We start from the raw sequence: 230,686 nt of genomic DNA, 5'->3' as shown, positions 1-230,686 counted from the left end.
GCTCTCAGACTCGCTGACCACGCCGCGACATCACGGCCCGGAAGTCGGGTACGGTCGTTCGCGGCCATGATCCACCGAGAGTCCGAGGCCGGTCCACAATGTCCGATGTCGTTGTCCGCGAGGTTGATCCGTTTGGGAAAGCACTCTGCTCCGCGTTCGTCACCGCTCGCCGGAAGCGCAGGTTCGACGCCAGCGCGCTCGCGTAGGTCACACCGATCTCGCAGCCACCGAACGCCGTGGCTCGCAGCCACCGTCGTACCGCTCGGCGTCCTGGCCGCGGCGGCCACCACCACGGCCGGCGCCGGCCAGTCCGCGGCGCCGCTGGCGTCGTCGGTCGACCCGATCGCAACGCCGGCGCCCAACCCGCCACCCGCCGACGCGGCAGCATCACCGACGAAGGCGCAACCACCTGCACCGCCGGTCGCCCCCGCGCCACCGCCACCGCCCACCCCACCGGTCAGCGTCACCAGCGGTGCGGTGCCGGAAGTCAACTACGCAGCCTATCGTGATGCCGCGCAGGCGATGTCCCACACCGATCCCGGTTGCGGCATCGCCTGGTCGACGATCGCCGGGATCGGCCGGGTCGAATCCCACCATGCGAACAACGGCGACGTGAACCCGGCCACCGGAGACCTGCGAGCGCCGATCTACGGACCGACCCTCAACGGCACACTCGCGGGCAACGAGGTGATCACCGACACCGACGGCGGCGCGCTCGACGGCGACTCCCGCTACGACCGCGCCGTCGGCTCCATGCAATTCCTGCCGTCGACCTGGGAGATCTACGCTGCGGACGGCAACGGCGACGGGAAAGCGGACCCGCAGAACGTCTTCGACGCGGCCCTGACGACCGCCACCTACCTGTGCGACGATCATGGCGACTTACGCGATCCGCACACCCAGGTGAGCGCGATCCTGCGCTACAACAATTCGATGGACTACGTCGATGACGTGCTCGGCTACGCTCGTACCTACTGACGTCCAGCGATCAAGACTCACTCAGGAATGCCTGCAGTGCAGCCGAATACATCGGAACGTCGCCGGCACCCATCAGTTCGCGGGCACTGTGCATGGCCAGCTGCGGTGCGCCGACGTCGATGGTCGTCAATCCTGTTCGGGCGGCGGTGATCGGACCGATGGTCGAACCGCAGGGGAGGTCGGCGCGGTGGGTGTACCGCTGCATCGGCACACCGGCGGTGTCGCACGCCACGGCGAACAGCGCCTCCCCCAACGCATCCGAGGCATAGCGCAGGTTCTGATTGACCTTCAGGACGGGACCGCCGTTGACCGTGATCCGGTGTGCCGGCTCGTGCCGTTCGGGGTAGTTGGGATGGGTGGCGTGCGCCATGTCGCCGGATACGCACACGCTGCCGGCCATCGCCTGCAGATAGTCGGCGCGGGAGCCTCCCCGTGCCAACACGATTCGCTCGATGATGGTGGCCAGGAAGTCCGACGCGGCACCCCGTTCGGAGCCGCTGCCGACCTCCTCGTGGTCGAACAGCGCCAGCACCCGGGTCGGGATCGCGGGTGCACCGTCGAGCAGTGCACGCAGGCCCGCGTAGCAGGTGCCCTGATTATCCAGCCGCGGTGCGCTCAGCAGCTCCTCATCGGCGCCGATCAGCCGGCTCGGCGCCACGTCGTGGGTCATCAGTTCCCATCCGAGGACCGCGGCGGGATCGATCCCGGCGTAGCCGGCAGTCCATTCGAGTACGTCCGGCGCGTCGGCACTCAACGACCAGATGGCGTCGAGATGACGCTGGGGGTCCAGCGTCACACCCTTGCGGTCCTCGGACAGGTGGATCGCCAACTGCGGCACGCGGACCACGGGTTCGGTGACATGCACCAGCACGTGGTCGACGCGGTCGCCGGACCGGAACGCCAGCCGCCCCGACAAACCCAGGTCGCGGTCGAGCCACGAGTTGAGCCAGGCCCCGCCGTAGGGCTCGAGCGCCACCATGCCGATCCCCGCCGACGTGCGTCCGGGTTTCTGCTTGACCCGCAGGTTCGGGCTGTCGGTGTGGCCGCCGACGATGCGGAAGGTGTTGCCGTCTCCCGCATCCCAGGCGATGATCGATCCGCCCCGGATCACGTAGTTGCGTCCGCGCAGCGACACCCATTCCTGATCCTCGGCCAGCCGGGTGTATCCGGCCGCCTCCAGTTCGGCGGCGACACTCGCGCACACATGGAACGGCGACGGCGAGGCGTCGACGAACTCGCCGAGTCCGGTGGCGGTCGCGGTGGTCGTCATGGTCGTCACAACAGCTCTCCGATCATCTCCGATGTCATTGTGGTCGCGGCACCGGCCGGGTGGACGGTACGCGGAGACCACCCACCGCGGCCATGGTCACCAACACCGACAGCATCAGTACGAGTTCGCCGAGGTTGCCGACCAGGAGCACGACGCTGCCGATCGGCGCGGCGATCAGCATCACCAGCGCCCCGAGGAACAGCCAGGGGAACCCGGCGTAGCGAAACGCCATCGTGCCCAGGACGAGCAGCGCGAGCACCGTGATGATGGCGGGCAACGGCGGACCGTCGGCGCCGGCGTTGACATACCGTAGTGCGTCGCCGGCATCCTCGGGTTGCAGATCCAGCCGCACCACATCCTCGACGACACCGATGGCGATCAGCATGGCGACCAGCGCCCAGCCGCCAAGGGTGACATTGCGGCTACGTGCCTGGTCCACGCCGAGGCGGCCGACCAGGTTGCCCGCGACGATGATCAGCAACGGGACGACGATCGCGTGAATCCAGAAGCGCGGCATGTTGATTGCCGACAAGGTGTCGCCGTAGCCGATCAGCCGGCCCGCCGCGACCACGAAGCTGTCGTACGCGAGTCCCAGGCAGACCACCGCGAAGAGGATCGCCACGGCGCCCACCCGCGGTGTCAGACGCAGCGCGAGAGCCAGGACCACGAGCATGGCGACGCCGATCGCCGCCATGATCATCGACGTCATCGGATCAGGCCGCGGCCAGAACCGAATCTATGACGGAGTAGAACAAGCCCAGGCCGTCGTCGCTGGGACCGGTCAGCGGTTCGGTCGCGTGTTCGGGGTGCGGCATCAGGCCGACGATACGGCCGTCGGCACTGGAGATGCCGGCGATGTCGAGCGCCGACCCGTTCGGGTTGCCGCCGGCGTAGGTGAAGACAATCCGGCCCTCCCCCTCGAGTTCTTCGAGCTTCTCCTGCGGCGCGACATAGCGTCCCTCCCCGGATTTGAGCGGGATGAGGATGTCGGCACCGCGCTCGAAGCGCGTCGTCCACGCGGTGGTGTTCGACTGCACCGTGAGCCACTCGTCGCGGCAGATGAAATGCAGGCCCTCGTTGCGGGTCAGCGCGCCGGGCAGCAGCCCCGCCTCGCACAGCACCTGGAAGCCGTTGCAGATACCGAGCACCGGCATCCCCTTGGCCGCGGCGTCGACGACCGCGCCCATGGCCGGCGCGAATCGGGCGATGGCGCCGGCGCGCAGGTAGTCGCCGTAGGAGAAACCGCCGGGCACGATCACCGCATCGACGGATTTGAGGTCGGCGTCGCCGTGCCACAGCTCCACCGGCTCGGCACCGGCCAGTCGCGCCGCACGCACCGCATCGACGTCGTCGAGCGTGCCCGGGAAGGTGATGACCCCGATTCGAGCAGTCATCGTGGCCTACTCCGCGACCCGGGAGACATTGAAGTTCTCGATCACCGTGTTGGTGAGCAGTTCCTCGGCGATGCGTTCGAGAGTCACATCGTCGACATCCTCGTCGACCTCGATCTCGAAGCGCTTACCCTGCCGGACGTCGGCGATCCCGGAGAATCCCAAGCGCCCCAAGGCCCCCACGATGGCCTGGCCCTGCGGATCAAGGATCTCGGCCTTCGGCATCACATCGACCACCACTCGCGCCATGGGCAGTTGCTCCGTTCTCACAGGTGCGCAGTTCCGCGATCAGCTTACCGGTTGCCCCTCCCCGTTGAGTGGCCGCCGTTTCCCGTCGCCCAGTCGACGGGGTTGGTGGTGGTCAGAGAACGGATTCGATGGCCGACACCACGGTCGGATCGGTGGGCTCGGTGCGGGGGCGGAACCGGTTGACCACGACGCCCTCGGCATTCACCAGGAACTTCTCGAAGTTCCACTGGACCTCGCCGGCCTCGCCGTCGGCGTCGGCGGCCTTGGTCAGTTCCGAGTACAGCGGGTGCTGATCGTCGCCCTTGACGTCGGCCTTCGCCAGCAGCGGGAAGGTGACGCCGTACGTGGTGGAGCAGAACGTGGCGATCTCCTCGGCGCTGCCGGGCTCCTGGCCCATGAATTGGTTGCACGGCATGCCGACGACGGTCAGTCCTCGGTCACCGTAGGTCTTGGCTATCTCTTCCAGCCCGGTGTACTGCGGTGTCAGCCCACACTTGCTGGCGACGTTGACCACCAGCAGCGGACCGCCGAAATCGGCGAGGTTCAGTGCGCTACCGTCGAGCGCCTTGACGGGGATGTCCTTGACGTTGCTCATGGCTCCCGACGGTAGTCGCTGGGTAGCCGTCCGCCGCGGCAATCGTGACGTCCGCCACCCTCCGCGCCGGTCTATGGCTGATGTCACGATTAATTGCGTTTGGTAAATAGTTGCGCTGGCGTTAGCTTTATCTGGTGCTCCCGAACACCACGTCGGACGACGACCCGTCGCCGCACACGCGCCCGGTCGACGCCGCAGCCGAGGCGTTGATCGAGTTCCTCGATCGACTGTCATGTGTGGCCAAGGCCCAGACAATGGATTCGCTGGCCGCGGCCGATCTGACGTTCTCGCAGATGCGGGTGCTGTTCACACTCGGCGCACATGGCGACGGCGCCGAATCGATGTCGTTGAACGAGATCGCCGACCACATCAACCTCTCTCTCGCGGCGGCCGGCCGCACCGTCGACAAGCTTGTCGGTGCGGGCCTCGTCGACCGCCGCGAAGATGCGGCCGATCGCCGCGTCAAGCGGGTTTCCCTCACCGCTGAGGGCAATGACGTGATCACCTCCCACGTGGACATCCACCGAGAGCTCCTGCGCACCTTTGTGGCCGGGCTCCCGGAACCTCTGCAGGTCGATCTCGGTGCCGCCCTGTCGGCCATCGTCGACAACGAGGTGGACTACTTCGTCGGACCCCACGGCGACCGAGCCCCCGATTCGGCTGCTCGCCCGCCCCAGGACAACTCACAGAAAGTCATCTCATGACCTCCTCTTCGACCCCGGCGCACGCGCATGCGGGCCCGCCGGACACCAAGCTGGACCGGCATGTCCTGATGGTTGCCGGTGTGGTCGTGCTCGGCGCGATCATGTCGATCCTCGACGTCACCGTGGTGGCGGTCGCACAGAACACCTTCCAACAGGAATTCAACACCGACGCCGCGGGCGCCGCCTGGACCGCCACCGGCTACACGTTGGCGCTTGCCGCGGTCATCCCGCTGTCGAGTTGGGCGGCTTCCCGATTTGGCACCAAGAAGGTCTATCTCACCTCGCTGGTCCTGTTCATCCTCGGCTCGGTGCTGTGCGCGCTGGCCTGGAACATCGGCTCGCTCGTGGCATTCCGCGTCATCCAGGGCCTCGGCGGCGGCATGCTGATGCCCATCGGCATGATGATCCTCACCAAGGCCGCCGGTCCCGAGCGGGTCGGCTCGGTGATGGCGGTGCTGGGTATTCCGATGCTGCTCGGCCCCATCGGCGGCCCGATCCTCGGCGGTCTGCTCATCGAGAAGGCGAGCTGGCACTGGGTGTTCCTGATCAACGTGCCAATCGGCATCGTGGCGCTGATCTATTCGTGGTTCGTGCTGCGTGACGACGAAGAGACGTCCCGGCCGAAGATTGACGTCCTCGGATTGTTGCTCCTCTCACCGGGTCTCGCCCTGTTCTTGTTCGGCATCTCGTCGAGCGCCGAGCACCGGACCTTCATGACCGGCAGTGTGCTGATCCCGGCGATCGTCGGCGCGATCCTCATCGTCGGCTTCGTCTGGCACGCCCTGCACACCGACAAACCACTGCTGGACCTACGCCTGTTCCGCAACCGCACGCTGTCCGTCGCGGTCGTCACGATGACGTTGTTCATGATCGCCTTCTTCGGTGCGGCACTGCTGTTCCCGCAGTACTTCATCGGCGTCCGCGGTGAGTCGACGCTGACTGCCGGACTGCTGTTGGCGCCGCAGGGCCTCGGCGCGATGCTCACCATGCCGATCGCGGGCCGGATGACCGACAAGATCGGCCCGGGCAAGTTCGTACTGGCCGGCATCCTGTTGCTGCTGGCGGGCATGAGTGTGTTCGTCTTCGTCGGCGCGGAAACGTCGTATCTGCTGCTGTGCGGCGCCCTGTTCGTCCAGGGTCTGGGTATGGGCATGACGATGATGCCGATCATGTCGGCCGCGTTGGCGACGCTGAACAACGCGCAGGTTCCCGACGGCTCGACGCTGATGAACGTTGTGCAGCAGAGTTCGTCGTCGATCGGTTCTGCGGTCATCTCGGTGGTCCTGGCCAGCGGCTTGGCCGGCAGCATGCAGGCCGGCCTCGCGATCACCTCGAACACGGCACCGCAGAGTCTGCCGCCGGAGTTGCAGGGTGCGCCGGTGCCGACGTCGTTCTTCGAGTCCGCAGCCGATGTGTTCGGGTCCACCTTCCTGGTGTCGGTCGTACTTATCGCGCTGACCTTCATCCCGGCGTTGTTCCTGCCGCGTAAGAAGATCGCGTCGCCGCTGATCGAAGAGGACATGGACAAGCCCTCCCCGATCATCATGCACTGAGCCGCGCCCCGCGCTCGTCTCCCAGCGCAAACTCACGTCCCCAGCGCCACCAGCACGGCGGCCGACAGAACCCAAAAAATCACCGAGAGAACCCACCCGCGCCGCCAAGCGGGGACCGTCATCAGAGACGGTGGGTTCTCTCGGTGATTTTTTGGGTTCTGTCGGCGTGAAACCGGGTTCTGTCGGCGCGAAAGGAGATGCCGTCGAGACGAAACCGGGTTCTGTCGGCGCGGAAAGGGGTCTCGATACGCCGCTCGCCCGGCTCGCGACTACTCAGGCGGCGGGGGGCTCACCGCACCCGTCTGCTGCAGAATCCAGGCCAGCTCGAAAGCCACTTCCTCCCACTGCTTGTAGCGTCCGCTGACGCCGCCGTGGCCGGCCGACATCTCGGTCTTCAGCAGGATCGGGTTGTCCGACGTGCTCAACTCTTGCAGTCGTGCAACCCATTTCGCGGCCTCGGTGAACAACACCCGGGTGTCGTTGAGCGAGGTGAGCGCGAGGATCGGCGGGTAGGGCTTGGCCTCGACGTTCTCGTACGGCGAGTAGGAACGCATGTAGGCGTACACATCCGGGTCGTGCAGCGGATTGCCCCACTCGTCCCATTCGATGACCGTCAGCGGCAGCGACGGGTCCAGGATCGAGGTGAGTGCGTCGACGAAGGGCACCGACGCGAGAACGCCGTTGAACAGTTCGGGCGCGAGGTTGGCGACCGCGCCCATCAGCAGGCCACCGGCCGAGCCGCCCTCGGCCACCATCTGTTGCGGCGTCGTCCACTGTGCGTCGACGAGATGGCGTGCCGCGTCGACGAAGTCGGTGAAGGTGTTCTTCTTGGTCAGCGTCTTGCCGTTGTCGTACCAGTAACGGCCCATCTCACCGCCGCCGCGGATGTGGGCGAGGACGAAGACCACCCCACGATCGAGCAACGACAGCCGCGACACCGAGAACGACGGGTCGATACTCGTCTCGTAGGAGCCGTATCCGTACAGCAGCAGCGGGGCGGGCCGAGTCTCGTCGACGCCCTTGCGGCGCACGATCGACAACGGAATCCTCGTCCCGTCGACCGCGGTCGCCCACTCCCGGGTCTGCACATAGTCGGTGGCGTCGTAGCCGCCGAGTACGGGTTGCCGCTTGAGCAGGGTCAGGTCACCGGTGGCCACGTCGAGGTCGAGCACCTCGGTGGGATCGACGAAACTGCCGTATCCGATGCGCAGTTTCGGTGTCGCCCATTCCGGATTGGCGGCCAGCCCGGCGGAGCACAGCTCCTCACGGAACTCGACCTCGTGGAAATCAGCGGGAGCCGGCACACCGTCGACGCCGCGGAGGTCGGCGATGGCCAGCTTCGGCAGCGCCGCACGCCGATACGACAGCACGAGGTAATCCCGGAAGGCATCCAGATCCTCGATCCGACGTTCCGGATCGTGCGCGATCAGCTCTCGCCGATTCGTCGGGTCGTCGACCGGCGCGATGTCGATGGCGAAGTTCTCGGCCTTGACGCCGTCGCGCACGTCGTTGTGCACGATGACGAACTGGTCGGTCCCACCGATCACGGCGTGTTCGACGCTGTACTCGACGCCGTCCACTCGCGGTGCGACGCTCCGGAACTCGCCGGTCGGGTCGTCGGCAGCGAGCACATACACCTCGGTGGTGATCTTGGAGCCCACCCCGATCATCAGGTATTTGTCGCTGCGGGTGGATCCCATGCCGACCCAGAACCGCTCGTCCGGCTCGTGGAACACCCGGACATCGTCACGGCCGGCGCCGATGTCGTGGCGCCACACCGTGTCGGGCCGCCAGGCGTCGTCGACGGTCTGATAGAACACATGCTTGGCGTCGGCCGACCACACGGCGCCGCCCGCGGTATTGGCGATGACGTCATCGAGCAGTTCGCCGTTGCGAAGATCCTTGAACCGCAGCGTATATCGCTCGTCGCCGATGACATCCGTGCTGTAGGCGAGCCAGTTGCCGTCGTCGCTGACCGTCAGCCCACCGAGGCTGAAGAAGTCGTGCCCCTCGGCTTCGACGTTGGCGTCGAGCAGGATCTCCTCACCGGTCAGCGGCTCGTCGGCGGTCACCTCCGGTGGCGTCCAGTCGTCGTCATCGGCGATCGGGCAACGGCATCGGATCGCGTACTGTTTGCCCTCCTCGGTGCGGGCGTAGTACCAGTAGCGACCGCGGCGACTCGGGACCGACATGTCGGTCTCCTGCGTGCGGCTCTTGATCTCGCCGAAGATGTCCTTGCGCAGGCCATCCAACTGCGCGGTGTGCGTCTCGGTGAAGGCGTTCTGCCCCTCGAGGTAGGCGATGACCTCGGGGTCGTTCTTGTCGCGCAGCCACTCGTAATGATCGACGAAGGTGTCGCCATGGTGGGTGCGTTCGCTGGGAACCTTCTTGGCAACCGGCGCGGTCACGTCGGTGGTCACATCCATCTCCTACTCGTGGTCCGGCCAGTCGGCGAAGGATCTCTGCGAGATCCATTCGTAGGCCTCGATATAGCGTTCGCGGGTGCGCGCCACCACGTCCTCAGGCAATGGCGGAGGTGGCTGGTCGGCAGCTCTGTCCCAGCCGGAGTCGGGTCCGGTGAGCCAGTTGCGCACGATCTGTTTGTCGAAACTCGGTTGCACCCGCCCGGGCTGATAGCCGGCCGCCTCCCAATAGCGCGATGAATCCGGCGTGAGCACCTCGTCGGCCAGTACGAGCTCGCCATCGGGACCGAGTCCGAACTCGAATTTGGTGTCGGCCAGAATGATCCCGCGGTCGGCCGCGAGCTCTGCACCCCGACGGTAGATGTCGAGGGTGGCGGTCCGCAGGCGTTGCGCCAGTTCGGCCCCTTCCTGTTCGACGACCCGCTCGAAACTGATGTTCTCGTCGTGATCGCCCTGTGCCGCCTTGGTGGCCGGCGTGAAGATGGGTTCGGGCAGCCGGCTCGCCTCATCGAGACCGTCCGGGAGCTCGACACCGCAGACCGCACCACTGGCGCGATAGTCGAGCAGCCCCGATCCCGTGAGGTAGCCGCGCGCGACGCACTCCACCTCGACCATCGGAAGTCGGCGGACCACCATCGACCGTCCCAGCGCCGCGGCGGGTATCCGCTCGTCGGTGGGCCCGCCGGCGAGGTGGTTGGGAACCCCGAGCACCTCGAACCAGTAGAAGCTCATCGCGGTGAGGATGCGGCCCTTGTCCGGGATGGCGGGGCTGAGGATGTGGTCGTAGGCCGAGATGCGGTCGGATGCGACCAGCAGGAGGGTGTCGGCGTCGATCTCGTAGATCTCGCGCACCTTGCCCGATGCGAGGTGCGGGTACGACTGCAGTTCAGGACGCATGGGTTCGACCCTAGGACATCCCCGACACGCTGCGACCCCCGGCAGCGCACAAGGGCTGCTGTGCCACCAGCGGGAGACTCCGTGAACTCTCAGTTTCCGTTGGTAGCGTCCGCGTCGATCGAGATCCGACACCAGATCAGGGATGTGACGTGGGACAACGACGACGGCTTCTTTCGCGACCCAGAGGTGTGCCCAGTGCGGCCACAGTGCGGCGGCTGTTCGGCAGCACGCCGCTGGTCGTCATCGTCACCGCGGTCGGGGTCCTGGCCGGTAGTGCCACTTTTCTCGTCGCGCCGGCCGATCACATCGAGCCCGCTGCCGACCCATCGCCGCAGCAGGTCGACTCGGCGAAGCAATCGGTGGATTCGGCGAAGATGATGTTCGGTCTCATGTCCGCCGGCCTCGGCAGCGCCACCGGCAGCATCACGTCGGTGACCGAGAGCGCCGCGCAGGTCTTCGACGCCGTCGACACCGCCCGTCAGGCATCGACCGAGATCGTCTCCGGGCTGGAGTCCGCGCCGAGCACCTCGTCGGCTGCCGACGACGTGGAGCAATTGACCACCGCGGTGTCGGCCGGCATCGACGACGTACGATCGCTGTCCCGGTCCGCCGAGCAGATGGACGAACTGGTGACCCCACTGGTCGGCTTCGTGCAGGAGAACCAGGTCCCGGGCGGCGATGATGTGCTCGCGCAGTTGACGGCACTGCAGTCGGCGAGCCGGGAGATCTCCGCACAAACAGCCCAGTTGGACTCGCTGCAGACGCAGCTCGACGCGATCACGTCGGCGGTCGGCGAGTCGACGGCACAACTCGATCAGGGCATCGGGCAGGCGCAGAGCGCCGCTCGGCAGCTCGATGCCGGGCTCACGACGTTGTCGTCGGCACGCGAGGACACGGTCGCGGCCGCCGAGAAGGTCTCTGACGGTGTCGGACAGCTCAACGGTGTGCTCGGCACGATCAACAACAGCCTCGACTCCGCGAGCACCAACCTGACGCCGCAGGGCCAGACATCCACTCCCGCCGTGACCGTCGACAACTCCGAACGCACCGCCCTGGCGTTGCTCGTCGGCGCGTTGTGCGCATTGGCGACGTTGGCGATCATGGTCGGCATGAATCATCGACCTCGGCGACTGCGCGCCCGGTTGGGCGCGGGCCGGCATGCGAACGGGACATCTGTCGTGGCGGGCGAGCCCGCGTGACCGGCCCGCAGATCACCATCACCTACTGCACGCAGTGCAACTGGCTGCTGCGAGCATCGTGGATGGCCGGCGAACTGCTGAACACCTTCGGCACCGACCTGGGATCGGTGACCCTGGTGCCCGGCACCGGAGGCGTGTTCCACATCGACGTCGACGGTGAACAGGTGTGGGAGCGCAAACGCGACGGCGGCTTCCCCGACGTCGTGACGCTCAAGAAGCTGGTGCGCGACGTCGCGCTGCCGGATTGGAACCTTGGGCACGCGGATCGGGGGGCGGACCCTTCGTGACGGCCCTCCGCATGCTCCGGACCTCCTCCGGGAGCAGATTGGCGAGAAGCTACAGAATCGGCGCGGGCGTGTAGGCAGCTGCATCCGGGTATTGGGCGACGATCTTCTCCGCGGCGGCGACCACGTCGACCACCTGCTGTTCGGCGGCACCCACGAACGCCGTCTTGTCGGCGAGCAACTCCTCGAGCTGCGGTCGGTCGAGCGGGATACGGTCGTCGGCGGCCAGGCGATCGAGCAGGTCGGGCTCGCGGCCTTCCTCGCGCATCGCCAACGCGACGGCGACCGCGTTCTCCTTGATCGCCTCGTGCGCGGTCTCGCGCCCGACGCCGGCGCGCACCGACGCCATCAGCACCTTGGTGGTGGCCAGGAACGGCAGGTAACGGTCCAGTTCGTTGGCGATCACCGCCGGATAGGCACCGAATTCGGCGAGCACGGTGAGGAAGGTCTCCATCAGTCCGTCGATGGCGAAGAACGCATCCGGCAACGCCACCCGGCGCACCACCGAACAGAACACATCCCCTTCGTTCCACTGGGCCCCGGCCAACTCGGCGGCCATGGAGCCATAGCCCCGCAGCACCACCTGCAGGCCGTTGACCCGCTCGCAGCTACGAGTGTTCATCTTGTGCGGCATGGCCGAACTACCGACCTGGCCGGGCTGGAATCCCTCGGTCACCAGTTCGTGGCCGGCCATCAGCCGGATGGTGTGGGCCAGCGACGACGGTCCGGCCGCGAGCTGCACGAGCGCGGACACCACGTCGTGGTCCAGGGAACGCGGATAGATCTGACCCACCGACGTCAGCGAACGCGAGAAGCCGAGGTGATCGGCCACCCGGGCCTCGAGATCGGCCAGCTTGACCGCGTCGCCGCCCAGGAGGTCGAGCATGTCCTGCGAGGTACCCATCGGACCCTTGACGCCCCGCAAGGGGTAGCGGTCGATCAGCTCCCGCACCCGGGTCAGCGCGATCATCATTTCATCGGCGGCACTGGCGAACCGTTTGCCCAGCGTGGTGGCCTGGGCGGCGACGTTGTGGCTGCGGCCGGCCATCACCACCGAGGAGTACTGCGCGGCGCGGTCGACGACCCGCGCGAGGACCGCCACACCGTGGGCGTGCACATGTTCCAGCGACCGCAGGATCTGCAGTTGTTCGACGTTCTCGGTGAGGTCGCGGCTGGTCATCCCCTTGTGGATCTGCTCATGGCCGGCCAGCGCATTGAATTCCTCGATCCGCGCCTTCACGTCGTGGCGGGTGATCCGCTCCCGCTCCGCAATCGAGTCGAGGTCGATGTGATCGACGACCTTCTCGTAGTCGGCGATCGCGGTGTCGGGCACATCGATGCCCAGATCACGCTGAGCCTTGAGCACCGCGATCCACAGCTGGCGCTCGAGCGCGATCTTGTGGCGGGGCGACCAGATCTCGGCAAGCTCGGCAGAGGCGTAGCGACCGGCCAGGACGTTGGAGATGGAGGGCTTCGACACGCATACAGTGTAGTCGCGGCGCGTCCGCACCTTCCGAACGCGTCACTGCCCGGTCAGAGGGCGAAGCAGGCCCACCCCGAGCCGTAGCCCTGGTGCACCCGAAGCGCCGTACTGGGCCCGGTCACCCCGTTCTGCGTCGCGTACAGCTCGGTGGTGGCCACCCGACGCGGCACCCAGCTGATCGTCGCGATGGCCCCGTAGGCCTGCGCTGCCCCCAGGAATCGGGCGGGCGCACCCTGCGGCTTCTCCCAGAACTCGACGGTGCCCACCGAGTTGACGTCCACCGTCAGGTCATAGCGGCACCCGGTGCCGTAGACCACCGACGAGAACGGCACGCCGGCATCGACCTTGCCCACCGGGGCTGCCGCGGCCTCCCCGGGCGAGACCGCCATCGCTGATGCCGCCGCCACTGCCGCGAGCCCGGCCATCAGGAGCCGGCCTCGTCCGGCCAGCCGTCTGCGTGAACGCATCCTCTGCTCCCCTCCCTCGACTCGGTGCACGCGTCACTCACGCGGCGCAAGCACCTCGATCACCTCGTACAACGCCTGGCGCGTCGCCATGTAGGCGCTGGTCTCCCGACGACCCAACGCACCGACGACGGCCCCGTCCTCCACCGCGATCAATTGCTGCACGTGCGCGGATTCGGCGACCCGGAACGACTTCTGCAACACGTCGGAATGCATCTCCGCCAATAAGTTCCGGCGGTCGGCGACCACATCGTGCAAACGCGGATAGCGCGCGGACAACGCAATCGTCTCGTAGCGGGCCGCCAATGTCTCGATGGTGGTCTCGGGGCCCACGAAGACCTCGGCGAGCGCATCGGCAGTGGCATGCCCGCCGCGACGTCGACGGGAGATGGCATCGCGGCGGGCCGCAATGCATTTCTCCTCGCGATGGCACACTTCGGCGGCCGCCTCGGCCATCAGATCCTCGAGGGATCCGAAGTAGTACGTGGTCGACGCGAGCGGCAGTTGCGCCCGCTCGGCGACCGCCCGGTGACGTACCGCGTCGAACCCGCCTTCGAGCAGCAATTCGCCGGCGGCCTCGATCAATCGGGACCGACGTCGCAGCCCCTTCGGGGTTGCCGCCGAAGTCATGAAAACATGCTGCCAAAGGGTTGGCTGCCGGGTGTTGCTTTGGCAAAAGCCGCTTCGGGATCGGCGAATTTGGTCCGTCCCCTGCGCCGCTCGGCACGCCCGCACACACGCCGCCATCACCCCTTGCGCACCTGGCCGCCGGGTATGCCCACAGTGTGGGGATCGCGGGGTCGACCGAACAACCGACCCCTTGTCTTCGCATACCCCCTAGGGTATGGTCGAGCGCGACCTGATGGATACCCCCAAGGGTATATCGCCTCTGGGCCACATGGAGGAAGAATTCGTGACAACAACCGCAGAAACAGAGATATCCGAGGAGTCCCGGCGATCCGGCCCCCTCGGACGACTGGGTGGCTGGACGGCCATCCACCGGCGCTGGGTCTTCGCGATCTGGGCGCTGCTCGTGATCGGCCTCGGTGCCTTCGCACCCTCGGTCTTCAACTCACTGGCCGGTGCCGGGTGGCAGGCCAACGGTTCGGAGTCGGTGGCCGTGCGCGAACTCGCCGAGGAGCACTTCGGCGGCAATTCGTCAGCCGCGGTCCAGGTGGTGGTCCACTCCGATGACCAAGACGTCTCGAGTCCCGCGATGCAGCAGGTCATCGGCGAGATCTCCGACGTTGCCACGACCGACGACCGCTTCGGCGAGGTGGTGCCACCGCAACCCGGCATGACCATCAGCCAGGACGGTCACACCGCCATCGTCCTGATCGGGGCCAACGGCACCACCGACGACATGGTGAAAGCCGTCGACGAACACAAAGATGAGCTGACCGCTCTGTCCGGCAACGGAATCGACGTCTATCCGACCGGCGCCTCGGCACTGTGGAGTGACTTCAACAAGGCCAACCACGACGCGATGATCAAGGCCGAGATGGTCTCCTGGCCGATCACGCTGGCGATCATGGTGCTCGCCTTCGGTTCACTGGTCGCCGCCGGCCTGCCGCTGTTGCTCACGATCGCCGGGTTGGTCGCCTCGGCCGGCGGACTCGTCCTGTTGAACATGGTCACCCCGATCTCGGTGTGGGCCATGAACTTCGCAATGATGTTCGCGCTCGCCCTGGGTATCGACTACGCCCTGTTCATCGTCTCCCGCTTCCGCGCCGCAATGGCTCACCGCAAGGACAAGCTCGCGGCCACCGTCGAGACCATGGACACGGCCGGCAAGGCGGTGTTGTTATCCGGCCTGACGGTGTTGGTCAGCCTGTCGGCGGTGCTCCTGGTGCCCGCACCCGCGGTCCGCACCATGGCGGTGGGCATCATGCTGGCGGTCGTGTTTGTCCTGGCCGCCACGATGACCCTGCTGCCCGCGGTCCTCGGCGCCCTCGGCAACGGCGTGAACGCCGTGTCGCTGCCGTGGGCCAAGCGTCAGCAGCACCGCTCGCCGCTGTTCGCCAAGTGGGGCGACCTGCTGCACCGCCATCCGTGGCCGTTCGCCGTCGGATCGCTGGCAATCCTGATCGTGCTGGCACTGCCGGTCATCGGACTCAAGGTCGCCATGCCGTCGATCAGCGTGGTGCCCGAGGACGCCCCGGTCCGCCAGGGCTATGAGGTCGTCCAGGAGGCCATGGGTGACGGCGCGCCGGGCGCGCTGCAGATCGTCGTGCCGGACGCTCAGGCCGAGCAGACCGCCGAGGTCGCATCGTCGACGTCGGGAGTTGCGATGGTCACTCCGCCGCAGCCGGCCGCCGACGGTTCCGGTTACGTGATGCTGCAGGCCATTCCCGCTGTCGATCCGTCCGACGAGCAGATGAACACGATCGTCGAGGATCTGCGGACCTCGCTGCCGTCCGACGCCCTGGTCGGCGGTGCACCCGCGGAGAACATCGACCTGCAGCAGGCCCTCAATGACTGGTTCCCGATCGTGGTCGGGGTGATCCTGACCCTCGGCTTCCTGTTGCTGCTGGTGGCGTTGCAGGCTCCGCTGATCGCGCTGCTGGGCACCGTGGTGAGCCTGTTGTCGACGGCCGCGGCCTTCGGCGTCGCACGACTGATCTTCCAGGAAGGTTGGGGCTCGGGAATCCTGGGCTTCGAGGCGCAGGGCTTCCTCAACGGCTGGGGTCCGGTGTTCTTCTTCGCCATGATCTTCGCGATCGCGATGGACTACACCGTGTTCCTGCTCGCGACGGCCAAGGAGCACTACGAGCGCTCCAAGGACCCGAAGGTGGCCCACGTGGACGGCCTGGCACATTCCGGCCGGGTGATCTTCGCCGCAGCCGCGGTCATGGTCGCGGTGTTCTTCACCTTCGCCCTGGCAGATCCGCTGCCGCCGAAGGAGATGGGCATCATCCTGGGTGTTGCGGTCCTGCTCGACGCCACGCTGATCCGGCTGGTCCTGCTGCCCGTGCTGCTGCGGATCACCGGACACGGCGCCTGGTGGAGTCCGGCCTGGTTGCGCCGAGTCCTGCCGAAGGTCTCGTTCAGTCACTGAGCACCACTCGGATACCCCAAGGGGTATACAATAGATGAGTCACTTGAATGAAAGAAGGATCCTCATGGTAGGCGATCAAGAATCGATGACCGTAGTACTCAACCGGTTGCGACGGGCTCACGGCCAGCTCGCGGGCGTCATCTCCATGATCGAGCAGGGGCGCGAGTGCAAGGATGTCGTCACCCAGCTCGCCGCAGTGTCGCGAGCTCTCGACCGGGCCGGATTCAAGATCGTCGCCACCGGATTGCGCGAATGCATGACCGGCGAGCAGGTCGAGAATTCCGAGCCCATGACCGAAGAACAACTCGAAAAGCTGTTCCTGGCGCTGGCGTGACCACCCGGTCACGCCGCGCCGGCGGACAGACGCAACAGAAAGGATGAGAGCGATGCAGCTCGGCTACACCGCAACATTGCAGACCACCTTCGACGACGCCGTGGCCCGCACCCGAGAGGCACTGTCCGAGCAGGGGTTCGGCGTCCTCACCGAGATCGACGTCAAGGCCACGCTGAAGAAGAAGCTCGACGAGGACATGGAGAACTACCTGATCCTCGGCGCGTGCAATCCGCCGCTGGCCCATCGCGCACTCGGCGTGGACCGACAGATCGGCCTGCTGCTGCCGTGCAACGTCGTCGTCCGTGACGACACCGAGCACGAGGGCACCGTGATCGTCGAGGCCATGAACCCCGACATCATGGTCAAGGTCACCGACGCGCCGGGTCTGCCCGACGTCGCCGGCGACGCCTCGACGAAGCTGCAGGCCGCCATGGAAACGCTGAAGTCGACGTCCGGAGCGATGGCGCGATGACCGACACCGACATCGAGATCTATGGCGACCCGGTCTGCCCGTTCACCTGGGTCACCTCGCGGTGGCTCACCAGCGCCGCCGAACGCGGCGACGCCCGGGTGACCTGGCGACTGATGAGCCTGGCCGTGCTGAACGAGGGCCAAGACGCCGACGGGGCGCAGGCCGCACGCCTGCACACGTCGCGCCGCATCGGACGGTTGGTGGCCGCGGCCACCGGGACCGACGACATCGGCGAGCTCTACACCGCGCTCGGCCGGCGCCTGCACGCCGAGGGCAACGAGCTGACCGATGAGCTGGCCCGTGAGGCACTCACCGAATGCGGCCTGGAGCCGTCGTTGGCCTCGGCCATGGACAACGAGAGCTGGGACGGTGCGGTGCGCGCGGCACATCAGCGCAGCCAGGATGCGCTCGGCAACTCGGGCGGCAGCCCGATCACCGTCGTGAACGGTCGCGCCTTCTTCGGGCCGGTTCTCACCGAGATCCCGGCACCCGACGAGGCCGCCCGGATCTTCGACGGGTTCACCGCGCTGGCCGCATCACCGGCCTTCGCGCAGGTGGAGCGGCCACGGTCCGGCCCGCCGAAGTTGCACGAAGCGGAGGCCTGACATGTGCCACCCCACCCGTTGTCGCCAATGCGGCAAGACCACCTGGGCCGGCTGCGGCAGCCATGTCGACGCCGTGCGCCGGATGGTGCCCGCGAGCCAGTGGTGTCCCGGACACGCCGACGGAAAAAAGCGAGGACTCTTCCAGCGGGGCTGACCGTCGCGGGGACACCAGTACGCTGTGGAGTCGATGACCCGCGAACCACGCTCTCCGATCGCAGCTGACCCGTTCACCCCCACCGGTGGGCGGGTCAGCCGCCGTTCGGTGCTCGTCGGCGGCCTGGGTGCGGCGATGATCGGCGGCCTGTCCGCCTGCGCCGACGATGAACAGCCCGAGATCGACCCGCCCCGACTGGGAGCGCATGCCGCCGATGACGAGCTGCCACCGGAGGAGAGTCCTGCCGAGATCCCCAGCGACGGTCCGGCGCTGATCACCGGTAGTTTCCGATCGGCAAAGATGGGCGGTCGCAACACCCGCTGGGCTGTCGCCCGGCCCGACGGCGTGACCGGACAGCTGCCGGTGGCATTGGTCCTGCACGCGTTGAACACCAACGAGCAATCGATCTTCTCCGAGAAGCAGCAGATGCAGAACGTGCTGCAACGCTACGTCGACGACGGCGGTGTGCCGTTCGCGCTGGCGTCCGCCGACGTCGGCCGCAACTACTACCACCGGCGCACCGATGGCGCCGACGGCGCCGCGATGATCCTCGACGAATTCCTGCCGATGCTCGGCGCCGACCCGCAACTAAACCTGTCGACCGAGCGAATCGGCCTGTTCGGCTGGTCGATGGGCGGCTACGGCGCGCTGCGGCTCGGGGCGTTACTCGGGTCGCCGAAGGTTGCCGCGGTGTCGGTGAGTTCCCCTGCGCTGTGGGCAGACCCACGCAACTTTCCGCCCCGCGCCTTTGATTCGGCGGCCGACTATCGGGCCAATTCGCTGTTCGGCCAGCAATCCGCGTTCCGCAGCATCCCGCTGCTCATCTGCATCGGGTCGTCGGACCAGTTCTTCACCTACACCCGGCAGTGGGCCGCCGATCTGCACCCGCCGGCAGCGTTCGGCACCTCCGCGGGCGGGCACACCAACCGGTACTGGCGCAGTGTGTTGCCCGATCACGTGGAGTTCCTCGGGCGCAATCTTGCCCGCTGAGCGCACCCTCGATCCATCCACCTGCCCGAACGGCCAGTTCCGCGCCTGACCAACTCGGTTGCAACGTTGTCTCAATAGTGTCGGGGATCACGTTTGTAAGTCACTGTTGTTCAGATCATGAACATCCGCAGAAGGAGGCCGACTGTGGCTACCGAGGACCCCGGGCATCCGCATCACCTCGCGGGTGGTGTCGACACCCATTCCGAGTCGCAGAGCTATCTGGCGAAGCGGCAACTGGCCGGCGGCAGCGCCGGCTGGCTGCTGCTGGCCGGGCTCGGCGTCAGCTACGTGATCTCCGGGGACTACTCCGGTTGGAACTTCGGCCTCGGCGAGGGCGGGTTCGGTGGGCTCGCCATCGCCGCGGTGGTCATCGCGGCGATGTACCTGTGCCTGGTTCTGGGTATGGCGGAATTGTCGTCGGCGCTGCCCGCAGCGGGCGGTGGGTACACGTTCGCTCGACGAGCGCTGGGGCCGTGGGGCGGATTCGCCACCGGCACAGCGATTCTGATCGAGTACTCGATCGCCCCGGCAGCCATCGCCACGTTCATCGGCGCCTATGTCGAATCGTTGAACCTGTTCGGGATCGTCGACGGCTGGTGGATCTACCTGGCCGTCTACGCGATCTTCATCGGCATCCACCTCTCCGGCGTCGGGGAGGCCCTGAAAGTGATGTTCGTGATCACCGCCATCGCGCTGGTCGGCCTGGTGGTCTTCGCGATCGCCGCGATCGGCCACTTCGACGCGGGAAACCTCACCGACATCGCAGCCACCGACGCGGCCGGGTCCTCGTCGTTCCTGCCCTTCGGCTATCTGGGCATATGGTCGGCCATCCCGTTCGCGATCTGGTTCTTCCTCGCGATCGAGGGTGTCCCGTTGGCCGCCGAGGAGACCGCCAATCCGGAACGGAATGTGCCGCGCGGCATCATCGCCGCCATCGGCGTCCTGCTGGTCACCTGCGTGACGGTGCTGGTGCTGACGACCGGCGCGGGTGGCGCGGGCCCGATGTCGGAGTCCGGTAACCCGCTCGTCGAGGCATTGGGCGATTCCGGGATGGCGAAGGTGGTCAACTACATCGGACTGGCCGGGCTGATCGCGAGCTTCTTCTCGATCATCTACGCCTACTCCCGACAGTTGTTCGCCCTGTCGCGGGCCGGTTACCTGCCGCCGGTCCTGTCGGTGACCAACCGCCGCAAGGCCCCGACGCTGGCGCTGATCGTGCCCGGCATCATCGGATTCCTGCTGTCACTGACCGGCGAGGGTGACCTGCTGCTGAACATGGCGGTGTTCGGCGCGGCGTCGAGCTACGTCCTGATCATGGTGAGCCACATCGTTCTTCGCCGGCGCGAGCCGGACATGAAGCGCCCGTATCGCACCCCCGGCGGCGTGGTGACCACGGGTTTCGCACTCGTGATCGCGGTCATCGCGGTCATCGCGACGTTCCTCGTCGATGTGGTGGCCGCGCTGTGCTGCCTCGGCGTGTTCGCGCTTTTCATGCTGTACTTCGCTGTGTACAGCCGTCATCGGCTCGTCGCGAACTCGCCGGACGAGGAGTTCGCCGCCCTGGCGCAAGCCGAGGAGGACCTTCGATGAAATTCAGCCAGTCCATCTCGGGGACGACCTATAAGTTCGGCGGCCTCGTCGAACTCATGGCCAAGGCGACACCCCGACGATCCGGCGACGAACTCGCCGGATGCGCAGCCCAGTCCGATGCCGAACGAGCCGCGGCCGCCTGGCAACTCGCCGATCTGCCGCTGACCACCTTCCTCGACGAAGCCGTCGTCCCATACGAGACCGACGAGGTCACCCGCCTGATCATCGACACCCACGACCGCGACGCGTTCGGACCCATCTCCCACCTGACCGTCGGCGGACTGCGCGACTGGTTCCTCGAGATCGCTGCCCGCGACGACAGCGCCGTGCAGATCGCCTCTGTCGCCAAGGGTTTGACCCCGGAGATGGTGGCGGCGACATCGAAGATCATGCGCAACCAGGACCTCATCCTGGTGGCCTCGGCCGCGACGGTGACGGCCGCCTTCCGCACCACCGTCGGGTTGCCCGGGACAATTGCCACCCGCCTGCAACCCAATCACCCCACCGACGACCCCCGCGGTATCGCGGCAGCCACGCTCGACGGGCTGCTGATGGGGTGCGGGGACGCGGTGATCGGGATCAACCCGGCCACCGATTCCCCCCACGCCACCTCGGATCTGCTGCACCTGCTCGACGACATCAGGCAGCGCTTCGCCATACCCATGCAGTCGTGCGTGCTGTCGCACGTCACCACCACCGTCGATCTGATCGAGCAGGGCGCGCCCGTAGACCTCGTCTTCCAGTCGATCGCCGGCACCGAGGGCGCCAACCGCAGTTTCGGCATCGACATCGCGATGCTGCGCGAAGCCAACGAGGCGGGCCGCTCGCTTCGTCGTGGCACCGTCGGCAGCAACGTCATGTACCTCGAGACCGGGCAGGGCTCGGCATTGTCCGCCGACGCACATCTCGGGACGGGCGGCAAACCCGTCGATCAGCAGACCCTCGAGACCCGCGCCTACGCGGTTGCGCGTGACATCGAACCGCTGCTGATCAACACCGTCGTCGGCTTCATCGGCCCCGAGTATCTCTTCGACGGCAAGCAGATCATCCGGGCCGGGCTCGAAGATCACTTCTGCGGCAAGGTCCTCGGCCTGCCGATGGGCGTCGACGTCTGCTACACCAACCACGCCGAAGCCGACCAGGACGACATGGACACGTTGCTGACCCTGCTCGGCGTGGCCGGAGCAGCGTTCGTCATCGCCGTCCCCGGCGCCGACGACGTCATGCTCGGCTATCAGAGTCTGTCGTTCCACGATGCCCTCTACGTGCGGCAGGCCCTCGCGCTGCGCCCGGCGCCCGAGTTCGAGGCCTGGCTCGCCGGTCTGGGGATGGCCGACGACGACGGACGGATTCTGCCGGTCGACCTGGCCGGCTCCCCCCTGCGATCCCTCACGGCCGCACGATGACCGACGCACCCCGCCCCACCGAGGACATCTGGTCGGAGCTGCGGCGCACCACACAGGCCCGCATCGGCCTGGGCCGGGCGGGCAATTCGATGCCGTCGCGCCGAGTGCTCGAATTCCAGGCCGCACACGCCGCCGCGCGCGATGCGGTCCATGAGCCGCTCGATGTCGATGACCTGGCCGATCAGCTCGGCGATCTCGATCTGCCGGCTGCGCTGCGCGTGGAAAGCCAGGCGCACTCCCGCAGCGAATATCTGCGTCGCCCCGACCTGGGCCGCCGGCCCGCCGACGTCAGCCACCTCCCCGAGACTGGTGCCGACATCGCGATCGTCCTGGCCGACGGACTATCGCCGCGGGCGCTCACCGACCACGGCCGCGGACTGCTCCAGGCAGTGCTGGACAAACTCGGCTCGCGGTTCACCCTCGCGCCGCCGGTCATCGCCACCCAGGCCCGCGTCGCTCTCGGCGACCACATCGGTCAGGCGCTCGGTGTGCAGACGATGATCATGATCATCGGCGAGCGGCCCGGATTGTCGGTCGCCGACAGCCTGGGTGTCTACCTCACCCATCTGCCGCGGCCGGGACGCAACGATGCCGACCGCAACTGCATCTCCAACATCCACCCGCCCGACGGCCTCGACTACGACACCGCCGCGGCCATCACCGTCGCGCTCGTCGACGGCGCCCGCAAGCTCGGTCGCTCCGGGGTGGCGCTCAAGGACACGTCACGGGCGGAACTCTCCGACAGCGCCCGGGAGGTGCTGGATCAGTCCTGACGCGACGCCCACCGACCCCTGAGGAGCGTCAGAGGCTGATGCGGCCCTCGAGCGCGGCCTGGCCGATGTCGGTGCGGAAATGCGAGCCGGGCAGTTTGATGCCCGCGATCCGGTCGTAGGCCTGAGCGCGCGCCTCGGCGAGGTCGGCACCGGTGCCGACCACCGAGAGCACCCGGCCGCCCGCCGAGACCACCGCGCCGTCGTCGGACAGCGCGGTTCCCGCGTGCAGCACACCTTCGCCCTCGGCCCCGCCGATCACGTCACCGGTGCGCGGCTTGCCCGGGTAGTTCTCGGCGGCCACCACCACGGTGACCGCCGCACCGTCGAGCCACTCCAACGCCGGCAGTTGGTCGAGGGTGCCGGTTGCCGTCGCGTTGAGCGCTTGTCCCAGTGGGGATTTGAGCAAGGCGAGCACGGCTTGGGTCTCCGGGTCGCCGAAGCGGCAGTTGAATTCGACCACCGCGGGTCCGTCCTTACCGATGGCGAGCCCGGCGTAGAGCAGACCCGAGAACGGGGTGCCGCGCTTGGCCATCTCGGCGGCGACCGGCTTGACCACGTCGTCGACGATCTGCTGCGTCACCGCATCGGGTAGCCACGGGAGCGGCGTGTAGGCGCCCATCCCGCCGGTGTTGGGACCGGCGTCGCCGTCGCCGACCCGCTTGTGATCCTGCGCCGGGATCAGCGGCACCACCTGCTCGCCGTCGACCAGCGAGAACAGCGACACCTCCGGTCCGTCGAGAAAGCTCTCCAGCAGTACCGGGTGACCGTTCTCCAGCAGTTCCGCCGCATGGTCGCGGGCGGCCAGACGGTCATCGGTCACCACCACACCCTTGCCGGCGGCCAGCCCGTCGTCTTTGACCACCCAGGTGGGTCCGAAACGATCCAGCGCGGCATCGAGTTTGGCTGGGTTGTCGACAATCTCGCTGTGCGCGGTACGCACCCCGGCGGCGGCCATCACATCCTTGGCGAACGCCTTCGACCCCTCGATGCGGGCTGCCTCGGCGCCCGGACCGAACGTGGCGAAGCCGGCGGCGCGCAGGGCGTCGGCAACCCCGGCCACCAGCGGTACCTCGGGCCCGATGACCACCAGGTCGGCCTCGATGCGCCGCGCCAGGGCGACGACGGCGTCGGCGGACACGATGTCCACCGGATGGTTGGTCGCGATCGCCGAGGTGCCGGCGTTGCCGGGCCCGACGTGCAGTTCGGTGACCGAGGGGTCTTTCGACAGTCCGATGAGCAGGGCATGTTCGCGGCCGCCCGAGCCGATCACGAGTACGCGCACGGTGATGACTCTAGTGTCTGGCTCGCCTACCGGCGGTTCGTCCCCCGGGTATGTGTTCCTTCCCCGAGGTTGCTGCGGGGAAGGAACACAGGTCGGGCGGAAGAACCTCCTGGGCACACCATTGGAGCGCTCAGTCGGTGGGTGCCGTCAGGTCGTACACCGTGGTGCCGCCGACCGTGGTGGCGGTGAAGTTGTCCTGAACCCACTGCGCGATCTGCGCCGACGGCTGCGACTCGTCCGAATTGCCGAAGCCGCGACCACCGCCAAGGAAGTAGTGGATCTGTCCTTCGGCCACCAACGTCTGGAACTGTTCGAGTGTCGGCGACGGGTCGGTGCCGTTGAAGCCACCGATGGGCATCACCGAGTATCCGGACTCGAGCTGGTAGCCCGACGCTTCGTTGGATCCGACCGCCGCACCCACCCAGGTGTAACTGTCGGCGTCGTCGCGCAGCATCGCGACGAGTTCGGCGCTCGGCGTCGAGCCGTTCAGCAGTCCGCCCGCTCCGCCGGCGCCCGCCTCCGGACCCATCGCACCCGGACCCGCCATGCCGCCGAACCCGCCCCCGGTCGGCAGGGTCGGACCGGCACTGTTCGCACCCGCGCCGGTCGCACCGGCGTTTCCGCCCGGCGCCATGCGCATACCGTCCCGCCCGCGACCACCGGGGCCACCACCACCGGGGCCGAATTCGCCCTCGACACGCGGACCCGCACTGATGATCGAGCCCTGCTTCGGGGTGCTGATGGTGTCGACCGTGTACGCGATCGGTCCGGCCAGACCCGCGGCCAGGGCGGTGATCACGGCCACCGCCGACAGGTAGGTCCGATGCGCGAGCAGCATCACGACACCGCTGACCAGTCCGGCCGACAGCACCATCCACCGCAGCCACGGCACGAAATCGGGCGACCGGTTCAGCAGCACGAAACCCCAGACCGCAGCGATCCAGACAGCCGCCGCCAGCACGATCCGCACCCAGAGCCGGTCACGCTGCGACCAGCACACCCCAGCCGCACCCGCGACCACCGCCGCCACCGCGGGCGCCAAGGCCGCCGTGTAATAGCTGTGGAAGATGCCGGCCATGAAGCTGAACACCGCCATGGTCACCAATAGCCACAGCCCCCACACCACGAGGTAGGCGCGTCGCAGGTCGGTGCGTCGGGCCTTGCCGATCAGCACCAGCGCCGCGACGGCCAGCACGATGCCGGTCGGGATGAGCCAAGCGATCTGGCCGCCCTGGGCGGGTTCGAACATGCGCAGCCAGCCGGTTTGTCCCCACATGCCGCCGCCCCCACCGGGGCCGCCCATCGCGTCGGCATATCCGCCGCCACCACCCGGCACCACGCTGCCGGTCTCGTTGCCGTTGAGGCGTCCGAGGCCGTTGTAGCCCAGAGTGAGTTCCAGGATCGAATTGTTCTGGGAGCCACCGATCCACGGGCGCGACGACGCCGGCCACAGCTCGACGGCGAGAATCCACCAACCGGCACTGACGATCATCGCGCCCAATGCGGCGAACAGATGTCCCATCCGCTTGAGCCAGGTGTGTTGGCCGAACGCCAGATACGTGATCGCCAGTGGCGGCACGATCAGCATCACCTGCAGCTGCTTGGTGAGGAAGCCGAATCCGACGAACACACCGGTCAGGATCATCCACCGCAGCCGACCATCCTCGACCGCCTTGAGCATCGCCCAGACGGCTGCGATCATCAGCAGGATCAGCAACGCCTCGGGATTGTCGAAACGAAACATCATGGCGGCCACCGGCGTCACCGCCAGGACGAGGCCCGCCAGGATGCCCGGCCAGTGCCCGAAGTACTTCTTGGTGATCAGGTAGAGCAGCGCCACCGACGCCACGCCCATCAGCACCTCTGGCACGAGGATCGACCACGAGTTCAGCCCGAAGACCCGAACCGAGAGGCCGGGAATCCACAGCGACGCCGGAGGTTTGTCGACGGTGATGGAGTTGGCCATGTCCGACGACCCGAAGAACCAGGCCTTCCACGACTCCGATCCGGCCTGGATGGCCGCCGAGTAGAACGAGTTGGCCCAGCCGTTGGCCGAGAGATTCGCCAGATAGGCGATCGCGGTGCCGATCAGCAACGCGACCAATGAGAGGGGTTGCCACACACGGGCGTTCCGCCCGGACGCGGATTCGTCGGGCGGAACGGGTGCGGCCGATTGCGTGTCGACGATGGCGGTCATTCGGCGGCACCTTCCGTAGCGCCGGCGGCGTCACGGATATTGTCGTGGCTGCGGAACACCCAGCGCAGGCCGACGAACCGGGTCAGCGTGGCGACCAGGTTGGCCACCACCAGTACGACGAGTTCGACATGCTTGGACGCCTCGGGAGCGACGCCGTGCAACACCACCAGTGATCCGGCCGTCACCACCCAACCGAACAGGAACACCGCCAATCCGAAGAAGTGGTGGCGCATCATGCCCTCACGTCCTTGCACGCCGAAGCTGAAGCGTCGGTTGGCGGCGGTGTTGAGGACCGCGGTGATCGCCAGCGCCACGAAGTTGGAGACTTGCGCACCGAGGAAGGCGTGCAGCAACAGGTACAGCACGGCGTACGCGATGGTCGAGGCGACGCCGATGACACAGAACCGGGCGAGCTGGCCGACGAGTCCAAACGGGACACCCTCGATGTGGGGACCGGGCGCCCGATCGCGACCGATGGCCGCACGCAACTCGGCGATCGGCAGTCGACCGGTGGTCAGGGCATATCCGACGCGCGCGCAACCTTTCAGGTCGGCGACAGCGGTGGAGACGATGTCGACGGTGCTGTCGGGATCGTCGACCCAATCGACGGGGACCTCGGCTATGCGCAGACCGATGCGCTCGGCCAGCACCAGCAACTCCGTGTCGAAGAACCATCCGGTGTCCTCGACGTAGGGCAACACCTGGCGGGCGATGTCGGTGCGCATGGCCTTGAATCCACATTGTGCATCGGAGAACTTGGCACGCATGGTGGTCTTCAGGATCAGGTTGTAGGAGCGGGAGATGAACTCCCGCTTCGGTCCGCGAACCACCCGCGAGTCGCGTGCCAACCGGGTGCCGATCGCGATGTCGGAGTGCCCGGAGATCAACGGTGCAATCAGCGGCATGAGCGCGTTGAGGTCGGTGGACAGGTCGACGTCGCAGTAGGCGACGATCTCGGCGTCACTGGCCCGCCACACCGCGTTCAGCGCGCGGCCCCGGCCCTTCTGTTCGAGATGCACCACCCGCAGACCGTCGACCTCGCCGGCGAGTTCCGCCGCGATCGCCAGGGTGGAGTCGGTGCTGGCGTTGTCGGCGACAATGATCCGCGACGGATACGGCACGTTGGCACGTAGGTGATCCCGCAGGCGCCGCACCGCCCCGGCGACGTCGGTCTGCTCGTTGTACACGGGAACGACGATGTCGAGGACGGGCGCCGGTCCGGAACTGTCGGCCACCGTCACCACGCGCTCACCTGTCGTCGGGAGGGCTTCTGCTGTCATGACTACGAGAATCGGACGCCAAACTTCGCCCACTCTGCGCCGACGCTGTCAGGTTGCTGTGAGCGTCGAGCGGCTGTGGACAACGCGCTCGGGCGGTCGCTCGGTGTCCGAGGGAACCGATAGGTTGGCGTCATGTCCTCCACAGCGACCCTGACCACCGAACAGCAGGCGGCCGCCGACCGGGTGATCGAGAGTCTTGCCGGAGCGGGCGCCCGGCTGCGCGAGGATCAGCTCACGGCGGTGGCCGCGCTGGTCGAGCCGTCGGCGCGGGTGCTGGTGGTCCAGGCGACCGGTTGGGGCAAGTCGGCGGTGTATTGGTCGGCGACGGCGATCATTCGTGCTGCGGGGGCCGGGCCGACTCTTATCGTGTCTCCCCTGTTGTCGCTGATGCGCGATCAGGTGGCGGCCGCCGAGCGGGCCGGGTTGCGGGCGGCGACCCTGAACTCGTCGAATGTCGACGAGTGGTCGATGATCGAAGCCCAGCTGCGTGGTGGGGATCTCGACGTGTTGCTCGTGTCCCCGGAGCGTCTGGCCAATCCCGGATTCGGCCGGCGTGTCCTCGATGCCCTCGCTGGGCAGCTGGGTCTGCTGGTGATCGACGAAGCGCACGCGATCTCGGACTGGGGACATGACTTCCGGCCCGACTACCGGCGCGTCTCCGACGTGTTGCAGACCTTGAATCCGCAGACGCCGGTGCTGGCGACCACCGCGACGGCCAACGCGCGGGTCACCGAGGACGTGGCGAAACAGCTGGGCGCGCACACTCTTGTGCTCCGCGGTGCGCTGGCGCGACGATCATTGCATCTCAACGTGATCGACGCCCTGTCGCCGATCGAGCGGTACGGCTGGGTGGCCGAGTACCTACCGCAGCTGCCGGGTTCGGGCATCGTCTACGTCCTCACCGTCGCCGATGCGGACCGCCTGGTCAACGCCATCACTGCCGTGCACGGCATCGACTATCCGGTCGCGGCCTACACCGGCCAACTCGACGCGCAGCGGCGCCATGAGCTCGAGGATGCGTTGTTGCGCAACGAGGTCAAGGCCTTGGTGGCGACCTCGGCGCTGGGCATGGGCTACGACAAACCCGACCTGGGTTTCGTCGTCCATGTGGGTGCGCCGCCGTCGCCGGTGTCCTACTACCAGCAGGTGGGTCGTGCCGGGCGTGCGCTCGACGAGGCGGTGGTGATGCTGTTGGCCTCGCGCACCGACGACGCCATCTGGGATCACTTCGCCACCGCGACCATCCCCGAGCCCGACAAAATGGACGCGCTGCTGGCGGCGCTGGACGCCGCGGACGGCCCGATGTCGGTGCCCCAGCTCGAGGCATCGACCGGATTCCGCAGGGGCCGTGTGGAATTGATGCTGAAACAACTGGCGGTCGACGGTGCCACCGACCGCGGACCCGACGGCTGGCGGTCGACCGGAGTGCCGTGGACCTACGATGCGGAGCACTACGACGGGGTCATCGAGGTGCGCCGTCGCGAGGCCGACATCATGCGGTCCTATGTCGCCGGACGGCAGTGCCTCATGCAGTTGCTCACGTCGTCGCTCGACGACCCGGAGGCACAGCCGTGTGGGCGCTGCTCGGTGTGCCGCGGCCGATTGACCGAGCCGTTGTCGGCGGAGGTGCCCGACGAGACGGTGCGCACGATCACCGGCGCACTCCGTCGTTCGGCGCTGCGGCTGGAGCCGCGCAAGATGTGGCCGGGCGGGGCTTTCGGTACCCGCGGTCGCATCCCGGCCTCGCTCGCCGCGGAGGCGGGGCGGGTGCTTGCGCACGCGGACGCACCGGAATGGGCGGAGCTGCTGGCGGGTGCGCGACGCGGCGAGGAGCAAGCGCTGACCGACCTCGGCGATGCCGCGGTCGCGACGTTGGCGGCGTGGGTGCGCGACGGTGGCGCCCGCCCGGACGTGATCGCGTCGTTGCGGCTGACCGGTACCGCGCTCGCCAAGCAGGTCGCCGACCATCTCTGCCGCATCGGTCGCCGCCCGGGCCTGTCGATCCCGGTGCGGATGGGCGATCCGCCGGGCCGCGACGCGACCGGCGCCACCGAGGCCGTCTACTGGCGTGACCACCTCGGGGGCATGCCCGAGGTGGCTGGGCAGAACGTGCTGCTCGTCGTCGACGAGAACGCCTCGGGCTGGCCGATCACCCTGGCCGCAGCAGCGCTACGCGAGGCCGGCGCCGCCACGGTCTCGCCGCTGCTCATCCACCGCACCGTCTGACCGGATCCGTAGTACGAACCGTGCGGAAATCGCCGGTTCGTACTACGAAACCGGGAGGTCAGGCGTCGGCGACGTACTCGCCGTAACCGGTGGAGTGCAGGGCGGCGCGGATCTTGGCGGCTGCGGCGTCGAGTTCGGCGGGGTCGGGATCCTTCTGCGCATTGCCCAGGTCGAAGGCGTCCATACTCTCCAGCGGGAAGACGTGGATGTGCACGTGCGGCACCTCCAGTCCCGCGATCATGGTGCCCACCCGCGCCACGCCGAAGGCCTCCTTGACGGCGCGGCCGATCTTCTGCGAGACATCGGCGAGGTGGGTGTAGGAGGCGGTGTCCATCTGTTCCCAGTGGTCGACCTCCTTGCGGGGCACGACGAGCACGTGACCGGGCGTCACCGGATTGATGGTGAGGAACGCGACGGCCTGACCATCGCGCCACACGAATCGCCCGGGCAGTTCTCCGTTGATGATCATGCTGAAGACGGAAGCCATGGAGATCACTGTAGCCGCGCGGCCCGCGTCACCCGTCGTGTTGTCGGCACGCTGTCGGAGGTCCATGACATTCTTTTCGTGTGAGTCGACCAGAGTTCACCCGCGGCAAGCCGACACGGGTCCACACCGTCGCCTCGACCGACGTCGTCGAGCACGCCCAGCGGTTCCCGCGGCTGCGCTACATGGGTTCGAAGTATCGGCTCCTGCCGCACCTGGAGCGGACCTTCGCCGACATCGGCGGCGGCACCGCCGTCGACGCCTTCTCCGGCTCCGGCGTGGTGTCGTACCTGTTGAAGGCACAAGGATTTCAGGTGCTGAGCAACGACTTCCTCACGTTCCCGCACATCATCACCCGGGCGACCGTCGCCAACTCCAGCGTGCGACTCGAGCCGGATGTGATCGACGAGATCTGCGGTCCGCCCGCCGACGATCGGGATTTCATCCAGACCACGTTCGACGGTCTGTACTTTGACGCCGACGACCGGGCATTCCTCGACTCCGCGTGGTCGCATATCGACCGGTTACGCGGGTACCGCCGCGACCTGGCCATCTCGGCGCTGGTGTTGTCGGCGGCGCGCAAACAGCCGCGTGGGGTGTTCACCTTCACCGATTCGTCGCGCTATGCCGACGGCCGCCGAGACCTGCGGATGTCGTTGCGCGACCATTTCCGCACACGGTCGGCCGCCGAGTACAACGCCACCGTGTTCAGCAACGGACGGTCCAACCGCAGCGTGACCGGCGACATCTTCGATCTCGACCTGTCGGCGCTCGACGCCCCGCCGGACCTGGTCTATCTCGACCCGCCCTATGCGCCGCCGACCGACGACAACGACTACATCAAGCGCTACCACTTCCTGGAAGGGCTCAGCGCGTACTGGCAGGGCATGACGATCATGGAGCACACCAAGACCAAGAAGCTCACCAAGCGCTATACGCCGTTCGCCTACAAGCATTCGATCGAGGACGCTCTGGTGCGCACCTTCGAGCATTTCGAACAGGCGGGCGCGATCGTGCTGTCCTATTCGTCCAATGCGCTGCCCGGCGCCGACCGGATCGTCGACCTGCTGGGCAAGGTCAAGCCGTCCGTGGAGGTGATCGCGATCGACCACAAGTACAGTTTCGGCACGCACGTTGCCGCCACCCGGCGCGATGTGAGTGAGTACCTGTTCATCGGTCGCGACTGAGTGGCGATGGATCGCACGTCATCCGGTCTCGATACGCCCGCTCGTCCCTCACGAGCTACTCGACCAACGAACACCACGCCCGCTCGTCCCTCACGGGCTACTCGACCAGCAGGGGCCAACGTCCGATGAGTGACGCCGGGGACTTCGACGACTATCTGAAAACGCTGGGCCGCTTGACCTCTCACGTCGATCCGACCGCATCGACGCCGGAGGCCGAACGGATCACCGCGGCCACGGGCTCTCTCGGTGAGCTCCTCGACACCGACGTCGCCGGGCTGGCGGCCTGGGTCCGCGATCATCCCGCCGACGTCCCGGTTCTCGGGCTGGCGGTCGGACTGTCGCAGGAGAAGCTGAAGAACGTGCTGCGCGACCACTTCGGCACCACCGGCTGGCATGGAGTCGCCCGGACGCAGCCGGTGGATCTGGTCACCTGGCTCGACACCGAGTTCGATCTGGTCCGGACGCTACGCACCCAACTGGAACGCACGTACACCTTCGCCGACATCCTGGTCGCCCGTGCCGGCAGTCGGGTGACGGCAACCCGGGCCGGCGCGTCCGGACGCCGGATCGAGGACGAGATCGAGTCCATTGCCCAGGACCTCGGACTCGACTACACCACCCGCTCGCGTTTCACCGGTCGCAACGGCCGTACCGCGCCCGCCGACCTCATCATCGGCGACCCCGACACCGCCGACATCGTGGTTGCGGCCAAGGGTTTCGACTCCACCGGCAGCAAACTCACCGACGCGGTCCGCGAGATCGAGGAGATGGCCGAGGTGCGACTGCCGCGTCAGCTCGTGCTCGCGGTGATCGACGGAATCGGCTGGAAGTCACGGCAGGCGGACCTCCGACGAATCCACCAGCTGTGGGACGACCGGCAGATCGACGGCATGTACACATTGGTGAGCCTCGACCGGTTCCGCGACGACGTCCGCGAGTTCGCGACACTGCGCCGGCTGATCTGACCGACCGGCTACTCGCCGTACAGCCGAGCGATCTCCTGCGAGTCAAGCCAGCCCGAGTACGTCGGGGTGCGCGGCCAACCGTCGGGGGAATCCTGCCATTCCTCACGACGTCCGTAGGGCAACGCGTCGATCAGCGCAAAGGTGTGCGACAACTGTTCGGTCCCCCGGCCGTTGGTGTGCCAGGTGCGGTACACGGTGTCACCGTCGCGAAGGAACACGTTGACCGCGAACCCTTCCCCGGGCGCGGCGTCGACGTCGGCGCCGAATGAGCTCTCCGACGACGAGTACCACTCCATCTGATTGCCGACGCGCGCCTTGTACGCGAGAGCTTCCTCGATCGGCCCGTTGGTGACGATGACGAACCGTGCGTCATAGTTCGCCAGGAAGTCGAGCCTGGTGAATTGGGCGGTGAAGGTGGTACAGCCGCCGCACTGGAATTCGGCCCCGTTGTTCCACATGTGGTTGTAGACGATCAGTTGCGAGCGCCCGTCGAACACGTCGGCCAGCGAGATCGGTCCATCGGGTCCGATCAGCGTGTAGTCGGGCATCTCGACCATGGGCAGCCGTCGGCGCTGCGCGGCGATGGCGTCGAGTTCGCGGGTGGCCGCCTTCTCCCGCACCCGGAGTTCGGCGAGGGCGTCTCGCCAGGACTGTTCGTCGACGACCGGTGGCATCTGTGCAGACATGAGTGATCCCCTTTCGTGTCTCCACTATCGACCGACGCGACCGCCGGAATTCATCGGTTCAGTCGATTCGACGCGGCAAGCGCACCCAGAAGGTCGAGCCCTCCCCCGGCGTGGAATCCACTCCGACGGTTCCGCCGTGCGCGTCCACCAGCGCCGCGACGATGGACAGCCCCAGCCCACTGCCGCCGCCCCGGTCGCCGCGATGTCGCGAGGAGTCGCCGCGGTAGAACCGCTCGAACACGTGCGCGGCTTCCTCGCGCGTGAGTCCCTGCCCGGTGTCGGTGACGGTCAGCACCACGTCGTCGCGGCCGGAGCCGGTGTCGACGTCGATGCCGACGGTGATCGACGCGTCGTCGGGTGTGTGCGCGATGGCGTTGTTGATCAGATTGCGCAGCACCTGCAGCAACCGCGGGGCGTCACCGGTCACCACGGGTGGCTCCTGGGTGGCGCCGATCTCGACGTGTATCTCACGGTGCGGGGCGGCGGCCGCAGCACCATGCACCGCGTCCGCGGCGACGGCCAGCAGATCGACCGGATGGTTGTCGATGGGCCGATGGGCGTCGAGGCGAGCCAGCATCAGCAGGTCCTCCACCAGCAGGCCCATCCGGCCGGCTTCGGCGTCGATCCGGCCCATCGCGTCGGCGGCGTCGGGCACCGCACCCTGCTTGTACAGTTCGGCGAAACCCTTGATCGAGGTCAGCGGGGTGCGCAGTTCGTGGCTGGCGTCGGCGATGAACCGGCGCATCTTCTCCTCCGAGGTCCGCGCCTGCTCCTCGGAGGAACGCGCCTGCTGTTCGGAGGCGGCAGTCCGCGCGAACGCGCGCTGGATCTGGCCGAGCATCGTGTTCAGCGACGCGGACAGGCTGCCGACCTCGGTGTTCGGCGGTGCCGGCGGCACCCTCATGTTGAGATTGCCGGCCGCGATCGCATGGGCGGTCTCCTCCACCCGGTGCAGCGGCCGCAGACTCGACCGCACCAGCAGATAACTCAGCACACCGATGGCCAGCACGACCAACGCACCGATGCCCAGTTGCAACCACATCAGCCGTGACAATGTGGCGTTGACGTCGCTGAGCGGGGTCGCGACAATCGACACACCGTAGGGTGACTCATCCTTGATCACCCGCCACTGCGGCCCGTCGCCGCCGACCGAGTCGACGGTCATCGGTCCGGTGCTGCCCTCGGGAAGCGAACCGAGATCGGGCTGCGACGAGAAGTCGTTGTTGACAAAGGTGTTGCCATCACTCGTGATGATCATCGAGTAGAACTGCGACGGCGGCCGGCGCGGACCCAGCGGCGGCCCCGGGTTGGCGGTGACCGGGTCGTGCGGCTTCGCCCACGTCTCCACCGAGGACACCAATCCTTCGTCGGTACGCGACAGCAGGTCCTGCCGCATCGCCGAGGTCACCGCGACGCCCGACGCGAACAACCCGAGCACCACCAGCACCAGCGTCAGGCCGACCAGCGACAGACGCAGCGGCAGGCCGCGCTTGCGGACCGTCTCCGGCGCGTGGCCGACGGGGCCGCCCGGTGCAGCGGCGACAGGCGTGGAGGTCACCCGCGTGGCTCTCGCATCACGTAGCCGACGCCACGCAGGGTGTGGATCAGCCGCTTGTCGCCGGTGTCGAGCTTGCGGCGCAGGTAGGACACGTAGGACTCGACCACGTTGACCTCACCGCCGAAGTCGTAGTTCCAGACGTGGTCGAGGATGCGTGGCTTGGACAACACCGTGCCGGCGTTGACCATGAAGTACCGCAGCAGAGTGAACTCGGTGGGCGACAGGGCCACCAACTTGCCCGCCTTCCACACCTCATGTGTCTCGTCATCGAGCTCGATGTCGGCGAAAGTGATGCGCGCCGACTCCTTGGCCTGCTCGTCGTACCCGCTGCGGCGCAAGAGTACCTGCAGGCGGGCCACCACTTCTTCGAGCGAGAACGGTTTGGTCACGTAGTCGTCGCCGCCGATGGTCAACCCGTTGATCTTGTCCTCCACCGAATCGCGTGCGGACAGGAACAACACCGGCGCCTCGATGCCGTCGGCGCGCAGCCGGCGCAAGAGGCCGAAACCGTCCATCCCCGGCATCATCACGTCGAGGATCAGTACATCGGGTTTGACGGTGCGGCACCGGTCGAGGGCCGCAGGGCCGTTCTCGGCGGTGGTCACCGCATACCCCTGGAACTTGAGCGACACCGACAACAGTTCGCGGATGTTCTCCTCGTCGTCGACGACGAGTACCTTGGCGCCTTGGCCGCCTGCCTGACCGTTCGCAGATTCGCTCATGCCATCACCCTCTCGGTTCACTCTGTCATGGATCTGGACGATTGCTGGGAGGTCTCTGTGAATGCTCACCTGGCCGGATGACGCCGACCCGCAGCGGCTGGGTCAGCCGCGCATGAAGGGCGCCGGATACCCCGGGATGGGACGGGCCTCGCCGAGCCAGGCTCCGAGCTCCTCGGCGCGGTCGGCCAGCGCGCGGGTCGCCACGGCGGGCAGCTTCTCGAAGGTGTGGACCTCGATGTGTCCGTCGTCCTTGTGCTGTCGCCAGCCGCCGACAATACGTCCGTCCCACCAGGCCGTCTGTCCGCCGTTGCCGTTGCGGTCGAAGACGCGCTCGGCGTGCGGACCGAGGTAGAAGCCGCGTTCCTTCCATCCCATCGTGGTGGGATCGAGCTCGGGTAGCAGGTGGGCGTGCGGTGGCAGGGCGGCGTCGGCGCCGGTGGGCAGGTCGTCGGGCAGCAGATAGCCGACGGCCCCGCCGTCGAGGTCCACCTCGACCGCGTCGAGATCTTCCAGCGCGGCGCGCACGGCACGCTTGGTACTCCCCAGCCACCACACGATGTCGGCCTCGGTTCCCGGACCGAACGCCCGCAGCCAGCGCCGTATCAGTGCGCGATGGCCGTCGGCCACCGACACCGCCGGCAACGGGTGGCCGAGCCAGAGTTCCATCAGCGCCCACGACGGGCGCGACAAAGTCCAGGTCGCCGAATTGGGTCCGCGCACGATCTCACCGGCCGCGCTCATCATGTTCAGCACGCGCGGTCCCATCGAGATACGGCCGCCCCACGACTTGTCCGCGGCGTAGATCACATGCCCGTCGAGGGCCGGGTTGCGGCGGCGCAGTCCGGTGGAGGTGCGGGCGGCGCCGTCGGCGAGGTCTTCTGCGACCGCTGCCCGTGCCGCGTCGATCCACCCCTCCGGATCGTCGAAATCGGGGCTGCGGCGCAGGTCACGCAACATGTTGGTGCGTTCGGACGCGGTCACCCGCGGTCCGACCGCGCCGATCGCCTCGGCCAGCACGGTGTGCCCGAACACGAACAGGGTACGACGCATCGCAAGTTGTTTGACCAGGGTGCGGTCTTCGTACAGGGCGATGTCCATGGCCTCGGGGCGGAATCCGGGAACCCGCGCCCAGGCGGACAGATAGACCGTCGACGGTGTGGTGGCGTGCAGGCCGACCAGGTCATCGACCACATCGGTCAGCGCCACGGCGCGTTCTCGGGTGTCCAGATGATGTCGCCGGATCAGGCGTCGCCGCCGCTCGGCGTCGTCGACGACAGGACGCACCGTCATTCGGCGGGTGCGGCGATCGCCTCGATCTCCACCAACTGGTCGTCGTAGGCGAGAACCGTGACGCCCATCATCATGGCCGGGGGCACCGGGTTGCCGAACTCGGCGACGATCTCGTCCCAGGCGACCACCAGATCGGCCTGCAACTGCTCGGCGACGTAGATCGTCAACTTGACGATGTCGCCCATCGAGGCGCCCTGCTCCTCCAGGACCGTGCGCAGGTTCGCCAGACACGTACGCGTCTGGCCGACCACATCGCCGGGCGGGACCACCGCGCCGGTCGAGTCGAGCGGACTGATGCCTGCGGTGAAGATCAACGGCCCCGGACTCACCGTCGCGCTGTAGGCGAAGCCGGCGGCCGGCAGGGTGGACGAACCGTTCAGACGGAGGCGGGCCATGTCCGCGATCCTACGTCGGCTCCCGGAAGGTCGACTGCAGCCGTTGCACGACCCGCACCCCCGACCTGACGGCGTCCGTCGCGCCACCGCGCGTCGGGCAACGGCTGCAATCACGCGTTCGATGGCGGTCTCACGCGCTGATATCAGTTCACTCCGATCGCGACCCCCAAGCCAGCAACCGGCGACATCACTCGCCATCACCCCTGTTCAGGGGACAAACGAACATTCCGGACCGGACACCGGAGACGATCCGGCGCCGCCAAATGCGGGTCGGCACGTCATTCACCTGGGGTGTTCCGACTCACTCGAATGGCAATCCGGACCTCGTTCGGCGCATGATGTGTCCAAGTGTCGGTCGGGGGATCTTTGGTGATGGCGAGTGGACTTCGGTAGCGCGTTGGCGCGCCTGTTCGTGCAGGCGGGCCGACCGACGTTGCGGGCTGCCGCGGCACGCTCGACGGTGTCGGCGCAACGGATCAGCGACTGGCGAAACGGACGCCACCTGCCCCGCGATTTCGCGACCGTCGAACCGCTGCTGTTGTGGCTGACCTCGCGGGCCGTCGCCGATGGGCAGGACGACGTGCTGAGCCTGCCGCAGTGGAAGGACCTCTGGGACAAACACCTGACCGAGGCCGACGACCCCGATACCGGGCAACCGTCCACCCCCACGACGACGGAAACCCGTCCGTACGCCGGTCTGGCGACCGTGACCGCTGCCGATAGTGCCGTCTTCTTCGGCCGCGACGACCTGATCTCGACGCTGGTCGAGACCATCGTCGAGGCCGCGGCGGCGCCGGCCGGTCCGCGGCTGATCATCGTCGCCGGTGTCTCGGGTTCCGGGAAGTCTTCCCTTCTCGACGCCGGATTGGCCCGTGACCGGCGCGTGCCGACGCCACGACGCGCCGCCATCACCGCCGGCGGGCTACGTCTGCCCGCAGCGACCGATGGACCTGCCGAGTCCCACGACGAGCCCGAGCGTGACGGATCACCACCCCCCGCACAGGAGGTGATCGTTCTCGACCAGTTCGAGAATGTCTTCGCCCTCCCGCAAGAAGTGCTGGCCGAGACGATGCGGGCAGTCGAGGAACTGTCCGAGGACGCCGTCGTGGTCCTCGGCGTGCGCGCCGACTTCTTCGGCCAGTGTGTGGAGTTCGGGTTCCTGGCACAGGCCTGGCAGTCGCGGTGCGTCATCGTCTCCGAGATGACCGGCTCACAATTGCGCGAGGTCATCACCGGTCCGGTCCGATTGGCCGGCGGACGCATCGAGTCCGGGCTGGCCGATGTGATGATCAACGACCTGCACGCGGCCTCGACGATCGGCGACCGCGCCGGGCGGCTACCGCTGCTCGCCCATGTGTTGGCGGCCACCTGGGCACGCCGATCCGGCAACCGGATGACGATCTCCGGCTATCGCGCGACCGGAGGTATCGCGCGGGCCGTCGCCGACACCGCGGAGGCCGCCTGGTCGGCGGTCGACCCCGATGACCGCACCCTGGCCAGAGCGCTGCTGCTGGCGTTGGTGCATGTGGGCCCGGGCGGCGTGGCGCTGCGTGTGCCGCTGCACACCGACACCATCGGCGACCGGTTCCCGGCGCGGATCTCGGCGGTGATCGACATCTTCGCCCAGGCCCGACTGCTGATCGTGACGTCGGACTCGGTGATGCTGGTCCACGATGTGGTGTTGACGTCGTGGCCGCGGCTCGCCGAGTGGATCGCCGCCGATTCGGGTATCCACCAGTGGCGCCAGCAACTCGACACCGACACCACCGCCTGGCTCGACACCGGCCGCAGCCGCTCATTCCTGTACACCGGGTCACGCCTGGACGACGCCCGCCGGCACCGTGCCGCGTTGCGCCGCAGCTACCAGCATCTGCTGTCTGCCGAGAGCGAGGCGTTCCTCGACGCCGCAGTCACCCAGCAGCGCCGACGACGCCTCATCCGGGTGCTGTCGATCACGGTGGTCGTGGTGCTGGCCGTCGTCTCGACCATCACTGCGGCCATCGCGCTGCGCCAGGCCCACGACCTCACCCAGCAACGCAACAACGCCGAACGAGCCGCGTTGCTGTCGCATATCGACAGCCTGCAGCAGACCAACCCCTCGCTGGCTTCCCGGCTGCTGCTGGTGGCGCTCGACCTCTACCCCGACGACCCGACCATCAGTCAGCGCGTGCTGGGCGCGTCGACCAGCCCGTTGTCGGAGCCGCTGAGCGGGCACACCGGTCCCGTGTACGACGTCAACTTCTCCACCGACAGCGCGATGTTCGCCTCCGCCAGCGGCGACCGCACGGCCCGACTGTGGGAACGCACCCCCGACGGCTCGTACCGGACCGTGTCGACCCTGCGCGGCTACGGCAACTATCTGACCTCGGTCACCTTCCACCCCACCCGCGGGCTGCTGGCGACCGGCAGCGGCGACGGCACGGTGCGCGTCTGGGACATCAGCACACCGTCGGCGCCACGGCAGGAAACCTCGGTCAGCCCGGGACACGGCACGGTGTACATGGTGCGGTTCGCACCGGACGGGCGTCATCTCGCCGCGACCTCCGACGACGGCACCGTCACCATCTTCGCCGTCGAGGAGTCGGGGGCGCTCCGCGAGACGACGATGCTGGCGGCGCACTCGGCGGCCGCCCGCACCGTGGCCTACAGCCCGGACGGCAGATTGTTGGCCACCGGTGGGGACGACAAGGTGGTGCGACTGTTCGACACCGCCGACGGCGACCGGCCGGTGCCGGCGGCCCCGCCCATCACCGGATTCCCCAGCATCACCCACGCCGTCGCATTCAGCCCCGACAGCCGCACACTCGCCGTCACCGGCGACAGCCCCAACGCTCAGCTCTGGGACGTCACCACACCCTCGCGTCCCCGTCCGGTGACGACGTCGCTGCCCAACACCACCGCCGGCTCGTGGTCGATCGACTTCGACGACGACGGCGACCAACTCGCGTCTGCCCGCGCCGATGGGCGGGTGACGGTGTGGAACACCATCGACCCGGCCATGCCCGTGACGCAGTGGACGCTGCAGTCATCGAGCGAGCAGGGCACCCCGGAGCAGGGGTCGGTCCGCACGTTCTCGACCGTGTTCAGTCCCGACGGGTCCAGCATGGTGGTCGGCCGGTCCGATGGGGCGATCGACCTGTGGCATCTCCCGTCTGGCGTGATCCCGGATCGCGGCGGTACGGTGACCGGCCTGGCGAACGACGCCGACGGCAGCGTGCTCACCACGGTCGGCACCGACACCACCCTCAACGTCTGGTCCACCGGCCCACAGGGATGGTCCCGACAGTCGCGCACGCCGATCCAGCGCCGGGTCAACGATCACCCGTCGGTCAGTGTGAACGCCGACGGCACGCTCGCGGCCACCGCGAACAACAACGGCGGGCTGGTACAGCTGTGGGACATCACCGACCACGCCGATCCGCGCCGCACCGCCGATCTGCGGGTGTCGACGAGATACACCAACGCCATCGCCTTCGCTCCCGACGCCGACCTGCTGGCCAGCGGCATCACCGACACCACCGTGCAGCTCTGGGACACCGCCGACCCGCGTCGTCCGGTGCCGGTCGGCGCGCCGTTGACCGGGCCGGGTGACCTCATCCGCAGTGTCGCATTCAGCCCGGACGGCCGTCGACTGGCGGTGACCTCCGACGACAAGAGCACCTATCTCTACGACCTCGACGGCGACCGACTCGCGCCGGCGATGGTCATCACCGACAACAGCCCGGCGGCGCGCGCGGTGTTCAGTCGCGACGGGACGGCACTGATCATCGCCGCCCGCGACCTGTCGACCTGGGACGTGCATGAAGGCCGCGCCGAGGAGATCGACCGCAAACCCAACATCCACGCGGCGACACTGTCGTTGACGCCGACCCGGCTCGTCGTGGGCACCGCGACCCACCACCTCACGACATTCGAATTCGATCAGGGCCGGCTCGGTGCCGAACAGTCGATCGTGCCGTTGATCACCACCACCGACACCACCACCAAGTGGCAGTTCCCGGATCACATGTACAGCGACGACACCATCATCACCGCCGGCGACGTGACCGGCAGCATCCACCTGCAGACCACCGACCTCGCCACCGCCGGCCGGTGGATCTGCGACAGCACGCCGAGCCTGACCGAGGCGCAACGCGAGGTCTATCTCCCGCACACCGACATCGCCGACGAATGCCGCAGCTGAACCGTCCGCCGGCGTCTGATCGCGCGGGTCGTCGCGGGTCACGCAGGTCGTTGCGGCTCACGCGGGTTGTCGACCACTGGCGACAACCACGCCGACCCGCGCGATCAGACGCGGCCCGCGTGAAAGTGCCCTCACGCGACCGGCCACCGACGACGAAACCCGCCGCAGGCGCACTTGCGACGGGTTTCGGCTCAGCGTGACGTCGAGCGTCAGTACTTCAACGTCAGTACTTCGGGAACAGTGTCAGAGCCCAGTCGCCGACCGGCTCGAGCGCCGGATTGGACTCGACCGCCTTGGTGATACCGAGCTTGATGTTGTCGAGGGTCGGTGCCGCGTTCTCCACCGTCGGCTCGATCGTCGGCAGCGGCTGCGCGCTCGCCGGTGCCGCCGCGAACGCCATCGCGCCGGCCATGGCCGCCCCCGCGAACCCTGCTGCGACCACCCGACGCACGACCTTCGCCCGCATGCCGCATGCGCTCGTCTCGTTGATTCCCCGGCCCATCTCGTCGACCGCCTTCCCCCGCATCGGCGCGGTGTCGTATGAATGACTGCAATGAACCAATGTAGGCGGTGATTGCTGCGCCGAGCACATCGAGTTGGCTTGAGTCACAAAAGTTATCGAGCAGCGACCATTACCAGTGACGACTGCCGGTTCAGCACAGCACACACCGTCACCGGAAGCTCAGCACCTCGTCGCCCCACGCTCGGCGGATGTCGCGGTCCAGATCGTCGACGATCCGATCCGCGGCGTCGACGACGAGGGTGGCCCTCACCTGCTCGTCGAATGCCGGCCACGGCAGTGCCCCACCGTCGTCGGCGTGATGGGCATGAGTGGGGACTTCATCCACGTGAACAGCGCGGCCTCTACTCTCGACACCGTGCCTGCGACCGAGCTGATCCAGTTGCCCGGCGGCCGCTTCCGCATGGGTTCCGACCGACACTATCCCGAGGAGCGACCGGCGCACGACCGCGTCGTGGAGCCGTTCGCCATCGAACGTCATCCGGTGACCACCAGGCAGTTCGCCGATTTCGTGGCGGCGACCGGCTACGTCACCGTCGCTGAGGAAGCGGTGGACCCCGCCGACTTCCCCGATGCCGACCCCGCTGCGCTCGTTCCGGGTTCCGTGGTGTTCACGCCGACGGCGGGGCCGGTGGATCTGGGCGACTGGCGACTGTGGTGGCGCTGGCAGCCCGGCGCGAGCTGGCGCCGACCGACCGGCGCCGACGATCTGACCACGGCACGCGCCGATCACCCGGTGGTGCACATCGCCTATCGGGACGCTGTGGCCTACGCCGAGTGGGTGGGCCGTCGGCTGCCCACCGAAGCCGAATGGGAGTTCGCGGCGCGCGGCGGTCTCGACGGGCAGGAGTACGCCTGGCCCGGCGACGAGCTGCGGCCCGACGGGCGCGACATGGCGAACACCTGGAAGGGCAGGTTTCCGTACCGCAACGACGGCTGGGGAACGACGTCGCCGGTCGGTACGTACCCGCCCAACGGGTACGGCCTGCTCGACATGATCGGCAACGTGTGGGAGCGATGCTCGGACGTGTGGGTACCGCGGCACCCGGTGTCCGACGCCGGAGCCGTCGATGCCGAGGGTCGCCCGAACCTCCTTGCGCCCACCACGTCGCCGCAGGTCATGCGAGTCACCAAGGGCGGATCACATCTGTGTGCACCGGAGTACTGCCGCCGCTATCGGCCGGCCGCGAGATCGGCGCAGTCCGACGACTCGGCGACGTCGCATCTGGGTTTTCGATGCGTGGTGTGAGGCATCGGAACGGGTTCGGATGAATCTGGTCACATCCTGGAACACGCCCGGGCCCCGGGTCCGTTAGTCTCTCGGTTCCAACGCCGCAGCGGGTTCTTGGAGCCCCCTGCCGGAGGCGGGTTCTTGGAGCCCCCCTGCCGGAGGCGGGTTCTTGGAGCCCCCCTGCCGGAGGCGGGTTCTTGGAGCCCCCCTGCCGGAGGCGGGTTCTTGGAGCCCCCTGTCAGGATTGAACTGACGACCGCTCGCTTACAAGGCGAGTGCTCTACCACTGAGCTAAGGAGGCATGCGTGCGCGAGTATATCGGCCGTGCGTTGGGATGGTTGAACCCCGTCCGGCTGATCGAGGACCGTCCGGCGACGATCGACACGATCGAGCCGGGCAGCATCATGGTCTCGCCGCGCAGGCCGATCGACCGGTTCGATGTCGCGGCGATCACCGAGGTGCTCGATCTCGCCACCAAGATCGGTGCGGTCCTACTGGATTCGGGTACTGCGGCGATCGACACGCAACAACAGATCGCCTTCGTCTGCGGTGTTTACGGCCTCGAAGACGTCGATGTCGACGTGACCTACAACACGATCGTGGTCAGCGCCCGCCGAGGGGCCACGTTGCCACCGATCACCACGATGGAGCAGGTCTACTACCGGTCGATGGACTTCACCCGGTTGGCCCAGATCGACCGGTTGGTGCGCCGTATCCGCGACATGGCGATCACGCCGTCCTCGGCGCACCGCATGGTCGACGAGATCATCACCGCACCGCACCCCTATCCGCACCGGGTCGCGACAGCCGCCTGGGGTCTCATGGCTGCGGGCGTCTCCGTGCTGCTCGGCGGCGCCGAACTCGGCGCTCTGCTCGCCTTCGTGACCACGGTCGTCATCGTGGTGGTGAACCGACGCCTCAATCGGATCGGCACCCCGGTGTTCTTCCAACAGCTCGTCGGCGGTTTCATCGCGGTGGTCCCGGCCGCCGCCGCATTCGGCATCGTCCAGAATCTCAACCTGTCGATCGATCTGATGCCGTCGTTCGTCATCGCCGCGGGCATCGTGGTGTTGCTGTCCGGGTTGTCGCTGGTCGGCTCGGTCCAGGACGCGATCACCGGTGCGCCGATCACGGGTGTCGCGCGTTTTTTCGAGTTGCTGTTGATGACCGGTGGGCTCATCGGCGGTGTCGGTATCGCGATCAGCCTGCTGGAGCATGCCGGGATCTATCTCCCGACGATTACGCCGCAGACCACTTTCCCCGCTGTCGAACTCCCCGTGCGAATCCTCGCCGGCGCGGTCGCCGCGTTCGCGTTCGCATTGGCCAGCTACGCGGAGAAGCGGGCGCTCCCGGTGGCGTTCATGGGTGGTGCGATCGGTGCGGCTGTCGTGGCATCGGCCAGCTTCGTGGCCGCGTTGGGCGACGTGCTCGCCAACGGTGTCGCGGCGGCGCTGGTCGGTCTCGTCGGCGGTCTGCTGGCCCGCCGCGCACTGACCCCGCCGCTGGTCGTCGCCATTGCCGGCATCACGCCACTGCTGCCCGGTCTCGCGGTCTATCGCGCCCTCTACGGTTTGCTGGGCGATCAGACCCTCGACGGCATCACCTGGATGATGAACGCCCTCGGCATCGGCGCCGCACTCGCGGCGGGGGTGACCCTCGGCGAGTTCATCGCCCGCTCGTTGCGTCGTCCGCAGATGCCCGTACGTCCCGCCTGGATGGGGATGCTGCGGCGCAACCGGCTGCAGGGATACCGTCGCCGGTGATGTGGCGCCGGCGATGGGGCGCCGAGCACGGGTGACCGGCGCCCGCTTGCCGAACAGGTAACATCGTCATGCGCGCACCAACGCCGGTCGTGCACGTGTCGCCGGTCACCACCGGCGGCTCACCGTTGTGAAGCAAGAGGACTGCAATGCCTGCGAAAACCACCGACATCACCGACGACGAGTTGGAGCCGGTAGCCGACGAGACAGCGAGTTCCGCACGTCGCGTCGTCGCCGCCTATGCAACCGACGCCGACGAGTGTCGGATGCTCTTGTCGATGCTGGGAATCGCACCGGGCGAGAACGCCTGAAACGCATGGCGGGGTCCGGGGACGAGTCCAACGGCGGGACCACCGCCGACCATTTCGGTGACGCCGAGTTCGTCGTCGTCGCCAACCGACTGCCTGTCGACAAGGAGGTCCTCCCCGACGGCACGGTGAACTGGAAGCGCAGTCCGGGCGGTCTGGTCACCGCACTCGAACCGATCCTGCGCTCGCAGACCGGCGCGTGGGTGGGCTGGTCGGGTATCGCCGACTCCGACGACAACCCCGACATCGAGGGCATCGACATTCACGCGGTGCCGTTGTCCACGCGGGAGATCGCGGAGTACTACGAGGGTTTCTCCAATGCGACCCTGTGGCCGCTCTACCACGACGTGCTGGTCAAGCCCGAGTATCACCGGCAATGGTGGAACACCTATGTCGAGGTGAACCGACGATTCGCCGAGGAGACCGCCAAGGCCGCCGCCGAAGGTGCGATCGTCTGGATTCAGGACTACCAACTGCAGCTCGTCCCGAAGATGTTGCGGATGCTGCGCCCCGACCTCAAGATCGGGTTCTTCCTGCACATCCCGTTCCCGCCGGTCGAGCTGTTCATGCAGCTGCCCTGGCGGACCGAGATCGTCGAGGGCCTGCTCGGCGCCGACCTCATCGGCTTCCACCTGCCCGGCGGCGCGCAGAACTTCTTGTTCCTCGCTCGACGACTGGCCGGACAGGCGACCAGCAAGGGCACGGTCGGCGTGCGTTCGCGTTTCGGTGTGGTGCAGGTCGGGTTCCGCACGGTCCGGGTCGGCGCCTTCCCGATCTCGATCGATTCGGGTGACCTCGACACCAAGGCCCGGTCCAAGGAGATCCGTCGGCGCGCGGCCGAGATCCGCAAGGAACTCGGCAACCCGAAGACCATCATGCTCGGCGTCGACCGCCTCGACTACACCAAGGGCATCGACGTACGGCTCGAGGCCCTCTCCGAGTTGCTGGCGGAGAAGCGGATCGATCCGGACGAGACCGTGATGATCCAGCTGGCCACGCCGAGCCGGGAACGTGTCGACAGCTACGTCCGTATGCGCGCGGGTATCGAGCAGCTGGTCGGCAACATCAACGGCACCTATGCCAGTGTCGGGCAGCCGGTGGTTCAGTACCTGCATCGGCCGGTGCCCCGTGACGAATTGATCGCGTTCTTCGTCGCCGCCGACGTGATGCTGGTGACGCCGCTGCGCGACGGGATGAACCTGGTCGCCAAGGAGTACGTGGCTTGCCGCAGCGACCTCGGCGGCGCACTGGTGCTCAGCGAGTTCACCGGCGCCGCAGCCGAGTTGCGCTCGGCGTACCAGGCCAACCCGTACGACCTCGACGGTGTGAAGGACGCCATCGAGGCGGCCGTCCAGCAGACCCCCGAGGACGGCCGCAAACGCATGCGGGCGCTGCGGCGCCAGGTCCTCGCCCACGACGTCGCCAAGTGGGCCGAGAGCTTCCTGGGCACATTGGCATCGGTGACCGAAACCGCCGTCGACCCCAACCGCGGGGTGCATCTGGTCCAGGGTGGCGCGGAATCGTCGGACAGCGACGCATGAGTGCCACGGGCATTCCCGCCCAGCTGCGGGAGTCGCTGACCGCTGCCACCTCGGTTCCGACGCTGCTGGTCGCCTCCGACTACGACGGCTGTATGTCACCGCTGGTGTCGCGCCCGGAGGATGCGGTACCCAACCCGGCGTCGGTCGCCGCCATCGAAGCGGCCGCCGTCCTGACCGATACGGCTGCCGCGGTGGTGTCGGGCCGGGAGTTGGCGGTCTTGGCCGAGTTGTCGGGGCTGTCGGGGCCGGTGACCCTGATCGGCAGCCACGGCAGCGAGTTCGACACCGGCTTCGTCGACGAGATCACCGATGCCCACCGGGCGCTGCTGAACCGGCTGATCGCCGAATTGCGTTCCATCGCAGCCGATCATCCGGGCTCACGGGTGGAGACCAAACCCGCCAGCACGGTCCTGCACGTCCGCAACGCCGCGCCGGCCGACGCCGAGGTGGCGCTGGACAAGGCGCGCTCGGGGCCCGCGACGTGGCCCGGTGTGCAGGTCACCGAGGGCAAAGAGGTCATCGAGCTGGCCGTCATCGAGACCAGCAAGGGCCACGCCCTCGACGTGCTCCGCGAACGGGTCGGTGCCGATGCCGTGGTGTACCTCGGCGATGATGTGACCGACGAGAAGGCGTTCGCCCATCTCGATCCCGACCGCGGCGACGTCAGCATCAAGGTCGGCGCGGGCGACACCATCGCGACCCATCGGATCGGTGACACCGACGACGTCGCAACGGTTCTCGAGTTCATCGTGGCGCGGCGGCGGGAGGCGAAGCTCTTGTAGTACGAACCGGCGCCAGCGCGCCGGTTCGTACTACAAATCCGGGGCGGCGCTCAGCCGATCCCGATTCGGGCCTCTCCGGTGTCGGTCGGCAAGTCTCCGGCCACCACGGCGGTCACCTTGTAGGAGTTCAGGTTGATGGTGCCGCGGTGGTTGTCCAGGAATGCCGTGTCCGCGGCGTCGCGGCCGGTCGCGATCCGCACCAGGCTCTGCCGCGGCGCCAGACCGGTGGCGTCGACCGCCACCCACTGTCCGTCGATGAGCGCCTCGGCGACCGCATGGAAATCCATCGGGTCGCAGCCCGGTGCGTATACGGCCACGAGCCGGGCGGGGATGTTCAGGGCACGCAGCAGGGCCACCACGAGATGTGCGTAGTCGCGACATACCCCGGCATTGGCGAGCAGGGTGTCGGCAGCGCCGTCGATGGGATCACTGGCGCCGGGGATGTAGCTGAGCCGGTCCTCGACGTAGGCGGCCACCTGTTGTAGCAGTTCACCCGGGGGCAAATTGATGTCGAACTGGCCGGCAGCGAACCCGAAGAACTTGTCGGCCTCAGCATATCGACTGGGGCGCAGATAGATCGAGTGGTCGGTGACCTCCACCGCGATGGGCTCGGCCGGCGTGGTGACCGAGGCCGAGTAGTCGACCACCACCAAACCGGACTCGACCTGGATGCGGTGGATGCGAGACCCGTGCTCGCCGACGATCTCCTCGGGTTGAATGGGCTCACCGTCGACGGTCATCGACAGTTCCTCGGTGAGGGTGAGCCCAGGCAACTTCGCCACGGTGATCTGGAATTCGAGTTCCGTCGCGGCGGTGACATTCACCTCGAGGTTGGCGGAGACATCGCGCGTGGCTGTGGTCATGCCCCAACGGTAGGCGATGGATGATCGGTGGTCGCGGCGACGGGGTCGGCATAGATCACGCTGAGCGCCATCACCACGGCTGCGCTCTCCTGCACACGCAACCCGAACTGCGATGGGGAGATCTCGAGCGGACGAGCAATCGTGGTCGCGGCATCGAATGCGGCCTGCACAGGTGCCAGCCCATGCGGATGGGCGGCGAAGGCATCACCGGCCACGATGATGCCGTCCGGGTTGAGAACATCGCGCAGCGTCGCGACCACGCCGCCGAGCACGTCGGCTCGCTCATCGACGATCACCGATGCGTTCTCCTCGACGCCGAGCCGTCGGGCGGCCTGCTGCGCGGCGGCCCGGCCGATCACATCCTGCAGCACCGGCCGCTCCCACGGCGCGAGACGTGGCGCGACGACCGGTAGGTGGGCAATCGAGCCGGCACCGCGGCGCGGCATCAGCACCTTCCCGTCCACCGACATCGCCATGCCGACGGTCTCGCGGGCGTAGAAGAACAGACCAGTGCCGACGATCTCTTGCGGAGAGCTCAGCAGCAGCTCGGCGGCCGCCATCGCCTGCACGTGCTCGCCCACCGACACCGGAACGCCGAGGGCGGAGGCCAGCATCTGCCCCACCGGGACGCGCTGCCAGCCGAGGACCGGATGGTCGATACATCCGGTGGCCGCGTCGACCACACCACCGGCGGCCACTCCGCCCCAGAGCAGCCGGCGACCGCTGAACCGGTCGGCGAGCGCGCGCAGTTGGTCGCAGAGGTCACCGACGGCCGCTTCGTCGCGCGGGGTGAGCACCGCGTGGCTGTACAGCGTCCGGCCGCCGAGGTCGGCGATCGCCAGCAGGGTTCGCCGCGCACCGATGTGCATCCCGGCGACGCACAGGGTGTCCCGGTCGATGGTCAGCGGATGTTTGGGCCGGCCGATGCCGCCCGGGTCGACCAGATCGGGCCGGTCGACGATCAATCCCGCTCGGGCCAGTGCCGCGACCTGGCGGTTGATGGTGGCCGGCGACAACGCGGTGGCGGCGGAGAGGTGGTCGCGTGTCACCGGGCCACTGACCCGGATGGCGTGCAGGACGGCGGCAGCGGGCGTGGAGCCGACCTGCAGGGCCGCGGGTACGACTCCGGTCGACGACATGCACCAAACTTAGTGGTCCTGTCCGTAAGTTCGTCGGGTGTCTTCGGCGTTCGATGGGCGACTGGCCGCGTTGTCGTCGGTCACGATGACGCTGTCATCGCTCCCTCCTCCGCCTTGCCAGTCGCCCATCGCTCCACCGAACACCCCGGACGAACTTACGAACAGCACCACTTGGCAACGCCGGGCCGTCGCTAAGCTGAGGTCATGAGCAGCTCTCCCGAACCCGGCACGACGGTCACCGAACGCCGGATCGCGGTGGTGACCGGCGCGAGTTCGGGGATCGGCGCGGCAACCGCACGTCAACTCGCCTCGCAGGGCTATCACGTGGTGCTCGGCGCCCGGCGTACCGAGTTGATCGACGATCTGGCTGCCGAGATCGGCGGCACCGGCCGTCGCCTCGACGTCACCGACGAGGCTTCGGTGGCGGAGTTCGTCGCGGGACTCGACACCGTCCATGTGCTGATCAACAATGCCGGCGGCGCCAAGGGCCTCGATCCGGTCGCCACCGCCGACCTCGACGACTGGCGCTGGATGTACGAGACCAACGTCCTCGGCACGCTGCGGATCACCAAGGCGCTGCTCCCCGCGCTCATCGCCTCGGGCGACGGCCTCATCGTCACGATCACCTCGATCGCGGCCCTCGAGGCCTACGACAACGGCGCCGGATACACCTCGGCGAAGCACGCGCAGGGGGTGCTGCATCGCACGCTGCGCTACGAACTTCTCGGAAAGCCCGTGCGCCTCACCGAGATCGCGCCCGGCATGGTCGAGACCGAGTTCTCCCTGGTGCGTTTCGGCGGGGACCGGGAGCGCGCCGACGCGGTCTATGAGGGTCTGACGCCGCTGACGGCCGAGGACGTGGCAGAGGTGGTCGGCTTCGTCGCCTCGCGACCACCGCACGTCGACCTGGACCAGATCATCCTCAAGCCGCGTGACCAGGCGTCGGCGCGGCGGAACATCAAGACGGGGTAGGCATCACGAAGGACCCTCCGCCGCAACGACAAACTCAGTTCAGTTGCCGGCGGGGGCCGGTGCCGCCGAGGTCGGCGCACCCGACGGCGTCGCGGGCGCATCGACCTGATCGGGATCACCCTGGATCGCCGACATCCCGGTCCAGGTGTCCCAGTCGAAGATCCAGTCGAAGATGTCGCCGTCGGCCTCGGACAACGCGATCCGGGTTCCGGTCACCTCCACCGGATCGCCGTAGACCGCGGTGTCGAAATAGCGCTGCGCGTTTTCCAGCGACAGATTGATACACCCGTTGGTGACATTCGATGACCCTTGCACCCCAATGGTTTCCGGGTTGGCATGAATGAACTCGCCGTTGTTGGAGATGCGGACGGCGAATCGTTCCCGAATGTTGAAGTACCCCGCCGCAGGGTTGCTCATGTAGAAGTCCTCGTACTTCTCGGTCACCACATGGATGCCGGAGCGGGTGACGTTGCGATCGAGGTCGCCCTCGCCGTAGCTGCAGGGCAGCGTCATCAACACGGCACCGTCGCGCACCACCACGATCTGATGTGACGATGACTCCGCCTTGACGATCTGCGAGCGGCCGATGCCGAAGTCACTGGTCACATCTGCGGCACCGTAGGCGCCGCCGCCATGATCGACGCCGTACAGCTTGGCCGACATATGCACTGTGGTGCCGGGCACCCAATACTCTTTGGGCCGCCAGTGCACCCGCGAACCGTTGTCCTCGCCGAGCCAGGCCCAGGCGCCCTCCGTCTCCGGTTCGGTGGTGACGCTCAGCGCCTTCTCGACCGCTTCCTTGTCCTCGACCGTCGCATTGAATTTCAGGATGATCGGCGCCGCGATACCGACCTCCTGACCATCGCCGATGTTCACCACGACGTTGATCTGTGAATTCGGCGCCAATGTGGTGAACGAGCCGCTGACCGCGGCGGTGACCCGGTCGGCGCCGATCGCACTGCCCTGCCACGTGTACTCCGAGCCGTAGCCGAGCGGTTCGGTGATGGTGAAGGTGGTCCGGTCCTCCGACATCGAGCCCTCGACCACCTTGCCGTTCGGGTTGAGCAGCTTGATATCGGGATTGAGCTGCCCGTTCTCGGCCTTCACGGAGAAGGTGTCGGTCGGATTGGGCGCGTCCTCGGAGTCGAGCGAGGGCGTGAACACCAACGTCACGGTGGGTTCTTTGGGCCCGGCGTCCTCGGTGCTGGAGTCGCCGCCCGAACACGCGGCCGCAGCCACGCCGACGGCCCCGAGGCCGGCGGCGACAAGGACAGTGCGACGGGTGAGGTGGGGTTGCGCAGTCATAACGTCCCAAGCCTACCGAGCGAGTGTCCGGAAAACCCCCTCTGCCAGCTGTGATGTGGCTGAAAACCTCGCCTCAGCCGGGCAGGTGAGCTCGCTCACCTTCGTGGTCGAAGATCGACACGATCTCCGCCGGCCCGTCGACCGCCGCCATCCCGTGCGGCACCATCGTGGAGAACTCCGCCGCCTGGCCGGGCGGGATGAGGATCACCCGCTCCCCGAGGTACAACCGAATGGTCCCGGAGATGACCGTGAACCATTCACGCCCGGGGTGTACGCCCAGGTTGTTCGGGTCCACGATGTGTTCCTCGGTGATCCGCATCTTGGCCACCGCGACGCCGCCCGGAGTCTGATCCCGCGACAACTTCCACATGGTCATCCCCGCGGTCCGATGCGGCTCGGGACGGATGACCACATCCTCGTCGTTCGACGGTTCGACGAGCTGATCGAGTGTGGTGCCCAGGGCGCGAGCGATCGGCACCAGCTGGTCGAGCGCCACGCGCCGATGCCCGGTCTCGATGCGGCTCAGCGTCGAGGGACTCAGGAAGCAGCGTGCAGCCAGCGAGTCCAATGTCCACCCCTTGGCCACCCGCAGGCCACGGATCCGCTGGCGGACGACCGCATCTATTTCTTGCTCCATACGCAAGATGGTATGCCATATGCGCATTGCGCCGCTACCGTCGACGGTATGGCACAGTCCGCACACCCGCCGCACACCGGCCACCACCCAGATCACCACTGGCCTCGAGGTCACGGCCATCACCACGGCACCGTGACGCACTCCCACGACGACTCCGCGCTCGACGCGATGGCCGAGGGCATGGCGGAGGTGCTCGACCTCGATGCCGCAGCCACCGGTGGGTTCGTCGATGACCTCGCCGACCGCATCGCCGAGCGCATCGCTTCGCCGAAAACCCTCGCCGACCTAGGATCGGGCACCGGCGGTCTGACGGTCCGCCTCGCTCGCCGCTTCCCCTCGGCACAGGTCACCGCACTCGACAACGCGCCGGCCATGCTCGAGCGGGTCCGCGACGCGGCACGGGCCGCAGACGTCGGCGATCGCGTCCGTACGCGGGTTGCCGACCTTGACACCGCGCTGCCGGGCGATCTCGCCGATCTCGACGTGGTGTGGGCGTCGTCGACGTTGCATCACTTCGCCGTTCCCGACGACCTGTTGCGTTCGGTCCTGGACGCGCTATGCCCCGGCGGCCTGTTGGTCGTGGTGGAGGTCGACGGCTTGCCCACCTTTCTCCCGCCGGACACACGCGACGGCCGGTTGGAAGGCCGCCTGCTCGCACAACTGACCGAACGTGGGGCCAACGCCCATCCGGACTGGACCTCGACAATCACCGGCGCCGGCTTCGAGCTGATCGACACCACCATCATCACCAATGCGCCGGCGCCTCGGGATCTGACGAGCCGGTATGCGCTCGCCTGGATCTCGCGGATGGCTCAGGGACTGGGCGAGGAGCTCTCCGCCATCGACCGCGCTCGGCTCGACGAGTTGCTCGACCCCGACCATCCGGCGTCACTGCACACCCGCAGCGACCTCACCGTCACGACCCGCCGCACCGCGTGGATCGCCCGCCGACCCGCACACCATCAGGAGAAACCATGAGTACCACCATTTTCGACGTCGCGATCGTCGGCGGCGGTCCCGCCGGTCTGAGCGCGGCCGTCACGCTCGGACGATCCCTGCGTTCGGTCGTCGTGATCGACGCCGGCGAACCCCGCAACGCGCCGGCCGACGGCGCCCACAACGTCCTCGGCCATGAGGGCATCGCACCCACCGCACTGCTCGCCGCGGGGCGTGCCGAGGCGGCCGGTTACGGGGTCGAGTTCCGCTCCGGCACAGTCATCGACGCCGCCCGATCACCCGACGACGGACGGTTCACCCTCACCTCGGCCGATGGCACGACCATCAGTGCCCGACGGGTCCTGCTCGCGGCCGGCCTCGTCGACGAGCTCCCCGACGTCGCCGGCGTGGCCGAGTTGTGGGGATCGTCGGTGCTGCATTGCCCGTACTGCCACGGGTTCGAGGTGCGCGGCCGACGCATCGGTGTCCTCGGCACCGGTCCGATGTCGGTGCATCAGACGTTGCTGTTCCGTCAGCTCAGCGACGACGTCACGCTGTTCACGCACACCATGGGTGAGATCGACGCCGCAGAGCGCGAGCAGCTCTCGGCACTCGACGTGAACATCGTCGACGGCGTGGTCGACCACCTCGCCATCGCCGACGGCACCCTGAGCGGCGCGGTGCTCGCCGACGGCACGTCGGTCGGGCGCGACGCGCTGGTGATCGCGCCGCGATTCGTGGTGCGCTCCGCGCTGTACACGGCGCTGGGCGGCACGCTCGCCGACCACCCGATGGGCGGTCAGTTCGTACCGACCGGCCCGATGGGCGCGACCGATGTCCCGGGCGTGTGGGCGGCCGGCAACATCGCCGACCTGGCAGCGACCGTGGCGGTGTCGATGGGTGCGGGGGTGAGCGCAGGGGCCGCGATCAACATGGATCTGATCACCGAGGACACCCGCCGCGCGGTCGAGGCCCGACGGTCAGACATCAGCGCCTGACAGCTACTCGGCGAACCCCGCGAGCACCGCGCGCGACCCGGACAGTCCGAGCCGGGTGGCGCCGGCGGCGATGAGCTCGGCGGCGAACTCGGCGGTGCGGACACCACCGCTGGCCTTCACCCCGACCGCGTCGCCGACCGCGGCACGCATCAACCGCACCGCCTCGACGCTCGCACCGCCGGACGGATGGAATCCGGTAGAGGTCTTCACCATCGTCGCGCCGGCCTGCGCCGCTCGACGACAGACCTCGGTGACCGTGTCGGGTCCGGCGATTTCGAGCAGCGCGGCCGACTCGATGATCACCTTCAGCACCACATCCCCGATGGCCTCGCGAACCGTGAGCACGTCGGCGAACACCTCGTCGAAGCGGCCGTCGACGGCCGCGCCGACATCGATGACCATGTCGATCTCCTCGGCACCGGTGTCCACGGCCAGACGCGCCTCGGCCGCTTTGACCAGCGAATGGTGTTTGCCCGACGGGAACCCGGCCACCACACACGTCTTCTGTTCGCCGGTGTCGATCGGCAGCATCGACGGCGACAGACACACCGCGTACACGCCCAGGTCGGCGGCCTCGGCGGCGGTCGCTTCGGCGTCCGCGCGGGTGGCCTCGGGTTTGAGCAGAGTGTGGTCGATGAGGGCCGCGACGTCGCGGCGGGTCAGGTCGGTGGTGATCACACAGACGAGCTTGGCACACTGACAGACGTGGCAGCACCAGAGCCGACGCCCGCAGCGGCAACCCCGGCACCGACGACATCGTCCGCATCCGACCCTGATCGCCGGTACGTCCTCACCCTCGGATGTCCCGACCGCACCGGCATCGTCGCCCGGATCTCCGGATTCCTCGCCGAGATCGGCGGCTGGATCACCGAGGCGGGCTATCACTCCGACAGCGAGACGGGCTGGTTCTTCACCCGCCAGACGGTGCGGGCGGGTTCGGTGCAGATCGGTCTCGACGAGATGCGTGAGCGGTTCGGCCGCGAGGTCGCCGCCGAGATCGGCCCCGACACCGAGTGGCGGCTCACCGACACCGGCGCCACGAAGTCGGTGGTTCTGCTGGTCAGCAAGGAGAGCCACTGTCTGGTGGATCTCCTCGGGCGCGCGCATCGGGGTGAACTACCGGCCACCGTGTCCGCGGTCATCGGCAATCACCGCGATCTCGAGGAGCTCGTCACCCGCTTCGACGTGCCGTTCCACCATGTGCCGTTCCCGCGCGAGGGCAAGGCGCAGGCCTTCGACGAGGTGGCCGCCGTCGTCGACGGCTACGCACCCGATGCGGTGGTGTTGGCGCGCTTCATGCAGATCCTGCCGCCGCAACTGTGCGAAGCGTGGGCGGGCCGGGCGATCAACATCCACCACAGCTTCCTGCCGAGTTTCGTCGGCGCCCGGCCGTATCATCAGGCGTTCGCGCGCGGCGTGAAATTGATCGGCGCCACCTGCCACTACGTGACCGCCGACCTCGACGCCGGACCGATCATCGAGCAGGACGTGATCCGGGTGGATCACAGCGACACCGTGGCCGACATGGTGCGTCAGGGCCGCGACATCGAGGCGATGGTGCTCTCCCGCGGCCTGCGGTGGCATCTGGAGGACCGCATCCTGGTGCACGGCCGCAAGACCGTCGTCTTCACCTGACGTCACCCCAGATTGCGTAGTACCAACCGGCGGTTTTTCGCCGGTTGATACTACAAATCGTCAGAAGCCGAAGTCCCCGAAGTCCCCGAAATCGCCGCCGCCGTCGAAGAACCCGCCGCCGGAGTCGCCGCCCATGTCGCCGCCACCGAAGTCGCCACCGGCGTCACCGGCATCGCCCGCATCACCACCGGCGTCGCCACCCTCGAGGGCGCCGGCGTCCGACCCGTCACCGGCGCCACTCTCAAAGGCATTGGCGTCGTAGTTGACGCCGGCCATGCCGGAGAACAGCGCCGAGAACAGGAACATCGACCCGATGCCCCATGCGCCCGCGACCAACGCCGGCTTCCACCATGGTTCGCTGTACCAACCCGCGGGCACCGGCCGACCGGCGACACGACCACCGGGGTAGTAGTTGGGGGTCCGCGACGACGGGCCTGGGGAGGCCTCGATCTGCCGGCCCTCGAAGTCGACCGTGCGGTCCTCGGTGACCGAGCCGGCGCTCTTCTGGCCCTCGAGCTCGGGCACCGGTGGGCCGGGGTCCATGTTCATCGCGGTGCGGGCCGCACGTACGTAGTACAGCCCCTCCAGCGCGGTCTGCTTGGCCAGCCGCGCCTGGGCCGGCGAGGTGGCCTGCTCGATCTGCGAGCCCGCCGCGTTGTAGCGTTCACCGGCGTCGGCCAGCGCCTGCTTCGACGCGGGTCCGTCACCCACCAACATGAAGACTTGACCGCCGAGCCGTTCGATGGCTTGGCGCGCATCGGCTTTCGCGTCGTCGAGTTGGCGGGCAGCGTTGACGCCGGATCGTTGCTGCGACATCACCACGATGCCGACGACGACCAGGACCACGACTGCGATCAGGATCAGTGCGCTCATCTCTTCCTCCGTTGGGGATACACCTCACCTGCCCTCCCGGGAGACCGCGAGGGCGCCCCGCCAAGACCGGCTGAATCGGACATCTCCCAGCGTACCGGCGAACTGCGAGCGGCCGCCGGGACCGATGGGGGGTCGTCGCTCAGGCTGCGGAGCACTCTCCGGAATCCCCGGTCATCTGGCCGGAGAGCTCCACGTCCTGGCCGTCGACGGCGAAGTCGACGCCCTGGTCGGTGACTGTCATGTTCTGCACGGTGACCTCGTCGAACAACGGACCGAACATGGAATCGGACACGCTGTCGACGACCTGCTGGGCGAAGTCGGACGGGATGCCGAAGATGAAGGCGTTGGCCTTGACCACCTCGAAGTCGACGCGTCCGTCCTGCAACACCGGCTTGATGGTGGTGGAGACCGGGATCGGGAGGAATGCCAACTGGACCGCCGAGTCGACCTCGATGGTGCCGTCGGCGGCGTTGCCGGTGATCGACTCGATGCTGGCGCCCTGCATCAGCCCGGCGGCACCGTTGTCGGTTCCGTTGCCCGAGGCGGACGGATCCGCACCGGCACCCGCCGACTTGCTCATCGCGACCACCCGGTCGAACGGCACGAACCCGGTTCCCATCAGGGAGCGGATGTTGGTCGTGTCACCATCGCCGGTGATCCCCTCGGCACGGGCGTGTAGCCGCATCTGTCCCGGCTCGTCGGCAGTGTCGATCTGCACGAACGGGATGTCGTTGCCGAAGCCCTGCAGCAGCATCGGTTTACGACTCAACGAGACCGTGGTCTCGGTCCCGGTGAGTTCGGTGAAGGCGCTTTCCATGCAGTCGGTCGCCTTGTTGCGGAGATAGAGTTCGCTGCCGACCGCGGCGATCACCAGCATGAGAATGACCGCGACGGAGCCAAGTGCCACGATCTTGCCGGTGCTGCGGCGCTTGGCCGGCGCCGACGACACGACACCGGAGTGGGCGGCCGGCGGGATGGGGGCAAAGCCGTCGGTACCGGTGGGGCCACCGCTGCCGAAGCCACCGGTCTCACCCGGACCGAACTGTGCGGTGTCGGTGCGCGGCACCTGTGAATAGGCGCGCGGCGACTGGTCGGTCGCTGCGGCGGCGTCGAGCCGGGCGGTGTGGTCGTCGGGATGGTGTTGTGCACCCGGTTCCCCGGCGTTGCCCATCGACCGGGTCGATTCGATGTCGGACCTCTTCTGCGGGTCCTCGCCGGCTGCCGGCCGGTCGGTGTTCTCGCTGTCGGTCATGTCGTGCGGTCCTCAGTTGCTGCTCGGTGCCGAGACCTGTCGGATGGGCCGTTCGTTGTCGAGCACGGCCAGGGCCTTGCGCGCCTTCTCCACTGCGCTCACATCGATCTCGTGAACCCCGACCTGCACGCTGTCGTCGTATGCGGCGACCACGGTACCGAAGGGATCTGTGAGTTGGCTGTGACCTGTTCCGGTGGGCGCCGACGACTCGGCCACCTGCTGATCGTCGGGCACCGCCTGCCCGACGGCGGCCACGAAGCAGGTCGAATCGAGTGCGCGGGCGGTGGCCAGCACCTGCCACTGATGCACCTTGCCCGGTCCGGCACCCCACGATGCGGGCACCACTATCACCTGTGCGCCGCGCCGCGCGAGCTCGGTGAACAACGCGGGGAAGCGGATGTCGTAGCAGGTGGCGACACCCACCGTGACATCGCCGACCGCGAACGTCACCGGGTCGCTGCCCGGCGCAACGGTGCGCGACTCGGTGAAACCGAAGGCGTCGTAGAGGTGGATCTTGTCGTAGGAGCTGCGCGAGCCGTCGGCGGCGGCGATGAGCAGCGTGTTGGCGACCCGGTCACCGGCCGGTGTGAACATGCCGGCGACGACGGTGACGCCGTGACGTGCCGCCATCGCCGACACGGCCGAGGCCCAGGGGCCGTCGACCGGTTCGGCGATGGGCCCGAGTGAGACGCCGAACCGGCACATCGTCGCCTCGGGGAACACCACCAGGTCGGCGTCGTCGGCCGCGGCTCTCGCCACCGCGGCGTCCACGAGTTCCAGGTTGGCCGCCGGGTCGATGCCGGAGGTGATCTGCGCCATCGCAATTCGCATGGCACCAGCGTACGGACCCAGACGCCGGTGACAACCGGCTCGGTGCTGCGCGTTCGCACGATCAGATGACCCGCATCAGCGACTGCGGATCAGTGGGGCGCGACCACCGACCACGGCACGGTGAGCACGTTGTCGACGGACCGGCCGCGACCGACGACGATCGGGACGCCGTCCGCACGCATCGTCGTCAGCGCCTGTCGCCACCGGGTGCGGGGGCCGTAGGCGGCATGGCTCGCGGCCACATCCCACGCACGATCGGCCCGGGTCAGCAGCTCGTGGATCGGTTTGCCGGGCACGTTGTGGTGGATCAACGCCTTCGGCAGGCGCTCCGCGAGTTCGGAGGGCCTGCCGGTGTGCTCGGGCGACCAGCTCAGCGTCAGGGTGCGCGGCGCGTCGGCGTCGAGGACGACCCAACAGCAGCGACGACCGATCTCGTCGCAGGTGCCCTCCACGATGAGTCCGCCCGGGGCCAGCGCGTGTCGCATCCGAGACCACGATGCAGCCACCTCGTCCTCGTCGTATTGCCGCAACACGTTGAAGGCCCGCACCAACTGCGGCCGCAGTCCGGCCAGCTCGAAACCGCCGAGTGCGAACCGGACGCCGTCGCGGGCGTCCACGATGCGTTCGGGGTCGATCTCCAGGCCGACCATCTGCAGGTCGGGTGCGATGGTCCGCAGCCGCCGCGCCATCTCGACGGTCGTTACGGGGCGCGCCCCGTAGCCGAGGTCGACCACCAGGGGCCGAGCCACCGAACCGAGGGCCGCGCCGATCCCCGCGTCGTGCGCCATCCACCGGTCCACCCGGCGGAGCCGGTTGATGTTGGTGGTGCCTCGGGTGATGCGACCGAGTGGTCTGCCGTGACCGGACCCGCCGACGCTCAGAGGTTCTTCTTGACCCAGTCGGCCGCGTATTCGGCTTCGGCGCGGAACAGGTCGACGAGGTTGACCAGCATCAGCTGCTCGAGTTTGCCGTTGACGAACGGGATGAACACCTTGACCTCGGTGGTCTTGCGGATGGTGCAGCCGGTCTCGGTGGGGAACAGTTCCTGCCACCCCTGCAGGCTGCCCGGTCCGGCCGGGATCGACGCCGTGTAGTCGCCCTTGGTGTTGTCGGGGTCATACGGGCCGAAGGTCTCCTCGCGGGTGATGACCATGTCCTTCATCAACACGGTCTGCGCGAGCGGTGGGAGCTGATCACGGCCGATCGTCTGTTTGAGGATCACCTTCAGCCCGGTCTCGTCGGAGGTGAAGGACTCGACCGCGCAGTGCGGAGAGATCATCTGGAAACCCGCCATCATGTCATCCCAGTATTGGCGGGTGCTCTGTGCCTGATAGAGCGTCTCCGCGGGCTGGGTGAAGCGCGCCGAGTAGCTGAGCCGTCGTGCCATGGCGACCAGGCTACGTTACCGATTCGTTGCATCCCAATTCATCGGTGACGCGTCGGCCCACTTCGCGGGCCCGCCCCGGCCCAATGGCGTCCGGATCGGGCCCTACCGGTGGCCCGCCTCCCAGGTGATGGTCTGCTCGTGTTCGGCATCGAGCAGCTCCACGAGCTGGTCGATGATGGCCTTCTCGATCTTCCCGCCGACGAACGGCACACTGACGTCGACCTCGGCCGTATAACGGGTGGTGGCCGGATCGCCGCCGGTGACGACGGTGCCCGCGACCTTCGCCGGCGCCCCGGACACAGTGGCGGTCATCTCACCGGTGATCTGGTCGCCGGCGAGCCGGAACGTGTTCCGCCGCGGGATCTGTGCGTCGCCGTTGAGCGCCTTGGACACAATGGACGGCAGCTTGTCCGCCGGTACCCCCTGTTGCATCGCGACGGTCACCGTGTCGCCGGCGACCTCGAACGATTCGAGCTTTCCGTGGCTGGAGTTGATGGCCTCGAGGAGATCGCGCCAATACGTCTCCGAGGAGAGGACCTCCCATAGCCGCTGTACCGAGAAGGGATAGGACACCGTGTGTTCCATCGTGCTCGCCATGAGGGGGACACTACCGGAGCGGGCGGGCCCGGCTACCGTTACACGGGTGAGTGAGACCGGCCCCCACCGCGGGACACCGACAACCGCGGACACCCGGCTGTCGACGATGACGACGCTGCGCCTGGGTGGGCCGGCCCGTGCGGTCCGGCGATGCCGTGAGACCGCCGGCCTGGTGGAGGCGATCACCACCCTCGACCGTGCCGGGCAGCGCTGTCTGCTGGTCGGCGGTGGATCGAATCTCGTCGTCGCCGACGAGGGCTTCGACGGCATCGTGGTGCTCATCGAGACGTCCGACGTGGTGTTCGGCAGTGAGGACACCTCCCCGTACGTCACCGCCGAGGCCGGCGTCGGCTGGGACGATCTCGTCGCCGCCACCGTCGAGTCGGGCTTCGGTGGGCTGGAATGTCTTTCGGGAATCCCCGGCGCTGCCGGTGCGACCCCGGTGCAGAACGTGGGCGCCTACGGCGTCGAGGTGGCCGATCTGCTGCGCAGCGTGGAACTGCTGGACCGCCGCTCGGGCGAGCGCCACTGGGTTTCCCCGAGCACGCTCGAACTGGGTTATCGCACCAGCAATCTCAAACACCGCGACGATCAGGTAGTACTCGCGGTGTCGTTCTGGCTCAACGCCGATCGGGTCAGCATGCCGGTGCGCTACGGCGAATTGTCGAGCGCGCTGGGCATCGACCCCGGTGCGACGGCTGACGCGGAGGCGGTACGTGACCAGGTGCTGGCGCTGCGACGCGGCAAGGGCATGGTCCTCGACGCCGACGATCACGACACCTGGAGCGCGGGTTCGTTTTTCACCAACCCGATCGTGTCCGACGACGACGCGGCGCAGGTGCTCGACCGCATCGCCGCACGAGTCGGGACCGAGACCCGGGTACCGACCTACCCCGCCGACGGCGGGATCAAGTTGTCGGCCGGGTGGCTCATCGAGCGCGCGGGTTTCACCCGCGGATATCCGGGGCCGGACGCGCCGGCCCGACTGTCGACGAAACACACGCTGGCGCTGACCAATCGCGGTACGGCGCGGACCGCGGATCTGCTCGATCTGGCCCGGACGGTCCGCGACGGGGTGCACGACGCATTCGGCGTCACGCTGCATCCGGAGCCGGTGCTGGTCAACTGCGAGCTGTAGACCCGGCCGGTTCGGGGCGTGCGGTCTCGGCCAGCACCTCGTCGAGCAGTTCGTTGTAGCGCACGTCCGCCTCGATGCTCGCCATGTGGCCGACGTTCTCCATGATGACCAGGTCACGCAGCGCACCGTTGCGCCGCAACACCTCTGCCATCTGCTCGGCATGTGCCGGCGGAGTGAGCCGGTCCTCGGTGCCGACCACGACGGTTGTCGGCACACGCAGGGCGTCGAGCCCGGCGGTGACGTCGAGTTTGCCCATCGCCGAGCCCCAGCCGGCCCGCGAACGCGGCGGGCACGCCGTGATCATGTTGTCGACGAAGTCGACGTGTGCCTTGCGTGCCTGCGAACCCAGCGCGATGTAGTGCGACAGCCAGGTGGCGCCGTCGATATGCGGGACCGGGATCGGCGTCGACGTGACGAGCTTGCCGACGGTCGCTTCGAACGGTTTGGTGTAGCGGGGCAGCCCCACCGGGATGAGCAGATGGTTCTGCAGGACCGCTGTGGCGGCAGTGGAGGTCAACACCACCGACGACACCCGCGACGACACCTCGTCGGCGTTCTGGGCCGCCCACGACATGATCGTCATGCCGCCCATGCTGTGTCCGACGAGGATCGCTCGTCGGCCGGCGGGAACCACCGCGTCGAGCACCCGGTTCAGGTCCTGACCCAACATGGCGACGGTCGGCCGCACCCGGCCGAGTTCACTCTTGCCGTGACCGCGCTGGTCGTAGGCGACGACGGGCCGGTGCCCGGCGAGGTGATTGATCTGCGGATACCAGTAGGCGGTGTTGCAGGTCCAGCCGTGCACCATCACCACGACGTCGTGATCGGTGTCGTCGGGGCCGTACCATTCGACGTTGAGCCGCGCGCCGCCGGTCGTCTCGACCGTCATCCGGCGCGGCGGGTCCGACGGGACGCCGAGCAGATCGTCCGGGCCGTCGTCGACGGCCCGCTGCGCGCGGAATGCATCGCGCAGCATCCCGGCGATTATGGTGCCCACCCCCGCGGCCAGGACACCCACGCCCACGGCGGCGACCGCGCCGGCCGCGATCGCGAGCGCGCGCTTTCGTCTCGACCGGATCGTCGTTGCCTTCTTGCTCATCGTTCCCCCTGTGGTTCGGTTCCCCTGTGGTTCGGATCCCCTGTGGTTCGGTTCCCCGGCAGCCATCACCACGTGCAGTCCGCGTGGCGCTCAGTCCACCCGGTCACCGACGTCTCGTGGTGCCTGTGCCCCGTCGGCCGTCGGCTCACGCACCCCGGCATCGACACCGGCGTCCGAGCCCTCATCGGAACTCGGCGCGGTCGCGTCGAAGTAGGTGCTGGCCTCCCCGATGGCCGCGGAGATCTGCTGGTCGAGGGCTTTGCGGAACGTCGATTCGACGATGTCGTGGGCCATCGGGCGGACGGTCTGGATGAGTTCGGCCATCTTGCTGACCTGTTCCTCGCCCAGGTCGGGCAGGTTCTCGTCGAAGTACTTGTCGGTGATGATCGACACGAAGCTCTTGGCGACGTCCTCGAGATCGTCCTGCACCCGCACCCAGCGGTCGAGCAGCAGGTCGATGTCGATCCCGGCCTTGACGAGGGTCTCGGCCCCTTCGAGCAGTTCCGGATTGCGGATCGCGTAGTGCGCGCCGTCCTTGACCAGCAGACCCAACTTCTGACTGAGCGCGATGGAGCGGTCGGTCGCGTTCAACGTCTTGCGCAGCTCGGTGATGGTGATCGTGGCCGCCCGCTTGAAGTTGCGGAAGCGACCGCCCCTGGGGGCCCCGCGCAGCACTTGTTCGACCCGCATCCCGTAGTGCGCGGCGTGCAACAACTCACTGATGGTGGCGAAGGTGTACCCGCGTTCGAGCATGCGGGAGATCAGATTGAGCCGGACCAGATGTTCGTCGGAGTACCAACCGGTGCGGCCGCGGATCGTCGGCGACGGCAACAGCCCGCGGTCCTGATAGACGCGAATGTTGCGCACGCTGACACCTGACGCCTCTGCCAGGTCGTTGATCCGGTACTCGGCCACCTCGCCAGTCTATTGCCCTGAGTCATGTCGCCTCACCACCCGGCCGGACCGGGCGGGTCACTACCGCTTGCTGAACCAGCGCTTGCCCTGGATGTCGTCAACGCGCGGTCGGACATCGACCAGGTAGACGAGCATCGCCACCACACCGATGATGCCGAGGAAGTTGACCGCACCGAACAACCAGATGAACAGGGTCGCCGCAGCCAGAATCGACACCCAGATCACCTTGCTCTGCCGGTCGACCGCCGGGAACGCGTCCTTGCGTTGGAGGGCGGCGTGGAGCAACGCCACCGCCGCGGCGACACCGGCCGCCAGGGTCAGCAGCAGCAAGATCAGGTTCTGCCCGTAGGCCATCACACTCAACAGGTCCACGACACCAGCTTAGTGGTGCTGTTCGTAAGTTCGTCCGGGGTCAGACCTCGTCGGGGGTCATCCGCTGCGGCGGGGTCTTCTTCGCCGGGGCCTTCTTTGCGGGTGCGGTGGTGGCCGCCTTCTTCGCCGCCTTCTTCGCCACCGCCTTCTTCACCGGCTCCTGTACGGACTCGGCCTTCTTCGTGGGTGCCTTCTTGGCGGGTGCCTTCTTCGCCGGGGCTTTCTTTGCCGCGGCCTTCTTCGCGGGTGCTTTCTTCGCCGGAGCCTTCTTTGGCGTGGCCTCTTTCGCCTCGGCCTTCTTCGCGGGCGACTTCTTCGCCGCAGCCTTCTTCGCGGATGCCTTCTTCGCCGCAGCCTTCTTCGCCGGGGCTTTCTTGGCGGGAGCCGTCGCTGCAGACGCGGCGCCGGACTCGTCGAGAGTCACCTCGTCGGTGCTGCCGGAGGTCAGGCCCGCCATGGTGGCCGCGCGTTCCCCGACCGCACGCGTCTGGGTCGAGATGGTGCCCAGTGCGTCTTCGGTGAGACCGAGCGCGTCGTTGTACACCTTCTCCAGCCGGGGCAGGTTCTCCTCGACCATCGGCTGGGACTTCAGTCGCTCGACGACTTCCTCGCCGCGCTCCGACAGCGCCGTCAGCAGACCGGCCGCCACCGCCAGATACGCCTCGGCCACCTTGCGCAATTCGTCGGGGCTGAAGCGGGTCAGCAGGTCGTCGATCTCGGTGGGCACTTCCACCGGCAACGAGGACAGCCGGTTCTTGGCGTCCTCGAACACCGTCAGTGCCGAATCCCGGGTTTCGTCCACGCGGTTCTGCGCGCGGGACTGGGCCTCGCCGAGACGTTTCTGCGCCTCCTCCCCGGCGGCCTCGCTGCGTTCACGCAGATCGGTGAGCAACGCGGTCACCTGCGCGATGACCGTGTTCAAGGGATTCTCGGGCATGTTCACTCCTTGACGTCGGTGTTCTCTTTCCGAAACGACTCGTAGATCTCGAGCAGCATCTGTTTCTGGCGTTCACTGATCGAGTCGTCGGCGAGGAGTGCGTCACGCACCGGGCTTGCCGGTCGTTCCTCCAGGATGCCCGCGCGCACATAGAGCACCTCTGCGGACAGCCGCAGCCCTTTCGCGATCTGGGCGAGCACATCGGCCGACGGCTTGCGCAGGCCTCGTTCGATCTGGCTCAGGTACGGGTTGGAGACACCCGCGCGTTCGGCGAGCTGCCGCAACGACACCTCGGCGGCCATCCGCTGCGTCCGGATGAAGCCACCGATGTCCTGCGCGGCCGTTGCCACCGCGTCCTGGGCGGCGGTCGCCACCGCTTCGACGGTCTCCACCGGACCACTCGCCCCGCCGTCGGTGTCCTCGTCGCCGGGGTGCTCGTCGCCGGGGTCCTCGTCGCCGGGGTGCTCGGCGGGCGCCTGGACGTCACCTTCACCGTCGACGGGCTCGACGGGTTCGGGCACCTCGTTGTCGTCCGGCTCCATCACTCTCCCGTGTCGATCCTGCTCACCAGTATCTGCGGGTGTGCTAACACGTGCAAGCAGACGGCTCAGCCGAAAATGAGCACCGACACGGTGTAGATGACGAGACCGGCGAGTGCACCCACCACGGTGCCGTTGATCCGGATGAACTGCAGATCGCGTCCGACCTGCAGTTCGATCTTGCGGCTGGTGTCGTCGGCGTCCCAGCCGCGCACGGTCTCGGTGATCACCGAGATGATCTCCTGGGAGTAGTTCTCCGCGATGTGGCGTGCGGCACGGATCACCCAGCCGTTCATCTTCTCCTGCAGCGGCCGGTCGTCGCGGATGCGGATCGCCAACTCGATCGTGGCGTTCGACAGCGAGTTGCGCAGCGTGCTGTTGGGGTCGGTGAGCATCTGTTCGATCACGGCCTTGCCGGTCTTCCACGCGGTCGACGCGGCGTCGGAGACCTCGTCGCGCCCGATCAGTTCCTGCTTGATCTTCTCGAACCGGGCGATGGTGTCCGGGTCGTGCTGGAGATCATCGGCGAACTGATCGACGAAGGTGTGCATGGACCGGCGCAGTTGATGCTGCGGATCGACCTTCACCTTGTAGGTGAAGTCGACGAGTTCGCGGTAGATGCGGTCGCCAAGGAGCACGTTCACGAACTTCGGTTTCCACGACGGTCCGACGTCTTGGTCGACGACCCGGTCGATGAGGTCCTGGCTGCCCAGTGCCCAGTCGTGTGCCCGGTCGCAGGCGAGCTGGAAGACCGGTTCCAGGCGGTCCTCGGCGATCAGTTGCTCCAGCACCCGCCCGAGCGGTTGCGCCCATTCCGGCTCTCCGGCCCACGTGATCGCGTGCTCGATGAGCTTCTCGATGTCCTCGTCGCGCAGCATCTCCGCGGCCAGCGCGATCAGGCGGGCCGCCTCGTCGGACACCCGTGGTGCGTTCACGGGGTCGGCCAGCCACGTGGACAACCGTCGGGGCAGGTCCAGGTTGCGCGCCCGGTGCTCGATCACCTCCGGGGTCATGAAGTTCTCTTCGATGAACCCGCCGAGCTGATCGCCGATGTCGTCCTTCTTCTTGCGGATCAGCGCGGTGTGCGGAATCGGCAGACCGAGCGGATGTTTGAAGAGTGCGGTGACCGCGAACCAGTCGGCCAGGGCACCGACCATGCCGGCCTCCGACGCGGCCCGGACGTAGCCGACCCAACCGGCGACATCGGTCCCGTCACGGTGCTCGAGGTAGCGGGTGAACAGATAGACCACTGCCGCGAACAGCAGGAATCCGGTGGCCACGACCTTCATCCGACGCAGGTCGCGGCGGCGCGCGGCGTCCCCCGGCCCGTCGGCTCCGAAGCCGAGGGCGGGCCGCGGTGGCTCCGCCTCGGGTGGACGATCAGGGGTACCCGAGACGTCCGAAATGACTGTGGGCGGCATTGAACCAGTTTTACCTGCCACCCACTAGGCTGGCCAGGTGACGCCCAACCGTTCGAGTCCGGCAGCGGCCGCCCGCGCCGCCGTGGCTGCCGCCGCGAACGTGACCCGGGGTCTGGAGCACGCCTTGCTGAACACCGTCACCGACTCCGGCGACAAGCCGGACGGGCGGCGGCAGCGGTGGGAGAAGCACAAGGTGGCCCGCCGATCCGAACTCACCGACGGCACGATCCGCGCCGTTCGTGAGCTGGGCGCCGACATCGGCATGGACGAGATCGCCGCGCACATCGGGGTGTCCAAGACCGTGCTCTATCGCTACTTCTCCGACAAGAACGACCTCGCGGTCGCGACCGCCGTACGGTTCTTCGAGTCCACCCTCCTGCCGCGGCTCACCGAGGCGATCACCGACGATGTGGACGAGTACACGCTGACCCGCACGGTCGTCGGGGTCTACGTGACGGCGGTCGCCGACGAACCGAATCTGTACAAATTCGCGCTGACCGGTGCGCCGTCGTCGGTCGCGACCGCGGATTCGGAGAAGTTGGTTGCCCAGTTGATGACCAACGTGCTGGTCATCCGGATGACCGAACGCGACGCCGACACCTCGGGCGCCGAGGTGTGGTCCAACGCGTTGGTCGGCGCGATCCAGCGCGCCGTCGACTGGTGGATGACCGACCGCTCCATGCCGGTCGACGACCTGATCGACTACCTCACGATGCTCTCGTGGAGCACCATCGTGGGCATCGCCGCGGTCAACGGTTCCCGCGAGGCGTTCATCGCCCACCCGCCGCCGCTGCCCGAGGTGGCCGATCACACACCTGCGCACACCGGACACCCGGCCGGCGGCTCGACCGAGGAAGGCCGATGAGTTCGACCGCGTTGGTCACCGGCGGCAGTCGCGGAGTGGGACACGGTGTCGCGACGGCGCTGGTGTCGGCCGGCTGGACCGTCTATGTGACGTCGCGACACGGGACCGGCCCCGACGGTGCCATCGCGCTGGTCTGTGACCACACCGACGACGAGGCCGTCGCGGACGTCTTCACGCAGATCGAACGCGACACCGACAGCCTCGATCTGCTGGTCAACAATGCGTGGGCGGCGCCACGCGGGTTCGGCGGTTTCGCCGACAAGTTCTGGGAACGCCCGGTCGACGACTGGGACTCCCTCGTCGGCGTCGGGCTGCGCGCACACTATGTCGCCTCGGTTCATGCGGCGCAGATGATGGTGGATCGCGGCAGCGGTTTGATCGCATCGATATCGTCGTTCGGCTCGCGCGGGCATCTGCATTCGGTGTTGTACGGGATGAGCAAAGCAGCCCTGGACAAGATGGCCTTCGACATGGGGCACGAACTGGCCGGCACCGGGGTGACGGCGGTGTCGTTGTGGCTCGGGTTGATCCGCACCGAACTGTTGCTGTCACTCGGGGTCGACGAGTTCGCCGGTTTTTCCCTGCACCGCGCCGAGGACCCGGAGTTCGTCGGCCGGGTCATCGCCACCCTTGCCGACGACCCCCGGCTCGACGAGTTCAACGGCCACACGCTGATCACCGCCGAACTCGGCGCCGGTTACGGGCTGGCGAACAGCGACGGCACGCCACCCGAGTCGCATCGGACCGCGTTCGGTGGCGGACCACTGTTCCCACCCGCCGCGCTCTGACGGCCCTTCCCAGCCTCGTTGCCTGGGCACGGTTTTCCGTTGACCGGACGCTCTTTTCGGTCGATCGGCCGCCTATGCCACCCGCCACATGGAGCGGCGACCGAGTCTCTCACCGTCATCGAATCGTTATCGCCCCGTGCTCCTATCCTGCGCCGCACCACCTACCGTCGGCGACATGAGAACACGAGCCATCACTCTGATCGGCGGCGTGGCCCTCCTCGCTGTCGCATGCACCACCGACCCCGAAGGGGGTTCGCCCAATCGCGGTTCCGGATCGGAAACCGACCCGGTGAGCATCGAGAACGCCTTCATCACACCGCAAAACGTCGAGGGACTGTGCGCCCTGCAGGTCGGCGACGACGCCGGCTTCCGCTACATCGTGTCCAACATCTCCGACACCGACTCCGCGACGTTCACCGGGATCACCACCGATGTCGCCGAGTCCGCCGAGATGACCCCGCCCGGACCGAAGACCATCGCACCGCAGTCCGAGATCAACTCGGGAGTCGACGGCGCGGACCTCGCCCCCGGCGATCCGGCATTCACCACCACCCTGCGTGGTCTCCGCGAAAACGCCGAGCCCGGTCAGTCGTTCAGCGTCACCTTCACCTTCGCCGATCGCGACCCGATCGAGATCATGGTCCCCGTGGAGGCCTGCCCGGCCGCGTGAGACATCGCCCGATCACACACCGAGTCCGGTTGAGTGGGCGCTGTTTTCCGCCACGAGAATCAGCGCCCGGTCGACGGGGCAGAGGTTGTGGCGCGCAGCGCGGCGTGGGTGACCAACCCGATCACCAAACCCCAGAACGCGCCGCCGATGCCGAGGAAGGTGAGTCCGGACGCCGCCGCCACGAAGGTCAGCGCCGCGGGTATCCGCGTCTCGACGGCCGTGAACGCGCCCACCAGCGCGGCCGCGAAGGTACCCAGAAGCGCTAGTCCGGCAACGGCTTCCACCAGACCTCCGGGTGCGATGGTGGCGACGGTGACCAACGCCCCGGACAGCACGGCCAGCACGAGGTAACCCACCCCGGCGGAGACCCCGGCGATCCACCGACGAGATCGGTCCGGTCCGGCCTCCTCCCCGGCCGCGAGCGCCGCCGACAACGCGGCGAGGTTCATCGCGTGCCCACCGAACGGCGCAATGACAGCGGTACCGGCTCCGGTCACCGTCATCGCCGCCCGCCACGGTGTGGCGTAGCCGAACGACGACAACACTGCGACCCCCGGGATGTTCTGCGAGGCCATCGTCACCACGAACAGCGGGATCGCGATGCCCGCGATCGCCGCGACATCGAGTTGTGGGGTGGTCCACGACAGCGACGGGAGCCACGTCGACTCCACCGGCTGTTCGGTCCCGTGACCCCACACGTACACCGCGATGACGACGAGCGCGGTGAGCAGCGTCAGCGGCAACGCCCACCGGGCCACCACCCGCGTCGCGACCAACCAGGCGATCAGGACCGGAAGCGTCAGCAGTGGCTCGGCGGCCAGCGACTCCATCGGCGCCAGACACAGCGACAACAGCACGCCACCGAGCATCGCCTGCGCGATCGGCGTCGGAATACGAGAGATCAGGTCGCCGAGCACCGGGATCAGCCCGACCAGCAGGATCAGCCCGCCGACGACCAGGAACGCGCCGACGGCGGCGGCCCATCCGGCGTCGTGGCCCGCACCCATGCTGACCAGCAGCGCCGCACCGGGGGTCGACCACGCCAGGGTGATCGGTGCGCGCGACCGGACACTGAGCACGATGATGCCGATCCCGAACACCACGGTGAGCGCGAACAGACCCGAGGCCGCCTGTTCCGGAGTCGCACCCACCGCCCGCAGGCCCGCGATCACCACGGCGAATGACGAGGTGAAGCCGACCAGCGCCGTGACGATGCCGGCGACGATCGGCTCGCGCAATCCGCTTTGTGCTGTGATGGTCACCCGAGCACCATACGGCAGACGTTCCGTAAACAGAACGTTCCGCACACGGAACGACAGCCCGAAAGGCGACCGTGACCATCGACGAACGCCGCCGCGCCGTCGGCAGCCGCATCGCCGCCACCCGATCGGAGCGCGGCATGTCGCTGTCCGAGCTTGCCCGGCGTGCGGGTATCGGCAAGGGCTCGCTGTCGGAGATCGAGTCGGGCCGGCGCAATCCCACCCTGGACACCCTGTATGCCATCGCAGGCCCGCTCGGGGTACCACTGACGGCGCTGCTGGGCGAGGAGGCCGGGACCGAAGGCAGCGGCGATCACCTCCGCGCGCGCGTACTGCACGTGGAGCACCATCCCGACGGGGCGACCACCGAGGTGGTCTGGCTCACCGTGCTGCCAGGCGCCACCCGGGTGTCCCCGGCGCACGGGCCCGGGGTCACCGAATACATCCTCGTGGTGCAGGGCGAACTCACCGCCGGCCCGGTAGGGGCCGAAAGCACGGCAGCGTCCGGCGACTCGATCACGTGGCGCAGCGACGTCGAGCACAGCTACCGAAGCGGAGACGAGCCGGTCCACGCGGTCCTGACAATTCGCTCGCCCGGCACGTAGCGGCCCGTCGGATGCCGACCGCATCACTTACCGCCGACGTCGTATCCAGCTGCGGCCACAGCGGTTGGCGCCGACAATTATCGTCTCGACCGACCACCGGTACCGCAGCCATATCCCGCAGACCGTGCAGACAACTCGGTCCCGCTCACCACATCGGGTGAGCGGGACCGAGATTCGTATGCGATCTGCTCAGATCAGCTGGTGGCCTTCTTGGCCGGAGCCTTCTTGGCGGGCGCCTTCTTGGCCGGAGCCTTCTTGGCTGCCGACACCTTCTTCGCCGGCGACGACGACGAGGTGCGGGCCTTGCCCTCCACCGTGCCGGCCGCGCCGCTGATCTCCGAAGCCACGTCGGCGGTTTCGGACTTGACGGCCTCGCCGGCCTCTTCGATGTCGGCGGCGACGTCTTCGACGCGGCTGCTGACGATGCTGGTCAGCTTGGCGGCCCGCTCACCGACGAGTCGGGTCTGCGAGGAGACCACACCGAGGGCATCTTCGGTCATGTCGACGGCGTCGTTGTAGTACTTCTCGGCACGTCCCAGGTTCTCCTGGACGACGGGCTGCTGGCGAAGACGCTCGACGGTCGTCTCGCCACGCTCGGCCAGCGAGTTGTAGAACTCGGTGGCGGTGTCGAGGTAGCCCTCGGCGAACTTGCGCAATTCATCCGAGGTCAACTTGCCACGGAGTTCCTCGATCTCAGCCGGAAGCTCCTCGGGAAGCGCGTTGATGCGGGTCCGAGCCTCCTCGAAGCGGGTCTGGGCGTCGCTGCGGGTCTGCTCGAAGCGGGTCTGCGCACTCTCGGTCGCGGACTCGGTGCGCTCGCGCAGTTGCGCGACAATGTCATTGAACTGCGTGACGACGTAGTCTCCGGCGCCGACGGCGGCATAGATGGGATTGGCCAGCGTGCGTGTGGATTCACTCACGGTTCACACCTCCTGTGTGATGCGGGTAGGTCAGTCGTGGTCACCAGGTCGCGATTCTCGCGGATGACCACCCCCAGAGATCACCCGACGACGCCGTGGTTCTCGACGTATCCGTCTGGTTCCACTACCCAGTATCCACGTCTTGCTAGCAAATGCAAGCACCGTGCTAGCGCAGGTGGCGGATGTCACGTGACGTTGATCTGCCGTCTACATGGATGACGTCCGACGGCCCGACCTACCTGGTGAGGCCACTGTCGCCGTAGCGATAGAACCCGTGCCCCGCCTTCTTGCCGAGTCGTCCCGCCTCCACCATCCGCAGCAGAAGCGGCGGCGGCGCGTAGAGCGGCTCCTTGAACTCCTCGTACATCTTGTCCGCGATGGCCTTCACGGTGTCGAGGCCGACGAGATCGCTCAACTTCAACGGCCCCATCGGGTGGGCACAGCCGAGCACCATCGCCTTGTCGATGTCCTCAGCGGTCGCAAAACCACTCTCCGCCATGCGAATTGCCGACAACAGGTAGGGAACGAGCAGCGAGTTGACCACGAATCCGGAGCGGTCGGCCGACCGTACGACCTGCTTGCCGAGAACGTCGTGGGCAAAGGCCTCCGCTCGGGCACTGACGTCGTCGGAGGTCATCAGGGTGGTGACGAGCTCGACCAGCGGGAGCACCGGCACTGGATTGAAGAAGTGCATACCGATGACGCGGCCGGCGTTCTGGGTCGCCATACCCAGCTTCATGATTGGGATCGACGAGGTGTTGGAGGCCAGGACCGCCAGCGGATCGGAGACCACCTTGTCGAGATCGGCAAAGATCTCGGTCTTGACCAGTTCGTCCTCGATGACGGCCTCGCACACGAGTTGCCGGTCCGCGAAGTCGCCGAGATCGGAGGTGAAGCGCAGTCGTCCGGCGGCGTCCTCACGCTCGCGCTCGGTCAGCTTGCCGCTGGAGACACCGCGATCGAGCGACCGCAGGATGCGTGTCCGGCCGGCGGCCACGAGTTCGCGCGTCGACTCGTACACCAGCACATCGACGTCGGCGCGCGCACAGACCTCCGCGATGCCGCCGCCCATCTGGCCGGCGCCGATGACACCGACCCGGGAGATCTTCTCGCTTGCCATGTCGACTCCTCGGGTATGGATACGCTGATTCGGCAGCACAGCGAAAAGCCGTGCCGCCGCAGAATGTCCGGTGAAGAAGACGAACCCGGGACGGGCAAGGTGTTCACCCTGCCCACCCCGGGTTCATCTGGAGATGATGATGCTTCTCGCCAGGAGCGCAGTTCCTAGTGGAACTGGCCTTCCTCGGTCGAGCCCTTCAGCGCCGCGGTGGACGTGTTGGGGTCGACGGTGGTGGCGATGTTGTCGAAGTAGCCGGCGCCGACCTCGCGCTGGTGCTTGACGGCGGTGAAGCCACGCTCGTCGGCGGCCTTGAACTCACGGTTCTGCAGGTCGACGAAGGCGGTCATCTGCTCACGGGCGTAGCCGTAGGCCAGATCGAACATGCCGTAGTTGAGCGAGTGGAAGCCGGCCAGCGTGATGAACTGGAAGGTGAAGCCCATGGCGCCCAGCTCGTTCTGGAACTTGGCGATGGTGGAGTCGTCGAGGTGCTTGCTCCAGTTGAACGACGGGCTGCAGTTGTAGGACAGCAGCTGGTCGGGGTACTCGGACTTGACGGCCTCGGCGAACTTGCGAGCCAGCTCGAGGTCCGGGGTGCCGGTCTCCATCCAGATCATGTCGGCGTACGGGGCATACGACTTGGCACGCGCGATGCACGGCTCGATGCCGTTCTTGACGTGGTAGTAGCCCTCGGCGGTGCGCTCACCGGTGATGAACTCACGGTCGCGCTCATCCACATCGGAGGTGATGAGGGTGGCGGCCTCGGCGTCGGTGCGGGCAATGACGACGGTCGGGGTGCCCGCGACGTCGGCGGCCAGACGCGCCGAGTTCAGGGTGCGGACGTGCTGCTGGGTCGGGATGAGCACCTTGCCACCGAGGTGACCGCACTTCTTCTCCGAGGCGAGCTGGTCCTCCCAGTGGGTGCCGGCGGCACCCGCGGCGATCATGGCCTTCTGCAGCTCGTAGACGTTGAGGGCGCCACCGAAGCCGGCCTCACCGTCGGCGACGATCGGCACGACCCAGTTGTCCACCGAGTCGTCGCCCTCGACGCGGGCGATCTCGTCGGCGCGCAGCAGCGCGTTGTTGATGCGGCGCACGACGCTCGGCACCGAGTTGGCCGGGTAGAGCGACTGGTCGGGGTAGGTGTGGCCGGAGAGGTTGGCGTCACCGGCGACCTGCCACCCGGACAGGTACACGGCCTTGAGGCCCGCACGGACCTGCTGCACGGCCTGGTTACCGGTCAGCGCACCGAGTGCGTTGATGTAGCTGCCGTCACCCTTGGTGACGCCGTCCCAGAGGATCTCGGCGCCGCGACGGGCGAGGGTGTGCTCTTCCACGACCGAACCCTGGAGCTGGGCGACCTGCTCGGCGGTGTAATCACGCTTGACGTTGTTCCAGCGCGGGTTGCTGTCCCAGTCCTGCTGGATCTCCGCGGCGGTGCGGGGCTTTCCGACGTTGCTCATTGCCTACTTCGCTTTCAGTTCATTGACGCGGGCAGTCATGCATCGTCCCGGTGGCGCCCGGGCCGATCTGCGGTCAGACATGCCGTCGGCAGGAGGCTTGCCGCGAATTGTGCGAACAAATCCGTCGTCGCCGTCGGTGTCTGACACAAGAGTGCCACAGGGGAAACCTGCAGGTCCAATCCCTTTCGGCTGCAAAATTGCGCCACACATCGGCGAAGTTTTGCAAAGTTTGCGAACGTCGATCTGCAAAATCCAAGACGCCGCCGCCAAAAAGTACGCCCGTACTGGGTTTTTAATCTACCTGCCGGTAGGACCTGCCGCACCCCCGACTTCCCCGCACTACGGCACGCACCTATCGCACTGTGACGCTTTTCACACCGAATCCGACATGATCTCAGCGCGACGCGGCACTCAGGGCGTCGTCGAAGAGGGCCCCGAAGGCGGCGTCGGTCATCGGCGGCCGCGCGTCGGTGGGCGGATCGGATGCGGCCGTGGACTCCCCCGACACCGTCAACTGCACGGTCACCGCAGCGCCGGAATCGGTCGTGTCACTGTCCGGCACGAGCAACGCATAGCCGGCGAAGCCCACCTGCGTGGTGGCGGTCCCGTCGGGCAGCGTTGTGGTCACATCCGATCGCAACAGGACCGATTGCCGGAGTCGGTCCGACTCGCGCGCCTGCGGTGGTGTGGGTAGTTCGGTGTAGCGGGTCACGATCCGCGCGCCGCGTAGATTCCCCGTCCCGATGACCGTCGTGGTGGTCGCGCAACGCCCGGTCGAGGTGGCGATGTCGGCGCTGATGTCCCGCTGCGCGGTGGTGACCAGTTCGACGAGCGAGGCCGCCGAACTGCGTGCGGCCAGGACTGCGGAGTTCGCTGCGTCGATCTCCGGGTTGAGTTCGGCATCGGCCGTAGGCCGGCAGTCCGGCGGCGACACATCGGCCTCGGCCGCCGCTTCGATCGGTTCTCGATTGCCCTCCACCAGGTCGGACACCGACAACTGCACCGGCGCGAAGCCGGCGGGCAGCCGGCCGGTCGCGAGTAGGAGGTCGGCCGGGACCGCAGCCACGGATGCCGGGCCTGCCGGCGCACCACCGTCGCCACAACCGACCAGCGAGGCGGTCGACATCAGGGCGGCGGCTGCCATCACCGAGGCCCCCCGGCCACGTAGCGCTCGGACTCGCACGCGGTCACCGTACCCTGAACATGCAGGCGGATGGACCGACCGACGTGCTCGGGCCGGTCCGCGCACGTGACCATGAGTTCCGGCAGGAGGTGGGCATGACCAGGACCTACGTCGGATCACGGCTCCGCCAGCTGAGGTCCGAGCGCGGTCTGTCCCAGGTGGCGCTGGCGCAGAGCCTGTCGATCTCCCCGTCGTATCTCAATCAGATCGAGCACGATGCGCGCCCGTTGACCGTGCCGGTGCTGTCCAGGATCACCGAGGTATTCGGGATCGACGAGGAATTCTTCGACACCCAGGACAACGTCCGCCTGGTTGCCGAATTACGGGAGGTGCTGCTCGACGACGACGTGGAGGCCCCGCCCGCCGCCGTCGAGGTCCACCAGATCAGTTCGCTGGTGGCCGCTCACCCGGAGATCGCCCAGGCGATGGTGAACCTGCATCAGCGCTATCGGATCGCGACCGACCAGCTCGCCGCCGCCACCGACGAACGCGGCGATCGCAGCATGCGCGGATCCATCACCGCACCGCACGAAGAGGTGCGCGACTACTTCTATCAGCGACGCAACTACATCCACGAGCTCGACGTCGCGGCCGAGGAGATGACGGTTCGGATGCGTATGCATTCGGCCGACATCCGCCGCGAGGTGGCCAACCGCCTGGAGACCGTGCACGGGGTGCAGATCGTCCGCCGCGTGGACCTCGGGGACTACACCCTGCACCGGTTCGATCCCGATTCGCGCCGGCTCGAGTTCTCCGCGGCCTTGTCGGCCGGTCAGCGCACCATGAAGCTCGCCGCCGAACTCGGCTACCTCGAATACAGCGATCTGATGGACAGGTTGGTGGACGAGGGCAACTTCACCAGCGAGGAGGCGCGGTCGCTTGCTCTCCTCGGGCTCGCCAACTACTTCGCCGCGGCGGTGGTACTCCCCTACCGCCAATTCCATGGCGCGGCTGAGGATTTCCGGTACGACATCGAACGCCTGTCGGCGTTCTACGCGGTCTCCTACGAGACCATCTGCCATCGACTCTCCACGCTGCAGCGACCGAACCTGCGCGGCATCCCGTGGACATTCGTGCGCGTGGACCGCGCCGGAAACATGTCGAAACGACAGTCCGCCACCGGTTTCCATTTCTCCTCCAGCGGCGGCACGTGCCCGCTGTGGAATGTCTACGAGACGTTCGCCTCGCCGGGCAAGATTCTCACGCAGATCGCCGAGATGCCCGACGGCCGGGACTACTTCTGGGTCGCACGCACCGTCGAACGGCGTGCGGCGCGCTACAACCAGCCGGGCAAGACCTTCGCCATCGGACTCGGCTGCGAACTTCGCCATGCCGGTCGGGTGATCTACTCCGACGGCCTGGAGATCGGCCCACAGGCACGGATCACTCCCATCGGCGCCGGCTGCCGTGTGTGCGAACGCCAGAACTGCCCACAACGCGCGTTTCCTGCACTCGGCGCGAGCTTGCAGATCGATGAGCACCGCAGCACGGTGTCGCCGTACATGACCACCTGACGGCCGTCGCTGGTTGAGGCCCTTGGTCGCAGATCGAGTGGCGTCCAAACCCGACACCCCCTCCCCAGGACGAATCCCCCGTCGCTGATCGAGTCGCGGCTTGGCGTCACTCGATGACGAGCACGCACCACGTCTCAGTCCCATAACGTTTGGTATGTGGGTCGTCTGTCCCGGACGTTTGACCAGCTTTGGGTCCTACGGTCGTGGGGTGAGGGGATCAACGGGGACCTCCTCACACAGAAGGAGCACGTCATGGTGCCCGGATGGTCGGGAATGTTGTCGCGCTGTCGAGCACCTATCGTTCCACCGCGACTACTTGGTGCCGCGGTCGCCGCCGCGGTGATCACCATCGCCACCGGCGTCGTTGCGGCGCCCGGCCAGGCCGAACCACCGAACATGATGCCCATCCCGCCGCAGATTCCTGCGGCCATCGACGGCCTCGTACCCGACGCCCCGACCCCGCGCCTGGGCCGCATCCCGCGGCGCGCGGTTGACGAGGGATATCCCTGGTCTGTTCTGGAGCTACGAGAGGCAGTGTTGCCCTCGGCCACTGGCGATCCGATGTTCGACCGATGGCCCGACAACCTCGCCGGATCCCGACCCGGCGACATCATCACCACCCGAGACGTCACCGCGACCGCAGCGCCGGTGGTGACCGCACCCATCCGGTCGGCAACTCTTGTGAAGTTCCGCAGCACCGATGCCGGGGGAGCCCCATCGTTCGGCACCGCCACGGTGCTCGTACCGGACACCACAGACCGCGACCGGCCACGCCCCATCGTGGTGAACAATGTCCCGATCGATTCGCTCGGCACCCACTGCACACCGGGATACACCCTGGCCCATGGTTTTTCTATCGCCACCAATCCGACCGATCTCGTTCCGCCGACCACGCAGTTGGCCCTCGCGCGCGGCTACACGGTGCTGGTCCCCGACCACCAAGGCCCACGGATGGCCTACGCCGAGCCCATCGTCGCCGGTCATGTGGTGCTCGACGCCATCCGAGCGATGGCCGCACTCGACCGCCACCAGTTCGGTACCCCGCGAATCGTGATGACCGGCTATTCCGGCGGTGCGATCGCCACGGGCGGCGCAGCCCGATTGCTGAGCGAATACGCCCCGGAATTGGCGTCGCGCGTCGTCGGCGCGACACTCGGCGGCGTCCCAGCCGACTTCCGACTGCTCGTCGGCAGCATGAATGCCAACCTCGCCACCGGCTTCTTCCACGCCGCAACACTCGGTATTGCCCGTGAGCGCACCGAAATACTCACGATGGCCAACGATTTCGCGCGCTGGCTGGCGTCGTCGCCGTTGAAGAACCTGTGCACCATACCTACCGCACTGGCGGGTCAGACGTTCTGGCCGATGCAACTCCTGTCGAACCACCCGGACCCTTTTCACTCCCCGGTGGCCGAACGCATCTACCGGATCTCCGCGATGGCCGACCGACGGTCCGCCGTGCCGCTGTACATCTATCACGGCACCCACGAGTGGTGGATTCCCGCGGCCGGGGCGCGGGCGCTGTACCGACAACAGTGCCGACTGGGCGCTCGCGCGGCCTACCGCGAGGTGTTCGGCGAACACGTGACAGCCGCGGTCCTCGGCTACCCCGAAGCCCTGAGTTGGCTGGATCAGCGACTTCAGGGATCGTCGGCGCCCGACGAATGCCCGTGACCAACCCGGGCCAACCGTTCATCAAAACGGGCGAACCAGGGTGATTCCGACCTGCTGACACAGCCGGCCACGGACACGACACTTACAATCCTTGGAAGATTGTTAGAGGTAGCGAACGCAGGCTCCGATATGTGTGTATCGACGACGCCCGAGGATCGCAAGCAGTGAGAGGTGAACGCGATGCCGTCGCGGTTGTCGAGTCCGGTCAAGACAAGGCTGGTCACGTCAGAATTCGGGAGACTGACGAACTCCGCACAGAGTCCGCGCCGGGCGCGAGCGAGGATTCGGGCCTGCCTGATGGTCGTGCCGGTCACGGTCGCCGCCGTGCTGGCAGGTAGCGGCAGCGCAGCGGCCGCACCGGCCAACCTGATGCCGTTCCCTGATCAGTTCCCCGGCCGGATCGACTCGATGGTGCCGGCCCCCGACGTACCGCAGCTCGATTCGATCCCGGCGCGCTCGGTGACCCCGGGCGCCACGCAGGAAATGCAGGAACTGCGCGAGGCCATCATGCCGACGCCCACCGGCGACGCCTTCTTCGACAACTGGCCGAGCGACCTAGCCCAACTCGGCCCGGGCGAGATCATCGCGTCCCGCGACGTCGCCTCGGTGGCGGCGCCGCTCCTCGAGGTACAGGTCGGGCTCGCGCGACAGATCAAATTCGCCACGCGCGATGCCCAGGACCGGCCACTGTTCGCGACGGCCACGCTGTTCGTGCCGCCGACGCCGTGGACCGGACGAGGTGCACGGCCGGTGATGGTGAACAACCCGCCCATCGTCGCACTCGGTACCCGATGTACCACCGGGTACACGCTGTCGCATGGCAAGAGCGACGACACCAACAACACCGACCTCAACCCGCCGACCACCCAGGAGTCCCTGGAAAAGGGTTACGCGGTGATCGTTCCCGACCACACGGGGGCCCGGATGGCCTACGCCGAGCCGTACGTGGCCGCCCACGTCATCCTCGACGCCATCCGTGCCGCCGGAACCTTCGACGCGAAGAACTTCGCTCGCGGCCCGCTGGCGATGCTCGGTTACTCCGGCGGCGCCATCGCGACCAACGCGACAGCCAAGCTCGCGAACTCGTATGCGCCGGAGGTCGCCGAACGCTTCGTGGGGGCCGCGATCGGCGGCGTGCCGGCCGACTACCGCGAGTTGGCTGTGGCGATGAACGCCAACTTGGCCACCGGCGTCTACCACGCCGCCATTTTGGGTATCACGCGTGAGCGACCCGAGTTGCTGCCGATGGCCAACAACGTCGCGCGGTGGTTGGCGACCAACGACTTCTTCAAGAACCTGTGCACCGGCACCATGGGCTACATGGGCTTTTCGTTCGTCCCGACCCAGGCGTTGTCGAACGTGCCCGACCCGTATGGGTCCCCGGTTGCGCAGGAGATCTTCGACATCACGTCGATGAAGGACATGAAGGCAGCGATGCCGGTGTTCATCTACCACGGCACGCAGGAGTGGTGGATTCCGGCGAGCCAGGCCCGTTCGCTCTTCGCCGAGCAGTGCCGCCTGGGTGTCAACGCGACCTATCGCGAGTATCCCGGAGAGCACATGACCACGGTGTTCACCGCGTTCGACGACGCCATGAACTGGATCGAGGCCCGCCTGTCCGGCACCCCGCCGAAGAACGGTTGCCCGACGAGCTGAACTGGTCAGTAGACCAGCACCCGCACGCTCTCGGCGACACACGCCGGCTTGGCCTCACCCTCGATCTCGATGGTGTTGGTGACCACCATGTTCACGCCGGCGGGAGTCTCCTCCACGGACTTGATGACGGCGTTCGAGCGGACACGCGACCCGACCTTCACCGGGTTGGGGAAGCGCACCTTGTTCTGGCCGTAGTTGATGACCAGCTTCGGACCCTCGACGGTGAAGATGCCACCGGCGAGCACGGGCAGCAGCGACAGGGTCAGGTAGCCGTGGGCGATCGGCGCCCCGAACGGCCCGTTCTTCGCGCGCTCGGGATCGACGTGGATCCATTGGTGGTCACCGGTGGCGTCGGCGAACGCATTGACGCGCTCCTGATCGATCTCCATCCAGTCACCCGAACCGAGGTCCTCCCCGATCGCAGCCTTCATTTCCTCGACACTGGTGAACGTCCGTTGTGTGGTGCTCGTCATAGTCTCGGTAGTCTACCGTTGCCCCATGAGCACTCCTCGCGTAGCTCCCGGCCGCTTCGGCGACCTCGGTCCGATCAACTGGCTGTTCGCTCGCGGCGCAGCTCGCGTGATCGGGGTCGACGACGCGCGCATCTTCTCCACGCTGGGCCGAGCCAAGGGTCTCTTCCGGGGCTGGCTGCACTTCGGCGCCCGTCTGATGCCGTTTGGGCTGTTGTCGCGCAAGGACTCCGAGATGATCATCATCCGCGTCGCGCACCTGCGTCAGTGCGACTACGAACTCGATCATCACCGGTGGTTGGGCGCACGCGCCGGGATCACACCTGACGAGTTCGACCGCATCCTGGCCGGCCCCGACGAGGGGTGGGGCGACCGGGAACGCACGCTGCTGCGCGCGGCCGACGAACTGGTGTCGGATAAGGACGTCACCGATCCGACGTGGGCGGCCCTGCGCCGACACCTCGACGATGCGAAGCTCGTCGCGTTCGTCCTGCTCGTCGGGCAGTACGACATGCTCGCCACGACCATCGGAACATTGCGCGTCCAGCGCGACACCAGAGTCTGACCACAGCGGCCGCCGGGGGCGACATGAGTTCGATCGCACAGCAGATGATGCACAATCGCCTGTTTTCGCAGGTCTACGAACGACTCTGGCGGCCCACATTCACCCGCCTGTTCAGCCTCGGCGGTTCGGGCACCGCCGATTTCGACAAGGCGTTGACCGCTTATCTGTCCCGGCCCGGCGAGCGCCTGATGCTCGACGTCGCCTGCGGCCCGGGCAACTACACCCGGAGGTTCGCCGAGGGACTGACCGGCGAGGGCCGGTGCATCGGCATCGACTACTCCCCCAGCATGCTCGAGCAGGCCGCGCGCACCAACACCACCGACCGCACCAGCTACATCCGCGCCGACGCCCACGCGATGCCGTTCCCCGACAACACCTTCGACACCGTCACCTGCCTCGCCGCACTCTACCTCATCCCCGATCCGCTACCGGTGATCGACGAACTCGTCCGCGTCACCCGACCCGGCGGCGAGGTGGTGATCTTCACGTCGGTTGCCACCGACCTCGTGGCGCTGCCGGGAGTTCGCAGTATCGCCGAGATGTCCGGCTACCGGATCTTCGGAAAGCACGAGATAGTCGATCGACTCGACTCCGCCGGCGCCGACCACGTGGAGCAGACGATCACCGGACAGGGGCAGTACGTCCTCGCCGTCAAACCGTCCTGACCTGACCCGCCTCACCCGCCCGCCGCACAGGGAGGCAGGGTCGGGTCACAAGTCGCGGTAGTCACGCACCGTCATCCGGGGGCCGCGCCGCTCGGGACGCACACCGTGCCGTTCGACCATTCGGATGATCCTTTGCCGTTGTCCGGCATACGGTTCGAGCAGTTCCAGCATCCCGTCGTCGTCGACGGGTTCGCCGATCAGGGTCAGCCCCACCAGCTTGGGGATGTGGTAGTCGCCGACGTTGACGACGTCGGGGTCGCCGACCGCTCGTGAGCGCGTCTCGGCCTCGGTCCATCGACCGACGCCTCGCAGGAGGGTCAGCCGGTCGTGGTGGCGTTCGACGTCCATCGCGGTGGCATCGCGGATAGTGCGCATCCGCACCGGCTCGATGCCGCTGCGATGCCACTCCCAACTCGGAATGCGCGCCCAGTCGCGCTGCGGCGGCGGCACCCGCATGGTGTCCGGCACCGGACCCGGTGCGGGCTCACCGAAGCGGCGGACGAGGTACCGCCATGCCCGAAAGGCCTCCGCGCCCACCACCTTCTGTTCGAGGATCGCCGGCACGAGCGCCGCCCAGACCCGGTCGGTACGACCGATCCGCAAACCGCCGGAGCGTCGGACGAGTTCCCGCACAACATCGTCGAGCGGCACGAGAGCATCTGGATCGTCCTGGGCGCCCAGGAAGTCCGGCATCTGCTCGAGCAGCCATGCCGCACCCGAACCCCACGCACGGCCGGTGATGGTCGTACCGTCGGAACGCAGCGTCAGCGTGCCCGGACCGTCGGGGGTGGACACCGCCCACCACACCGAGCCGTCACGGCCGTAGGTGAACGACGGATCTCCGAACCCACGGCGATGGATACCGACCGTCGCACGGATGTCGAGTGGGTACCCGGGTACCCACTCGCGGGTGACCTCACCCACCGATCGTGCCCAGCACGACGGTCGCACCCCGCGCACCCGACGCGCCCACGACAGTCGAGAGAACCCGGATTTTCACCGAGAGAACCCAGCCGCGCCGCGAAACGGATGCTCTCGGCACAACTCTGGGTTCTCTCGGTGAAAATCCGGGTTCTCTCGACATGGAGGAGGCGGCCCGAAACCGCCTACAGGTTGATCATGTGCCCCAAGGCCCCATGGAACGTCTCCTGCATCGCCTCCGACAAGGTCGGGTGGGTGTGCACGTTGCGGGCGAGTTCCTTGGCGGTGAGGTCCCACTTGTGCGCGAGGGTCATCTCCGGGAGCATCTCGGAGACGTTGTCGCCCACCAGGTGTCCACCGAGCAACTCGTCGGTGTCGGCGTTGGTGAGCAGCTTGGCGAACCCTGCTGTCTCGCCCAGGCCCTGGGCCTTGCCGTTGGCGCTGAACGGGAACGTGGTCGCCTTGACGTTGTAGCCCTCGTCCTTGGCCTGCGCCTCGGTGAGCCCGAAGGACGCGACCTGCGGCTGGCAGAAGGTGGCGCGCGGCATGAATCGGTAGTCACCCAGCGTCATCGTCTCCGCCCCGGCCATCACCTCGGCGGCCACCACACCCTGCGCCTCGGCGACGTGCGCGAGCATCAGCTTGGCGGTGACGTCACCGATGGCATAGATGCCGTCGACGTTGGTGCGCATGAAGTCGTCGATCGCGATGGCGCCGCGGTCGGTCAGTTCCACTCCGGTGTTCTTCAGGCCGAAGCCCTCCACGCGTGGGGCGAAGCCGACGGACATGAGGACCTTGTCGACGGTGATCTCGCCATCCTTGTCCTTCGCGTCCTTGTAGGTGACGGTGACGGAGTCGCCGTTGTCCTTCACCGACTGCACCTTGGTGGAGGTCAGCACCTTGACGCCGAGCTTCTTGTATTCCTTGGCGATGGCCTTGGATGCGTCGGCATCCTCGTTGGGCAGCACCCGGTCGAGGAACTCGACGATGGTGACATCGACGCCGTAGTTGGCGAGCACGTAGCCGAACTCCATGCCGATGGCGCCGGCGCCGACGATGACGATCGACTTCGGCAGCTCGCGCGTGAGGATCTGATCTTCGTAGGTGACCACGTTGTCACTGAGCTGCACACCGGGCAGCAACTTCACGGTGGAGCCGGTGTTGATGATGACGTTGTCGAAGGTGATCTCGCGGTCACCCACGACGATGGTCTTCGCGTCGGTGAACTTGCCGTATCCGTCGATCTCGGTGATCTTGTTCTTCTTCATCAGGAAGTGGACGCCCTTGACGATCCCCTCCGACACCTTTCGGCTGCGGTCGAACGCCGCCCCGAAGTCGAACGAGACGTCGCCGGACATGCCGAACGTCTTCGCCTGATGGTTGAAGATGTGCGCCAGCTCGGCGTTGCGCAGCAACGCCTTGGATGGGATACATCCAACGTTCAGACAGACACCGCCCCAATACTTCTCTTCGATGACGGCGGTTTTCATGCCCAGCTGGGCGGACCGGATCGCGGCCACGTACCCACCTGGACCTGCACCTAGTACAACTGTTTGAAAGTGTTCAGCCACGCCTGTCAGCCTACGTCGGGCCATGTCGGGACCGCAGCGTGTCCCCGTACTCGCCGGTAACTTCACCGGTCGCGCGGGTCGAAGTCGATCACGCAGGTCCCACTCGGACCACGCGAGTCGTCGGCGGCCCGCGCCACCCGCGCCACCGAAGACGACCCGCTCCGTTCCCGGCGATTCGTTACGCCACTGATTTCCATCAGTGATTGAATCACTGATGGGACTGTGCTTGCATCGAGGTCATGCCCGCACCGACCCGCAGCTCGACGACCCGCACCGCCCTGCTGACCGCCGCCGAATCCCTCCTGCTCACCGACGGGTACGAGCAGGTATCGGCCCGCGCGATCTGCGCGGCGGCCGGGGCCAATCCGGCGGCCGTGCACTATCACTTCGGTTCCAAGGATGCGCTGGTGGTGGCACTCCTCGAGGACCGGATGGAGCCGCGATGGGCCGACCTGCTCAACCGGTTCGACCCCGCCTCCGCGCAGGTCGTCGACCTCGTCGACCTGATCCTGGAGCCGTTCGCCACCATCGGTTCCGAGCCGGTCGGTCAGCTGCACCTGCGCCTGCTGGCCCGGTTCGTCGCCGCACACCCCGACGCGGAGTGGACACGGCCGTGGTTTCGACTCGATCAGTGGTCGCAGGTGCTTGCGCAGATCGTCGAAGGCCTCGACGTCGACGATGCGCGCCGACGGTGGGGACTGGCTTTCGGCCTGATCCTGGACCAGTGTGCCGGTGACTCACCACCGTCGCCGACCGCCACGGCCGCGCTGCGCGACTTCGTGGTCGCCGGCCTGTCGACACCCGCCCGTAGCGCCCCGGCGCCCGAGAAGTCCTGATGAGCACACCCGACCCCTTCAGCCCGGCCCGCCTCGGACCACTCACGCTGCGCAACCGTCTCATCAAATGCGCCACCTTCGAAGGCGCGACACCGGATGCGCTGGTGACCGACGACCTCATCGAGTTCCACCGGGAGGTCGCGGCCGGCGGCGTGGCGATGAGTACCGTCGCCTACTGCGCCGTCGCGCCCGAGGGCCGCACCGACCGCCATCAGATCTGGCTGCGCGACGAGGCGATGCCCGGTCTGCGGCGGCTGACCGACACCATCCACGCCGAGGGTGCGCTGGCCGCCGCACAGCTCGGCCATGCCGGTCCGGTCGCCAACTCCGTGTCGAACCGGGCCAAGGCGCTCGGTCCGTCGGGGATTCCGGCGCCGATGGGTATGTCGGTGACCCGCAAGCTCGACTCCGACGACATCGCGGCGATGACGGCGACGTTCCGACGGGCCGCCCGAATCGCGGTGGACAGCGGTTTCGACGGACTCGAGATCCACTGCGGCCACAACTATCTGGTCAGCTGCTTCCTGTCGCCGCTGCTGAATCGCCGGCGGGATGAGTACGGCGGGTCGCTGGTCAACCGGGCACGGTTCGCCCGAGAGGTCGTCGAGGCGGTCCGCACCGAAGTCGGCGACGAGGCCGCGGTCTGGGCAAAACTCAACATGTACGACGGTGCGGGCCGGTTCGGCCTCGGCATCGACGATGCCTGCGCCGTCGCACAACTGTTGGAAGCCGACGGCCACCTCGATGCGATCGAACCGACCGCCGGCAGCTCGCTGCTCAACCCGATGTTCCTGTTCCACGGCGAGCCGCCGCGCGAGGAGTTCGCGAACGCCTTCGGCGGCACCATGCGCGCCGGGCTCAAAGTGGCCGCGCCGTTCTTCTTGAAGCACTACGACTATCACGACACCTACCTGCTGCCGTTGGCCCAACGCCTGCGCGGCGCTGTGCGGATGCCGCTGATCCTGCTCGGCGGCGTCACCGACCGTACGTCGATGGACACGGCGCTGGCCGCCGGATTCGACTTCGTCGCCATGGGTCGCGCACTGCTGCGCGAACCGGATCTGCCGCTGCGCATCCAGGCCGATCCGACCACGGCCTCACGCTGCGTGCACTGCAACCTGTGCATGCCGACCATCTACACCCACACCCGCTGCCCGATCCGCGCCGGCGAGGTCCCCGATCCGCTGGGCATCTGACCGGGTTACGCCGATATGGCACGTGGGGACGGCGGAATCCGGGCGATCACCAGTCCCGTGACCACAGCGATCAGCCGACACCGATGCACGCGTCAACCCTCCTTGGTGAACACCCCGTCGCTGGAGTCGTCGTCGTAGTACTCGATCGTCATCCTTCCGGCCGCGGGATCGAAGGACACCTCGGAGACTGAGCCGAGCGCCGCGTTCTCGTTGCGCAGGGTGAACGTGTACGTATTGCCGTCCCAATGGGTCAGCTCATGCGTGGTGACACCGTCGGGCCCCATCGCGAGCACCAACGTGCCGTCCTCGTCGCGCACCACGGCCGGGCCGTAGACGTCGTTGCGATAGGTACCCACATGGCTCGACGCCGGTTGCGCCGGTGCGGGATTCTCGGGAGGCTGCTCGCCGACGAGACTGCCCGTCGGCTCGGAAATCTCGGTGTAGGCACCCGCGTAGAGGGTGCGCCAATCGTGCCGGACCTCACCGAACTGGACAATGTCGGCGAACTCGCCGGTCAGGGCGTCGACCGCGCCGACCGGCGTCGCGTTGGACAGCGCGACGATGGCAACGTCGGCCGACGGCATGACCAGGAAGTTGGTGCCGGCACCCATCAGGAACGCCCCCGAGTGGCTGTACTGCGTGCGGCCGCTCTCGGTGACCGTCACGTTGAACCCGTACCCGTAGGAACCCGCGCGCGCATTCGGCGAACCGGCCGGCGACGACACGATCTCGGGAGTGACGGCCGGCAGCAGCGCATCCTCGGCGACGACTTGTTCACCGTTGTACTCCCCGTCGGCGAGCAGCATGGTCATCCAGTGGGTCAGATCGTTCACCGACGACGACACCCCGCCGGCCGGTGACTGTGCGTCCGGGTCGCGTTGCACCGGTGTCCTCACCCACTCGCCGTCGACCTGCACATGCCCAACCACCCGGTCGGGCTGTTCCTCGAAGTCGGCGAACCGCGAACTGGTGTTCTCCATGCCGAGCGGGCCGTAGATTGTGTTCTGCGACAGCGTCTCCCAATCGGCACCGGCTTTGCGCGCGGCCGATTCGGCGGCGGCGGTGACCCCGAAGTTGGTGTAGTTGTAGCTGATCCGGAACGGGTCGAGGGGGATGTAACGCAGTCGGGCGAGGATCTCCTGCCGGTCGTAGCCCATGTCCTCGAGCTTGTCGCCGGCATGGTCGGGTAATCCTGATCGGTGGGCGTACATGTCGCCGATGGTGACGTTGTCGGTGACCCACACATCGGAGAGCGCGAAGCCGGGCAGGTTCGTGGCGACCGGGGTGTCCCAGGAGACGACGTCGTCGGTGACGAGCGAGGCGATCACCGTCGATCCGATCGGCTTGGACATCGAGGCTAGTGGAAAGACGGTGTCAGTGCCCACCGCCTCATCGGTGCCGACCTCCTTGACCCCGAAACCCTTCGCGTAGACGGTCTGTCCGCCGTGCACCACCGCCACCGCCATACCGGGGATCTGAGTGGAGTCCATGATCGATTCGACCAGGCCGTCGAGTTGATCGACGGCGTTGCCGACCGCATTGTCGGGCAGGGGTTGCGCCACCGCGGTGGCCGGGTTGCCCGGCGCCTCGGCACTCGACGGCGCCGCTGCCGACGACGACGGACCTGTCCCCGAGGACCCGGTGTCGCACGCGGCCACCAGTGCCGCGACCACGAGCACGGAGGTGAGCGTGCCGACGGAGCGTCGCCGCCACGCGCCACAGGCTGGGGAGGACACCACGGGGCACCTTCTTCCTCGAAGAGCATGCCACCGCCGTGGCACGCCGCCGTTCGACCCGCTCACCACGTTATCGGTAGCGGCGCCGGTGAGGGGCCGGTTCACCGAGCGGCGGGGCGGGCTGACCGGATGCGCTCGAGCAGCCGCACCGACGCGGATCCCCGTCACCGCGCTAGGTTGACCGGGTGAACGATTTCTCTTCCGCCGAACCGGCAGACGGCACCCCGACGCAGCCCGACGATCCGTTCATCTGGTTGGAGGATGTCACCGGCGACCGCGCACTCGACTGGGTGCGGGCACACAACCAGCCCACCGTTGACGATCTGGGTACTGGCGACCGGTTCGTTACCCTGGAAGCCGAGGCCCTCGAGGTGCTCGACACCGATGACCGGATTCCGTATGTCCGTCGCCGTGGGGAGTATCTGTACAATTTCTGGCGTGATGCCGCCAACCCCAAGGGGTTGTGGCGCCGCACCACGCTCGACTCCTATCGCACCGACTCCCCCGAGTGGGATGTGCTGATCGACGTCGACGCGTTGGCGGCCGACGAGGACGAGAACTGGGTGTGGGCGGGCGCGACCGTGCTGCGGCCGGAGTACCGCCACGCATTGGTGTCGTTGTCGCGGGGTGGCGCGGACGCCACCGTGATCCGCGAGTTCGACATCGAGACCCGATCGTGGGTCGCCGACGGCTTCGTGCTACCCGAGAACAAATCGAGCATCGGCTGGATCGACCGCGACACCGTCTACGTGGGGACCGATTTCGGCGTCCAACCGGACGGCTCGTCGTCGCTGACCACATCGGGCTATCCGCGGATCACCAAACGCTGGACCCGCGGCACCCCGCTGTCCGACGCGGTCGAGGTGTTCGCGGGTCTGGTCGACGACGTGTCGGCGGGCGCCGGCTACGACAGCACCCCCGGTTATGAACGCCACTTCGCCAGCCGCGCCACGGATTTCTTCAACTCGTTGCGCTACGAGCTACGCGACAGCGACGCAATCGCGATCGACGTCCCCACCGACGCCCATTCCGCCGTGCGCATGGACTGGCTGCTGGTGATGCCACGCTCGGAGTGGGTCGTCGGTGAGCAGACGTTCGCGCCCGGCAGCCTGTTGGTGTTCGACTACGCGGACTTCCTCGCCGGTGGCCGGGACGCGACCGTCCTGTTCACGCCCGATGCGCACACCAGTCTCGCCGACTACTCCTTCACCCGCTCGCACCTGATCTTGACCACTCTGCGCGACGTGCAGACCGAGATCACCACGTTGCCCCTCGGGGACTGGGCGCCGACCGAGACGCCCGGGCTGCCCGAGTTGGCGACGATCTCGGTCCTCGACACCGACCCCGACGAGACCGATGAGATCTTCTGGTCGGCGAGTTCGTTCACCACCCCGCCGAGCCTGCTCTACGGGCAGTCGGGGGCCGCCGCCGAAGTCATCAAACAGTCGCCGGCGTTCTTCGACGCCGAGGACGTGGTCGCCGAGCAACGTTTCGCCACCTCCGACGACGGCACCGCCGTGCCCTATTTCGTGGTGCGCCGGTCCGACGTCACGTCGGGCCCGACTTTGCTGTACGGCTACGGCGGCTTCGAGAACTCACTCACGCCGGGCTACATGGCCATTGCCGGGCGGGGCTGGGTGGCACGCGGCGGCATCTACGTGATCGCCAACATCCGCGGCGGCGGCGAGTACGGGCCGTCGTGGCACACCCAGGCCCAGAAGGCCGGTCGGCACAAGGTGTACGAGGATTTCGCGAGCGTGGCGAAGGCACTGGTCGCCGAGGGGCTCACGACGGCACAGCAGCTGGGCGCACAGGGCGGTTCCAACGGTGGACTGTTGATGGGGGTCATGCTGACGCGATACCCGGAGTTGTTCGGCGCGTTGGTGTGTCAGGTCCCGCTGATCGACATGCGCCGGTTCCATCTGCTGTTGGCCGGTGCGTCGTGGATGGCCGAGTACGGCGACCCGGACGATCCCGAGCAGTGGGCGTTCATGGAGCCGTTCTCGCCGTATCAGAACCTCCGGGCCGACGCCGAGTACCCGCAGCTGCTGGTCACCACGTCCACCCGCGATGACCGCGTACATCCGGGTCACGCCCGAAAGCTGGTGGCGCGGTTGGAGGAACTCGGCCACGACGTCTCGTACTACGAGAACATCGAGGGTGGGCACGGCGGCGCGGCCGACAACAAGCAGGCCGCGTTCAAGTCGGCGTTGGCCTACGAGTTCCTGTGGCGCGCACTGGGCGACGAGTGATTCCGGTTGATGCTAGCGGCGGCCGAGTGTGACCCGGCCGAGGACCCCGAGCACAACGACTCCGACGCCGACTGCCCCGACGATCAACGCCAGGTCCTGCAGGTCGGTGGCGGCGCTGTCGATGATCACCGCGGACACCTCGCGGCCGCCTTCTTCGGCGGCCTCGACCTCATCCTTGGCGCGATCGGCGAAGAACAGGGCCACCGCCCAGGCGAACACCGCCGAGGCCACCACACCCACTCCGAGCCAGGCCAGCACTGTCGATCGGCGTCGGGCGATGACCAGGGCGAGGACACCCGCGGCCACCGCCACCAGCAGCGACGCATAGGCCATCGCGGTGATCTGTTGGCCGACCTCGTGATAGCGGCCGGCTTCCAGTCCGGCACCGCCGCTACCGGTCAGCGGCACCAGGATCGGGCCGGAGACGCGGGCGTCCACGCCGGTCTGCGCGATCACCCGGTTGACCATATCCGTGATATCGAGCTGCATGGTCGTGGTGTCCGACCCGGCCGACGGTTCGTCGAACAACCATGCGTGCTGTTGGGAGACGACGTCGACGAAGTCGGCCTCGAACGCGTCGCTGTGCGTGTACGCGCGGGCCGCCGGTTCCACCACCGGGGCCGTCAACGCGATGCCGGTCTCCTCGGCGACACCGTCGGCGATCTGTCCTGCCAGATAGTCCTGGACCTGCTCGTTCTGGGCCATCGGTGTGATGTTTGCGACGAAGCCGTCGGAGTCGACCAGACGCTCCTTGACCCACAGCGACGGGAAGGCGAGAACGATCGCCGCCATCGCGATCAGGGTCAGCAGCCCACTGAGGAAAGTCCGCACGCCCACGAGGCTACCGACGCCGACGACGTGCTACGGCAGCGGCTACTCCCCGACCAGGTCGCTGGCGCGTCCGACGAGCAACGGGTCTGGGACGCCGACGAGTTCGGCGTTCTTGCCCTCGTACTCGAACAGGCTCAACACGTGACGCATGGCGTTGATGCGGGCCCGCTTCTTGTCGTTGCTCTTCACCACCGTCCACGGTGCGTGGTCGGTGTCGGTGTTCGCGAACATCGCCTCTTTCGCGCTCGTGTACGCATCCCATTTGTCGAGCGACGCGAGGTCCATCGGCGAGAGCTTCCACTGCCGCACCGGGTCGATTTGCCGGATCGCGAAGCGGGTGCGCTGCTCGAGCGGGGTCACCGAGAACCAGAACTTCACCAGGTTGATGCCGTCGTCGACGAGCATCCGCTCGAACGCGGGCACCTGATGCATGAACTGGGTGTATTGCTCCTGGGTGCAGAACCCCATCACACGTTCGACGCCGGCACGGTTGTACCAGGAGCGGTCGAAGAACACCATCTCCCCGGCCGCCGGCAGGTGCTGCACATACCGCTGGAAGTACCACTCGGTGGCCTCACGCTCGCTCGGCTTCTCCAGCGCAATGGTGCGCGCGCCGCGCGGGTTGAGGTGTTCGTTGAACCGTTTGATGGTGCCACCCTTGCCGGCGGCGTCGCGTCCCTCGAACACCAGCAGATGCCGCTGCCCGGTCTGCTTGGACCATTTCTGCAGCTTCAGCAGTTCGATCTGCAGCCGACGCTTGGTCACCTCGTACTCGCGGCGACTCATCCGTTCGTCGTACGGGTAGTCCTGTCGCCAGGTGTCGACCACGTTGCGTTCCGGCAGCGTCAGCAGGACGGGGTCATCGTCATCGTCGTCGTTGACCGTGAACTGCCTCGTGTCGCGCAGATCGACAAGACGCTGTAGCGCTTCGCGCCCGTTCATCACGCTGAAGTCCGGGCCGGGCTCGGCCGAGGTGCTCAGTACGGGATCGTGTGTCTCGGTCACCTCTCAACGATATGCGCACAGGCCGAACGTCGCGTAGCGACGAAGTGAACGGGCCCGGTTCTGGTCAGCGCACCGCGCCCAGGCACTCAGTTGTAGAGGTTGATCGTTCCGGAGCGCAGGCAGGCCTTGCCGGTGGTGCTGTCGACTGCGGTCGCGAAACCGCCCTGGCAGATGGCGCCGTCGGGTCCGGCGATCGCCTGACCACCCCAGCCGCCGACGGCCACCGTGACACCACCCTGCCGCGCCTGCGCGACCGAGAACGCCTTCGGGCCGGTGGTCACCGAGTATGCGGTGCCGCCGGTCGAAGCGCCCGCCAGCGCCGTCGAACCCGGCTGCAGATTGCGAGCGGTCGAGCTGCCGCCCGTGTCGGCGACGGCGACCGCGGTGCCCGCATTGCTGGAATCCTCGGCGAAGGCGGTGCTGCCGGTACCCGCCTTGGCGCCGCAACCGCCCTGTCCGACGATGCGCTCGATCTGGTGACCGTCGGATGCCGAACACGTCGTCGCCTGGGCGGTTCCCCCACCGAGCGCAGCCATCGCCGCCAGCACGCCACCACCGAGCACAGCGACCGCGGCACGAGCCCCAAGTTTGTTGATACGCATTAGCATTCGACTCCTCGATCACCCCGAACGCACCAACCCGGCGCGTGGAGTCAGCCTACCCATTGGTCTGCGCAGGCCGCTCTCGGGGTCGGCTCGACGATCACCTGCGCACCAACGTTTCCCGATCAGCCACCGTGGCGGCGCTCGGCCTCTGCGGTCAGCCCCTTGCGTGCGGTGTCAACGGCCATCTTCTGGGCGCGTTTGACGATCATGCCCGGCAGTTTGATCTTCAGCTCGACGTCGAGGATGAACTCGATGTGCGAGCCCGACTCGGTCTCTGTCACGGTGTAGACGCCGTGCTGTTCGCTGAGCTGATTCGCCTCGATCAGATCCCACGTGCAGGTGAATTCGGTCCAGCTGTATTGGAGCCTCTGTTCGTCGGAGATACCCGCCGCCGTCACGACGACCCGCACCTCGTGCGGCGCGCCATCGTCATGCTCGGTGAGGATCTCGGCTTCCCGGTGCGGGCCCGACCAGTCGGGCAGCGACGCTATGTCCATCAGCACCTCCATCACGACGGACGGGGGCGCGGCGACATCGAATTCGGTTTTCGCAGAGACAGCCATGGCACAGAACCTACCCTCCGGCATCGGCGCGAGAAGTCGAACCCGGCGCTCGGCCGATTCCGGTCAGGTTTCGCGGTCCACGAGATTGAGCGGCCACGCCTCGTCGGGGATGTCGCGCAGAGTGCACGCCTGGTCGGTGGCGGTGAACCAGCCGCGGAAATGCAGGATCTCACCGATGACCGGGTTGCGGACCGTCGCGTCACACCGGAACCGCTGGCGTGACTCGTCCCAGCCCTCGATGTACTTCATCTGCGTGGCGAACATGCCCTTCATCCCGATCTTCGGGCCCCGCCCGAGCCAGCGCATCGGCCCGCTCTCCAGGAGCAGCTCACCCGACCGGGTGACGGACGGTTCGATCGGATAGAGAAGTTCGGGGCCGTCCCCGAAGTAGTCGACGAGTCCACCGCGCCCGGAGACGAGCAGCGAGTTCAGGTTGCGCGTGCCGTTGGTGTACTGGAATGCCCGCAGCACGGCGAGACACTCCCGTCCCAACTCGTCGATATAGCAGTAGTGGCCTTGGGTGAACGGCACCATCCGGCTGCTCTTGGGCGGCAGAGCGTTGCGTTTGGCGTAGTGCCAGAAGAACGGCGGCGGCAGCGCCGAGGTGACGTACACCGATTCGTAGATGCCGGTGGCGATCTGCGCCACCCCCGACGTGGAGTCGATGCTGTAGCGCCACGCCACGTTGGGGTGCAGGCGATCGAAGTCCGAACCCAGGATCTGCCGGTATACCGGCGCCATGACGTCAACCTCCCCGAATGACCCCGGGTGCCGCCGCCTCTCCAAAGGGACGACACCGTCGTGCTTTGGGGAAAGAACCTACGCGATGACAGTGGTCCCGGTCACGTCGGGCCGCGCGATCAGGCTGCGGCGGAGTCGCACAGCCGGGCCAATTCGTCGATCACCCGGTCCAGCGGTTCGACGCTGCGCTGCGTCTGGCAGAGCCCGACCGCACCTTCGATGGCGGCGATGATCAACTGCGCCAGGGAATCCGCGCGTTCGACCTCGACTCCCTCGTGGATCAGGCGCGCGGAGATCAGTCGGGTCCACCGGCCGAAGATCTGCTCGGCCTCGTCGGCGACCTCGGGCTCCGATCGCCGCGCCAGTCCCCCGGCCAGCACCGGACAGCCGAACTCGAAGTCGGTGTTCACCAGCATCCGCCGCCAGATGTCGCCGATCGCGGTGACGGCCGCGGCCGGTGTCGCCGACCGCTCACGACTGATCCGGTGGGAGATGAAATCACCGGCATGACGCACGGCTTCGGTCATCAGCTCGGTCTTGCCGCCGGGAAAGTGATGATAGATCGATCCGCGCGGTGCCGAACTGGCCGCGATCACGTCCCCGATCGACGTCGCAGCGACACCGTCTCGGCCGATCAGGTCCGCGGCGTGCACCACCATCCGTTCGCGCGGACCCCGCCCGTCCGACGCATCGGCTGTCACCGGCGTGGGGTCGGTTGCCATCGACGTTCACACCCTTCGGATATGTAGACCTTCATAATCGGCCGCTTCTATGCAACCATACATAATCATGACGACCACTTCGCATTCTTCGCCGGACGCCGCAACCGGCACCGATCCACTTTCGATGTCGGGACTCGACCTGCTTCGGGCCTGGCACTCCGACCCCGAGCGCGACGCTCGGCCCAGCATCGGGCGCCTGCTCGGCATGACCCCGAAGCAGATCGACGAAGGCTTGGTGACCTTCGCGGTGACCCCGCAACCCGATTTCGCCAATCCGCTCGGCACGGTGCACGGCGGCATCTGCGCCACCCTGCTCGATTCGGTGATGGGCTGCGCCGTGCACACCACGCTGCCCGCGGGCGTCGGCTATACGACACTGGAACTGAAGATCAACTACATCCGGGCGGTGGCGACCGACGCGGGCGAACTGACCGCAACCGGCGCCGTGATCCACGCCGGCGGGCGCACCGCGACCGCCGAGGGCAAGGTGTTCTCTCACGACGGCAAACTCGTGGCCCACGGCACCACCACGTGCATCGTGTTCCGCTGAGCGGACCTCAGTCGGCGTCGAGGTAGCGATCGCGAAGTGCGTGTTGCGCGGCGGCGTCGAGACCGAGACCGTCAGCGAAGTAGTCCTCGATGGTGCCGAACCGGTCGGCGAGTTCGGTGAACGCGGCATCGAGGTAGGCGGCCTGAACGCCGAGCAACGGGCGCAGCAGGTCGGGATCGCCGCCGGCCGCGGCGAAGCCGTCGAAGACATGCGCCACCGCGGGCAGGAACATGTCATTGGTGAGCAGGTAGTCCTCGTAGACCGCGTCGCGGCTCACGCCGAGCAGAGACAGGAAGGCCGCCGCCGCCCACCCCGTCCGGTCCTTGCCGGCGGTGCAATGGAACAGCGCAGGCCCGTCGTCGGCAAGGAGTCCGGTGAACAGTCCGCGATAGGACCGCAGTGCGCTCGGCAGGTTGACCAGTTCGCGGTAGGCACCGAGCATCCGCTCGATCCCACTGCCGTCGGCGAGCCGCTCGTTGGCCAGGGCCACGGTCTCGGGATCGGAGAGCACCTTGTCCAGGTTGGCCGGGGCGCTCACCGACTCGGCGTCGGCGAGGACGTCGAGGTGGACACCGACGGCGCCGTCGAGCACGGGATCGGGCTCCTCGTCGGTCTCAGCCAGCGAACGCAGGTCGTAGACGGCCCGCAGCCCGAGTCCGTCGAGATACGCACGGTCGGTGTCGGAGGCCTCATGGAGGGCGGCGGATCGGTAGATACGGCCGGTGATGACACGTCTGCCGTCCACTGTCTCTCGGCCGCCGAGGTCGCGGAAGTTCGCGACGGTGGTGAGGTCGACGGCATCGACGCTACGTTCGCGCATGAGTACATGGTGGCAGACCCGCACAGGCGGCGATGTGTCGCGACCCACACGCCACCCCCGAGATTTATACCCCCAGGGGTATGTAAGGTGAGGAGGTATCTCATCACGTCCAGACCGAGGAGTCACCATGTGCCATCAGGCGACCTGCCGTAAGTGCGGCAAGGCCACTTGGCGCGGCTGCGGCCGCCACGTCGACCAGGTGATGCGGGGCGTACCGAAGTCGCAGCGCTGTGCCGGCCACGAAGGCGAGCCGGGCCTTTTTGCACGTCTGTTCGGCGGTCGCTGACGCCCGAGTCCGGATCCATCGGACACGCCGAAGGCCGGCCATCCAGGTGGGATGACCGGCCTTCGAACAGGTGCGTCGGATGAACGCGGGTTCTGATCAGATCAGAAGCCCATGCCACCCATCTCGTCGCCGCCCGGCATGGCCGGGGCCGGGTTCTTCTCCGGCTTGTCGGCGACGACGGCCTCGGTGGTGAGGAACAGGGCCGCGATCGAGGCTGCGTTCTGCAGCGCCGAGCGGGTGACCTTCACCGGGTCGTTGATGCCGGCGGCGAGCAGGTCCTCGTATGCGCCGGTGGCGGCGTTGAGGCCGGTGCCCTTCGGCGAGTTGAGGATCTTGTCGGCGACGACGCCGGGCTCGAGGCCCGCGTTGATCGCGATCTGCTTGGCCGGAGCCGACAGCGCAACCTTGACGATGTTGGCGCCGGTGGCCTCGTCACCCTCGAGCGAGATGCCGTCGATGGCAGCCTCGGACTGCAGCAGGGCCACGCCACCGCCGGCGACGATGCCCTCTTCCACGGCAGCCTTCGCGTTGCGGACGGCGTCCTCGATGCGGTGCTTGCGCTCCTTGAGCTCGACCTCGGTGGCCGCGCCCGCCTTGATGACCGCAACACCGCCGGCCAGCTTGGCCAGACGCTCCTGCAGCTTCTCACGGTCGTAGTCGGAGTCGCTGTTCTCGATCTCGCTTCGGATCTGCGCCACGCGACCGGCGATCGCGTCGGCATCGCCCGACCCGTCGACGATGGTGGTCTCGTCCTTGGTCACGACGACCTTGCGAGCGGTACCGAGCAGCTCGATGCCGGCGCTCTCCAGCGAGAGACCGACCTCTTCGCTGATGACCTCGCCACCGGTGAGGATGGCGATGTCGGCCAGCATGGCCTTGCGACGGTCACCGAAGCCCGGAGCCTTGACGGCGACGGACTTGAAGGTGCCACGGATCTTGTTCACGACCAGGGTCGACAGGGCTTCGCCCTCGACGTCCTCGGCGATGATCAGCAGCGGCTTGCCGGCCTGGATGACCTTCTCCAGCAGCGGCAGCAGGTCCTTGACGGTCGAGACCTTGCCCGAGACGAGCAGGATGTACGGATCCTCGAGGACCGCTTCCTGACGATCGGCGTCGGTCACGAAGTAGCCCGAGATGTAGCCCTTGTCGAAGCGCATGCCCTCGGTGAGCTCGAGCTGCAGGCCGAAGGTCTGAGCCTCCTCGACCGTGATGACGCCTTCCTTGCCGACCTTGTCCATGGCCTCGGCGATGAGCTCGCCGATGGACGGGTCGCCGGCCGAGATGCCCGCGGTGGCAGCGATCTGCTCCTTGGTCTCGACCTCCTTGGCGCTCTTGAGCAGCGACTCGGTGACGGCCTCGGTGGCCTTCTCGATGCCGCGCTTCAGACCCATCGGGTTGGCGCCGGCAGCGACGTTGCGCAGGCCCTCACGGACGAGAGCCTGGGCGAGAACGGTGGCGGTGGTGGTGCCGTCGCCGGCGACGTCGTCGGTCTTCTTGGCGACTTCCTTGACGAGCTCGGCGCCGATCTTCTCGTAGGGATCCTCGAGCTCGATCTCCTTGGCGATGGACACACCGTCGTTGGTGATGGTGGGGGCGCCCCACTTCTTCTCCAGGACGACGTTGCGGCCCTTGGGGCCCAACGTCACCTTGACTGCGTCGGCGAGGCTGTTGAGGCCACGCTCGAGACCGCGGCGGGCCTCTTCGTCGAACGCGATTTGCTTGGCCATGGGTAAGTGATCCTCCGATAGGGGGTGACACCAGGTATCTATGGCCGGACTCGGTGCCCGCGACGGACGACCGGTGTGTCATTCGGAACCGATCTCACCGTCCCGACCTGGCACTCACTGCTTGCGAGTGCCAAAGACCGTTTTAGCACTCGGGCAGGGCGAGTGCAAGGCCGGCGAAGCGCCCCCGAGATGCCGCCTGACCTTCGGGACAACCGCGCAGTCGACATGACGCCGCGCACGTCGCGACATGCGCGCGAACGCGACGGGTGCGCGGGACCGGGCGGGCACTACTCACTTCCGCAACAACCGGACGAGCACACCGGCGGCGTGAGCCTTAGCCGCGCGCTCGGCTTCGTCGGCGTCACCGGCCTCCAGCGCGGCGACGATCCGGCGATGCTCGGCCACGGCCAGCCGCCTGTTCACGTCGTGACTCCACATGTCGGAGCGGTAGAGGTGCGTTTGGGTGTCGAGCCGGAACAACGCATCACACAGGGGTTTGTTGCCCGAGTGCCCGCGGACCGCGGTGTGGAAATCGAGGTCCAGGTCTGCGTCGCGCCGGTGATCGGCGGCGGTCTGCAGGTAGGCCTCCTGCTCGCGCACCCGCTCCCACAGCTCACCCAGGTCGGCGAGCGTGACCCGTGTGGTGGCCTCCCGGGCGGCGAGTCCGTCGAGCACCTCGCGCACCTGGAAGACGTGCCGCAGCATGTCGTCGTCGAGGTGGGCGACCTTCGCACCCGCCCGCGGCGTGTAGACCGCCAGGCCGTCGACCACGAGTTGCTGAACCGCCTCCCGCACAGGACTGCGGGACACCTCGAGCCGGGCGGCGAGACCCGGCACCGACAGCGACGTGCCCGGCTCCAACGCGCCGGAGAAGATCTCGTCGCGCAGTCGGCGCAACACCGCCTGGGTCAACAGCGCGCCGTCGGACCCGGCCGATCGCGTCGACGGGAGGCTGTCCGAAATGCTCATGATCCATCCATGATGACGGCGTCGGCCCTCATCGTGCAGCCATCACACGCTGGGCTTCGCGGTCGGCGAACTCGGGAGCCACTCCCGTCTTCATCCCGGCGAGCTTGGCGTCGATGTTCTCGGCGACGGTGATCGGCGGATAGCCGGGTCGCTCGGCGCTCGCGCAGCCGGGCAATGTCTCGATCACCGCGTCATGGTTGCCGTCGAAGAAGAAGGCCGCCGACCGGCGACGGATGATCCGGCCGTCGACCACCGGCGGGTCCACCCGATGCACCGTGGAGCGCCATCGGTCGTTGGTCCACCGCGCCATCGCGTCGCCGAGGTTCACCAGTAGGGCACCGTCGGCGGGTTGGACGTCGTGCCAGACGCCGTCCACGTCGAGGACCTGGAGGCCGGGCACCTGGTCGGCCCACAGCACGGTCAGGATGCCGAAGTCGGTGTGCGCTCCCATCCCGGTGAGTTCGCCGGCGAGCTCGATCTCGCCCTCGGGCAGGGTGTAGTTGTTCATCTTCAACGCGTCGATCGAATGGTCGGTCAGATCGTCGAAATAGGCCGTCGGCAAATCGAGGGCGTCGGTGCACGCGGTCAGCAGCACGCGCGACACCCCACGGGCGGCGGCGAACCAGGCCTCGACGGCCGTGCGGAAACCAGGGGCGGCGACCGGCCACGTGTTGCGGGCATAGCTCGTCTCGGGCAGGTCGAGGCCGGCGAACCAGCCTCGTTCGGAGCCCACTGTGAAGGCCTCGTAGAAGTCGTTCATCTGATTCGCCGCGGCCACCCCGAGGCTCATACTCAGCGATTCGCTCTTGGGCGGGCTGTAGCCGCGGTTCTCGCCTGGCCGGGTGTAGCGCTTCTTGACGTCGAGCGGTAGAGCATAGAACTCGTCGAGGGCGGCAATGAGTCCGTCGATCGTGGCCGCGGGGATACCGTGGCCCACGACCTGCACGAAGCCGACCGTGCTGCAGGCCGCATCGAGCTCGCGGGCGACTCGAGCGCGGTCGGCGGCTGATCCATGCGGGTCGACGTAGCTGGAGATATCGATGACGGGGACGTTGAACATGGTGTTCTCCTTGGTTGATGGCTGGATGAGGGTCTGATCTCGACTTCGACAAGCTCAGCCCGGCGGATACGTCACCTCGCTGCGCTCGTCGCCTACTCGATCAGCGCTCGCCTCGGCTGGTCGAGTAGCCCGGAGCGATAGCGGAGGGCGTATCGAGACCTCACCGGCGACGATTCACGAACGCGTTGAGCACGCTGAAGATCCCGAACACGGCGATACCGAACAACGAGGCGAGCACGATGGCGGCGATGAGATCGTCGGATTGCAGTCGGGCCCGGTAGATGTCGAGGAGGGTGCCGATGCCGGGTTCTCCCTTGGCGAAGAACATGTCGCCGATGATGGCGCCGACCACCACGAGGCCCGAGGCGGTGCGGAAACCGGTCATCATCGACGGGAGCGCCGACGGGAACTCGAGTTTGACGAGCCGCTGAGCGGTGGACGCCTTCGACAGCGTGAACAGTTCGTGCGACCCCCGGTCGACCGATACCAGGCCGAAGTGGGTATTGGCGATGATCGGGAAGATCGCGATGATCACGCAGACGATGGTGCGTGCCACCATGCCGTAGCCGAACCACAAACCGATCAGCGGCACGATCGCCAATACCGGGATCACCTGCAGTACAACAGCCCACGGATAGATGGCCCGCTCGAGCAACGACCCGCGGCTCATCACCACACCGATGGCGACGCCGACAAGGGCGGCGAAGGCGAATCCCACGATACTGACCTTGGCGGTGACCCACAGCGCGTCGAGCATCGGTCCGACGTGATCGGGGTCGAGTAGTGAATTGGTGAGCACATCGTGCGGCGGCGGAAGCAGAAACCGTCGCGTCGGACTCAGGATCAGGTACGAGACGCAGTACCAGAGACCGATGCCGACGGCCAACGAGATCAAGGGCGGAAGGCCGTACCGCACAAACGAATTGGCGAATCGTCGGCCACGACTCGACGGCGGTCCGCCGATCGGTGCGTGAGTGCTGTCGGCCGGCGTCGGATCGCTGGACCGCGTAGCCGATGTCGACGCGGCGGATGGTGTGGTGATGGACGCGGTGGTGGTGGTCATCGTGCACCTCGCAGGGTTTCGGAGATGTCCGCGACGTGTTCGGTGAACCGGTTGTCGTAGCGAAGATCTGGGTCTCGCGGGTAGGGGAAGTCGATGCGGATGTCGGCGACGATCCGGCCCGGGCGCGCCGACATCACGATCACCCGGTTGGCGAGGAAGACGGCCTCCGACACCGAATGGGTGATGAACATGGCCGTGAACCCGCGATCGGCGTACAACCGCTGCAGTTCGGCCTGCATGTCCAGGCGGGTCATCTCGTCGAGGGCGCCGAAGGGTTCGTCGAGCAACATCACCTGCGGCTCGGAGGTGAGGGTGCGCGCCAGCGAGGCACGCATCTTCATGCCGCCCGACAACATGCGCGGGCGCTGCCCCTCGAACCCGCTCAAACCGACCGCATCGATGGCGCGTTGAGCGCGGACGCGACGCTCCGCCTTGGGCAGGCGCGCGATCTCGGCGCAGAGCTCGACGTTGGCCCGCACCGATCGCCAGGGCAGCAGGGTGGGCTCCTGGAAGATGAAGCCCACCGAGTCGGTGGCGAGTGCGACGCTGCCGTCGGTCGGCTGCTCGAGGCCGGCCGCCATTCGCAACAGGGTCGACTTGCCACATCCGGACGGTCCGACGACCGCCACGAAGTCCCCGTCGGCGACGTCGACGTCGACGCCGTCGAGGGCCCGGGTGCCCGACCCGAACTGTTTGGTGACGCCGGCCGCCGAGATCACGATGCCCTTGGTGAGATGACGCGCGTCAGCATCATTCATGGTGTCGAAGAGGTTCATACACGCTTCCCATGGTCCGAAGTACATGTAGATGGTCGCCCATCTGCTTATGCACATAGTGCTCTACATGTATTTCTTTTCCGTGTCCGTACGTAAACACTGCATGACATCGACGCAGACATGACCGACTTCCACCTGCGGATTTTCGGGAATTGAGCTGCGCAGACCAGCGTGTCCGGGCCATTACAACGCTTCCGACCGCTACATGCAGTCGACTGGCGCAACCGGTCTTCAGGTCCTAGCTTTACATGTAGATCGCATACCGCGACTTTCTGGCATCAGTCCTCAGGAGTTCTCATGACCCCTCGTTCCCCATTCGCCACCCGCACAGTTCGGGCGGTGACGCTGGCGACCGCCGCCATCTGCGCCACCGCACTCGCGGGATGCGGCAGCGATTCCGACACCGAGACCGCCGCGGCGTCGAGCCTGCAGCCGGCTCCCGCCGAGTACGACCTCAGCACTGTCTGCCCGGAGAACGTCGTCGTGCAGCTGCAATGGCAGCCGCAGTCGGACATGGCCGGCGTGATCGGCCTGCTCGGACCGGGGTACAGCATCGACACCGACACCAAGTCGGTGACCGGCCCCCTGGTGTTCGACGGCGGGGACACCGGCGTGGACATCACCCTGCGCGCCGGCGGGCCCGCGATCGGCTTCCAGTCGGTTCCGTCGGCGATGTACGCCGACGATTCGATCGACCTGGGGCTCGTGCACGGTGATCAGCTGATCGCCGCCGCCACCGACCAGCGGGTCGTCGGCGTGACGCCACTGTTGCAGTACAACCCGTCGATCCTGATGTGGGATCCGCAGACGCATCCCGATCAGACCACCATCGCCGACATCGGCAAGACCGACGAGACCGTGGTGGTCAGCAAGGATCAGATCTTTCCGCAATGGCTGGTCGCCAAGGGTCTGCTGAAGGAGAGCCAGCTCGACACCAGCTATGACGGTGCGCCGGCCCGCTTCGTCGGCGATCCGACCATCGCCCAGCAGGGCTTCGCGAATTCCGAGCCCTACACCTACGAGCACGAGACCCCGTCGTGGAACAAACCCATCGCCTACGCGATGGTCAAGGACGCCGGCTACGACGTCTACGCCTCGAACGTCTCGGTGCGCGCGGACCGGCTGGAGGAGATGTCGCCGTGCCTGGAGAAGCTCGTGCCGATGATCCAGCAGACCGGCAAGGACTACGTGGGCTCGCCGGAGGCCATCAACGCGACGATCGTCGATTGGGTGTCCGCCGACGTCGGGTTCACGCCGTACTCCGAGGGCGAGGCCGCCTACTCCGCCGAACTGTTGAAAGACAAGGCCGTCATCGCACCCGGCACCGACGGCGTATGGGGTAGCTACGACATGGCCAAGGCGCAGTCGAACATCGACGACCTGACCCCGATCCTCAACGGCGGGGGCGCCGGACTGCCGACACAGTTGCCCGCCGACCAGCTGTTCACCGCGGAGTTCATCAGCGATCAGGTGCGCTGACCGGATCGGCGCCGGAGCCGGCGCCCCGCGGGAATAGAAGTTGAGCCTCATACGCTCAACTAAGTGCCAAACGTGCTGCTCCTGCAGCCAACCGAGATGGAGGTTCCTATCATGGCACTGCCCGCACGACGTGCATCCGACATCGCATTCTGGAGCCCGTTCCGGGTCTTCGACGACGCCCGCAACCGTGAGCTGGCCGAGTTCGGATCCCGGTTCAACGAACTCGTCGACGCCGCCTTCGGTGGTGTCGAACCCGCCCGCGGGTGGACTCCCGCAGTGACCATCGAGGAGACCGACGAGGCCTACGTCCTCGAGGCCGAACTCCCCGGCATCAAACGCGAGGACATCCACGTGGAACTCGACGGTGGCGTCGTCCACCTGCACGGGGAGACGACCGAGGTCGAGCGCACGGGCGAGGTGCGTCATCAGACGCGCCGGACCGGCACGTTCGACTACCGGGTGTCCCTGCCGGTCGAAGTGGACGCCGACCAGGTCTCCGCCGGGCTCACCGACGGAGTTCTCCGCCTGCACCTCGCGAAGGCGACTCCGACCAAGCCGCGCTCGATCGAGATCTCGGAGACCTGAGCGCATCCGCCCACGCCGACGGCCACCCGCTGCATGCGGGTGGCCGTCGGCGTCTGGTTCTCGACCCGATGCCCGGTCGTCATTCATGACATCGACGTCCTGTATGTCGGTCTCGGCCCAAGGGCGATAGGGTCGGCCGCGTGGAGTTCTTGCTGATCATCATCGTGGCCTTGCTGCTGATCATCGCGGTGGTCGTGGTGTTCAACTTCCTGGGCAGCCGCCAGGCACGACGGTCTGAGTCCGAGGCCCTCAAGCAGCGTGCCTACGGCCCCAGGGACCCGTTCTCGACGGCGGACGACGACGCGGTCCGCGGCAACCCGCGGCATCTCAAGCCCGGGGATCTGGTGGAACTGCGCGGTGAGACGTTCGCGGTGCGCGGCACACTGCGGCTGTCGCAGAGCGGCTTCGAGTGGACCGAGAATTTTCTCGACACCGGCACCGGCCGCAAGGCCTGGATCTCCGTGGAAGACGATCCGGACCTCGAGGTGGTCCTGTGGCACGAACTGAGCGGGGTCACCCTCACACCAGGGCCGGACGCCGTCGAGCTCGACGGGCGGCGCTACCACTCCGATGAGGCCGGTTCGGCCGACTTCTTCTCCACCGGCACCACCGGGCTGAACGACCGCGGATCGATGCGGTACCACGACTACGAAGCCGGTGACGAGCGGTTGTCCTTCGAGGACTTCGGTTCCGGCTGGGAATGCGCGCGCGGCGAGGTCATCGCGCGCAGTGAATACCGCATCTACCCCACCGACCCGACGCCCGGCACGTGACCACGGCCGGACTCACGAGCGGCCAGGTGCTGCTCGACGTGCCCTACGTCGACACGAGCGCAGCCCAGTTGGCCTTCTCGCTCACCGCCGGCCCGCGGGAACCGCTGGCACGCTGCGATCATCGCTTCGGCACCCGCACGATCTCGGTCCGACTGCTCGGTGCGAGCCACCAGATCATCGTCGACGACGGCGGCCACCGGATCTGCGAGACGGTCGCCTGCCTGCCCGGGCTCGACACACCGCTTCCCGGCACCGTCGACGACGGCCGCTATTCGTTCACCTCATCGGTGCAGGATTGCGGTCCCGACCGGATGGCCGTGGTGGTCGACGACCTCCGGCATCGGACGTCCGACCACCGGGCCCGAGGCCTGCCGGCGCTGTTCGGCCGGTTTCCCGGGCAGCCACTGGCAGTGACCGCGGCGATCGCCACCACCCACGGCGACACCATCGCATGGCAGACCTGGCACACGTATCCGCAGTCGACCGAGATCGTCACGACGACCGGCGAACTGCGATCCGCTGGGGGCGACCGATGACCTACCACCCGCCGCCCGGCGGACCACCTCCCAGTGGACCGCCACCACCACCCGGTGGGCCACCACCAGGTGGGTTCCGCACGACCCCGGGGTTCGGCGACGACCCTCGCCGCGGCCTGCATTTCACCCGCAACATCCTCATCGCGGTGATCATCCTGATCGCGGTCTTCGCGATCGTCGGGATGTGCTCGGTGAAGGCCATCAGCGGTCTGACCGGCGACAATGCCAGCGTTCGCAACTACATCACCGCGAACTACCAACGCGACCCCGCACTCGATGAGGGCAACGTGGATGCCTATGTCGCACAAGGCACGCCGTCGACGGTGGCATCCGAGTTGAGTGGCGTCGAGCAGCCCACCGATCAGCGCGCCGGTGACGCGACCAACGCCGCCAACGTCGCCGGCACCGAGTTCTTGCAGTATCCCGACTACGTCGTCGGGTTGTTCCCGCTGGCGGCAGGTACCACCAAGGTCATGCTCAGTCGTGACTACCGATCCGGGTACAACCACTTTCTGCCGTACGTCGGCGGTTTCTGGGTTCCGACACCGAACTTCGGTGGGTCGGGCAGCAGCTACCGCGGTGGCGGCTCGGGAGGCGGAGGCAAGTGAACCCCGGGGCGACCACCGCTCCACCATCGATCCCCCATCCGACGCGCATCACCACCTGAACCGGAGGACACGTGCTCACCGACATCGTCCGAAATGGCTACGCCGCTGCCGCCTATGGCGCGACCGGCATGATCCTCATGCTGCTGTCGTTTGCCGTGATCGACGCCCTCACCCCCGGCAACCTGCGACACCTGCTCTGGGCCGACCGCAACCGCAACGCCGGAATACTGGTCGGCTCCAACGCCTTCGCGGTCGCCATCATCGTCGCGGCAGCCATCGTGGCCAGCGAGGGCAGGCTGGTGGAGGGCCTCACCTACACCGTGGTGTACACCATCATCGGCGTCGCCATCATGACGATCACGTTCTTCATCATCGACCTGTTCACACCCGGCAAGCTCGGCGAGCTCGTCGTTCACCCCGAAAGCCATCCGGCGGTGTGGGTCCACGGTGTCGTGCACATCGGGATCGCGCTGATCGTCGCCGTCTCCATCCTGTAGTCACCTCCGTTCGAGCATGACCACCACCGATGACTCCACGCTGACCGACCCGGCGGCCGGTGACGATCCGGGGCATCGGCCGGGCCGGTGGTCTCGCGCAGCCCTGCTCACCGTCGTCTTCGTCTGCGCGGCGTGTGGTCTGGTCTACGAACTCGCGTTGGTGTCGCTGGGTTCGTTCCTGATCGGCAACACCGCCACGCAGGCGTCGATCGTGTTGGCGGTGATGGTGTTCGCGATGGGTGTCGGATCGCTGGCCGCCAAACCCCTGCAATCACGACCGATCGTCACGTTCGCGGCGATCGAGCTCGCGCTCGCATTGCTCGGCGGGTTGTCGGTGATGGGGTTGTACGCGGCGTTCGCGTACCTGTCGCTCTACACACCCGCCCTGGTGGTGGTCGCGTTCGTGTTGGGTCTGCTGATCGGCGCCGAGATCCCCCTGTTGATGGTGTTGCTGCAGCGCATCCGCCGCCAGGATGCCGGCAGTGCGGTCGCCGACATGTTCGCCGTCGACTACATCGGCGCGCTCGTCGGTGGCCTGTGCTTCCCATTTCTGCTGCTACCGCTGTTCGGTCAGCTCGAGGGCGCCCTGGTGGTCGGGTTGGTGAATGCGGCCGCCGGGTCGTTTCTCGTGTTCGTCGTCTTCCGCCGCGACCTCTCCCGGCCGGCACGTGCCGTGCTCGGCATCGCCGCGGTCTCCGTCATCGCCGCATTGGTCGCCGGCATGGTGTGGGCGGACCGGTTCGAGGTGACCGCACGGCAGGCGATGTTCCGCGACCCGATCGTGGCCGCCGAGCGAACTCCCTATCAGGACATCGTGATCACCGAGCGTCGCACCCCGCTGGGTCCCGATACCCGGCTCTACCTCAACGGTGATCTGCAGTTCTCGTCCATCGACGAATACCGCTACCACGAGTCGCTGGTGCATCCGGCGATGGCGGGTCCCCACGACCGAGTTCTGATCCTCGGGGGCGGCGACGGCCTGGGATTGCGCGAGGTCCTCCGCTATCCCGGCACCTCGGCGACGCTGGTGGAACTGGACCCGGAGATGATCCGGCTCGGCCGGGAGGACGAGCGGTTGACCCGGCTGAACCAGGGGTCGCTGGACGATTCGCGCAGCACCGTCGTCACCGCCGACGCGTTCTCCTGGCTGCGGCAGAACCGTGGGGCGTTCGACGTCATCATCGTCGACATGCCCGATCCCGACGACTCGGCAACGGCCAAGCTGTATTCCACCGAGTTCTACGCGCTCGCGGCACGCCACCTCGCCGACGGCGGGCGGATGGTGGTGCAGGCCGGATCGCCGTACTTCGCACCGAAGTCGTTCTGGTGCATCGAGTCAACGCTCCGCGACGCCGGCCTGGCGAGCAGGCCGTATCACGCGGATGTGCCGTCGTTCGGGGACTGGGGCTTCTTCCTCACCGGTCGCGGCGGTCCGCCAACGCTCCGGCTGGACGCACCCGGGCCGATGCGCTTCCTCAGTGACGACGAACTCGCTGCCGCCGCAGTATTTCCGGCGGACCGCCCGCGGCTCGACCTGCCGCCGTCAACCCTGATGGATCCGCGCATCCTGCGGTACGCACAGGGCGAATGGTCGGTGTACTGACGCAGTCCGCGCTTGGCTGCTGCGGAAACGGACGCACGACGGGTCCGAACCCATCCCCAACCACGCAGGAAGATGGGATCGTGGACCCCATGTCCGGACTGCTGGTGGCGGTACTCGTCGTGGTCGGCGCGCTCTCCGTCGCCGCCGGGGTAGTGCTCGTGCGCACCCGCCGGGTGGTCTCCACCCCCACCGAGCGGGCGGTCCATTTCGCATTGCAGACGGCATCGCGGGCGGCCCGCTCACTACGCGGTGGACTGTCGCCGGAATCCGCACGCGCCGCGGTACCGCATCTACGGGCGCTGACCGCCGCCGACGCCGTGGCGCTCTACGACGCACCCGGATCGCTGCTGGCCCGCGAACCCGACGACGACGCCGTCTGGACCGGGGAGATGACGACGGCCACGGCAGAGGTGGCCAGGACGGCCCACGACGATCAACGGCGGGTGCTGGTGAGCGATCCCTGCGGTTCCGAGTCACCGGTCCGGGCCCTGATCGCGCAACCGCTCGTCGGCGACGACACCAGCCTCGGCGTGCTGGTGGTCGCCACCCACCATCGGCCGGGCCCCGGCATGCTGGGTGCGGTCGGCGAGGTCGCCCGCTACGTGTCGAGCCAGATCGAGTTGGCCGAACTCGAGGCCTCACGCGCACGTCTCGATCGTGCCGAGGTGCTCGCGCTGCGCGCCCAGATCAGTCCGCACTTCATTTACAACGCGCTCAACACCATCGCGTCGTTCGTCCGCACCGACCCCGATCGTGCTCGCGAGCTGATCCTGGATTTCGCCGACTTCACCCGCTACTCGTTTCGCGCGGCAGGTGAATACACCCTGCTGGCAGACGAATTGCGCAACATCGACCGCTACCTCACGCTGGAACGGGCCCGCTTCGGCCCATCGCTCGACGTCAAGCTGCAGGTGTCGCCCGAAGTCCTCAACGTGGTGGTGCCGTTTCTGGCATTGCAGCCGCTCGTGGAGAACGCGGTGCGCCACGGGTTGGCCGGCAAAGGCGGCGGAACCATCACCATCACCGCAGCCGACGAGGGCAGCGACTGCGTGATCACCATCGAGGACGACGGGGTCGGGATGGACCCGGAACTGTTGCGCTCCGGCGACATCGACGCCCTGGACCCGGCCGGCGATCCGGCACAGCGCAGCGAGTCCGACGGAGCACATGTCGGACTGACCAATGTCGATCATCGGCTGCGAGCAGCGTTCGGCAACGACTACGGTCTAGTGGTCGAAACAGGCATCGGCGCGGGCACGCGGGTCGGTATGCGCGTCCCGAAATTCCGTGCCGGTATCCGCGCCTGAGGAGTCTCGGGCCGTCGAAGGAGGTGGGTCGATGCCGCTGAGCGTGCTCGCGGTCGACGACGAACCGCCGGCCCTCGACGAACTCGCGTACCTCCTCGGCCGGCAACCCGACGTCGACGCGGTGTTCACCGCCGGCGACGCCACCCATGCACTGCGCGAACTCTCCGAACACCGGATCGACGCGATCTTCCTCGACATCAACATGCCGGGACTCAGCGGCCTCGAACTGGCCGGTGTCCTCACCAGATATGCCGAGCCGCCGCGGGTGGTGTTCGTGACCGCCCACGACGACAAGGCGGTTGACGCCTTCGATGTGGGCGCGGTGGACTACCTGCTCAAACCGCTGCGCGAGGAACGCCTCACCCAGGCCATCGCCCGCGTCGTGGCCGCCGGCGACACCGCGCAACAGTCGCCGGAACCACTCCCCCGGCCGACCGGCGGCGACGAGGTCATCCCCGTCGAACTCTCCGGCGTCACCTCGCTGGTGCGGCGCGACAGCATCTCCTGGGTCGAGGCAGTCGGCGACTACGCCCGCCTGCACTCCGACTCCGGCGCGCATCTGGTGCGGGTTCCGCTGTCCACGTTGGCCGCCCGCTGGGCCGACCACGGCTTCCATCGCGTGCACCGCTCCTATCTGGTGGCGCTGCCGATGGTCACCGGCCTGCGCGCGAAGGGGTCGTCGACGGTGGTGTGCGTGCGTGCCAACGGGGCATCCGGGGCCGTCGAGCTACCGGTGAGCCGCCGGCAGTTGCGTGAACTGAAAGACCTGCTGATCCGCGACCCGATGCGTCAGATCCGAGCCGACACCGACCCCCGCGCGCAGCCATGACCGATCACCCACCCCGGCGCGAACGCGTCGTTCTCGCACAACGCCGCGGCGCCCGGATGATGCGCACGCGGGTCGAGGTCCAGGAACAGACCGACGTCGGCGACGCCCTGGTTCGCGGACTGATGCGGGCACAGCTGGGCCTCGCGTTGCGGCTCGCAGCCGCGGTCGTCGTCCTCATCGTCGCGATCCCGTTGGTCGGGACCGCATTCCCGGGGCTGACCACCGTGGAGATCGGCGGTATCCGACTGAACTGGCTGGTGCTGGTGTTCGCCCTGTACCCGCTGCTGTACGCCGCCGGACGAATCTATGTGCACTTCGCCGAGCAGGCCGAACGAGATTTCCTGCGCGTCGTCGACGACGAGAGCTGATCCGGCGTGAGCACCGACGTCGACGCCCTGACCGCGACCGCGCTCGCGCTCGCCGCTTTTGCGACGGTCGCCGTCGGCGCGTACGGCGGTCGACTCTCGCGCACCACCTCGGATTTCCTGGTGGCCTCGCGCAGCGTCGGCCCACGCTGGAACGCCGCGGCCATCTCCGGCGAATATCTCTCCGCCGCATCCTTTCTGGGAGTAGCCGGACTCGTCGCCAAGTACGGCGCAGACGCGCTGTGGTATCCGGTCGGATTCACCGCCGGCTATCTGGGGCTGCTGCTGTTCGTGGCGGCACCGCTGCGACGGTCCGGCGCCTACACCGTCCCCGACTTCGCCGAGTTCCGGCTCGACTCCCGCGCCGCACGGTTGACCGCGATGACCGTCGTCGTGGTGGTCTGCATCCTCTACCTGATCCCGCAGCTGCAAGGTGCCGGCCTGACGCTGAACATCCTGCTGGGCGCACCGGTGTGGACCGGGGCCGTCGCGGTGGGTGCCATCGTCATCGTCAACGTGGTGGGTGGCGGGATGCGCTCGATCACCTTTGTGCAGGCATTCCAGTACTGGCTCAAACTCACCGCGATCGCCGTGCCCGCGCTGGTACTGCTGACGGTGTATCTCACCGACCGTGCCGCGCTGGGCGATCCGGTCCCGCCGCGGGTCGACCAGGCCACCACCGTGAACGTGACCACCCCGGTCACGATGACGGTGCCCGAAACCGCCGGGCTGAGCATCACCGGCACCCTCGACGGGAACATTGTTGAGAACGCCCCGTTCCCGGCCACGGGTGAGCATGACGTCGGCGCCGGCAGCGTCATCCACCTGGAGGCCGGGACGGCGACTCCGGTGGTCGACGGCGCCCCCACCACCGGAGAGGGCTGGATCGCCTCGGGCGGCGGACTGGGCGGTCGGCAGCCACTGTTCGAGGTGTTGTCGCTGATCATCGCAACTTTCCTGGGAACCATGGGACTGCCCCATGTGCTGGTGCGGTTCTACACCAACCCGGACGGACGGTCGTCACGGCGCACCGCATTGGTGGTGATCGCCCTGTTGTCGCTGTTCTATCTGTTCCCGACGGTGCTCGGCGTGCTGGCCCGACTGTATGTGCCGCAGTTGCTGATCACCGGCACCTCCGATGCGGCCGTGCTGTTGCTGCCCGCCGCGGCGGTCGGCGGGCTCGCCGGCCAGATCCTGGCCGCATTGGTGGCGGCCGGGGCCATCGCGGCGTTTCTCGCGACGTCGTCGGGTCTACTGGTCAGCGTGGCCGGCGCATTGTCGACCGATGTGCTGCGGGGGCGGGTGCGCGACTTCCGGATCGCGGCCCTCATCGGCGGGGTGATCCCGATCGGGCTGTCGCTGGCGGCGTCGTCGCTCGAGCTGTCACGCACCGTCGGCCTGGTGTTCGCCGTCGCCGCCTCGACGCTGTGTCCGCTGCTGGTGCTGGGGATCTGGTGGCGCGGGCTGACCGCCCCGGGAGCGGTCGCCGGACTGATCGTCGGCGGGGTGAGTTCGGGGGCGGCGACCAGCCTCGCGATCGCCGGGGTCGTCGACAACGACATGTTGGGCGGCTGGGCCGCCGAGATCATCGGGTATCCGGCCGCGGTGACCGTGCCGCTGGCGTTCGCCACCATGGTCCTCGTCAGCCTGGCCACGCGCCGGCACCTGCCCCAGGATCTGTCTCGCACCTTTGCCCGGATGCACGTTCCGGAGCGCCTCGGCATGGGGATCGAGCGGCTCCCGAGCGAGTAGGTGGCGCCGGTGGTGCAACCGCGCACGCGCCGTGACACCGCGCAGGTCGCGACGTGCGCGTCGGCGTGGTGGTTGCGCGGTTGCGGCCGACCTCCACCCAACCGTTCATCGGCCGTCATCGACCGCCCATCGCACAGTCGCTCGACTTCAACGTGTGACCCGTGCCACGCCATTCTGTTGTGACCTGCACCTCAATACGCTTGCCAATCGAGAGTCATCACAGACATTTTCAGGAGGTAGGCGTGTCCACGATCGAACAGCCGCCCGGCGCGGCATCGCACTCGCCGACAGGCGAAGAATGGCTGGAGGTACAAGCCAGCCCGCAGTTCCAGGACCTCAAGCAGCGGTTGCGGCGGTTCGTCTTCCCGCTGACCGCGTTCTTCCTGGTCTGGTACGCGGTGTACGTACTGCTCGGAGCGTTCGCCACCGACTTCATGGCCACCAAGGTGTGGGGCGATATCAACCTCGGACTGATCCTCGGACTGCTGCAGTTCGTGTCGACCTTCGTGATCACCGGTCTGTACGTACGTTTCGCCAACCGTGACCTCGACCCGCGGGCCACCGCGATCCGCGAGCAGATGGAAGAGGGGGTCAACGCATGAGCACCACGCAGACCACCGTGCTGGCGGCATCCGTCGGCAACCCTGTCGCCAACATCTCGATCTTCGTCGCGTTCGTCGCGGTCACCATGTACGTGGTGATCCGGGCGAGCAAGAACAACAAGTCGGCCGCCGACTTCTTCACCGGCGGCCGCGGCTTCTCCGGGCCGCAGAACGGCGTCGCGATCGCCGGCGACTACCTGTCGGCAGCCAGCTTCCTCGGCATCGCCGGTGCGATTGCCGTGTACGGCTACGACGGCTTCCTCTACTCCATCGGCTTCCTGGTCGCCTGGTTGGTCGCGCTGTTGTTGGTTGCCGAACTACTTCGCAACACCGGCAAGTTCACCATGGCCGACGTGCTGAGCTTCCGCCTCAAGCAACGTCCGGTCCGTCTGGCCGCAGCGATCTCCACCCTGATGGTGTCGCTGTTCTACCTGCTCGCCCAGATGGCCGGTGCCGGTGGTCTGGTCGCGCTGCTGCTCGACATCGAGAGCCGCGTCGGGCAGTCGATCGTCATCGCCATCGTCGGTGCCCTGATGATCGTCTACGTGCTCATCGGCGGCATGAAGGGCACCACTTGGGTGCAGATCATCAAGGCCATCCTGCTGATCGCGGGTGCCGCGATCATGACCTTCATCGTGCTGGCCAAATTCGGCTTCAACATGTCGAGCATCCTCGGCTCCGCCCAGGACGCCATCTCCGGGTCCGCGGACGAGAAGGTCGCCGCCCGTGATGTTCTCGCGCCAGGCGCCCGGTACGGCGGGTCGCTGACCTCGCAGATCAACTTCATCTCGCTGGCCATCGCGCTGGTCCTCGGCACCGCCGGACTTCCCCACGTGCTCATGCGGTTCTATACGGTCCCGACGGCGCGGGAGGCTCGTAAGTCCGTGGTCTGGGCGATCTCGCTCATCGGCGCGTTCTACCTGTTCACCCTGGTCCTGGGCTACGGCGCGGCCGCCCTGGTGGGTCCGGACAAGATCCTCGACGCCGCCGGCGGACAGAACGCGGCCGCACCGCTGCTCGCCTTCGAACTCGGTGGTGTGGTGCTGCTCGGCATCATCTCCGCGGTGGCCTTCGCAACCATCCTCGCCGTCGTCGCCGGGCTGGCGATCACCGCCTCGGCCTCGTTCGCCCACGACATCTACGGCAGCGTCATAAAGCGTGGGCGGGCCAGCGAGGACGACCAGGTGCGGGTGTCGCGCTACACGGTCGTGGTGCTCGGTGTCATGGGCATCATCCTCGGCATTCTCGCCAACGGACAGAACATCGCCTTCCTGGTGGCGCTGGCCTTTGCCATCGCGGCCGCGGCCAACCTGCCGACGATCGTCTACTCGCTGTACTGGAAGCGGTTCAACACCCGCGGCGCGCTGTGGAGCATCTACGGCGGACTCGGCACGACGATCGTGCTGATCATCTTCTCCCCGGCCGTGTCCGGCTCGGAGACCGCGATGATCCCCGGCGCCGACTTCGCCTGGTTCCCGCTGTCCAACCCGGGCATCATCTCGATCCCGGTCGGCTTCATCCTCGGCATCGTCGGCTCGCTGACCACGCCGAAGGACACCGGCATCCCGGAACGCAACGCCGAGATGGAGGTCCGCTCGCTGACCGGTGTGGGCGCGGAGAAGGCAGTCGCGCACTAGGTTTCCCGCCACGTCGCTCACCATTGCGGTCCCGCTCCCTCGATCGAGGGAGCGGGACCGTAGTCGTGGAGCGACCATGTTCGACTTACTGCAGGGCGATGATCTCCGTCCCCGGACGCTCTTTTTCGTCAGCGGAAAGGGGACAGACAAGCAGGACCGCACCGGGAACCGCTGCGACGCCGCCAGGAGCGCGACCACACGGCGACGGCCGCCGACTCGACGATCCGTCCGGGTTCACCGTGACGAGCCAGTACGGGCTGCCGTCGCCGAACTCGGTTGCGGTCACCACCCTGTCGCCCACCAGAGCGAATCTCCACGAATTCAGTGCCGCGCTGGACCACGACGTGTAGATGTCGAGGCCGCTTAGCCGACGACGTTCGCCAGATGCCGTCATCAGCACTTCGGTTGTCCCGTTGCCGGGGAATGCTTGAGTCTGCGCCACGTCACCCTGGATGAGTCCGTTCTCCGGATCCAAGTCCAGCCAGTCGACCTGGCCCCACTCGACCCTCGCCGTCGCCGAGGAGGTGTCGATCGTGGCCAGGGGAACCTCGGGCCAGGTGCGGTCCAAGGTGGCTAGGACAGTCACGTTGGAACCCGCGACTGAGAAGACATCCAGCATGATCTTGGCATCGACATTCCGCCACTGCGGCAACGGGATCGGTATCTGTCGCGACGAACCGGATTCGAGGTCGTAGAGTACGGTGAGAACATCCTTGCCACCGGAACACACTTCGAATACCACCAGCGAATGTGTCGCGGTCGTGGCATTGAAGAGGTCCGCGCAGTCGGTCACCGGCCGGCTCCACCGCAGGTGTCCGGACCGAACGTCGAGCGCACCGATCTGCGCATCGTCGCCGTCGCCGCGCGACACCCCGACCGCCCCTTCGCCGTCCGATACCGACCGTGCGTGTACGCCCCAGCCGTCGGCATTGGTCCAGAGATGCCGGCCGGTCATGGCGTCGAATCCGGACAAGCCGGTGAAGCTGGGCTTCTCATCCCTCTGATCTCCGTCCGCGTCATCACGGGCACAGTGGACGATGACGACGCTGGTGGCGTCGGTCCCGGTCGACCACGTTCCATCGGGGTAACAGCCGTCCGGGAGTCGGTCGGTCGGGAGCCGCCAGCGACCCACCCCGGTGGTGCCGTCGTAGGCGGTCACCGCGGCACTGTCGACGGTCACGAATCCCGGACCCGCGGGGACGACGTACTGGGGGATCTCGCTTCGGAGCCGATACGCCTCGCGTTCCCCGACCATCGTCGGCGTCGCAGGTATGGCGATCGATGCGGTCGGCTCGATTGCGGTTCGGGACACCGTGGCCATCGCGACACCCGCAGTGCCCAGGGCGATCGCGGTGACGAGGCCGACGACGGCCGCCGTCCGAGTGCCGCTCCGTCCGATGGCGGCGCCGGGTTCGACGAAGACGGCTACGGCGAGCAGCACCAGCGACGCCACGGCAAAGAGCACCCACGTGATCCTGGACATGGTGACGACCGGGTGCGCGCCCGGACCCGAGATCACCCACGCAGCTGCCCGCGCAGGTTTGCCGAGGAAGGCGAACGCCGCGGCAACCGTGACACCCGCCAGCAGCGCGGCCGCCGCCACCGCGACGGGGCGACCTCGCAACATCAGCGTGGCGAGGAAGACGATGAACACCGCCACCGCCAGACCGCCAGCCAGCGACACGGCCAGGTACGTGGTCGCTGCGTGGAGATCTCCGCCGATCCGATTCTCCGGTCGACGGAACACGACAGCCGCAGCTGCCAGAACTGTTGCGCCGACTGCGGTGCCGATGGCACCGCCGATCCAGACCAGACGCCGCACCGCGCCTCACCCCCGCTTGATGTCAGTGTGCGAACAACCTAGCGTGCCGCCCCGAAATGACCCCGTCTTGATGGCCCTTGACGCACGGCATGTCGCAGCGTTCCCGACCTGAGGGTGACCCATCGGAGCCACACCTACCGACTGTGTCGTTCGAGCGAATGACCAGCGCGGGGCAACATATACGCTCGCTCGGTGCCGGTTGACACGCAGGACGAACGAGGAATTCCCGACGACGAGACCGCCGAATCCCCGCGCGACCTGCCTGGGCTCCAGCCAGGCGCCTGGGTCGGTCTCGTCGTCGGTCTGCTCATCGTCGCCATCGTCGCCCTTGCGTGGGCGTGGTTGCGCCGGACACCGCCCGAGGTGGTCAACGATCTCGTCGACACGATGTCCGTTCTCCGCCAGACGTCCCTGGTGGTGGCGATCGACAGCACACTCGTCGTCGTCTACCTCGCCGCTGGGGCGTATCGATCCGACGAGGCTCCACCCAGGCACTTCGTGGCGCTCACGGCGCCCACTCTCGCGATCGTCGGTGTCGTGGGAATCGTCTTGTGGAGGCGCCCCGAGACGCAGGACGCCTTGGACGGGGCAGCCTACGAACAACGGATCCCCGGGTCGGGGAATGTCCAGTCGGTGGCGTCCGTGGCCTGGTGGTCAGCGTGTCTCGCGGTACTTGCCGTAGCGTTCATGGCCTTGCGCGCCTACCGACCGTTCTACGAGAAGATGGCTGAGACCACGACGACTCGCAGGCCGGTTCCCGACGCATTGGCGATCATCTCGGTGCTCGTGGTCGCCGGATGTGTCGTCATCGGTATGGCCACCCACCGACCGTCTCCCTACGACGGAGAAACCGCTACCGGCGTTGCGATTCCACCGATTCCGGACCGTCCCGGACAGGGATCGTATTCGCTGGAGTCACCGAGCCAATTCACCATTGGCGGTGCGGGATACGCCGTGGTCGGTCACTCGTCGGATGACGCTGTCACGTCATACGACACGATAGAGGGATACGACGGAGCCACCGGCGATCGACTGTGGTGGTTCGCCGTGCGCGACACCGACGTCTCCGAACTCTGGTCCACCGGCGCCGGCCCCGACAGCGTCCTTGTGGCCAAGATCTATGGCGATGGCATCTCCGGTTCACCGTTCATCGGCATCGATGCGACCACCGGTGAGCGGCTCTGGACGACGTGGCTCGATCCATCGGTCGACCCGCAAGAGCCGTTCGATCTGCTCGCCGACAAGGTCATCCTCGTCCGCCATCACATCGCTGAGGCGGATACGGACACTTCCGAATCAGTGCGAGAGCGCTGGATCGCGTTCTCACCGCAGACCGGCGAGACCTTGTGGACTCGCCCGCTCCCGAAATGTCAGACCGAAGCCTTCGCTGCAAGTGACAGCGTCGTGATGTCGGCGTGCCCCGAGGATCCCGACCACATCGCCACAGTGCTGGACGCCACCACGGGTGACGTACAGACAGAGATCCGGAAATCGTCTCTGGGTGTGCAGCTTCCCGACGACACCGTCATCTCCATCGAGCAAGTCCGGGACTCGCATGCGCTGGTGTCGATGTCCGATCCGACCGAGGGTGACAGCATCACCTACTCGCTGATCGACGTCGGTACTGGTCGCGAGATCCATCGCTTCGCGAAGGATACCTCGGTATCCTTCGTCGGTGACGGTTCCATCGTCATCCGGACGCGCCATACCTCTGCGTCCACATCGATCTCACTCTTCGACATCGATTCGCGGATCACGCTTCCGACCGGACTGATCACGGAGAAATCCGCGCGAACCTCCCTGCCCTGGACCGCGCTGGGTGATGCGTGGGTGGGAGTAGCGGCGCAGACGCCGCCCGACTCCGAGGACGCGATCGCGCGAGAAGATTCGGGCTGGGACTATTCGCTGTGGACAGTCACTCGAGACGGAGAAGTGTCCCAGATGCTCGACCCCTGCACGCCCTACAACGTCGGCGATCTGAGGACGATGCCCGGCGCGCTGGTCATGTGGTGCGCCGACTCGATGACTGTAATGAACTGACCCTTCTTCGACGCAGGATTCAACCTACGTCGAAGCCGAGAGAGATGATCGCGCACTAGGTCTCGCCAGGTCACTCCTCCGCTACTGAGGGGGCCGGCTCAGCTCCCCTGAATCCGCGCGAACGGCTGCGCCGCTTCGAGTTCGAACGCCAGCTCCAGCAACAGCCGCTCCCGCCCGAGGTCGGCGCCGAGATGAATGCCCAGCGGCCGCCCATCAGAGGTCTGTCCCAAGGGCAGACTCATCGCAGGCGTTCCGGACGTGTTGTTCGCCGGAGTGTACGCGACATAGTGCACGAGCCGTTCGAAGACGACGTCGAAGTCGGCACCGGGGTCGAGGTGGCCGATCCGCGGGACGGTGTGCGACAACGTCGGCGACAACAGCAGGTCGAAGCTGTCGAAGACGGTGCGGAACTTCGCCGTCGCACGCTTGAGCCCGATGATCGTCGACGGCGTACGCCAAAATGCGCGGGCGTAACGCCGCGCGAGTCCCCGGGTGAACGGATCGAGGGCGTCTTTGTCGAAGTCCTTGCCGACCATGAGCTTTCCGGCGCGGTCCATGGTGAAGGCGAGCATCGACCAGTAGTCGGTGAACTGTCGGACGAAGGTCTCGTCCAGCGGGACAGGGGTCGGTTCCACGTGGTGGCCGAGTGACGTCAGCAACTCCACCGCACCGGCCATCGCGGCCGCGGTGTCGGCGTCGATCGGGCTACCGGTCACGGAATCGGTGATCAATCCGATGCGCAACCGGCGGGTGCCCGGCCCCTCTACCAGTCCGACCCGCGGCAGTCCCGTTGGTACGCGGAACTTCTCCGCATCGTCGACGAAGGACGCGGTGTCGCGCACGGTTCGACTCAGGACGCCGTTGGAGATGATGTCGATCGGCAGGATCCGCCCGGTCGGAGACGGCGCGACTCGACCACGACTCGGCTTGAGACCCACCAAACCGCATGCGGCAGCAGGAATACGAATCGAGCCCCCGCCGTCGTTGCCGTGCGCGATCGGAAGCGCCCCGGACGCGACGAGCGCGGCCGACCCGCCCGATGACGCCCCCGAGGAATAGTCGGTGTCCCACGGGTTGCGGGTGGGTTCGCGGTCGACGAACTCGGTGGTCGCGGTGAGACCGAACGCCGGCAGCGTCGAGGCCCCCACGATGTTGACGCCGGTGGACAGGAATTGTTCGGTGAACGGCTCGTTGCCTTTCGCGGGCAGGTCGGGCATCGCGGCCGATCCGTTGCCCACGGGCAAACCTTCGAACAGCGTGTTGTTCTTGATGATCGATGGCACCCCGGTGAACGACCCGGCGGGAAACTCGCTGTCGAGAGCCCGGTCACGGGCACGCTCGCGGTCGTCCACGGCGATCGCGTTCAGGTGCGGGTTGACCTTGTCGATCCGGCCCAGTGCGGCTTCGAGCGCCTCCGAAGCCGAGATCTCCCCGCAGGCGATGGCGGCAGCCACCCCCATCCCGTCCCGATCGCCGAGAGCATCGTCACCGAACGCATGCACGCATCGCATGCCGCCGACCCTAGCGCGAAGTGTCGCCCGATTCGGCCATGCGCATGACATCGGCGGCCAGCGTCTCGGCGTAGGTGTCGTCGAGCCCCAGACCGAACACCGCGTGGTGATACAGCGGCGCGATCACATGATCGAGGATCTGCTGCACCGACGGCGCGGGTTCGCCGCGCTGGGCCGCCCGGCCCACCATCTGCTCGGCCTGATCGCGCCGGATCTCCCAGCACGGGCACTCTTCGACGACGTCGTTGCGCGCGAACACCATGGCCCGCAGGTAGGCACGCCGTTTCGGTCGACCGATGTCGGCGGAGATGATCCGCGACCATTCCGCGAGGTCGTCGTCGAGCACGCCGGCGTCGGGCAACGGCTCGCCCTGGGTCAGCGCGGCGACGGCGACCTCACCGAGCAATGTCTCGATGGACCCCCATCGTCGATAGATGCTGGTCGGGTTCACACCGGCGGTCTCGGCCACCTCGGGGATGGTCATGGTCTCGCGTTTGCCGGCCCCGACGAGCTGTCCGACGGCAGCGTAGACCGCCGACTGCACGCGGGCACTGCGTCCACCTGGTCGACGGGCCCGCTCAGCAGCGGTCGACGTCGAGCGCCGGGCGGTGTTGGAACCAGTCATGAAGCCATTATTGCAAACCGAGTTGCTTTAGCGCAGGACGCTGGCTACGTTGAATCTAACGCAAATGGCGTTGCTTTAGGAGATGCGATGACTCGACTGCACCCGCACCGCGCATTCTGGGTGGTGACGGCGACCTTCGTCATGGTCCTCTTCTCCTCCGCGGCACCCTCGCCGCTCTACCCCGTCTATCAGGAACTGTGGGGGTTCTCGGCGTTCACCCTGACCGCCGTGTTCGCCATCTACGTGGTGACGATGCTGGTCAGCCTGCTGACCGTCGGGTCGCTCTCCGACCACATCGGCCGGCGACCGGTGCTCGCGGTGGCCCTCGTACTCCTGATCGCGAGCATGGTGCTGTTCGTGTCGGCCGAGGACGTCGGCGTGCTCATGGCGGCGCGCGCCCTGCAGGGCCTCGCGACCGGCGCCGCGATGGGGACGCTCACCGCGACGGTTGTCGACATGCAGCCGACACCGCGGCTGGGGTCGGCCATCACCGGCGCCGCACCGGCCATCGGACTCGCGGGTGGCGTCGCGGTCGCCGGACTACTCGTCGAGTACGCTCCCGCGCCCCGCTTCCTCATCTACGAGGTGATCCTGGGACTGTTCGCGGCGCTGCTCGTGGCGCTGCTCGTGGTGCCCGAGACCTCCGAACGAGTCGGTTTCACCTCGCGCCGTCATCTCATCACCACGCTTGCCCCGCAGGTACATCTGCCTCCTGCCGTGCGCGGCGCGTTCCTCGCGGCAGTGCCCGCCCTGGTGGCCACGTGGTCGCTGGGCGGGCTGTATCTGTCGCTCGGGTCGTCGGTGGTCGCCCGCGTCTTCGGGGTCGACAACCACGCCGAGGCCGGGGCGCTGCTGTTCGTCTTCTTCGCCTCCGCAGCGGTGACGTCCCTGCTGATCACCGGACGGCCGGCCTCGACCAAACTCGCCTTCGGCTACCCGGCGCTGGTCGGCGGAGCCGTCATCTCGCTGGCCGGAGTGCTGACGGAAACGCTTCCGCTCTACATCGTCGGCTCGGTGGTGGCCGGCTCCGGTTTCGCCGCCACCTTCCTCGGCGCCCTCGACAGCATCATCGCGGCAACCCCCGCGCAGCAACGCGGACAGGTCTTCTCGTCGGTGTTCGTCGCCAGCTACCTGGCCTTCAGTCTGCCCGCCGTGGTGGCCGGACTCGTGGTGTCACACATCGGCCTGCAGGAGACGGTGATCGGTTATGTGGCCTATGTCCTGGCGTTGGCGGTGGTCGGTGCGCTCGTGACCGCCCGCGCCCGCCGCCGTGTGCCGACGAGCGACCACTCGTCGGCGACGTCCGCGATGGAGTCCGACGGCGCGGTCTCAGCGCGCGGCTGACACGCCGACACCCGGCAGCGACATCACGTCGATGACTCGTCAGCCCGCCGCACCGACGATCCGTTCTGCCATGTCCGCCTGGAAGTTCCCGATCTGCTCGGGCGTCATCGCGCCGGACTCCCGGTACCAGCGCGCGACGTCGACCCCCATCGACAGCAGCAGATTGGTCGTCGCCGGCGGGTCGTCGACGTGGAACACTCCACCCGCGATGCCCGCGTCGACGATCACGCCGACACGCCGGGCGACCTCTTTGCGCATGACGACGATGGCGTCGCGATGCTCCGCCGACAACGAGTCCAGCTCGTAGTTGACGACCCTCGACCACACGTGATCACGGGCGTGGTGGGCCGCCAGCGCACCGATCACCGCACGCAGCCTTGCGATGGGCGGCTGCGCAGAGTCGTCGGCGTCGTCGATCAACTCCAGGAACGCCCGGTGCCCGGTATCGGAGAGCGAGTAGAGCACCTCCTCCTTGGACCGGAAGTGCACATACACCGCCGCCGGACTCATCTGTGCACCGGTCGCGATGTCGCGGGTGGTGGTGGCCGCGAAGCCCTTGGCCGCGAACGCCTCGACCGCGGCGCGCAGCAACCGGGAGCGCGCCGCGACGGCACGGGACGGCGGTTCCACGACTGACACGTGACCGACCTCCGTTTCCGTGGGACTTCCGTGGACATTGACAGCGGCCGCTCGGCGCGGCATAGTTGAGAGTATCACTAAGCAAGCGCTTAGTCAGCGGACGAGACAACCGGTCGTGCCGAGTTCCGCGTCTGCACCCCACATCCCCTGACCAGGAGTAAGACAGAACTCATGCAGCTGACATTCAGTCCCGAAGAAGAGGCATTCCGCGATGAGTTGCGGGCGATCTTCGCGAAGGTTCCCGAGGATCTGCGGCGCCGGTCGGAAGCGGGCAAGCTGAACTACCCCGACGACCTGGTCACCACCACCCGCATCCTCAACGAACACGGGGTCGCGACGCCGGGCTGGCCGGTCGAGGCCGGTGGCCGCGACTGGACTCCCATCCAGAGCCACATCTACCGCGAGGAGATGAGCCTGATGCACGTCCCGGACCTGCTGCCGTTCAACGTCGGCATGATCGGTCCGGTCATCGCGCAGTTCGGTTCGCCGGAGATGAAGGAACGTTTCCTGGCCAAGACCGCCAACCTCGACATCTGGTGGTGCCAGGGCTTCTCCGAGCCCGAGGCCGGCTCGGACCTCGCCTCGCTCAAGACCCGCGCGGTGCGCGATGGCGACCACTACATCGTCAACGGCCAGAAGACGTGGACAACCCTCGGCCAGTTCGCCGACTGGATCTTCTGCCTGGTGCGCACCGATCCGGATGCCAAGAAGCAGGCCGGCATCAGCATGCTGCTGTTCCCGATGGACACCCCCGGCGTGGAACTGCGGCCGATTCAGTTGATCGATGGCAGCTTCGAGGTCAACGAGGTCTTCTTCAACGATGTCCGTGTGCCGGTCGAGAATCTCGTCGGCAAGGAGAACGAGGGCTGGACGCAGGCCAAGTTCCTGCTCGGCAACGAACGCAGCGGCATTGCGCGCGTCGGCTACACCAAGACCAAGCTCGCCAAGGCGAAGGAACTTGCGCGGGAGATCACCACGGCGTCCGGCGGCACCCTGCTGGAGGACCCGCTGTTCGCAGCCCGGCTGGCCGAGTTGGAGAACGACCTCCTCGCCCTGGAGATGACCCAGTTGCGCGTGGCCGCGTCGTCGGCGGACGGCAAGCCCAACCCGGCGTCGTCGCTGCTGAAGCTGCGGGGCAGCCAACTGCAGCAGGAGGCCATGGAGTTGCTCGCCGACATCGCCGGCGCCGACTCGCTGCCGGTCGCCGGGCTCGATGCGTCCGCCGCCAACGGCACCGCCGACGTCGCGTCGCCCGAATGGGCACAGTTGTCCGCGCCGACGTACCTCAACTACCGCAAGGTCAGCATCTACGGCGGATCGTCGGAGGTTCAGCGCCAGATCATCGACAAGGCCGTGCTGGGTCTCTGAGCCAAGCGCCGCCTCAATACCTTTCACGACTCACGAGAACCTGGGAACCTGTCATGGATTTCGAACTTTCCGACGAACAAACGATGCTGCGCGACACCGTGCGCGAAGTACTGACCCGCAAATACGACGTCGAGACGCTGCGCAAGGTCACCGACACCGAACTCGGCTGGGACAAGGGGGTGTGGAAGTCGTTGGCCGACATCGGCATCCTCGGCCTGACCTTTCCCGAGGACGACGGCGGCATGGGCGCCGGCCCAGTGGAGTTCACCAGCGTCATGACCGAGATCGGTCGCGCCCTGGCACCTGAGCCCTACCTCGACGCCGTCCTCGTTCCGGGGTCGCTGGTCGCCGCAACCGCCGACGACGAGACCCGCGCCGAGCTGCTCGGCGGGCTGGCCTCCGGTGAACTCCTGATGGCATTCGCCCACCTCGAGGCAGGCGACCGCTGGCCGGGCGCGAAGGTGGCCACCACCGCCACCGACGGCAAGCTCAATGGCACCAAAGTCCTCGTCGGACACGGCGATTGCGCCGACAAGCTGGTCGTCTCGGCGCGCACCGACGACGGTGTCGGCCTGTTCCTGGTCGACGCGGACGCCGAGGGCGTCACCCGCACCTCGTACCGCACGCACGACCGTCGTCGGGGCGCGCAGATCGAGTTCTCCGATGCCGCCGCAGTCCGTCTGGGTAGCGGCGACGCCACCCAGGTCATCTCCGACGCCGAGGTCGGTATCCAGACCGCCCTGTGCGCCGAGGCCGTCGGCGCGATGGAGAAGGCCCTGGACATGACCGTCGACTACCTGAAGACCCGCAAGCAGTTCGGTGTCACGCTGTCGCACTTCCAGACGCTCACCCAGCGCGCCGCGGACATGTACACCCAACTCGAGCTGGCACGCAGCATGAGCCTTTACGCCACCACCGCGCTGGCCGACGGTGTCTGCGATCCGACCATCGCATCGCGGGCGAAGCTGCAGATCTGCCGCTCGGGCCGGGCCATCGGCCAGGAGGCGGTGCAGATGCACGGCGGTATCGGCATGACCGCCGAGTACCCCGTCGGCCACTACCTGAGCCGGCTCACCGCGATCTCGCACACCCTTGGTGACGCCGCCGATCATGTGTCGGTGCTGGCGCGCTCGGTCGGCGACCACGAGATGGTGATGGTCGGCTGAGTCGTTTCGGACTCACCGCGCAGGCCCCTGCCGGCGTTTCCGGTTGTAATCCGGAACGAACGGCGGGGGCCTGTGCGTTCTAGGCCGCCGCGTCCGATCCCGGATCGCTACTGTTTCTCCCATGGACCAACTGCGCGACAATCTGGGCGACGCCGCGGCCTACAGCATGGCGGGAATCGTGTTGCTGGTCGTGGGTTTCGTGGCGCTGGACCTCGTGACCCCGGGCCGGTTGCGCAATCTGATCTGGCTCGACCACAACCGCAACGCGGTGATGCTGGCGACCGCTCAGGTCGTCGGGCTGTCCATCGTTCTGGTGGCCGGGGCCCGCGACTCGATCGCAGTGGAACTGTGGCGCGGCGTCCTTTACACCACCATCTACGTGATCCTCGCGATCGCGGTGATGATGTGGTCGTTCGTGCTCATCGACTGGCTGACACCCGGCAAGCTGGGCACGCTGCTCCTCGAGGACGACGGACATCCCGCCGGGTGGATCTGTGGTGCCGTGTTCATCGGGATCGGCGCGGTCATCGGCGCCGCCATCGGCTTGTAGTACCGCTCGTCCGCGCCGAATCCGGTCTAGGGTATCCGCCGGCATCACCGCTGAGCGCGCTCGGATGGACTATCCAGCCGACGGCACGCAGCCGTGATGCTCGCGGACATCCGCAGCCCCGCAGAAGCGATCCACCCACTATTGACTCGCAGACAATTGACTATTGACCACCAGACAACAAGCTCTTAGTCTCGTGGCAATCGCATAGCCACTCACCGAGGAGAAACAGCATGGCCGCGCCCCTGATCGAGGAATCCATCGTCATCAACGCCTCCGCAGAGGACGTGTGGGCGGTGATCTCCGACCTCGAGCGCATGGGCGAGTGGAGCCCGCAGTGCAAGAAGATGATCATCCGCGGTGGCGAGGTCGCCCTGGGCACCAAGACCATCAACATCAATCGCCGCGGTCCGCTCGTGTGGCCGACGACGTCCAAGGTCGTCCGGTTCGCGCCGAACAAGGAGATCGCCTTCCGCGTCGCCGAGAACCGGACGGTGTGGAGTTACACCATCGAACCGTCGGACACCGGTGTGAAGGTGATCGAGAAGCGTGAGGTCGGCGACGGCACCACCAAGGTCTCGTCGTTCTTCGTGGACAAACTGTTGGGCGGCGCAAGCAGCTTCGAGGAAGAGCTCAAACTCGGTATGGCCGAGACGCTGGGCAAGATCAAGCGGGCCGCCGAGGCGTCCGCCGCGCGCGCTGCCTGACGCCCTCATTGGTCGCCACCTGGCGCCCTGCCCGGTGGTCGAGTAGCCGCTCGACGGCTACTCGACCACGGCTACTGCTCGGCCAGCTTGTGCACCAGGGCGGGGAGATCGGCCACCGAATCGATCACGTGGTCGGGGATGGGGCCGAACTCGTCGCGTTGCAGCGCGCGCAGCGCCTCTTCGCGGAATTTGCCGGTGCGCACCAGCACACCGATGAGGGCGGCCGCCTGCGCGCCGAGGACGTCGCTGTGCATGTCGTCGCCGACCATGATCACCTGAGTCGGCTCGAGTTGCATCAGATCGACCGCGGTGCGGAAGCCGAGCGGCGACGGTTTTCCGATCGCCTTGATCTTGCGGCCGGCGGCCTTCTCCAGACCTTCGAGGTAGACACCGGTGTCGATGCTGAGGCCGGCTTCGGTCGACCACGTCATCGACCGATGCATCGCCACCACCGGAACGCCGGAAATCATCCGCTCCAGGACCTGCGACAGCGACCGGTGATCGAAGACCGGGCCTGCACCGCCGAGCACCACCACATCCGCCGACGACGGATCGTCGGTGAGTTGCACCCCGGCCATGTCCTCGGCGATGGGCCCCTCGTTGAGCACCCACACCCGCTTGCCTGGATGATTCGCGGTCAGGAATTCGGCGGTGAGCTTGGCGGCGGTCAGGATCTCCGCGGGCGCCACATCGAAGCCACACTCGTTGAGTGACTCGGCGATCTCGGCGCGCGAGCGCGAGGTGGTGTTGGTCAGGAACATGCGCGGATAGCCCTGGTCGTACAGTTCGGCGACTGCGTCTACCGCTCCCGGCAGCGCCTTCCACGAGGTGACCATCACCCCGTCGATATCCAGCAGCAACCCGAGCGCCATGTTGTCTGAATCTAGTCCCGTCGGCGGCACCCTGCACGGCCGACGGATGTGAGATGGCATGCTGAGCGCATGCGATCGGTGTCCGACCACCAGTCCGTTGTCGCCGCCCTCTTCGGCGATCCCGTCACCGCCACCGTGCCGGTGAGCACCGCGCTCGGCGGTGTCACGGCCACCGAGATCCTCGCGCCGACGGGACTGCCCGGTTTCGACAACTCGGCGATGGACGGTTACGCCGTTCGAGCCGACGAGATCTCCTCTGCCACAGCGCAATCTCCGGTGAGATTGCCGGTCGCCGAGGACATCCCGGCGGGCCGCACCGACCACCTGACCCTGACCCCCGGGACCGCACACCGCATCATGACCGGAGCGCCGATGCCCGACGGCGCCGACGCGGTGGTGCCGGTGGAGCTGACCGACGGCGGGACCGACGAGGTCACGATCCGAACATCCGTGCTGAGCGGAAAACACATTCGCCGCGCCGGCTCCGACATCGAGGCCGGTCAGCCCGCCATATCGGCGGGTACCCGCCTCGGCGCCCCGCAACTGGGCCTGTTGGCAGCGCTGGGGCTCACCGAGGTCGCCGTCGCCCGGCGGCTCCGTGTGGTGGTGCTCTCGACCGGCTCCGAGCTCGTCACCCCGGGGCAGCCGCTCAGTCACGGACAGATCTACGAGTCCAACGGGCCGATGCTGACCGCCGCGGCCACCGAGGCCGGCGCCGAGGCCACCCATCTGCACTATGTGACCGACGACGTCGCGGCGTTTCGCGCCCGCCTCGACGAGATCAGCGGCTGGGCCGACGTCATCATCACCTCGGGTGGGGTGAGTGCCGGGGCCTTCGAGGTCGTCAAGGACGCGCTCACCGACAGCGACGACGTCGAGTTCGTGAAGGTCGCGATGCAGCCCGGCATGCCGCAGGGCTGCGGCCGCTACCCGGGACCCGACGGGCGACGGGTGCCGATCATCACGCTGCCCGGCAATCCGGTGAGTTCACTGGTGTCCTTCGAGGTGTTCATCCGGCCGCCACTGCGCGCCGCGATGGGTTTGCCCGACGACCGCCACACCTTGACCGCCCAGCTCAGCTCCGACGTCCGGTCACCGGCCGGGAAGCGGCAATTCCTGCGCGGGGTCCTCCGCCACACCGACGACGGCCAGGTGGTCGACCCGATCGGCCCGCCCGCCTCCCACCACCTGCGCTACCTGGCGCAGGCCAACGCGCTGATCGACATCCCCGAGGATGTCGACGCGGTGACAGCCGGCGCACAGGTCGAGGTGATCGAACTGTGAATGGTGCGGAGCTGACCTCCGTCACACTGCCGGCCACGCCGGACACTCTAAGCTGGGGCGAGCGGGCCGTGAGATCGCACGTGCCCAGTCGACTAGCAGGAGGTTGATGGTGGCCAGGCGCCCGCGGCCGAACGGAACGCGCAGCGGAGCAGGACATCTCGTCGACCTCGCGCGGGAGACCATTCCCCCGGTGCATCCGGCAGGTATCCCGTTCGTGGTGGGACCCGCCACCGTCGCCTTCCTGGGTCGCCGGCATCCGTGGATCGCACGCCCCGCCGCACTCACCGCCGCGGCCTGCGCGTTGTTCTTCCGGCACCCGCGCCGCGTTCCGCCCACTCATCCGGGAGCGGTGGTCGCCCCGGCCGACGGCACCATCTCACTGGTCGACGAGGCGGTACCGCCGCCGGAGTCCGGACTCGGCGACGAGCCGCTGCCCCGGGTGTCGACGTTCCTGTCCATCTTCGACGTGCACGTGCAACGTGTCCCGGTCGCGGGCCGGGTGACCTCGGTGACCCACACCCCGGGCGCCTTCGTCTCCGCCGATCTGCCCGAGGCGAGTTCGGTCAACGAGCGGACCACGATGACGCTTCGGTGCCACGTCGGTCAGTCCGAGTACGACGTCGCCGTCGTGCAGATCGCCGGTCTCGTCGCGCGGCGCATCGTGTGCGACCCCGTCGTCGGCGACGACCTGGCGATCGCCGACACCTACGGCCTGATCCGGTTCGGCTCCCGCGTCGACGTCTATCTGCCCGCGGGCACGGTTCCGCAGGTGCGGGTGGGCCAGCGCGCGGTGGGCGGCGAAACCCTGTTCGCGACTCTCGGCTGATCGCATGTCCTCCACCCGCCGGCCCGAGCGTCCGAGCTCGCACCGAACGCCCGGTTCCCACCGCACACCGAGCACCCACCCGACCCGGAGCACACGGACCACGGTGGCCACCGCATCGGCTCCCGAGCGCACCCGACTGCGTAGCCAAGCGGCCGCCGGACGTCTGTTCGTGCCGTCGGCGCTGACGATCCTGGCGATCTGCGCCGGCCTGACCGCCGTGCGGGTCACCGCCGACGGCGAGATCGACATCGCGATGGGCCTCGTGGTCGCCGCGGCGCTGCTCGACGGCATCGACGGCCGGGTCGCGCGGATCATGGGGGCCACGACCCGCATCGGCGCGGAGATCGATTCGCTGGCCGACGCGATCAACTTCGGTGTCGTGCCCGCCCTGATCGTCTACTTCTACCTGACCCCCGACAAGGACATCGGCTGGGCATTCGCGTTGATCTACTGTTGCGCGATCGTCCTGCGCCTGGCACGCTTCAACACCCTCATCGACGACGACGAGGCACCCGGCTACACCCGCGACTTCTTCGTCGGCGTCCCGGCGCCGGCCGCGGCGATCATCGCCCTGCTGCCGATCGGACTGTCCCAACAGTTCGGCTCCGGCTGGTGGACCTCGCTGCCCGTGGTCGGCGGATGGCTGGTCTTCGTCGCGTTCCTCGCGGTCAGCCGCATCCCGACCGCGTCGCTGAAGACCACGTCGATTCCGCCGCGGGCGCTGGCCGGACTGCTGATCGTGGTCGCGATCGGCGCGGCCCTGCTGCTGACGTTCCCCTACACGTTGATGCTGATCGCCATCGGCGGCTATCTGCTGCACATCCCCTTCGCCTGGCGCAATCAGCGATGGGTGGCCTCGCGCCCCGAACACTGGGAGGCACACCCCGCCGAGCGTCGGGCCGAACGGCGCGCGATGGCCCGCTCGCAGCCGCGACGCCCACGGTTGACGTCGACGAACCGGTCGCAGGCGCGCCTGGGCTTGCGCCGCCCGACCGGGACGGTCGAGCCCACGTCCGCCGGTGTCGACCAACGCCACGACGTCGAGGAGCGCTGATGGCCGGCCACGTCCAGCTGACCCTCACCGCGCGCGTCAACCCGGCGGCGGGCGAGGCTCGCCGCGGGATCGTGCGCGTGCACCCCGAAGTGCTCGCCGCGCTCGGACTGCGGGAGTGGGATGCCGCGTCGATCACCGGCGCCCGGGTCACCGCCGCGGTACTCGCCGCCGCCGGCCCCGATACCCCACCCGGCACCGCACTGCTCGATGACGTCACCTTCGCCAACGCCGGTATCCGGGAGAACGCAGCGGTCGTGGTAGCGCCGGTAACGGTGCACGGAGCCGGGCAGGTCACTGTGTCCGGTTCGGCACTGGCCGCCGGGTCGGTCGACGAACCCACCCTGCGACGCGCGCTACTGGGCAAGGTCGTCTCGGTGGGCGACTCGGTGTCCCTGCTCCCCCGCGACCTCGGGCCCGAACTCACCGCGACGCCCGCGACCCGGGCGCTGGCGATCTCGGTCGGTATCACCTGGACCAACGAACTGTTGACGGTCACCGGCACCGATCCGGACGGACCGGTCAGCGTCCAGACCAACACCGCCGTGCTGTGGGCCGGCGGGCACGACCGCGGCCGCACGTCGAGACCGTCACCACCACCGTCCACGGCCCTGGGGTTTGCCGCGACTTCTCCCACGGAGTCGACGCCGCCGCGGGCAACCACCGCCTCGGGTGTGGTGTCGCACCGCGCACCGCCGGGACCGCTGGTGCGCCCGGTGTCGACGCTGGTGGGGGTGGACACCCAGGTCGCGCGGCTGACCGAGTGGCTGTCGATCACCCTCGACGAGCCCGAGGTGCTGCAGACCCTCGGCGCCGCGCCCCGCCTCGGGGTGCTGATCACCGGGCCGCCCGGCGGCGGTAAGGCCACCATGGTGCGGTCGGTGTGCGCCGATCGACCGCTGACGGTGGTGGACGGTCCGACAGTCGGGGCACTGGAGAGCGGCGCGCGGCTCGCCGCGGTGCGCTCGGCGATCGCCGACCTCGACGACACCGGCGGGGTGCTGATGATCACCGATGTCGATGCCCTGCTGCCCGCACCCCGCGAAACCACCGCGGCCGACCCGGTGTCCACGCTGATCCTCGACGAACTGCGCGCCGCGATCGGCGCCGGCACCATCGCGTTGATCGCGACCACCGCGGAAGCCGTCCGCCTCGACAGCCGGCTGCGCGACCCGTCGCTGTGCGACCGCGAACTCATCGTCGGGCTCCCCGACTCGTCGACGCGCGCCCGGCTTCTCGGCGTCATCCTCTCCGACGTGCCGACCGACGGTCATCTCGACCTCGACCTGATCGGCTCCCGCACCCCCGGTTTCGTCGCCGGTGATCTGGCGGCGCTGGCCCGCGAGGCCGCGTTGCGTGCTGCGGCCCGGGTGACCTCGGCGGACGACGAGGACCGGCCGGAACCGGCGCTGCGGACCGACGACCTGCTCGGTGCGCTGGCGGTCATCCGCCCGGTGTCGCGGCTGGACTCCCCGGAGGTCGCGGTCGGGTCGATCACGCTCGACGAGGTCGGCGACATGGTCGAGACCAAACAGGCACTCACCGAGGCGGTGCTGTGGCCGCTGCAGCATCCCGACACCTTCACCCGCCTCGGTGTCGCGCCGCCCCGCGGAGTGTTGCTGTTCGGTCCCCCTGGCTGCGGCAAGACCTTCGTGGTGCGGGCCCTGGCTGCGTCGGGCCGGCTGTCGGTGCACACCGTCAAGGGTGCGGAACTGATGGACAAGTGGGTCGGGTCGTCGGAGAAGGCGGTGCGGGATCTGTTCGCCCGCGCCCGCGAGTCGGCGCCGTCGCTGATCTTTCTCGACGAGATCGACGCCCTGGCCCCGCGGCGCGGGCAATCCAATGACTCCGGAGTCGGCGATCGGGTCGTCGCGGCTCTGCTCACCGAACTCGACGGCGTCGAACCGCTGCAGGACGTGGTGGTGCTCGGCGCCACCAACCGGCCCGACCTCATCGACCCGGCGCTGTTACGGCCCGGGCGGCTTGAACGACTGGTGTTCGTCCCACCACCCGACGCCGCGGCGCGCGCCGACATCCTGCGGGCGTCAGGTCGCAACGTGCCGTTGGCCGACGGCGTCGACCTCACGGCGCTCGCCGACGATCTGGATGGTTACTCGGCCGCCGACTGTTCGGCGCTGCTGCGCGAGGCCGCGTTGTCGGCGATGCGGCGCGACATCGACGCCGCGACCGTCGGCCCCGACGACATCGCCGACGCCCGCGGTCGGGTGCGGCCGTCGCTGGATGCCGCGCAGGTGGCGAACCTGCAGGCGTTCGCGCAGCGGCGGGTGGAGTGACTACGTCGCTGACCCGTGGTCTCCCGGCGCCGCACTACCTGCGTAATCATCGAGTCCCGCAACGAGATCGGAGACCCATGGCATCTCGTCGTAGCGCCGCTGATGCAGCGCCGCGATCTTGGTGCCCACATCGGGGTCGGATTCGTCGGTGACGTCGAATGAAACGAACTTGGAGATGTGCGGCAATCCAACCTTGTCGCTGTTGAGATGCGACGGGTGAATGAGGTACTCCCAATAGCCATCGAGGTCAGGTAGAGCGTAGATGGCACCATACTCATACTCGCCGCCGAAGTCGCGTCCTACCACATACGACGAGACCGCGGGAATGGATTCGCCCTGATTGCGCAGACTGTCCATACAGGTATCTATCTGCTCCTGGGTTGCACTGTCTCGGAATGTAAACCGAATTCCGTGGTAGATCATTTCTATTCCTTTCTTAGGGTGATTCACTGACTGGAGCGCTCAATCGTGCTGATTCCCAGCCATTTCCAGATGCGCCGACAGCCGGCTGACATCGACGCCGACATCACTGCCCTCAGCCGCTTGCGTCAATATCTCCTTGGCGGCGGCGAAGAAGTTCCCATCGATACCGGCGGACGCTAATTCCGATGCAATGGGACCTGACACCGATATCAACGCGCTGATAGGCGCTCCGCACGACGAGTTATCCTGGTTCCGCTCCGCGTCGAACGCTCTGCGCAACATCGTGCTGGCAGCCCACCCTCCGTCCAACACCCGGGCCGACTCCTCCACCGGTAGACCGGTGGAGCGCAACAAGTTGACGCCGATCGCCGCTGACACGACATGGGTGGTCACGAGGAACTGGTTGATCAACTTCAGACGCAGTCCTGCACCGCCGTCACCGAGGTGCACCACGTCGCTGGAATACTCGAGCATGAGAGAACGAACCTGATCGGTGGCCGACTCGACTCCACCCACCATGGTGATCAAAGTGCCGGCACGCGCCCCCTCGGGGCCGCCGGTCACCGGCGCATCGAGGAACGTGGCGCCCACCAATGAAGCACGATCCGCTATCTGCGACCGTACTTCCGGCGAGAATGTGCCGTGTTCAACGAAGACGTGCCGTTCCGTAGCGTGCGTGAGCAAACCGTTCGCGCCCAGATATACCTCCTTGACGGCAGCATCATCCAGGAGGCAACTGACGACCACATGGCAGTTCTTCGTAACCTCCGCCGGCTGCTTCGCAATACGCGCTCCGCGTGCCGCGAACGGCGCCGATTTGTCCACGGACCGGTTGTAGACGACAAGACGATGGCCTGCTTGTTGGAGTCTCTCGGCCATTCGCCCGCCCATGGTTCCGAGGCCTACAAATCCGACGTCGCTACACACGTGCACCGCTCCTGAGAAAGTCAAAATCGCAACCTTCCGAGGCCTGCAGCACATGCTCGTGGTGCAGGCGCTCGAAGCCACGTGACGGTGCCTTGGCTTGCGACAACCTCGCTCGACGCGCTTCGAGTTCATGTTCGTCGACGAGTAAGTCCAACCGGCCCGCGTGCACATCCAGCTCGACGGCGTCACCGTCGCGCACCAGCGCCAATGGACCACCCACAGCCGCCTCCGGACAGGCGTGCAATATCATCGTTCCGCTCGATGTTCCGCTCATGCGAGCATCGGAGATCCGCACCATGTCGCGAACCCCGGACTGCACCAACGTCTTCGGGATCGGGATGGCACCAACCTCAGGCATGCCGGGCCCCCCTACCGGGCCGACCCCGCGGAGTACCAGGACGCTGTCAGCAGTCACCTCCAGGTTCGGGTCGTCAATCCGATCGTGGAGGTCCTCGACACCGTCGAACACCACTGCCGGACCGCAGTGACTGAGCAAGCGTTCATCTGCTCCTGCGCATTTCACGACTGCGCCATCGGGCGCGAGAGTCCCGGCCACCACTGCAAGCCCCGCCGTGCGTGCCGAAGAAACCGAACTACGAATTGCCCCGGAGGTACGCACCGGTGCACGGCGAACGATGATCTCCGACCACGGGCGGTCGGTTCCGGCCAGCTGGGTGGTGTCGAAGAGGTCGCCGAGTTCAGCGATCACGGCCGGCGCCCCACCCACCGCGTCGAGATCAGACAGGTGGTAGTCACCGGCAGGTCGCACGTCGGTGATCAATGGGACGCCTCGCAGGCATTCGCGAAGTTCACCGGTGTCGAGCGGCTCGCCGACGCGTCCGGCAAGTGCTGCCAGATGGAGCAGCGCATTGGTGGAACCGCCGCATGCCGCGGTAACCCTGATGGCGTTCCAGATCGCCTCACGGGTCACCACCTGCGAGGGCGTCAACCCCGCTCGAGCGCGCTCGACGATCTGTCGTCCGGTCTTCTCTGCCGCGGCACGGCGCCGAGCGCTGGTTGCCGGCAACAGAGCGCTACCGGGTAGCGCCATGCCGAGGGCCTCCGCGACGATCGCCATCGTCGTGGCCGTACCCATGACATTGCATGTACCGACGCTGTCGTTGAGACATGTCTCGACACATGACCAGTCCTCATCGCTTAACAGCCCCGCACGGTGGTCATCCGACAACGACCAGATGTCGTCGGTGGTGAGTTCCCTGTCCCCCCAGCGTCCCAACGCCCGTGGGCCGGCGGCGATGGTGAGCGATGGGCGGTCTGCGCTGTAGGCTCCCATCAACTGTGCCGGAACGGTCTTGTCACATCCGCCCAACATGACGACCCCATCGATCGGCGACGAGGTGATCATCTCTTCGACGTCCATCGCCATCAGATTGCGTAGGTACAGCGAACTGGGCCTGATGTATGGCTCCGACAGTGAGATTGTCGGAAACTCCAGCGGAAACCCGCCCGCGGCGATCACCCCTCGTTTGACGGCCGCCGCAAGCTCGCGCAAGCCGGCGTTACATGGAGTCAGCTCGCTCCAGCTGTTCGCAATACCGATCACTGGGCGCTGCCCCACCGCTTCTGGTGAGAAGCCCTCAGCGGTCATGAACGCCCTCGCGAGGAAACCGTCGAATCCCTTTGCCGAGAACAGCTCACCGGTTGTCTGCGATACCGATTCCTGCGGCACCGTACTCACCTCCGTAGGTCCATCCCAGACCGGCGCGTGCATCGCTGGGAACATACTCAAGACTGACCTTGCCCCGATAGTCACGGTCCGCAAGGATTCGGAAGAACCGACTCCAGTCGATGTCGCCGGTCCCTGGGTCGCCACGTCCGGGTGAGTCCGCTACCTGGACGTGGCGAACCCATGGCGCATACTCTGCGAACACGGTGGACACGTTGTGCCCCTCGGCGGCGACGTGAAAAGTGTCGAACAGCAGCCCGAGTCGCCCGGGCTCATCCAGGCCGGCACGTAGTCGAATGACTTGTTCACAGCTGGTGATCAAATACCCTGGATACGTCGTCTCACTCAGCGGTTCGATTAGTAGCTGCGCGCCGTCAACGGGAGTTCTGCTCAGTGCCCAGTTCAGATTCTCAGTCAGCACAGCGTCCTGATCGACACCGGGCTGGCGGTTGCCGGCGACCATGTTGATGAACTGCACGCCCAAACAGACTGCAGCCGACAACGTCTCTTCAAATGAGCGCCGCCACTGCGCGACCTGTTCCGGGTCGGCCATCCGTCCACATTCGGCATGCGAACCACGCGGCACGTTGATCGAATTCACCTGGACTCCAGCCGATGCCACCGAATCGGCAACGCGGTCCAGTTCTCCGGGCGGCACTTCCCAGAAATCAACATGCGAGAAACCGTCCTCTGCGGCGGCAATGACTCGCTCCGAGAGCGACACGGCCGGATACAGTAATCCCAGGTGCGCAACTGCTGTGCGACCTGCCACCTCGACCACCTCTACTGACCTCCTGATGCGGTCACCGCAGGATTCGCGCGGCATCAAGCCACCATCGATACAGCCACGTGCGCACGCGCCGCGCGAATCCACGCGGGGCGTCCACCCCGCACACGACACCCGAACGCACAGCGTCGTCGTCGATCATCGACCGAGTTGCCGCTGTAGCCACGATCCGATGACGCTCACCGACGCAGCTGTCGAGTCACACTGACAGTGTTCACATCCGGGCTCACCGTACTCAAACACTTTGAGTTCGTTGTCACCCTCGGGCAAGGCTTCGAAGAGCCGGTGGGCAAGACCCACCGGGACGATGGTGTCGGCCGCACCATGAACCACCAGCACCGGACACTGAAGTTCGTCCACAACCGGAACACGGAAGGGCGCAAGAGCTTCGAGGGCAGCCTCGGTGTCGGCGACCCCGAGCATCTGCGGAAGCAGTGCAGCAAGATGGTCAATCGTGTGGCCACCGTGCTGGAGCTTGGCCTTGATCTGCGCCTGGATATCCCACTGCGCTCCCCAGGCGATTGCGCCCGCGAGACGCGGCTCGTACGCCGCCGCGCGGATCGCGAACAGCCCGCCCAGGCTCTGCCCGACCATCGCGATGCGGTTGACGTCAGTGACTTCGTCCTGCTCGAGGAAGTCGATAGCGGCGCCCACGACTGTCTCCCAGTCATGTCGAAGCAGGTGCCCTCGCACGCGCGCCTCACCCTGACCAGGGCCATCGAGAGTCAGGACTTGGAATCCTCGCTCGGCCAGCCGACGCCCGAGCGCGAAGTACAGCTCCTCACAGACCGAATCGGCGCCACCACAGATCATGACGGTGGGTAGCGGTCGGCTCGGCGCCGGCTTGTGGAACAGATAGCCTGGCAAAGTGCCGCTTTCGAAGGGAATCTCGACACTTCGAATGGCGAGATCGTCATACGCCAACGACTTCTGGAAGGCCCTCCGCCGATCTGCCACCCCACTGCGATAGCGCTGGTCCTCGGGCAAAAGGAAGAAGATCGAAGCTCGGTAGTAATTACTGGCCCGCCGCCAGGCGTCCCGAGCGGTGATGGTATCGCCGGTCGCCCGCGCCTCGTCGCCCGACTTCTCGACCCGCGAAGCCAGCGCGTACAGCGACGCGTACCAGCCTTCGACATCTCCCGGCCGCAGGTCTCGCACCGCGAAGTGCACTTCAGAGATGTCCGCGCCGCCGTCACTGGCCTGCACGAACAAGCGCAATACCTGGAATGACCAATAAGGACTTTCCGGCCAATACATGAAGGCACCCGGCTCCGCGTCGGCGGGGATGTCAATGTCAGAGTTCACAGTCACAGTTGACTCCTGTTGTGTATTAGTTGTTTTGGCTGTAGCGCTCGTCGGCGCTAGGCGGTGCTGTTCGCAAATCCGTCCGGGGTCTTCGGTACAGCGATGGGCGACTGGCAGGTCCGAGGACGGAGCGACGACAGCGTCATCGCGAGCGACGACAGCGCCGCCACTCGTCGATCGAACGCCGAAGACCCCGGACGAATCTCCGGACAGGGCCACTAAGGAACGGTGACAACGATCTTGCCGCCGCCGCTTCTCGTCCGAAGCGCATTCACGGCTTCATCTGCTTTGTCGAACGCGTAGCGGCCGCCGTCATCAACGCGAAGTTCGCCCGCTGCAAGGAGCGCAACGAGTTCCGCCATCGATTCGCGGAGAAGTCCCGGCGGAAACGTACCTAGATACATTCCCGACACAACGAGGTTGCGTCGGCTGAGGGCACGCGGATCGTACGGCGTCGGCGCATCGCCACTTGCTTTCCCCACCGAGACGAGTCGCGCCAGTGGACGCGCAGCCTCTACCGCCTGATCGAAGGCCGATCCTCCGATGTTGTCGACCACAACGTCCACACCGTGATCCCTGGTGGCATCCATGATGGCAGATGCGAGATCGTCTCCGCGCGAATTGATCACGTGATCAGCACCCAGTTCGGACACCTTTGAATTCTTCGATTCCGAAGACACCCCGGCCACAACCGTTGCTGCACCTGCCAGTTTGGCCAGTTGGATTGCCAGCATTCCGACGCCGCCGGCTGCGCCGAGCACGAGAACCGAGTCCCCTTTGCCGATGCGCCCCAGCGTGTGCAACGCGTGCCACGCAGTGTTGCCTTGGATCACCATCGTCAGAGCTTCGAGGTCACCTACGCCTTCAGGAAGAGGAAAGACCACTTCCCTGGACACCGCCACGCGCTCGGCGAACCCGCCGCCCTCTGTCGTGAGCGCGGCCACCCTCGTCCCGTCCGCTAGGCGACCGATGACCTCTGATCCGAGAACGTGCGGTAGGGCTACATTCTGCCCATACGCGTTGGCAGCGACATTCAGATCGTGGAAGTTCACGCCGACCGCCTCAACGTCGACCAGCACCTCGTCCCCGGCCAACTCCGGATCTTTGGTCTCGACGATCTCGAACTCGACGGGTTCGCCGTACCGGACGATCTGCGCAGCACGCATTCGTCGCCTCCTTCGTATTGTGTTTGAGCACTTGTGATTTGAATCTACGCGGCTGAATTTGTTAATGCAACTATTCGGTGCAGTACGGCTTCGCGGTCGTCAACTACGGTGTCGTCGTCCGACCAGAGTCGATGCCGCTACCGCAATGACCAGTGCAGCACCAGTGAAGACGTCGCTTACCCATCCTGCCGCGCCCGCCAGCGACAGGCCCGCGACGCTGATCGCGATGAAGAACACCGCAACAAAAGTCCCCAGTACGTTGAACCTCCCTGGCCAAATTGCCGTGGCCCCCAGAAAGACAGCAGATAGCGCCTGGAGGGTGAATGCCGTGCCGCCGGCCTGAGGGCTCGCAATTCCGTTCCGGGCCAACAATGCGATACCCGCGAGCGAGGCAAACAACGCCGACAACACGAATGCGGAAGCCACGTGCCGTTGGACACCGATGCCGACCAGATCGGCCGCTCGGCGGTTGGACCCGATCATGGTCAGTCGACGGCCAGGAGGGGTGAGCGCAAAGAAGTACGCAACCAAACCACCGGCAACCAAGGCGGCGATGGTCAATGCGGGAATGCCGATGATGGCCATGGTCCCAACGTCGGTCAAACTACGTGGGATTCCTTCGACAATGTTCACTCCACCGGTCCCCCAGGTGACCAGCCCGGTCAGCAACGTTGCCATGCCGAGGGTGGTGATGATTCCGTTCACTCCGACTCGGGTCACCAGTACCGCGTTGATGCCACCCACCACCAATCCCACCAGTAGACCCATCACGATCGCGACGGGCAGCGACCAGCCGTTCGCCGCGAAGGATGCCACGACGATGTGGGTGGTTGTCGCCACGGCGCCCACCGACAAATCGAACTCCCCGCACACGAGCGGGAACAACGAGGCAAGAGCGGCTAACACGAGTGCGGACTGATTGGCTGCGACGTTCTGCAGGTTGTCGATCGACAGGAAGGTCGCAGATGTCTGGGGCCATGTAGCGAAGAAGACGAAGACACCGAAGGTCAAGATGACCAGCGCGAAGCGTTCCAATATCGACTGAACGGTCTTGGTACGACTTCTCGCAGGGCCGATGTCTTGGTCAGGGTCGGTCTGGGTTGCAATGGACACAGTGGTCTCCCTAGGTCAGGCATGAGATGCGACCGCAACGCTGCTGGCCGCGAGGCTCGTGAGGCGGTGTTCGGACAGCTCGTCCCGCGGCACTTCGGCGACGATCGACCCGGCCCGGAGTACAAGAACGCGGTCGCAGAGTTCGGCCAGCTCAGCAAAATCCGATGAAACGACGAGTGCGGTTGCGCCGTCAGCGACCGCAGAAGCGATCAACTGATGTATCTCGGCTCGCGCTCCGACATCGACGCCTTGAGAAGGTTCATCCAACAGAGCAACGCGCGGAGCGTTGCGCAACCAACGAGCCAAGATGACCTTCTGCTGATTTCCTCCCGATAGTGCACTCAACGGTTGCGCGCAACCATTCGACGCAACCAAGAAACGCTCCGAGTCACGCCGCGCGTCGGCGCTCTCGAGGCTGAGACGCAGACGGAACCCACGCCAGTAATCGCGTATGCCGACGATCGACATGTTCGTCTGAATCGACTGGTCCATGAAAGCGGCGTCGGCGGCCCTGTTCTCCGGTACGTACGCAACGCCCGCTGCGATCGCGGATCCGATGGACCCCGCCTCGAGATACTGATCCTCGATTCTCACGCTGCCGGCATGTACCTGCGCTCCGAAAATACTGCGCAACAGGCGAGATCGCCCACTTCCAACCATTCCCGCGATCCCGACGGTCTCACCAGGCCAACAGGAGAAGGTCACAGCGCCTGTTGACGCCACCGGCAGGCTCTCGACATCGAGAAGTGGTGCGTGCGTTCGTGTCGACAACATTGTGGCGGAGTTGCGCCGCTCGCGTTGAGGGACGGCTCCGCCCGCAATCAGCTCCACGATCCGGTCTTCAGTGATCTCGTCTGCGGTAAGTGTCGCGGCCTTTCGGCCATCTCGCAGAACAGTCGCCGAGTGTGCCACACCCACGACATCACCCAGGCGGTGACTCACCATCAAGATGGTGTGTCCGGCGGCGGCATAGCGTGACAACCTACCCAGTAACCGGCTTGCTTCGTCGTTTGGCAGACATGACGTTGGTTCATCGAGCACCAGAACCGATTTGGTGGCTCCGTCGAGTTCATCATCCTGGAGTGCCCGCGCGATCGCCACCAGCGTGCGCTCCACCTGCGACAGCTCCACAAGCGGTTGTTCGGGAGTGACGCCGATATCGAATCGTTCGATCAGTTTGGCAGCTCTGTTACGTAGGGCGCGCCAATCTATCCGTCCGTGCCGAATCGGGAACTCCTGGGCTGCGGTGAGGTTCTCCGCGACCGAGAGCTCGTCAAACAGACCTAGATCCTGGTGGACGAACCTCAATCCCACGCGCGCAGCCCAGCTCGGATTCACCCGTCGCGCATCGATTTCCATACCCTGCACCGTGAGTGCCCCTGCATCCGCGGTATGCACCCCGGCCAGAATCTTGATGAGTGTGGACTTGCCTGACCCGTTTCCACCCAGCAGGGCGTGAATTGACCCTGCCGCGATATCGATATCCACATCGCAGAGTGCCGGAATCGAATCGAACGTCTTTCGTAGTCCCCGGGCAGACAGTGCAAGTTCTGTCATCACCATGGCCCCTTCGATCACTTGCCCCAGGCAGTTCGATAAGCGCTCTCGTAGTCGACATTTGCCGCGACTATGTCACCGGAAGGCACATTCGAACTGTCGACGAGCGTCCACGTCAACCCTGAGTCCTGGGGTTGTTGATCGGCGAAAACACTGTTGAAGGTGTCGATGGCCGCCCATCCGGCCCACTGCCCCGGCATCGTCGTCGTCGACAAGAGTTTGCCCGATCGGATCAAGCCGATTTCCGAAGGCAGCCCCTCACCGCCGACTGCTTGCACTCCGGCTCGAGACGACGACAGGGCCGGGACGACGTACTGCGCGGTCGCCGAGCTGAACGGGCTCTTGATGTAGTTGGCCTCCGGATGCCGCGATAACGCGGTCTGGATCATCACGGTCAGCTTGCCAGAAGCAAAATCGGGTGTGGTAAACGGCACGGTCTCCACCACCTCACTGCCCTGCGACGCTTCGATGGTGTCGTTGAATCCCTCACTCATCGCCTTCACCACACCGACTTCGGGATCGAGCACCGAGATCACCTTGGCTTGATCATTGCTCTCAGCGATGACCTTCTGCGCGGACAGCACACCCGCCTGCCTCCAGAAATCGGCCCAGCCACCGTCGGCAGTGCTCACGTCCGCACTGAACGCCGAATCTCCCGGCGACGGCGACGCCGGATCGTCGCAGTCGACGCCATCGATCGGAACAATCGCCACCCCTTGCGCTTTGGCTTCCTGAAACGAACTTGCGGCATAGCTGCAATCGATGACGACCGGCATGATGCCGTCGTACCCTGCTGTCACGGCACGCCGAACCATCGCCGAAACCTGAGAGATGTCGTGATTGGCGTTGAAGACCGTCGTCTCCCAGCCAATGGCTTCGGCAGCCGCCTTGGTCGCCTCGACTGGCACCGAGCCCGACTCGTCCAACGACAGGGTGATGATCGCGATCCTCTTGTCGGGCACAGCGGGCCGCGAAGCGGTCGAGGGTCCTTCGCTGCTCCCATCCCGGGCGACGTCGACCGCAGACTGCGCGGCCGCAGCGGCCTGGACCTGCTGGCCATCCCCCGCTTCCTGCGCATCGTCGCCGCTGGACCCGATACTCGAACAACCTGATATCCCGACTGCAATTCCGACCGCGATGGCGGTCGAGGCCAGGCGACGGCCCCGTCCGAAAGGACGCATCTGAATCCTCCTACGTGCTACGTGCGGAGACCCACACGACTGCGAGCTGTTAACGCATCTGCCAGTTGCATTTATATTCGGAGGGGCTACGCGCGTCAACAGGAAGCCCACAATTTTCTTGAACCACCACCCGCTCGCGGCTGCGCAGGCGAGTACCATCATGCTGCAAACGCAACTAATCGTCTACTTAGGAGTTCCAGATGCTGCACGCCGCCATCGTGGGCATGGGCTGGTGGGGACGTACCGTTCTCGACGCCATGTCCGACAGCGCTGAGGTGCGCACGGTCATGGCCGTCGACCCGGCGCCTGCTGCCCTACACTTCGCCCAAGAGCGAGGTCTGGCGACAACGACCGATTTTGCCACCGCGTTGAGCAGCCCGCATGTCGATGCTGTCGTGCTGTGCACACCGCATCAGCAGCATCACGAGCAAGTCATCGCTGCTGCGCAGGCCGGTAAACACGTTTTCTGCGAGAAGCCGTTCAGCATGGATCTCAACGGCGCCGAGTCGATGGTACGGGCGGCCGAGGCCGCCGGAGTCCACCTCGGTATCGGCCATGAGAAACGCTTCGAGCCTGGAGTGCAGTACTTGAACGACCGGTACCGGGTCGGCGACATCGGAACCGGACTCGTACTCGAGGCCAACTTCAGTCAGAACAAATTTCTTGCGCTACCGGCAGACAACTGGCGACTCTCCGTCGAGCACGCACCTGCTGGGCCACTGTCGGCAACCGGCATCCACTTGGTCGATCTCGCCGTCGCCCTCTTTGGCTGGCCGGACCGCGTCTGGGCCAGGCTTGCCACGATGGCGACACCGTTCGCGAATGGCGACACGCTGTCGATAACAATCGGCTTCCCATCCGGCGCCACTGCACTACTCACCGCAATACTCACGACACCGTTCATGGGTCGGCTATGTCTGTTGGGCTCCGAGGGACGGATCGAAGTTCTCGACCGGGCCCACCCTGAGGATCCGAAGGGCTGGAATGTGACACTCACCCGCCACGATGGCTCAGCCACGCAGTTGAGCTACCCTGCGATGTCGGCCGTGCGGACGAACTTGGAGGCGTTTGCTCGCCACGTCACCTCAGGTGAGGCGTACCCGTTCACCACCGAGCAGATCCTGGCGACCGCGGCTACGACGGAGGCGATCATGACGTCCATCGCCACGGACAGTGTGTGTCGGGTAGCCCAAAGCGCGCACACTAGTTCACCACAGACCACAGGCGCCTGACAGGCTCTGACACGGCTCATCGGACCGCCAAAAATCGCACAAGCGAATAGAGTTCGGTGGTGTGGCGTGCGAGCCGAAACCTCATCCACCCACGACGAAAAGAGGGATTGTGACCGACGAGCCATCCGGAGGGCTTGCCACCGACGGCGAGCGAGATCTCAAGGCGGCACTGCGCCAATTCAACGCGGACGCGGCGACCACCCGCAGTGGTGGTCGAACAGCACGGGTGGGCGAGGCGGTAATCGACGCAGCGCTGATCGAGCTCAGCGAGCGCGGCTACGCCAACATTCGCATCGATGACGTCGCGGCCCGGGCCGGCGTCAACAAGACCACGATCTACCGCCGGTGGGGCTCGAAGTCGCGTCTCATTGCCACCGCGCTTGTCGAACGCCACGCCGAGATGAATCCGATCCCCGACACCGGGGACGTGCACGCCGATGCCCTGACCCTGCTGAAAGAGATCTGGGAGTCGCTGCGGGCCCCCTGGGTCGCACCATTGATCGCCGAGGCGACCACACAACGCAGCATCGGCGCCACCGACGAAGTACGTACCGTACTGACCGAACTGCTCTCCTCGAGATACCGACACTCCAAGAGCATCTTTGAACGAGCAATTGCGCGAGGGGAGCTGCCGCAGTCCGCCAACCCCGAACTCTTACTCGAGGCCATGTGCGGGCCTGTCTATTACCGCGGCCTTGTCGTAGGACTGCCAGTCGATGACGCGTACCTCAAATCTGTTGTCCAGCTGGTACTTTCAGGATTTTCGTCGACGCTTCCGGGGCATTCCGTTCAGGAGACCTGAAACACCTGCTCGGGATTAACGCAACTGCTTGTAGCGTTATCTGTGGTAGCCTGCGTGAAACCGCGACTATCGGAGGGTGTTCGTGAATCCAGCAGACAAGCGCATCGGCGTCGTCGGACTCGGCATAATGGGGTCCGCAATCTCGAAACACCTGCTGCGCCGGGGGTATCCGGTATCCGGATTCGACGTGGATAAACAACGTCTCGACGAATTCGCAAGTGCCGGTGGTGATGCTCGGACATGTGCGGCTGATGTCGCCGAGAATTCTGACATCGTCATCGCCTCGCTCCCATCTGCGGCGGCGCTGCGCGTGATCACCGATGAGCTGAAAGAGGCGAAGGCGCCTGGGCTCGTACTCGTCGAGACCAGCACACTGGATGCGGCGGACAAGATCGTGGCGCGTGACGAGTTGAGTGACGTCGGTGTCGTGGTGCTGGACTGCCCGCTCAGCGGAACAGGCGCGCAGGCACGCGACGGTGACCTTGTGGCATTCGTCAGTGGGGACGAGCAGGCTACCGACGACGTCGCGCCGGTGCTCGAGACATTCTGTCGCGAGACTGTCCGTCTGGGCGAATTCGGTGCCGGGACCACCACCAAGCTCATCGCGAATCTGCTTGTCGCTGTGCATACCTTCGCAGCTGCCGAAGCTCTGACACTCGCCGATCGGGCGGGACTACGACTCGAACAAATCATCTCCGCACTCGCCGGCAGCGCTGCCGATTCGAGGATGCTACAAGTTCGTGGACCCGTCATCGCGCGGCGCAGTTGGCAAGAGCCAAGCATGCGGTTAGAACTCTTCCTGAAGGATCTCGCCCTCATCACCAGCTTCGCCCAGAGTGTTGACGCGCAACTCCCGCTTTTCACCACGACGCAGGAGTACTTCAGGCAGGCTGCGGATGCAGGCCTCGGCAGCTACGACAGCGCCGCTGTCGCTGCACTTCTGCGCGACGACCTCGAATGAGCTCAGTTGACCACGACCGACCGCGATCAGCGATCTCGTCCACGCCCTGATCTCCGCCGGCCCTCGAAACCTTACTCCCGCTGCAGAGATCGCAGCCGGACGTCGCAAGGGGTCGGTACCGGCACTGCAGACCTGAGTATCAGCGCCGGCGGTCGCTAGCTGTAGCTCATGGGAGCCCGGAATGGGGAGGCCTGCGGCGCCAACGCAGGCCTCCCACAAACTAGGCGGACGCGACCGGAGCCAACTCGCGGGCCTCTGCTACCTTACGCCGGAACTCAGCAACACTGTCCATCTTGATCTCTTCATACCCTCGGATCTCTTGGGGCATCGCCAAAATCGAGTTCACATGGTCGGCGGTATCCTGCGTGACCTCCGAAACCACCTCCGCGGTGAGCGCAGCGAACTCGCTGATCAACTCCCGCTCCACCTTCCGGACATGGGCATATCCGAAGGGATCGAACGCCGTTCCGCGAAGTCTACGACTTTTTCGCAGCACGTGGAACGCGGGCTTGAACCATGGCCCGAGCGAGATCTTGCTCTTCATACCCAATGCGCGAAGTACCGGCGGATGAAGCTTGTACTTGTACCTCGCATTGTCACCGAACTCGTCTCGCACAGCGCGCTCGAACTCGGGATCAAGGTAAAGACGTGCGGTTTCGTACTCGTCCTTGTAGGCCATCAGCTTGAACATCGATTCCGCCGCGGTCTCGCTCAATAGCCCTGGAATTCCGAATGTTTCCGACTCTCGCGCAGCGACGTCGCTGACGAATCGGACGTAGGACAGTGCATACTTCACGTCCTGATAGTCAACGAGGTCGGCCGCCAGAAAGCCGACACGGTCCTTCAGCTGCTCGCTCATTCCGGCGAGACCGTTGATGGCATCCCGCAGCATTGCACGCTCGCGGGCGGTCCGGGCTTCACGTGACCTCGAGGACGCACCCTTGGTGACGCTCGGCTCGAGGACGTGCATACGGCCCACTTTGATGGCACGCCGATTGGCGGCGACGGCTACCCCATTGAGTTCAATGGCTCGGTCGATAGATGCCAACGGGATTGGCAGGGCCCCGGCCTGGATCGCCATCCCCACCAGCACCATGTTCGCCAGTTGATCGGAACCGAACTCACGGTAGGCGATCGACCGGGCATCGGCGTACACCGAATCATCTGGCCGACTGACGCCATCGAGCAAGCGGCGGATCGAGGCAAGCTGGGGGAATCTTGTGCTCGGCCGGAGAATCATGGTTCCGGTGGGCACCTGCGCCGTGGAGATCACAGAGACCGTCCGTGATTTGGACGCAACCTTCAGGTTCGTGTCGTTGGCGGCGACCAGGAGGTCGCAGCCGAGGTACAGGTCGCATTCGCCCTCACCGAGCTTGTTCGTTCCTGGGATCGGACTGGAGGAGAACTTCAAGTCGGATACGACCGCTCCACCCTTTTGTGCCAAACCGAGCTGATCGAGACCGCGAACATGCAGTCCCGCAAGTGCGCCGGCGGTGGACAGGATCTGCGCGACCGTCACGACGCCGGTACCGCCGACACCGGTGATCCGCACGTTGAATGCGTCGGGGCCCACCTTGGCTACGGGGAGTGGAAGATCTACCACATCCCGGTGGGCCGAGTCCGCACGCGAAGCGGTTTCCGGTTCCACCGCGATGAATGACGGACAGTCGCCATCCAGGCACGAATAGTCCTTGTTACACGATGCCTGATCGATCTTCGTCTTCCGTCCGAACACGGTGTCGGTCGGCTGCACGGACATGCAGTTCGACTTCTGACCGCAATCTCCACAGCCCTCACACAAACGTTCGTTGATGAACGCTCGGGTCGTCGGCGATTCCACAAGTCCGCGCTTTCGTTTGCGTCGCAGCTCGGTTGCGCATTCCTGGTCGTGAATGAGCACCGTCACGCCCGTGGTCGCGGCCAGTTGCTCTTGCAGGGGGATGAGCTCCCTTCTGTCGAGTACTTTCACCGATCGCGGTAGCTTGACCTTTCGATACTTCTTGACGTCGTCGGTGGTGATTGCGACACGAGAAACGCCTTCAGCCAGCAGTTCCTGGACGATATCGGGAACTGACATCTTGCCCACCGCACTCTGCCCACCGGTCATCGCCACCGCGTCGTTGTAGAGGAGCTTGTAGGTGATGTTCACTCCTGCGGCCACCGCCGCCCGTATCGCGAGACTTCCCGAGTGGTGGAATGTGCCGTCACCCAGATTCTGGAACATGTGCTCGTCGGTGACGAAAGGCGCCATACCAACCCAACTAGCGCCTTCGCCACCCATCTGACCGAGAGTCGCGATCTGACCCACCCGATCTTCGGGCATCACCTTCACCAATGTGTGGCAGCCGATGCCGGCGCCGACCAGCGACCCTTCTGGGACCACCGTCGACCGGTTGTGCGGGCAGCCCGAGCAGAAGTACGGGGTACGAGTGAGCAATGGCAGCGTCAGTCGCTCACGCCGAATGGCCTTTTCCGGCTTCAGTTCACCCCACCTGTCCGGCAGCACCACGCCCAGGCGTCGAGCAAGTGCTTCCGCCAGCACTTCGGGCGGCAGGTCCGAATCAGCACGAAGAAGCGGCCGAGACTGATCATCTCGCTTTCCGACCACACGGGGAGCTCCGGGAACGCCATACAATGCGTCCTTGACGGCCAGCTCCACAAACGGCCGCTTCTCCTCGACGACGAGTACTTCGTCGAGCCCGTTGCTGAACGCGCGAACCGCGTCGGCGTCGAGCGGATTGATCGCTCCGAGTTTCATCAGACGCACTCCCGAGTCGCCGAGCACATCCTCGGAGATCCCGAGACGTTCGAGCGCCTGCACCGTATCCCGGTATGTTGCGCCCGCAGCTATCACCCCGAGTTTCGCACCTTCATCGCCAACCGTCCGGTTGATATCGTTCGCCGCGACATACCTGGAGGCCAGTTCCATCCGCTCATACATCAGACTTCGCTCCAGCCGGCCGAGGGTGGGTTGCAGGAAGTCCGCGGAAACGTCGTGTACGTATTCTTTTCCGTCGATCACCCGGCTTGGCGAGGTGGCGGACACTCGGGTGGAATCCACCCGCACCGTCGCCGCCCCGTCAACGACGTTCGTCGCGAGCTTCACACCCACCCACAAACCGCTGAAACGCGACATGGCGACCGCGTGCAAACCGAAGTCCAGTACCTCCTGCGGATCGGACGGCACGAGGGTCGGCAGTCCCAATTCGGCCATGGCCGACTCGGAACTACTGGGCACGGTCGAAGACTTTGCGATCGAATCATCCCCAACCAGAACCACCGCTCCACCGTTTGGCGCAGCACCGCCCAAATTCGCATGCCGCAACGCATCACTTGCCCGGTCGAGACCGGGCGCCTTGCCGTACCAGAATCCGACGACTCCGTCGTACTCGCAGTTCGACGATGCGGAGGCCAACTGAGAGCCCTGTACGGCATTCGCTGCCAACTCCTCGTTGACCCCCGGCCGAAACACAATCGCCTCCTGGTCCAAGAGTTCGCGCTGCCGGTTGAGCTCCAAGTCGTATCCGGCGAGCGGTGACCCTTCATAACCACTGATGAGGGTGCCCGATCGCACGCCGGTGGCGACATCTCGCCGGCGCTGTTCCAACGGAACGCGCACCAGCGCCTGAAGACCCGTGAGATACAGCTCCCCATCGGTCATCTCGTACCGGTCGCTCAGTGTGAAATCTCGTGTTCGAACCTGCGACACAACTACCTCCTGCTCTGATGTGGCCCAGCGACCATCTCCGGTCCGTGCCTCTCATGACATTCTCCTTCGAGTCCGGCTGTCGCACTACGGAAGAACCACCAAAGATGCGCGTGGCCGTCCGATACTCTTGTGGCATTCACACAAAGGAGGCGATCATGGTCCAAGTCGACTGGGGACCCGTTGTAGATCGCGTCGACGTGGTGCTCGACCGACTCGACGTGGTCACCGACCACACCGTTGCACGGATTCGCTCCGAACTCGTCGACTTCGCTCTTGTCCCCTACGCCGAGCATCGTGTCGCCGTGCGGGAACAGCTGAAGCACAGACTCATGGCTTTCCGAGAGAGGCGAGTGTGGCATGAGAATGAGCTGGACGGAGTTCGACAACTCGCCCGGCGACGGGCACATCAGACAATCGCTTTGGATGCGGTCATCCGGGCCTACTACGTGGGTGACCAAGAGTTGTGGAAGAACCTGAGTTCAGAATCAGACGAGGCGCAACCACTTCTGCCCGAGTTGGCATCACTCATGCTCGAGTCTCTGCAGTCGGTGACGTCCACGCTCGCGCTAGCGCACGGCTCCGAGGTGCGAACACGTGACCGTGCACGTATGGCGGTGTCGCAGAGGCTGATCGATTTGCTCAGTTCGCGCTCACTCGAGATCGAAGCAGCTCGGCTGGCCGAGTATCTCGGTTTCGAGGTCGAACAGCCATTCGCGGGAATTGCGTACGCCGCCGCCACACACGAAGTGCCGCAAAGCATCGAGTCCCTCGAGGCGGACCTTGTGGAACGCCGGCTCGTTGCGTACGGAGGCATCGGCACGACTCGCGTTCTGCTCTCTCAAGCCGGCGACGCGGACGTCGAGCAGATCGCGGAGTTGTTGACGACCGCCGGCTATCGAGTCGGCATAGGTTCAAACCGTGCCGGGATTGCTGGTGCGTCACGTTCGCTGCGTCAGGCACAGCTTGCCTTGGACGCGACAACACCCGGGAACATCGTCAGCAGATTCAGCTCGGACTGGATCATCAATTGTGTTGTGAGCCTTCGAGAACTTCTCGAGGACGAGGTCTTCCAGGTCGCGGAGGTCGCAAGAGCTCATCGGTCACTGCGCGACACAGTTATCGCCTACTCGGAATCGGACATGTCCATCCGCCAATGCGCGCGGATGAGTCATCTCCATGCCAACACCGTCGTCTATCGTCTCAGCCGCTGGCATGAGCTGACCGGTTGGGACCCGCGCACATTCCTCGGTCTCACTCACTCGGTTGTGGCCTGCGCGCTCGCCGACTCCACGACAGCGCCCTGAGTAGAGGCGTTGCGCCGGAGAGACATTGAGGAGTCGGCGGGCGATGACGTGGCCGTCAACCCCCGTATTGTTCCTGCGCTTGCTCGATATCCGCCAGAGTAGCGCGAAGATGCTGCACCGTGACCTCTGTTGCTCCTTCGATGTCGTTGTCCCGGTAGCAGCGGATCAACTGTCGATGCTCTTCATTCGACTCCGCCTGACGACTGCTGTTCACTCCGAGTGAGAGGGCTACGTACATCGAAGCGCTGTCGCGGAGGTTCGAGATGACCGATGCGAGACGGCTGGAGTCGTCGTCGAAGGCGAACAGAGAGTGAAACTGCCTGTTCAGTTCCGACCATTCTGCAAGCTCTGTGGTCTTCGCGAGCTCGGCGCAGATCTCGTCTGCCCGGTCCAACTGCTCTGTAGTGATTCGTCCCATGACCCGTCGCACCATCAGCGGTTCCAGAGCGATCCGCATCTCGTAGAGTTCGCGAACCTCGTCGAGGTCGAGAGTGCGCACGCGTGAGCCCCGGTGCGGATCGAACACGACCAGGCCTTCGCCGGCCAGATCACGCAGCGCCTCACGAATTGGTGTGTTGCTGACATTGAGCTTGGTGGCCAGCTCGGATTGGATCAGCCGCGTACCGCCGGCGAGCGTTCCGTTGAGGATCGCCTCCCGGATGGTCTCACGCACCCAGACGTGGGCCGTGAGCGCACGGTCATTCCGAGCGTTCAGGCCAGATGTCATGCCTTCCCCCTGAGGTGCAACGTCACACGGTTGCTGACAGCCTACCGCTCCAGACTTGATGACCGCGGACCGCGAATTCCGAGCGGATGCTGGGTTCCGAGTGTTGGCCGGCGATCAGACACGACAGCAGAATGCGCGCTTTGCGGGCGTCGAGCCAGCCGCCCAGAATGGCACCTTTGTTCGCCAGGTCTGATTCCGAGCCGGGGAATGCATAACTGTTGTCGTGGGTCCGGCCGGCCCCGGTCCGCGAGGTCACGACCACGGGAATTGTCGAGGTGGCGCGTTGGACCGCCCGTGCGCAGGACGCTGAGACATGTCCGACACCGAATCCGGCCAGCACTACTCCGTCGAATCCGCACTCCACGATCGCGTCGAGTACTTCGCCGTCGTCGCCGAGGTACGTTTCGAGTAGGGCTACGCGTGATGGAGCATGATGTCCCGGAAGCCCGAGCGGTAGAGGGCGGTCCACACGATTGCCGAAACAGACCTGGCGTTCGTCCACATAACCGATGGGCCCGAAATCGGCGGTGGCGAACGCTCCCAGTCCGCTGGCCCGCGCCTTGCGTACCCTGCATGCCGCGTGCACCTCGTCGTTGAGCACCACCAGCACGCCACGGTCACGTGAGCGGTTTGCGCTTGCAACCCGTACTGCCGCCATGAGATTGGCAGGTCCGTCCGCGCCGGGGAGTTCCGGGGAGCGCATCGCTCCGGTGACGACCAACGGCGCAGCCGAATCCCAGTAGATATCGAGAAGGTAGGCGGTCTCCTCGATCGTGTCCGTTCCTTGAATCAGCACGACCCCGTCGGCCCCGCGTGCGACCTGGCTGCGCGCCCACGCCAACCCACGCAAGACACTCTCGAAGGTCAGCGATGCACCCGGAACCGTATCGAGCGTTTCGGTGTGTAGCTCGGCGACATCTGCCAATCCGGGCACCGCACCCATGAGCTGTTCGGCACTCAACGCAGGATTCACGCCCACTCCGTCGGCGGCCGCCGAGGTCATGGTGATCGTCCCCCCGAACGATGCCGCAGCTATCCGTGGACCCGACATTCCACATCGCCCCTTCCTTGTCTCACGAAGCCGTCGGCGACGGCGACTGCTGAATGACTTCTACGACCGTCAGAACATGCACAACCGATGCTGCAATGTATACCATGCATCATGCGGTGCGTCCCGACGGTCCTTGGTGATCGTCATTGCCACCTGTCTGCGACTTGCCGTACGTTCGGAAACCAATTCAGGAGATACTCATGGACAACGACCTCATCATCGCCGGCGGAACACTCGTGTCGCCGCAAGGCAAACGACGGGCCAACGTCCTCATCCGAGACGGGCAGGTGTCTGCCATCACCCAGGCTGTACCGCCAGATGTCGAAGTCATCGATGCAACGGGGCTGTTCGTGATGCCCGGCGCGGTCGACACGCACGTGCATCTGATGGATCCGGGGAGTCCCGAGCGCGAGGACTTCCCTACCGGGACGAGCGCGGCTGCGGTGTCCGGGGTCACCACCATCATCGAGCATTCCCACGGCCGCCCGGTCCGCACCACGGCCGACCTCAACGAGAAGCGGCACTACTTGGTCGGTCGCTCGTCAGTGGACTTCGGCCTGGCGGCGCATGCCTGGCCGGGAAGTTCGAGCGACGTGGCCGACTTGTGGATTGCCGGAGCGGCGTTTTTCAAGGTCTTTACCTGCCCCACTCACGGTGTCCCTGGCCACAATCCCGCTGCGCTCAAGGCACATCTCGAGGCGACTGCACTCAGCGGCGCAGTGAGCTTGATCCATTGCGAAGACGAATCCCTCACTGCAGAAGCAGAATCGCTGCTACGAGAAGAGGGACGCGATGACAACGCTATCCTCATCGACTGGCGTAACCGCGATGCCGAAATCGTCGCGGCCGCCGTCGCCGCGATCCTGGTTCGACGTACCTCGGCACGCGCGTCGGTTGCGCATGTCAGCAATCCAGAGGTTGCCGCCTACATCGCCGCTGAGCGCGCGCGCGGCGCACTGCTCTTCGCAGAGAGTTGTCCACAGTACTTTCTGCTTCGCGAGGACGAGGTTCACCACCAGGGGCCACTACGCAAGTTCACCCCGCCGGTCCGCGCGAGAACATCTGACGATGAGGCTCAGATGTGGAGGCTACTCAGGGAGGGAACGCTGACGCACATGTCCACCGATCATGCCCCGTCGACTCTCGAGCAGAAGAGAGACGGAGACATCTGGAATGTGCACTTCGGCCTGCCAGGCCTCGACAGCACAATGTCGCTACTCCTGGATGCAGCCGCACGCGATCAGCTGGCTTACGAGGATGTTGTGCGAGTCTATTGTGAGAAACCAGCCCAGATCTACGGCCTCTGGCCTCGAAAAGGCAGACTTGCCGTGGGCGCCGATGCAGACATCCTGCTCGTCGACCCAACCGCAAAGCGAACTCTTCGGAATGACGATGTCCTTTCCAAGGCCGGCTGGACACCCTATGACGGACGCGAAGTGCAGGGCAGAGTCGTACAAACGTTCCTGCGCGGTCAGCTGATCGCCGAGGAAGGCAAGCCGGTGAACGATCGAGTCGGTCGTTTTCTGCCGGGTGCGGGGGCAGTCGAAGCGTGAGATCCTGCGATTGGTCTTCGCTGTGATGAACCACTTCCGATGCGGATGATTCATCGAGGTGGTCACATCCAGTTCGGCACCACCAAGAGCAGCCATGACACGAGCGGCCCGACAATCACCATCGCGCCAGTGAACTTCAGCAACCCTCGGTACAGGCTCGGACGCCACCGTTCCGGCGCGTTGGCGAGGTAGATTGCTCCGCCGGTGGAGAAAGGCGACAGATCCACCAATGAGGACGAGATCGCCAGCGCGATGAGGAATCCCACCACCGAGACATGCCCCGTGGCCAGGAACGGCACCGCGAGGGGGACGATCATCCCGAGCAGCCCCGTGGTGGAGGCGGCCGCCGACGCGACGGCCGCCACCACCAGGATGAGCAATGCCGTGATCATCGGCGCTCCGGCCGTCGCGACCTTGGCGCCTGCCCACTCCACGGTTCCGTTTTCCTCGAGGAGCCCGACATAGGTCAGCACACCACATATGAGCAGGATCACGCCCCAGCTGATCTCCGACATCGCATTCTTACTCGACCCGGGGAACACCAGGGTCAGCACGACGGCGATGGTGAGAGCGAGAAACCCTATGTCCCAACCGATGACAAGGCCGCCTATGGCTAGCACCACGAATCCGGCCAAGGTCACGTGGTTCTCGACACCCGGTCGGTGAACTTCGGTCGGTGCGGCCATCGCACCGGGCCCACTCGGCCGGGAGTTGCCCACCACCGGAAACCGCTCCTCGCCGGAGAGATCTCCGTCGTCGGAGGCGTTCGAGCGGTGAGCCAGTCGCAGCACCACCGCGGTTCCGACAGCCACGAGAGTGGTCATGGCGAGCACACCGAGGTAGAGAACGGTCGGATTGACCTCGATGCCGCTTCGTTCGCCCACGCTGTTGACGATCAGTCCGAGCGGCGCAATAGGCGAGAATGATCCGGCGATGCAACCCAATCCGATGACGATGCTGGACAGCAGCGGATCCAGCCGATACTTGACCGCGAAGCTCATGGCGATTGGCGCGAGCATCGCCGCCACGGCCGGCGAGAACGCCCCGATCGAGCAGATGATGAGTCCCAACACAAACAGAACCCAAGGGATCACGTGCGCGCGATTACCGGTCAATCGCACGGCACCTTCGACCATCCAATCGACTGTTCCACTCGCGCGAGCGACCGAGAACAGGTAGGTGATGCCCACGAGCATCACAAACAAGTTCGCAGGAAAGGGCTCGAGTATCTCGGGCACGGTGGACCCGAACCCGACCGTTCCGACGATGAACGCGGCGACCAGCGACAGCGCGCCAAGATTGATCGGTCGTACAGTTCCCAAGACGAGGATGCCCGCAAGCACCAGGACGCCGATGATGTGCATATGGGTTTGCATGTTGTTGCTTTCGTTTCACGAGAATTGATTGGACTGCAGCTACTTCGCCGTCGTAGGCTCACGCGCGCAATAGTCGGATCACCTCGGCGACGTCCGGCGCCGCCGGCAGGTCTCGCAATGCCGACACGATGTCATCACGGCGCGACGGAGCCCATACCGCGGTGGTGATCGACCGGAACTTGCGCTCCACCACATCGAAATCCAGGTCACCGTCCGGCTCACCAGACGGGGCGTCGATCCTGACCTCCTCGTCACCGACCGCTAGAACAGCACCAGCGGTCGCGACATCGGGATTGGCGGTGATCTCGATCTGGTCGATCAGGGCCTCGACCGCCGCATCACCCAGATGGTCGTACACCCCCCATCCGAGATTTCCGTATTGCAATGCTGTCGCGACCTGAAAATAGGCACTGAACTGGCCATCCACCGTGGTCGTCGGACGCAACTTGGTCGACACCGCCCCGCCGACGATATCGAGAGCGATCGGACTGATCTCGAGCGTGACGCCGGCGCCGGCCAGATGCCCGGACGATAGTGTGCGTCGGATCTCGAGCGCTGCGTCGATCGCGCCGTGGGTGAGTCGGCACGCGGGGTACGGCTTGACGCCAGTCCCGAGGAAACGCCAGTCGCGCCCCAACGCCGCAGTCAGCACACTTGGGTCCGGATCGGTCGAGAACGCCTGCAGCGCACCATATCGCCCGGTCAGCGGATCTGCGGTGCCACGAAAATCGGCGTGCGCGAGGTCAAGTGCGAACAGCGCATCACGCGCCGCCAACCCGGGGTGAATACGCTTGTTCCACGTGCCGTCCTCAAGACACTGCAGCGATCCCGACGCCATGGAGCCAGCGATGCCCAGCGCGCTGGCTGTCTGCTCCTCATCCAGTCTCCGCAGCACGGCTCCGGCCGCTACCGCACCGAAGATGCCCGCCAGCCCCGTGGGATGAAAGCCGCGATCGTAGGGCGATTGGCCGAGCGCTTCACCGACGCGGCATGCGATCTCATATCCCGCGGCGAGTGCGATGACCAAGCGGCTGCCACCGACCTGCAGAGCCTCCGCGATCGGCAACGCAGCGGCGATGACCGGAGCCCCCGGATGCAACGACGACGAGATCGTCGTGTCGTCGAAGTCCAGCGAGTGGGCGTACGCGCCATTCAAGAAGGCCGCGAGATCCATTCGCAGCGCCCCGGTTTCACCGACCACAGTGCAATCCGCGCCGGGATTGACGGTCGGACCATGTGACGGATATGTGGCCGCTCGCAGCGATTTGCTGGAGTCTGCATATACCTTGCCCGCCGCGGCCACAGCGATAAAGTCCAGAAGGTGTACGGGTACCCGGGCACATACCTCCGGGGACAAGTCGTCGAAGGTGAGGCCGGCAATCCAGGTCGCGACCGGTGACGCCCCATTACCGGGCGATTCTTGTGTCATCGTTTCTGCCATCCATCAGCTGGGATACAAAGCGGCTGTCGACTGTGTACAGGGAGACCGATCCTCTAGCAGATCGGTCAACACCATAATGTGGTGGCTGAACCCACATAGCGGTGAAGAATAGACATGTGTCGCCAGTCACGTCAACCGGGAGATCTGGGCTCCAGCTATCATTCGCCGACTACTTGCGTCCCACATCACACCACGATACGGTTGTGCAAACCACATTATGGTTATCGAGCTCATGGAGGTTGCGTTGTCCACTGAATCGGTGCAGGTATTGGGGAAAATCATGCGGATCCTCGACAGCTTCACCCCCGATCAGCCCCGCCTTACCATCACGGAGATCCGACGAATCACCGGCCTACCGCCGACCACCACAGCGCGCCTCGTCCGGACACTGGTCGACCATGACCTGCTCCGCAGAACCGAGGACCACTACTCGATCGGGCTTCGGTCGCTGAGCTGGACCGAAGCGGCCACCGCCGGTTCGGACCTCCTCGAGGCCCTCGGTCCGGTGCTGATCGAATTGCGCGACCTGTCGGGAGAAACCTCTGGGGCCTATGTCCGCAGAGGCAACAGTCGAGTCGCGATCGCCGTCGAACTGTCACAACGTTCCGTGGTGTACCAGGCTCGCGTCGGGCAGGTGATGCCGATGCACGCCGGCGCAGCCGGCAAGGTGTTCATGGCGTTCAGCGACGACATCTACCGCGCTGCGGTGGCGCAGGAAGGACCCGACGCGGGCGGGGCGCTATCCGACCTGGGCGCCCTTCGCAGCGAGTGTGACAGCATCCGCGCGCAAGGCTGGGCGTATACGCAGGGTGAACGGGAGGTCGGGCTAAATTCGCTCGCCGCACCCGTCCGAGACACCTCCGGCCTGATCATCGCGACCCTTGCAGTCGGCGGGCCCTCGCTGCGCCTCTCCCCTGAAGTCGCCGAGCGGCTCGGCCCGGAGATCGCACTGTCTGCAGAACGGCTGTCCCGGCGACTCGGCTGGCGCGACGAGGCATCACCTGCCGACACACCTGACATGCCTGCGAGAAACCGCCCGACTGCTTGATCCGAAGGAACCCGACACCGTGCCCAATATCATCGAAAAACTCTGGGAGTCGCACGTCGTTCATCGCGCGCCCGACTCCCCCGACCTCCTCTACGTGGACTTTCACCTTCTTCACGAAGGGTCTAGCCCGCAGGCGTTCGATGGCCTGCGACGCTCTGGTCGACGCGTTCGCCGGCCAGACCTGACGCTGGCCACCGAGGACCACATCGTGCCCACCGGAACACTGACCTATCCCCCACGCAACACCACTGCCGCATTGCTCATGCGGACACTGCGTGCAAACTGCGAAGAATTCGGGATCACCCTGCACCCCATGAATTCCCAAGGCCAAGGAATCGTTCACGTCATCGGACCAGAACTCGGCGTCACCCAGCCTGGGATGACGGTCCTCTGCGGAGACAGCCATACCAGCACCCACGGCGCGTTCGGTGCGCTTGCATTCGGCATCGGAACCAGCCAGGTCGAACATGTGCTCGCCACCCAAACCCTCGCCGCGAAGAAGCCCAAGACCATGGCGGTCAACGTTCTCGGTGCCCTGCCCACCGGGGCGACAGCCAAAGACCTGGCGCTGTACATCATTTCCCAGATCGGCTCGGGCGGGGCACAAGGGCACATCGTCGAGTACCGTGGCGACGCCATCCGTTCGCTCTCCATGGAGCAGCGTATGACATTATGCAACATGAGCATTGAGCTCGGAGCCCGCGCCGGTCTGGTCGGTCCGGACGAGACCACATTCGACTACCTGCGCGGTCGTTCGTACGCACCCAGCGAGAACCAGTGGGCTGCCGCAACCGAACGATGGCTGAGCTTCAGCAGCGACGACGACAGCGACTACGACGCCCAGATCGACATCGACGCAGGTGAAGTCTCACCGTACGTCACCTGGGGCACGAATCCCAGTCAGGCGGCACCACTATCCGCGACCGTGCCAGAGCCTGATTCGATAGCGAATTCCGAAGAACGACTCGCCGCCGACAATGCCCTGAAATACATGGATCTCGCGCCCGGCACACCTCTGTCTGCGATCCGCGTCGACACAGTCTTCCTCGGCTCATGCACAAACGGTCGTATCGAGGATCTTCGGGCCGCGGCGGACATCCTGCGCGGACGAGCCGTCGCGAGCGGGGTCCGAATGGTGGTGGTTCCCGGATCGATGGCGGTCAAAGCCGATGCCGAAGCGGAGGGACTCAACCGCGTCTTCACCGACGCCGGTGCGGAATGGCGCAATCCGGGCTGCTCGTTGTGTGTCGGCATGAACGACGACGTCCTTGCGCGTGGTCAGCGAGCCGCGTCCACATCCAACCGCAATTTCGAAGGGCGACAGGGAAAGGGATCTCGCACCCACCTGGTATCGCCTGCTGTTGCCGCGGCGACCGCCGTCACCGGGCAACTCACCTCTCCCGACAGATTGGCGGTACTCGCATGAAGCCGATTCCCTTCCACCGCGGGACTGCGATCGCGGTCAACCGGACGTCCATCGACACCGACATCATCATCCCGGCCAAGCATTGCCTACGAGTGACACGCAGCGGATTCGCCGACCATCTGTTCGAGGGTTGGCGCTCCGACCCCAACTTCGCCCTGAACGACGACCGTCGTCGCGAGGCAACCGTCCTGGTGGCCGGACGCGACTTCGGCACCGGGTCCTCACGGGAGGCGGCCGTCTGGGCTCTGCAGGAGTGGGGTTTTCAGGTAATCGTGTCTTCGCGATTCGGCGACATCTTCTACACCAATTGCGGTAACAACGGTGTCGTGGCCGCGCGTATCGACGACGCGCCCCTGCACGATCTGATGAGTGCTGTGCTCGACCGGCCGGACACGACAGTCAGCATCGATCTCCCCACGAAGACCCTCGAGTGGCGCGACGGCCACGTCCGACATCAAACGCTCATCGATATCGACGACTTCACCAGCCGGCGTCTGATCGAGGGTCTTGACGACATAGACATCACCCTGCAGCGCGACTCGGAGATCACGACCTATGAGCACGCCAACAGTCGGTATCTACCCAGAAAGGCCACCGTCGCATGATCGAGCCGACCGTTACCATCGCGTCTCCGGGTGCTCGTCTGCGCGCCCTCGTGGAGACCGGTGAGTTCATCGCCGCCCCCGGTATCTACGACGGCCTCACCGCCGCACTTGTGGAATCAACGGGTTTCCCCGCCGCCTATGTGTCCGGTGGTGCTGCTTCTGTCGCGGTGACGGGTGTACCCGACCTCGGACTGATGACGGGGTCGGAGATGGCCGCACATGTCAGTCGGCTCCGCGCAATGTCCTCGCTGCCCCTGATCGTCGACATCGACACCGGCTACGGAAATGAACTCAACGTCCGCCACACCATCGAACGGATGTGGCGAGCGGGAGCCGCCGCGGTACACATCGAAGATCAGCAGTTGCCCAAGCGATGCGGCCACTTGTCGGGGAAGTCGATCTCATCGCTGGCCGATTCGGTCTCGCGCGTACGCGCTGCCGTGATCGCCGCCGCCGGCACGGATCTGATGGTGATTGCACGAACCGACGCTTTGGCGGTCGAGGGCCGGGAGGTGGCCATCACCCGCGCTCATGCATTCGAAGATGCCGGCGCCGACATGATCTTCATCGAAGCACCAGAAAGCATCGACGACCTCGAGGCCATCGGATCGTCAGTGACTACCCCTCTGGTGGTCAACGTGATCGCCAATTCACGCACACCGCTGCTGTCCGCCGACGAGTACCGCGATCTCGGCTTCACCGTGGGGATCTACCCGGCGGTGACGATCGCGGCGGCGGCCGGTGCCGTCCGGTCGGCACTACATCAACTGATAGCCAACGGATTGCCGCCCGTTGACGGCGAAGGTCCGGCCGATCTGTTCGAGATCGTGGGTCTGAGCAGCTGGCTGGAGTGGCCAAGCCAGAACGGCCTGGTCCCCGAGGGCAGGACGGCAGGATGAACCCCGGTCCAGATCGATCCGGTCCACAGACCATCCCAGCGGTGCTCATGCGCGGCGGCACCAGCAAGGGTGTGTACTTCCACGTCGGCGACCTGCCTGCCGACCGCTCGGAGCGCGACGAGATCCTGTTGCGCGTGATGGGCTCACCGGATCCTCTGCAGATCGACGGCCTCGGCGGGTCACGAGCCATCACCTCGAAGGTTGCGATCGTCGGCCCCTCCACCCGGTCCGACGCGGATGTCGACTACACCTTCGCTCAGGTGGCTGTCGATCAGTCGCTTGTGCAGTGGAACGGCAACTGCGGAAACATATCTGCCGGCGTAGGACCCTTCGCGGTCGACGAGGGCCTGGTATCGGCGACCGACGGCATCACCCGAGTGCGCATCTTCAACACCAACACGGGCAAGGTGATGACCGCTTACGTCCCGGTCACGGGCGGTCGACACAACCCGGCGGGCACCTTCGCCATCCCAGGCGTTCCGGGCACCGGCGCCGAGATCGTCATGGACTGGTCGGCAACCATTGGTTCTCGTACCGGGAAACTACTACCAACAGACAATGTCGTGGATCTCCTGACGCTTTCCGATGGCAGTAGCGTTCCGGTCACGATCTGCGACGTCGCGAATCCGGCGGTCTGGGTGTCCGCCTCATCGATCCAAGCTCGTGGCAACGAATCCAAGGCCGAGATCGACGAGTCCGGACCACTACTGCGCACACTGCAGGAGATCCGGGCACGGGTTGCCGAGAGGCTCCAGATATCCCCGAACTGGCAGGACGCGGACAAGATCACACCGGGTCTACCCGTGGTCGGTATGGTTGCGCCGCCATCCGGGTACACCACGATCGACGGCACCCCGGTCGCCGCAGATCGGATGGACCTATCGGTTCGATTGCTCTTCATGGGCAAGGTGCACGAAAGCCTGGCCGGCACCGCGTCGGTCAACCTCGCAGCGGCTTCCCGAACCCCGGGGACTGTTGTCGCCGACGCGACGGCCAATACCGACTCAGAGCGACTCCGTGCGGGGCATCCCTCCGGCGTCATGAGCGTATCGGTCGCCTGTGAACCCGGCGAGCACACCACACCACGGTTTCACCTGCTCGGCATGGGCAGGACAGCACGGCGCATCGCCGACTGCCAGATCTACCTCTGAAGACGCCACTTCCCCACCTCCCACATGCGAGGACAACGTCTCTTTTTAAACCCACAACCAGCACGACATCGGAGCACAATCATGATCAGAGTAGGGACAACAATGGCAGCGGGAGCGCTGGTCGCAAGCCTCGCACTGAGTGCCTGTTCGGCCGACGGGGATGGCGGCTATGCCACGTCGTTCGACATCGCCGTCAGCAACGCCACCGAGCCGTACTCGATCCCGTGGCTTGTCGGTAAGGACCAGGGATTCTTCGAAGATCGAGGCGTGACGATCGGCGACATCGTCCCGAGCAAGGGCGGCGGCACGACTATCCGCAACATGCTCAGCGGCGACCTGCCGATCGCCGACGTCGGATTCACCTCCGTGCTCGAAACCCAGGGATCTGGAGCCGATCTAACCGTCGTGGGCGGCGCCACGCAGAGTGTCTACGGGCTGGACTTCTACTCGCTGTCCAGCAACGCCGACATCGAAGGCATCAATGACATCTCGCGGTGGGCCTACACCAACCCGCAGTCGGTCACCCAGGCGCTGACGTTCATTCTTCCGCAGGTGGCCGGCGCAACACAGCCGATCGAACGGGTGTCGTCGGGTGGGGTCGGAGAAGGAGTCGCCCTCCTCGAAGCCGGCGACGTCGACGTCGCCGTGGTGCCGCCATCAGTCGTTGCCAAAACCGACAAATTCCGCGTGGCAGTGTCGAGTGCCGACTATCTCGAAAAGTTCCAGCAGAGCGTCATCACCACCACTCCCGAGTTCGCCGCCGACAACCCGGACACCGTGCGGGCGGTGGTCGCCGGCTACGCCGAATCGGTCGACCACATCCGAGCGCATCCTGATGACGCCGCCCAGCTCTATGCCGACTACATCGGTATCGATCTCGAAGCGGCCAAAACGATTGTGGGCAAGGCAGTTCAGTACGACAACTGGGGAGCGGGTTTCAACGCGGACGCGATCGAACAAGCGGTTCAGGCGCAACGCGTCGCCATGGATACCGACGACCTCGAATTCTGCAATCTGTTCCACGACGACTTCCTACCCGACGACGTCTCCGACACCCTCCCCGACGAATGCAAGTGAGCACACCATGAACACCAAATCCCAAGCAGCGCCCGGCTCAGTGATCGACCCACCAACACCGATCGTGCAGGCCAGCGGTGTCGAACAACACTTCGGTTCGGTACACGCACTCGGTCCCGTCGACCTCACGATCGAGCGCGGTGAGTTCGTATCCATCGTCGGGCCGAGTGGTTGCGGCAAGTCGACCCTGCTCGAGATCGTCGGCGCACTACAGGACCCGTTCCGAGGAACGGTAGAGGTCGGCGGATCACGGCTCAACGGTCCTCGGCGTCACACCGCGATCGTCTTCCAGGAGTCGGCAACGCTGCCCTGGCGCACCGTGCTCGACAATGTCGCATTCGCTCTGGAGGTCAGAGGCGTCGGCAAGCGAGCACGCCGCGATCGAGCTCGCGAACTCGTCGGAGCCGTCGGGCTGAGCGGGTTCGAAGACCACTACCCTGCACAGCTGTCCGGGGGTATGCGACAGCGCGTGGCCATGGCACGCGCGATGTCCATGGAACCCGACCTGATCCTCGCCGACGAGCCCTTCGGTGCACTCGACGAACAGACACGGATGCTCATGGCAGAGGAGCTGCTGCGCGTGGTCTCGACCATCGGTTGCGGCGTTCTGTTCATCACGCACAGCATCCAAGAAGCGGTGCTCCTCTCCGACCGAGTGCTGGTGATGGGAAGGCGCCCAGGAACGTTCATCGACGAAGTGCCGATCACGCTGCCGCGACCGCGGGCCCATGCTGCCCTGTCGGAAGCCTCTGCCACGGCCGCCCAAGATCGGATCTGGAGCCAGATTCGAGCAGAGGCCGAAGCTGCGATGGGACAACAACGGTGAGCGCACGGTCATCGGTCGTACCATCGTATGTCCGCCCGACACCGCGCCGGGTGTCCGGCCTACCGGCTCCGGCATGGACGGCCGTGATGGTCGTTGTCGCGATCCTGGGTCTGGAGCTCTACGCGCGCTCGGGTGCCATCTCACGTCTTGACCTCATCCCGGTGAGCGAGATGGCTTCGCGGGCCGCAGAGTTGCTCGGCAACCGAGAGTTCGTCGTCGACGCACTGATCCGCAGCCTGATGCTCATCTGCGTCAGTTTCGTGGCGTCCGCAGCAACCGGTATCATCGTCGCCTATCTGATGTCTCGGTCGTGGTGGGTCCACCGCGCGGTCAAGCCGTACATCAACGTCTTCTATGCGTTGCCGATCTTCGCCCTCTACCCGGTGATGGTCGTGATGTTCGGTACCGGCATACTGCCGATCATTCTCCTGGCCACGTTGTTCAGCGTCGTGATCGTGATCTCGAACTCGCTGGTCGGGTTTGAGGCCACCCCGACGATCGCGCGGAAGCTGGCGAAGTCTCTCGAGATGACGACCACCCAACAGTTTCGGAAGATCCTGCTCCCATCTGCACTCCCCGATATCCTCGCCGGCCTCAAACTAGGGCTTTCCTATACGATCATCGCAGTATTGGCCACCGAGTTCATCTTGGCTACTTCGGGTCTCGGCCATGTGGTAAACGAGGCGTACAACAATTTCGACACCGTGGACATGTACGCGGGCATCCTCTTCGTCAGCGCCTTTGCCCTCGTGGCCAACCTCGCGCTCAGCGCCGCACTGAAGTCGTTCGATTGGAGAAGGCGATGACTTCGACCGTCAAGTCGACACCCGTTCGTTCCAGGACGCTGCGTGCAGCGCCACCATGGGTACCACCCATCCTGCTCGCCGGCGTGGTTCTCCTCGCTTGGGCCGTCACAGCTTCACTCGCCGACAGCGCCGTCTACCCCGGTCCGATCGAGGCGTTGCAGAGTTTGCTCTCAGACATCGGCAGTAGCCGTCTGCAGAACAGCATTGTCGACACCACCCGAGTTCTACTCCTCTCCTACCTGGCCGCCGTAGCGGTCGGATCGATCGCCGGGATGCTCCTCGGATTGAGCGCTTTCTGGTCCACCGCGACACTGCCTGTTGTGTACGCACTCAACAGCATTCCGAAGATCGTTCTGTATCCGATATTTCTGCTGTTTCTCGGTATCGGCGACTTCAGTCGAGGGTCCTTTGCATTCGTCTCCGGGGTCTTGCCGATGTTCTTGATCATGGTCGAGGCAACGTCCAACGTCAGTCGTCTCCACCTCAAGCTCGCTGCCAGCCTGGGTATGTCACGGATCTCCCTGATGCGGCGCATCGTCGTACCGAGCGTCCTTCCTTCATTCGCCTCGGGCATGCGCTTGTGCTTCGGACTCACCCTCATCGGACTCATCTTGGCCGAGATGTTCTCCAGCTCCACTGGGCTCGGCTACGAACTGCTGCGCAATCTGTCCCTGGCGCGGGTGGAAGACATCCTCGGTCAGGTGATCTTGATCGGATTACTCGCGCTGATACCGACCTTCGCGCTCCAGTACCTGGAGATTCGGATACGCAATCGTTACGAGGTGGCACCATGACAACGACTCCGACCACCGGCATCGCCGACCCCGCCGCGTTGCCGACAGAACCCGACGGCGTCACCGGACGCCTCGCAACCTGGGTCGCATCACTGAGCTACGACGACATCCCGGCCGAGGTCCGTCTACGAGCCGCTCATGTGATGCTGGATGGGCTGGCATGTGCTTTGGTCGGCGCACGCCTGCCCTGGTCGGTGCGCGCTGCCGAGGCTGTCCTCGCCATGGAGGGACAGGGAGACGTCCCCATCCTGGGTTGGGCGCGCACCACCTCAGCGCCCGCCGCCTGTCTGCTGAACGGCACCTTCATCCAGGGTTTCGAGCTCGACGACTATCATGTGCATGCCCCGCTGCACAGCAACTCACTGGTACTCCCCAGTGCCATCAGCACGATCACCATGCTCGACCGCGCTGTCTCCGGTGACGAGTTGCTTACTGCGCTGGTTGCCGGTTATGAGGTCGGGCCACGCGTCGGACTCGCATTACATGGAGCTGAAATGCTCTCTCGTGGATGGCATTCCGGAGCAGTGTTCGGAACACATGCGAGTGCTGCTACCTCTGCCTGGCTCCGCGGGCTTGACGCAGCACAAGTCGAAGACGCCCTTGGGCTTGCTGCCACCCAGTCGGCGGGCCTCATGGCAGCTCAGTATGAGGCGATGTCCAAGCGGATGCACCACGGCTTCGCGTCCCGCAACGGTTGGTACGCGGCCGGACTCGCGCAGGCGGGATACACCGGAATCAAACGTGTCTATGAGCGGCCCTACGGCGGATTCCTCGCCACATTCGGCGAGGGACACAATCCAGACGCCGATCTCATCGCTTCCGATCTCGGTCGTGAGTGGACACTGATGGATACTGCTGTCAAGGCCTACGCGTCCATGGCGGCAACGCACGCCCCGATCGACTGTGCGCTCGAAGCGCGCTCTCGAGGAATCGCAGTTGACGACATCGAGTCCGTGGACATCGAAGTTTCTCATGCCGCTTATCATCACGGGTGGTGGGAGCCCACCAGACCACTCGAGACCATCGGCGCCCAGATGAACATCGGCTACACCGTCGCGGTTGCCCTCCTCGACGAGCAGGTCTTGGCCGAACAGTTCACCAGCGCGCGTATCGACTCCGACGACGTCTGGCGACTGCTGAACCGCATACGTGTACATCACCGTGCGGACTTCGATGGTCCGCAGAGCCGATTCCGCGCTCGTATGCGCCTCCAACTCCGCGGTGCTGCGCCAGTCACCTTCGAGGTCGACGGACCGCTCGGTGGCGCGACGCGACCCCTCTCGAATTCCGACATTGTGACCAAGGCCCGACGACTCGCCGATTCCATCGGGATCACCGCACGTTGGCACGAGATCGAGAGCCGTGTACTCGATCTCGAATCGGTGACCGACGCATCCGAGATCGTCAGACTCGTCGCAGCCGACGTTGCTGCGTTGCCTGTATCCCTCTGATCAGAAAGATCTCATCGATGACCAATCTCGCGGATCTGTTGACTGGTACGGCCGCCCGCCACGGCGACCGTGTGGCCGTGGCGTGTGGAGACACACGATTGACCTACGAGCAGCTCGACCGGGCGGCGAACCAGGTTGCGAACCTGTTGGTGGCGCACGACGTCGAACCCGGCGACAAGGTCGCGATGTCGTTTCCGAACCTTCCGCAGTTCACGATCGTCTATTTCGGGATTCTCAAGACCGGAGCTACGGTCGTCCCGTTGAACGTGCTACTCAAGAGTCGCGAGATCGCCTACCACCTCGATGACTCGGACTCAATCGCCTATGTGGCCTTCGAAGGCTCTCCGGAGCTCTCCATCGGGCAGGCCGCAGCGAGCGCATCGGAAGAATCCGAATCCTGCCGGTCACTGATCGTCGTACCCGCGGACCTCAGCCATGCGCCGTGGGCGTCTGAACCAACGGGTTTCGACACAGTCGCGGTCGAAGACGACGCAACCGCAGTCCTGCTCTATACGTCAGGGACCACCGGTCGGCCGAAGGGCGCTCAGTTGCGGCACAGCAACATGCGCAGCAACGCAATCGTCAGCGCTGAGCTGTTCGGATGCGACGAGGCAACGCCCGACACCTACCTGTGCGTGCTGCCGTTGTTCCACTCCTTCGGCCAGACGGTCATCCAGAACAGCGCAATCGCTCTCGGCAGCAAGATTGTCATGCTGCCCCGCTTCGATGCCTCGACCGCACTGCAGTTGATGCGGACACATCGCATCACGTTCTTCGCGGGAGTGCCGACAATGTACTGGGCACTCTTGCGCGCGGCTGACGATGGCATCGATGTGTCTGGGGTCGCCGACAACCTCCGGATCGCGGTGGCCGGCGGCTCAGCATTGCCCGGCGAAGTCCACAAAGACTTTTTCGACCAGTTCGGCGTCACCATTCTCGAGGGTTACGGGCTATCGGAGACATCACCGGTCACATCATTCTCCGTGCTCGGCGAGCCACCGCGCATCGGATCGATCGGCGTTCCGATCCCCGGCGTGGAAATGAAGCTCATCAACGATGATTGGTCTGAGGTTGCCGACGCCATCAACGACGATGGCTACACCGCCATCGGCGAGATCGCCGTCCGCGGTCCGAATGTCATGAAGGGCTACTACCAGCGGCCGGATGCCACGCGTGAAGCGATACACGACAACTGGTTTCGAACAGGGGACCTAGCGCGTCGCGATGACGACGGGTGGTATTACATCGTCGACCGGAGCAAGGACATGATCATCCGCGGCGGATACAACGTGTACCCGCGCGAGATCGAAGAACTGCTGATGACCCACCCAGCTGTGTCACTCGTTGCGGTCGTCGGAGTGCCACACGATTCGCACGGCGAGGAGATTCACGCGGTCGTCGTTCGAGACCTCCAGCACGGTGAGCTCACCGAGGCCGAACTCGTCGACTGGGCAAAACAGCGACTCGCCGCCTACAAGTACCCCCGTGTCATCAGGTTCGTCGACAGCCTTCCCATGACCAGCACGGGCAAGATCCTCAAGCGAGAGTTGTGAACGAATGGTGGCACGGCGCGTGATCACAATCGCATAGTCGCCCTGTACTGCCACCCCGGACTCGGTCGGCGACCCGAGATCCGAGGTGGCAGCCGGCGGTACCCACTCGCCAACGCAGTGTGCTCCGCGAAGAGAGCGTGGCGGCACTCGGCCGTGCCGAGCCCGATCGCCCGAGTCGATCACACCGCCATCGGCAGGATGTTCTGACAGTTCGTCTCGAGAATCTGCTCGAGTACTTTGTCGTCCAATCCTTTTCGCTTCAGCCACGGAACGATCACGCGGTGAATGTAGCCGAAGCCGTGACCTCCCCAGCGCATCAAGGTGGTCTTGAAGATGACGTCATGGGACAACACGAGACGATCGGCCAGACCTGCCTGCGCCATCGCCAAGATGACCTCGACCCGGTCACCGTCTGCGGGGTACATGAAATCTGCTTCGGGTTCGTATCCCGATTGGTACCCAAACATATCCAGTTCCGCGACGAAGCCGTGGTCGCGAACGAGTTCGATGAATCCGGGGTCACGTGCGAAACCGTCGGTATGGCCCATGATCACCCGGCTCATATCGGCCCCGAGCTCCGAGATTCGCTCAGCGATCACCCGAAGAGGTTCGAGCCCGCCGATCCCGTGCGCGTAGTACGGGTTGTGGATCGCCAGCCCCGCTCCCGTTTTGCGGTGGGCGTCCACGCTGGCGGCAAGAACCTTCTCCTCGACAGGGTCGAGGGGCCACGACAGTCCCACCTCACCGACGATTCCTGCTCGTATGTCGGTGCCGTCCATTCCGGTCGTGATGTCATCGACGATCCGTTGCGAGATCTGCTCCTCGGACATGTCCTTGAGCTCTGAAGGGTGTGACTCGGCAGTGTAGTAGGTGGAGCCGGCAACAATGTTGACGTTGGCCGCCTGCGAGATTCGACGCAGCCCCTCAGCATTTCGATACATACCGATCGGCGTCAGGTTCACCACGGTTCGCACGCCGAGGTCGGGCAGAATTCGCATCTCGTCGATGGACACTTGTTCGTCTGTCATGTGCATGTTGCCCTTGTTGGCGACCGGGTTCTCCTTCCAGTGCCACAGATTGTCGACGCGCGGGGCGGCGGCTGGGTCCGGGTCAGCCAGCGGGTCATCACCCGGGTACCAGTACACATCGCAGACGCCCTGAATGTGCTCGTGAGGCAGTGTTTGACCCATCTCGCTAGGGTCGATGTCACCGAGAACGGTGCGCAGTTTGTGTGTCATCATTTCTCCTGCAGTTTTTCACCACGAGCTGGCACGGCCCGTGGGATTGGTGCCTGGCGGGCGCCCCCGACTGCGCATATCGTCAGGCAGAACCTTCGACCACGGCCGCGACCGGGGGTGCGTCCGTGGTCGAAGACAGTTCTCCTGATTCAGTTGTCCATGAATTCTGAACAATGAACCCCCGTGTCTGGGTCAGAACGCGGTGTAGACCTTGAAAATGGTTTCCTCGATATCCCACGTTCCCGACCAGCCTTTGGGAAATACAGCGCTGTCCCCTGCCGCGATGACGTACGAACCGCCGCTGTCCTCGGTGACGGTCATCCGGCCCGTCAGCACCGTGATCGATTCGTTGGTCTCGAACAACCACCGCGATGGACCGGGCGCACATTTCCAGAGGCCGGCTTCGAGCGGGCCCTCACCCTTCCACAGAACCTTCCCGGCCGTGCTCATCGGCTCTCCGGTCCCCTCCGGCAGGGGCCCCCAGTCCTCCAACTCGATCTTCTCGGCGTCGTTGATCAGAACAGTCGACGTGGTTACAGATGTCATGGCTGATAGAACCTTTCAGTGATCAAATCGGTCGGTTTTGCGAGGTCGCGGTTCGTCAGGTGAACCGCAACGGCTGGGTGATGAAGTGACGCGACGCATCGGTCAACATCATCTCGGGCGCGCTTGCCACCTTGATCTGCGAGTAGCGCAGGGCAATTCGTTCCCACACGGTCTTGATCTCGGCTTCCGCCAGCAATCGCCCCTGACAGCTGTGACTTCCCAGGCTGAAGGTGAGACTGCGCGACTGCGCCGGCGGCCGTGTGTAGTCGAACTTCTGTGGATCGTCATACACGTCCGGGTCGCGGTTGGCGGCGCCGAGCATCAAGCGGAGTGTGCTTCCGGCGGGGACCTCGAAGCCACCGATGTCGAGATCCTCGCTCGTCGCTCTGGTGACAACAGGCTCAGGGGCGTCGTAACGCACGAGCTCGCTGACGATGTTCTGGCGGACGTCCGGATTCGTTCTGAACGCGTCGAACACCGCAGGCTGCTCAGCGAACAGCTGGAGTCCGGACGAGATCAGGTAACTCGCGTCCATATGGCCGACGGTGTAGAAGAACAACGCGGTCGCCAGTGTTTCAGCGGCTGTGATGTCACCTCGTTGCTCCGTTTCCACGAGTTCGTGGATAAGTCCGTCGCCCGGATTCTCGCGTGCATGTTCGAGGAGTTCGCGCACGCGGCCTTGGAGGTAGACGTGGGCTTGTTCGCAAGCTTCGAAGTCTTCGGGCCCCGCCACCGCACTGAGGATCGGCATGGCCATCCGCATGTAATGGCGCACATCGTCGAACCCGTCCTCGGTCACCTGCAGCACGCGACAGATGGTGCGATGTGTCGCCTCCACGGCGAGCGACGAACCATCGATCAGGCCGTCGGCGCCGATGCGATCGAGGATTTCGTCGGTGACAGACGCGGTGATCGCCACCCATTGACGGACGCGCTTCGGCGTGAACCAGTTCGAGGTGAGTCGTTTGAGTCGAGTGTGGTCAGGTTCGTCGTGACCCAGAGCCATGTCGCTCAGGACGCTCCACGCACCGGCCTTGTCCCACTCAGGCGCAATGAGAACTGACGGCAACCTCCCGTAGTGCATGAGGTCCGCGTACTTGGTGAGCACGACGGTACCGTCCTCGTCGCGACTGACCGGGGCATGTGTCTGCGCATGGGCGTAGAACGGGTAGGGGTCGCGGCGCAGTTGGGGATCTGTCCACGGAAGATGGTCCCTGGTGCGCGGCATCTCCCCGAACGGCCTGATATCGATGGCGGCCTTCGCTCGGTCACCTTCTGTGTGAGTTGTTGGCATGACGGCTCCTCTCAGTAGCGGGTCTGTTGATGATCGGTGCACTGCACGCGAGTACGGTCACGCCGAGTCATGAACGTCAGGCTCAGCGTCACTGCTGGCGCCCGATCTGGGCGTACACCTCGGGTCGGCGTCGCCGATAGATGAGCGCCAGCACCACTCCGAACACGAACAACAGGTAGATTGCCGCGAGCATCGTGTCCGAGATGACTGCCGAGGCCCCGACGAGCAAGCTGAAATTCTTGGTGGCGAACACAACGACGATTGCCAGAGGGATCACGGCGAGGACCGGGCACACAATGGAATTCCAACGGTTGACACCCGGGTGGTCGCGCCTCCGGATCAGGTACACCGGCACCGCGAGGCTGGTCAGGAAGAGCAAAGCGAGTAAGGAGTAGCTGTACACGCCCACGAATCGTGCGTAGAACATGTTCGGATCACCATCGGCGAGGACGAAGGGCACCAGGACCACCAACACCGCGACACTGGTGATCGCCGAAGCTACGTGTGGCGAACCGTGTTTGGGATGAGCAAGTCCCGCCGTCCGCGGGATGATCGCGTCGGTGCCGAGGCTGAAAAGGTATCGGGCGGTGATGTTGTGTGCGGCGAGCAGTACGGCGAAACTACTCGTCACGAGCAGTACTGTCGCGATGTCCACCGCCACCGAGCCGAGGTTGTCCTGGATGCTCGCCATCGATGCATCTGTGGCGCCAGCGGACGCCAGAACAGCTTCCGCTCCACCGGCATTGATGAAGAGCATGGTTGTGAAGGCGAAGAAGATCGCGACGATAGCGATGACGAGAAACGTTGCACGGGGGATGGTGCGCTCTGGTCGTTTGACCTCTTCACGGAAGATCAATGTTGCCTCGAAGCCACCGAAGAGCCCGACACCCATCATCAACGCGAGTCCTAGCGAACCGGAGAACACGTTGTCCGGCGCGAAAGAGTCCAGCGAGAACGCCGATGTGCCATTGCGCGCGATCACGGCGATGTCATATGCGCTGATCAGGACAAGCTCGAGGATAAGGAACACCGACAGAACCTTGGCGGAGACATCCATCCTGAAATGTCCGAGTGCGGTGACGATCACGAATACGATCGCCGTCCAGACCCACCAGGTGATGTCCGGACCGTGGAAAAGGTCGCGGCACAGCGACTCCAGGGAAACGCCCAGCAGCGCATATATCCCGACGAGGGTGAAGAAGTAGCAGATGAGCGCGATGAACGACGCGCCGAGTCCCGCCTCTCGACCCAGGCCTGCGGTGATGTAGGCGTAGAACCCTCCGGGATTCGACATGCTTCTCGACATCGCGATCAGTCCCACCGCGAATAGCGCTAGAACGACTCCTGCGACAAGAATCGCCGCAGGTGACCCGACACCGTTGCCGGTGGCGATCATCACCGGGATATAGGCCATGAACGCCACGACCGGCGCTTGAAAGGCCATCACCGTGAATACGAGGTGAGGTACTCCGAGATTCCCGGTTAAGCCGGCGGGAGATGTGGTCGCGGTCGAGTCGGTTTCCGCTGTGGCACTAGCGTCCTGGGTCATGGCTGGCTTTCTCTGAGTGAGCTGGGCTGAAGGACGGTGACATCGCGACGCGCTCCGAATGAGCCACCTGTCACGATCCTTGGGGTGTTGCGCACCTCGGTTGCAGGGCAAACCTCTACGAGGCCTCAGTGAGCGAGATGAAGTCCGGCTTCCTATTCGATCGAGAATGTCGTCGGCGAGAAGTTGACAACACGCGCAGGCGTGTCATCCCGCGACGTCGGCGCGTCCCAGTCTCCTGAACACCTCGGGCTTGCGCGCCCGGAAGTAAACGGCCAGTACAGATCCGCACAGAAGCGATGCAGCCAGAATGAAGAGGAGGCCCGTGTTCTGCCCCGGCGCTCCACCGACAACCAGGTCCAGATGCATTACGGCCAGCACAACCGTAGTCCCCAATGCGATCACAGCCAGCGCCGGGGCGATGAAGCACTTGAAGACATTGCCGCCGTTCGAAATCCCGCGACGCGCGAACCAACCGATGACCGACAGACTGACCAAACACATCAACACCAGGACGCCGACGGTGCCGAGACCGAATAGCTGTGCGTCCAGTCCTTCTCCCGCAGTGTTCGCCAAGCTTAGAATCACCAGGATCACGGCAACCACTGCGGCAACCGTTACTGATGCACGGTAGGGCGAATGGTGGCGAGGGTGAACCCGGGCGAGCCACGCCGGCAGAGCATTGTCGACTCCGAGGTTATAGGCATAACGTGCGGTGACGTTGTGCACGGAGATGGCAGCCGCCAGTTCAGATGTGATGATGAACAGGAAAGTGAGCTGTGTAAAGACCGGCGCTGCGAGATTCCCGATTGCATCTGGGAACATGGACTTCGGGTCGTTTGTCGCGGTTTCCACTGCATTCGATCCGTAGGCCGTCGTCAAGAGGTAGCACGACACGATGTAGAGCGTCCCGACGAACAGTACGGCACCGTAGGTGGCACGGGGAATGGTCTTGTCCGGGTCGCGGACCTCGTCACGAAACAGGGCCGTCGCCTCGAATCCAAGGAAGACCATGATGGCGAAGAGCATCGCGACCCCGATGTCGCCGTTGGAAAGTTCGGCGGGATTGAGCGGGGTGGCGGAGAATCCTTCGGGACCACCGCCGTGGACAAGTACAGCTACATTGAAAACCAGGACGATGGCGATCTCGAGAAGCATTGCCACACTGAGAACTTTGGCGGACACCTCGATGTGGAAGTAGCACATGACGCTGACGATGAGCCAGGACGCGATGGTCCACACCCACCATGGAATCTCCGGACCGTCGAGACTCGCGATGAACTCGTTGGCGGTCAGTCCGATGAAAACATAGCAGCCGCCGAGCATGAGCAAGTAGGAGACCACTGCCAGAAAGGCCCCTCCCAGGCCGGGGATCTTGCCGAGTCCGGCACTGATGAACGCATAGAATGAGCCGGGTTTGGGAAGACTCTTGGCCATGGTTACGTAGCCGACCGCGAACAGCAGCAGGAATACGGTGGCCATGATGAAGATCAGCGTTGCCGCGGGGCCACCGAAACTGATGGTGAACGGTATGTATCCCGCAACAACAGCGATGGGCGCAGAGAATGCCAGGACGGTGAGCAGCAACGCGCCCATGCTCATCCGGCCGGTCAACGCAGGTGTAGTAGCAGCGTCAGCATTCGATTGCGGTGAAGACGAAGGTGCGAGGGTATTCTCGGTCATGTTGGTACTCCTTGGGTACGCACAGAGCGAGTAGATGTGAGACCGCCTGTCGGCACTGACATACGATCAGGTGAATATCGGTGGTTTCAGAAAGTGAGACCCGCGAGGTTCTCCCGCGCCCACTCGATTGCGACTGTCGGGGCGTCTAAGCCGCTGTCCGCGTCGTGTCGGCCGGTCAGTCCGACTTGCCGGGCTCCCAGATCGACGATCATCTTGATCAGTATGTCGATGCCCTGGTTATAGGTGTCGTAGGTACTGTCGCCGAGACCGAATGCGGCGAATCGGTTGTGTGACAGATCCGGGCGCTTCTCCTGCAACGATTCGAAGAAGGGAACCGCAGTGTTCGGCAGGTCACCCTCCCCGTACGTCGAAGAGACCAAGATGATCAGAGCGTTGTCGCTGAGGTTCTCGACGTCGACTTCGTCCATCGCAACGACCTCGCCGGCGATGCCCATTTCTGCCAGCACTTCGACCAAGTCTTCTGCGACCATCTCGCAATTTCCGGACTCGGTTCCGAACAGAACTGCTGCTGTACTCACACGCTTACCCTTCTGCCGGATTCTCCGACTGTGTCTGTGGTGTAGATGTCATCCGCCGCAGATTGATCGAGCATGGTGGCGTCACGCGACGCTGCGATTTCCAGCATCTGTTCGAGGTCGATCAGTTTGCGACGGCAGCGACCCGGCTCGGCGGATTGGTTCTCCGTCTTCTCGATGCGTTGCCAGTCGGCGAAGCTGACCATCCGGTTCCGAATCAGCGGCTCGACGACCGCAAAGCCAGGAGATCCCACCGGCACCGCACCGCTCGCCACATCCCGTGTGATGGCGCCTGCGACGTCTCTGGCATCCTTGCGGTTCTCGGGGATGGACCCCACTGGCCCCCGTCGAAGCCAACCGACGCGGTAGACATGTGGTCCCGCCCATTCGCTTGTCGGGTTGCCCGGGATGTGTTCTGCAGCCTTGTCGAACCCGATGGCGGTGATCACGCAATCCACCATGTACGAGTGACGACCGCCGTTCACGGTGGATACCGTGACGGTCGTCGTCGGACCCCGACTCTCGACCGACTCCGGGGTTCGGCCGAAATGCAGGCGCACGTGTGTGCGCGCGTCGGCCGACTCCATCCCAGAGTCAGCAACACCGATGTGCTGACGTAGAAGATTTGTCACCGGCGTTGCATCTGATAGATCAATCCCCTCGGCACTGACGCGAATCGTTCTGAGGCTCAATAGTTCTCGCAGCATCGCCAACTCACACTTCACACCGTCCGGTGCCGATCGACTGAAGACATGGATCTTCCGCGGAGGTTTCGGCCGAAGCTGGTTCAGTGCCACGTCGCTGACATCCGAGCCATGCAGTGCAGCATCGTTTTTCGACAGGAGCCTGATGACATCGAGCGCAACGTTGCCGAAGCCGATTACGGCGACTTCATCCCCCAGCGACATGTGGCGACCCTGCCCATCAACCGGGAGCAGAGATTCGGGGAAACCGTTCAAAGTCCGCAAGAGCGCTCCGGCCCCGATGATCCGCGCGCCGGCGTGCGTCGGTATCGGCAACGCCCGATCGTCGGGCAACCCGGTGGCGAGAACAACTATGTCGAAGGCCTCGGCCACGGCGTCGAAAGGGAGGTCGCGACCCACTGCGACGTTGCCGACGAATCGCACCCCACCACGGGTGAACAACCGGTCGAATTGGCGGCTGACCGCCTTTGCGCCCTGGTGGTCGGCCGCGACTCCGTACCGTACCAGCCCATACGGGACCGGCAGTGACTCGAAAACTGCAATACGCGCACCCGGCAAGGCCTTCGCGAGGAACTGACTGACGTAGCACCCAGACGGTCCACTGCCGACAACCGCGATATTGGGATTCGGCAGCAGCGCCTGGGAAGAGAGTTTCTGTTCGTGCATAGTGACACCTTCGTGAACGGCCAGAGAACCCGACACCGATGAATTTAGACTAGAGACGCGACTCGCGTCGCATATTTGGAAGATTAGTTCGCCGTCGCATCCGCGTCCATACGAGACGTGTGACGTTTACAGGGACGTAACCAGTCGCTCTCGCGCTTCATCGAGAGCTCTCGACAGGGCGTGCGAACAACCAAGCGCGGGACAGGGCAGCGCGGATTCCATATCGACCAATCATCGACCGCCCTAGTGCAATTCGCCCATGTGCGTGCAGGACTGATCGTGCACTACATGGTGCACACAAGACGGTCGGGAGTACGCCCAGCACGGACCCGAGCTGTCAGGCACCTCGACCAAGAACACGACTGTTGTCGCATTAGTGTTACTGTCGGATTTCCAATGCAGATGAGGAGCAGTCTTGACGAAAGCAGCGAGCCCGACGATCAGCGCGGTGTGGGACGACCCGTTGGCCGGCGGGTTGCGCAAGATCCCACTCCAGGAGCGTTCCCGGACCATGGTCCAGCATGTGCTCGACACTGCCGCCGAACTCGTCCACGATGTCGGGTTCGAAGCGGTGGTGGCGTCACCGACGCTGCTACTGGACGCAACGGGTGTGAGCCGCGGGTCATTCTATGCATTCTTCGAGACACCCGAGCGAGTCCTCGATGAGCTGGCGTTTCGGCAGATCAAGCTGTCCGTCACCGATCTCGAGAACGCGATGCGACAACGAGCAGGACGTAAGTGGACCGAGATCGTTGACGTCCTCGTCGATTACTACGTCGAGGAACACCGCATTCCGCTCATCCGCGAGCTGTGGGTGCGGCAGAACCTCACTCGTCGCGTCCGAGAGCTCGACCAGCTCGCCATCACCGACCTCGCATCGCTGATGCATCGGGAATTCCGGCTCTATTCGCCACAGTTCGCCAAGCTCCGAGAACTGAACTGCGCAGTGGCCATCCACAGCCTGGAGCGACTCTGCCAGTTCGCATTCGGCGAGGCCCCGACCGGGAACCCGGCCATCATCGGCGAGGCACGGCACATGCTCACCACCTATTTCGCTGACTTCGCGGACACGTAGCGTCATCAACTTCTACTCGCGTTGCGACTCGCGCAACGACGACAACAGCTTCTCGACACTCCACATACTGCGCCGCACGTGTTCACTCATCGTTTGTTCGGCGAGTTCCGCCTCGCCGGCTCGCACTGCGTCCAGGATCTCGCTGTGCTCCGCGATGGTCACCTCGTGAAACGCTCCCCCTTCGGGTAGGAGGACCAACGCCGGGTGACAGCACTGCCGTGATTCCTCGATACCTCGAACGAGGAACGGGTTCGCAGTGACATTGGCCAAGGTGAGATGAAAGACAGCATCACTACGCATGAAGGACGCATCGTCGGCCGCTTCCATGAGTAGTGCGTGCGCCGACTCGAGTTCACGCAGTTCGGCGGCAGTTCGCCGCTCGCTGGCGAGTCGGGACGCGGACGGTTCGACGATGCACCGATACTCCATCGCCATCCGGATCTCGTCCCGCGTGGCCAGGGCCTCCCGGATCACGTCGCGGAATCGCTCCTCGTCTTCGTCCTGTCCGGTCAGCCGGACGAATGCTCCGCCGTTGCGGCCCCGACGCTGCACGATCAGCCCTTCGGATTGCAGTTGCCTAAACGCAATCTGCACCGGGGTCCGACCGATACCCAGCTTGTCGGCGAAGTCCCGTTCGGATGGAAGCGCCGAGCCAGGCGGAAGCAGGCCGAGTCGTATCTCCCGACGCACCAGGTCCGCCACGTACCGGTTGATGTCGACTCGATTGCCAGAGCGGACGGGCGGCATGTTCATGGCGCGCGAATCACGAGGATCGGGGCTGTTCACCACCCTCCCTTCACGAGCAGCATCAACAACGTGGGGCCTGCGACACGGCGTGTCGGTGTTCGCTGACGCACCAGCAAACTCTAACAATCCGACCTCGGTGTTCCCCACCGCTGAGATGCTGTCAGGCATACCGCTGACGCTCCCATTCGCTCACCGCATCCTGCCACGCATGCAGCTCCCACTCGCGGGTGTGCAGGTAATGGCGGCAGAATCGGGCGCCGAGAACGTCGTCAAGTCGCGAGTCACGCCGCCGAAATTCGCTGACCGCGGACTCCAGACTGTTCGGCAACGGGGCGTCGTGCCGGTCGAGTTCGTCGCGGGCCGGCACCACGGTGTCGACGAGACCCAGATACGCCGACGCCGCGATCGCCGCGAGCGTGAGGTAGGGGTTGCAGTCGGCACCCGGGCGTCGCAGCTCGAACCGACTCGATCGCGGTCCACGCAGCAGCGCGCGCAGTGCAAACGACCTGTCGTCGGGGCCGCAGCCCGCAGTGACCGGAGCGAAGTAGCCGGGTACCAACCGCTTGAAGGAGTTGATCGTCGGGTTGTAGATCACGCTCATGGCAGGCAGGTGTTGGACAATGCCCGACGCGCAGCGCCGGTAGAACTCGTCGTGTGCATCGTCAACGGCACCCCGCAGGGCGTTGTCGCCCCCCTCATTCCAGAACGAGAAGTGCACGTGCGCGCTGGAACCCTCTTCACGCGCGATCGGTTTCGACATGAAACACGCACGAAGGTCGTGGCGCCGGGCGGCCTCGGTCGCGGCGGTACGCAGGAGTGCAGCGATGTCGGCTGCATCGAGCCCGACTGCCGGATCGACATTCACCTCGATCAGTCCCGGCGCCCCCTCGCTGTGCACCACCGACAGACCCAACCGCATGGCCTCCGCGTAACTCCGGAACGTCGCAACGAAGTCAGCGACCTGTGCCAACGGTGCCATGCTGTAGCTGAGTCCGGACGTCGCCGGTTCCCACGAGTCGGCGCGGAACAATCGGAACTCGAATTCGAAGGCCGCCATGATCTGCAGTCCGCATTCCGACAGCGCCGTGAGTGCGCGACGAAGCACTCCTCGCGGGCTGACCTCGCATGTCGAACCGTCGGTGTTGTTGAGGTCGCCGAGCACAAGGTAGGCATCGTCGTTCAGCCACGGCATGCGGCGGACAGATGCTGTATCAGGTTTCAGCAGCAAGTCTTTGGACCCCGCCGTAATGCCGATGTCGGTGAGTGTGGTGATCGGTTCGTCAACCGGGTCAACGGCCAGCAATAGATCGGTAGTCGGCAGACCCACGGTGCGCGCGCTCTCGGACTCGAGCTCGGACGGCACCACCAGCTTGCCGCGCAGATTTCCATTGATGTCGGGAAAGAGCAGGGCAGCACTACCCGCACCGGCGGGCAAGACGTGGCTATCGGCGGATTCGCCCGTCCGGTCTGTCACACCACACTCGTGGCTACGAGCATCAAGGGATTGTGTGTGCAATGGTTCCTCCCGGCGACGAGCCGATGGGTGCCGCGTCCGCAACACGGGCACGTAAGGATTACTGTACGATCCTTTTTATCAGACTGCGGTCGCATTAGCTACCGGCAATCCCCAACACTAACAGCGTTCGGCTTGACGGAGTCCTTGCAATACCGATAAAAAGGATCGCATTGCACTCCTTTAACTCTCCTCCTGCGCCGCAGCCGACGGTGCATTGACCGCAAACCCCGAAAGGACCGGAACCATGACTTCCGTACAGACCCGCCACGCACTCGAGACGCGCGCACTCGATCACTTGTGGATGCACAGCAACGACCTGGAGTGGGACGACCTGCAGGAGGGTGGCCTACGCGTGTTCAGCCGCGGTCATGGTTCCACCCTCATTGATGTACACGGCGCCGAATACATCGACGGCCTCGCCGGACTCTTCGTGGTAGCCGCCGGTCACGGACGCACCGAGATAGGCGAGGCGATGGCGCGTCAGGCCGGCGAGATTGCCTATACTGCAGCCTCGAACGCGGCGAATCCGGTGAACATTGCACTCGCGGAGAAGATCAGCAGTCTCACGCCGGGGGACCTGAATCGGGTGTTCCTGTGCTCAGGCGGTTCCGAGGCGGTCGAGAGTGCGATGAAGATTGCCAAACAAGTTCAGGTCATGCGCGGACATGGTAAGCGCTACAAGATCATTGCGCGTCGCGGCTCCTACCATGGGACGACGTTCGGGGCAGCAAGTCTGACCGGCAGTGCGAGTGAGAAGTACTTCGGCCCCTTCATGCCCGGCGTCAGCAAGGTCCCCAACCCGAATCAGTACCGCAATGACTTCGGACTCGACGGAGAGGCGGGAGACATCATGTGCGCTCGCTTCATCGAGCAAGAGATCCTCGCACAGGGGCCCGAGAACGTGGCGGCGGTCATCGGTGAACCGATCTCCGTGGCCAACGGTACCCATCTGCCAAGCCCGATCTACTGGCAGATGTTGCGTGACATCTGCGACCGGTACGGCGTTCTACTCATCATGGACGAAGTCATCACCGGCTGGGGACGCACCGGGAAATGGTTCGCCGCAGAGCATTACGGCGTCGTTCCGGACATCATGACAATGGCGAAGGGACTGTCGAGCGGATACGCCCCGGTTGCCGCCGTCGCGGTGCGGTCGTCTATCTTCGATGACTTCCGCCCGACCGGGCAAGCTCTCAACCACTTGATCACGTTCGGCGGGCACGCTGTGGCTGCGGCCGCCGCCCTGAAGAACATCGAGATCCTGGAGCGCGAAAACCTCGTCCAACGATCGGCCGAGATGGGCACCTACCTCTACGATCTGGCTCAAAAGCTGCGCAGTCATCCGACAGTCGGCGATGTTCGCGGTGGACTGGGCCTGCTCTGCGCGATCGACTTCGTCAAGAACAAGGACACCCGAGAGGCGTGGGGCACGTCGCATCCGTTCATCAAGTTCCTGGCACTGCGCACACAGGAGGAGGGGCTGGTCACCCGAGTCTGGGACGTCCTGCACCTGGCACCGCCCTTCGTCCTGACCCGCGACGAAGCCGAACGCGCCATCGACATCGTCGACCGCTGCCTGACCGAGGCCGAAGCGAAGTTCGCGGATGAGATCCAGTGACCACCGCACCCGATCCAACCGCCACCCACGAGTCAAACACGTCAGAGGTCACAGCGCACACCCCGATCATCGGAGTCTGCGCGGCTTTCGAAACCGCAACCTGGGGATTCTGGCAACAGCACGCTGCCATCGTCCCGAGTACCTATCTCAACAAGATCGCTGCGGCGGGGGCGATCGCCGTCGGACTGGCGCCCGATGAGCGAGCCGCCCGCAATCCGGAGTTGATCCTCGACCGAATCGACGGACTGATGCTGATCGGGGGTCTCGACCTGACCCCTGGATCCTATGGCGCAGTGCGGACGCGCAAGACCGAGGCCACCGAGCCGCTCCGCGACACGTTCGAGCTGAACCTCACTCGTGCGGCGATGCATCGCGACATGCCGATCCTGGGTATCTGCCGCGGCATGCAGATCCTCAATGTCGCAACCGGCGGGACGCTGCATCAGCATCTGCGCGACGAAGGGTTCGCCGAGCATCGGCCCCGCCCGGGACGGCTGGACGGCGAAACCTTTCACCAGGTCGCGGTTCGTCCGGAGTCGCACGCGGCAGCGTTGTCCGGCAGCGGAATCCAGGTGGTCAACTCTCACCACCACCAGGGTGTCGCTGTGTTGGGAGAAGGAGCCGTGGTCACCGCGCACGCCCTCCCCGATCGACTGCCCGAAGCAGTCGAGTGGCCACGCCACCGCTACGTCCTCGGAGTCCAATGGCATCCGGAAGCCGTCGAACTCACCCACGCCCTGACCGATTTCGTGGCCCACACCACCCCTATGCACGCAGGAGCATCACTGCCATGACTGTGATCGATGTGATTGAACCAGCCACCGAGCAGGTGCTAGCGACGGTGGAACGAACGACCGAGATGCAGCTCGACGAGCTCATCGAATGTGCTTCTCGCGTCCAGAAGGATTGGGCAGCAGAAGCTCCCGCGACACGCGCGCGTGTCCTGTTGGCCGTCTCGTCGGCGATAGATCTCCACACCGAAGAACTCGCCGAGCTCGAGTCCCGAAATGTCGGCATGCCGATCTCCGACGCGCGCGGTGCGATCGCCGGTGTTGCTGCGACGTTCCGCTACTACTCCGCAGCACCGGAGCGGCTGCTTGGTCAGACGATTCCGGTCGAGGGCGGTGTCGACATGACATTCCGTGAGCCGATCGGTGTGGTCGGATTGATCACTCCATGGAACTACCCGATGACGATCGCCGCGTGGAAGGTCGCGCCGGCGCTCGCCGCCGGGAACGCCGTAGTGGTCAAGCCTGCCGAATTGACACCGTTGACCACGATCCGGATGGCCGAGCTCGCAGTCGAAGCCGGATTGCCGGAGGGTTTGCTCAATGTCGTTGTGGGAGCTGGCTCATCGGTGGGACGGCGGCTCGTCGAACATCCCGGAATCGGGAAGATTGCATTTACCGGTTCCACCGCCGCCGGCAAGGACATTGCACGGCGCGCTGCCGACTCGATCAAGCGGGTGACACTCGAGCTTGGCGGAAAATCCGCAGCGCTGGTCTTTGCAGACGCTGATCTCGGCTCAGCGGCTGAGGGGCTGGTGGGCGCGGTCTTCGGCAATTCGGGTCAGGATTGCTGCGCTCGTTCCCGGGTCTTTGTGGAACGATCTGCGGTGGATAACTTTCTGGCGAAGTTACACGATGTCGTCACCGGGATCACTGTTGGTGACCCCCTACAAGATTCCACTCAGATGGGGCCCTTGATCTCCGCCGGCCATGCAAAGCGGGTGGAGGAGTACGTGTCGGATGCCGATGTCTTGGTGCAGGGCACAACCCCTTCGGGTCCCGGCTATTGGTTTCCGCCCACCGTGCTGCACCCGGCCGGCGACGTCGACCGTGCGGTGCGCGAAGAGATTTTCGGCCCGATCGTCGCAATTCTTCCCTTCGACGACGAGAACGAGGCGATCACGCGGGCCAACAACACGATCTACGGTCTGGCAGGCTCCGTCTGGACCTCGAACGCAGCTCGCTCCATGCGGGTCGCGCGAGCGATGAATGCCGGCGCACTCGCCGTCAATTCATATTCGTCCGTGCGCGTATCGACACCATTCGGTGGATTCAAACAGTCAGGTTTGGGCCGCGAACTGGGGCCCGACGCACTCGACGCGTACACCGAGGTCAAGAATGTGTTCTTCAACACGAATGACTGACGGCGGGACCGGCTCCGCCCGGGTGAAGCGCGGCATGGCCGAGATGCTCAAGGGTGGCGTCATCATGGACGTGGTCACCGCCGAGCAGGCCAAGATCGCCGAGGATGCCGGTGCGGTGGCGGTGATGGCGCTTGAGCGTGTCCCGGCCGACATCCGCGCGCAGGGCGGCGTGTCGCGGATGAGCGACCCGGACATGATCGACGGGATCATCTCGGCGGTGTCGATCCCGGTGATGGCCAAGGCGCGTATCGGGCATTTCGTGGAGGCCCAGGTGCTGCAGAGCCTCGGCGTGGACTATGTCGACGAGTCGGAGGTGCTGACCCCGGCCGACTATGCCAATCACATCGACAAGTGGGCGTTCACGGTGCCGTTCGTGTGTGGTGCCACCAATCTGGGTGAGGCGTTGCGCCGGATCACCGAGGGCGCGGCGATGATCCGTTCCAAGGGTGAGGCCGGCACCGGTGACGTGTCGAACGCGACCACGCACATGCGCAAGATCCGCGATGAGATCCGCCGGTTGACGTCGTTGCCCACAGACGAGCTGTACGTGGCGGCCAAGGAGCTGCAGGCGCCCTACGACCTGGTCGTCGAGGTCGCCGAGGCCGGCAAACTGCCGGTCACGTTGTTCACCGCCGGTGGTATCGCCACCCCCGCCGATGCGGCGATGATGATGCAACTCGGTGCCGAGGGTGTGTTCGTCGGGTCGGGGATCTTCAAGTCGGGTAACCCGGCTCAGCGTGCGGCGGCGATCGTGCAGGCCACCACCTTCCACGACGATCCCGACGTGCTGGCGAAGGTGTCGCGCGGGCTCGGCGAGGCGATGGTCGGCATCAACGTCGACGACATTCCGCAGCCACACCGCCTCGCCGAACGAGGCTGGTAGCCGATCTGCTGATCATGTGGACGCGGCGACCATCGGCCCCGACGACATCGCCGACGCCCGCAGTCGGATACGGCCGTCGCTGATCCGCCGCGCAGTGAGGTGAACGTGCCGATATCCGCAACGTTCACCTCACTCGGTTCAGGCGCCCGTTCCGCTCTCGGTGCTGGGGGTCGTGGTCTGCCCGTCCTGACCGGGGAGTTGGCCTTGTCCCGGCACCTGCCCCGGCTGACCGGGCATCTGGCCCATGCCGCCCTGACCGTCGGGCATCTGACCGAAGCCACCCTGCCCGCCCGGACCGAAACCGCCACCACGCTGCATATTCATGCCGGGTCCCTGATTCGATGACGAGTCGCCGACCACGTAACCGGCGCCGAACCCGATGAGGCCGAACACAACGGCGACACCGATGCCGCCGGCGATGACGGCGTTGCGGACCTTGTCGCTGACGCCGCTCGGCTGGTTCGGCGGCGGCTGATTCGGGTACATCGGCGGATTGGCGCCATACGGCGGGAACGGGCCGTTCGGCGGCACCGTACCGGCCTGCGTGATCGGCTCGGTCGGGGCGTTCTGCTCGGCGGCGTCCTGCCGGTCGGCCGGGTATGGCTCCTGCAGGTCGGCCGGGTGCGGCTCCTGCTGGTCGGCGGCGGTGGCGGGGTCGGAGGTGCCGTGCGGTGTGGACATCGTCGTCTCGCTTTCGTGGAGTGAAAAGTGACATCCACGGTGCGCACGGGGCCTGTCAGCCGACTGCCACGTACCTGTCAGTCGGCTGTGAACCGGGCGAATCGGGCCTTCGTGACATCCCTCCGCAGGCTCCGGGATTCCTCAGGCACCAGGGGACATCACTCCACGGAGACCTGATAGAACACCGACCCCGGCCCGCCGGCGGCCCCCGGCGTGGAGCCGACCTGCACCCAGTAGTCGGTGCTGTCCTTGGTCGCGGAGAGGATCACCACGCGTTGACCGCCTTCCGTGGTCCGCTGCGACTCGGTGAACCCGGCGTCGGTGAGAGTGGTCACTGCGGAGTCGAGGATGTTGCCGTCAGCGGCTACACCCTGCACCGTGACCGCCCACCCGTCCGCCCGCGTGCCGTCGGCGGTCAGCACCGTGCCCTCCACGAGCGGGACCTGCGCAACCGGGAAATCCTGAGGCAAGGCAGCGCCGGCCGGACGCTCCTCTTCGCTTCCGTTGCATCCGGCGAGAACCGCGATCAGGGCGAGCCCGGCGACCAGAACCGCCACCAACCTCACGAAGCCTTTCATGTCCGCAACGGTAAAGTAGTCGCTGCGGGCCGCGCCCGTGACACCCCGCCCAAACAGTTGAAAGACGGTGTGCCCACTTGATCGGTGTGCTGGTTGCGCTCGCGCTCAGCGCGCTCTGTGCACCCCCGGTGATCAAGTGGCTGGGAACTCGCGGCTTCTATGTCCTCGCGCTCGCTCCGGCCGGCGCGCTGGTCTGGGTGATCCTCAATTGGCCCACTGCCGACGAGCCACCCCGCGTGGAAACCATCACCTGGGTGCCCGTGCTGCAGATGGACATCGTCACCCGCTTCGACACACTCAGCGCCATCCTCTCGGTGCTGATCCTCGGTGTCGGCGCGCTCGTGCTGTGCTACTGCGCGCACTACTTCGACGACGCCCGCCCCCGGGTGACGGTCTTCGGCGGCGAGATGATCGCCTTCGCCGCGGCCATGTTCGGGCTCGTCGTGAGCGACAACATGCTGGTGCTCTACGTGTTCTGGGAGCTCACCACCGTGCTGTCGTTCATGCTGGTCGGCTTCTACGGCATCCGCGCGACGGCTCGGCGCGCCGCGACTCAGGCGTTACTGGTCACCACGGCCGGCGGCCTGGCGATGCTGGTCGGCATCATCATGCTCGGCGAACGCACCGGCAGCTATCTGCTGTCGGACATCATCGCCAGTCCCCCGGCGGCCGGCGTCTATGTCGACATCGCGGTCGTTCTGCTGCTGATCGGCGCGCTCAGCAAGTCGGCGATCGTGCCGTTCCACTTCTGGCTACCCGGCGCGATGGCCGCGCCCACCCCGGTGAGCGCCTACCTGCACGCGGCAGCCATGGTGAAGGCCGGTATCTACCTCATCGCGCGTCTCGCACCCGCCTTCTCCACCACTCCGAGTTGGCAGATCGCGGTGGTGGTGCTCGGTATGTTCACGATGGTCCTCGGTGCCTGGCGGTCACTTCGAGAACTCGACCTGAAACTCGTGCTCGCCTTCGGCACCGTGTCGCAGCTGGGCTTTCTGGCCGTCCTGGTCGGCATCGGCACCGCCAACGTGGCGATGGCCGCAATGGCGATGCTGGTGGCCCACGCCCTGTTCAAGTCGTCGCTGTTCATGGTCGTCGGCATCATCGACCACTCCACCGGCACCCGCGACATCCGCAAACTGGCCCGACTCGGCCAACGTCTGCCGGTCCTCGCGCTCACCGCAGCCGTCGCCGGCGCCAGCATGGCCGGCCTGCCGTTCACCATCGGCTTCGTCGGCAAGGAAACCGCGTTCGCGTCGGTGTGGGATTCGGGCGCCTATGAGCCGTGGCAGTCCGAGACGATCGACATCGTCCTGGTCGTCGGGTCTGTGATGACCTTCGCCTACACCTGCCGGTTCCTGTGGGGTGCGTTCGGGCGCAAGGTGCGGTCCACGCCGAGTCCGGCCGTCGCCAAGATGCACCCGCCGAGCGCACCCTTCTATCTGGCACCGGTGCTGCTCGCCGTCGCCGGCGTGGTGGCGGGCCTGCTGAGTTCGCAGATCGGCTCGCTGTTCGAGCCGTACGCCGAGACGCTGCCGGCCTATGGTCACGAACTCGAGCATCTCGCCATGTGGCACGGTTTCGGTCTGCCGGTGGTGTTCTCCATCGTCGTGGTGGTCGCCGGGGCGCTGCTGTTCCTGATCGTCCGGCAGCTGCGCGGCCAGCTGTTCCGCTACCGGCCGCTGCTCAATGCGGACCGCATCTACGATGCGACGCTGCGCGGTGCCGACACCCTGTCGCTGATGCTGACCCGCAACACCCAACGCGGATCGCTGCCCGTCACCCAGGGTGTGATCCTGTCCACCGCGATCATCCTGCCGACCGCGGTGCTGGCGTGGGGCGGTCGCAGCCACCTGGAGTGGCGTGGTTTCGACTCGGCCGTGCAGGCGGTGATCGGTGGCATCATCGCCGTGTCCGCGCTGGCCGCGATCATCCTGCGCAACCGGCTGGCCGCCGCGCTGGTGGTCGGCCTCACCGGTTATGGCGCCGGCTTGTTGTTCGCCCTCTACGGCGCCCCGGACCTCGCGCTCACCCAGTTCCTGGTCGAGACGTTGACGCTGGTCATCTTCGTGCTGGTGCTGCGCAAACTGCCCGCCGAACCGGAACCCCGCCACGCAACGGGGTTCAAGCCGCTGCGGGCGCTGATCGGCGTCGCGTTCGGCGCCACGCTGGTGGTGATCGGGCTGTTCGCCGCGGCCGCCCGCTCCGAGCAGCCGGTACAGGTCGACATCCCCGAAGCCGCCTACGAGTTCGGGCACGGCGCCAACGCGGTCAACGTGCTGCTGGTGGACATCCGTGCGTGGGACACCCTGGGCGAGGTGTGCGTGCTGATCGTCGCCGCCACCGGGGTGGCGTCCATGGTGTTCCGCAATCGACGGTTCGGCGCGGTCCCCCGGGTCGCCGACGCGGCCCGCCTGCAATCCGGCACCAACGGCGACGACGTGGACGATACGATCCCACCCGACCGGACCCGCTGGCTGCTCGGCAGCGACTTCCGCGATCCCCGCCATCGTTCGATGGTGCTCGAGGCCACGACCCGGCTGATCTTCCCGACCATGGTGGTGCTGTCGGTGTACTTCTTCTACGCCGGACACAACGCACCGGGCGGCGGCTTCGCCGGCGGACTCACCATGGGACTCGCGCTGGTGCTGCGCTACCTCGCCGGTGGCCGCTATGAACTCGGCGAGGCGCTGCCGGTGGAACCGGGACGCATCCTGGGTGCGGGTCTGGCGATCTCGGCCGGCACCGCAGTGACGTCGATGTTCCTGGGTGCGCCGGTGCTCTCGTCGGCCGTCTTCGAGATCACGCTGCCCGTCCTCGGCGACGTCAAGCTGGTGACCGCCTTGTTCTTCGATCTCGGCATCTACCTCATCGTGGTCGGCCTGGTCCTCGATGTACTGCGCAGTCTCGGCGCACGCCTGGACGTCGAGTCGACCATCGGCGACAACCAGCCGATGGCCGTCCGGGCCACTGCCCCGGAGGTGACGCGTTGAGCATCAACCTCGGCTTCCTCATCGTCGTCGGCGTGCTGGCCGCCAGCGGCGCCTACCTGCTGATGGAACGCAGTCTGATCCGGATGCTGTTCGGCCTGCTGTTGTGCGGCAACGCCATCAACCTGCTGATCCTGGTGGTGTCCGGCGGTATGGGCAACCCGCCCATCTTGGGCCGCGCATCGGAGAACCGGGCACACGACGCCGATCCCCTTGCGCAGGCGATGATCCTCACCGCGATCGTCATCACGATGGGCATCGCGGCGTTCGTGCTGGCACTGGTCTATCGGTTGTATGTGATCAACCGCGACGACGTGGAGGTCGAGGACGATCCCGAGGACCGCAAGATCGCGACCGGGTCCCTGCAGACCGCACCCGACCGCGACCGCAGCGACGACCCGGTGACCCTGGCCGACACCACGGCCGGCGATTTCTTCGACGACGAGGGCCATCCGCTGACCCGAGAGGAATTCATCGAACGGCATCGGGGGGTCATCGAGACCGACCTGATGCCCGAGGATGCCGACGTCATCGACGAGGTCGGTCCCGAGGATCTGAATTCCGACGGGACACGTGCCGGCGGGCCGGGGTCGGACCGCGACGGAGGTGGCCGATGACACCGCAACCGTCGTGGGTGCCGGTGCTGATCACGCTGCCCACCTTGGTGCCGATCATCGCCGCGGCGCTGACCATGATGCGCGGGCGCAGCCCACGCTTCCAACGGCCGATCACCGTCGGCGCCATCCTCACCGCCTTCATCGCCTCGTGCCTGCTGCTGTACCTGACCAATGAGCACGGCACCTTCGCGGTCACCATCGGCGGTTGGGGTGACAAGGGCTTCCCGAACGGACCGCTCGGCATCACGCTGGTCGTCGACCAGCTGGCGGCGCTGATGCTGGTCGTCTCCACGATCGTGCTGCTGTGTGTCGTCGTCTACGCCATCGGGCAGGGTATCCGCGACGGCACGTCGCACCAGCCGGTGTCGATCTTCCTGCCGACCTATCTGATCCTCACCGCAGGTGTCTGCAACGCCTTCCTGGCCGGCGACCTGTTCAACCTCTACGTCTCCTTCGAGGTGCTGCTGGCGGCGAGCTTCGTGCTGCTCACGCTCGGTGCCAGTGCCGAACGGGTCCGGGCCGGCGCGTCGTACGTGATGGTGTCGATGGTGTCGTCGCTGATCTTCCTGGCGGGCATCGCATTCGCCTACGCGACCACCGGCACCCTCAACCTCGCCGAGATGGCCGCCCGCCTCGACAACGTGCCCGACGGCACCCGTAACGCGCTCTACGCGGTGCTGCTCGTGGCATTCGGCATCAAGGCCGCGGTGTTCCCGTTGTCGAGCTGGTTGCCCGACTCCTACCCGACCGCGCCGGCCCCGGTCACCGCAGTCTTTGCGGGCTTGCTCACCAAAGTGGGTGTCTACGCGATCGTGCGGGCGCACACACTGTTGTTTCCCGGTGGGTCGATGGACACGATGCTGATGATCGCCGGACTGCTGACGATGCTGGTCGGCATCTTCGGCGCGATCGCACAGTCCGACATCAAACGCCTGCTGTCGTTCACCCTGGTCAGCCACATCGGGTACATGGTGTTCGGCATCGCGCTGTCATCGAAATTCGGGTTGTCGGCGGCCATCTACTACGTGGCCCACCACATCCTGGTGCAGACGACGCTGTTCCTGGTGGTCGGACTGATCGAACGGCAGGCGGGATCGTCGTCCTTGCGCAGACTCGGCGGTCTCATTGCCAGCCCGCTGCTGGCCGCACTGTTCCTCATCCCGGCGCTCAACCTGGGCGGCATACCGCCGTTCTCCGGCTTCGTCGGCAAGGTCGCGCTGATCGAGGCGGGCACCCAGGACGGCTCCATCCTGGCCTGGATGCTGGTGGCCGGCTCAGTCGTGACCAGCCTGTTGACCCTGTATGTGGTCGCGCGAGTATGGACCAAGGGGTTCTGGCGGCCACGCGCGGACGCGCCGGAGGGCGATCTGTCCGACCGGGGGCCGTCGGCGTTGATCGACGAGAGCGCCGACGGCGCCTTCGACGACCGCGACGATGTGGGCCGGATGCCGGCCGGCATGGTGATCCCCACCGCCGTCATGGTGATCGCCGGGCTGGTGCTGACGTTGTGGGCGGGCCCCATCCTCGGCTTCACCGACCGCGCGGCCACCGACATCACCGACCGCGGCATCTACATCGAGGCAGTTCTGGGAGGTGACCGATGAGCGGCCGAGACACCGACGACAGCGCGGCGAACAATCGATCGCCGGCACCCCTGCGGTCCCGCCTCATCACGGCCCGTCGGGTGTCATTGCTGTTCCTGTTCTGGCACACCGTCACGGTGTTCGTATGGTTGCGGGAACACATCCGGATGCCCGGCTGGCTGGGCAGCGACTCGCGTGAAGTGGCCGTCCGGCTGTGGACGCTGGCCTGGCTGACGTTCGTGTGGGTGCTGCTGTGGGGCACCGTGTCCTGGGCCAACATCCTCGCCGGACTGGTGTTGGCGATCGCCATCGTCACGCTGCTTCCGTTGCCGCGGGTGCCGGTGGAGGGCCGCATCCACCCGGTCGCGGTGCTGATCATCCTCGTTCGGCTGGTCATCGACTTCTTCGTGTCGAGTGCGCAGGTCGCATGGGCGGCGATCCGGCCGGGCAGACCTCCGCTGGGCGCGGTGATCCGGGTGCGCGTCGCAATCAAATCCGACATGGTGCTGACCCTGGCCGTCGACTACCTCAACCTGGTGCCCGGGACCATGGTGCTCGACATCGACCACCGACGACGCATCCTCTACATCCACGTGTTCGATGTCCGCACCGAGAAGAAGGTGCAGGCCTTCTACGACCAGGTCGCGTTCGTCGAACGGTCCTTCATCCGGGCGTTCGAGCGCGACAGCGAATGGCATCCGAGCCCCTATCACGGCATCGACGACGAGTATCACCGCGTCCACGACATCGGCCGCGCCGCGACCGAGCACACCGACATGTCCGATGTCCCGCCGACCGACGGGGGCGGCCGATGAGCGTTGTCTGGATCGTCGTCAGCGTGCTGCTGATGATCGCAGCGGTGTTGACGACGGTGCGGGTACTGCGCGGGCCGTCGTCATTGGATCGGCTGGTCGCGCTCGACACGATGATCGCCTTGTGCATGTGCGGGCTGGCCGCGTGGGCGGCCTACAGCCGTGACTCGACGGTGGTGCCGGCGATCGTCGCGCTGAGCCTGTTGAGCTTCGTCGGGTCGGTGGCCATCGCACGTTTCCGGGTGAGGGACGACGAAACATAATGGGCGACATCATCTCCTCGATCTTCTTGGTGCTCGGTGCGACGTTGGCGCTGACCACCGCGATCGGCATGGTCCGATTCAAGGACACGCTGAGCCGCATGCACGCATCCACCAAGCCGCAGACCTTCGGTCTGCTGTTGATGCTCATCGGCGCGATGATCCGGCTGGGCGGGCACGTCGACTTCGGGATGTTGGTCCTGGCCGGGCTGTTCGCCCTGATGACCGCCCCGGTCATCGCCCATCGCATCGGCCGGCTGGTGTATCAGGAGCAACGCGCCCGCGACGGCCTGCTCAGTCGCGACGAGATGGAGAATCCGGCACAGGACTAGCGTGGTGCTCGGCTCACGCCTCGATCCTCGGATGGGTCTGCCAGAGTGCCGTGGATCCGGGTCAACTGGTGGCTCAGATCTACGGCGCTTTCACGGCAACCGAGCGTGCTCGCTGCGGGTTACGACAGTTCGGTGACCACCGACCGGACCACTTCACGCAGGTCGCGGGTTTTGCGGTAGACGGCGCGTTGCCGCTGGTAGCTCGCACCGTGCGCGGCGAGGTCGCCGACGCGTGCGAGTTCGGCGACGCAGTTGAGGTCGCGTGCGATCGGCTGCAAACGCGTCAGCAGGTCGGCGAGATCGTCGGTGACGAGTCGTTCGGTGCAGGCCGAATCAAGGATGACGATGGCGTCCAGGCCGTAGCGGGCGGCGCGCCATTTGTTCTCCTGCACGAGCCACGGCGCCATCTGCGGCAGCGTCTCACCGGCCTCGAGGCGACGGTCGAGGTCGACGACCAGGCAGTGGATCAGCGCCACCACCGCGGCCAGGTCGGCGACATTGGTCATCCCGTCACACACCCGCACCTCGATGGTGCCCAGATGCGGGGAGGGCCGGATATCCCACCGGATCTCGTTGATGTGGTCGATGATGCCGGTCATCTTCTGATCGGCCACGAAGGACTCGAACTCGGCCCAGGTCGCGAACTGGAAGGGCAGGCCCGCGGTCGGCAGCTGCTGGAACATCATCGCGCGATTGCTCGCGTAGCCGGTGTCCTGCCCGGCCCACATCGGCGACGACGCCGACAGTGCGAGCAGATGCGGATAGTAGTTCAGCAGGGCGCCCAGAATCGGCAACACCTTGTCGCGGTGACTGATCCCGACGTGCACATGCACACCCCAGATGAGCATCTGCCGGCCCCACCACTGCGTGCGTTCGATCAGCTCGGCGTAGCGGTGGCCTTCGGTGAGCAGCTGGGTCGACCACTGGGCGAACGGATGCGTGCCCGCCCCGTAGAGGTCGACGCCCAGCTCCTCGGTCTGCGCACGTACCGCCGCCAGCGTCGCCGTCAGATCCGCCATCGCCTCCGGGGTGTCCCGGCAGATCCCGGTGACGATCTCGACGGTGTTGCGCAGCAACTCCTTGTGCACCTTGTCACGCCGGGCTGGGCAGTGCTCCGACACCAGCGTGAACAGGTCCGCAGCCGAATTCGACAGATCACCGGACACCTTGTCGGTGAGCGCGAACTCCCACTCGACACCCAGCGAAGGTGTCGGGGAACCGTCGAACTCGATGGGGGTCACCACGATGTCAGCCGTTGGTCAGCTCACCGGACATCGACTCAGCGGAGCCGGTTGTTCACTCGTGGGCCTCGATGACACCACACGCGACACGGCTGCCCGCATCGCCGGTGGACAACGTCTGCTCGTCCGGGGCCGGCGCGTAGCGGGTGGGGATGTTGGCGAAGTTGTCGGCACCCTCGTGGATGACGATCGACTTGCCGACGATCTGCTCCAGGTTCACCGAGTCGGTGGTGGTCACGGTCTCCGCGGTGCCATCCTCGAGCACATTGAGCGAGACCAGATCGCCACTGGCCGGATGGCCGGTGTTGCCGTCGACCTGCAGATGCCCACCGGCGCTGGAGAATGCGCTGTCGCCGCCGGTCTCGCACACGCCGTTCTCGTGGATGTGCATGCCGTGGAAACCGGCCGCGATGCCGCTGTCGGCGCTGAGTCGCACGGTGACCTTGACCGACGATCCGCTGGGCGCGAAGGTCGCTTCGCCGACGTCTTCGCCCTGATCGTCGACGATACGCGCGGTCGCGTCCTCCTCCGGTGACTGACCGATTCCGTCTGCGGCGTCGACCTCCCCGGGAGGCGCCTGATTTCCGGTCACCACCGACGGGGTGGTGCCGGGCACGTCGGTGGGCGGCTCGTCGGGAGTGCAGGCTGCCAGTGCTCCGCCGGCGATACCGGCCGAGGCGAGCACGGCAAGCGTGCGGCGAAGGTGATGCTTACGGGCGGTCATGTCGCTCCTTGTTCGTCAACGGGCCGAAATCTCTGGGTGGTCTGGGTATCGAGATCGCAATTCCGATCGCAGGTCATCGGGTCACCACGATGACCGGTATGCCGTCGGGACACTGGGTGAACGACGACGGGCGGGGGTCGAGGCTGGCGTCGCCGCCGAGAGCGTCGGCAACCTCTTGTGCCGCCGACTGTTGGTCGTCGTCGTAGAAGATGGTGTTCTCGGTGATCGACGCCGTCGACAGGTTCCCCGGTTCGTCGGTCTGGAATCCTGCGGCCTGTAGCGACTCGGTGACGTCGGCGGCCAGGCCCGAGATCGACCCGGCATTGAAGACACAGAGTTGTGGCGTATCGGCCGATGCCGAGGCGGTGGTACTGGCGGCCGACTGCGTCGTCGAGGTGGCGACCTGACTCTGCGCATCCTGGAGTTCGCGTTCCGGATCATCACCGCTGGTGGCCGCGGAATGCCAGCCCAGACCGAGGAAGACAATGGCCACGGCCAGCAACATCATCGCCCCCGCCCGCAACGGCAGGCGACTCGGCTCGTGATCAGCGTTCATCACCGAGAACCTTACTGGACATCAGATGACGCGCCCGCCACGGCCGCGGAGTCACCGACGTGCTCAGGTCACGTGATCTCGAAGCCCAGACGGCGCGCTGCGCGAGCCTTCTGGCGCGATGCGCGCAGTCGGCGCAGCCGCTTCACCAGCATGGGGTCGGCAGCCAATGCCTCGGGGCGATCGACGAGGGCGTTGAGCACCTGGTAGTACCGGGTGGCCGAGAGCCCGAACAGCTCCTTGATCGCTTCTTCCTTGGCCCCGGCGTACTTCCACCACTGCCGCTCGAACGCCAGGATGTCGTGCTCGCGACGGGACAGACCGTCGGCCCCCACCTCATGCGGATCGACGGGGGTGCTCGATTGCTCGGCGGATGAATCTCTGGGTGTGGGTTGATCGCCCTGCTTCTGGCTTCGCGCAGCTGCGCCGTCCATCTCGCTCCCTCAAGATCGCCTCGTGCACATCACATCACCGCTTGTCCGGCGGGCGCTACCCCCGGCCCGCACGGTCGACACCACCGACCGGATGTACAGGTCCCGGACAAATCACAGCAATGTGGTTCGGTGATCATCTAACCACGATCGGTGGCGCCGGTCGTGGTGTGACTCGCCACGACCGGCCGGACGCATTCGGACGCTGGGTAATCTGTCCCGCATGGCAATTCTCCCGATCTGCATCGTCGGCGAACCGGTGTTGCATCACCCCACCGAACTCGTCGAACTCGATGCCGACCGCCGCCCGGCGCCCGAGCTGGTGACGCTTCTCGACGACATGTTCGCGACGATGGACGCGGCGAACGGGGTCGGGTTGGCCGCCAATCAGGTCGGGGTCGGCAAGCGGATGTTCGTCTACGACTGCCCCGATGGCGAGCGCTACACCGCTGCGCGCCGCCGCGGCGAGGTGATCAATCCCGTGCTGGAGACATCTGAGATCCCGGAGACCATGCCGGATCCCGACGATGACGTCGAAGGGTGTCTGTCGGTGCCGGGTGAACAATTCCCCACCGGACGTGCGGACTGGGCCCGGGTGACCGGCCTCGATCGCAACGGAGACGAGGTGTCGATCGAGGGCACCGGGTTCTTCGCGCGCATGCTGCAGCACGAGGTCGGCCACCTCGACGGATTCCTCTACGTCGACGTGCTGATCGGGCGCAACGCCCGGGCGGCCAAGAAGACCATCAAGCGCAACGGGTGGGGCGAACCCGGCCTGACCTGGCTGCCCGGAAGCGTCGACGACCCGTTCGGTCACGACGACGAAGACGAAGACGACTGAACGCGCACCTGCGGTGACGACGAATCCGTCCGGCGACCCGGCGACCGGTGTATCCGGTGACCGCCTGCCGTTCGTGGGTGACCGCATCGTCGTCCGGTACCGCCTCGGCGCGGAGGCACCGGCCGACTGGCGTGGTGGGACCGGGGCGACGCTGTCGGATGTCACCGGTGTGCTGCTCGACGACGGTGACCCGTTGGTGGTCGACCGCGACGGCCCGCAATCGATACCGCGCTCGGCGGTCACCTCGATCCGCGTGCTGTCGCGGGTCACCGTGCGCAACTCGGAGATCCGCCGCCTCGAAGCCGCAGCCGCTGCCGCATGGCCGGGCACCGAGTCGGCGATGCTCGGCGGTTGGCTGCTGCGGGCCGGCGGCGGATTCACCCGCCGCGCCAATTCGGCGGTGCCCCTCGAGTTCGGCTGCGGCACCGACGCGGCGACGATGACCGCGCTGCGCCGGTGGTACGACCAGCGCGACCTGCCGACCGTGATCGCGCTGCCCGAACGGCTGCTACCGGCAGGACAGATCACCGGGCGTCCTGTCGGCGGCGAGATCCAGGTCCTGGTCCGCGACCTCGACGATATGGCCGACGCAACACCGGGCACCCCGATCGAGCAGGTACGGCTCGACGACGCCGCGACCGCATCGTGGCTGCGCGCCTACCGCGGACCGGATGTCGACCTGACCACCGCGGCGGCCGTCGTCGGCGCCTCCCGCGGACCGGTCGTGTTCGCGTCGATCGGCGACCACCCGGACGCGATCGGACGCGCCACCGTCACCGAGGGCGCCGATGGCACGCGATGGCTCGGGGTGACCGCGTTGTGGACGGCACCGCAGCGCCGTCGGCAAGGTCGGGCCCGCGCGGTGCTGGCCGCGCTGGTCGCGTGGGGCATCGAGTGTGGCGCACACCGAGCCTGTGTGCAGACCGAGGCCGACAACCGGATCGCGGGCACCTGGTACCGGACACTGGGTTTCGGTCTGCATCACACGTCCCGTTACCTGGAGTTGTGATCGCAGGCCTTAAGGTGAGCGCGTGACGAGGACGAGTGCGGCGCGGCGGCGGACCATCTGGTCGGTCGTCGGTGGTTTGCTCGCCATTGCCGTTGTGGTCGTGACCTGGGTGTTCGGTGGCGGCGCGGATGACGGGTCGCAGGCCGCACGGGGCGTTTCGGCAGGTACCACCGCTCCGGCGACCGCCGACATCCCCGACCACGTCCGGCAGACTCTGGCGTTGATCGACGCCGGTGCGTGGCCCGAGGCGGCAGACGCACCCGGAACCCGCGGCGGCGCCGTCTTCCGCAACAACGAGGGCCTGCTGCCCGACGCCGACGCCGAAGGCACCCGCATCACCTATCGCGAGTGGGACGTCAATCCCAAGGAGCCCGGCCGCAGCCGCGATGCCGAGCGCATCGTGACCGGCAGCGACGGCAGCGCCTGGTACACCGACGATCACTACCGCTCCTTCGTGCAGATCCGCGGGCCGGACCGGTGAGCGCCCAAGCAGGGCGGTCGCCGAGCACCGTGGGGCAGTTCCTGTCCGGTGCGCGGCGCGACGGCCCGGTGGTCGGCGTCGTCGACGAGGATCGGTGTCCCGCGCTGCCCGACGACGTGCGGTTGCGGCACGTCGACGGTCGAGCGATGCCGTCGATCTCTTCGCTGCTCGACGAGTTCGCGCGGGCGTGGGGGTTCCCCGACCATTTCGGCCACAACCGCGACGCTTTCGACGACTGCATGCGCGACCTCGATGCCGACGCGCCGACCGACGGGCCGCCACTCACCGCGGTGGTGACCGTGGTCGATCACGCGGAGAGCCTGCTGCGTCGTGAGCCGGATGAGCTGCGGTGGTTTGCCGATTCGTTGAGCTTCTATCGCGATCACTATCGTGACCGCCGCGAGCCGTTGCCGTTCGCGGTGATCCTGCTGACCCCGGCGGCGTTGACGAGCTGGGTGACCGAACGATGGCGCGACGCCGGGGCGGCGGTGGCCGAGATGACGCCGGACCCGAGTACCCCGGACGCCGACGACACCGAGGATTGACCGATGCGTATCGCGACCTGGAATGTGAACTCGATCCGCGCCCGTTCGGAGACCGTGGTCGGCTGGATGGAACGCAACGACATCGATGTGTTGGCCATGCAGGAGACCAAATGCCGCGACGATGAGTTCCCGCTGATGAGTTTTCTGGCCGCCGGCTACGACGTCGCACATATCGGCACCGGCGGTTTCAACGGCGTCGCGATCGCCTCGAGAATCGGGCTCGACGAGGTCGAGACCGGTTTCGAGGGTCAACCGTCCTTCGGTGCGGAGCACACTACGCCGGCGCGTGAGGCGCGGGCGATCTCGGCGCGCTGCGCGGGAGTGCGGGTGTGGAGTCTGTACGTGCCCAACGGCCGGGCCCTCGACGATCCGCACTACCGGTACAAACTCGACTGGCTGGCCAGGCTTCGGGACATCTCCTCGCTGTGGCTGGCGCATGACCCGGCCGCACAGGTGGTGCTCGCCGGGGATTGGAACGTGATCCCGACCGACGACGATGTGTGGGATGCCGGCGCGTTCGAGGGTCGTACCCATGTGTCCGAGGCCGAACGCAGCGCGGTCCAGGCGATCTGCGATGTCGGTTTCCGGGATTCGGCGCTCCCCTATGCCGACGGTTACACGTTCTGGGACTACACGCAGCTGCGGTTTGCGCGCAATGAGGGTATGCGCATCGACTACCTACTCTGTTCGCCCGCGTTCGACGATCGGGTACGTGATGCCCACGTGGACCGCGACGCACGCAAGGGCAAGGGCGCCAGTGACCACGCCCCGGTGATTCTCGACTGCTGACCGCTGCCCCGCACCGGGCCTTCCCGGCGCTTCGACCACTTAGGTTAGGCTGCACAGCATGACCCGTGCGTTGCGTGTTCTGCTCGTGTCGATCGCCTCGGTGGTGGCGGCGGCGCTGGCGTTGAGTGCCTGTAGTTCGCCCGACGAATCCGCCGACGAGGGCGCGCCGATCCAGGTCAACACCTCGAAGGGCTCGGTCACCATCAACGGTGTGCCCCAGCGGATCGTCGCACTCGGCGCGCAGTGGATCGACGTGACGTTGTCCTTCGGGATCACCCCGGTCGCCTATCTCGACAACATCCAGGTGTTGACCGGCAGTCCTGCCCCGTGGGCGAGTGATCAGCTGCAGGATTCCACTCCGATCAGCACCGACGACATCGTCGCGCAGGTGGCGAAGGCCGAGCCCGACCTGATTCTTGCGACGTCCTACATGGCCGACGGCCAACCCGAGATCTACGACAGCGTCTCGAAGTTGGCCCCGACGATCCCCGGCATCACCGGAAAGCAGATCGACCCGTGGCAGGACATGGTCACCTTCCTCGGCACGATCCTGCGCGAACCCGAGAAGGCCCAAGAGATCACGGCCGGCGTCGACGAGCAGATCGAGGCCGCAAAGCAGGACATGCCGGGCCTGGCGGGCAAGACCTACACGATGGCGTACATGTACTCCAACGATCAGATACAGGTGCTGGCCGACCCCGACGACGGCGCCACCCTACTGTTCCAGTCACTGGGGATGAGCATCGCACCACAGCTGGTCGCACAGTTCCGCGAGAACGGTCAACCGCGTTTTCCGATCTCCACCGAGAATGTGCCGATGCTTGACTCCGACCTGTTGGTGGTCACCGCGAACACCGACCAGCAGATGAATGCCTTGGAGGGACTACCCGGATATCAGGGACTGCGTTCGGTGGAGAGTGGCGCGGTGAGCCGACTGTCGGTGGCCGAGATCGGCGGTCTCAACGAGCCGACGCCGCTGTCGATCCCGTATGTGCTCGACAAGATGTATCCGGCGCTGCAGCGTGCCGCAGCCTGACGTCGGCCCCATGAGCGACATCGCGGTGCACACCGTCTACACGCTCGCGCCCGGGGCCAGGTTCCTGTTGGGCGGCGGTGGTGTCGCGGTGGTCCTGCCGGCCAAGAAGCGGCTGGAGAAGCTCACCCGACCGCAGCTGGCCGTGCTCCGGTCGCTCAACGCGGGCCCGATCACGGTGTCCGAGGGTTCCGATGCCCACGTCGACGGTCTCGTCGAGCTGTTGATCGGGGCCGGCGCGGTGTCGATGACGGTCTCGGCGGGCAGTCGAGAGTTGTACTCGCTGCGGCCGTTCCGGCGGCCGCCGACCGCACGTCCCGCGGTTGCCGATGTCAGCGACGAGGTCGAGTTGTCGCGGTTCACGGTGATCCGACGCGAGGGCGGCACCGTCGTCGCCGAGAACCCGCGGAGCTGGTGCGACATCGAGATCCACGACCCGGAGATCCTCGCCGCCGCGAGCGGCTTGGGTTCGGATTCGCCGCAGACGGCAGTACACCGTCGACTACGGTCCGATCTGGTCTGGTCGGGTCATGCGGTTGCCGCCGGCCGCGAGCGCGCCGACTTCCCCACCCGCAGTTGGGGTCCGCATGAACTCTGGTTCCATCGCCACAGCACCGTCGGCGACCGCGCGACCAACTGGCAGCATTTCGGGCCCACCCGATGGGCCGACGGCGAATTCGAACCGGTTCCGGCCCGGCCGGACATCTATCCCGGAGAGCCGGTTGCCCTCCCCCAACCCGACCTCTCGGCACTTCGCACCTCCGACCAGTCCCTGACAGCGGTGGTGGAAGACCGGAAGTCGGTGCGCGACTTCGATGACGCACATCCGATCTCGCTGACCGAATTGGGCGAGCTGCTGTTCCGATGTGCCCGCACCCGCAGCGTCCGAACCGTGAACGCCGACCGGCCGGTCCCCGAGGAACTCCCGTCCCGGCCGTATCCATCGGGCGGGTCACTGTACGAGCTGGAGATCTATCCGGTCGTGCGCACCGCCGATGGTGTGGAGCCGGGGATGTACCACTACGACTCTGTCGACCATGTCCTGCGGCCGGTCGCGCCCTACGACAGTCCGGCGGTCGCCAGACTGGTCGCGCCCGCGTCGCTCACCCTTGCCGATGGCCAACTGCCGCAGGTACTCCTGGTGCTCGCGGCCCGCCCGGGTCGGATCATGTGGACCTACGAGCAGATGCCGTACGCGGTGATCCTCAAACATGTCGGCGTGCTGACCCAGACGCTCTACCTCACCGCCACCGCCATGGGACTCGGCGGCGTGGCTCAGGGTTACGGAGACACCGCCGCGTTCGGCGAGGCCACCGGCACAGACGAACTGGTGGAATGCAACGTCGGGAGTTTCGTGGTGGGGACGCCGCGGGGGTAGTCGCGGGGGTAGTCGCGCTGCGGCCGGAGGACTCCGCGACACGGCAGCGGTCGCACACCTCCCCGGGTTGCGACGCTCATCCTGCGGACCATGCTGATTGACGGAGTAGGCGCGCCCCGTTCAGCGCCACGAGAATGGTGGAACCCTCGTGTCCGGCGACCGCGAGAGGCAGCGGCAGTGTGCCGACGAGATCCCAGGTGACCAGTGTGGCGATGACGGTGGCGGCGATGCACAGATTCGCGACGACATAGCGTCGCGCTTGGCGCGACAGTCGAATGAGAGCGGGCACCGCGCCGAGGTCGTCGCGCGTGATGATGGCGTCAGCAGTGTCGAGCGCGAGGTCTGATCCGTAGCGGCCCATTGCGATGCCCGTGCTGGCGGCCATCAGCGCCGGCGCGTCGTTGATGCCATCACCCACGAGGAGGACGCGTTGGCCCGCATGCTCGGCAGCACGGACGATACGAGTTTTGTCCTCGGGGAGGAGTTCGGCGTGGATCGACCCGATGTCGCAACTCTCGGCGACCTGCGCTGCCGCGGCAGCATGGTCTCCGGTGAGCACGTGAACTGGCTCGGCGGTGAGATCGCCGAGAGCTCTAACGGCGGCTGGAGCGCCGTCACGCAGTTGGTCGGAGAGCTCGATCCGGCCGATCTCCTCACCGTCGACGAACACCCCGACCACGGTGCCGACCGAATCAGCTGCGTTGGCGCGCTCGACCGTGACCCTGCGCCTGTTCACCCGGCCCACTACGCCGCGGCCGGGTAGAGCACGGAACTGCGCCACGGCGGCCACGTCGACGGATCGCTCGACGGCCGCTCGCACGAGGGCTCGTCCGAGTGGATGTTCGCTGGGTTGCTCGACTGCCGCCGCGTAGGCGAGGACCTCAGAGCTCTGCCACCGCGACAGCGTGGTGATGCGTGTGACTTCCGGACGGCCTTCGGTGAGAGTGCCCGTCTTATCGAAGGCGACCATCGTGGTCTGACCGACCGCTTCCATGACCGCAGCCGATTTCACCAGTACGCCATGCCTTCCGGCGTTGGCGATCGCGGCGAGGAGCGGCGGCATCGTCGAGAGGACGACGGCGCATGGCGATGCGACGATCATGAACACGATCGCTCGCAGTAGTGCGTCTTCGAACGAGCTGCCGAACACCATGATCGGCACACTCAGAACCAGGAGCGTCGCAACGACCACGGTCATCGAGACATCCCTGAAGGTTTGATGTCAAGCCGCGGCGGGGGTTTGGTCCTTCCATGCGGTGGCGGGGTCGTAGGGGATACCGCGGGCCAGGCAGCCATGGAGTATGCCGACGAGGCGGTTGGCGAGTTGGCGTAGCGCGGCGTTGTGGTCGACGTCTCGGGCTCGTTGTTTGCGGTAGTAGGCGCGGGCGCCGTCGTCGTGCATGAAGGCTCCGTGGGCCTGGGCCATCAGGGCGTCGACGAGTCGGTCGTTGTGGACGTAGCGGGCGGAGACGATCCGCGATTTGCCCGACTGTTTCGTGATGGGGCTGGTGCCCGCCGCGTTGCGGCGGGCTTTGCTGTTGCGGAAACGTAACGGGTCGTCCCCGAACTCGGCGAGCACCCGGGGTCCCACGGTCGGCCCCATGCCGGGCTGGCTGAGGTAGATCTCATGGTCCGGGTGCTGGGAAAAATGGGCATCGACCTCGCCGGCGAGCTCGTCGATCTGCTCGATCACCACACCCAGCACCGCCACCGAGGCGCGCACCGAGGCCGCGTAGGCGTCGGTGACCCGATCAGGTTGGCCGAGGTGCTGTCCGCGTAGGATCTGTTGTATCTCAACAGCTTTGGTGTCTTTGTTGCGGCGACCCTTGAGGAGGGGCAGGATCTGGCTTTTGGTCAGCTTCGCCGCCCGCGCCGGGGTCGGCGCCTTGGTCAGCAAGCCCAGGATCGGCCGGCTCGTCAATTCCAGATCCAACGCCGAACACACCAGCAGGATCGCCGGGAAGTACTCGCGCAGCGCCGCACGCACCCGCAGCATGTGGCGCGTGCGTTCCCAGATCATCGTCTGATGCGCGCGGGCCACCACCTTGACCGCGTCCGCGATCTCGGAGTCCCCACCACTTTCCCGCAACTGGTGGCGACGACTCCGCAGCATCTCGGCCAGCGCATGCGCATCACCCTTGTCGCTCTTGGCGCCCGAACTGACCACGATCTCGCGGTAGCGATGGGCCTGTTTGGGATCGACTCCAAATACCCGATACCCCGCAGCGATCAACGCGTTGACCCACGGACCGCGATCGATCTCGATACACACCAGCACCTGGTCAGGCTGATCGCCCTCGTCGAGGAAGGTCGCCGCGATCTCCCCGAACCTCTCGATCCCGGCGATCCCCTCAGGCAACCGCGCCCGCCGCAACACCTGCCCACGCTCGTCTTGAAACTCGACATCGTGGTGGTCTTCGGCCCAATCATCCCCGACGAACAACACTGCCACTGCCGGTGCCTCCTCACAGCTACCAAGCCGTCGATTGTTCAACACGGCAGCTGGCCGGAGGACCCTCGCGAACTAATGGTTCAGTGCTCACACCCCGAAACCACATCGGAGCCGGCACGACATCCCAGCAGCAATCACACCCTCTTGGCCGACCACCAGGGGCACGGTCTCGATCCAGAACTCGCCATCAACGGTTCCGTAGGCACGAGTGCTCACCCAGCAGCAGCCACCAACACCAAGTCTGACCCAAACTCACGACCAGACCCAGTAGCTCCCATTAGTAGGCCTGCTCGACCTTTTCGATGAACAGCTGTGTCGGGGCTTTGGTCGCGGATGCTTCTTCCACAAGTGCAACGACGCGGGCGATGACCGACTCCGAGGCCGGCCGGACCACCTCGACCGTCAGTGCACCGGTTCCGTTCACGGTTCCCGAGAGCACTTCATCGCCGACTCCCCTTGTGATCGGCACTGATTCGCCGGTCACTGCCTGCTGGTCGACCTCGCTCACCCCGTGCGTGACCACACCATCGGCACCGATCCGCTCGCCTGGGCGGACCAGGACGTGTTGCCCGACCTGCAGTTCCCGGCAATCGATCACTCTGGTCGTCCCGTCGGCATCGACCAGAGTGGCGCGCTCGGGAGCCAAGCCGAGAAGTGAGGTGACCGAGTCTGCGGTGCGTTGGGTCACGACGTTCTCCAACGCCCCCGATGCCGCGAAGATCACAATGAGCAGAGCCCCGTCGAATACCTGGCCGATCGATGCCGCAGCGATCGCAGCGACAATCATCAGCAAGTCGACGTCGAGCGTCCGCTCGCGCAGCGCCTGCAACCCGGCCACCGCGGGACCCCAGCCGCCGGTGACATAGCACGCCAGATACGCCATCCACCACAGCCATTCAGGAGCGCCGACCAGCTGCAGTCCCCACCCGAGAGCGAACCCTGCGAATGCGATCACCGCCCATCGCACCGCCGGCAACCGCATACCCGTCCGGACGATCGACGGGGGCGGCGCCGGCACACGTCCGGCGCCCTTCTCGGCGACCCGTGTCGTCGCGGTCATCGCTGGCCCTCCTCCGGTGATTCGGCAACTCGACTCGACTCGACTCGACTCGACTCGACTCGACTCTGAAGACAGAATGTATGAAGATGTCTTCATATTTCAAGTCGGCGGTATCATCGTGTTTCATGGGACACGGAGTCGAGGGGCGACATCGTCCGAGCGCTCGCTTGGATCCGGACTCCGCCGCCCATGTCGCGACGACGCTGCAAGCGCTCGCCACGCCGAGTCGCCTCCTCATCCTCACCGAGCTACGCCAGGGCCCCCGATCGGTGACCGACCTCGCCGACAGCATCGGAATGGAACAATCGGCGGTATCCCATCAGCTGCGGCTACTGCGCAATCTCGGCCTGGTGACCGGCACACGCGCGGGCCGATCGATCACCTACAGCCTGTACGACAATCACGTCGCCCAACTTCTCGACGAGGCCGTCTACCACAGCGAACACCTGCGCCTGGGCCTCGCAGACCGCCCGCGGGAAGCAAATTAGAACTGTAAGGATGCCCGGGGGAAAGCACGGCACATTCGTCTCGCCGACAGGCGTAATGCCTCACGTCAAACTGCCCGCGAAACCGGACCCATGCCTCAGATAGGAATGCCCGCGAAAGCACATCAGCCGGCAGGTACTCGAACACCCTTGCGAACATCGGGTAGGGCGGAGGGGAAGTGCGTGGTGACCATCGGCGGTGGGTGGATCGGATTGGAGATCGCGGCCGCGGCGAAGGAACGGGGCGGCGAGGTGACCGTCGTCGAACAGGCCGACGTGCCCCTGGCCGGTCCGCTCGGACCCGAAGTCGCGCAGGTCTTCGTCGACCTGCACCGGGAGAAGGGCGTCACCCTGCGCACCGGGATCGGGGTGGAGGAGATCGTCGTCGACGACGGTACCGCGACGGGTGTGCGACTCGCTGGCGGGGAGAGGATCGACGCCGACGTCGTGCTCGTCGCTGCGGGCGCGATTCCGAATCTCGAACTCGCCGAATCCGCGGATGTGAAGACCGACGGCGGCGGTGTCCTGGTGGATGCCGGGATGCGCAGCAGCGATCCCGACATCTTCGTCGTCGGGGACATCGCCAACGCCGAGCATCCCGTCCTCGGGCATCGGGTCCGCAACGAGCACTGGGCGAATGCGCTGAATCAGCCGAAGGTCGCGCCACCAATCTGCTCGGCGGCAACGCCGAATTCTCTGGCTCGACTCCGAATCGCATGTCCAGGCCGGCATGCAGGTCAACATCTGGGATCAACTCGACGGCGTGGAGGAACTCATCAGGTCCGGGGTGGTGGTCGACGAGTCGAAACTCGCCGACCCCGACGTCGCGTTGGCCGACCTGCTCGCTACTTGACCTCGGTCCGAAGTATCCGGAACACGCCCAAACTCAACGGGGCATCGAGAAGGTACCGTCTTAGTGCCCTTCTAGGTACCATGGTGGTTCGTTCAGGGAAGGGGCGTGAAGTGCCATCACTCAACATCGAGTTCACGGATGAGGAGCACGCTGGCATCAAGGCTGCCGCCGAGCGTGAGGGAGTTTCGCTGAAGCCGTTTGTCCATGATGCGGCGGTAGAGCGGGCGAGCGATCATCGTCGGCGCGTTCTGGACGCCGCCCGGCGGTCAGCTGCGTGGTCGGCGGAACTGAACGACCGCCTCAAGTGATCTACCTCGACCGGCACGACGTCATCACTGCCGGGTCGGTTGCGTGCGGCGAGCAGGTGCATGTACGCGACGAGGGGCTGCTTCAGGCCGCGGTCGCCCGGCCACAGGTGTCGGTGTTCGGCCTCGACGCCTACCCAGAACCCTGGGATAAGGCTGCGGCGCTGCTGCATTCGCTGGCTCGCAATCATCCACTGGTGGACGGGAATAAGCGAACGGCCTGGGCTTCGGCTGTCGTCTTCCTCGACATCAACGACATCGTTCCCGAGGCCGACCTGGACGTGGACCGTGCTGAGAAGTTTGTCCTCGACGTGGCACAGGGACGGATGGATAACTGGCCCGAGATCAGCATCACCCTGCACGATCTGTTCGTGTCAGCGAAGGGCACGTGAGGCAGTGCCGCCGCGAGTGATACCTGCGTCCCGCGAGTGTTATCCCACTCGCGGCGCGTGAGAAACGCTCGCGGCGTCAGTAGGAACACTCGCGTCGTCGGCCCGGTCGCGGACCTTGCGCACGTACACCTGGCGTCGGACGCGCGCGACCACCGCGCCGGCGTGTGCTGTACGCCGGCCTGGACTCGTCATCGCAGTTCTTCGCCCATGTGGGAGTGAGCGTTGTTGCGGATGCTGCGGGTGAACACCCATCCGGTGTGCACATCGGTCAGGTTCAACGTCCGCACGAACTCGCCTTTGAGGGTCGGGCCGCAATGAGCGACCGTGTCGCCCTCGAAGAACCCGGGTTCGACCTCCACCTCATCACCAGCCTTGCGGACGGTGATCGAATTACGCAGCAACACAGACGGTGTGGTCGTGGACACGCCGGATATCTGGTCTTTGGCCTTGGCGGTTCGCAGGTAGCGGTCGATGGTCGCCGCCGACATCGACAACAGCTCCGCACGCACACTCGCGCGGTAACGGTCCACTCCGGCAACAAGTTCGCCGTGCCGCTCCAGCGCATCGAGCTACACGCGCATCGATACCACGAGGTACTTGCCGCACTGCCCACCCGAGACCGCCCACACCTTCTGCAACACCTTGAGCGCATCGTAGGAGTACTTCGGCGAGCGCGGGGTGCGCTCACGCACCGCCACCGCGTGCCCCATGCCCGGCGACTGCCGCGCGGCCGCAGTCAACCGCCGCCGCGCGTTGTCACGCGACCAACCGGTCACCTCCACCACCTGATCGAGGATCCGGCCCCGGTCCTTCTACGACGCCTTCACGTACTTCCGCGCGAACCTGCTGGTCACCTCGGCCCGAGACCGCATCGACAACCCACTTCCCATCCCCCGACGATCACCATTTCGCGGGCAAACTTGTGTGAGGCACCGAGGGCGTTTCGCGGGCAGATTACGTGAGTCAAGCCGAATGGTTGACTTCGAACGGAAGTTCGAATACCTTGGTTTCCAGCAGGCCAAAACGATGACGAAGTTTCGCACCGGACAAGCACGCACACTAGCGAATGTGCTGTTCGGGCGCGGTAGAAGAACCCAGTAAGGACGCCTGCATCGCCGGTTGCACCGGTGCCGTTGTCGTATCAACTGGGGAGTCGTCATGGCCGTCACTGCTGAACTGTCTGCATCAGCTGAGCTGTCGGCGGTGGGATCGATACTGCGTGAGCTGCACTGCGACGATCTGTCGGGGCGTTCCACCTTCGACGCCATGAGTCAGCTGCTGACGCTGCGCAACCTCGTCGATCACCAGGCCGCCCGCCTGGCCGCGCAACTCGACCGGCTCGGCGTGGCCCGCGACCACGGCCGCAGTACCCGCGAACTGCTCATCGTGATGGGCTTTGCACCATCGGTCGCCCAACGACTCCTGCGTATCGCCGACGCCCTCGACGCGCTGCCCACCCTCGACGCGCACGCCGCCGACGGCGCGATTCCCGCCGAACACGTCGACGCCATCGTGCGTGGAGTCAGCCACATCGCCGGCAGATCAGCGGAACCGATCGACGACGCGCTGCGTCTAACCCATGTGACCGATCTTCTCGGACAATACTTTTCCGGCGCCACCCCCGCCGACATCGACAAACGCGCCCGCACCCTGGGCAACCAGCTCGCCGCCGACACCAACGGACTACCCGCCGCCGAAGACCGCCAACTCAACGAACTCGCCCACCACCGCGACACCGACGGGCGTCTCCACCTCGAGGCCAGCCTCGACCTCGAAGTCGGCGAAAAACTCTGCGCTGCACTGAATTCCCTCGGCGCACCCCGACCCCAACCCGACGGCTCCCGCGATCCCCGCACCATCGCCCGCCGCCACGCCGACGCCCTCGAGACCATCCTGGACATCGCAGCCCGCATGCCGAGCGACATCGCCAGCGCCGCGCCCAAAACCCAGCTCTTGCTGACCATCCCCGCCGACACGCCGACATTGGCCGAACTCGACCTCATGGGCTCGGTCACCCAAGCCACCCTGCGCCGACTGTCCTGCGATGCCGCCGCCACAACTTTGCTCGTCGACGACGAGCGCGTCCCCCTCGACATCAGCCGTGAGAAACGATTGGTGCCACCACACATCCGAAAAGCGTTGCACGTCAGAGACGAATGCTGCGTCAAATGCGGCGCACCCGCCAACCGCACCCAAGCCCACCACCTGACCCACTGGATCGACGGCGGCGACACCAGCCTCGACAACAGCTGCCTACTCTGCTCTGCGTGCCACACCGACATCCACCACAACGGCTGGGAGGTGTTCCTCGGCACCGACCGACACCCCTGGCTCATCCCACCCGTCGCCGTCGACCCCACCCGGACGCCGCTCCCCGCCCACAACCGCCGATCGTTGAATCTCGACAACCTACCCGGAGCAGCCTGACCGCTCGCTCCGAATACCCCGACCTCGCACCCGATATCGTCGGGACCGCATCTGTACCTTGACAACTCAACAGTGTGAACAGGTCTGCTGATCGAGTGACCAGAGCGTCAGCGACGGGCGCGACGGCATCGCGGTCACTCGATCAGCAGGCTCGATCAGCGAGCTTGGTCGGCAACCACCGACGCCAACGCGGACACCGACTGCTGCCACAGCTCGGTGAGTCGCTCGGCCTCTGCAGCGGTGAGCAAGCTCTCGCCGTAGCGCCAGTTGGCGACGAGCTGCGGACCGCCTTCGGTGGCGCGCACCACGGCAACCACGTCGAGGGTGTATCGCAGGGGCAGATCGGGTTCCGGATCGGTAGGGAGCCGATCGTTGAGCTCGAGGTCGGTGATCGGCATCCAGGGCTGCCACAGAACGTCACCACTGCTGGAATCCCCACCACTGCGCGGATCAGCACCGTGCAGATCGAAGCGGCCCAGATAGTTGAATTCGATCTGTGGCTCGTGCGCACCGACCAGCTCGTGGGCACCGCGCACATACTTGAGGATGCCGAAATCGATTCCACTGCCGGGAATCATCGACAAGTCAGTCGCGACGTCGTCGAGCAGAAGGGTAGCGGCGGAGCGATCGGCGGCCGCCTCCGCAGGCCCCAGATCGTGTCCGGTGCCGAGCCGAACCGGATAGACGGTGGTGAACCACCCGAGGGTTCGGGTCGTGTCCACTGACGGGCCGGCAAGTTCGTCGTCGCGCCCGTGCCCTTCGAGCGCCACATAGGCACCCTGGGTCGGATCGGCGCCGCGCTCCCGCCGCCAGCCGGCGATCGTCAGGGCCAGTGCGGCCAGCAGGAATTCGCGCATGCCCATGCGTTTGTCCAGCGAGCCGAGAACGGTCCGGGTGATGTCGACGGGCGTCAGGGTGACCGCGGACCGCAACGACGACCAGGTGTCCTTGCGCGGGTCCGGCATTCGGGCGCCGATCGGGCCGTCGGGTTCGGACACCTGCGAGATCCAGTGGTCGAGTTGCGCCGACGCCTCCGGACGATCGGCGCGGGCACGAATCTCGGTGCACCAGTGCCGATAGTCGGTGCGCTCGGCGCCGATCGTCGGCGGTGTACCGGCGGCCAGAGCCGCACCGGCGCCGGCGAGGTCGTCGAAGATGATCTGCCAACTGACCGCGTCCACGGCCAGGTGATGGATCGCGAGCAGCAGGATGTCCTGGGCGCCCGGTCGGTTCAGTCGAACCGCGGCCAGCATCCGCCCCTCGTCGGGGTCGACGGCATCATTGGCGCATCGGGCGGCAGTGGTGATGCTCGCGGGCAGCTCAGCGCTCGGCATCGAGTTGAGAACAGTTGCGGCGTCAACGGTTCCCGCTTCACGGGTGACGACCCCCGCCGGCGTACGCGTGGCGCGCAACATGTCGTGGCCGTCGATGAGGGTCTGCAGGGCCGTCTGCAGGTCGCCCTCGGAGAGACCGTCCGGCAACGCGAACAGCACCGTCTGGGTGAATCGCCGATCGTTTCCGTACTCGTCGAGCCATTCCACGATGGGCAGGGCGGGCACGATGCCGGGACCGGCGCGAGTGGCGTCGGGTTCGTCGACGTACCGGTCGATCGCATCCGCGAGGTCTGCGACCGTGGGGTGCGCCAACACCATCCGCGGCGTCACGGTCAGCTCGTGCTCGCGCAGTGCGTGCACCGCCGCCATCGCGACGATGCTGTCGAGGCCGAGATCGAAGAAGTCCTCGTCGGCCGCCGGAGCACTCCCGAGCACCGCGCCGATCACCGACGACACCACACGACCGGTGGCGGTGAGATCGGCGGTGTCCGCGCCGGAACGCGCCTGCAGGGCCTGCGCCGCCGACTCGGCCAGGGCGCGGCTGTCCACCTTGCCGTTGCTGTTCATCGGCAGTATCGGAAGCGTCACGATCCGGGTGGGCACCATATGCGCGGGAAGCACCTCCGCCAACTCCAAACGCACCTGACGCGCATCGAGTTCGGCGCCGGCAGCGAATCCGACGAGCGCCGGACCGGCCGTCCGGTCGACCACCACCACAGCGGCCGCCCGAATCCCGGGCAGCCGCCGCAGCGCCGCCTCGATCTCGCCGGTCTCGATGCGGTAGCCGCGGATCTTCACCTGGTCGTCTCGGCGACCGACGAAGACGATGTCGCCGCGGTCGTTGCGGCGCACCAGATCTCCGGTGCGATACATCCGCTCTCCGGCGACGAACGGATCTGCGACGAAGCGCCCGGCGGTCATCGCCGACCTGCCCACGTAACCGCGGGTGACCTGCGCACCAGAGAGATACAGCTCCCCGGCGATCCCGGTGGGCACCTGACGCAGACGGGAGTCGAGGATGTAGGCGGCCATCCGGTCGGTGGGTGAACCGATCGTGGGTTCCGGGGAATCCGGTATGCGGGCGACCACCGCCTCGACCGTGGTCTCCGTCGGGCCGTAACAGTTGTGTGCGGTGGTGGCCGGCAGCGCACTCAGCTGTTGCCAGAGCGCGGGTCCGATCGCCTCGCCACCGAGTGCCAGCACGGACAGATGGGCGTGTCCGACGCCCTCGTCGCCGACCAGCCCGGCCGCAGCGAGCTGACCGAACATGGATGGAGTGGTGTCGATCATGTCGATCGCGCGGTGTGTGAGGCCGGCGACCAGCCGGTCGGCGTCACGCATCTCGTCCTCCCCGAACAGGTGGACGGCGTGCCCGTCGAGCAGCGCCGCCAGCGGCTGCCATGACGCGTCGAAACTGAACGTCCAGGCATGGGCCACGCGAAGCGGGCGGCCGAGTCGCTGCTGTGCCGGGGCAAGCATGTGGTCGCGATGGTCGCGGCAGTAGCTCACCAGTGCGGCATGGGTTCCGATGACGCCCTTGGGTTCTCCGGTCGAACCCGAGGTGAAGATGACGTATGCGCTACTTTCGCGACATAGCGCGGGGGGTGCGATCTCAGCGGGACGGGCGGCGATCCGCTCCGCCGTCGCCGCATCGTCGAGGGTTACCGCGGCAACCCTGCCATCGGTCTGGAACCGCGGAAGATTGGCCAGATCGGTCACGACGACCCGCGCGCCGGATTGCGCCAGCATGTTGGCCATCCGCTGATCGGGCAGTGCGACATCGACCGGGACGTATGCTCCGCCGGCATGCATCGTGGCCAGGATGGTGATGACCGAATCCGCCGATCGAGGCAGCGCGATCGCGACCACCGACTCTGGTCCAATGCCCAGGTCGCGGAGTTCACCGGCGAGCCGGGCGGAACGCGCGGCGAGCTCAGCGTAGCCGAAGGTCTGCGTCGCATCGACAAGCGCGGGCGCCTCCGGTGTCCGGCGGGCCTGATCGAGGAACGCCGCGATCACCGACGGTGCGAGGTCTACGGCTTCGGCCTGCCGCATGGAGGTCCGTTCGATCAGTGCGCGCTCGGCCGACAGCAGGACGTCGAGAGCATCTGCGGGACCATCACCCGCCGCGGGCAGCTGTTCGAGCACCCGCAGGAGCCGTTGCGCCACGTCGGTGGGCCGCAGATCGCCGAGTGCTCCGTCGATCGTCTCGGTGATGATGACGAGTTCGCCGTCGAGCAGGTAGGCGACCACGGTGAGCGGGTAGTGCGCCAGGCTCTCCATGGCGAGCGGCAGAAAGCGGGTGCCGTCCGGGGCGGTGACCGGTTCGGTGGCCGCGCCGATCGGGGCATTCTCGAATACGAAGAGCGTGTCGAAGAGCGCCACATGCCCCGAGGCCCGCTGAATGTCGGACAGTCCCAGGTAGCCGTGGTCGCGCATGGTGCTCGACGCGCGTTGCAGCGCACGGCAATGCTCGACGACCGTGTTCTGCCCGTCGGACGTCGCCAGGCTGACGCGCGACGGGACGGTGTTGATGAACAGTCCGATCATCTCGTCGGCGCCGGCGAGCCCTTGCGGCCGGCCGGAGATGGTGGTGCCGAAGACCACGTCGTCGCGGTCGGTGAGTCGTCCGAGCACGGTTGCCCACGCGTACTGGACAGCGGTGTTGACAGTCAGGCCCGCCGACCGGGCCCAGGCGACCAGACGTTCGGTGCCGGCGACCGGCAGCCGGTGGCGGGTGCGGACGGGTTCGGTGACCGACGCTCCCGGCTCGCCGAGCATCAACGGTTCGACACCGGCCAGATGGTCCACCCACTGCGCCCGTGCGACATCGGTGTCCTGGGCGGCCAGCCATGCGATGTAGTTGCGATACGGCCGCACTGGCGGCAACGTCACGGTGGATGCGCCGGCGGCGTAGATGGTCAGCAGCTCCTGGAAGAAGAGCGCGATCGACCACCCGTCCATCAGGATGTGGTGGGCGGTGACCAGGAGTCGCCACCGGCCTTCGAGGTCGACCAGTTTCACTCGGATGGCCGGCCCGCGGCGCAGGTCGAATCGGCGCGCACGTTCGGCGGTGGCCAACTCGTCGAATTGTGCGGCGGATGCCCGGACCTCTTCCCACGGCACCTCCACCCGGCTGGGGACGATCTGTACCGGCTTGGGAAGGTCCTTGTCCCACAGTGAGACACGCAGGTTGGGATGCCGTTCGATGACGCGGTCGACCGAGTTGTGCAGCTGTGCGGCGTCGAGCGGTCCACTGATCTCGACGACGAACTGCATGGAATAGACGTCGAACCCGTCGCCGGCCATCTCCGACAGGGTGAACAGCCCCTCCTGCAGCGGGCTGAGTGCCAGGACGTCCTCGATCTCGGGAGCTGCGGTCACTGGTGCGACTTCCACGCCGCCCCGAGCGACTGCAGCATGTCATCGCTGAGGCCCGATGCGCTCATCGGGGCGGCGTCGGCCTGACCCTGTTCGTCGGAGTGCTCATCGAGCGGCCGGGATCGTTCCTCGTCGACGGCGGCGGCGAGTTCGGCGATCGAATAGTGGTCGAAGATCTGCTGCGGTGCCAGCGGAAGGCCCTCCGCCGCTGCGCGAGCCGACCACTGGATCGAGATGACACTGTCTCCGCCGACGGCGAAGAAGTTGTCGTCGCGGCCGAGTCCGTCGATGCCGAGAAGATCGGACAGGATCGCGATCAGGCGTTCCTCGGTCGGGGTCTGCGCCCCGCCGCCGGCCGCTGCCGCCATCGCCATCACCACTGGCGTCGGCGCGGAGTCGAACGGATCGGTGAATCGCGATCCCGGTGCCAGCGCGGCCAGCGACTCTCCGAGCGAGGTTCCCGCGCCGGCGTCGGTCGCCACCCACTCACGCACCGATCCCAGATCGGTCGAGCCGGTGTGCTGCAACGCCGCCAGCGTCCGCGGCGCGGCGTGGACGCGGTGCGGACGGTGGCGGGTGATGATCGCGGCGAGTTCGGCGGGGTCCTCCCCGTGCATGTCGGCGGTGACCACTCCGGGCAGCGGCGGTACGACGATGGCATCCACAGCAGTGTCGGCGTCGGTGGCGAAAGCGGCGAGCATGGCGCCCAGAGCCGCCGCGATTCCGTCGATCGTGCTCTGCTCATAGAGATCTGCACTGCCCACGACACGCCCGTCGAGCCCACCGTCGGCGTTGACCGCGAGGATCACGTTGAGATCCAGGAAGGACGTGTCCTGCTCCACCGGCAGCAGCGCGATGGTCGACCCGGCGTCGTCCAGTGGGCGGCCGGCCGTGTTCTGGTCGCGGTCCCGGAAGTGGATCATGCTCTGGAACAGCGGGTTGCGCGATCGCGTGCGCCGCGGGTTCAGGGCTTCCACGAGTCGCTCGATCGGTACGTCCTGGTGGGCGAAGGCGTCCAGAACGGTGTCGCGGCATCGGCGGACGAGGTCACGGACGGTGGGGCTGCCGTCGGTGCGCGTGCGCAGCGCGACCATGTTGGCGAAGAGACCGACGACTCGTTCGGTACCAGGGTCGACACGTCCCGCGACGGGGGTTCCTATCGCGATGTCGTCACCGCCACCGAGTCGGCTCCACAAGGCCGTGAGCGCGGCGGTGACCATCATGAATTCGGTGGCACCGCAATCGTCGGCGACGCGCCGCAAGCGCCGGTGCGTCTCCGCCGGCACGGTGAGATCGGCGAGCACACCGACCTTGCCGAGCGCGGATGGCCGCGGGTGGTCGGTGGCCACGGTGATCTCGTCGGGCTGCCCGTCGAGCACCGAACGCCAGCGCTCGATCTGCCGTCGCCCGAATGCTGCTGCCGCGTCCGCACTTCCCATGCTGTCGGGGTCGTCGGTATCCGACGATCCCGTGACCGGGGCGCTGGGACGGTCGATCCCCACCGGGAACACCTGGTGTTGCCAGAGTGCGTAATCGGTGTAGGTCAACTCCGATGAGATCCCGTGCCCAGGCGACAGCGCGGGCACAGCCCCGGCAGCGCGCGCCCGGTAGGCCGTGATCAGGTCGTCGATCAGCACGTCGGTGGACCAGTGGTCGATCACCATGTGATGCACGACCAGCGACAGCGTGTGGCGGATGTCGTTCTCGCGCAACAGGGTGGCGTTCAGCAGCGGCCCCTCGGCGAGATCGAAGACGTGGTCGCGGGCGCGTGCCAGGTGCTCGGTGGTCGCGCCGGGGTCGTCGACGTCGACGATCGGCACATCGACATGTGCCGCGTCGGTGATGCGCGCGGTCGGTAGGCCGTCGCGCTCGACGAAGGTGGTGCGCAATGCCGAATGGTGGCCCACCACATCGGTGAGCGCCACACGCAGTGCGGTGGTGTCGATCGGACCGTCGAGGCGCATCGCGAGCGGGATGTTGCCCGCCGCCCCGGGGCCTTCGAAGCGATGTTGGAACCACATCGCCAGCTGCGAGAAGGACAGCGGGAGCGGCTCCGGCGCGTCGACGTGACGCAACGGCGGACGTGCCGGCGCCGACGGCGTGGCCGGAGCAGCAATGCCGTCCAGGGTGTCCGCATCGTCGAAGTCGCCGAGGTCGTCCAGGTCACCCAGCTCATCGAGGTCGATGCCGAACTCGTCGCGCACTGCCGCATTCACCGCCGCTGCCAGGCCGGCAACGGTCGGATTGTCCAGCGGCAGTCGCACATCCACGTCGATGCCGAACTCGGTGGTCAGCGTGGTGACCAGTCGCGCGGCCAGCAGCGAGTGGCCGCCGAGATCGAAGAAGGACGATCCCGCCGAGATGTCGTCGGAACCGAACAGTTCCCCGTACACCGCCGCGATCCGCTTCTCGGTCGGCGTCTGCGGTGCACGGTCGTCGCGGGGGCGCGCACTGATGATCGGCAGGGCATCGCGATCGAGCTTGCCGTGCGTCGTCAGCGGGACCTCATCGATGACGGCCACAGCCGACGGCACCATGTAATCCGGAAGCCGGATGCGCGCGTGGGACAACACGGCGTCCAAGTCGAGGTCCGCCCCGACGTGAGCCGCCGGGATGACATAGGCGAGCAGACGCGCACCGGCGTCATCGGAGTCGACCACAACCAGTGCGTGCGCGACGTCGGGATGGTCGGCCAGACCGGCCTCCACTTCGCCGAGCTCGATGCGAAAACCGCGCACCTTGACCTGTTCGTCGGCGCGGCCGACGAATTCCAGGTCGCCGTCGGTATTGCGGCGCGCAAGGTCGCCGGTGCGGTAGAGCCGACCGCCAGGGGTGAACGGATCGGCGATGAACCGGGTCGCGGTCAGCGTCGGACGTCCAAGGTATCCGCGCGCCAGTTGCGGTCCGCCCAAATAGATTTCGCCCACCATGCCGTCGGGAAGCAACTGCAATCCCGGATCGAGCAGATAGGCGGTCACGTTGGTGTTGGGCGTGCCGATCGGGACCACTGCGTTGCCCTGCGGAGTGGTGATCGGATAGTGCGTGGCTGCGACGACCGCCTCGGTGGGGCCGTAGTTGTTCGACAGCGCTGCGTCGAAGGCTGTGGTGAAGGCGTCGGCGACCTCACCGGGGAACGCTTCGCCGCCGACCGGGACGGTGCGCAGCATCGTCCACTGTTTGACCTCCGGCACCATCAGCAGCGTCGACAGCAGGGTCGGCACCATGTGCATCACGGTGACGCGCTGCCGCACCAGCAGGTCGGCCATGTAGGCGATGTCGTGCACTGCACCGGGTTTGGGCACCACCAGGGTCGCACCCATGGCCAGTGTGCAGAAGATCTCGAACATCGACGCGTCGAAGCTCACCGAGGAGGTCTGCACCAGGCGGTCGTCGGCATCGAGCACCTCGCCGGCTCCGAATCCGTTGAGGTGATCGGCGATGGCGTCGTGGGCCACCGCAACACCTTTCGGCGTCCCGGTGGATCCGGAGGTGTAGATCACGTAGGCGAGGTTCGTCGGCCGCAGCGGTTCGCGCCGGTCGGCATCGGTGGGAGCGGCGGCGGAGGGGAACTCGGTTCCGGCTGCCGCTTCGGCCTCGACGGCGGCAAGTGAGTCCGCATCGAGCACCAGGCGGGGCCCGGCGTCGGAGATGAGGAAGTCGGCCCGATCGGCCGGATAGTCGGGGTCGATGGGCAGGTAGGCGGCACCCGATTTGAGGACGGCGAGCGCGGCGACCACGAACCCGACCGAGGCACCGAGACGGAGCCCGATCAGGTCGTCGGGACCGGCCCCCGAGCTGATCAGCCAATGCGCCAGCCGGTTCGATCTCTCGTCGAGAGCCCGGTAGCTGAGGGTGATGTCGTCGGAGACGACGGCCTCGTGATCTGGCCGCGCAGCGACCGCGGCGGCGAACAGGTCCACGACGGTGCTCGCCGCAACCGGCGCCTGATGCCCTGCGGAGGCGGCGAGGACCCGATCGCGGGTCGCGGGGGCCAGCAGGTCGTGGTCACGGATCGCCCGGTGCGGCTCGTCGAGCATGCGTTCGAGCAACAGGAGGTAGCCGTCGGCGATGTCGGCGGCCAGGGTGTCGCCGAAACGGTCGGTGTCGTATTCGAGCTCCAGCGACGGCTGATCGTCGGTCACGATGCTGAATTCGAGCGGGAGCTGCCCGTTCGGTGTGCTCAGACCGTCGAGTGGCTCGCTGGTGACGTCGCGCAGGGCAAATCCGTGCGCGTCGCCGCGCGCGCTGAGACTGATCTCGACGAGCCGTTCCAGACCGTCGCCTCCGGCGGAGCGTTGCGGGTTGAGCGCGCCGACGACGGCGTCGATCGGTGCGGTCTGGTGGGCGAGGCCGTCCACCAGTCGTTGTCCCGCGGACGCGACGAGCTGGGCGAAGGTGTCGTCGCCGGCCGGCCGGGTCCGGGTGAGCAGCGTGTTGCCGAAATAGCCGATGAGCGCGGCGGCGTGCGCAGGCCGATGAGTGACCGGCACCGCGATGGTGAAGTCGGTGGCCCCGGTGAGCCGATGGATCAGCGCGTCAAGGGCGGCGGCGTGGACGGTGAACGGGCTGACCGCCGCCGCACGGGCGGCGTTGTCGACCTTGGCCCGCAGTGCCTCGGTCAGGGGGCGGGTGAGCAGCGCGCTCTGCCGTTTCCCGGCCCTGCTCGAGAGACTCGCGGGCAGGCCGACCGGTTCGGGAATGGGCGTGAGCTGGGCTCGCCAGTACTCGAGGTCGGCTGCGACGGTGGCGGAATCGGCCCCGGGCAGGTCGACGTACTGCCGCGGGAGTGGCTCCGGCCCACCGGTTTCCCCCGTGCTGTCGCCAACTGCGTTGTAGGCCTGGTTGACCTCGGCGAACAACACCGGCCACGACTCGTCGTCCCAGCAGATGTGGTGCACGGTCAACAACAGGACGTGGTCGTCGACACCGGCCGCGACCAGTAGTACTCGGATCGGCGGCTCGGCGGTCAGATCGAACGGTGTGCCGAACTCACGCTGGGCGAGCACTTTCAGTCGCCGATCGCGACGCGCACCGGTCAGGTCGCCGACGTCGTCGGTGCGCCACGAAATCGTGGCGGCGGTGTGGTGGCGCGCGAGGGGTTCGCCGTCGTCACCGAGTTCGTAGGTGGTGCGCAGGATCTCGTGCCGCTCCACCACCGAGGTGAACGCTGCGCGCAGCCGCTGGGCATCGAGCGGACCGACAAGCCGATGGGCCACCCCGACATTGAGACTGGTGTCGGCGCTGTCGCGGTGCGACACGAACCAGAGCCTGCGTTGTGCGGCCGCCAATGGACTGGTCGCACCGTCCGGGCGCGCCGCGATCAGGGTGTCCGCACCGGCGCCGGACAGCCCGCCGGCCGCCAGGCGCTGACGGAGCAGTTCTTTTCTGCGCTGGGTGAGGTCGTCGCTCATCGTGTTCAGAGGCTGCAGGGGATCTGTGCGTAGGAACCGATGTCACAGATGGAGCGGTTCGACAGCTTCCACTGACCGTCCTGCCAGACCCAGTACACCGGCATCGTCGCCGGCTGGTAGCCCGGGGACTTCAGTTCGAGCGTCGCCTTGGCGGTGTTGCCGGTCACGGTGACCGGTCCGACCACGTTGTAGGAGAAACCGAGCGGCTTGAATCGCTGCAGCAGCAGCACGATCGGCTGCGCCTGATTCACCGCACGCTGGCCACCCTCCAATCGCTTCGCCTTCTGGGCGTTGGAGCCGCCGCCGACCAGAACGTCGAGGTCGTTCTGCAGCTGGCCGACGGTGGGCGTCGCCCGCGATGCGGTGGTCGCCTGGGTGGTCTGCTCGGTGGTCGGCTGGGTCGTCTGCGGTGCGGCAGCCTCCGGCACCGTGCCCGGCGCCAGCCCCCCACCGGATGCGCCGCCACCGGTCGGCAGGTCGGCGCTGCTGCCTTCACCGGGCGGGCCGAGCACCTCGCCCTTCGGGCCGGCCGCGATCGACGGATTCGCCGGAGCGGCTGCCGGCGGCGCGGACGAGGCGGGTGCACCCGCGGTGGGCGCCTGCTGCGGCATCTGCCCCTGCGCGGATCCGAGGTTGACCACGGTGGGCTGTGCGGACGAGGCCGACGTGCCCTGCCCGACGTCGGAGAGCAGCAATCCCACCACACCGATCGTCACGATCAACGCGGAGACGATCGCCGAGACACCACCGGCCACCAACACCGTGGGCCAACTGACGCCGGACGACCCGCCGACCGGGGTATCGGCCGGGGTGTCGGCCTCGTCGGCGGAGGTGTCGGCGGCGACGGCCTCGCCCCGTTCCGGCGCGGCCGAATAGGCCGGTGCACCGATCGGTCCGGTCTCGGTGTTGTCGTACTCGCTCGACATGGGCTCGCTCCCCTCACTGGGCCCGTGGTCTTTCATTAGCCTCACCTTACTTCATCGCCACTACGGGCTGTCAGCACCCATCAGCGCGATGACCTCCCGCAACGTCGCGCCGCCGAGAATCGCCTCGATCGGCAGGTCCTGTGCAAGCGTGGCCTGCACCCGCTTGCGAAGGTCGAGGGCCTGCAACGAGTCCAGGCCGAGCGCGACGAGGGGTAGATCGGGGTCGAGATCCAGGTCGCCCGCCGACAATCCCATCGCGGCCGCGAGTTCGGTGCGCAGCAGCTGGGCACGGTCGGTGTCGGGACCTGCGGCGCCGTGGGCAGCGGGCTCGGCAGGTGGCACCGGCGCCGATGCCGCGTCGGCCACTGCAGAACCAACGCCCGGGTGTGCCCGGTCATCACGGGAGGCAGAGCCCTGCGATGCCGACGCGTCGCAGACAGCAGCGTTGTGTGCCGCCGCGACAGATGCCGACGCCATGGCAGCGTCGTCGATCTCGGCCAGGATCTGCGGGGTTCCCAGCACCGCCAGGAGATCGCGCAACTCGGCCCAATCGGCGGCGAGGACGATGCTGTCGGCGGATCGATCCGCGAGTCCCGCCGCGATCGCGGCCCCCGGAGCCATCGGGACGACCCCCGTACCCTGCACGCGGGCGACGCCCTCGGCGTCGAGCGGCCCCTGGACGCGCCACAACCCCCACTGCACCGATGCCGCCGCGATCCCGTCGGCCCGTAGTTCGGCCGCGGTGACATCGACCATTCGGTTGGCCATGGCGTAGAGCGCCTGATCCCGCCCACCGAGCGTCGCGGCCAGCGACGAGCACAGCAACACACCGAACTCGTCGGCACGCGTAATCGCCCGGACGACGTTGCGGACCCCGCCGACCTTGGACCGGATCGCGACGCCGATGTCCTCGGCGGAGATGGTGTCCATCGGCCCCGCCACATAGTCGAGGGCTGCATGCAGGACCAACCCGACCGGTTCGGGCAGCCGGGACGCCAACTCGTCGATCGCGGCCTCGTCACCGATGTCGCAGGTGACGACGTCGATCGCGGCGTGGTGGCGTCGACGCATTGCGTCGATCCGGCGCCGCACCTCGGTGGTGCCGCCCGATCGGCTGACCAGAGTGATGCGGTCGGCGCCGCCGGACGCGAAGTACTCGCAGAATTCCAGCCCGAGCTTGCCGGTGCCGCCGGTGATCAGCACGTGCGGGGTGTCGGGCCGCACGGGTGTGGCGGCCGTCTGGTCGGGTGTGGTCGGGATCAGCCGTTTCACGAAGAGTTCGCTTCCCCGCACGGCGATCTCCGGTTCCGCTGCCACATGCAATGCGGACACCACGGCGGCTGCTCGTCCGTCGGCGAGTGCGGTATCCCCCTCGGTGCCGAGGTCGAGGTGCCGGAAACGGGTGGTGGGGTACTCGGTGGCGGCGCAGCGCAGTGCGGAACTGATCGAAGCCTGAACCAGATCCACGGTGGGACTGTTTGTTTCGACAGCATTCGCCGTCGTGGTTCGGTCCACGAACTCACCGTCGACGGTCAGCCACCAGAACTGCTCCGGGAGTGGTCCCGAACCGGGCCGCCATCGTCCGTCGGCGAGGACCGCCGCCAGGTGGTCGGCGGCGGCGTCGGGTTTGGTGCCGGGCATCCCGGTCAACAGCAGCACGGTGTCGTGGTCGGCTACGCCATGCTGTTCGCCAATCGTCGATCCAGCGGGGTCGATCAGGGTGGCCACGGCCCCCTGATCTGGTGCCGCTGCGCATATCTCGGCAGCGAGGTCGGCGCATTGTCCGGTGGGATCGAGAACGGCGATCCTTCTCGGCGCCTGCAGCTTACGGCGCTTGAGCGGAAGCCACCCGACCTGCATCCGATGGACGGTGCGACCGACCTGGCGGGCTGCCCAGTCCGGCGCATTGACGTCGTCGCCGAGTCCGGATTCGCGATCGGCCCACAGGTGGACACGCCGCATCGCCGTGTTGGGGAACCCCTCCAACGGGGGATGTGGCGCAGCGTGCGCACCGGCATCGGTCAGGGCGTCCCACCGGAATCCGGTGTCCGCGACGGCCACCGCAGCGACGTTGCGGGTGAATTCTGCCAGGCCGTCGGCATCTCGACGCGATGTGCCGATGATCTGCCGAGGTCCGGTGCTCGCATCGCCGATGCCGGCCACGGTCTCGCCGATCGCGAGCAGCAAGGTCGGGTGTTCGGACATCTCGACAAAGAGGTCGGCGCCGTGGGTGAGGGCGGCGTCGCTGATCGCCTTGTCGAATCGCACCCGGTTGCGTAGGTTCCAGAACCAGTAGTCGCCCAGCGACATCGAGTCGTCGACGGCGCCGCCGAGGGTCGCTCCGACGCACGGCAGGCTGCCGGCCAACATCGACTCGTGCTCCAGGTAGGTGCCGAGGGCATCGAGAAAGGCGGGCTGATACTCGCTGACCACGCTGGTGTGCGCCGGGTATTCGACGCGGATCTCTTTAGCGAATTTGCCCTGGGCGGTCAGTGATTCCACCATCTCGAGCACCGTGTCCCGCTTGCCCGAGATACACAGGATGTGCGCGGAGTTGACCACCGACAGCTGCGCCCAGCCCGAGTGGCGGGCCAACATGTCCTCGCATTCCTCGACGTCGATGCCGACGACGGCCATGGTGTGCCCGCGTGGGGAGAGCTCGTGCACGAGTCGGGCCCGGATGGTCACGATCGTCAGCGCGTCTGAGAGGGTCATCGCACCGCTGCGGTACGCCGCCGCGATCTCGCCCTGCGAATGTCCGACGGTGAGTGCGGGCGTCACGCCGGCGGCATCCCACATCGCGGTGAGCCCCACCATCTGCATGAACAGGGCGGGTTGGATCACCCGGACGTCGGTGGCGGCCGGATCGTCGTCCGCGAGCTCACCGAGGACGTAGTCGCGCGGGGACGTCCCGAACAGCCGCATCGACTGCGTGTGGCATTCCTGTATCGCACGCCGATACGGTTCGGAGAGTATGTGATAGCCGCGTCCCATCCCGGGCCGTTGACTGCCCTGGCCGGGGAAGGTGTACGCGACCCGGCGGGCGGTGGCCGCGCCGGTCCCGCGAATCACGTCGGGATGTGCCCGGCCGTCGGCGAGGGCACTCAACGCGTCGGCGAGCTGATGCGGGTCGGTGGCCAGGACGAGCGCACGATGCCGGCGGGCCGGCCGAGTGCGCAGCAGCTGATCGGCGACGGCGGTCACCGGAACCGTCGGATGGGTCCGGACGTAGTCGCGCAGCGCTGCCGCCTCGGCCGCGACGAGTTCGGATGCATCCGAGCTCACCAGCACCGGGACCCGTCCGTCGGGCATCCTCGGGCCCACGGACGGCACTGTCACGGTGGATGTTTCGGACATGGTCTGCTCAGACAAGTGCTGCCTCACTCTCCGCGACCGGCATCGAGACGATGGCGTGGGCGTTGGTTCCCGACACCCCGAAACTCGAGACCGCGGCGTAGCGTCGATCGCCGCGTGGCTCCCATGGTTGCGTGGTCGTCGACAGGCGTAGCGCGCCGCGGCCCCAATCGATGGCGTCGGTGGGATCGTCGGCGTACAGGCTCGGGACGGTCATGCCGTGCCGGCCACACTGCAGCACCTTGATGAGCCCGAGGATTCCGGCCGCAGCCTGCGCATGTCCCGCATTGGATTTGACCGAACCGAGCAGGACCGGGCGCTCGGCGGACCGGGCGGCACCGTAGGTGTTCTGCAGCGCTTCGAGTTCCATCGGGTCGCCGAGTGGGGTGCCGGTGCCGTGGCCTTCGATCAGGTCGATGTCGGCCGGGCACACCCCCGCCGCCGCGATGGTGCGCTCGACCAGTTGCTGCTGGGCCCGCGCGTTGGGCACCACGATCGGTCCGCCGCCACCGTTGTGATTGACCCGGGTGCCGAGCACGGTGCCGTAGATGCGGTGCCCGAGCCGGCGCGCACGGCCTTCTGGTTCGACGACCACCACGCCGGCGCCCTCACCCCACAACGTGCCGGTCGCGGCGGCGCTGTAGGAACGGCAGTGCCCGTCGGTGGCGAGGCCGTTGTTCTTCGCGAATTCGAAGAAGGCGCCAGGCGAACCCATCACGCACACCCCGCCGGCCAGCGCCCACTCGCACTCCCCCGAACGGACGGCGTTGGCTGCGAGGTGGAGCGCGGTCAACGACGAGGCGCAGGCGGTGTCGACTGTCATCGACGGACCGGTCGTGCCGAGGACATGGGAGATCCGGCCCGCGACCGCCCCCAGCGCGGTACCGGCGATGCGGTGCCCGGAGTACTCGTTGACGGCGGCCGCGCGTGGCCCGTATTCGGCGATCGACGCGCCCATGTAGACGCCGACCTCCTGTTCGCGCAATGCGGCTGGGTTGATCCCGGTGTTCTCCAACGCCCGCCAGGCCACCCGCATCGCGACGCGTTGCTGCGGGTCCATGGCGACGGCCTCTCGGGGACTCACACCGAAGAACAGCGGGTCGAAGTCGGCTGCGCCGCTCAGGAATCCACCGGCGTCGGAGACCTCGCCCCAACCGTCGAGGGCACCGAGGGCGAGCACCTGGTCGACCGGCCAATCGCGGTCCCGCGGGAACGGCTCGATGAGTTCCACACCGTCCGCGAGCGCTGCGAAGTACTCCTCGGGTGTCTCGATGCCGCCCGGGGCCTCCACCGCCATGCCGGCGATGACGACGGGTTCGGCGGTGTTCATCGGTGGCCCACCCGGTGTACGGCTGCGTCGCGGGTCTCGACGAGCACCTCGAGGATCTCCGCGTCGTTGGCGTCGAGGTAGAAGTGCCCGCCGTCGAGCACGCTGACCGTGACATCGTCGGCGTGCTGGGTCCAGCTGTGCAGGTCGTGTGGACGGATCACCGGGTCGTCGGCGCCGCCGAGCACCGTGATCGGCGCAGCGATGCGGGCGTCGGTGGTCGCACTATAGGCGTCGAATGCCTGGTAGTCGGACCGGAGTACCGGCAATGCCATCCGCATGACGGCATCGCTGCCCATCACCGCTCCGCCGGTTCCCTCCAGCGCCGAGAGGTGTGCCATCAGTCCGTCGTCGTCGGTCGGGTGCGGCGGGAGATCGGCGACCTTGCTCGGTGCGGTGGCCGCCGACACCACAAGTCCCGCGATCGGCACCGCGGAAACCTCGGCGCGACGAACAAATTCGAACGCGACGATGGCCCCGAGGCTGTGTCCGAAGACGGTCAGCGGGTGCGAATGCGCGTCGGGGCGAGCGAGATATGCCGCATGGGCCTCGTCGGCCAGATCGGTGAGCGTGCTGGCTGCCGGTTCCCGCATCCGGTCCTGCCGTCCCGGATACTGCATGATCAGCACGGTGAACTCACGGCTGAACAGTTCCGACAGCGCTCGGTAGGCCGATGCGCCCGCGCCGGCATGGGGGAAGACGAGCAGCGGTGGCAGGCCGGGCCGGAGCGGTTGGTGGAACTGCCGCAGCGCGCCAAGGGCGGGGCGGGCGGTGCCGGACTGGTTCTGCGTCATATCAACTTCCTGTGTGGGTTAGCCTGGCCAGCATGTCCACTCGAGAACGAACGGAGCCGACCGCGATGGAGTCCGCCGATGCCGGATCGTCCGATGAGTACCGCATCGGACGCGAGATCACCGATGTCGGAGAGGATGTGGTCGCCGCGGGTCCGCCGGTGGTACCGGAGATGACCGGCCGGTTGCGGTTGCGGGCGGTGGATCCGACCGGCGGTGATCCGGCGATGTTGGCGTCCTGGTTCACGCGACCGCATCTGGCGGAGACCTGGGAGCAGGAGTGGCCGGAATCGAGGTGGCGGGCCGATTCGGCATACCGCCTCGCGGGCGATTACTCGCGTCCGCTGATCATCACGATGGACGGCATCGAGGTCGGGTATCTGGACTTGTACCGTCCGGCGCGCGACGAGATCGCGCGGCTGTATCCGGCCGACCCGCACGACATGGGCTTCCACATCGCGACCGCCGACCCGGCGCTCCTCGGGCAGGGTGTGATCTCGGCGTGGCTCGCCGACCTGGCGCAGGCCATCTTCCAGACCGAGCCGCGTTGCCGCCGTGTCGTTCTGGACCCTGCTGCCGGGAACGCGCCCATCCGCCGTGCCCTGACCAAGCACGGCTGGATCGATGTGGGCGAATTCGATGTCCGACCAGATCGGCGGATCGCCATGCACATCCTGGGCCGGACCCCGGATGACGTGCCGCAGTTGTAGTCCGGCCATGTCAGCGTTCCTCGCTCAGGGCTGCGGCGCGTGCGCCGCGGCCTTGCCGCTCGGTGATGCGTAGCACGCGGTTGGACAGCTCCCCGAGTGAACTCAGGTTGGGGAAACCCGGCCCCTGCGCGAAGCCGGCGAGGTTGGGCAGGAACAGTTTCGGCGTCAGACCGGTGACGGCGAGGTCGTGCCCGATCGCCGACTCGATGCGGTCGAGGGTGGGTGGCCAGCCGAGGGTGAGCTCGAGCAGATCCGCGGCATCGTCGCTGAACAGGTCGAGGAACCACAGGGGCTGACCACCGGTCGCGTCGACGACGAGATCGAAGGTGAGCGTCTGTGGGGTGCGCCCCTCGTTGTGCAAGGTCACCGCGATCTGCTCGCCGACCCGCCGCGCGGCCACCACACGCCCCTGCAGATGGTGAATGCGGCTGTCACCCAACAGGTTCTCCTGCACACTCACCGAGAACACACCCCGGTCGGTCCGCCGGATCACGTCGCGTCGTTCTTGCGGCGAGATGGCTGCCCAACCGGTTGGATCGCTGAACATCGCGTTCTCGAAATAGCTTTCGCCGCGCGTGTAGATCGTGGCGCCGGGCGAGATCACCGAGATCGACATGACCTCATGACGGGCGAGTTCGTCCAGGGCGGAACCGGCGGTCTCGCCGCCACCGATCACCGCGGCACGCGATGCGACCGGTAGGTCGCGGCGCGAGACCCGGTCCCAGAACGCCGCGACCGACAGCACATGCTCGTCGTCGAGCAGTGCCGTGTCGCTGGATCCGGGGCCGGTGATCATGAGCGCGTCGCCGACGACCTCGGTGCTCCCCCCGTCGGCCGTCGTGATCTGCAGGCTCCACTGCTCGTCGTCGGCGGAGATCGACCGCACGGTGCCGATGGTCACGTCGAGGTCGATCCGGGTGGCCACCCACTGCAGGTAGCGCGCCCACACATGGTGGTGCGGGTTGGGCCGGCCGCGGTCGATCCATTCGGCGTAGGTCTGGTGTTCCACCAGAAACGACATCCAGCTGTAGTTCTGCATGCGCCGACTGATCTCGGCGTTGAGGTCGCTGTGCGGGGTGCGACCGGTGACCGTGGACCGGTAGGGGAAGCCGATGTCCTTCTCGGGTCCGGTGCCGAGCCGGTGGCGCCCGTCGGTCCAGCCGCCGATGGATTGCCAGTTCGCTCCCACCGCATGCGATTCCACCACTCGAACGTGGGGAGCGGGCAACCCGAGATCGCGCATGACCTTCGCCTTGGCAGCCACGGCGATCGCCTTCGGGCCGGCGCCGACGACGAGCAGCAGCTCCGGGGTGCCGGTCATGAGTGCGCTCCGGTCACCGCGTCGGCGAGTTCGGCGGCGTCCATCGCCGCGACCTCGAGGTAGATCGCCGCCACCTGATAGAGGCGGCCGGGTTGCTCGTCGGCGGCGTCGACGCGGAGTGCGAGTTCGCGCACCGTGCGGGCGGTGAAGATGTCGATCACACCGATCTGTGGGGCGTCGAGCCATTCCCGGGCGCGGGCCACCACGGCGGTGGCGAGAACCGAGTCGCCGCCGACCGCGAAGAAGTCGTCGGTCACGCAGATCCGGTCCGGGTCGGCGTCGAGCACCTCGACGATGATCGCCAACAGCGCCCGCTCCAGGTCGTCGGCCGGTTCCACCCGGTCATCGCTGCCTGGTCCGGCGCCGTCGAACACCGCCGCGATCGCGGTGCGGTCGAGTTTGCCGTTACCGGTCAGCGGAAGCCCATCGAGCACCTCGATGGTGGAAGGGATCATGTAGGCGGGCAACAAATCCCGCAGTGCGTTGGTGACCGTCGCGGCGGTCGGCAGCATCGACGTGGTGTCGTCGGCGGTGATCGCCGCGGCCAGGGACCGGGTACCACCGGGCGCGGTGAGTACCGTCGCGACGGCGTGACGCACACCGTCGACGGACCGCAGGGCGCCCTCGACCTCGCCGAGTTCGACCCGGAACCCGCGGATCTTGACCTGATGATCGGCCCGGCCGAGGAATTCGATCGTGCCGTCGGGCCAAAACCGCGCCAGATCGCCGGTGCGGTACCACCGCTGCCCGTCGCGTTCGAGAAATCGTTCGGCGGTGCGCTGCGGGTCGTTGCGGTATCCGCGCGCCACGCCGGCTCCGCCGACCCACAGTTCGCCGGTGACCCAGTCCGGGCAGTCGCGGCCGGCCGAGTCGACCACGCGACACACCACATTGCGCAACGGTGTCCCGAACGGCACCGATGTCCAGTGCGCCGGCGGATCGACGACCTCGCACACGGTGCCGTGGATGGCGATCTCGGTGGCGCCGCCCAGGCCGGCGAAACGGACGCCGGGGGCCAGCGCGTGCAGGCGGCGGGGCAGGTCCACGCCGACCCAATCCCCACCGAGCAGTGCGGCACGCAGCGAGTCGCCGAGCCCGGCATCGTCTGCCTCGGCGACGGTCAGCAGCATGTCCAACGCGCTGGGGACGCAGGTGAGGATCGACGCGCGGTGTGTCCGCAGCATGGCCAGCCACGCCGCCGGATCACGTGCGGCGTCGGCGTCGATCGCGACCACGGCACCGCCGGCGCTGTAGAGGCCGAAGATGTCGTAGACGGAGATGTCGAATTCGAGTGCGGCCACGGTCAGCGAGCGGTCGTCCGGGCCGACCTCGAAGCGGTCGTTGATGTCGTCGATGGTGTTCATCGCGGCCCGATGGGGCACCTCGACGCCCTTGGGTGTGCCGGTCGAGCCGGAGGTGAACAAGATGTAGGCGACCGCCTCCGGGTCGGGAAGCACGGCCTGGGTGAGGGGCGCACGGTGTGCACGCGCCCGCGCGAGATCGACGCCGACG

The 230,686-nt window shown here is 66.3% G+C and carries 210 protein-coding genes, 1 tRNA gene and 2 pseudogenes (1 of these 213 running past the window's edge); 106 read left to right on the top strand and 107 right to left on the bottom strand.

Annotated elements, in window-relative coordinates:
• The first annotated feature begins 132 nt into the window (after positions 1-132).
• Positions 133-978 (top strand): lytic transglycosylase domain-containing protein, encoded by an 846-nt coding sequence (locus tag NWF22_RS14310; protein ID WP_373691903.1) that lies wholly within the window; start codon positions 133-135, stop codon positions 976-978.
• A gap of 10 nt (positions 979-988) precedes the next feature.
• On the opposite strand, the gene NWF22_RS14305 is transcribed toward NWF22_RS14310, so the two are convergent.
• The 5 genes from NWF22_RS14305 to NWF22_RS14285 form a co-directional block, all read right to left on the bottom strand.
• Positions 989-2,248 (bottom strand): M18 family aminopeptidase, encoded by a 1,260-nt coding sequence (locus tag NWF22_RS14305; RefSeq protein WP_160904175.1) that lies wholly within the window; start codon positions 2,246-2,248, stop codon positions 989-991.
• A 34-nt stretch (positions 2,249-2,282) separates the two neighbouring features.
• The gene (locus tag NWF22_RS14300) at positions 2,283-2,957 is read right to left on the bottom strand and encodes a hypothetical protein (protein WP_160904174.1); all 675 of its coding nucleotides are present in this window, start codon (positions 2,955-2,957) and stop codon (positions 2,283-2,285) included.
• Between the two features lie 4 nt (positions 2,958-2,961).
• Entirely contained in the window at positions 2,962-3,642 is a 681-nt protein-coding gene (gene purQ / locus NWF22_RS14295) for a phosphoribosylformylglycinamidine synthase subunit PurQ (protein WP_160904173.1), read from the bottom strand.
• A gap of 6 nt (positions 3,643-3,648) precedes the next feature.
• Positions 3,649-3,888: a phosphoribosylformylglycinamidine synthase subunit PurS gene (purS, locus tag NWF22_RS14290; RefSeq protein ID WP_160904172.1), complete on the bottom strand. Its 240-nt coding sequence runs from the start codon at positions 3,886-3,888 to the stop codon at positions 3,649-3,651.
• A gap of 112 nt (positions 3,889-4,000) precedes the next feature.
• The gene (locus tag NWF22_RS14285; RefSeq protein ID WP_160904171.1) at positions 4,001-4,483 is read right to left on the bottom strand and encodes a glutathione peroxidase; all 483 of its coding nucleotides are present in this window, start codon (positions 4,481-4,483) and stop codon (positions 4,001-4,003) included.
• A 134-nt stretch (positions 4,484-4,617) separates the two neighbouring features.
• Between NWF22_RS14285 and NWF22_RS14280 the strand changes: the two genes are divergently transcribed.
• Both NWF22_RS14280 and NWF22_RS14275 read left to right on the top strand, forming a co-directional pair.
• Positions 4,618-5,187, top strand: coding sequence for a MarR family winged helix-turn-helix transcriptional regulator (locus tag NWF22_RS14280; protein WP_258321148.1), 570 nt, complete (start codon positions 4,618-4,620; stop codon positions 5,185-5,187).
• Positions 5,184-6,740 (top strand): DHA2 family efflux MFS transporter permease subunit, encoded by a 1,557-nt coding sequence (locus NWF22_RS14275; protein WP_160904170.1) that lies wholly within the window; start codon positions 5,184-5,186, stop codon positions 6,738-6,740. Before NWF22_RS14280 ends, NWF22_RS14275 begins: the two co-directional genes overlap by 4 nt.
• Positions 6,741-7,009: 269 nt before the next feature.
• Here NWF22_RS14275 and NWF22_RS14270 read toward each other — a convergent pair whose 3' ends face one another.
• Both NWF22_RS14270 and NWF22_RS14265 read right to left on the bottom strand, forming a co-directional pair.
• A complete protein-coding gene (locus NWF22_RS14270; RefSeq protein ID WP_160904169.1) occupies positions 7,010-9,166 on the bottom strand; it encodes a S9 family peptidase in 2,157 nt (718 codons plus the stop codon).
• A gap of 3 nt (positions 9,167-9,169) precedes the next feature.
• On the bottom strand, positions 9,170-10,060 hold the full coding sequence (locus NWF22_RS14265; RefSeq protein WP_160904168.1) for a phosphoribosylaminoimidazolesuccinocarboxamide synthase: 891 nt from the start codon (positions 10,058-10,060) through the stop codon (positions 9,170-9,172).
• A gap of 188 nt (positions 10,061-10,248) precedes the next feature.
• Between NWF22_RS14265 and NWF22_RS14260 the strand changes: the two genes are divergently transcribed.
• Both NWF22_RS14260 and NWF22_RS14255 read left to right on the top strand, forming a co-directional pair.
• Positions 10,249-11,259, top strand: coding sequence for a hypothetical protein (locus tag NWF22_RS14260; RefSeq protein ID WP_160904167.1), 1,011 nt, complete (start codon positions 10,249-10,251; stop codon positions 11,257-11,259).
• The gene (locus NWF22_RS14255) at positions 11,256-11,546 is read left to right on the top strand and encodes an Rdx family protein (protein WP_160904166.1); all 291 of its coding nucleotides are present in this window, start codon (positions 11,256-11,258) and stop codon (positions 11,544-11,546) included. Before NWF22_RS14260 ends, NWF22_RS14255 begins: the two co-directional genes overlap by 4 nt.
• Before the next feature lie 49 nt (positions 11,547-11,595).
• Here the strand turns inward: NWF22_RS14255 and purB are convergent, their stop codons facing one another.
• The 3 genes from purB to NWF22_RS14240 are packed head-to-tail and all read right to left on the bottom strand — an operon-like array spanning position 11,596 to position 14,120.
• The gene (gene purB, locus NWF22_RS14250) at positions 11,596-13,023 is read right to left on the bottom strand and encodes an adenylosuccinate lyase (RefSeq protein ID WP_160904165.1); all 1,428 of its coding nucleotides are present in this window, start codon (positions 13,021-13,023) and stop codon (positions 11,596-11,598) included.
• A gap of 53 nt (positions 13,024-13,076) precedes the next feature.
• Positions 13,077-13,493, bottom strand: a complete 417-nt coding sequence (locus NWF22_RS14245) for a hypothetical protein (protein WP_233751940.1) — start codon at positions 13,491-13,493, stop codon at positions 13,077-13,079.
• 33 nt (positions 13,494-13,526) lie between these two features.
• Positions 13,527-14,120 (bottom strand): TetR/AcrR family transcriptional regulator, encoded by a 594-nt coding sequence (locus NWF22_RS14240; protein ID WP_160904164.1) that lies wholly within the window; start codon positions 14,118-14,120, stop codon positions 13,527-13,529.
• Between the two features lie 268 nt (positions 14,121-14,388).
• On the opposite strand from NWF22_RS14240, the gene NWF22_RS14235 reads away from it, so the two are divergent.
• The 9 genes from NWF22_RS14235 (at position 14,389) to eutC (ending at position 22,872) form a co-directional block, all read left to right on the top strand.
• Complete coding sequence (locus NWF22_RS14235; protein WP_160904206.1) at positions 14,389-16,548, top strand: MMPL family transporter; 2,160 nt, start codon at positions 14,389-14,391, stop codon at positions 16,546-16,548.
• A 64-nt stretch (positions 16,549-16,612) separates the two neighbouring features.
• Entirely contained in the window at positions 16,613-16,882 is a 270-nt protein-coding gene (locus NWF22_RS14230; RefSeq protein ID WP_160904163.1) for a metal-sensitive transcriptional regulator, read from the top strand.
• 52 nt (positions 16,883-16,934) lie between these two features.
• Positions 16,935-17,354 (top strand): DUF302 domain-containing protein, encoded by a 420-nt coding sequence (locus NWF22_RS14225; protein ID WP_160904162.1) that lies wholly within the window; start codon positions 16,935-16,937, stop codon positions 17,352-17,354.
• Positions 17,351-17,959, top strand: a complete 609-nt coding sequence (locus NWF22_RS14220; protein WP_160904161.1) for a mycothiol-dependent nitroreductase Rv2466c family protein — start codon at positions 17,351-17,353, stop codon at positions 17,957-17,959. The genes NWF22_RS14225 and NWF22_RS14220 overlap by 4 nt, the downstream gene beginning before the upstream one ends.
• Before the next feature lies 1 nt (position 17,960).
• Entirely contained in the window at positions 17,961-18,113 is a 153-nt protein-coding gene (locus NWF22_RS24630; RefSeq protein ID WP_507237296.1) for a DUF8730 family Cys-rich protein, read from the top strand.
• A 33-nt stretch (positions 18,114-18,146) separates the two neighbouring features.
• Complete coding sequence (locus tag NWF22_RS14215) at positions 18,147-19,103, top strand: alpha/beta hydrolase (protein ID WP_160904160.1); 957 nt, start codon at positions 18,147-18,149, stop codon at positions 19,101-19,103.
• 144 nt (positions 19,104-19,247) lie between these two features.
• A complete protein-coding gene (gene eat, locus NWF22_RS14210; RefSeq protein WP_160904159.1) occupies positions 19,248-20,693 on the top strand; it encodes an ethanolamine permease in 1,446 nt (481 codons plus the stop codon).
• Positions 20,690-22,099: an ethanolamine ammonia-lyase subunit EutB gene (locus NWF22_RS14205; protein ID WP_160904158.1), complete on the top strand. Its 1,410-nt coding sequence runs from the start codon at positions 20,690-20,692 to the stop codon at positions 22,097-22,099. The genes eat and NWF22_RS14205 overlap by 4 nt, the downstream gene beginning before the upstream one ends.
• Positions 22,096-22,872 (top strand): ethanolamine ammonia-lyase subunit EutC, encoded by a 777-nt coding sequence (eutC, locus tag NWF22_RS14200; RefSeq protein ID WP_160904157.1) that lies wholly within the window; start codon positions 22,096-22,098, stop codon positions 22,870-22,872. The genes NWF22_RS14205 and eutC overlap by 4 nt, the downstream gene beginning before the upstream one ends.
• A 28-nt stretch (positions 22,873-22,900) precedes the next feature.
• Here the strand turns inward: eutC and purD are convergent, their stop codons facing one another.
• The 3 genes from purD to NWF22_RS14185 form a co-directional block, all read right to left on the bottom strand.
• Positions 22,901-24,154: a phosphoribosylamine--glycine ligase gene (gene purD, locus NWF22_RS14195; protein ID WP_258321146.1), complete on the bottom strand. Its 1,254-nt coding sequence runs from the start codon at positions 24,152-24,154 to the stop codon at positions 22,901-22,903.
• A 130-nt stretch (positions 24,155-24,284) separates the two neighbouring features.
• Positions 24,285-26,351 carry a glycosyltransferase family 39 protein gene (locus tag NWF22_RS14190; RefSeq protein ID WP_160904156.1) on the bottom strand — a complete coding sequence of 689 codons (2,067 nt, stop codon included), beginning with the start codon at positions 26,349-26,351 and terminating at the stop codon, positions 24,285-24,287.
• Positions 26,348-27,631, bottom strand: a complete 1,284-nt coding sequence (locus tag NWF22_RS14185; protein WP_160904155.1) for a bifunctional glycosyltransferase family 2/GtrA family protein — start codon at positions 27,629-27,631, stop codon at positions 26,348-26,350. Before NWF22_RS14185 ends, NWF22_RS14190 begins: the two co-directional genes overlap by 4 nt.
• Before the next feature lie 132 nt (positions 27,632-27,763).
• On the opposite strand from NWF22_RS14185, the gene NWF22_RS14180 reads away from it, so the two are divergent.
• Entirely contained in the window at positions 27,764-29,857 is a 2,094-nt protein-coding gene (locus NWF22_RS14180) for a RecQ family ATP-dependent DNA helicase (RefSeq protein WP_160904154.1), read from the top strand.
• A 58-nt stretch (positions 29,858-29,915) separates the two neighbouring features.
• On the opposite strand, the gene NWF22_RS14175 is transcribed toward NWF22_RS14180, so the two are convergent.
• A complete protein-coding gene (locus NWF22_RS14175; protein ID WP_160904153.1) occupies positions 29,916-30,344 on the bottom strand; it encodes an HIT family protein in 429 nt (142 codons plus the stop codon).
• An 80-nt stretch (positions 30,345-30,424) separates the two neighbouring features.
• Between NWF22_RS14175 and NWF22_RS14170 the strand changes: the two genes are divergently transcribed.
• Positions 30,425-31,528: a DNA adenine methylase gene (locus tag NWF22_RS14170; RefSeq protein WP_444881597.1), complete on the top strand. Its 1,104-nt coding sequence runs from the start codon at positions 30,425-30,427 to the stop codon at positions 31,526-31,528.
• A gap of 125 nt (positions 31,529-31,653) precedes the next feature.
• Entirely contained in the window at positions 31,654-32,493 is an 840-nt protein-coding gene (locus NWF22_RS14165; protein WP_160904152.1) for a hypothetical protein, read from the top strand.
• An 8-nt stretch (positions 32,494-32,501) separates the two neighbouring features.
• On the opposite strand, the gene NWF22_RS14160 is transcribed toward NWF22_RS14165, so the two are convergent.
• From NWF22_RS14160 to NWF22_RS14140, 5 genes are all read right to left on the bottom strand, one after another.
• A complete protein-coding gene (locus NWF22_RS14160) occupies positions 32,502-33,179 on the bottom strand; it encodes a DUF899 domain-containing protein (protein ID WP_160904151.1) in 678 nt (225 codons plus the stop codon).
• A 58-nt stretch (positions 33,180-33,237) separates the two neighbouring features.
• Entirely contained in the window at positions 33,238-34,737 is a 1,500-nt protein-coding gene (locus NWF22_RS14155; RefSeq protein ID WP_160904150.1) for a sensor histidine kinase, read from the bottom strand.
• Positions 34,734-35,459: a response regulator transcription factor gene (locus NWF22_RS14150; RefSeq protein WP_160904149.1), complete on the bottom strand. Its 726-nt coding sequence runs from the start codon at positions 35,457-35,459 to the stop codon at positions 34,734-34,736. Before NWF22_RS14150 ends, NWF22_RS14155 begins: the two co-directional genes overlap by 4 nt.
• A gap of 102 nt (positions 35,460-35,561) precedes the next feature.
• Positions 35,562-36,749, bottom strand: a complete 1,188-nt coding sequence (locus NWF22_RS14145; protein ID WP_160904148.1) for a winged helix DNA-binding domain-containing protein — start codon at positions 36,747-36,749, stop codon at positions 35,562-35,564.
• Entirely contained in the window at positions 36,746-37,144 is a 399-nt protein-coding gene (locus NWF22_RS14140; RefSeq protein ID WP_160904147.1) for a RidA family protein, read from the bottom strand. Before NWF22_RS14140 ends, NWF22_RS14145 begins: the two co-directional genes overlap by 4 nt.
• A gap of 379 nt (positions 37,145-37,523) precedes the next feature.
• On the opposite strand from NWF22_RS14140, the gene NWF22_RS14135 reads away from it, so the two are divergent.
• Complete coding sequence (locus tag NWF22_RS14135) at positions 37,524-41,327, top strand: nSTAND1 domain-containing NTPase (RefSeq protein WP_160904146.1); 3,804 nt, start codon at positions 37,524-37,526, stop codon at positions 41,325-41,327.
• Between the two features lie 223 nt (positions 41,328-41,550).
• Here the strand turns inward: NWF22_RS14135 and NWF22_RS14130 are convergent, their stop codons facing one another.
• Together NWF22_RS14130 and NWF22_RS14125 are read right to left on the bottom strand one after the other, a co-directional pair.
• Positions 41,551-41,853: a hypothetical protein gene (locus NWF22_RS14130; protein WP_160904145.1), complete on the bottom strand. Its 303-nt coding sequence runs from the start codon at positions 41,851-41,853 to the stop codon at positions 41,551-41,553.
• 145 nt (positions 41,854-41,998) lie between these two features.
• Positions 41,999-42,175, bottom strand: a complete 177-nt coding sequence (locus NWF22_RS14125) for a hypothetical protein (protein ID WP_202399055.1) — start codon at positions 42,173-42,175, stop codon at positions 41,999-42,001.
• Positions 42,176-42,250: 75 nt separating this feature from the next.
• On the opposite strand from NWF22_RS14125, the gene NWF22_RS14120 reads away from it, so the two are divergent.
• Complete coding sequence (locus tag NWF22_RS14120; protein ID WP_373692014.1) at positions 42,251-43,096, top strand: formylglycine-generating enzyme family protein; 846 nt, start codon at positions 42,251-42,253, stop codon at positions 43,094-43,096.
• A gap of 208 nt (positions 43,097-43,304) precedes the next feature.
• On the opposite strand, the gene NWF22_RS14115 is transcribed toward NWF22_RS14120, so the two are convergent.
• Positions 43,305-43,379: transfer RNA gene (locus NWF22_RS14115), tRNA-Thr, on the bottom strand.
• Positions 43,380-43,383: 4 nt separating this feature from the next.
• Here NWF22_RS14115 and NWF22_RS14110 point away from each other — a divergent pair.
• From NWF22_RS14110 to otsB, 4 genes are all read left to right on the top strand, one after another.
• On the top strand, positions 43,384-44,841 hold the full coding sequence (locus tag NWF22_RS14110) for a threonine/serine exporter family protein (protein ID WP_160904143.1): 1,458 nt from the start codon (positions 43,384-43,386) through the stop codon (positions 44,839-44,841).
• Between the two features lie 146 nt (positions 44,842-44,987).
• Entirely contained in the window at positions 44,988-45,149 is a 162-nt protein-coding gene (locus NWF22_RS14105) for a hypothetical protein (RefSeq protein WP_006330670.1), read from the top strand.
• A gap of 5 nt (positions 45,150-45,154) precedes the next feature.
• On the top strand, positions 45,155-46,687 hold the full coding sequence (locus NWF22_RS14100) for an alpha,alpha-trehalose-phosphate synthase (UDP-forming) (protein WP_160904142.1): 1,533 nt from the start codon (positions 45,155-45,157) through the stop codon (positions 46,685-46,687).
• Positions 46,684-47,469 carry a trehalose-phosphatase gene (gene otsB / locus NWF22_RS14095; RefSeq protein ID WP_160904141.1) on the top strand — a complete coding sequence of 262 codons (786 nt, stop codon included), beginning with the start codon at positions 46,684-46,686 and terminating at the stop codon, positions 47,467-47,469. The genes NWF22_RS14100 and otsB overlap by 4 nt, the downstream gene beginning before the upstream one ends.
• Positions 47,470-47,519: 50 nt before the next feature.
• On the opposite strand, the gene NWF22_RS14090 is transcribed toward otsB, so the two are convergent.
• Positions 47,520-48,332 (bottom strand): transglutaminase-like domain-containing protein, encoded by an 813-nt coding sequence (locus NWF22_RS14090; RefSeq protein WP_160904140.1) that lies wholly within the window; start codon positions 48,330-48,332, stop codon positions 47,520-47,522.
• Positions 48,329-49,471, bottom strand: coding sequence for an ROK family transcriptional regulator (locus tag NWF22_RS14085; RefSeq protein ID WP_160904139.1), 1,143 nt, complete (start codon positions 49,469-49,471; stop codon positions 48,329-48,331). Before NWF22_RS14085 ends, NWF22_RS14090 begins: the two co-directional genes overlap by 4 nt.
• A 204-nt stretch (positions 49,472-49,675) precedes the next feature.
• Between NWF22_RS14085 and NWF22_RS14080 the strand changes: the two genes are divergently transcribed.
• Entirely contained in the window at positions 49,676-50,443 is a 768-nt protein-coding gene (locus NWF22_RS14080; RefSeq protein WP_160904138.1) for an SDR family NAD(P)-dependent oxidoreductase, read from the top strand.
• Between the two features lie 39 nt (positions 50,444-50,482).
• Here the strand turns inward: NWF22_RS14080 and NWF22_RS14075 are convergent, their stop codons facing one another.
• Both NWF22_RS14075 and NWF22_RS14070 read right to left on the bottom strand, forming a co-directional pair.
• Positions 50,483-51,748: a L,D-transpeptidase gene (locus NWF22_RS14075; protein ID WP_160904137.1), complete on the bottom strand. Its 1,266-nt coding sequence runs from the start codon at positions 51,746-51,748 to the stop codon at positions 50,483-50,485.
• A gap of 73 nt (positions 51,749-51,821) precedes the next feature.
• Positions 51,822-52,385 carry a helix-turn-helix domain-containing protein gene (locus NWF22_RS14070; protein WP_160904136.1) on the bottom strand — a complete coding sequence of 188 codons (564 nt, stop codon included), beginning with the start codon at positions 52,383-52,385 and terminating at the stop codon, positions 51,822-51,824.
• A 48-nt stretch (positions 52,386-52,433) separates the two neighbouring features.
• On the opposite strand from NWF22_RS14070, the gene NWF22_RS14065 reads away from it, so the two are divergent.
• Positions 52,434-53,363: a class I SAM-dependent methyltransferase gene (locus tag NWF22_RS14065; protein ID WP_160904135.1), complete on the top strand. Its 930-nt coding sequence runs from the start codon at positions 52,434-52,436 to the stop codon at positions 53,361-53,363.
• Positions 53,360-54,319 carry an NAD(P)/FAD-dependent oxidoreductase gene (locus NWF22_RS14060; protein ID WP_160904134.1) on the top strand — a complete coding sequence of 320 codons (960 nt, stop codon included), beginning with the start codon at positions 53,360-53,362 and terminating at the stop codon, positions 54,317-54,319. The genes NWF22_RS14065 and NWF22_RS14060 overlap by 4 nt, the downstream gene beginning before the upstream one ends.
• Positions 54,320-54,322: 3 nt before the next feature.
• Here NWF22_RS14060 and deoC read toward each other — a convergent pair whose 3' ends face one another.
• Complete coding sequence (gene deoC, locus NWF22_RS14055; protein ID WP_160904133.1) at positions 54,323-54,997, bottom strand: deoxyribose-phosphate aldolase; 675 nt, start codon at positions 54,995-54,997, stop codon at positions 54,323-54,325.
• 27 nt (positions 54,998-55,024) lie between these two features.
• Between deoC and purU the strand changes: the two genes are divergently transcribed.
• Complete coding sequence (purU, locus tag NWF22_RS14050) at positions 55,025-55,954, top strand: formyltetrahydrofolate deformylase (RefSeq protein WP_160904132.1); 930 nt, start codon at positions 55,025-55,027, stop codon at positions 55,952-55,954.
• A gap of 60 nt (positions 55,955-56,014) precedes the next feature.
• Here purU and NWF22_RS14045 read toward each other — a convergent pair whose 3' ends face one another.
• The 6 genes from NWF22_RS14045 to NWF22_RS14020 all read right to left on the bottom strand — a co-directional run bounded on the left by NWF22_RS14045 (position 56,015) and on the right by NWF22_RS14020 (position 60,894).
• Positions 56,015-56,827 (bottom strand): DUF1542 domain-containing protein, encoded by an 813-nt coding sequence (locus tag NWF22_RS14045; protein ID WP_160904131.1) that lies wholly within the window; start codon positions 56,825-56,827, stop codon positions 56,015-56,017.
• A gap of 139 nt (positions 56,828-56,966) precedes the next feature.
• The gene (locus NWF22_RS14040; protein ID WP_160904130.1) at positions 56,967-58,079 is read right to left on the bottom strand and encodes a hypothetical protein; all 1,113 of its coding nucleotides are present in this window, start codon (positions 58,077-58,079) and stop codon (positions 56,967-56,969) included.
• Positions 58,080-58,091: 12 nt separating this feature from the next.
• Positions 58,092-58,910, bottom strand: a complete 819-nt coding sequence (locus NWF22_RS14035; protein WP_160904129.1) for a carbon-nitrogen hydrolase family protein — start codon at positions 58,908-58,910, stop codon at positions 58,092-58,094.
• 89 nt (positions 58,911-58,999) lie between these two features.
• Positions 59,000-59,749, bottom strand: a complete 750-nt coding sequence (locus NWF22_RS14030; protein WP_160904203.1) for a class I SAM-dependent methyltransferase — start codon at positions 59,747-59,749, stop codon at positions 59,000-59,002.
• A gap of 38 nt (positions 59,750-59,787) precedes the next feature.
• Positions 59,788-60,297, bottom strand: a complete 510-nt coding sequence (locus tag NWF22_RS14025; protein ID WP_160904128.1) for a DUF2505 domain-containing protein — start codon at positions 60,295-60,297, stop codon at positions 59,788-59,790.
• Between the two features lie 102 nt (positions 60,298-60,399).
• On the bottom strand, positions 60,400-60,894 hold the full coding sequence (locus tag NWF22_RS14020) for a DUF2505 domain-containing protein (RefSeq protein ID WP_160904127.1): 495 nt from the start codon (positions 60,892-60,894) through the stop codon (positions 60,400-60,402).
• 46 nt (positions 60,895-60,940) lie between these two features.
• On the opposite strand from NWF22_RS14020, the gene NWF22_RS14015 reads away from it, so the two are divergent.
• Complete coding sequence (locus NWF22_RS14015) at positions 60,941-62,032, top strand: UDP-N-acetylmuramate dehydrogenase (RefSeq protein ID WP_373691900.1); 1,092 nt, start codon at positions 60,941-60,943, stop codon at positions 62,030-62,032.
• On the opposite strand, the gene NWF22_RS14010 is transcribed toward NWF22_RS14015, so the two are convergent.
• The 6 genes from NWF22_RS14010 to NWF22_RS13985 form a co-directional block, all read right to left on the bottom strand.
• Positions 62,016-63,131: an alpha/beta fold hydrolase gene (locus NWF22_RS14010; protein ID WP_160904125.1), complete on the bottom strand. Its 1,116-nt coding sequence runs from the start codon at positions 63,129-63,131 to the stop codon at positions 62,016-62,018. The genes NWF22_RS14015 and NWF22_RS14010 overlap by 17 nt on opposite strands.
• Before the next feature lie 90 nt (positions 63,132-63,221).
• Positions 63,222-64,046, bottom strand: coding sequence for a MerR family transcriptional regulator (locus tag NWF22_RS14005; RefSeq protein ID WP_160904124.1), 825 nt, complete (start codon positions 64,044-64,046; stop codon positions 63,222-63,224).
• 60 nt (positions 64,047-64,106) lie between these two features.
• Entirely contained in the window at positions 64,107-64,400 is a 294-nt protein-coding gene (locus tag NWF22_RS14000) for a DUF2516 family protein (RefSeq protein WP_160904202.1), read from the bottom strand.
• Positions 64,401-64,458: 58 nt separating this feature from the next.
• Positions 64,459-65,355 carry a heparin-binding hemagglutinin gene (locus NWF22_RS13995; RefSeq protein WP_160904123.1) on the bottom strand — a complete coding sequence of 299 codons (897 nt, stop codon included), beginning with the start codon at positions 65,353-65,355 and terminating at the stop codon, positions 64,459-64,461.
• A 2-nt stretch (positions 65,356-65,357) separates the two neighbouring features.
• Positions 65,358-65,897: a helix-turn-helix domain-containing protein gene (locus NWF22_RS13990; protein ID WP_233751935.1), complete on the bottom strand. Its 540-nt coding sequence runs from the start codon at positions 65,895-65,897 to the stop codon at positions 65,358-65,360.
• A 65-nt stretch (positions 65,898-65,962) separates the two neighbouring features.
• On the bottom strand, positions 65,963-67,315 hold the full coding sequence (locus NWF22_RS13985) for a DUF445 domain-containing protein (protein ID WP_160904122.1): 1,353 nt from the start codon (positions 67,313-67,315) through the stop codon (positions 65,963-65,965).
• Between the two features lie 37 nt (positions 67,316-67,352).
• On the opposite strand from NWF22_RS13985, the gene NWF22_RS13980 reads away from it, so the two are divergent.
• The 3 genes from NWF22_RS13980 (at position 67,353) to NWF22_RS13970 (ending at position 69,638) form a co-directional block, all read left to right on the top strand.
• Positions 67,353-68,180, top strand: a complete 828-nt coding sequence (locus NWF22_RS13980) for a TetR/AcrR family transcriptional regulator (RefSeq protein WP_258321145.1) — start codon at positions 67,353-67,355, stop codon at positions 68,178-68,180.
• Entirely contained in the window at positions 68,177-68,968 is a 792-nt protein-coding gene (locus NWF22_RS13975) for an SDR family NAD(P)-dependent oxidoreductase (protein WP_160904121.1), read from the top strand. The genes NWF22_RS13980 and NWF22_RS13975 overlap by 4 nt, the downstream gene beginning before the upstream one ends.
• A gap of 175 nt (positions 68,969-69,143) precedes the next feature.
• Positions 69,144-69,638: a copper chaperone PCu(A)C domain-containing protein gene (locus tag NWF22_RS13970; protein ID WP_160904120.1), complete on the top strand. Its 495-nt coding sequence runs from the start codon at positions 69,144-69,146 to the stop codon at positions 69,636-69,638.
• A gap of 59 nt (positions 69,639-69,697) precedes the next feature.
• Here the strand turns inward: NWF22_RS13970 and NWF22_RS13965 are convergent, their stop codons facing one another.
• Positions 69,698-70,900, bottom strand: a complete 1,203-nt coding sequence (locus tag NWF22_RS13965) for a benzoate/H(+) symporter BenE family transporter (RefSeq protein ID WP_160904119.1) — start codon at positions 70,898-70,900, stop codon at positions 69,698-69,700.
• A gap of 71 nt (positions 70,901-70,971) precedes the next feature.
• Here NWF22_RS13965 and NWF22_RS13960 point away from each other — a divergent pair, with 71 nt between their 5' ends.
• Entirely contained in the window at positions 70,972-71,502 is a 531-nt protein-coding gene (locus NWF22_RS13960; protein ID WP_160904118.1) for a helix-turn-helix domain-containing protein, read from the top strand.
• 194 nt (positions 71,503-71,696) lie between these two features.
• On the opposite strand, the gene NWF22_RS13955 is transcribed toward NWF22_RS13960, so the two are convergent.
• From NWF22_RS13955 to NWF22_RS13940, 4 genes are all read right to left on the bottom strand, one after another.
• Positions 71,697-72,422, bottom strand: a complete 726-nt coding sequence (locus tag NWF22_RS13955; protein WP_160904117.1) for a heparin-binding hemagglutinin — start codon at positions 72,420-72,422, stop codon at positions 71,697-71,699.
• A gap of 235 nt (positions 72,423-72,657) precedes the next feature.
• Positions 72,658-73,542: a 3-hydroxybutyryl-CoA dehydrogenase gene (locus NWF22_RS13950; RefSeq protein WP_160904116.1), complete on the bottom strand. Its 885-nt coding sequence runs from the start codon at positions 73,540-73,542 to the stop codon at positions 72,658-72,660.
• Between the two features lie 164 nt (positions 73,543-73,706).
• Complete coding sequence (gene aceA, locus NWF22_RS13945; protein WP_160904115.1) at positions 73,707-75,002, bottom strand: isocitrate lyase; 1,296 nt, start codon at positions 75,000-75,002, stop codon at positions 73,707-73,709.
• Positions 75,003-75,396: 394 nt separating this feature from the next.
• Positions 75,397-76,185 (bottom strand): hypothetical protein, encoded by a 789-nt coding sequence (locus NWF22_RS13940; RefSeq protein ID WP_258321144.1) that lies wholly within the window; start codon positions 76,183-76,185, stop codon positions 75,397-75,399.
• A 95-nt stretch (positions 76,186-76,280) separates the two neighbouring features.
• Here NWF22_RS13940 and ramB point away from each other — a divergent pair, with 95 nt between their 5' ends.
• The 3 genes from ramB to NWF22_RS13925 all read left to right on the top strand — a co-directional run bounded on the left by ramB (position 76,281) and on the right by NWF22_RS13925 (position 81,029).
• Positions 76,281-77,699, top strand: a complete 1,419-nt coding sequence (ramB, locus tag NWF22_RS13935; protein WP_160904198.1) for an acetate metabolism transcriptional regulator RamB — start codon at positions 76,281-76,283, stop codon at positions 77,697-77,699.
• A gap of 396 nt (positions 77,700-78,095) precedes the next feature.
• Complete coding sequence (locus NWF22_RS13930; RefSeq protein ID WP_160904197.1) at positions 78,096-79,373, top strand: lipase family protein; 1,278 nt, start codon at positions 78,096-78,098, stop codon at positions 79,371-79,373.
• 297 nt (positions 79,374-79,670) lie between these two features.
• Positions 79,671-81,029 carry a lipase family protein gene (locus tag NWF22_RS13925; protein WP_160904114.1) on the top strand — a complete coding sequence of 453 codons (1,359 nt, stop codon included), beginning with the start codon at positions 79,671-79,673 and terminating at the stop codon, positions 81,027-81,029.
• Between the two features lie 5 nt (positions 81,030-81,034).
• Here NWF22_RS13925 and NWF22_RS13920 read toward each other — a convergent pair whose 3' ends face one another.
• Positions 81,035-81,502: a MaoC family dehydratase gene (locus NWF22_RS13920; protein ID WP_160904113.1), complete on the bottom strand. Its 468-nt coding sequence runs from the start codon at positions 81,500-81,502 to the stop codon at positions 81,035-81,037.
• A 25-nt stretch (positions 81,503-81,527) separates the two neighbouring features.
• Here NWF22_RS13920 and NWF22_RS13915 point away from each other — a divergent pair, with 25 nt between their 5' ends.
• Together NWF22_RS13915 and NWF22_RS13910 are read left to right on the top strand one after the other, a co-directional pair.
• Positions 81,528-82,064: a carboxymuconolactone decarboxylase family protein gene (locus NWF22_RS13915; RefSeq protein WP_160904112.1), complete on the top strand. Its 537-nt coding sequence runs from the start codon at positions 81,528-81,530 to the stop codon at positions 82,062-82,064.
• Positions 82,065-82,087: 23 nt separating this feature from the next.
• Complete coding sequence (locus tag NWF22_RS13910) at positions 82,088-82,729, top strand: class I SAM-dependent methyltransferase (RefSeq protein WP_160904111.1); 642 nt, start codon at positions 82,088-82,090, stop codon at positions 82,727-82,729.
• 45 nt (positions 82,730-82,774) lie between these two features.
• Here NWF22_RS13910 and NWF22_RS13905 read toward each other — a convergent pair whose 3' ends face one another.
• Together NWF22_RS13905 and lpdA are read right to left on the bottom strand one after the other, a co-directional pair.
• A complete protein-coding gene (locus NWF22_RS13905; RefSeq protein ID WP_160904110.1) occupies positions 82,775-83,653 on the bottom strand; it encodes a DNA-3-methyladenine glycosylase family protein in 879 nt (292 codons plus the stop codon).
• A 182-nt stretch (positions 83,654-83,835) separates the two neighbouring features.
• Positions 83,836-85,245, bottom strand: a complete 1,410-nt coding sequence (lpdA, locus tag NWF22_RS13900) for a dihydrolipoyl dehydrogenase (RefSeq protein ID WP_202399023.1) — start codon at positions 85,243-85,245, stop codon at positions 83,836-83,838.
• Between the two features lie 215 nt (positions 85,246-85,460).
• Here lpdA and NWF22_RS13895 point away from each other — a divergent pair, with 215 nt between their 5' ends.
• The gene (locus NWF22_RS13895; RefSeq protein WP_160904108.1) at positions 85,461-86,057 is read left to right on the top strand and encodes a TetR/AcrR family transcriptional regulator; all 597 of its coding nucleotides are present in this window, start codon (positions 85,461-85,463) and stop codon (positions 86,055-86,057) included.
• Entirely contained in the window at positions 86,057-87,253 is a 1,197-nt protein-coding gene (locus tag NWF22_RS13890; RefSeq protein WP_160904107.1) for an oxidoreductase, read from the top strand. The genes NWF22_RS13895 and NWF22_RS13890 overlap by 1 nt, the downstream gene beginning before the upstream one ends.
• Positions 87,254-87,345: 92 nt before the next feature.
• Here NWF22_RS13890 and NWF22_RS13885 read toward each other — a convergent pair whose 3' ends face one another.
• Positions 87,346-88,989: a serine hydrolase gene (locus tag NWF22_RS13885; protein ID WP_258321143.1), complete on the bottom strand. Its 1,644-nt coding sequence runs from the start codon at positions 88,987-88,989 to the stop codon at positions 87,346-87,348.
• A gap of 185 nt (positions 88,990-89,174) precedes the next feature.
• Here NWF22_RS13885 and NWF22_RS13880 point away from each other — a divergent pair, with 185 nt between their 5' ends.
• Positions 89,175-91,241 (top strand): prolyl oligopeptidase family serine peptidase, encoded by a 2,067-nt coding sequence (locus NWF22_RS13880; RefSeq protein ID WP_160904106.1) that lies wholly within the window; start codon positions 89,175-89,177, stop codon positions 91,239-91,241.
• 12 nt (positions 91,242-91,253) lie between these two features.
• Here the strand turns inward: NWF22_RS13880 and NWF22_RS13875 are convergent, their stop codons facing one another.
• The 6 genes from NWF22_RS13875 to NWF22_RS13850 all read right to left on the bottom strand — a co-directional run bounded on the left by NWF22_RS13875 (position 91,254) and on the right by NWF22_RS13850 (position 95,708).
• Entirely contained in the window at positions 91,254-92,072 is an 819-nt protein-coding gene (locus NWF22_RS13875) for a hypothetical protein (RefSeq protein ID WP_160904105.1), read from the bottom strand.
• 42 nt (positions 92,073-92,114) lie between these two features.
• Positions 92,115-93,077 (bottom strand): polyphosphate kinase 2, encoded by a 963-nt coding sequence (gene ppk2 / locus NWF22_RS13870; RefSeq protein ID WP_160904104.1) that lies wholly within the window; start codon positions 93,075-93,077, stop codon positions 92,115-92,117.
• An 86-nt stretch (positions 93,078-93,163) separates the two neighbouring features.
• Complete coding sequence (locus NWF22_RS13865; RefSeq protein WP_160904103.1) at positions 93,164-93,679, bottom strand: DUF6764 family protein; 516 nt, start codon at positions 93,677-93,679, stop codon at positions 93,164-93,166.
• Between the two features lie 125 nt (positions 93,680-93,804).
• Entirely contained in the window at positions 93,805-94,245 is a 441-nt protein-coding gene (locus tag NWF22_RS13860; RefSeq protein WP_160904102.1) for an SRPBCC family protein, read from the bottom strand.
• Between the two features lie 63 nt (positions 94,246-94,308).
• A complete protein-coding gene (locus NWF22_RS13855; RefSeq protein ID WP_160904101.1) occupies positions 94,309-94,986 on the bottom strand; it encodes a DUF4166 domain-containing protein in 678 nt (225 codons plus the stop codon).
• Between the two features lie 119 nt (positions 94,987-95,105).
• Entirely contained in the window at positions 95,106-95,708 is a 603-nt protein-coding gene (locus NWF22_RS13850; RefSeq protein WP_160904100.1) for a TetR/AcrR family transcriptional regulator, read from the bottom strand.
• A 49-nt stretch (positions 95,709-95,757) separates the two neighbouring features.
• On the opposite strand from NWF22_RS13850, the gene NWF22_RS13845 reads away from it, so the two are divergent.
• Positions 95,758-96,258, top strand: a complete 501-nt coding sequence (locus NWF22_RS13845) for a PaaI family thioesterase (RefSeq protein WP_202399022.1) — start codon at positions 95,758-95,760, stop codon at positions 96,256-96,258.
• A 7-nt stretch (positions 96,259-96,265) separates the two neighbouring features.
• Here the strand turns inward: NWF22_RS13845 and NWF22_RS13840 are convergent, their stop codons facing one another.
• Complete coding sequence (locus NWF22_RS13840) at positions 96,266-97,078, bottom strand: tyrosine-protein phosphatase (protein ID WP_160904098.1); 813 nt, start codon at positions 97,076-97,078, stop codon at positions 96,266-96,268.
• 127 nt (positions 97,079-97,205) lie between these two features.
• On the opposite strand from NWF22_RS13840, the gene NWF22_RS24625 reads away from it, so the two are divergent.
• Positions 97,206-97,364, top strand: a complete 159-nt coding sequence (locus tag NWF22_RS24625; protein ID WP_507237295.1) for a DUF8730 family Cys-rich protein — start codon at positions 97,206-97,208, stop codon at positions 97,362-97,364.
• A 101-nt stretch (positions 97,365-97,465) separates the two neighbouring features.
• On the opposite strand, the gene groL is transcribed toward NWF22_RS24625, so the two are convergent.
• The 5 genes from groL to NWF22_RS13815 form a co-directional block, all read right to left on the bottom strand.
• On the bottom strand, positions 97,466-99,091 hold the full coding sequence (gene groL, locus NWF22_RS13835; RefSeq protein WP_160904097.1) for a chaperonin GroEL: 1,626 nt from the start codon (positions 99,089-99,091) through the stop codon (positions 97,466-97,468).
• A gap of 291 nt (positions 99,092-99,382) precedes the next feature.
• Positions 99,383-100,060: a GntR family transcriptional regulator gene (locus NWF22_RS13830; RefSeq protein WP_160904096.1), complete on the bottom strand. Its 678-nt coding sequence runs from the start codon at positions 100,058-100,060 to the stop codon at positions 99,383-99,385.
• Positions 100,061-100,088: 28 nt separating this feature from the next.
• The gene (locus tag NWF22_RS13825; RefSeq protein WP_160904095.1) at positions 100,089-101,120 is read right to left on the bottom strand and encodes an isopenicillin N synthase family dioxygenase; all 1,032 of its coding nucleotides are present in this window, start codon (positions 101,118-101,120) and stop codon (positions 100,089-100,091) included.
• A 160-nt stretch (positions 101,121-101,280) separates the two neighbouring features.
• The gene (locus NWF22_RS13820) at positions 101,281-102,183 is read right to left on the bottom strand and encodes an ABC transporter permease (protein WP_160904094.1); all 903 of its coding nucleotides are present in this window, start codon (positions 102,181-102,183) and stop codon (positions 101,281-101,283) included.
• Positions 102,180-102,959, bottom strand: a complete 780-nt coding sequence (locus NWF22_RS13815) for an ABC transporter ATP-binding protein (protein WP_160904093.1) — start codon at positions 102,957-102,959, stop codon at positions 102,180-102,182. The genes NWF22_RS13820 and NWF22_RS13815 overlap by 4 nt, the downstream gene beginning before the upstream one ends.
• A 297-nt stretch (positions 102,960-103,256) precedes the next feature.
• Here NWF22_RS13815 and NWF22_RS13810 point away from each other — a divergent pair, with 297 nt between their 5' ends.
• From NWF22_RS13810 to NWF22_RS13750, 13 genes are all read left to right on the top strand, one after another.
• Positions 103,257-104,438: a nitrate ABC transporter substrate-binding protein gene (locus tag NWF22_RS13810; RefSeq protein ID WP_160904092.1), complete on the top strand. Its 1,182-nt coding sequence runs from the start codon at positions 103,257-103,259 to the stop codon at positions 104,436-104,438.
• 111 nt (positions 104,439-104,549) lie between these two features.
• Positions 104,550-105,023, top strand: a complete 474-nt coding sequence (locus NWF22_RS13805; RefSeq protein ID WP_160904091.1) for an Hsp20/alpha crystallin family protein — start codon at positions 104,550-104,552, stop codon at positions 105,021-105,023.
• A gap of 140 nt (positions 105,024-105,163) precedes the next feature.
• Positions 105,164-105,796: a DUF4178 domain-containing protein gene (locus NWF22_RS13800; RefSeq protein ID WP_160904090.1), complete on the top strand. Its 633-nt coding sequence runs from the start codon at positions 105,164-105,166 to the stop codon at positions 105,794-105,796.
• Entirely contained in the window at positions 105,793-106,332 is a 540-nt protein-coding gene (locus NWF22_RS13795) for a DUF2617 family protein (RefSeq protein WP_160904089.1), read from the top strand. The genes NWF22_RS13800 and NWF22_RS13795 overlap by 4 nt, the downstream gene beginning before the upstream one ends.
• Positions 106,329-106,940 carry a DUF4247 domain-containing protein gene (locus tag NWF22_RS13790; RefSeq protein WP_160904088.1) on the top strand — a complete coding sequence of 204 codons (612 nt, stop codon included), beginning with the start codon at positions 106,329-106,331 and terminating at the stop codon, positions 106,938-106,940. The genes NWF22_RS13795 and NWF22_RS13790 overlap by 4 nt, the downstream gene beginning before the upstream one ends.
• Positions 106,941-107,011: 71 nt before the next feature.
• The gene (locus NWF22_RS13785) at positions 107,012-107,437 is read left to right on the top strand and encodes a DUF350 domain-containing protein (RefSeq protein ID WP_160904087.1); all 426 of its coding nucleotides are present in this window, start codon (positions 107,012-107,014) and stop codon (positions 107,435-107,437) included.
• Between the two features lie 16 nt (positions 107,438-107,453).
• Positions 107,454-109,040 carry a polyamine aminopropyltransferase gene (locus NWF22_RS13780; protein ID WP_160904086.1) on the top strand — a complete coding sequence of 529 codons (1,587 nt, stop codon included), beginning with the start codon at positions 107,454-107,456 and terminating at the stop codon, positions 109,038-109,040.
• A gap of 89 nt (positions 109,041-109,129) precedes the next feature.
• Complete coding sequence (locus NWF22_RS13775; protein ID WP_160904195.1) at positions 109,130-110,347, top strand: histidine kinase; 1,218 nt, start codon at positions 109,130-109,132, stop codon at positions 110,345-110,347.
• Positions 110,348-110,378: 31 nt separating this feature from the next.
• A complete protein-coding gene (locus NWF22_RS13770; RefSeq protein WP_160904085.1) occupies positions 110,379-111,176 on the top strand; it encodes a LytR/AlgR family response regulator transcription factor in 798 nt (265 codons plus the stop codon).
• Positions 111,173-111,544, top strand: coding sequence for a hypothetical protein (locus NWF22_RS13765; RefSeq protein ID WP_160904084.1), 372 nt, complete (start codon positions 111,173-111,175; stop codon positions 111,542-111,544). Before NWF22_RS13770 ends, NWF22_RS13765 begins: the two co-directional genes overlap by 4 nt.
• 6 nt (positions 111,545-111,550) lie before the next feature.
• Positions 111,551-113,293, top strand: coding sequence for a sodium/solute symporter (locus NWF22_RS13760; protein WP_160904083.1), 1,743 nt, complete (start codon positions 111,551-111,553; stop codon positions 113,291-113,293).
• A gap of 242 nt (positions 113,294-113,535) precedes the next feature.
• Entirely contained in the window at positions 113,536-113,895 is a 360-nt protein-coding gene (locus tag NWF22_RS13755) for a DUF485 domain-containing protein (RefSeq protein ID WP_160904082.1), read from the top strand.
• Positions 113,892-115,532 (top strand): monocarboxylic acid transporter, encoded by a 1,641-nt coding sequence (locus NWF22_RS13750; protein ID WP_160904081.1) that lies wholly within the window; start codon positions 113,892-113,894, stop codon positions 115,530-115,532. Before NWF22_RS13755 ends, NWF22_RS13750 begins: the two co-directional genes overlap by 4 nt.
• Before the next feature lie 85 nt (positions 115,533-115,617).
• On the opposite strand, the gene NWF22_RS13745 is transcribed toward NWF22_RS13750, so the two are convergent.
• Entirely contained in the window at positions 115,618-117,354 is a 1,737-nt protein-coding gene (locus tag NWF22_RS13745) for a PQQ-binding-like beta-propeller repeat protein (RefSeq protein WP_160904080.1), read from the bottom strand.
• A 192-nt stretch (positions 117,355-117,546) separates the two neighbouring features.
• Here NWF22_RS13745 and NWF22_RS13740 point away from each other — a divergent pair, with 192 nt between their 5' ends.
• Positions 117,547-119,394, top strand: coding sequence for an outer membrane protein assembly factor BamB family protein (locus NWF22_RS13740; protein ID WP_160904079.1), 1,848 nt, complete (start codon positions 117,547-117,549; stop codon positions 119,392-119,394).
• A 98-nt stretch (positions 119,395-119,492) separates the two neighbouring features.
• Here the strand turns inward: NWF22_RS13740 and NWF22_RS13735 are convergent, their stop codons facing one another.
• Positions 119,493-120,905 carry an amidase gene (locus tag NWF22_RS13735; RefSeq protein WP_160904078.1) on the bottom strand — a complete coding sequence of 471 codons (1,413 nt, stop codon included), beginning with the start codon at positions 120,903-120,905 and terminating at the stop codon, positions 119,493-119,495.
• A gap of 10 nt (positions 120,906-120,915) precedes the next feature.
• Positions 120,916-121,530, bottom strand: a complete 615-nt coding sequence (locus NWF22_RS13730; RefSeq protein WP_160904077.1) for a TetR/AcrR family transcriptional regulator — start codon at positions 121,528-121,530, stop codon at positions 120,916-120,918.
• A gap of 87 nt (positions 121,531-121,617) precedes the next feature.
• On the opposite strand from NWF22_RS13730, the gene NWF22_RS13725 reads away from it, so the two are divergent.
• Positions 121,618-122,874 (top strand): MFS transporter, encoded by a 1,257-nt coding sequence (locus NWF22_RS13725; protein WP_160904076.1) that lies wholly within the window; start codon positions 121,618-121,620, stop codon positions 122,872-122,874.
• Between the two features lie 39 nt (positions 122,875-122,913).
• Here the strand turns inward: NWF22_RS13725 and NWF22_RS13720 are convergent, their stop codons facing one another.
• A complete protein-coding gene (locus NWF22_RS13720) occupies positions 122,914-123,513 on the bottom strand; it encodes a TetR/AcrR family transcriptional regulator (RefSeq protein WP_258321142.1) in 600 nt (199 codons plus the stop codon).
• 171 nt (positions 123,514-123,684) lie between these two features.
• On the opposite strand from NWF22_RS13720, the gene NWF22_RS13715 reads away from it, so the two are divergent.
• The 4 genes from NWF22_RS13715 to NWF22_RS13700 all read left to right on the top strand — a co-directional run bounded on the left by NWF22_RS13715 (position 123,685) and on the right by NWF22_RS13700 (position 127,301).
• Positions 123,685-124,881 (top strand): acyl-CoA dehydrogenase family protein, encoded by a 1,197-nt coding sequence (locus tag NWF22_RS13715; protein ID WP_160904074.1) that lies wholly within the window; start codon positions 123,685-123,687, stop codon positions 124,879-124,881.
• 53 nt (positions 124,882-124,934) lie between these two features.
• Positions 124,935-126,047, top strand: a complete 1,113-nt coding sequence (locus NWF22_RS13710) for an acyl-CoA dehydrogenase family protein (RefSeq protein ID WP_160904073.1) — start codon at positions 124,935-124,937, stop codon at positions 126,045-126,047.
• Between the two features lie 121 nt (positions 126,048-126,168).
• The gene (locus tag NWF22_RS13705) at positions 126,169-126,597 is read left to right on the top strand and encodes a DUF350 domain-containing protein (RefSeq protein ID WP_160904072.1); all 429 of its coding nucleotides are present in this window, start codon (positions 126,169-126,171) and stop codon (positions 126,595-126,597) included.
• A 230-nt stretch (positions 126,598-126,827) separates the two neighbouring features.
• On the top strand, positions 126,828-127,301 hold the full coding sequence (locus tag NWF22_RS13700) for an SRPBCC family protein (RefSeq protein ID WP_160904071.1): 474 nt from the start codon (positions 126,828-126,830) through the stop codon (positions 127,299-127,301).
• A gap of 71 nt (positions 127,302-127,372) precedes the next feature.
• Here NWF22_RS13700 and NWF22_RS13695 read toward each other — a convergent pair whose 3' ends face one another.
• On the bottom strand, positions 127,373-128,173 hold the full coding sequence (locus tag NWF22_RS13695; RefSeq protein ID WP_160904070.1) for an HAD-IIA family hydrolase: 801 nt from the start codon (positions 128,171-128,173) through the stop codon (positions 127,373-127,375).
• 69 nt (positions 128,174-128,242) lie between these two features.
• Here NWF22_RS13695 and moeA point away from each other — a divergent pair, with 69 nt between their 5' ends.
• From moeA to NWF22_RS13675, 4 genes are all read left to right on the top strand, one after another.
• Positions 128,243-129,457 carry a molybdopterin molybdotransferase MoeA gene (gene moeA / locus NWF22_RS13690; protein ID WP_160904069.1) on the top strand — a complete coding sequence of 405 codons (1,215 nt, stop codon included), beginning with the start codon at positions 128,243-128,245 and terminating at the stop codon, positions 129,455-129,457.
• A 109-nt stretch (positions 129,458-129,566) separates the two neighbouring features.
• Positions 129,567-130,283, top strand: coding sequence for a phosphatidylserine decarboxylase (locus NWF22_RS13685; RefSeq protein ID WP_160904194.1), 717 nt, complete (start codon positions 129,567-129,569; stop codon positions 130,281-130,283).
• A gap of 4 nt (positions 130,284-130,287) precedes the next feature.
• Complete coding sequence (locus NWF22_RS13680) at positions 130,288-131,337, top strand: CDP-alcohol phosphatidyltransferase family protein (protein WP_160904068.1); 1,050 nt, start codon at positions 130,288-130,290, stop codon at positions 131,335-131,337.
• On the top strand, positions 131,337-133,628 hold the full coding sequence (locus NWF22_RS13675) for an AAA family ATPase (protein ID WP_160904067.1): 2,292 nt from the start codon (positions 131,337-131,339) through the stop codon (positions 133,626-133,628). Before NWF22_RS13680 ends, NWF22_RS13675 begins: the two co-directional genes overlap by 1 nt.
• Here NWF22_RS13675 and NWF22_RS13670 read toward each other — a convergent pair whose 3' ends face one another.
• The 9 genes from NWF22_RS13670 to NWF22_RS13630 form a co-directional block, all read right to left on the bottom strand.
• The gene (locus NWF22_RS13670; protein ID WP_160904066.1) at positions 133,629-134,051 is read right to left on the bottom strand and encodes a Dabb family protein; all 423 of its coding nucleotides are present in this window, start codon (positions 134,049-134,051) and stop codon (positions 133,629-133,631) included. It abuts the gene before it with no gap.
• A 39-nt stretch (positions 134,052-134,090) separates the two neighbouring features.
• On the bottom strand, positions 134,091-134,930 hold the full coding sequence (locus NWF22_RS13665; protein WP_160904065.1) for an NAD(P)-dependent oxidoreductase: 840 nt from the start codon (positions 134,928-134,930) through the stop codon (positions 134,091-134,093).
• Positions 134,931-134,970: 40 nt separating this feature from the next.
• Complete coding sequence (locus NWF22_RS13660) at positions 134,971-136,587, bottom strand: dihydroxy-acid dehydratase (RefSeq protein WP_233751990.1); 1,617 nt, start codon at positions 136,585-136,587, stop codon at positions 134,971-134,973.
• 46 nt (positions 136,588-136,633) lie between these two features.
• Positions 136,634-137,491, bottom strand: coding sequence for a TIM barrel protein (locus NWF22_RS13655; RefSeq protein WP_160904064.1), 858 nt, complete (start codon positions 137,489-137,491; stop codon positions 136,634-136,636).
• A gap of 99 nt (positions 137,492-137,590) precedes the next feature.
• The gene (locus NWF22_RS13650; RefSeq protein WP_160904063.1) at positions 137,591-138,763 is read right to left on the bottom strand and encodes an alpha/beta hydrolase family protein; all 1,173 of its coding nucleotides are present in this window, start codon (positions 138,761-138,763) and stop codon (positions 137,591-137,593) included.
• Positions 138,764-138,975: 212 nt separating this feature from the next.
• Entirely contained in the window at positions 138,976-139,923 is a 948-nt protein-coding gene (locus tag NWF22_RS13645; protein ID WP_160904062.1) for a quinone oxidoreductase family protein, read from the bottom strand.
• Between the two features lie 99 nt (positions 139,924-140,022).
• Entirely contained in the window at positions 140,023-141,036 is a 1,014-nt protein-coding gene (locus NWF22_RS13640; protein ID WP_160904061.1) for an ABC transporter permease, read from the bottom strand.
• 15 nt (positions 141,037-141,051) lie between these two features.
• Positions 141,052-142,593 carry a sugar ABC transporter ATP-binding protein gene (locus NWF22_RS13635; protein ID WP_258321141.1) on the bottom strand — a complete coding sequence of 514 codons (1,542 nt, stop codon included), beginning with the start codon at positions 142,591-142,593 and terminating at the stop codon, positions 141,052-141,054.
• Positions 142,594-142,610: 17 nt separating this feature from the next.
• Positions 142,611-143,774, bottom strand: a complete 1,164-nt coding sequence (locus tag NWF22_RS13630; protein WP_160904059.1) for a sugar ABC transporter substrate-binding protein — start codon at positions 143,772-143,774, stop codon at positions 142,611-142,613.
• A gap of 200 nt (positions 143,775-143,974) precedes the next feature.
• Between NWF22_RS13630 and NWF22_RS13625 the strand changes: the two genes are divergently transcribed.
• The 3 genes from NWF22_RS13625 to NWF22_RS13615 all read left to right on the top strand — a co-directional run bounded on the left by NWF22_RS13625 (position 143,975) and on the right by NWF22_RS13615 (position 146,769).
• Entirely contained in the window at positions 143,975-145,006 is a 1,032-nt protein-coding gene (locus NWF22_RS13625) for a Gfo/Idh/MocA family protein (RefSeq protein ID WP_160904058.1), read from the top strand.
• A 109-nt stretch (positions 145,007-145,115) separates the two neighbouring features.
• Positions 145,116-145,808 (top strand): TetR/AcrR family transcriptional regulator, encoded by a 693-nt coding sequence (locus NWF22_RS13620; RefSeq protein WP_160904057.1) that lies wholly within the window; start codon positions 145,116-145,118, stop codon positions 145,806-145,808.
• Between the two features lie 82 nt (positions 145,809-145,890).
• The gene (locus tag NWF22_RS13615) at positions 145,891-146,769 is read left to right on the top strand and encodes an NAD(P)-dependent oxidoreductase (RefSeq protein ID WP_160904056.1); all 879 of its coding nucleotides are present in this window, start codon (positions 145,891-145,893) and stop codon (positions 146,767-146,769) included.
• A 220-nt stretch (positions 146,770-146,989) separates the two neighbouring features.
• Here the strand turns inward: NWF22_RS13615 and NWF22_RS13610 are convergent, their stop codons facing one another.
• Positions 146,990-150,430 carry an indolepyruvate ferredoxin oxidoreductase family protein gene (locus NWF22_RS13610; RefSeq protein WP_202399030.1) on the bottom strand — a complete coding sequence of 1,147 codons (3,441 nt, stop codon included), beginning with the start codon at positions 150,428-150,430 and terminating at the stop codon, positions 146,990-146,992.
• A gap of 101 nt (positions 150,431-150,531) precedes the next feature.
• Between NWF22_RS13610 and NWF22_RS13605 the strand changes: the two genes are divergently transcribed.
• Positions 150,532-151,782 (top strand): PucR family transcriptional regulator, encoded by a 1,251-nt coding sequence (locus tag NWF22_RS13605; protein ID WP_160904054.1) that lies wholly within the window; start codon positions 150,532-150,534, stop codon positions 151,780-151,782.
• Between the two features lie 55 nt (positions 151,783-151,837).
• Here NWF22_RS13605 and NWF22_RS13600 read toward each other — a convergent pair whose 3' ends face one another.
• Both NWF22_RS13600 and NWF22_RS13595 read right to left on the bottom strand, forming a co-directional pair.
• Complete coding sequence (locus NWF22_RS13600; protein WP_160904053.1) at positions 151,838-152,455, bottom strand: GntR family transcriptional regulator; 618 nt, start codon at positions 152,453-152,455, stop codon at positions 151,838-151,840.
• Positions 152,456-152,531: 76 nt separating this feature from the next.
• On the bottom strand, positions 152,532-153,512 hold the full coding sequence (locus NWF22_RS13595; protein WP_202399018.1) for an asparaginase: 981 nt from the start codon (positions 153,510-153,512) through the stop codon (positions 152,532-152,534).
• 248 nt (positions 153,513-153,760) lie between these two features.
• On the opposite strand from NWF22_RS13595, the gene NWF22_RS13590 reads away from it, so the two are divergent.
• Positions 153,761-155,113, top strand: coding sequence for a dihydroorotase (locus NWF22_RS13590; protein WP_160904051.1), 1,353 nt, complete (start codon positions 153,761-153,763; stop codon positions 155,111-155,113).
• Between the two features lie 62 nt (positions 155,114-155,175).
• Here NWF22_RS13590 and NWF22_RS13585 read toward each other — a convergent pair whose 3' ends face one another.
• Together NWF22_RS13585 and NWF22_RS13580 are read right to left on the bottom strand one after the other, a co-directional pair.
• Entirely contained in the window at positions 155,176-156,489 is a 1,314-nt protein-coding gene (locus NWF22_RS13585) for an SLC13 family permease (RefSeq protein WP_160904050.1), read from the bottom strand.
• A 58-nt stretch (positions 156,490-156,547) separates the two neighbouring features.
• Positions 156,548-157,918, bottom strand: coding sequence for an MmgE/PrpD family protein (locus NWF22_RS13580; RefSeq protein ID WP_160904049.1), 1,371 nt, complete (start codon positions 157,916-157,918; stop codon positions 156,548-156,550).
• A gap of 256 nt (positions 157,919-158,174) precedes the next feature.
• Between NWF22_RS13580 and NWF22_RS13575 the strand changes: the two genes are divergently transcribed.
• The 11 genes from NWF22_RS13575 to NWF22_RS13525 all read left to right on the top strand — a co-directional run bounded on the left by NWF22_RS13575 (position 158,175) and on the right by NWF22_RS13525 (position 169,566).
• A complete protein-coding gene (locus tag NWF22_RS13575) occupies positions 158,175-158,978 on the top strand; it encodes an IclR family transcriptional regulator (protein WP_160904048.1) in 804 nt (267 codons plus the stop codon).
• Positions 158,979-159,006: 28 nt separating this feature from the next.
• Positions 159,007-160,404 carry a 3-isopropylmalate dehydratase large subunit gene (gene leuC, locus NWF22_RS13570; protein ID WP_258321431.1) on the top strand — a complete coding sequence of 466 codons (1,398 nt, stop codon included), beginning with the start codon at positions 159,007-159,009 and terminating at the stop codon, positions 160,402-160,404.
• Positions 160,401-161,009: a 3-isopropylmalate dehydratase small subunit gene (gene leuD, locus NWF22_RS13565; RefSeq protein WP_160904046.1), complete on the top strand. Its 609-nt coding sequence runs from the start codon at positions 160,401-160,403 to the stop codon at positions 161,007-161,009. The genes leuC and leuD overlap by 4 nt, the downstream gene beginning before the upstream one ends.
• On the top strand, positions 161,006-161,908 hold the full coding sequence (locus tag NWF22_RS13560; protein ID WP_160904045.1) for an isocitrate lyase/PEP mutase family protein: 903 nt from the start codon (positions 161,006-161,008) through the stop codon (positions 161,906-161,908). The genes leuD and NWF22_RS13560 overlap by 4 nt, the downstream gene beginning before the upstream one ends.
• A gap of 47 nt (positions 161,909-161,955) precedes the next feature.
• Positions 161,956-163,059 (top strand): 2-methylaconitate cis-trans isomerase PrpF family protein, encoded by a 1,104-nt coding sequence (locus NWF22_RS13555; protein WP_233751966.1) that lies wholly within the window; start codon positions 161,956-161,958, stop codon positions 163,057-163,059.
• A gap of 24 nt (positions 163,060-163,083) precedes the next feature.
• Positions 163,084-164,136, top strand: a complete 1,053-nt coding sequence (locus tag NWF22_RS13550; protein ID WP_258321140.1) for an ABC transporter substrate-binding protein — start codon at positions 163,084-163,086, stop codon at positions 164,134-164,136.
• A gap of 7 nt (positions 164,137-164,143) precedes the next feature.
• Complete coding sequence (locus tag NWF22_RS13545; protein ID WP_160904042.1) at positions 164,144-164,962, top strand: ABC transporter ATP-binding protein; 819 nt, start codon at positions 164,144-164,146, stop codon at positions 164,960-164,962.
• A gap of 86 nt (positions 164,963-165,048) precedes the next feature.
• Positions 165,049-165,768 carry an ABC transporter permease gene (locus NWF22_RS13540; RefSeq protein ID WP_202399028.1) on the top strand — a complete coding sequence of 240 codons (720 nt, stop codon included), beginning with the start codon at positions 165,049-165,051 and terminating at the stop codon, positions 165,766-165,768.
• On the top strand, positions 165,765-166,562 hold the full coding sequence (locus tag NWF22_RS13535; protein WP_160904040.1) for an ABC transporter permease: 798 nt from the start codon (positions 165,765-165,767) through the stop codon (positions 166,560-166,562). The genes NWF22_RS13540 and NWF22_RS13535 overlap by 4 nt, the downstream gene beginning before the upstream one ends.
• A complete protein-coding gene (locus NWF22_RS13530) occupies positions 166,559-168,013 on the top strand; it encodes an MmgE/PrpD family protein (protein ID WP_160904039.1) in 1,455 nt (484 codons plus the stop codon). The genes NWF22_RS13535 and NWF22_RS13530 overlap by 4 nt, the downstream gene beginning before the upstream one ends.
• A 17-nt stretch (positions 168,014-168,030) precedes the next feature.
• On the top strand, positions 168,031-169,566 hold the full coding sequence (locus NWF22_RS13525) for a long-chain-fatty-acid--CoA ligase (protein WP_160904038.1): 1,536 nt from the start codon (positions 168,031-168,033) through the stop codon (positions 169,564-169,566).
• A gap of 179 nt (positions 169,567-169,745) precedes the next feature.
• On the opposite strand, the gene NWF22_RS13520 is transcribed toward NWF22_RS13525, so the two are convergent.
• The 7 genes from NWF22_RS13520 to NWF22_RS13490 form a co-directional block, all read right to left on the bottom strand.
• Positions 169,746-170,756, bottom strand: a complete 1,011-nt coding sequence (locus NWF22_RS13520) for a phosphotriesterase family protein (RefSeq protein WP_160904037.1) — start codon at positions 170,754-170,756, stop codon at positions 169,746-169,748.
• A gap of 240 nt (positions 170,757-170,996) precedes the next feature.
• Entirely contained in the window at positions 170,997-171,350 is a 354-nt protein-coding gene (locus NWF22_RS13515) for a cupin domain-containing protein (RefSeq protein WP_202399017.1), read from the bottom strand.
• A gap of 55 nt (positions 171,351-171,405) precedes the next feature.
• Positions 171,406-172,269: a cytochrome P450 gene (locus tag NWF22_RS13510; protein WP_258321139.1), complete on the bottom strand. Its 864-nt coding sequence runs from the start codon at positions 172,267-172,269 to the stop codon at positions 171,406-171,408.
• Positions 172,270-172,732: 463 nt separating this feature from the next.
• Complete coding sequence (locus tag NWF22_RS13505) at positions 172,733-174,193, bottom strand: APC family permease (RefSeq protein WP_258321138.1); 1,461 nt, start codon at positions 174,191-174,193, stop codon at positions 172,733-172,735.
• A 204-nt stretch (positions 174,194-174,397) separates the two neighbouring features.
• Positions 174,398-175,873, bottom strand: coding sequence for an APC family permease (locus NWF22_RS13500; RefSeq protein ID WP_233751912.1), 1,476 nt, complete (start codon positions 175,871-175,873; stop codon positions 174,398-174,400).
• An 86-nt stretch (positions 175,874-175,959) separates the two neighbouring features.
• Positions 175,960-176,364 (bottom strand): flavodoxin domain-containing protein, encoded by a 405-nt coding sequence (locus tag NWF22_RS13495; protein ID WP_202399015.1) that lies wholly within the window; start codon positions 176,362-176,364, stop codon positions 175,960-175,962.
• Between the two features lie 44 nt (positions 176,365-176,408).
• Positions 176,409-177,779, bottom strand: coding sequence for an NAD(P)-binding protein (locus NWF22_RS13490; protein ID WP_160904034.1), 1,371 nt, complete (start codon positions 177,777-177,779; stop codon positions 176,409-176,411).
• A gap of 415 nt (positions 177,780-178,194) precedes the next feature.
• On the opposite strand from NWF22_RS13490, the gene NWF22_RS13485 reads away from it, so the two are divergent.
• Positions 178,195-178,854, top strand: a complete 660-nt coding sequence (locus tag NWF22_RS13485) for a TetR/AcrR family transcriptional regulator (RefSeq protein WP_233751910.1) — start codon at positions 178,195-178,197, stop codon at positions 178,852-178,854.
• A gap of 12 nt (positions 178,855-178,866) precedes the next feature.
• On the opposite strand, the gene NWF22_RS13480 is transcribed toward NWF22_RS13485, so the two are convergent.
• Entirely contained in the window at positions 178,867-179,640 is a 774-nt protein-coding gene (locus NWF22_RS13480; protein WP_160904033.1) for a FadR/GntR family transcriptional regulator, read from the bottom strand.
• 121 nt (positions 179,641-179,761) lie between these two features.
• Positions 179,762-181,075 carry a glutamine synthetase family protein gene (locus NWF22_RS13475; RefSeq protein WP_258321137.1) on the bottom strand — a complete coding sequence of 438 codons (1,314 nt, stop codon included), beginning with the start codon at positions 181,073-181,075 and terminating at the stop codon, positions 179,762-179,764.
• Positions 181,076-181,361: 286 nt separating this feature from the next.
• Between NWF22_RS13475 and NWF22_RS13470 the strand changes: the two genes are divergently transcribed.
• Genes NWF22_RS13470 through pdxS form a run of 4 tightly spaced genes read left to right on the top strand, consistent with a single transcriptional unit; the run spans position 181,362 to position 185,770 of the window.
• A complete protein-coding gene (locus NWF22_RS13470) occupies positions 181,362-182,735 on the top strand; it encodes an aminotransferase family protein (protein ID WP_160904032.1) in 1,374 nt (457 codons plus the stop codon).
• Positions 182,732-183,529, top strand: a complete 798-nt coding sequence (locus NWF22_RS13465; RefSeq protein ID WP_160904031.1) for a gamma-glutamyl-gamma-aminobutyrate hydrolase family protein — start codon at positions 182,732-182,734, stop codon at positions 183,527-183,529. The genes NWF22_RS13470 and NWF22_RS13465 overlap by 4 nt, the downstream gene beginning before the upstream one ends.
• Positions 183,526-184,887: an aldehyde dehydrogenase family protein gene (locus NWF22_RS13460; protein WP_160904030.1), complete on the top strand. Its 1,362-nt coding sequence runs from the start codon at positions 183,526-183,528 to the stop codon at positions 184,885-184,887. The genes NWF22_RS13465 and NWF22_RS13460 overlap by 4 nt, the downstream gene beginning before the upstream one ends.
• Entirely contained in the window at positions 184,880-185,770 is an 891-nt protein-coding gene (pdxS, locus tag NWF22_RS13455) for a pyridoxal 5'-phosphate synthase lyase subunit PdxS (RefSeq protein ID WP_160904029.1), read from the top strand. Before NWF22_RS13460 ends, pdxS begins: the two co-directional genes overlap by 8 nt.
• 138 nt (positions 185,771-185,908) lie before the next feature.
• Here pdxS and NWF22_RS13450 read toward each other — a convergent pair whose 3' ends face one another.
• Positions 185,909-186,451 carry a hypothetical protein gene (locus NWF22_RS13450; RefSeq protein WP_202399014.1) on the bottom strand — a complete coding sequence of 181 codons (543 nt, stop codon included), beginning with the start codon at positions 186,449-186,451 and terminating at the stop codon, positions 185,909-185,911.
• A gap of 158 nt (positions 186,452-186,609) precedes the next feature.
• Positions 186,610-187,029, bottom strand: a complete 420-nt coding sequence (locus NWF22_RS13445) for a hypothetical protein (RefSeq protein ID WP_160904028.1) — start codon at positions 187,027-187,029, stop codon at positions 186,610-186,612.
• Between the two features lie 77 nt (positions 187,030-187,106).
• Here NWF22_RS13445 and NWF22_RS13440 point away from each other — a divergent pair, with 77 nt between their 5' ends.
• From NWF22_RS13440 to mnhG, 6 genes are read left to right on the top strand one after another with little or no spacing between them, the layout of a single operon-like run.
• Positions 187,107-190,019 (top strand): Na+/H+ antiporter subunit A, encoded by a 2,913-nt coding sequence (locus NWF22_RS13440; RefSeq protein ID WP_160904027.1) that lies wholly within the window; start codon positions 187,107-187,109, stop codon positions 190,017-190,019.
• Positions 190,016-190,633, top strand: coding sequence for a Na(+)/H(+) antiporter subunit C (locus tag NWF22_RS13435; protein WP_160904026.1), 618 nt, complete (start codon positions 190,016-190,018; stop codon positions 190,631-190,633). The genes NWF22_RS13440 and NWF22_RS13435 overlap by 4 nt, the downstream gene beginning before the upstream one ends.
• Positions 190,630-192,237 carry a Na+/H+ antiporter subunit D gene (locus NWF22_RS13430; RefSeq protein WP_160904025.1) on the top strand — a complete coding sequence of 536 codons (1,608 nt, stop codon included), beginning with the start codon at positions 190,630-190,632 and terminating at the stop codon, positions 192,235-192,237. The genes NWF22_RS13435 and NWF22_RS13430 overlap by 4 nt, the downstream gene beginning before the upstream one ends.
• Entirely contained in the window at positions 192,234-193,031 is a 798-nt protein-coding gene (locus NWF22_RS13425; RefSeq protein WP_160904024.1) for a Na+/H+ antiporter subunit E, read from the top strand. The genes NWF22_RS13430 and NWF22_RS13425 overlap by 4 nt, the downstream gene beginning before the upstream one ends.
• Complete coding sequence (locus NWF22_RS13420; RefSeq protein WP_160904023.1) at positions 193,028-193,291, top strand: monovalent cation/H+ antiporter complex subunit F; 264 nt, start codon at positions 193,028-193,030, stop codon at positions 193,289-193,291. The genes NWF22_RS13425 and NWF22_RS13420 overlap by 4 nt, the downstream gene beginning before the upstream one ends.
• Entirely contained in the window at positions 193,288-193,620 is a 333-nt protein-coding gene (mnhG, locus tag NWF22_RS13415) for a monovalent cation/H(+) antiporter subunit G (RefSeq protein ID WP_160904187.1), read from the top strand. Before NWF22_RS13420 ends, mnhG begins: the two co-directional genes overlap by 4 nt.
• 119 nt (positions 193,621-193,739) lie before the next feature.
• Here mnhG and NWF22_RS13410 read toward each other — a convergent pair whose 3' ends face one another.
• The 4 genes from NWF22_RS13410 to napA form a co-directional block, all read right to left on the bottom strand.
• Entirely contained in the window at positions 193,740-194,861 is a 1,122-nt protein-coding gene (locus NWF22_RS13410; RefSeq protein ID WP_160904186.1) for a glutamate--cysteine ligase, read from the bottom strand.
• Between the two features lie 55 nt (positions 194,862-194,916).
• Positions 194,917-195,585, bottom strand: a complete 669-nt coding sequence (gene sodC / locus NWF22_RS13405; protein WP_160904022.1) for a superoxide dismutase[Cu-Zn] — start codon at positions 195,583-195,585, stop codon at positions 194,917-194,919.
• Between the two features lie 73 nt (positions 195,586-195,658).
• A complete protein-coding gene (locus NWF22_RS13400; RefSeq protein WP_160904021.1) occupies positions 195,659-196,141 on the bottom strand; it encodes a LytR C-terminal domain-containing protein in 483 nt (160 codons plus the stop codon).
• Between the two features lie 68 nt (positions 196,142-196,209).
• The gene (gene napA / locus NWF22_RS13395) at positions 196,210-196,572 is read right to left on the bottom strand and encodes a nucleoid-associated protein NapA (protein ID WP_160904020.1); all 363 of its coding nucleotides are present in this window, start codon (positions 196,570-196,572) and stop codon (positions 196,210-196,212) included.
• Between the two features lie 220 nt (positions 196,573-196,792).
• Between napA and NWF22_RS13390 the strand changes: the two genes are divergently transcribed.
• The 7 genes from NWF22_RS13390 to NWF22_RS13360 are packed head-to-tail and all read left to right on the top strand — an operon-like array spanning position 196,793 to position 202,645.
• Positions 196,793-197,410, top strand: a complete 618-nt coding sequence (locus tag NWF22_RS13390) for a peptide deformylase (protein ID WP_160904019.1) — start codon at positions 196,793-196,795, stop codon at positions 197,408-197,410.
• 13 nt (positions 197,411-197,423) lie between these two features.
• Positions 197,424-198,419: an N-acetylglutamate synthase, CG3035 family gene (locus NWF22_RS13385; RefSeq protein ID WP_160904018.1), complete on the top strand. Its 996-nt coding sequence runs from the start codon at positions 197,424-197,426 to the stop codon at positions 198,417-198,419.
• 22 nt (positions 198,420-198,441) lie between these two features.
• Complete coding sequence (locus NWF22_RS13380) at positions 198,442-198,900, top strand: guanyl-specific ribonuclease (RefSeq protein ID WP_160904017.1); 459 nt, start codon at positions 198,442-198,444, stop codon at positions 198,898-198,900.
• Positions 198,897-199,445 carry a barstar family protein gene (locus NWF22_RS13375; protein WP_160904016.1) on the top strand — a complete coding sequence of 183 codons (549 nt, stop codon included), beginning with the start codon at positions 198,897-198,899 and terminating at the stop codon, positions 199,443-199,445. The genes NWF22_RS13380 and NWF22_RS13375 overlap by 4 nt, the downstream gene beginning before the upstream one ends.
• Before the next feature lie 3 nt (positions 199,446-199,448).
• Positions 199,449-200,234, top strand: coding sequence for an exodeoxyribonuclease III (locus NWF22_RS13370; protein WP_160904015.1), 786 nt, complete (start codon positions 199,449-199,451; stop codon positions 200,232-200,234).
• A 58-nt stretch (positions 200,235-200,292) separates the two neighbouring features.
• Positions 200,293-201,270 (top strand): ABC transporter substrate-binding protein, encoded by a 978-nt coding sequence (locus NWF22_RS13365; protein ID WP_160904014.1) that lies wholly within the window; start codon positions 200,293-200,295, stop codon positions 201,268-201,270.
• A 10-nt stretch (positions 201,271-201,280) separates the two neighbouring features.
• Positions 201,281-202,645, top strand: coding sequence for a SagB family peptide dehydrogenase (locus NWF22_RS13360; protein WP_160904013.1), 1,365 nt, complete (start codon positions 201,281-201,283; stop codon positions 202,643-202,645).
• Between the two features lie 76 nt (positions 202,646-202,721).
• Here NWF22_RS13360 and cadA read toward each other — a convergent pair whose 3' ends face one another.
• The 3 genes and pseudogenes from cadA to NWF22_RS13345 all read right to left on the bottom strand — a co-directional run.
• Entirely contained in the window at positions 202,722-203,843 is a 1,122-nt protein-coding gene (cadA, locus tag NWF22_RS13355; RefSeq protein WP_160904012.1) for a cadmium family heavy metal-translocating P-type ATPase, read from the bottom strand.
• 24 nt (positions 203,844-203,867) lie between these two features.
• On the bottom strand, positions 203,868-205,091 hold the full coding sequence (locus NWF22_RS13350; RefSeq protein ID WP_373692009.1) for an IS110 family RNA-guided transposase: 1,224 nt from the start codon (positions 205,089-205,091) through the stop codon (positions 203,868-203,870).
• A gap of 286 nt (positions 205,092-205,377) precedes the next feature.
• Positions 205,378-206,157, bottom strand: a pseudogene (locus NWF22_RS13345) (P-type ATPase actuator domain-containing protein); the annotation flags it as partial.
• A 125-nt stretch (positions 206,158-206,282) separates the two neighbouring features.
• Here NWF22_RS13345 and NWF22_RS13340 point away from each other — a divergent pair.
• The 5 genes and pseudogenes from NWF22_RS13340 (at position 206,283) to NWF22_RS13320 (ending at position 208,192) form a co-directional block, all read left to right on the top strand.
• Positions 206,283-206,645 (top strand): ArsR/SmtB family transcription factor, encoded by a 363-nt coding sequence (locus tag NWF22_RS13340; RefSeq protein ID WP_160902133.1) that lies wholly within the window; start codon positions 206,283-206,285, stop codon positions 206,643-206,645.
• A gap of 90 nt (positions 206,646-206,735) precedes the next feature.
• Positions 206,736-207,233 (top strand): annotated as a pseudogene (locus NWF22_RS13335) (FAD-dependent oxidoreductase); the annotation flags it as partial.
• A 139-nt stretch (positions 207,234-207,372) separates the two neighbouring features.
• On the top strand, positions 207,373-207,495 hold the full coding sequence (locus tag NWF22_RS13330; RefSeq protein ID WP_258321452.1) for a hypothetical protein: 123 nt from the start codon (positions 207,373-207,375) through the stop codon (positions 207,493-207,495).
• A 110-nt stretch (positions 207,496-207,605) separates the two neighbouring features.
• Positions 207,606-207,803: a type II TA system antitoxin, ParD family gene (locus tag NWF22_RS13325; protein ID WP_160902221.1), complete on the top strand. Its 198-nt coding sequence runs from the start codon at positions 207,606-207,608 to the stop codon at positions 207,801-207,803.
• Complete coding sequence (locus tag NWF22_RS13320) at positions 207,800-208,192, top strand: type II toxin-antitoxin system death-on-curing family toxin (RefSeq protein ID WP_160902132.1); 393 nt, start codon at positions 207,800-207,802, stop codon at positions 208,190-208,192. Before NWF22_RS13325 ends, NWF22_RS13320 begins: the two co-directional genes overlap by 4 nt.
• 188 nt (positions 208,193-208,380) lie before the next feature.
• Here the strand turns inward: NWF22_RS13320 and NWF22_RS13315 are convergent, their stop codons facing one another.
• On the bottom strand, positions 208,381-208,701 hold the full coding sequence (locus NWF22_RS13315; protein WP_202398481.1) for a hypothetical protein: 321 nt from the start codon (positions 208,699-208,701) through the stop codon (positions 208,381-208,383).
• A gap of 60 nt (positions 208,702-208,761) precedes the next feature.
• Positions 208,762-208,968: a hypothetical protein gene (locus tag NWF22_RS13310; RefSeq protein ID WP_202398480.1), complete on the bottom strand. Its 207-nt coding sequence runs from the start codon at positions 208,966-208,968 to the stop codon at positions 208,762-208,764.
• A 382-nt stretch (positions 208,969-209,350) separates the two neighbouring features.
• Between NWF22_RS13310 and NWF22_RS13305 the strand changes: the two genes are divergently transcribed.
• Positions 209,351-210,619, top strand: coding sequence for an HNH endonuclease (locus tag NWF22_RS13305; protein WP_160902131.1), 1,269 nt, complete (start codon positions 209,351-209,353; stop codon positions 210,617-210,619).
• A 155-nt stretch (positions 210,620-210,774) separates the two neighbouring features.
• Here NWF22_RS13305 and NWF22_RS13300 read toward each other — a convergent pair whose 3' ends face one another.
• From NWF22_RS13300 to NWF22_RS13275, 6 genes are read right to left on the bottom strand one after another with little or no spacing between them, the layout of a single operon-like run.
• Positions 210,775-215,337, bottom strand: a complete 4,563-nt coding sequence (locus tag NWF22_RS13300; protein ID WP_160902130.1) for a non-ribosomal peptide synthetase — start codon at positions 215,335-215,337, stop codon at positions 210,775-210,777.
• The gene (locus NWF22_RS13295) at positions 215,334-220,745 is read right to left on the bottom strand and encodes a non-ribosomal peptide synthetase (protein ID WP_160902129.1); all 5,412 of its coding nucleotides are present in this window, start codon (positions 220,743-220,745) and stop codon (positions 215,334-215,336) included. The genes NWF22_RS13300 and NWF22_RS13295 overlap by 4 nt, the downstream gene beginning before the upstream one ends.
• Positions 220,746-220,750: 5 nt before the next feature.
• Positions 220,751-221,671 carry an MTB12 C-terminal domain-containing protein gene (locus NWF22_RS13290; RefSeq protein WP_160902128.1) on the bottom strand — a complete coding sequence of 307 codons (921 nt, stop codon included), beginning with the start codon at positions 221,669-221,671 and terminating at the stop codon, positions 220,751-220,753.
• Positions 221,672-221,731: 60 nt separating this feature from the next.
• Entirely contained in the window at positions 221,732-225,010 is a 3,279-nt protein-coding gene (nbtC, locus tag NWF22_RS13285) for a nocobactin polyketide synthase NbtC (RefSeq protein ID WP_258321135.1), read from the bottom strand.
• Positions 225,011-225,035: 25 nt separating this feature from the next.
• Positions 225,036-226,355: a beta-ketoacyl [acyl carrier protein] synthase domain-containing protein gene (locus NWF22_RS13280; protein ID WP_160902126.1), complete on the bottom strand. Its 1,320-nt coding sequence runs from the start codon at positions 226,353-226,355 to the stop codon at positions 225,036-225,038.
• The gene (locus NWF22_RS13275) at positions 226,352-227,146 is read right to left on the bottom strand and encodes a thioesterase II family protein (RefSeq protein WP_160902125.1); all 795 of its coding nucleotides are present in this window, start codon (positions 227,144-227,146) and stop codon (positions 226,352-226,354) included. Before NWF22_RS13275 ends, NWF22_RS13280 begins: the two co-directional genes overlap by 4 nt.
• Positions 227,147-227,211: 65 nt before the next feature.
• On the opposite strand from NWF22_RS13275, the gene NWF22_RS13270 reads away from it, so the two are divergent.
• Positions 227,212-227,853 (top strand): GNAT family N-acetyltransferase, encoded by a 642-nt coding sequence (locus NWF22_RS13270; protein WP_160902220.1) that lies wholly within the window; start codon positions 227,212-227,214, stop codon positions 227,851-227,853.
• 10 nt (positions 227,854-227,863) lie between these two features.
• On the opposite strand, the gene NWF22_RS13265 is transcribed toward NWF22_RS13270, so the two are convergent.
• On the bottom strand, positions 227,864-229,174 hold the full coding sequence (locus NWF22_RS13265; protein ID WP_160902124.1) for a SidA/IucD/PvdA family monooxygenase: 1,311 nt from the start codon (positions 229,172-229,174) through the stop codon (positions 227,864-227,866).
• Positions 229,171-230,686 carry the 3' end of a non-ribosomal peptide synthetase gene (locus NWF22_RS13260; RefSeq protein ID WP_233751062.1) on the bottom strand. It continues 2,057 nt past the right edge of the window, so the window shows 1,516 of its 3,573 coding nt (coding positions 2,058-3,573); its start codon lies off the right edge, out of view; the stop codon is at positions 229,171-229,173. The genes NWF22_RS13265 and NWF22_RS13260 overlap by 4 nt, the downstream gene beginning before the upstream one ends.

Source organism: Gordonia mangrovi (genome assembly GCF_024734075.1).
In the GTDB taxonomy this organism is placed as follows: Bacteria; Actinomycetota; Actinomycetes; order Mycobacteriales; family Mycobacteriaceae; genus Gordonia; species Gordonia mangrovi.
The sequence above is the reverse complement of the archived record's forward strand: the minus strand, read 5'-3'. Positions and strand labels throughout refer to the sequence as shown.

What these genes read in the sequence shown, in the direction of transcription:
- NWF22_RS14245 (WP_233751940.1), bottom strand. Translation starts at nt 13,493, where the DNA reads ATGCGTTCACGCAGACGGCTGGCCGGACGAGGCCGGCTCCTGATGGCC.
- groL (WP_160904097.1), bottom strand. Translation starts at nt 99,091, where the DNA reads ATGGCCAAGCAAATCGCGTTCGACGAAGAGGCCCGCCGCGGTCTCGAG.
- NWF22_RS14215 (WP_160904160.1), top strand. Translation starts at nt 18,147, where the DNA reads ATGACCCGCGAACCACGCTCTCCGATCGCAGCTGACCCGTTCACCCCC.
- NWF22_RS14225 (WP_160904162.1), top strand. Translation starts at nt 16,935, where the DNA reads ATGCAGCTCGGCTACACCGCAACATTGCAGACCACCTTCGACGACGCC.
- NWF22_RS13390 (WP_160904019.1), top strand. Translation starts at nt 196,793, where the DNA reads ATGGCAATTCTCCCGATCTGCATCGTCGGCGAACCGGTGTTGCATCAC.
- NWF22_RS13460 (WP_160904030.1), top strand. Translation starts at nt 183,526, where the DNA reads ATGACTGTGATCGATGTGATTGAACCAGCCACCGAGCAGGTGCTAGCG.
- NWF22_RS14165 (WP_160904152.1), top strand. Translation starts at nt 31,654, where the DNA reads ATGAGTGACGCCGGGGACTTCGACGACTATCTGAAAACGCTGGGCCGC.
- NWF22_RS13925 (WP_160904114.1), top strand. Translation starts at nt 79,671, where the DNA reads ATGGTCGTGCCGGTCACGGTCGCCGCCGTGCTGGCAGGTAGCGGCAGC.
- NWF22_RS14035 (WP_160904129.1), bottom strand. Translation starts at nt 58,910, where the DNA reads ATGCGAATTGCGATGGCGCAGATCACCTCCGGCATCGACCCGGCGGCC.
- sodC (WP_160904022.1), bottom strand. Translation starts at nt 195,585, where the DNA reads ATGACCGCCCGTAAGCATCACCTTCGCCGCACGCTTGCCGTGCTCGCC.
- NWF22_RS13270 (WP_160902220.1), top strand. Translation starts at nt 227,212, where the DNA reads ATGGAGTCCGCCGATGCCGGATCGTCCGATGAGTACCGCATCGGACGC.
- NWF22_RS13430 (WP_160904025.1), top strand. Translation starts at nt 190,630, where the DNA reads ATGACACCGCAACCGTCGTGGGTGCCGGTGCTGATCACGCTGCCCACC.
- NWF22_RS13370 (WP_160904015.1), top strand. Translation starts at nt 199,449, where the DNA reads ATGCGTATCGCGACCTGGAATGTGAACTCGATCCGCGCCCGTTCGGAG.
- NWF22_RS13550 (WP_258321140.1), top strand. Translation starts at nt 163,084, where the DNA reads ATGCGAGGACAACGTCTCTTTTTAAACCCACAACCAGCACGACATCGG.
- NWF22_RS13860 (WP_160904102.1), bottom strand. Translation starts at nt 94,245, where the DNA reads ATGGCTGTCTCTGCGAAAACCGAATTCGATGTCGCCGCGCCCCCGTCC.
- NWF22_RS13580 (WP_160904049.1), bottom strand. Translation starts at nt 157,918, where the DNA reads ATGACACAAGAATCGCCCGGTAATGGGGCGTCACCGGTCGCGACCTGG.
- napA (WP_160904020.1), bottom strand. Translation starts at nt 196,572, where the DNA reads ATGGACGGCGCAGCTGCGCGAAGCCAGAAGCAGGGCGATCAACCCACA.
- NWF22_RS13830 (WP_160904096.1), bottom strand. Translation starts at nt 100,060, where the DNA reads ATGAGCATTTCGGACAGCCTCCCGTCGACGCGATCGGCCGGGTCCGAC.
- NWF22_RS14000 (WP_160904202.1), bottom strand. Translation starts at nt 64,400, where the DNA reads ATGGCCTACGGGCAGAACCTGATCTTGCTGCTGCTGACCCTGGCGGCC.
- purS (WP_160904172.1), bottom strand. Translation starts at nt 3,888, where the DNA reads ATGGCGCGAGTGGTGGTCGATGTGATGCCGAAGGCCGAGATCCTTGAT.
- NWF22_RS13850 (WP_160904100.1), bottom strand. Translation starts at nt 95,708, where the DNA reads ATGGCAACCGACCCCACGCCGGTGACAGCCGATGCGTCGGACGGGCGG.
- NWF22_RS13595 (WP_202399018.1), bottom strand. Translation starts at nt 153,512, where the DNA reads ATGACCTCGGCGGCCGCCGACGGAGTGGGCGTGAATCCTGCGTTGAGT.
- NWF22_RS13710 (WP_160904073.1), top strand. Translation starts at nt 124,935, where the DNA reads ATGGATTTCGAACTTTCCGACGAACAAACGATGCTGCGCGACACCGTG.
- NWF22_RS13585 (WP_160904050.1), bottom strand. Translation starts at nt 156,489, where the DNA reads ATGCAAACCCATATGCACATCATCGGCGTCCTGGTGCTTGCGGGCATC.
- NWF22_RS13970 (WP_160904120.1), top strand. Translation starts at nt 69,144, where the DNA reads ATGAGAACACGAGCCATCACTCTGATCGGCGGCGTGGCCCTCCTCGCT.
- NWF22_RS14075 (WP_160904137.1), bottom strand. Translation starts at nt 51,748, where the DNA reads ATGACTGCGCAACCCCACCTCACCCGTCGCACTGTCCTTGTCGCCGCC.
- NWF22_RS13655 (WP_160904064.1), bottom strand. Translation starts at nt 137,491, where the DNA reads ATGCCGCGCGAATCCTGCGGTGACCGCATCAGGAGGTCAGTAGAGGTG.
- NWF22_RS13910 (WP_160904111.1), top strand. Translation starts at nt 82,088, where the DNA reads ATGAGTTCGATCGCACAGCAGATGATGCACAATCGCCTGTTTTCGCAG.
- NWF22_RS13645 (WP_160904062.1), bottom strand. Translation starts at nt 139,923, where the DNA reads ATGCGTGCTGCGCAGATCGTCCGGTACGGCGAACCCGTCGAGTTCGAG.
- NWF22_RS13780 (WP_160904086.1), top strand. Translation starts at nt 107,454, where the DNA reads ATGACCACCACCGATGACTCCACGCTGACCGACCCGGCGGCCGGTGAC.
- NWF22_RS13715 (WP_160904074.1), top strand. Translation starts at nt 123,685, where the DNA reads ATGCAGCTGACATTCAGTCCCGAAGAAGAGGCATTCCGCGATGAGTTG.
- NWF22_RS13265 (WP_160902124.1), bottom strand. Translation starts at nt 229,174, where the DNA reads ATGACCGGCACCCCGGAGCTGCTGCTCGTCGTCGGCGCCGGCCCGAAG.
- NWF22_RS13770 (WP_160904085.1), top strand. Translation starts at nt 110,379, where the DNA reads ATGCCGCTGAGCGTGCTCGCGGTCGACGACGAACCGCCGGCCCTCGAC.
- NWF22_RS14275 (WP_160904170.1), top strand. Translation starts at nt 5,184, where the DNA reads ATGACCTCCTCTTCGACCCCGGCGCACGCGCATGCGGGCCCGCCGGAC.
- NWF22_RS13670 (WP_160904066.1), bottom strand. Translation starts at nt 134,051, where the DNA reads ATGATCTACCACGGAATTCGGTTTACATTCCGAGACAGTGCAACCCAG.
- NWF22_RS13995 (WP_160904123.1), bottom strand. Translation starts at nt 65,355, where the DNA reads ATGCCCGAGAATCCCTTGAACACGGTCATCGCGCAGGTGACCGCGTTG.
- NWF22_RS13730 (WP_160904077.1), bottom strand. Translation starts at nt 121,530, where the DNA reads ATGACTGGTTCCAACACCGCCCGGCGCTCGACGTCGACCGCTGCTGAG.
- NWF22_RS14150 (WP_160904149.1), bottom strand. Translation starts at nt 35,459, where the DNA reads ATGAGCGAATCTGCGAACGGTCAGGCAGGCGGCCAAGGCGCCAAGGTA.
- NWF22_RS13985 (WP_160904122.1), bottom strand. Translation starts at nt 67,315, where the DNA reads ATGCCGCCCACAGTCATTTCGGACGTCTCGGGTACCCCTGATCGTCCA.
- NWF22_RS13705 (WP_160904072.1), top strand. Translation starts at nt 126,169, where the DNA reads ATGGACCAACTGCGCGACAATCTGGGCGACGCCGCGGCCTACAGCATG.
- eutC (WP_160904157.1), top strand. Translation starts at nt 22,096, where the DNA reads ATGACCGACGCACCCCGCCCCACCGAGGACATCTGGTCGGAGCTGCGG.
- NWF22_RS14300 (WP_160904174.1), bottom strand. Translation starts at nt 2,957, where the DNA reads ATGACGTCGATGATCATGGCGGCGATCGGCGTCGCCATGCTCGTGGTC.
- NWF22_RS13365 (WP_160904014.1), top strand. Translation starts at nt 200,293, where the DNA reads ATGACCCGTGCGTTGCGTGTTCTGCTCGTGTCGATCGCCTCGGTGGTG.
- NWF22_RS13920 (WP_160904113.1), bottom strand. Translation starts at nt 81,502, where the DNA reads ATGACGAGCACCACACAACGGACGTTCACCAGTGTCGAGGAAATGAAG.
- NWF22_RS13695 (WP_160904070.1), bottom strand. Translation starts at nt 128,173, where the DNA reads ATGGCGCTCGGGTTGCTGCTGGATATCGACGGGGTGATGGTCACCTCG.
- NWF22_RS13845 (WP_202399022.1), top strand. Translation starts at nt 95,758, where the DNA reads ATGCAACCATACATAATCATGACGACCACTTCGCATTCTTCGCCGGAC.
- NWF22_RS13295 (WP_160902129.1), bottom strand. Translation starts at nt 220,745, where the DNA reads ATGAGCGACGACCTCACCCAGCGCAGAAAAGAACTGCTCCGTCAGCGC.
- NWF22_RS13560 (WP_160904045.1), top strand. Translation starts at nt 161,006, where the DNA reads ATGATCGAGCCGACCGTTACCATCGCGTCTCCGGGTGCTCGTCTGCGC.
- NWF22_RS13340 (WP_160902133.1), top strand. Translation starts at nt 206,283, where the DNA reads ATGGGACACGGAGTCGAGGGGCGACATCGTCCGAGCGCTCGCTTGGAT.
- NWF22_RS14230 (WP_160904163.1), top strand. Translation starts at nt 16,613, where the DNA reads ATGGTAGGCGATCAAGAATCGATGACCGTAGTACTCAACCGGTTGCGA.
- NWF22_RS14025 (WP_160904128.1), bottom strand. Translation starts at nt 60,297, where the DNA reads ATGGCACGACGGCTCAGCTACTCGGCGCGCTTCACCCAGCCCGCGGAG.
- leuD (WP_160904046.1), top strand. Translation starts at nt 160,401, where the DNA reads ATGAAGCCGATTCCCTTCCACCGCGGGACTGCGATCGCGGTCAACCGG.
- NWF22_RS13895 (WP_160904108.1), top strand. Translation starts at nt 85,461, where the DNA reads ATGCCCGCACCGACCCGCAGCTCGACGACCCGCACCGCCCTGCTGACC.
- NWF22_RS14085 (WP_160904139.1), bottom strand. Translation starts at nt 49,471, where the DNA reads ATGTCGTCGACCGGAGTCGTACCCGCGGCCCTGCAGGTCGGCTCCACG.
- NWF22_RS14190 (WP_160904156.1), bottom strand. Translation starts at nt 26,351, where the DNA reads ATGACCGCCATCGTCGACACGCAATCGGCCGCACCCGTTCCGCCCGAC.
- NWF22_RS13605 (WP_160904054.1), top strand. Translation starts at nt 150,532, where the DNA reads ATGACATTCTCCTTCGAGTCCGGCTGTCGCACTACGGAAGAACCACCA.
- NWF22_RS14100 (WP_160904142.1), top strand. Translation starts at nt 45,155, where the DNA reads ATGGCGGGGTCCGGGGACGAGTCCAACGGCGGGACCACCGCCGACCAT.
- NWF22_RS13700 (WP_160904071.1), top strand. Translation starts at nt 126,828, where the DNA reads ATGGCCGCGCCCCTGATCGAGGAATCCATCGTCATCAACGCCTCCGCA.
- NWF22_RS13545 (WP_160904042.1), top strand. Translation starts at nt 164,144, where the DNA reads ATGAACACCAAATCCCAAGCAGCGCCCGGCTCAGTGATCGACCCACCA.
- NWF22_RS13855 (WP_160904101.1), bottom strand. Translation starts at nt 94,986, where the DNA reads ATGGCGCCGGTATACCGGCAGATCCTGGGTTCGGACTTCGATCGCCTG.
- NWF22_RS13305 (WP_160902131.1), top strand. Translation starts at nt 209,351, where the DNA reads ATGGCCGTCACTGCTGAACTGTCTGCATCAGCTGAGCTGTCGGCGGTG.
- NWF22_RS13515 (WP_202399017.1), bottom strand. Translation starts at nt 171,350, where the DNA reads ATGACATCTGTAACCACGTCGACTGTTCTGATCAACGACGCCGAGAAG.
- NWF22_RS14120 (WP_373692014.1), top strand. Translation starts at nt 42,251, where the DNA reads ATGGGTTCCGACCGACACTATCCCGAGGAGCGACCGGCGCACGACCGC.
- cadA (WP_160904012.1), bottom strand. Translation starts at nt 203,843, where the DNA reads ATGACCGTGGTCGTTGCGACGCTCCTGGTTCTGAGTGTGCCGATCATG.
- NWF22_RS14140 (WP_160904147.1), bottom strand. Translation starts at nt 37,144, where the DNA reads ATGGCCCGCCTCCGTCTGAACGGTTCGTCCACCCTGCCGGCCGCCGGC.
- NWF22_RS14160 (WP_160904151.1), bottom strand. Translation starts at nt 33,179, where the DNA reads ATGTCTGCACAGATGCCACCGGTCGTCGACGAACAGTCCTGGCGAGAC.
- NWF22_RS13400 (WP_160904021.1), bottom strand. Translation starts at nt 196,141, where the DNA reads ATGAACGCTGATCACGAGCCGAGTCGCCTGCCGTTGCGGGCGGGGGCG.
- NWF22_RS14220 (WP_160904161.1), top strand. Translation starts at nt 17,351, where the DNA reads ATGACCGACACCGACATCGAGATCTATGGCGACCCGGTCTGCCCGTTC.
- NWF22_RS14145 (WP_160904148.1), bottom strand. Translation starts at nt 36,749, where the DNA reads ATGACGGTGCGTCCTGTCGTCGACGACGCCGAGCGGCGGCGACGCCTG.
- NWF22_RS13675 (WP_160904067.1), top strand. Translation starts at nt 131,337, where the DNA reads ATGGCCGGCCACGTCCAGCTGACCCTCACCGCGCGCGTCAACCCGGCG.
- NWF22_RS13680 (WP_160904068.1), top strand. Translation starts at nt 130,288, where the DNA reads ATGTCCTCCACCCGCCGGCCCGAGCGTCCGAGCTCGCACCGAACGCCC.
- NWF22_RS14040 (WP_160904130.1), bottom strand. Translation starts at nt 58,079, where the DNA reads ATGACCGACAGCGAGAACACCGACCGGCCGGCAGCCGGCGAGGACCCG.
- NWF22_RS13625 (WP_160904058.1), top strand. Translation starts at nt 143,975, where the DNA reads ATGCTGCACGCCGCCATCGTGGGCATGGGCTGGTGGGGACGTACCGTT.
- NWF22_RS14205 (WP_160904158.1), top strand. Translation starts at nt 20,690, where the DNA reads ATGAAATTCAGCCAGTCCATCTCGGGGACGACCTATAAGTTCGGCGGC.
- otsB (WP_160904141.1), top strand. Translation starts at nt 46,684, where the DNA reads ATGAGTGCCACGGGCATTCCCGCCCAGCTGCGGGAGTCGCTGACCGCT.
- NWF22_RS13590 (WP_160904051.1), top strand. Translation starts at nt 153,761, where the DNA reads ATGGACAACGACCTCATCATCGCCGGCGGAACACTCGTGTCGCCGCAA.
- NWF22_RS13495 (WP_202399015.1), bottom strand. Translation starts at nt 176,364, where the DNA reads ATGGTCGCAGAAGACTTGGTCGAAGTGCTGGCAGAAATGGGCATCGCC.
- NWF22_RS13280 (WP_160902126.1), bottom strand. Translation starts at nt 226,355, where the DNA reads ATGAACACCGCCGAACCCGTCGTCATCGCCGGCATGGCGGTGGAGGCC.
- NWF22_RS13445 (WP_160904028.1), bottom strand. Translation starts at nt 187,029, where the DNA reads ATGAAAGGCTTCGTGAGGTTGGTGGCGGTTCTGGTCGCCGGGCTCGCC.
- NWF22_RS13330 (WP_258321452.1), top strand. Translation starts at nt 207,373, where the DNA reads ATGCAGGTCAACATCTGGGATCAACTCGACGGCGTGGAGGAACTCATC.
- NWF22_RS13665 (WP_160904065.1), bottom strand. Translation starts at nt 134,930, where the DNA reads ATGGCCGAGAGACTCCAACAAGCAGGCCATCGTCTTGTCGTCTACAAC.
- NWF22_RS13990 (WP_233751935.1), bottom strand. Translation starts at nt 65,897, where the DNA reads ATGGAGCCGGACGACAACGAGGTGCCCGAACCCGTCGAGCCCGTCGAC.
- NWF22_RS14045 (WP_160904131.1), bottom strand. Translation starts at nt 56,827, where the DNA reads ATGAGCGCACTGATCCTGATCGCAGTCGTGGTCCTGGTCGTCGTCGGC.
- NWF22_RS13540 (WP_202399028.1), top strand. Translation starts at nt 165,049, where the DNA reads ATGGTCGTTGTCGCGATCCTGGGTCTGGAGCTCTACGCGCGCTCGGGT.
- NWF22_RS13815 (WP_160904093.1), bottom strand. Translation starts at nt 102,959, where the DNA reads ATGAACCTCTTCGACACCATGAATGATGCTGACGCGCGTCATCTCACC.
- NWF22_RS13765 (WP_160904084.1), top strand. Translation starts at nt 111,173, where the DNA reads ATGACCGATCACCCACCCCGGCGCGAACGCGTCGTTCTCGCACAACGC.
- NWF22_RS14240 (WP_160904164.1), bottom strand. Translation starts at nt 14,120, where the DNA reads ATGACTTCGGCGGCAACCCCGAAGGGGCTGCGACGTCGGTCCCGATTG.
- NWF22_RS14010 (WP_160904125.1), bottom strand. Translation starts at nt 63,131, where the DNA reads ATGAGCAAGAAGGCAACGACGATCCGGTCGAGACGAAAGCGCGCGCTC.
- NWF22_RS14265 (WP_160904168.1), bottom strand. Translation starts at nt 10,060, where the DNA reads ATGCGTCCTGAACTGCAGTCGTACCCGCACCTCGCATCGGGCAAGGTG.
- lpdA (WP_202399023.1), bottom strand. Translation starts at nt 85,245, where the DNA reads ATGGCCCGACGTAGGCTGACAGGCGTGGCTGAACACTTTCAAACAGTT.
- NWF22_RS13805 (WP_160904091.1), top strand. Translation starts at nt 104,550, where the DNA reads ATGGCACTGCCCGCACGACGTGCATCCGACATCGCATTCTGGAGCCCG.
- NWF22_RS14235 (WP_160904206.1), top strand. Translation starts at nt 14,389, where the DNA reads ATGGAGGAAGAATTCGTGACAACAACCGCAGAAACAGAGATATCCGAG.
- NWF22_RS14065 (WP_160904135.1), top strand. Translation starts at nt 52,434, where the DNA reads ATGGCACAGTCCGCACACCCGCCGCACACCGGCCACCACCCAGATCAC.
- NWF22_RS13290 (WP_160902128.1), bottom strand. Translation starts at nt 221,671, where the DNA reads ATGTCGAGCGAGTACGACAACACCGAGACCGGACCGATCGGTGCACCG.
- NWF22_RS13775 (WP_160904195.1), top strand. Translation starts at nt 109,130, where the DNA reads ATGTCCGGACTGCTGGTGGCGGTACTCGTCGTGGTCGGCGCGCTCTCC.
- NWF22_RS13555 (WP_233751966.1), top strand. Translation starts at nt 161,956, where the DNA reads ATGCGCGGCGGCACCAGCAAGGGTGTGTACTTCCACGTCGGCGACCTG.
- NWF22_RS13890 (WP_160904107.1), top strand. Translation starts at nt 86,057, where the DNA reads ATGAGCACACCCGACCCCTTCAGCCCGGCCCGCCTCGGACCACTCACG.
- NWF22_RS13490 (WP_160904034.1), bottom strand. Translation starts at nt 177,779, where the DNA reads ATGCACGAACAGAAACTCTCTTCCCAGGCGCTGCTGCCGAATCCCAAT.
- NWF22_RS13275 (WP_160902125.1), bottom strand. Translation starts at nt 227,146, where the DNA reads ATGACGCAGAACCAGTCCGGCACCGCCCGCCCCGCCCTTGGCGCGCTG.
- NWF22_RS13525 (WP_160904038.1), top strand. Translation starts at nt 168,031, where the DNA reads ATGACCAATCTCGCGGATCTGTTGACTGGTACGGCCGCCCGCCACGGC.
- NWF22_RS13610 (WP_202399030.1), bottom strand. Translation starts at nt 150,430, where the DNA reads ATGACCGATGGGGAGCTGTATCTCACGGGTCTTCAGGCGCTGGTGCGC.
- NWF22_RS14070 (WP_160904136.1), bottom strand. Translation starts at nt 52,385, where the DNA reads ATGGAGCAAGAAATAGATGCGGTCGTCCGCCAGCGGATCCGTGGCCTG.
- NWF22_RS13470 (WP_160904032.1), top strand. Translation starts at nt 181,362, where the DNA reads ATGACTTCCGTACAGACCCGCCACGCACTCGAGACGCGCGCACTCGAT.
- NWF22_RS24625 (WP_507237295.1), top strand. Translation starts at nt 97,206, where the DNA reads ATGTGCCATCAGGCGACCTGCCGTAAGTGCGGCAAGGCCACTTGGCGC.
- NWF22_RS13840 (WP_160904098.1), bottom strand. Translation starts at nt 97,078, where the DNA reads ATGCGCGAACGTAGCGTCGATGCCGTCGACCTCACCACCGTCGCGAAC.
- pdxS (WP_160904029.1), top strand. Translation starts at nt 184,880, where the DNA reads ATGACTGACGGCGGGACCGGCTCCGCCCGGGTGAAGCGCGGCATGGCC.
- NWF22_RS13930 (WP_160904197.1), top strand. Translation starts at nt 78,096, where the DNA reads ATGATGCCCATCCCGCCGCAGATTCCTGCGGCCATCGACGGCCTCGTA.
- NWF22_RS13820 (WP_160904094.1), bottom strand. Translation starts at nt 102,183, where the DNA reads ATGACCACCACCACCGCGTCCATCACCACACCATCCGCCGCGTCGACA.
- NWF22_RS14060 (WP_160904134.1), top strand. Translation starts at nt 53,360, where the DNA reads ATGAGTACCACCATTTTCGACGTCGCGATCGTCGGCGGCGGTCCCGCC.
- NWF22_RS13950 (WP_160904116.1), bottom strand. Translation starts at nt 73,542, where the DNA reads ATGGCAAGCGAGAAGATCTCCCGGGTCGGTGTCATCGGCGCCGGCCAG.
- NWF22_RS14285 (WP_160904171.1), bottom strand. Translation starts at nt 4,483, where the DNA reads ATGAGCAACGTCAAGGACATCCCCGTCAAGGCGCTCGACGGTAGCGCA.
- NWF22_RS13915 (WP_160904112.1), top strand. Translation starts at nt 81,528, where the DNA reads ATGAGCACTCCTCGCGTAGCTCCCGGCCGCTTCGGCGACCTCGGTCCG.
- purQ (WP_160904173.1), bottom strand. Translation starts at nt 3,642, where the DNA reads ATGACTGCTCGAATCGGGGTCATCACCTTCCCGGGCACGCTCGACGAC.
- NWF22_RS13635 (WP_258321141.1), bottom strand. Translation starts at nt 142,593, where the DNA reads ATGACAGAACTTGCACTGTCTGCCCGGGGACTACGAAAGACGTTCGAT.
- NWF22_RS14185 (WP_160904155.1), bottom strand. Translation starts at nt 27,631, where the DNA reads ATGACAGCAGAAGCCCTCCCGACGACAGGTGAGCGCGTGGTGACGGTG.
- NWF22_RS24630 (WP_507237296.1), top strand. Translation starts at nt 17,961, where the DNA reads ATGTGCCACCCCACCCGTTGTCGCCAATGCGGCAAGACCACCTGGGCC.
- NWF22_RS13535 (WP_160904040.1), top strand. Translation starts at nt 165,765, where the DNA reads ATGACTTCGACCGTCAAGTCGACACCCGTTCGTTCCAGGACGCTGCGT.
- NWF22_RS13975 (WP_160904121.1), top strand. Translation starts at nt 68,177, where the DNA reads ATGAGTTCGACCGCGTTGGTCACCGGCGGCAGTCGCGGAGTGGGACAC.
- NWF22_RS13420 (WP_160904023.1), top strand. Translation starts at nt 193,028, where the DNA reads ATGAGCGTTGTCTGGATCGTCGTCAGCGTGCTGCTGATGATCGCAGCG.
- NWF22_RS13505 (WP_258321138.1), bottom strand. Translation starts at nt 174,193, where the DNA reads ATGACCCAGGACGCTAGTGCCACAGCGGAAACCGACTCGACCGCGACC.
- NWF22_RS13790 (WP_160904088.1), top strand. Translation starts at nt 106,329, where the DNA reads ATGACCTACCACCCGCCGCCCGGCGGACCACCTCCCAGTGGACCGCCA.
- NWF22_RS13360 (WP_160904013.1), top strand. Translation starts at nt 201,281, where the DNA reads ATGAGCGACATCGCGGTGCACACCGTCTACACGCTCGCGCCCGGGGCC.
- NWF22_RS13825 (WP_160904095.1), bottom strand. Translation starts at nt 101,120, where the DNA reads ATGTTCAACGTCCCCGTCATCGATATCTCCAGCTACGTCGACCCGCAT.
- NWF22_RS14080 (WP_160904138.1), top strand. Translation starts at nt 49,676, where the DNA reads ATGAGCAGCTCTCCCGAACCCGGCACGACGGTCACCGAACGCCGGATC.
- ramB (WP_160904198.1), top strand. Translation starts at nt 76,281, where the DNA reads ATGACCAGGACCTACGTCGGATCACGGCTCCGCCAGCTGAGGTCCGAG.
- NWF22_RS13450 (WP_202399014.1), bottom strand. Translation starts at nt 186,451, where the DNA reads ATGTCCACACCGCACGGCACCTCCGACCCCGCCACCGCCGCCGACCAG.
- NWF22_RS14090 (WP_160904140.1), bottom strand. Translation starts at nt 48,332, where the DNA reads ATGACCACAGCCACGCGCGATGTCTCCGCCAACCTCGAGGTGAATGTC.
- NWF22_RS14175 (WP_160904153.1), bottom strand. Translation starts at nt 30,344, where the DNA reads ATGGCTTCCGTCTTCAGCATGATCATCAACGGAGAACTGCCCGGGCGA.
- NWF22_RS13630 (WP_160904059.1), bottom strand. Translation starts at nt 143,774, where the DNA reads ATGCGTCCTTTCGGACGGGGCCGTCGCCTGGCCTCGACCGCCATCGCG.
- NWF22_RS13530 (WP_160904039.1), top strand. Translation starts at nt 166,559, where the DNA reads ATGACAACGACTCCGACCACCGGCATCGCCGACCCCGCCGCGTTGCCG.
- NWF22_RS13500 (WP_233751912.1), bottom strand. Translation starts at nt 175,873, where the DNA reads ATGACCGAGAATACCCTCGCACCTTCGTCTTCACCGCAATCGAATGCT.
- NWF22_RS13425 (WP_160904024.1), top strand. Translation starts at nt 192,234, where the DNA reads ATGAGCGGCCGAGACACCGACGACAGCGCGGCGAACAATCGATCGCCG.
- moeA (WP_160904069.1), top strand. Translation starts at nt 128,243, where the DNA reads ATGCGATCGGTGTCCGACCACCAGTCCGTTGTCGCCGCCCTCTTCGGC.
- NWF22_RS14305 (WP_160904175.1), bottom strand. Translation starts at nt 2,248, where the DNA reads ATGACGACCACCGCGACCGCCACCGGACTCGGCGAGTTCGTCGACGCC.
- NWF22_RS13735 (WP_160904078.1), bottom strand. Translation starts at nt 120,905, where the DNA reads ATGCGATGCGTGCATGCGTTCGGTGACGATGCTCTCGGCGATCGGGAC.
- NWF22_RS14130 (WP_160904145.1), bottom strand. Translation starts at nt 41,853, where the DNA reads ATGCGGGGGAAGGCGGTCGACGAGATGGGCCGGGGAATCAACGAGACG.
- NWF22_RS13750 (WP_160904081.1), top strand. Translation starts at nt 113,892, where the DNA reads ATGAGCACCACGCAGACCACCGTGCTGGCGGCATCCGTCGGCAACCCT.
- aceA (WP_160904115.1), bottom strand. Translation starts at nt 75,002, where the DNA reads ATGAGCAACGTCGGAAAGCCCCGCACCGCCGCGGAGATCCAGCAGGAC.
- NWF22_RS13660 (WP_233751990.1), bottom strand. Translation starts at nt 136,587, where the DNA reads ATGACCGCTGAGGGCTTCTCACCAGAAGCGGTGGGGCAGCGCCCAGTG.
- NWF22_RS13865 (WP_160904103.1), bottom strand. Translation starts at nt 93,679, where the DNA reads ATGCGTATCAACAAACTTGGGGCTCGTGCCGCGGTCGCTGTGCTCGGT.
- NWF22_RS13725 (WP_160904076.1), top strand. Translation starts at nt 121,618, where the DNA reads ATGACTCGACTGCACCCGCACCGCGCATTCTGGGTGGTGACGGCGACC.
- NWF22_RS14020 (WP_160904127.1), bottom strand. Translation starts at nt 60,894, where the DNA reads ATGGCGAGCACGATGGAACACACGGTGTCCTATCCCTTCTCGGTACAG.
- NWF22_RS14270 (WP_160904169.1), bottom strand. Translation starts at nt 9,166, where the DNA reads ATGGATGTGACCACCGACGTGACCGCGCCGGTTGCCAAGAAGGTTCCC.
- NWF22_RS13520 (WP_160904037.1), bottom strand. Translation starts at nt 170,756, where the DNA reads ATGGGTCAAACACTGCCTCACGAGCACATTCAGGGCGTCTGCGATGTG.
- NWF22_RS14105 (WP_006330670.1), top strand. Translation starts at nt 44,988, where the DNA reads ATGCCTGCGAAAACCACCGACATCACCGACGACGAGTTGGAGCCGGTA.
- NWF22_RS13810 (WP_160904092.1), top strand. Translation starts at nt 103,257, where the DNA reads ATGACCCCTCGTTCCCCATTCGCCACCCGCACAGTTCGGGCGGTGACG.
- NWF22_RS14180 (WP_160904154.1), top strand. Translation starts at nt 27,764, where the DNA reads ATGTCCTCCACAGCGACCCTGACCACCGAACAGCAGGCGGCCGCCGAC.